The following is a 219,222-nucleotide window of genomic DNA, read 5'->3' as shown; positions in this document are numbered from 1 at the left end:
GGCGGTGACCGGGTCGAACCCGGCGACGCGGCGGAAATAACTGACGCAGCAGAGCCCGCAGGCGACCATGAACAGCACGAGCCCGGCGAGCGTCGGCAGCCAGTTCGGCATCTGCGAGACCACCTCCGGCTTGAACGAGGCGCCGAGCATCACCCCGATCACCGCCGTCATCGGCGGGCGGATCACCGCTGGCGCGGCGACCGGCAGGTTGACCAGCGCGGTGACGGTGCAGAACACCATCGAGCCCAGCATCCAGGGCAGGGGCAGCTTGGCCTGCACGAAAAGCCAGCCGCCGAGCCCGCCGAGCGCGAGCGCCAGCGCGAAACGGCGATAGGGGAAGCGGTTGGGGGCGAACGCCTTGAGGCCGTCCAGGAAATCGTCGAACACGGCCTTCATCGGCCGATGCCGCCGTGCCGGATCGGCCGGTCGGTTTCCAGGGCCGCCCGGAGGCGGGAAGAGGGGCGGTCTCGAAGCGTCAAGCGGCAGGTCCCTTTGAGGTTCCTCCTAGAGCCTGTTCGCCGCCTTGCACAGTCCGCGCCGGGTATGTCGCCCCTGCGCGTCGCGCGGCCGGAACAACGCGGCCATGTCGCATTGTCATTGGCCGAATTGCCGCGTTTCCTCAATGATTTGCGGCAAGGGATGAAATGCCGCGCCGGCCATCGGCCGCCGACCACTGGTTGAGGGTGATGAGCGAGGAACGGCAGTCCGGCCGGCAGGGTCGGCCGGGGTTCGAGGGCGATGCCCCCTGGCACGAGCCGGCGGCTTCCGCACCTCCCGGGCCCGGGTCTTCCGCCTCCGTTCCGATCGTCGAGGCCGAGCCATCGGGTGGCGTGAAGGCAGGCCGGTTCGGCTGGCTGGAAACCCGCAGGCAGCGCCTGCGCTACTGGTGGCGCGGCGCGAGCCCGAATCTGCGCGGTTCGGTCTTCATGCTCGCCGCCTTGCTTGTCTATGCGGTGATGGTCGCCGGCATCAAGCATGTCGGACAGGCCATCCCGCTCGCGCAGATCCTGCTGATCCGGCAGGTGATCATGACGGCGATCCTGCTGCTCTTCGCCGCCGGCAGCCTGCGGCGGGCGCTCCATACCGACCGGCTCGGCCTGCAGGTCTTCCGCAGCGTGGTCACGCTCCTGTCCATGCTGTGCGGCTTCACGGCGGTCGTCAAAATCCCGCTTGCCCAGGCGACCGCCATCGGTTTCAGCCAGGTGCTGTTCGTCACCATCGCGGCGGTCCTCGTTCTCAAGGAGGTCGTCGATATCAGGCGCTGGACGGCGACGGCGATCGGGTTCGTCGGCGTGCTGATCATGCTGCGGCCGAGCTCGGAGGGCCTGGATATCTATGCCATGCTCGCTGTCGCCGGTGCGATCTGCGGCGCCGCCATCACGGTCAGCGTCCGCAAGCTCGCCGCGAGCGAGCGCACCGATACGATCCTGCTCTATCAGGGCATCGTGCTGATCGTGCTGCTGGCGGTACCGACCTGGGCGTGGTGGCAGATGCCGACGCCCAATCAATGGTTCTGGCTGATCACGCTCAGCGTCTTCGGCACCGCCGGGCAATGGCTGATCACCCGCGCCTATCAGGTCGGCGAGGCGGCGGCGCTGGCGCCGCTCGATTTCAGCCGCCTGCTGCTGGCGAGCTTCACCGGCTTCGTCTTCTTTGCCGAGATTCCGGCGCTCACCACCTGGCTCGGCGCCGCTATCGTCATCGGCGCGACGCTCTATACGATCCGCAAGAACGCCCGCACGACGGCACCGCCGCCAGCCGCGGCCTGAGCGTCGGGATTGCGCCGCTCCCGCCCCAGGGGCTATGAATCGGCGCACGCCTCTCCGCGTGCGGCCGCCGGGCCTCGGCCCCGCGACAGCGAGATCCAGAGGCCCGATCATGCGCATCGAAAACGATCCGAAGCTCGATTTCCGCGACGTGCTGATCCGCCCGAAGCGCTCGACGCTGGGCAGCCGCGCCGAGGTCGATGTCGAGCGCTCGTTCCGCTTCGCCCATACCGGCAAGGAGTGGAAGGGTTTTCCGCTGATCGCCGCCAACATGGACGTCGTCGGCACCATGGCGATGGCCCGTGCGCTCCTGAAGCACGGCGCCATGGTCGCCCTGCACAAGCATTACAGCGCCGAGGAGCTGATCGCCTTCTTCCGCGAGCCGGGCTCGGCCAATGCCTTCTATTCGTTGGGCACGACCGATTCCGATCATGACAAGCTCAAGGCCGTCCATGCCCGCTCGCCGATCACCAAGATCTGCCTGGACGTCGCCAACGGCTACACCGAAAAATTCGTCGACACGGTCAAGGCGACGCGCGCAGACTTCCCGGATGCGGCGATCATGGCCGGCAATGTCGTCACCGGCGACATGACCGAGGCGCTGATCCTCGCCGGGGCCGATATCGTCAAGGTCGGCATCGGGCCGGGCTCGGTCTGCACCACCCGCAAGATGACCGGCGTCGGCTATCCCCAGCTCTCCGCCATCATCGAATGCGCGGACGCGGCCCATGGCCTGAAGGGCTTTGTCTGCGGCGATGGCGGGCTGACCGTGCCCGGCGACGTCGCCAAGGCCTATGGCGGCGGCTCCGATTTCGTGATGATGGGCGGCATGCTCGCCGGCCATGACGAATGCGAGGGCGAAATCCGCTACGAGGAGCGCGACGGCGAGACGGTGCCGGTCGCGATGACCTTCTACGGCATGTCCTCGGACACGGCGATGAACAAGTATTCCGGTGGCGTCGCCAAGTACCGGGCCTCCGAGGGCAAGACCGTCGAGGTGCCCTATCGCGGCCCGGTCGAGGGCACGATGCAGGAACTGATGGGCGGCGTGCGCTCGGCGATGACCTATATCGGCGCGGTGCGCCTGAAGGAGATGTCGAAGCGCACGACCTTCATCATGGTCGGCAGCCAGCTCAACACGATCTTCGGCAACTGACGCGGATTGGCATTTCCGCCGCTACCGCTTTCCTTGCTCCTGTTGCATAGTCGCTTTGCAACACAGAAGGCTGCTGACGGCCTCGGGGAGACGGATATGACGATCAGAATCTTGGGAGCGGCGTTTTTGCTGGCCGCGGGAACTTCGATGGCGCAGGCGCAGCAGCTCGCGCCGAGCCCGACGCTGGACGCCGTCAAGGCGCGCGGCAATCTCGAATGCGGCGTGCATCTCGGCCTGCCCGGCTTCTCCTTCGCCAATGACAAGGGCGAGTGGAGCGGGCTCGATGTCGATTACTGCAAGGCGCTGGCTGCTGCGGTGCTCGGCGATGCCAACAAGGTGAAATACACCCCGACCTCGGTGCAGCAGCGCTGGCCGATCCTGCAATCGGGCCAGGTCGATGTGCTCGCGCGCAACTCGACCATCACCTTCTCGCGCAACGCGACGCTCGGCCTCAACTTCCAGGGCATCAATTTCTACGAGGGCCAGACCTTCATCGTCCGCAAGTCGGCCAATGCCAAGACGGCGGCGGATCTCGACGGCGCCTCGGTCTGCGTCGCTGCCGGCTCGACCGAGGAGAAGAACGCCGCCGACTGGTTCCGCGAGCGCAACCTCAAGACCACCATCACCAATTTCCAGAAGAACGACGACGCCATCGCCGCCTATGACGCGGGCCGCTGCGACGCCTATACCGCCGGCGTCGGCGCGCTCGCCGGCCAGCGCGCCAAGCTCAAGAACCCCGAGGAGCACATCATCCTGACCCAGCCGATCTCGAACGATCCGCAGGGGCCGGTGACGCGCTGGGGCGACGAGCGCTGGCAGCTCATCGTGCGCTGGGTGCTGAACGGCACCATCGCGGCGGAGGCGCTCGGCGTCACCTCCAAGAACGTCGACGAGATGAAGGCGAACTCCAAGAATTCGGAAGTCCGCCGCCTGCTCGGCGCCGAGGGCGGCTTCGGCGCGATGATGGGGCTCTCGAACGACTGGATGTACAACGTCATCAAGCAGGTCGGTAACTACGGCGAGAGCTACGAGCGCACCGTCGGCATGGGCTCGAACCTGAAGATGGAGCGCGGCCAGAACCAGCTCTGGACCAAGGGCGGCCTGCTCTTCACCCCGCCCTTCCAGTGAGAACAGTGAAGGCTCGTCATGGCCGGGCTTGACCCGGCCATCTCGGAATTCAGCCCAAGCGTCACGAGATTCCCGGGTCAAGCCCGGGAATGACGTCCGCGAACCTCGATCGAGGTGGTCGTGAGCAGCTTCCTATCCTTCATCAACGACAAGCGCGTCCGGGACTGGTTCTACCAGATCGCCCTGATCCTGCTGCTCGTCGGCCTCGCCGTGTTCTTCGTGCGCAACGCCTCGGAGAACATGGTCAAGGCCGGCATCGCCTCGGGCTTCGACTTCCTCTGGCGCACCTCGGGCATCGAGGTGCCCTTCGTCCTGACCAACTATACGCAGGCCGACAACATCCTCGCCCTGTTCTGGGTTGGCGTCGCCAACACCATGCTGGTGACCGTGATCGCCATCGTGCTGGCGACGCTGCTCGGCTTCGCGCTCGGCATTGCCAGGCTGTCCTCGCACTGGCTGCTCTCGACCATCGCCGGCGCCTATGTCGAGTTCGTCCGCAATATCCCGCTGCTGTTCTTCGTGCTGTTCTGGTATTTCGGTGTCATCGCCGCCCTGCCGCAGCCGCGCCAGAGCATTGGCCTGTTCGGCGTCGCCTTCCTCAACAACCGCGGCATCACCATTCCGCTGCCGGATGCGCCCGACAATTTCCGCTGGGCGGCGCTGGCGGTCCTGGTCTCCTGGCTCTGCTACTGGCTGGCCAGCGCCTGGGCGCGCCGCCGCAAGGAGCGCACCGGGCAGGACGCGCCGCTTCTCGCCATCGGCATCGGGCTGATCGTGGTGGTGCCAGCGCTCGCGATCGCCTGGGCCAGCCTCGCCACGCGCTGGGACATTCCGGTGCTGCGCGGCTTCAACTATCGCGGCGGCTTCGTCGTGATCCCTGAATTCGTCGCGCTGCTCGCCGCGCTCGTCACCTATACCGCCGGCTTCATCGCCGAGATCGTGCGCGGCGGCATCGAATCCGTGGCGAAGGGCCAGAGCGAGGCGGCCTCGGCGCTGGGCCTGCGTCCCGGCCGCATCCTCAGCCTCGTCGTCATCCCGCAGGCGCTGCGGGTGATGACCCCGCCCCTGACCAACCAGTATCTCAACGTGCTCAAGAACTCGTCCTTCGGCGCGGCGATCGCCTATCCCGACGTGGTCAGCCTGTTCATGGGCTCGGCGCTCAACAATACCGGTCAGGCGATCGAGATCATCGCCATGACGCTCGCGGTCTATCTCGTCATCGGGCTCGCGGTGTCGGCGCTGATGAACTGGTACAACGCCCGCATCGCCCTGGTGACGCGATGACCCGCACCTCCTCCCTCTCCCTCTGGCGCGAGCGCCTGTTCGGCACGCCCTTCACTGGCTTCACCAGCGTGGTGCTGGTTGTGCTGATCGCCTGGATCGCGATACCGCTGATCCGCTGGGCGGTGATCGATGCGACCTGGGTCGGCTCGACGCGGGCCGATTGCGCGCCCGGCGGTGCCTGCTGGGTCTTCATCCGCGCCCGCTTCGGCCAGTTCATGTACGGGCTCTATCCGGTCGACCAGCGCTGGCGTGTCGACATCGCCGGGATCGCCTTCGTGCTGGGGATTGCGGCGGTGGTCCTGGCACCGCAGCGTCTCAGGCTGAAGCTCGGCCTCGCGATGCTCGTCGTCCTGCCGCCGCTCGGCATCTGGCTGCTCTCCGGCGGTTTCGGCTTGCGTGATATCGAGACGCGCGAATGGGGCGGTCTGATGCTGACCCTGTTCATCTCGATCTATGCGAGCCTGATCGCGATCCCGCTCGGCATCCTGTTCGCGCTCGGCCGACAATCGGAGCTCAGGATCATCCGGCTGATCAGCGTCATCTTCATCGAGTTCTGGCGCGGCGTGCCGATCATCGCGGTGATCTTCCTAGCGTCGCTGCTGCTGCCGCTGATCCTGCCCGGCGGCATCGGCATCGACCGGCTGGCGCGCGCCGTGATCGGGCTGGGCTTCGTCATCGCCGCCTATATGGCGGAAGCGGTGCGCGGCGGTCTGCAGGCCCTGCCCAGGGGCCAGCGCGAGGCGGCGACCGCGCTCGGCCTCAACTACTGGAAGGCGACGGGCCTGATCGTGCTGCCGCAGGCTCTACGCATCTCGCTGCCGGCGATGACCAACGAGTTCATCGCGCTGATCAAGAACACGACGCTGGTGCTGGTCGTCTCGATCCTCGACCTGCTCGGCATCGCCCAGGCCTCGCTTGCCGATCCCAACTGGGTCGGCATGAACATGGAGGCTTATGTCTTCTCGGGGGCGATCTACTGGCTGATCTGCTTCGCGCTCTCGCGCTGGAGCCGCTCGCTGGAGAAGAAACGGAGGTTGTGAGGAGTCTGGGCATGGGCCGTCTCGGGCGGAGCGAAGCGCAGGCCCGAGAATCTCTTCCCGGAAATGATACTGGAGCCTCTCTCGTCTCGAGATGCTCGGGACAAGCCCGAGCATGACGTACCCTTCCATCAGGCAATAAAAAAACCGGCCTCTCGGCCGGTTTTCTTTGTTCGACGCTCCGAATCCAGATCAGGCCCGGGCCTTGCTCCGGTCGCGCCGGCGGTCGGCGGCAGGCTGGTAGGCGATGCGGGCGTGGTGGCTGCAATAGGGCAGGCCGGTCTGCGAACGCGCGCCGCAGAAACGGAACTCCGGGGTCGTCGGGTCGCCCATCGGCCAGCGGCACATGTATTCGCGCAGGTCCATGATGGTGACGCGCTCCGAGAACGGGATCACCACGTCCTCGGAGGGCAGCGGCGACGCCTCGACCGCGCTCTCCACCTCGGCGGCGAAGTCGGGCGCGAGCGCATGGGCGCCGCGCGTCGGCGTGGAGGCGGCTCCGGCCATCGGATGGCTCGGCGAGCGCGCCGGGGCCTTGCGGGGTGCGTTGCTGCGCGGCGCGGCCGGCTGTGCCGCGCTCTTGGCCCGGCCCGAAAGGCCCAGGCGGTGGACCTTGCCGATCACCGCGTTGCGCGTGACGCTGCCCAGCTCGGCGGCGATCTGGCTGGCGCTCAGCCCATCGCTCCAGAGCTTCTTGAGCAGCTCGACGCGCTCTTCCGTCCATGCTCCGGCTTCGTTCATCCGCATCACCTGTCTTGTCCGGCCGATCCCTTGCGGGTTCGGCCTTTAAGGGCGCTTCGTGACGGAATCCGGGACCGGCGGCTCTGTCACGGGGACAAGGCCGTTGCTGCCGCAACAGACGGTACAGGAGGCGCCGCACGAAATGTCGTATCTGACGAAGCCGACCATACAAGCTGCGGTGACTCGCGAACAAGAGTCGGCGAATCGGAATTCGGCTTTTCCCCAGGCGATTCGCGAATGCGCGGTCAAGCGAATCCTTTCGGCAACACTGTCCCCGCCGCATTGAATTGACAGCCGCGGCCTCCTTAAGCATATTTATCCACAAGGTGACGCCGCCCCGCTCGGGCGGCGCTTATGTTTGGCGGATCAAGGTTCCGACGATGCGGATGACGGCGCGACGAGAGATCGGGAGCTGGGCGCGACGATAACGTCGCCGCCGGGTCGTATCATGGCTGCATACTGCAGCATCCACCCCGGATCGTCGTTTTCCGTCCAGCGCCAATCCGTTTCTCACCCCGTCCCCTTCGCGAGGATCTTCGTCCCATGGCTCCCGCCCCTGTTTCCGCCAGCCAGTCCGTGCTTGTCCCGACCTATGCTCGCGCCCCCGTCGCCTTCGAGCGCGGCGAGGGTCCCTGGGCGATCACGGCCGATGGCACCCGCTATCTCGATTTCGGCGCGGGCATCGCGGTCAACGCGCTTGGCCACGCCCATCCGCATCTCGTCAAGACGCTGACCGAGCAGGCCGGCAAGATCTGGCACACCTCGAACCTCTATGGCGCGCCGGATGGCGAGCGCCTGGCCCGCCGCCTTTGCGAGGCGACCTTCGCCGAACGCGTCTTCTTCACCAATTCGGGCGCCGAAGCGAACGAGTGCGCCATCAAGATGGCGCGGAAATACCATGCCGCGAAGGGCCATCCCGAGCGCTACCGCATCATCACCTTCGAGGGCGCTTTCCATGGCCGGACGCTGGCGACCATCGCCGCCGGCGGCCAGCAGAAATATATCGACGGCTTCGGCCCCAAGGTCGACGGGTTCGACCAGGTGCCCTTCGATGACGAGAAGGCGCTGCGCGCCGCGATCACGCCCGAGACGGCCGCGCTGATGATCGAGCCGATCCAGGGCGAGGGCGGCCTGCGCTCGGTTCCGGCCCGCTTCCTCAAGCTGCTGCGCGATCTCTGCGACGAGCAGGGCCTGATGCTGATCTTCGACGAGATCCAGACCGGCGTCGGCCGCACCGGCAAGTTCTTCGCGCATGAGAAATACGGCGTCGCGCCGGACATCATGTCGATCGCCAAGGGCATCGGCGGCGGCTTTCCGATGGGCGCCTGTCTCGCGACCGAGGAAGCGGCATCCGGCATGACGCTCGGCACGCATGGCACCACCTTCGGCGGCAATCCGCTCGCCATGGCGGTCGGCAATGCCGTGCTCGACGTGGTGCTGGCGCCCGGTTTCATCGAGAATGTCGGCCAGATTTCGCTCCGGCTGAAGCAGTCGCTGGCCGAGCTCAAGGACAAGCATCCGGATGTGATCCAGGAGATCCGTGGCGAGGGCCTGATGCTCGGCCTGAAGCTGCACACGCTCAACACCGACTTCGTCAACGAAGCCCGCGCCCATGGCCTGCTCGTCGTCGGCGCCGGCGACAATGTCGTGCGCCTGCTGCCGCCGCTGATCATCACCGAGGCCGATGTCGCGGAAGCCGTCTCGCGTCTCGACAAGACGGCGGGCGCGATCGAAGCCGCGCTGAAGCGCCCGGCCGCCGAATAAGTTCACCCCCAGATCCCCACCAGCGAAGCGAAGGAAGCGCCCGTGACGCGCCATTTCCTCGATCTCTCCGATTTCTCCGGCAACGAGCTGCGCGCCATCCTGCGCACGGGCGAGGAGATCAAGGCGCGACGCCGTACGCCCGCAGCCGCCGGCGACCGCCTGCTCGAGGGCAAGGTCATCGCGACCATCTTCGAGCAGCCGTCCTTACGGACCCGCGTCTCCTTCGATGTCGGCATCCGCGAGCTCGGGGGCTCGCCGATGATGGTCGCCGGCCATGAGATCGAACTCGGCGAGCGCGAGACCATCGCGGACACCGCCCGCGTGCTCTCGCGCTATGTCGATGCGATCATGATCCGCATCCTGGATCACGATTCGCTGGTCGAGATGGCGAAATACGCCACGGTCCCGGTGATCAACGGCCTGACCAAGCGCCAGCATCCCTGCCAGGTCATGGCCGACGTCATGACCTTCGAGCAGCGCAAGGGCGCGATCGAGGGCAAGCGCATCGCCTGGACCGGCGACACCAACAACGTGCTGACCTCCTGGGTCCACGCGGCCGGCCGGCTCGATTTCGAACTGTCCGTCGCGACGCCGGAGGAGCTCAGCCCCCCGCCGGCCCTGATCGCCTGGGCCAAAAAACAGGGCGCCCGCATCAAGCTGACCAATCGCCCCGAGGAAGCGGTCGAGGGCGCCGATTGCGTCATCACCGATTGCTGGGTCTCGATGGGCGATGACAACGAAGGCACCCGCCACAACCTGCTGCGACCCTATCAGGTCGACGACAGGCTGATGGAGCGCGCCGAGAAGGACGCGATCTTCATGCATTGCCTTCCCGCCTCGCGCGGCGAGGAGGTCACGGACGCGATCATGGACGGCCCGCAATCGGCCGTCTTCGACGAGGCCGAGAACCGCCTGCACGCGCAGAAGGGCATCCTCGCCTGGTGCTTCGGCGGAGCGGCGGCCTGATGGCCGTCGACGACAGCATGAGCGCTGCCGGGCTCGACGACCGGGTCATCCCCTTCGCCGTGCCCGATCTCGACGTGCGCGGCCGCGTCGTGCGGCTGGGCCCGGCGATCGATGCGATCCTCGATCGCCATGGCTATCCGGAGCCGGTCTCGCGCGTGCTCGGCGAAGCCGCGGCGCTGACCGTCCTGCTCGGCACGGCGCTCAAGTTCGAGGGCCGCTTCCAGCTCCAGACCAAGAGCGACGGCGCCATCCCGATGATGGTCGTCGACTTCAATGCGCCCGACAATTTCCGGGCCGTCGCCCATATCGACGAGGCCAAGCTCGTCGAGGCGATCGCGCTCGGCAAGGTCTCGAGCGGTGAACTTCTCGGCGAGGGTCATCTCGCCATGACCGTCGACCAGGGCTCGGCCACGACCCGCTATCAGGGCATCGTCGCGCTGAAGGGCCAAAGCCTGGAAGAGGCCGCACACCAGTATTTCCGCCAGTCCGAGCAGATCCCGACGCATGTCCGGCTCGGCGTCGGCACCGTCACCACGGGCGGGCGGCCGCAATGGCGCGCCGGCGGCATCCTCGTCCAGTTCATGCCGCACTCGGCGGATCGCCTGCGCGCTGCGGACATGCACCCGGGCGATGCACCCGAGGGACACGACATCCTCGCCAAGGGCGATCCGGACGGCATCGCCGACGATGCCTGGATGGAGGCGCGCTCGCTGGTCGAGACGGTCGAGGATCACGAACTGCTCGACCCGACGCTGGAGAGCGAGCGCCTGCTCTATCGCCTCTTCCACGAGCGCGGCGCCCGCGTCTTCGAGCCGGTCGTCGTGCGCGAGGACTGCCGCTGCTCGCGCGAGCGCGTGCTCGCGATGCTGCGCGGCTTCGCCCCCGAGGATCGCAAGGCGATGATCGCCGATGACGGCAAGCTCGGCGTCACCTGCGAATTCTGCTCGCGGCGCTATTCGTTCGATCCGGCCGAGGTCGAGGACGGGCTGTCGGCGGGCGAGTAAGCCGCCCGTCATTCTCGGGCGTCGCGAAGCGACGACCCGAGAATCTCATGCCGAAAAAGTGCGGGAGGCTTCTTGTCTAGCGATGCTCGGGTCAAGCCCGAGCATGACGCGCCTCAGCTGGCCTGGCACTCCGCCATCAGCTTGCGCATGAAGGCCTCGCCGGCCGCCAGTTGCTCCAGCGTGATGTACTCGTCCGGCTGATGCGCCTGGTCGATCGAGCCGGGGCCGCAGACCACGGTCGGGAGCCCCGCCTGCTGGAAATGCCCGGCCTCGGTGGCATAGGCGACCGCGATCGTGTGGTTGCGGCCCGAAAGCCGCATGGCGAGCCGCTCGGCCTCGGAGCCCGGATCAGGCGCCAGCCCCGGCACGTCCGAGGTCATCTGCGTCTCGATCGCGGAACTTGGCGCGGTCGAGCGCATCCGCGCCAGCACCTTGTCGGCGGTCTTTGCGAAGCGGGCCGGGCCGGCCTCGGGATCGGAGCTCGGCACCGTCCGGATCTCCCAGAGGATCTCGCTGCGATCGGCGAGGATGTTGCGAGCGATGCCGCCGTGGAACGTGCCGATATGGATGGTGTCATAAGGCGGGTCGAAGCGGCCGCTCGTGTCTGGCCGCTGCCTGGCGTCCTCCGCCATCTGGTCGAGCTCGGCGGCGAGCAGGGCGCCGGCATGGACGGCGCTGGCGCCGAGCTGCGGCTTGGAGGAATGCGCTGCGAACCCCTTCACCACGGTCTGGAAGGTCCGCACGCCCTTATGCGCGTCGCAGATGTCGAGCATGGTCGGCTCGCCGACGATGACGGCGCGCGGCCGCGGCAGGCTCTTGCCCATGGCATTGATGCCGTCGACCACGCCGAGGCAGGTCACCTCCTCGTCATAGGACAGGAAGAGATGGATCGGCGTCTTGAGGTTCGCCGCCAAAAAGTCCGGCACCAGCGCCAGCCCCAGCGCGACGAAGGCCTTCATGTCGACGGCGCCGCGGCCATAGGCCTTGCCATCCTCGACATGCAGCGTGAACGGGTCGCGGCTCCAGGCCTGGCCGGCCACCGGCACCACGTCGGTATGGCCGGAGAGGACGACGCCGCCGCGATCCTGCGGGCCCACGGTCGCGAACAGCGCCGTCTTGTCGCCGGTCTCATTGGGGAAGCGCACGCTGGAGACGCCCCAGCCGGCGAGGTAATCCTCGACGAAATCGATCAGCGGCAGGTTGGACTTGTCGCTCACCGTGTCGAAGGCGACGAGGCGGGCGAGCATTTCGAGCGGCGTGTAGCGCTGCCCGGCTTGAGCGGAGGCGGTCAATGCAGAACCTTCTTCACATAAGGGGAATCGAGCGGGAAGAGCGGCACCTCGACATCGAAGATCGTGCCGTTCTCATCCTGCATGGCGTAGAAACCGTGCATCGAACCGTCAGGCGTCGTCAGCGGGCAACCCGAGGTGTAGTTGAAACTCTCGCCCGGCCGCAGCACCGGCTGCTTGCCGACCACGCCCTCGCCGCGGACTTCATGGACCTCGCCGCGTCCGTCGGTGATGAACCAGTGCCGGGTCATCAACTGCACGGTCAGCGTCGAGAGGTTCACGATCTCGATCGCATAGGCCCAGAAATACCGGCCCTGCGCATGCGAGGATTCTCCATCCATGAAGCTTGGCGCCGCGCTCACACGCACGCCATGCGTCTGTGCCTGATACATGGAAAGGCTCCGCCTCGGCCGGTCGCGGCTCTATCGTGTTGATGTGTTACCGGCCGGCCGGCGCCAGCGTCAATGCGGGCGAGCCGCGATTCTGGCGTGGACAACCCGCTGGCCTATGCATGGCCCGCCCCCGTCATGCTTGGCCTTCAGGGCCTGCTTCGCTAGCTATGACCGATTGTCCCCTGCGGAACGCGCATGCTGACCTTCAAGCCCGGCATCCAGCCCGACAGCTCCATCCGCGCCTTCATCGAGGCGGGTGCGATCACCCTCGCCCGGCCACCGGCCGAGGGGCAGATCCAGCCCGCGAGCCTCGACCTGCGGCTGGGCGAGCGGGCCTATCGCGTCCGCGCCTCGTTCCTGCCGGGCCCGCAGCGCACGGTGCGCAGCCGGATCGAGGATCTCTCGCTGCACGAGATCGACCTGACGCAAGGCGCGGTCCTGGAGACCGATTGCGTCTATATCGCCGAACTGATGGAAGGCCTGCGCCTGCCGAAGGGTCTGCGCGCCGCTGCCAATCCGAAGAGTTCGACCGGCCGGCTCGACGTCTTCACCCGTGTCATCACCGACCGCGCCCGCGAGTTCGATCTGGTCGAGGACGGCTATGAAGGGCCGCTCTTCATCGAGATCTCGCCGCGCACCTTCCCGGTGCTGGTCCGCTCCGGCTCGCGTCTCTCGCAGATCCGTTTCCGCGCCGGCGAGACCCGCCTCGACGACCGGGCGCTGGGCGAGATCCACGCCCGCGAGACGCTGGTCAGCGCCGCCGAGCCGTCTTTCCAGGGCGGTGTCGCCGTCAGCGTCGATCTCTCGGGCTTCGATGGCTTGCTCGGCTATCGCGGCAAGCATCACACGGCGCTGATCGATGTCGACCGCGTCGGGGCTTATCGGTCCGCCGATTTCTGGGAGCCGATCCACGATGACGGCTCGGGCAGCATGATCCTCGACCCCGGCCAGTTCTACATCCTCGCCTCGAAGGAGGCGGTGCATGTCCCGCCCGACTATGCCGCGGAGATGACGCCCTTCGACGCGCTCGTCGGCGAGTTCCGGGTGCATTATGCCGGCTTCTTCGACCCCGGCTTCGGCCACCGCGCCGCCGGCGGCCAGGGTGCGCGGGCGGTGCTCGAAGTCCGCTCCCGCGACGTGCCCTTCATCATCGAGGACGGCCAGATCGTCGGCCGTTTGGTCTATGAGAGCATGGCGGCCCGGCCGGAGGCGCTCTACGGCGCCGATCTGAAGTCGAACTACCAGGGCCAGGCCCTGAAGCTCTCCAAGCATTTCAAGGGCTGAGGCGCCGCCTGATGCGCTCCGCGCAATTGGAGCTGCGTGCGGCGATTCCCGGATGACACTGGGGCTCGGACCCGCTATGAACGCGGGCCTGCCGTGCGCTGCTTCGCCAGCGTGAAGGGCATGCGGGCGTAGTTCAGTGGTAGAACGTCAGCTTCCCAAGCTGAATGTCGTCGGTTCGATCCCGATCGCCCGCTCCAAAATCCCGATGGGCCAGGCCCCTTCTCGAAAATTTTCAGATGACCGCAGTTCCGGGCTGCGAGGTTTTGCCGTTCAACAGGCGGCGAAAGTGGTCGGCCTGCTGATAGAAGCGTTCTGCGGCGACCTTGTCGCCCGCCGCTTCAAACCCTCGGGCGAGGGCCGCGGCGCGGTCATGGCGTGCCTGCAGGTCGGAACCTGTCGGCTTCTCCGTTCGATTGCGCCGGCGGGGTGCCGGCAGCCGGGGATGTTCGAGGTGCATGGCTTTCTCCTCAGCCCATGATCCGGGCGACGATCCTGCGCAACTCCTCGCGGGACAGGCCGCAGGGTTCGGGTTTCCAGTTCGGGGCGGATTTCGGCAGCGAAGGTCCCGAGACCGATGGGCCAGGGGGCTGTGTCTTGTTGTGGTCGTGTCGGATTTTGCTTTTCATGTCGTTCCAGTGGCGCGCGGCGGAGCCGCGCTGCCTGTAAAGCTGCCGGGCGGAATGCCGGCGGCAGCGTGCCGCGAAGCGGCGTTCGATTGTCGAAGAGGTGGAAAGTCGGGCAACGCGCCTGTTGCGGCGGGCCAGTCGAATCACGCGATCGATCGGGCATTGTTAGCGCCTCATTGTGGCCTTTTGACGTTGCAGCCTTGACGCTCTGCCGTGACCTGGCGGCACGCAGGCCGGCGCTGCGCCGCGGTTCTCCGTCCGCGATTCCGATCCGCTGCAATCTCGCTCCCATCGCGGGATCGAATCGTCGTTTCGCGGGTTGGTCTGCCAGATCATCGAACCGAATATCGTATTTGGTCCGATGCTTTGAGCCGCCGGTTCGGCGCAAGGAGCAGGATATGATGACGATCAGGCAGACAACTACCACCCTCGCCGCCGTTCTGATGCTGGCTTCGCCGGCCATGGCGCAGCAGCGCTCGCTCGGGCCGGCGACGGGAACCGTGCGTCTCGAACAGGTTCAGGCGGGCTTCATCGCCTCCGGCGAAGCCGGCGGCGGGACGCTGCGTTTCCAGGGTCGCTCCTACCCGATCACGGTGGGCGGGCTCGGCATCGGCTCGATCGGCGCTTCGCGCTCGGTCGCCTCGGGCACGGTCTACGGGTTGCACCGCAGGTCCGACTTCGCGGGGGCCTATGTCCAGCTCAAGGAGGGCTGGGCCGTCGGCGCCGCCGGCCGTGGAACCACCTGGCTGCGCAACGATAAGGGCGTGACGCTCAAGCTCGCGACGCGTCGTCAGGGGCTGCAGCTCCAACTTGGCGCCGACGGCGTTCTGATCGGCTTCAGGCAGTAGGACTGGAGCCGCTTCACACGGATAGGGCGGCGCGCCCTCTAGGCTTTTGCGCCGCCTCGACTATGGTGCGGGCACTTTGGAAAGCGTGCTTCGCCCTCTGTTGATCTGTGCTGCCGCCGCCGTTCTGGCGGCGGTCTTGTGCGTGGCGCTGCGCCCGCTTCTGCTGCGCTATGCGCTGGCGCGGCCGAATGCCAGGTCCAGCCACAAGATCCCGACCCCTCAGGGCGGCGGCATCGCCGTTCTCGCCGGCGCCTTCCTCGCACTGGGAGCGGCACTCTGGCTGGCGCCGGTCGAGGGTGAAGCAACCCGCTCGGTCTTAGTGCTGGCTGTTGCCGTGACCGGCCTCGGCATCGTCGGCGCCTGGGACGATATCCGCCCGCTGCCGGCGAGCGTCAGGCTTGTTCTGCAGGCGGTCTGCGTCGGTTTCGTGCTGCTTCGCGCCGCGCCGGAGCTGCGCCTGTTTCCCGAATTCCTGTCGCTGCCGGTCGAGCGCGCCCTTGCGCTCCTGGCGGGTGTCTGGTTCGTCAACCTCGTCAATTTCATGGACGGGCTCGACTGGATCACGGCGGCCGGCATGGTGCCGCTGGCGGCGGCGCTCGCGCTTGCCGGCATGGCCGGCACGATCGATCCAGTGACCGGCTGGCTCGCCGCCGCGCTCTGCGGCGGGCTGCTTGGCTTCGCGCCGTTCAACCGGCCGGTGGCGCGGCTGTTCCTCGGCGATGTCGGCTCGCTGCCGATCGGCCTGCTCACCGCCTATCTACTCTATCGGCTGGCCGGCACCGGCGCTTTCGCCGCCGCGTTGATCCTGCCGCTCTACCACATCACTGACGCCACGATCACGCTGCTGCGGCGCCTCGCTCGCGGCGAGAAGGTCTGGGAGGCGCATCGCTCGCATTTCTACCAGCAGGCGACGACGAACGGCTTCAGCGTGCTGGGCGTGGTCGGCCGGGTCGGCCTGCTCAACCTCGCGCTTGCCGCCATCGCGGGCGTTTCGTTGATCTGGCCTGCCCTCCCGGTCCAGTTCGCCTGCCTGGCCGTCGCCGCTGTGCTCACCGGCCTGCTGCTGCGTCGCTTCGCGACAGGCCCGCGGCATGGCTGACGAGCGAGTCCTCGTCACCGGCGCGAGCGGTTTCGTCGGGCCGCATGTCGTCGCGGCGCTGATTCGGGCCGGGTATCGCCCGCGTCTGGCCCAGCGCAGCCAGAAACCGGTTCCTGCGGGCGCGGAAGCGATCGTGACCGGCGATCTGATGTCTCCGGTCGACTGGCGCACGGCCCTGGAGGGCATCGACCATGTCGTGCACATGGCCGGCCTCGCCCATGCCGGGCCGGGGCTCGACGAGGCGCTCTACCGCCGCCTCAATACCGAGGCGACGCTGGAGCTCGCCCGCGCCGCCCAGGCCGCCGGGGTGCAGCGCTTCGTCTACCTCTCCTCGATCAAGGCGCTGACCGATGCCGTCGACGGCCCGCCCCTGCGGGAGGACAGGCAGCCCGCACCCGGCGACGCCTACGGCCGCTCCAAGCTCGCGGCGGAACGGGGCCTTGCCGCGCTCGATCTCGATTGGGTCGCCCTGCGTCCGGTCCTGATCTATGGGCCGGGCGTGAAGGCCAATATGGCGGCGCTGCTCAAGCTGGCTCGCTTGCCAGTGCCGCTGCCCTTCGGTGGCTTGAAGGCGCCGCGCTCTCTGCTCGCCGTCGAGAACCTGGCCAGCGCCATCCTGTTCGCGCTGACGCCGGCCTGCCCGGCACGGCAGAACTATGCGCTGTCCGACCCGGACCCGATCAGCGTCTCCGACATGCTGGCCGCGATGCGCGCCGGGCTCGGGCGCGGCCGGGGTCTCCTGCCCATGCCCGAAGCCTGGTTGCGCCGGCTGGCGCGTCTTGCCGGCCGCGAGGACACCTTCCTCAAGCTGGCGGGCAGCCTTGTCGCCCGGCCCGAGCGCCTGCTCAGTGCCGGCTGGCGGCCGCAGGTTGAGACGAAGGCGGCGCTGGCGCGTCTGGCCGCTTCGAGTCGCGCCGGCTGAAATCCGGGATCGCCTCGTCGAGCACCGCATGGGCCGCGGCCTGGTCATTGGCTTTCACGGCCGCCTGGAGCTGTGCCAGCCAGGCCTCGATCCTGGCGCGGCCGGCGAAGATCGGCTTGGCCGCCATCACGCCGTCGAGCCCGGTTTCCGCCATCGGCTCGTCGCGGGCGAACAGGATCTCGTTCAGCCGCTCGCCGGGCCTGACGCCGGAGACGATGATCTCGATATCCTCGCCCGGCTCGAAGCCGGCGAGGCGGATCATCCGCTCGGCCAGATCCATGATCCGCATCGGCTGGCCCATCTTGAGCACGTAGACGGCGGCACGCTCCGCTTGCGTCTCTCCGGAGCGGGCATGGGAGGCGGCGGTCAGCACGAGATCGCAGGCCTCGCGGATCGTCATGAAATACCGGATCATCTCCGGGCTGGTGACGGTGACCGGTCCGCCCCGGGCGATCTGCGCCTTGAATTTCGGCACCACCGAGCCGGCCGAGCCCAGCACGTTGCCGAAGCGCACCGCGACCAGTCTGATTCCGGAATCCGCGGCGAGTTCGGCATCACGCGACTGCGCGTAGATCTCGGCGAAGCGCTTGGTCGCGCCGAGCATCGAGACGGGCTCGATCGCCTTGTCGGTCGAGATCAGCACGAAGGTCCGGGCGCCGGCGGCGACGGTCGCGTCGGTGACGTTCACCGAGCCGAAGATATTGGTCTTGATGCCCTCGCTCCAGTCGGCCTCCAGATAGGGCACGTGCTTGAGCGCGGCGGCATGGATGACGATATCGGGCCGGAAACCGGCGAAGAGCGGCATGATCCGCTCGCGGTCGCGGACATCGGCCAGCACGCCGGAGATGGCGGTGTCGGGCGCCTGCACCGAAAGCTGTTCGGTGATCTGGAACAGCGCGGGTTCCGAGCTTTCGACGACGAGCAGTTCGGCCGCGCCGAAGGCAGCGCAGCGCAGGCAGATCTCGGAACCGATCGAGCCGCCGCCGCCGGTCACGATGACGCGCTTGCCCTTCAGGAACGAGCCCAGCCTTTCACGGTCGATCGCGACGGTGGAGCGGACCAGCAGGTCCTCGATCTCCAGCGGAGCGACCTCCGTATCGCGCACGCCCTCGCCGAGGCTGTCGATGCGCGAGATCGGCAGGGCGAGCTTGCGGGTTCGCGCCAGCCATTTTTCAGGATGTGCCTCAGGCAACAGGGCGGAAGGGGTCGCGACGATCCGGCGGTAGGCTTCGCCGTGCTCGATCGCTTCGCCCGCGACCCGCTCGATATCGCCGAGCAGCCCGAGCACCGGCACGCCGCGGATCGACTGGCCGAGATCGTCGGGGCGGGGCGACAGGATGCCGGCCGGCCGGAGGCGCCGCATCGTGCCGGCTTCCATCGCGCGGATCACCATTTCGATCTCGACGCCGCGCCCGAGCAGCAGCGCCGGCAGGCTCGCCTCGCGCACGGCTGAGGTCCGCGACCGCGCATATTTGAAATAGCGATAGGCGAGGCGCGGGCCGCCGAGCAGCGCGACCTGCACCAGCCAGTACAGCGCGATCGAGATCTTGCCGAAATAGAAGGCGCCGTAGAAATTCGGCGCTACCAGCACATAATCGACCACCAGCAGCGTCACGGTCAGGACGGAAACCGCCTTGACGATGTTCGAGAGGTCCGGCAGCGAGGCGAAGCGCCATTTCGAGCGGTAGAGCGAGAACAGCCAGTAGACCAGCCCGGCATAGGCCGCGAAGAAGGGCAGGAAGCGCGGCAGGTAGCGCAGGTGCTCGATGAGCTGCGCCCCTTCGAAGCGGACGACGAAGACGAGCCAGATCGCCAGCGCCGTGACCGCGAGGTCATGCAGGATGACGGCGAGCTTCTTGAGATTCTGTTTGGGCAGGATGGCCATGTCCGGGCGGTATCCCGCTCCCTCGGCGGCTTGTCAACGCGTTGGGGCATCGGCCCGAAAAGTGGGGCGCGGTTTTCGGGAAAGCCGATGCGAAATCAAAAACTAGACGATCCCTCAGCGGCCTTGGGGTCTCGCTTCCAGCGCGCTGAGCACGAAGGCGATCATCTCATCCGCGTTCGGGCCGGGAATGCACTCGCATTGCGTGATCAGCAATGGGTGCATGAAGCGGATCATCGCCGTGCGGATGCAGCCCGTGGCATGGGCCGGCTCCATCGGCCGGAACTCGCCGCGGGCGATGCCGTCGGCGACGACACGGCGCAGCACCACGTCGAAGCGCTCGATATGGGCGATGATCGCATCCCAGCTCTCCTCCATCGCGGCGCAGACCATTTCCTGCATCCGGGCATGGCCGGCGAAGCGGGCCGCGTTCAGGCGATAGGAGGTCGCCAGGATGTCGCGCAGGCGCTCTGCGGCGGAGCGATCCTCGGCGGCGATCGTCGCGATGGCCTCTTCCTGTTCGCGCTTGTAGCGCTCGAGCACGGCCTCGTTGATCGACTTCTTGGAGTCGAAGAAGCGATAGACGTTGGCGGGGCTCATCCGCAGGGATTTGGCGATGTCCGCCACGGTCGTCTTCTGGTACCCGATATCGCGGAAGAAGCGCTCGGCGGTGTCGACGATGATCTGCCTGGTATCGCGTTCGGGGTTACTCACAGCGTCGCCGGCTGGGTTGTTTCAAACGAAGGCGGTGAAGAATTGATCGTTATGACGAATTTCATCATTCGTCAACATAATGGCGAATAAAGACTTTTGCCTTGATGTGCATCAATCCTCCCGCGAAGCTGTGCCGGGAGAACAGGCGAAGGCAGCCGAAGTTCCCGAATTCGCTTACCCAGCGGAAATACGCGTCCGGGCGAGCTTGAGCAGGGTTTCCGTGTCGAAATGGCGATCCAGATGCGTTGCGAGCGCATCGAGCGTCGCTTCGACCTCATCTTCATAGAGCAGCGCCGACGCACCTCGCTCCTTGTCGACGGCTGCCAGCCAGGCGCTGCGCACCGCGTCCGAAGCAAAGATGCCATGCAGGTAGCTGCCGACGACCCGCCCGTCCGCGCTCGCGGCACCCTCCGCGCGGCCCTCGATCCGGAAGGGCGCGCGGGCCGTGTCGATGCCCTCGGTCCGGCCGAGATGGATCTCGTAGGCCCGGCCGTCGGTCGCGCCCGCGGCATCGACGAAATCGACTTCGCGGACGGTCTTGTCGGCGTCGAGCGTGGTTTCGACGTCGAGTAGCCCGAGGCCGGGCGCTTCTCCGGGCGGCCCTTCCAGCCCGAGCGGATCGCGCACGACGCGCCCGAGCATCTGGTAACCGCCGCAGAGTCCGAGCACGCGTCCGCCGCGGCGGCGATGCGCGAGGATATCGATGTCCCAGCCTTCCCGGCGCAGCGCCGCGAGATCGCGCAGCGTGGTCTTGGAGCCCGGCAGGATGATGAGATCGGCATCTCCCGGCAAAGGCTGGCCAGGCCCGATCATGGCGAGGTCGACATCCGCCTCCAGCTTGAGCGGGTCGAGATCGTCGAAATTGGCGATGCCCGGCAAGACCGGCACGGCGATCCTGATCCGGGCTCCCGCTTTCCGGCCCGAGCGGATGTCGAGCCCGTCCTCGGCCGGCAGCCGGGCGGCATCGGCGAACCAGGGCACGATGCCGAGGCTGGGCCAGCCCGTGGCCCGCTCGATCGTCGCGACGCCGGGCGTGAACAGTTCGACGGCGCCCCGGAAGCGGTTGATCGCAAAAGCGCGGATCATCGCCCTGTCTTCGGCATCGAGAACCGCATGGGTCCCGATCAGGCTCGCGATGACGCCGCCGCGGTCGATATCGCCGATCAGCACGGCCGGGACGTCGGCAGCGCGGGCGAAGCCGAGATTGGCGATATCGCGGGCGCGCAGGTTCGTCTCGGCCGGCGATCCCGCGCCTTCGACGATGACGAGATCGGCCCCGTCGCTCAAGCGCGCAAAACTGTCGAGCACCTGCGGCATGAAATCCCCGCGCCGCCCGAAATCGCGCGAGGAGAGGCGGCCGGCGACGCGGCCTTGCAGGATGATCTGGCTGCCCCGCTCGCCTTCCGGCTTGAGCAGAACCGGGTTCATGTCGGGATGCGGCGCGATCCGGGCAGCGCGCGCCTGCAAGGCCTGCGCCCGGCCGATCTCGCCGGCGCCGGTCGCTGCGGCATTGTTCGACATGTTCTGCGGCTTGAACGGTCGCACCTTCAGCCCGCGATTGGCGAAGAGCCGGCACAAGCCGGCGACGATCAGCGACTTCCCGACATTGGAGCCGGTGCCGAGGATCATGATCGCGGGAGCGGGGGAGAGGGCCATGCGTCTGCTTAGCGCGGTTTGCACACGTGCGGAAAGCAGCGGCGGCGAGCGCCGCGGGAGGCGCTTGCATCCTCCTGACAAGGTTCGCCGGTCTTCTGCGGCATCCTGCTGCGCCAAAGGGGCGAAGTCGCAACAGGCGTCCGCCGAAGACCGGCTGAAACCCAATAGACACTGATCACTGACGAATGTCAACATTCATCATTCGCTATTTTTCGCCGGACCTTTGAAGCCGGCTGCCGACTGGATGCACGGCCCTTTACGGCGTGCTACAGCCAAGGCTCCTGCCCTTGCCGAGCCGATCCGACCGCGATGAATCCGATCCTCTCCGCCCTCCCCACCACCGTTTTCGAGGTGATGTCGCAGCTCGCCCGCGAGACCGGCGCGGTCAATCTCGGACAGGGCTTCCCGGACGATCCGGGCCCGCTCGATGTCCGCCAGAAGGCGGCTGAAGCAGTCGTCGACGGCTGGAACCAGTATCCGCCGATGATGGGCCTGCCCGAACTGCGCGAAGCGGCGGCAAAGCATTACAAGCATTGGCAGGGGCTCGATCTCGATCCGAACAGCGAGATCATGGTGACCTCGGGCGCGACCGAGGCGATCGCCGGCGCATTGATGGCTCTGATCACGCCGGGCGACGAGGTCGTGCTGTTCGAGCCGATGTACGACGCCTATCTGCCGCTGGTGCGGCGCGCCGGCGGCATCCCCAAATTCGTGACGCTGACCCCGCCGCGTTTCGGCCTGACCGAGGAAGCACTGGCCAGGGCCTTCTCGCCGAAGACCAGGGTCGTGCTGTTCAACAATCCGCTGAACCCGACGGCGACGATCTTCGGCAAGGCCGATCTCGACCTGCTCGCCGATTTCTGCGTCCGCCATGACGCGATCGCGATCTGCGACGAGGTCTGGGAGCATGTCGTCTTCGACGGATACCGCCATGCCTCGGTGCTCGGACGGGCGGACATGCGAGAGCGCACCGTCAAGATCTCGTCTGCCGGCAAGATCTTCTCGCTGACCGGCTGGAAGGTCGGGCTCGTCATGGCGGCGCCGGCGATCATGCGCGTGCTGTCCAAGGCGCATCAGTTTCTCACCTTCACGACGCCGCCGAACCTGCAGGCCGCGGTGGCCTTCGGTCTCGGCAAGGATGACGGCTATTACGAGGGCATGCGCGCCGATTTCCAGCGCTCGCGCGACCGCTTCGCGGCGGGCCTGCGCGATCTCGGCTTCGCGGTGCTGCCGAGCGCCGGCACCTATTTCCTCAATGTCGACATCGCCCCGCTCGGCGAAAGCGACGACGTCGATTTCTGCCGCCGTCTGGTGACCGAGAATGGCGTCGCCGCGATTCCGGTCAGCGCCTTCTATGCGGAGGGGGCGGTGAAGAACGTCGTCCGCTTCTGCTTCGCCAAGCGCGACGCGACGCTCGATGCCGCGCTGGAGCGGCTGGCGGCGCGCCGCCCGCGCTGAGGCAGAAGATCGGCTGAATCAGCCGGCGATCAGTTTGGTCGCGAGCGCGCCGGCGGCCCCGAGCCGCTTCTGCAGATCGGCGGCGACCACGGTGCCGTTCGCGGCCTGTCGAGCGGCTTCGGTTGCCGCCATCAACTGGGCGAGCGCCTGCTGGGCCAGGGGCTTGTCCTTGTTGCGGCGCGCGAGCTGGAGCATGGCTTCGGCCTGGCTGGCCCGTGTCTGCGCCCAGAGCAGCGGCGCGCGCTCCTGGCGATATTCCTCCAGCGCGGCGGCGAAGGCGGCGATCGCCTCCTCGATCACGACGGGCTCGCTGTAGCGCTCGCCCATCGAGGCCAGCACGCCGCCCATCTGGTTCTGGAGCTCGGCCCAGCGCATGGGATCGCGGCTGCGATCGATCGCCTGGGAGACGCGGTTGAGCCCGTTGAAGGCGCGTTCGAGCAGGGCGAGGTCGCTGCGGCGTCCGCCGAGCGTGGCGCGCGCACGCGAAATCATGTGCTCCGCTTCGAGCCAGCGGGCCTCGTCGTCGCTGCGCTTCCAGACCGCGAGCGCCGTGGCGTAGGTCGCGACCGCCTCCTCCAGCAGGTTGTCGTCCTTCTGTGAAATGCCGAGATTCACGGCGAGCCGGCCGAAACGCAGCTTCAGGGCGCGCCAGAGCGCCGGCGCCTCGTCATGGCGCAGATCCTCCAGCCCGGCCCGGCAATGGACGAGAGCCTCGTTGAGCAGCTTGCTGTCGCCACTGAGTCCGGCGAGCCTGTCGAGCGCGGTGGCCAGCGCTTCCTGAGCTCCGGCGAAGGCGACGGTATCGCTCAGGCTGTCCAGCCCTTCGAGCAATCGGCGCAGGGCGGCTATGGCGGCGTCATAGCCCTCGCGTCCGCCGAAATCCTCGCTAATCCGGGCCATGGCCTTCGCCTGGTCCAGTGCGGCGTCGCGGCTGCGGTCGATAGCGGCGAGGCCGATCAGGGCGGAGGCCTCGCCATAGCGGGCGGCGGCTTCGCGATAGGCCTCGGCCGTCGTGCGCAGGAAGCTGAGCGCGGCCCGGTCGGCGCGGTTCTCGCCGATCAGCAGCCGGCGTTCGAGCGGCAGAGTCGACAGGTCGGTGGAGCCGCCGATGGCATGCAGTTCGGCTTCGGCGAGGCTCTTGTCGGCTTCGGCGAAGCGGCCCGCGGCGATGGTGCCTGCCGCCTCGCTCCGCAGCCGCCTGATCTCCGCGTCGCCCAGCGGCGTCGCGAGGCGCTTCGCCAACGCAGCAAAGTCGGCTGCCTTGCGGTCGAGCAGGTTTTCGCTCGGCGGGCTGGAGCCGGGACGGCGCAGCCAATCCGCGATCATCGCTGCCAGAGCCATTGGCGCGATGCCGCTGCGCCCGGCGACGCGGGCGAGAAGCGGAGCGATCTGGTCGGTCTGGCTGATGGTTGCCTCCCCGCTCCGGTCCGGTGAAAGGGAACGCCGCGCGCCCGGATGGGCGCGCGGCGTTCCGGGATGGCTTACTTGGCGGCGATGACCGCGATCTCGACCGTGAACTGCGGCGCGGCGAGCTTGGCCTCGACGGTGGCGCGGCCCGGCGTGGAGCCGGCGACGACCCACTTGTCCCAGACGGCGTTCATCTCGGCGAAGGTCGAGATGTCGGAGAGCCAGATGTTGACCATCAGCAGCTTCGTCTTGTCGGTGCCGGCCTCGGCCAGGAGGCCGTCGATGATGCCGAGGATTTCCTGGGTCTGCTCGCCGACGCTCTTGCCCGCTGCCTTGTCGCAGACCTGGCCGGCCAGATAGACGGTGTTGCCATGCACGACGGCCTTGGACATACGCGGGCCGACGCCGATACGCTGAATGCTCATAGTCAAATCTCCTTGAACGGACGTCTTCGCTGGTAGCCCGGCCCGGCTGGTTTCGCAAATGCCGGCTGTGCGCCTCCGGGATGGCGGAGCCACATGCCGGAGGCGTCTTCGAGGTGGCGCCCGGTTCAGGCGAGACTGGCCCAACCCGCCCAGAGTGCCGCGTAGCGCCCGGCCTTGCCGATCAGGACGAGGACGGTGAAACGCCAGAACGGATAGTTCAGGGTGCCCGCCGCGAAGGTCAGGGGGTCGCCGACCAGCGGCAGCCAGGCGAATAACAGGGACGGCCAGCCGAAGCGGGCGAACAGGTCCTGCGCCTGGACGAAGCGCTTCGGATCGGGCCGCAGGCGCGCCGGCAACCTGTCGACGCCATGGCGCGCGATCAATCGGCCGAGCCACCAGTTCAGGATCGAACCGGCGGTGTTCGCGAGACTCGCGGTCAGGAACAACGCGAGCGGATCGACGCTTTTCGCCGCGAGCAGCCCGACGAAGACCGCTTCCGATTGCGCCGGCAGCAGGGTCGCGGCGACGAAGGCCGCGCCCGCCATGGCGGCGAGCGCGCCGAAGGCTTCCATCAAAGCCGTCGCAGCGCGACCTGCTGGATGCGATGGCTCGCGCCCTTGGTCAGGATCAGGCTGGCGCGCTGGCGGGTCGGCAGGATGTTGTCCTGGAGGTTCGGCAGGTTGATCCCGGTCCAGAGCTTCTCGGCGATGGCGAGCGCCTCCTCCTCGCCGATCTCCGCATATTTGCGGAAGAACGAGCGCGGGTCGCGGAAGGCCGTCTGGCGCAGCGTCATGAAGCGGTTGACATACCAGCGATGCAGGTCGTTCTCGTCGGCATCGAGATAGACCGAGAAGTCGAAATAATCGGAGACGAAGGGGATCACCGTGCCGTCCTTCGGCATCCGGCTCGGCTGCAGCACGTTCAGCCCTTCGAGGATCAGGATGTCCGGTCGCTCGACCGTCACCGTCTCCCCTGGCACGACGTCGTAGACGAGGTGCGAATAGACGGGTGCGCTCACCCGCGGCTTGCCGGCCTTGACGTCCGAGAGGAAGCGCAGGATCGCCGCGCCGTCATAGCTCTCCGGGAAGCCCTTGCGCTGCATCAGTCCGCGCCGCTCGAGCTCGGCATTGGGCAGGAGGAAACCGTCGGTAGTGACGAGTTCGACCTTCGGCGTGTTCGGCCAGCGCGAGAGCAGCGCCTTGAGCACGCGCGCCGTGGTCGACTTGCCGACCGCGACCGAGCCGGCGACGCCGATGACATAGGGTACCTTCGGCTCGGACTCGGCCATCAGGAAGCGCTGCGTCGCCTTGAACAGCCCTTGCGTCGCTGCGACATAGAGCGAGAGCAGCCGCGACAGCGGCAGGTAGATCGCGACGATCTCGTCGAGCGAGATCGGATCGTTGATCGATTGCAGCTTGGTCAGGTCGTCGACCGAAAGCGTCAGCGGCTGGTCGGCGCGCAGATGCGCCCACTCGTCGCGCGAGAACAGCCGATAGGGCGAGACCAGGTCGCGCTCCGGTGTCGGGATGAGGCGCTGGTCCATGACGCGGCCCGCAATCCAGGCTTCGAGGTTCAAGGGAGGGTCATCCTGCCAGGTCCGTCCTCACGCAACTTAAACCGGCTGATTACCGGGGTCTGGCCGCCTTTTCCGCCAGTCCGGAGCGGGCCGTGCGAGTTTCAAGCTGGCTCAAGACGTCCCGCAATGCAACATCGCGCGACTTGAGCACGACCAAAAGATGATAGAGCACGTCGGCGCTTTCGGCGATCAGCTCGACGCGGTTGCCCTTCACGGCGGCGATGACGGCCTCGACCGCCTCTTCGCCGAATTTCTTGGCCGCGCGCTCGGGCCCGGCGGCGAGCAGCTTCGCCGTCCAGGATTCCTCGGGCGAGGCGCTCGCGCGCTCGGCGATGCGGGCTTCGAGATCGGAGAGGGTGAAGCCAGCCATCTCAATCCTGCCTCATCCTGAGGCCGGCTTCCGCCATATGCGCCTTGGCCTGGCCGATCGTGTAGGTGCCGAAATGGAAGATCGAGGCGGCGAGCACGGCCGAGGCATGGCCTTGCGCGACGCCGGCGACGAGATCGTCGAGATCGCCGACGCCGCCTGACGCGATCACCGGGACCGGGACCGCATCCGCGATCGCCCGCGTCAGGCCGAGATCGTAGCCGACCTTGGTGCCGTCGCGGTCCATCGAGGTGACCAGCAACTCTCCGGCACCGAGCGAGACGACCTCGCGGGCGAAGGCGACGGCCTCGATGCCGGTGGCGTTGCGCCCGCCATGGGTGAAGATCTCCCAGCGGCCGGGCGTGACCTGCTTGGCGTCGATCGCGACCGTGATGCACTGCGCGCCGAATTTCTCGGCCGCTTCCCTGACGAACTGGCGGTTGGTCACGGCTGCCGTGTTGATCGAGACCTTGTCGGCGCCGGCGAGGAGCAGTGCCCGGATATCCTCGACCTTGCGCACGCCGCCGCCGACGGTGAGCGGCATGAAGCAGGCTTCGGCCGTGCGGGTGACCACGTCGAACAGGATGCCGCGATCCTCGTGGCTCGCGGTGATGTCGAGGAAGCAGAGCTCGTCGGCGCCGGCCGCGTCATAGGCTTTGGCAGCCTCGACGGGATCGCCGGCATCGACGAGGTCGAGGAACTTGACGCCCTTGACGACGCGGCCGTCCTTGACGTCGAGGCAGGGGATGATGCGGGTCTTCAGGGTCATCGGCGGCAACGCTGTCCTGCGGGCGCAGGGTGGATTGATCGCAAACCGCAACCCTGCTCTGCTGGCGGCGACTGATAGCAGTCCAAAGAGGGGAGTTCCATGGCTATTGCATCGATGATCCGCCGAGCCGGAATTGCCGCCGGCCTGGCTTTCGCAGCCATTACGGGCGCGCAGGCGCAGACGGCGCCGAGCCTGCTCGACACCGTCCAGAGCCGCGGCGCTCTGCAGGTCTGCACCACCGGCGACTACAAGCCCTTCACCCTGGCGAAGGACGGCTCCTTCGAGGGCATCGACATCGAGCTGGCGAAATCGCTCGCCAAGGCGCTCGGCGTCGAGGCCAAGTTCGTCCAGACGAAATGGGCCGATCTCCTCACCGATATGGGCTCGGGCAAATGCGACGTCGCGATGGGCGGCATCTCGGTGACGCTCGACCGGCAGAAGAAGGTGTTCTTCTCCTCGCCCTATCTCGTCAACGGCAAGGCGCCGATCGTGCGCTGTGCGGACAAGGCGAAATTCCAGACGGTCGCCGATATCGACAAGCCGGAGACCCGCGTCATCGTCAATCCCGGCGGCACCAACGAGCGTTTCGTGCGCGCCAATTTCAAGCATGCCAAGATCGAGGTCTTCCCGGACAACGTCACGATCTTCAACGAGATCCTCGCGGGCAAGGCCGACCTGATGATCGCCGAGTCGATCGAGGTGAAGGTGCAGGAGAAGGCCAAGCCCGGCCTCTGCGCCGTCAATCCCGACGAGCCTCTGCAATATGGCGAGATGGGCTACATGCTTCCGCGTGGCGACGCGACCTTCAAGGGCTTCGTCGACCAGTGGCTGCACCTCGCCAAGGCCACCGGCGAATTCGCGAAGATCTACGACCAGTTCGTGCGCTGAGCGCAAGAGCGATTGCCGCTGCCGTCATTCTCGGGCGCCGCAGAGCGGCGACCCGGGAATCTCTTGCAGGATGAGACACCCTTCCGTCCTGAGATGCTCGGGTCAAGCCCGAGCATGACGGGGTGCTTACGCCGCCAGCCGCTTCAGCGCCGCCGCCGGATCGATGCGCCCGTCATAGAGCGCCCGGCCCGTGATCGCACCTTCGAGGATCGCGGCATCATCGGCGCAGAGGCGCTCGATATCGGCCATCGAAGCCAGTCCGCCGGAGGCGATCACTGGAATCGAGACGGCCTGCGCGAGCGCGATCGTACCCTCCCAGTTGATGCCCTGCAGCATGCCGTCACGGGCGATGTCGGTGTAGACGATCGCGGCGACGCCGGCATCCTCGAAGCGCTTGCCGAGATCGGCCGCCGCCAGCGAGGAGGTCTCGGCCCAGCCTTCCACGGCCACGAAGCCGTCGCGCGCATCGATTCCAACCGCGACCTGCCCTGGAAATGCCTTCGCCGCCTCGCGCACGAAGCCGGGATCGCGCACCGCCGCCGTACCGATGATGACGCGGCGGATGCCCTTATCGAGCCAGCCCGCGACCGTCTTCATGTCGCGGATGCCGCCGCCGAGCTGCACCGGAAACGCCACGCGCTTGAGGATCGCCTCGACCGCGGCCGCGTTCATCGGCTTGCCGGCGAAGGCGCCGTCGAGATCGACGACATGCAGCCACTGGAAGCCCTGGGACTCGAACTCGGCCGCCTGCGCGGCCGGGTCGTCGTTGAAGACCGTGGCTTGCGCCATGTCGCCCTGCTTCAGCCGGACGCAGCGGCCTTCCTTCAGGTCGATCGCGGGGAAGAGGATCATGGTGCCCAGCTCAGGAAATTCGTGATGAGCTTCAGCCCCAGCTTCTGGCTCTTCTCGGGGTGGAATTGCGTGCCGGCGACATTGCCATGCGCGACCATCGCGGTCACCGGCCCGCCATGCTCGGTCAGAGCCAGCACGTCCTGCGGGCGTTCAGCCGCCAGTGCATAGGAATGCACGAAATAGGCGTGCAGCCCCTGCGGGCCGGTCTCGATGCCGTCCAGCAGCGGATGCTCGTCCTGCTTGTGCAGGGTGTTCCAGCCCATATGCGGGATCTTGAGGGCGTCGTCCGTCGGCTTGATCAGCGTGACGTCGCCCGGAATCCAGCCGAGGCCCTCCGTCACCGTGTATTCCAGCCCGCGCGAGGCGAGGAGCTGCATGCCGACGCAGATGCCGAGAAAGGGCCGGCCCTTGCCCCGCACCACCTCCTCCAGCGTCTCGACCATGCCGGGCACGGCATCGAGCCCGCGCCGGCAATCGGCGAAGGCGCCGACGCCCGGCAGCACGATCCGGTCGGCCGCGCGCACGATGTCGGTGTCGCTGGTGACATGGATGGTCGAGGGAATCCCGGCTTCCGCCGCAGCCCGCTCGAAGGCCTTCGCGGCCGAGTGCAGGTTGCCCGAGCCGTAATCGATGATCGCGACGCTCTGGCTCATCGGCCCCGGGCCTCCGGGAACAGGCCGATGATCGGCAGCGGCCCGCTTGGCCGCGCTATAGCGGCGGGAGTAGCGGCCTCGACGCGCGGCAGCGTGGTTTCGCCGGCGAGCGCCCGCTCGAAATAGCGGCGCTCGGCCTCGGCCAGGTTGCGGGCCTCGACGACATCGGTGAGCCGCCAGCCCTGGCGGGTCAGCTTGCGAAGGACGAGGTTATGGCCCTCGATGCCGAGGAACAGCGCGATCGACCAGTAGATCAGCGAGAGCGCGCTGGCATGCAGGCCGAAGCGGCTGTTCAGCCAGATCAACAGGCCCCAGACCAGCACGAACAGCAGCGTCGCCAGCCAGAGCCGCTTGCCCAGCAGCCAGAGGCCGGTGAACAGGAAGGCGCCCCAGGCGAAACGCTCGGGGACGAGCCGTGCCCGTTCGATCTCCTCGCGCCGGTCGCTTCCGTCGGGCGGCGGCGTCATGACGGTGTAGAATGCCATCGAGACCTCCTACAGCGCGCCCTTGGTCGAGGGCACGCGGTCGCCCTCGCGCGGATCGACATCGAGCGCCTGCCGCAGCGCCCGCGCCAGCCCCTTGAAGCAGCTCTCGGCGATATGGTGGGCGTTGTCGCCGTAGAGCGTCTCGACATGGAGCGTGATGCCGGCATTGATCGCGAAGGCCTGGAAGAACTCGCGCACTAGCTCGGTGTCGAAGGTGCCGATCTTCTGCGCCTTGAATTCCGTACGGAAGACCAGGAACGGCCGGCCGGAGACGTCGACGGCGACGCGCGTCAGTGTCTCGTCCATCGGCAGATGCACGTCGGCATAGCGGCGGATGCCTTTCTTGGTGCCGAGCGCCTGTCTCAGCGCCTCGCCCATGGCGATGCCGGCATCCTCGACCGAATGGTGGTCGTCGATATGGGTGTCGCCCTTCACCTTGACCGTGAGGTCGATCAGCGAATGGCGGGCGAAGAGGTCGAGCATATGGTCGAAGAAGCCGACGCCGGTGGCGATCTCGGCCTTGCCGGTGCCGTCGATCAGGAGCGAGACCGCGATATCGGTCTCGTTGGTGCGGCGCTTCACTTCGCCCGAACGCATGCTGGCCTCTCAAGCCTTGGCGGGAAAGGCCCCGCTTTAGCAGGGGCGGGCGGGGATGGCCACTGGTGAAGGCCCGAACCAGCCCCGCGGCCGGCTCAAACCTTCGCCAGCGCCTGTTCCAGGTCAGCGATCAGGTCGTCATGGTGCTCCAGCCCGATCGAGAGGCGGATCAGCCCGTCGCTGACGCCCATCGCGGCGCGCACCTCCGGCGTGAAGCGCTGATGCGTCGTCGTCGCCGGGTGGACGATCAGGCTCTTGGCGTCGCCGAGATTGTTCGAGATGCGGATCAGCTTGCAGGCGTCGAGCAGGCGATAGGCGCCGGCCTTGCCGCCGGGAACCTCGAAGGCGATCATGGTCGAGGGGCCGCTCATCTGGCGCTTGATGATCTCGGCCTGCGGATGGCTCTTGTGGCCGGGGAAGATCACCTTGGTCGGCTTGCTCTGCGCCGCCAGCCAGTCGGCGACCTTGGTCGCGTTCTCAGCCTGCTTGCCGACGCGCAAAGGCAGCGTCTCCAGCGCCTTCAGCATCACCCAGGCATTGAAGGGCGAGAGCACCGGGCCGGTCTGGCGCAGGAAATTCTGGATATCGGCCTCGATCAATTCCTTCGAGCCGAGGATCAGCCCGCCGAGGCAGCGGCCCTGGCCGTCGATATGCTTGGTCGCGGAATAGACGACGATGTCGGCGCCGAGCTCGAGCGGGCGCTGGAAGAGCGGCGTGGCGAAGACATTGTCGACGACGAGCCTGGCGCCGGCCTGTTTCGCCACCTCTGCGATGGCTGCGATGTCGAGCACTTCGAGCGTTGGGTTGGCCGGTGATTCCAGGAAGAACAGCTTGGTATTGGGCCGCACAGCCTTGCGCCAGGCCTCGATATCGGAGCCCTCGACCAGCGTGGTCTCGACGCCGTAGCGCGGCAGGTGATCCTCGATGATGTAGCGACAGGAGCCGAACAGCGCGCTTGCCGCGACCACGTGGTCGCCGGCCCGCACCGGCGCCATCATCGCCGCTGTCACGGCTGCCATGCCGGTCGCGGTGGCGCGGCAGGCCTCGGCGCCCTCGAAGGAGGCCATGCGCTCCTCCAGCATCGCCGTCGTCGGGTTGCCGAGCCGGCCGTACTGAAAACCGGGATCGGTGTTCAGGAAGCGGCCCTCGGCCTGCGCGGCGTTGTCGTAGACATGGCCCTGCGTCAGGAACAGCGCTTCCGACGTCTCGCCGAACTGCGATCGCAGGATGCCGTCATGGACGAGGCGGGTCTCGGGGTGCAGCTTGGCTGCGGCTTTGTCCGGTGCCGGCATGGAACTCTCGATCCGTTCTTTATAACGGACAGGAGCAGTATCAGCTCGCAGAGGGTTCGTAAAGAAGAACGAAATTTCCTTTGGAAGGAACCTGAGCCGGAGGAAATGCCTCTCGCTCAGCCGTGCCCGTCGCCGAGGCGTCCGAGCGGCCTGAGGAAGCCGGTGAGATCGGCCGTGACATGGTGGACATGCCCGGCATCGATGGCGGCCTGCTCCCAGGCTTCCCGGAACGGATCGGGCGTCTTGGGGATGATCAGCACGGTCTTCATGCCCAATGCGCTCGGCACGATCAGGTTCTTCTCGATATCCTCGAACATCGCCGCGCGGCCGGGATCGACGGAGTGCTTGGCGAGAAAATTCTCATAGGTCGCGCGCTCGGGCTTCGGCAGGAATCCGGCATGGACGATGTCGAAGATATCCTCGAACTGGTCGAGGATGCCGAGCTTTCCGGCGACATTCTTTGCGTGGCCGACGGAACCGTTGGTCAGGATCAGCTTGCGGCCCGGCAGCGCCGCGAGCGCCGCCCCGAGGGCCGGGTCCGGCTCGAGCAGCGTCAGGTCGATATCATGGGCGAAATCGAGGAATCGGTCGGGGTCGATCTGATGCTCTTCCATCAGCCCCTTCAGGGTCGTGCCGTAGCGATGGTAATAATACTGCCGCAGCGCGTGCGAGGACAGGCCGTCGAGCCCGAAAAGGTCCTGCAGGAACAGCGTGATGCGCTCGTTGACCTGCGGCCAGACGCGGCTCTCATGCGAGTACAGCGTATTGTCGAGATCGAAGATCCAGTGATCGACATGGGCGAAGCCTTCCGCCGTCAGGGGCGGGGTCGCGGCAGGGGTATCGGCAAGAATTGTCATTGGACTCCGTGATGTGGCGAGCCGGAGTCTGCCTCGCAAGTCCTTGGTGGGGTCTTAATCGCGGGCGCGCTTGCTCCCGTCATGGTCGGGCTTGACCCGGCCATCTCGGAAACCAGCATGCTCTGGTCATGAGGTTCTCGGGTCGAAGCTGAAGCTTCGCCCGAGAATGACGTCTCTCAACGCCGGATGATGGTGCCGGCGCCGGTATCGGTGAAGAGCTCGATCAGCGCCGCATGCGGCACCTTGCCGTCGAGGATGACGACCGCTTCCACGCCCTTCTCCAGCGCGTAGATGCAGGTCTCGATCTTCGGGATCATGCCGCCCGAGATCGTGCCGTCGGCGATCAGGTGGCGGCATTCCTCGACCGTGAGCTCGGGGATGAGCTGCTTGTCCTTGTTCAGGACGCCCGGCACGTCGGTGAGCAGCAGCAGGCGCTTGGCGTTGAGCGCGCCCGCGATGGCGCCGGCGAAGGTGTCGGCATTGACGTTGTAGGTCTGGCCGTCGGCGGCGGCGCAGACCGGCGCCAGCACCGGGATCAATTCGGCCTTCAGCACCGCGTCGAGCACGGTGGTGTTGACCTTCTCGGGCTCGCCGACGAAGCCGAGGTCGAGGATTTCCTCGATCTTGGAATCGGGATCGACGACGGTGCGGGTCACCTTGCGGGCGGTGACCATGTTGCCATCCTTGCCGCAGAGCCCGATGGCGCGCCCGCCCTCGCGGGTGATGTAGCCGACGATCTCCTTGTTGACCGAGCCGGCCAGCACCATCTCGACGACCTCGACGGTCGCCTCGTCGGTGACGCGCAGGCCCTGCTTGAACTCGGACTGAATGCCTAGCTTCTTCAGCATCGCCGCGATCTGCGGGCCGCCGCCATGGCAGACGACCGGCTTCAGGCCGGACTGCTCGAGCAGCACGATGTCCTCGGCGAAATCCTCGGCGGTCGCGGCATCGCCCATGGCGTTGCCGCCATACTTGATGACGATGATCTCCTGGTCGTAGCGCTGCATATGCGGCAGGGCTTGGACCAGCAATTCGGCGGATTGCGACGGCGTCAGATGGGGATGGTCGGTCATTCGGGCAGGCTCCGCGCGGCCGCAAGGACAGATGCGGGGCGCTTCTAGCTCAAGATCGACCGAGGCGGAAGAACGCTGACGCCGTTCAGCTGCGCTTCGCCGTCACGGCAGCGACCGCAAGCCCGAGCCAGCCAGCGAGCATGAACCAGCCGCCTGTCGGCGCCGCGCGCGGAAACAGCGCTTCGCCGCCAAAACCGCGCCGGGCGAGATCGGTCGCGAACAGGGCGGCGCCGACCATGATCGCCGAGAGTGCGATCCGCGCCAGCAGGTCATGGAGATGCCCGCCCTTGCGCGCCGCGGTGGCGCCGATGACGACGGAGGCATGGAACAGCAGCATCTGGCCGGCGGTCTGGACATGACCGGGATCGACGGCGACATGGGCCGCTGCCGCCAGCAAGGCGACGCCGGCGAAGCCCATCAGCGCGGCGAGAGCCAGATGAAGGCGGGTCGCGGTCATGGCGCTCAGGCGCGCTCCGCCAGAACCCGGCCGATCGCGGCGCGGAATTCCGGCATGCCGGCGCCCGTCTCGCTGGAGGTCAGCAGCACCTCGGGGAAGGCGGCCGGGCGGCGCTTGATCTCGTCGAACGTGGCTTCGGTCATGAATGTCTGGTCGGCCGGCTTCAGGGCGTCGCCCTTGGTCAGCACGACCTGGTAGGACACGGCGGCCTTGTCGAGCGTCTCCAGCACGGCGCCGTCGACATCCTTGATGCCGTGGCGGGCGTCGATCAGCACATAGACGCGCATCAGGTTGGCGCGGCCGCGCAGATAGTCGTGGATCAGCCGGGTCCAGGCCGCGACCTTCTCCTTGCCGACGGCGGCATAGCCGTAGCCGGGCATGTCGACGATGGTCGGCGCATGGAGCGAATAAACCGGAACCGGCTTTTCGCGCGAGCGCTTGCTGCCTTGAGATCCCGCCCCGACGGGCTCCTCGTGCTCGACCTGCCGGAAGAAGTTGAGTTGCTGCGTCCGGCCGGGCGTATGCGAGGTCCGCGCCAGCGCGTTGCGCCGCGTCAGCGCGTTGATCAGGCTCGACTTGCCGACATTGGAGCGCCCGGCGAAGGCGATCTCCTGGCCGACCATCGGCGGCAGATCGTCGATCTTGGTCGAGGCCCAGACGAAATCCCACGGCCCTTCGAAGAGCTTGCGGGCGGCCTCGATCTCCTCGGCGTCATAGGGCTTGGTCGTCGATGTGGTCATGTTTCCCTGCCTACACGGCCCGGCGCAGCGCGTCGATATCGGCGCCCTGGATCGCGTCGATATGGCGCGCGATCTTGTCGGCGTCCCAGTCCCACCAGCGGATCGCCAGCAGCTCGGTCACGATCTCGGGCGGAAAGCGCATCTTCACGACGCGGCCGGGATTGCCGGCGACGACCGCATAGGGTGGCACGTCCTTGGTCACCTGCGCCCGCGTGCCGATGATCGCGCCGTCGCCGATCGTCACGCCCGGCATGATCACCGCCTCGCGCCCGATCCAGACATCGTTGCCGATCACCATGTCGCCGCGGTTGTTCGGGCCGGGCCGCTTCAGGCTCTCGGGATCGCCGAGGCCGAACATCTGGAAGGGAAAGGTCGAGAAGCCGCCGATCGGATGGTTGGCACCATTCATGATGAACTGTGCCGCCTGCGCGATCGCGACGAATTTCCCGATGACCAGGCGGTCGCCGATGAAGTCGAAATGGTAGCGCACGCAGCGGGCGACGAAATGCTCCGGCCCGCGCGAGTCATCATAGTAGCTGTAGTCGCCGACCGCGATCAGCGGATGGTCGACCACCGCCTTCAGGAAGGCCGTGCCCTTCCAGCCGGGGATCGGATGGCGCGTGCTCGGATCGGGCAATGGCATCGGGGCGATGGCCTTCAAAAGCGAAGGGCGGGAAACCCCGCCCTTCGATCTCTCACTTCTTGTTGGTATTGGCGGGGCTGGGCGCGCCGCCGGCAGTCGCCGGCTTCTTCTTGCCGAACATGCCCTTGAGGTTGTCGAACAGCTCGATCTTCACCCCGTTCTTTCGCATGATGAAGCCCTGCTGGGTCACCGAGAGCAGGTTGTTCCAGCTCCAGTAGATCACCAGGCCGGCCGGGAACGAGCCGAGCAGGAAGGTGAAGAACACCGGCATCCAGGTGAACATCATCTTCTGCACCGGGTCCGGCGGCTCCGGGTTCATCTTCATCTGGATGAACATCGTGATGCCCATGATGATCGGCCACAGGCCGAGATGCAGCATGGCCGGCGGGGTGAAGGGCAAGAGCCCGAACAGGTTGAACAGGTTCGTCGGGTCCGGCGCGGCGAGATCGTGGATCCAGCCGAAGAACGGCGCGTGCCGCATCTCGATGGTGATGAACAGGATCTTGTAGAGCGCGAAGAACACCGGAATCTGCAGCAGCACCGGCCAGCAGCCGGCGACCGGGTTGATCTTCTGCGTCTTGTACAGCTCCATCAGAGCCTGCTGCTGCTTCATCTTGTCGTCGGCATAGCGCTCGCGGATCGCCGTCATTTCCGGCTGGAGCGCCTTCATCTTCGCCATCGAGGCGTAGGATTTGTTGGCGAGCGGGAAGAACAGGCCCTTGAGCAGCACCGTGACGATCAGGATCGCGACGCCGAAATTGCCGACATGCTTGTAGATCCAGTCGAGCACGAAGAAGAGCGGCTTGGTGAAGAAATAGAACCAGCCCCAGTCGATCAGCAGGTCGAAGCGCTTGATCTGTTGGCTTTCCTCATAGCCGTTGATCGCCGCGACCTCCTTGGCGCCGGCGAACAGCCGGGCGTTGGAGGAGGCGGTGGCACCCGGCGCGACCGCGACGCTCTCGCCGAGGAAATCGGCCTGGTAGGTATGGCCGGTACTGGTCTGGACCGAGGAATAACGGCCTTCGTATTTGCGCTGCTGGTCGGGGACGACCGCGGCGGCCCAGTATTTGTCGGTGATCCCGACGAAGCCGCCGACCGCATCCTTCCAGGTCTTGCCTGTCGTGCCCGGCGAGAGCAGCGGTTCCTTGTCGAGCTTGTCGTAGGTGTATTCCTGCAGGCCCTGCTCGCCGAGATAGCCGACCAGGCCCTCATGCAGGACGTAGTAGCCGAGCGTATGCGGCTTGCCGTGGCGGACGATCTGGCCGTACGGGAACAGGGTCACGGCGGCGCTGCCCTTGTTCTCGACCTCGTCGCGGATCGTGAACATGGCGTTGTCGTCGACGCTGATGATGCGCTTGAAGGTCAGGCCCTGGCCATTGTCCCAGCTCAGCGTCACCGGCTTGGCCGCGTTCAGCACCTGGTTGTCGGCGGTCCAGACCGTCGTGGCGTTCGGAAGCGCCACCGTCGTCCCGGGGGGCGCGACCCAGCCGAAATCGGAATAGTAGGCGTCCGGGCCGCCGAGCGGCGAGAGCAGCACGATGTTCGCGCTCTTCGGGTCGACGGTCTCGTGATAGGCCTTGAGCGAGACGTCGTCGATGCGTGCGCCGGTCAGCGAGAGCGAGCCGGCGATCTTGGGCGTATCGATCTTGACGCGCGGGCCTGCCGCCAGCGCCTGCTCGCGGGTGCCGATCTGCTGCGGGGCAGCGGTGCCGGGCGCGGCCGAGCCAGCGGGCTGGCCGGGCGTGGAAGGAGCCGGAGTGGAGCCGGCCGCTGGCGCCTGCTGGCTCTGGGCCTGCTGGGTCTGCTGCGCGATCTGCTTCTGCTTTTCCATCTGCGGCACGCCGTAGAAGAACTGCCAGCCGAGCAGCACGACCACGGACATGACGATCGCGAGAAGCAGATTGCGGTTGTCTTCTTTCATCATGGTCGGAAACAGATCTCGCTTGGTCCGGCAGGAGCGCGGCGGGGTCAGGCTTGCGAAGGCGCCCCGCGCTTGGGAAGCGGGCGGCGCCTGTCGGCAAAGGTTGCTTCACGCGGCTTGTGAGGCTTTGCCCGATCGATGGCAATCGAAAGATCGGCGACGAGCGTCTTAAATTGCGCGGTCAGCACGTCGGAGCGTGCGACGACCACGATGTCGCAGGGGCGTTCGGACTGGCTGGCGAGGGCCTGTTTGGCCGCTTCGCGCAGGCGCCGGCGGATGCGGTTGCGCTTTACGGCATTGCCGGTCTTGCGCGAGGCGGTCAGGCCGAGCCTCAAGGCCACGGGTCCGCCGTCCTTGCGGGGCTCATCGGGCGCGGCGTCGCGCACCTGGGCCATGAAGGCGGACGAACGAAAGCGGCGGCCGTGTTCGGCCGCCGCCAGAAATTCTTTGCGTTGTGTCAGGCGGGCGAGGCGCATGGCGATTGGCCCGTCTTCCCGAACCGGCGCGCTGTCGTCACGCGCCAGGGCTCGTCAGGCCGACAGGCGCTTGCGGCCGTGAGCGCGGCGAGCGGCGATGACCTTGCGGCCACCCTTGGTCGCCATGCGAGCGCGATAGCCGTGGCGGCGCTTGCGAACCAGCTTGCTGGGTTGATAGGTTCTTTTCACGGTCCGTCTCCGGGGCCTTTATGAGCACGACGGCCGCGGCTTTCCCAGGGAAAGCATGGCCAACCGAGCCTGTCATGCGATAAGGGTCGGCGCCGCCTTTCGGCTGCGCAGGTGGCGGGCTTATGACGGATGGACGACACCAAGTCAACGCCAAACTGGCAAGCTTGGCGCCGACTGCGACGAAGCTTCGCGCCGCTGCGATGCCGGCTTGCGATTCTCGAAGACATCCCCGATATAGCGGGCGGGAGGTTGGCGAGGGACGTCTCACTCGCCAACCGGGTCAGGTCCGGAAGGAAGCAGCCCTAACGAGACCGAACGGGTCTTCGTCCAGCCTCCCACCTTATGCGCGTATGAAAGCGCCGGACCGAAGCACGGGACCGGCGCTGCGCCATTGACCCTCGCCTCCCGATTGGCGAAACCAGTTTCCATGACCGATCAGATCGACGCCGCCTCTGCTGACGAACCGGGATTCGCCGGGTTCGATCCGGCGCCTGCGCCGCAAGCCGCCGCACCCTATCGCGTGCTCGCGCGAAAATACCGCCCGGCGCATTTCGGTGACCTGATCGGCCAGGAAGCGATGGTGCGCACGCTGACCAACGCCTTCGCGGCCGGCCGCATCCCGCAGGCCTGGATGCTGACCGGCGTGCGCGGCGTCGGCAAGACCACGACCGCCCGCATCCTGGCGCGCGCGCTCAACTTCCAGACGCCCGACGGGCAGGGCGCCCCGACCACCGATCTCCGCGATTTCGGCATCCACTGCCGCGAGATCATCGAGGGGCGCCATATCGACGTGATGGAGATCGACGCCGCCTCCAACAACAGCGTCGACAACATCCGCCAGATCAACGACGCCGTGCGCTATGCGCCGGTTTCGGCGCGCTACAAGGTCTATATCGTCGACGAGGTGCATATGCTCTCGACCGGCGCCTTCAACGCCTTCCTGAAGACGCTGGAGGAGCCGCCGCCGCATGCGAAGTTCATCTTCGCGACGACGGAGATCCGCAAGGTGCCGATCACGGTGCTCTCGCGCTGCCAGCGCTTCGACCTGCGCCGTGTCGAAGCCGATATGCTGGTCGATCATCTCGCGAATATCTGCCGGGCCGAGAGCGTCGATGCCGAGCAGGAGGCGCTCGCGGCGATCGCCCGCGCCGCCGAGGGCTCGGTGCGCGACTCGCTCTCGATCCTCGACCAGGCCATCGCGCATGCGGCCGGCCGGATCACGCTCGATGATATCCGTTCCATGCTCGGCCTCGCCGACAGGGCCCGCGTCATCGATCTCTTCGAGGCCGTGATGAAGGGCGATATCGCCGCGGCGCTCGGCGAATTACGGGCGCAATACGATGCCGGTGCCGATCCGGTCGTGGTGCTGAACGACCTCGCCGAATTCACCCATCTCGTCACCCGCCTGAAGCTCGTGCCCGAGGCGGTGAAGGATAACAGCCTCGCCCAGGCCGAGCGCGTGCGTGGCGGCGATTTCGCCCAGCGCCTCTCGGTCCGCATCCTCGCCCGGACCTGGCAGATGCTGCTCAAGGGCTTGGCCGAGGTGAAGCAGGCCGACCGGCCGGTGATGGCGGCCGAGATGGTGCTCGTCCGCCTCGCGCACGCCGCCGACCTGCCGACGCCGGACGAGGCGCTCAAGATGCTGCGCGACGGCATGGGCTCCGTCCCCGCCGGCAACGGTAATGGCGGCGGCGGCATGTCCCGCCCGCCCTCCGGCGGCGGCAATACCGCGCTCGCCGCCCGTCCGATCCTCGCCAGCGCCAATCCCGCGCCTGCGCCGGTCGCGCGTGCTGTCGCCGCACCGATGGCGATCGTCGCCACGCTGGAGGATGTCGTTGCGCTCGCCTCGCAGCATCGCGACATCACCCTCAAGATCGCGCTGGAGCGCGATATCCGGCCCGTGCGCTTCGAGCCCGGCCGCATCGAATTCTCGCTGGCCGAGGGCGCCTCGCGCACCCTCGCGCAGGACCTGTCGCGCCGCCTCAAGGAATGGACCGGTCAGACCTGGATGGTCGCCGTCGTCAATGGCGAGGGCGGGGCCACCATGCGCGAGCAGGCCGCAGCCGCGAAGGACCAGCGCGAGAACGACGCGGCGGCCCATCCGTCGGTCAAGGCGGTGCTGGAGCGCTTCCCCGGCGCGCGCATCGTCGATGTCCGCGATCCCCGCGCCATCGCCGCCGCCGAAATGGCGGCCGCGACGCCGTCCGAGGACGAATACCTGCCCGATGCCGAGCCGCTGTTCGACGATTCCGAACCGGATTTCGACGGCATCGATTTCTGACGCTTTCGAGGAGGATTTCCGATGCGCGACATGATGGGCCTGATGAAGCAGGCACAGCAGATGCAGCAGAAGATGGCCGACATGCAGGCCGAGCTCGACTTGATCGAGGTCGAGGGCGCTGCCGGCGGCGGCATGGTCACGGTCACGATGACGGCCAAGGGCGCGCTCAAGGGCGTGAAGATCGATCCGAGCCTGATGGTGCCGGACGAGCGCGAGATCCTCGAGGATCTGATCGTCGCCGCGGCCAACGACGCCCGCACCCGCGGCGAACGCGTCATGCAGGAGCGGATGGCCGAGGTCACCAAGGGCCTGCCGATCCCGCCCGGCATGAAGCTGTTTTGAGCATGGCGCGAGCCATCCGGAATGACGGGGTAGCGTGATGTCCCGCGCCATTGCCGGTCCCGAGATCGAAAGGCTGATCCAGCTCCTGGCCAAGCTTCCGGGGCTCGGGCCGCGCTCGGCAAGGCGCGCTGCGCTGCATCTCGTCAAGAAGCGCGAGCAGTTGCTCGGCCCGCTCTCCGAGGCGATGGCGGTGGCGCGCGAACGCATCGTCGTCTGCGCCCGCTGCGGCAATGTCGATACCAGCGACCCCTGCGGCCTCTGCACCGATCCGCGCCGCGACGATGGGCTGATCGTCGTCGTCGCCGATATCTCCGATCTCTGGGCGCTGGAGCGCTCGGGCGCGGTGTCCGGCCGCTATCACGTGCTCGGCGGCGTGCTCTCGGCGCTCGACGGCGTCCGGCCCGAGCATCTCTCGCTCGACGCGCTGGTGGAGCGCGCCTCCGATCCGGCGGTGAAGGAGCTCATCCTCGCGCTCAGCGCCACGGTCGACGGCCAGACCACGGCGCATTTCATCACCGATCTCCTGGCGCATCTGCCGGTCAAGGTGACCAGGCTCGCCCATGGCGTGCCCGTCGGCGGCGAGCTCGACTATCTCGACGACGGCACGCTCGCCGCCGCCATCCGCCAGCGCACGGGGTTCTGAGAGCCCCCGTCATTCTCGGGTGAAGCGAAGCGCAGACCCGAGAATCTCAGGCCGAAAGAGACGCGGGAGCTTTCTTGTCACGAGATGCTCGGGTGAAGCCCGAGCATGACGGCCAAGCTGAAGCGCCCTCAGAACTTGTAGGCGACGCTGGCGCGGGCGCTGTGGCTCGACAGTTCCTGCGATCCGCTCAGGCCCGGGAAGGCGCCGGAGCTGGCGAAGCGGTTCCGGCCGAAATCGGTGTAGCGGTATTCGGCGCCGAGGATCAGATGGTCGGTGAAGGCGAAATTGACGCCGGCGCCGACATTCCAGCCGGTGCGGGCGCTGGTCAGCCGCTCGCCGAAGCCTGCGCCGGGCGCGAAGATGCGCCGCTCGTATTCCGTGAAAGAGACACCGCCGGTGCCGTAGACCATCCAGCGGTCGAACGCGAGACCGAGACGGGCGCGGGCCGAGCCCTGCCAGTCCTGGCTGACGCGGGCGGAGAGGCCGATTCCGTCGAACCGGCTGCGGCTGTTCAGCGCTTCGACATCGCCCTCGACGCCGAGCACGATGCCGCCGAGCTGGTAGTTGAAGCCGGCATGGGCGCCGCCGAAGGCAGAATCCGCGCCGACGCGGAAGCTGACGGGTGCGAAGGCCCCTCCGGGCGCACTCATCCGCACGCGGCTGTCGCCCCAGGCATAGCCACCCTGGAGGCCCGCATAGAACCCGGTCCAGGAATAGAGCGCCGGCAGGTCCGGGGCCGGCGGCAGCGCGACCTTGCTCAGGTCGGCTGCTCCGGCCGCGCCCGACAGCAGGATCGCGAGGGCCGTCAGGCCGGTTCTGAAGAGCTTCGTCATCGGGCTTTCCGCTGGATGGAACAGCGTCGGCCGCTCGCGGCCGCGCCCCGTCATAACGAAGCATTAAGGTTAACAATCGGCTAAGCCGCCCCTTGACCGGCCTGTTGCCGGAACGATTGCGGACGCGGCCGGTTGCCCTCAAGCTGCGATGGCAACACTGGCGGAGCGTGAATCCCGACATGGCTTTCCTCAAACGGATCACGGGCGCGGCCGGGATCGGGGTCGCGCTCGGCTATCTGTCGGGCGTGGTGGCCGACAAGCTCGGGCGTCGTCGGGAGGAAGCGGTGCGCGGCCGGCTGGCGAAGACGCCGCTGCAGATGACCTGGCTCGGCTGGAAGGACGTGCTCCTGCGCTTCATCGGCAATGTCGCCGAGAACCGCCTCTCGTCGCTTGCGGGCGCGGTCGCCTTCTTCACCCTGCTCTCGCTCGTGCCGGCCTTGTCGCTGCTGGTCACGATCTACCGCTATTTCACCGACCCCGCGACCATCGCCGAGCAGCTCGACGCGGTCACGACGATGTTCCCGCAGGCCGCGCGCGAACTGATCCACGAGCAGGCGACGCGGCTCTCGACCCAGTCCGGCTTCGGTCTGTCGCTGACCTTCTATGTCAGCCTGGGCGTCGCGACCTGGTCGGCCAATGCCGCGGTGAAGGCGCTCTTCGATGCGTTGAACATCATCTATCGCGAGGCCGAGAAGCGCAGCTTCCTCAAGCTCAACGCGATCTCGCTGTTCACCACGGTCAGCGGCGTCGTCCTGCTCACGGCCGCCCTGATCGCCATCGCCAGCCTGCCGCTGGTGACCGCGCTCTTCCCCTTCCACTCCGAGCTCGAACGGCTGATCCGGCTCGTCCGCTGGCCGTCCTTCTTCGTCATGGCGACGCTCTCGATCGCGGTTCTCTACTGGATCGGCCCGAGCCGCGAGCGCATGCGCTTCATCTGGGTCATGCCCGGCGCCATCGCCGCGGCCTTGTTCTGGGGCGCAGCCTCCTACCTGTTCTCCTGGTATGTCTCGACGCTCGGCAACTACACGGCGGCCTATGGCTCGCTTGCGACCGTCGTGGTGTTCATGACCTGGCTCTGGCTTTCGGCGACGATCGTGCTGGCGGGGGCCGAGCTCAATGCCGAGCTCGAACACCAGACGGAGCATGACACCACCACGGGTCGGCCGAAGCCGCTCGGCCAGCGCGGCGCCACGATGGCCGACCGGGTCGGCCCGGCAAGGGCGGAGTGATGCTCGATCCCCAGACCACGCGCCAGGATGATCTGCGCACCGGCACGGGGCCCTGGCGCCCGCTTCTGCAACGCCCCGTGGGACGAGAGCTTGAAGCGGATACGCGCTGCGATGTCGCGATCACCGGCAGCGGCATTACGGGCGCGCTGGCCGCCGAGCACCTCACGGCGATGGGCCGCGATGTCGTCTTGATCGACCGCGAGCGCGAAGGTTTTGGCAGCACGGCAGCCTCGACCGCGATGCTGCAATGGGAGATCGATCTCAAACTGTCCGAACTTGCGGCGCTCTACGGCTTTACCGCCGCCGCCGAGGTCTATCGCTTGAGCTTCCAGGCCGTCGAGGGCTTGCGCAATCTGGTCGGCGAACTCGCGCTGCCCTGTGGCTTCGCGCCCCGCCAGACCGTCTACCTCGCGGCGGGCGAGAGCGGCCCGCGCGAGTTGCTGGATGAGATGACGGCACGCGAGCGCGCCGGCCTTCCGGGCAGCTTCCTCGAGCACGCCGCTTTGCGCGCGGCCTTCGGCTTCGACCGGGCGGCGGCCATCGTCTCGCCGGGCTCGGCCGAGGCCGATCCGCTCAGCCTCTGCCACGGACTCCTCGCGACAGCCGTGCGGCGCGGGGCGAGGCTCATCCGCGACGAGGCGGTGGGCTTCGACGGCGCCGGTCGTTCGGCGGCGGTCTCCCTCGCCAGTGGGCGGGTCGTCGAGGCCGACCGGATCGTGCTCGCCACCGGCTATGTCATGCCCGATATCGTCAGCGACGACCTGCACCGTGTCGCGTCGAGCTGGGCGATCGCGACGCTGCCGCAAGCGCCGCAGGCGCTCTGGCCCGGCCCGGCGCTCGTCTGGGAGGCATCGGAGGATTACTGCTACTGCCGCACGACCACCGACGGCCGCATCGTCTTCGGCGGCGAGGATGAGGATTTCGACGATCCCGACCGGCGGGAAGCCCTCGGCCCGGAAAAGGCGAAGGCGCTGCAGGCGCGGCTGCACGCTCTCGTTCCGCAGGCCAGCCTCGATCTCGACCAGGCCTGGTCGGGAGCCTTCGGCCAGACCGAGGATGGTTTGCCCTTGATCGGGCGGGTGCCCGGCCATCCGCGCCTGCTCGCAGCCTATGGCTATGGCGGGAACGGCATCACCTTCAGTTTCTTGGCCTCGCGCCTGATCGGCGCGCTGGTCGAGGGGCGCGAGGAAGGCTGGTTCCGCCATTTCGCCATCGATCGGCCGCGCCCCGGCTGAGCGCGCATCATTGCAGCCTTGCAATCACGGCCTTGCCGGCCGGGTGGGCGACAAGGCGCGGGAGAAGCGCCATTTTAAGGATGCGGCCGGCATGGCCGCCGCGAAAGGATTTTCCCATGGTCGCAACGATCGAGCGGACGGCCTCCGCCACCACCCTCGAAGCGCACAAGGCGCCGGTCTTCATCGGTGCGGTGACGCTGCGGGTGCACGATCTCCCGGCTCTCACAGCCTATTACCGCGATGCGATCGGCCTCGGCCTGATCCGCCAGGATGCGACGAGCGCTGAACTCGGCACGGGCGGGCGCGTGCTCGTCCGTCTGGAAGCGGGCGCGGCCCGGCCGACCTCGGCCGCCGGCCTGTTCCATCTCGCCATCCTGCTGCCATCGCGGCGCGATCTCGCCAACTGGCTGAAGCATGCCGCGGTCACGCGCATCCCGCTCGAAGGCGCCTCCGACCATCTCGTCAGCGAGGCGCTCTATCTCTCCGATCCCGAGGGCAACGGCATCGAGATCTATCGCGACCGCAAGCGCGCGGAATGGCCGCGCAAGCCCGATGGCGGTATCGCCATGGCGACAGAGCGGCTCGATCTCGACAAGCTGCTGAGCGAGGCCGACGAGGCGGCCTATGCCGGCATGCCGGCGGGTACCGGGATGGGCCATATCCATCTGCGCGTCGGCGACACGGCTGCGGCGGAAGCCTTCTATCGCGACCTGCTCGGCTTCGACCTGATGGTGCATTATCCCGGTGCGAGCTTCCTCGCCAGCGGCGGCTATCACCATCATATCGCCGGCAATATCTGGGGCAGCCGCGGTGCCGGTCCGCGCCAGCCGGGCGAGGCAGGGCTCGATCGCTTCGAACTGATCGCGCGCGATGAGACCGATTTCGCGGCGATGCGGCAGCGTATCCTGGCGGCCGGGGGCAGCGAGGCCGACGGCGTGCCGACGGTCACCGACCCCTGGAACAACCGGCTGGTTCTGGTGCGCTGAAGAGCGCCTAGCGCGTCAGCAGATGCGAGCGGCGCGTTCCGCTCGTATCCGGCTTGAAGCCGTTCGCCTCCCAGAAGGCGTTCGCGCGCGGATCGGCGGCGCGCAGCGAAAGCCGCGGCGCGAGGTCCAGTCCCTGCTGAATCAGAGCCCCGGCCAGCACGCGCCCGATGCCGGCGCCGCGATGCAGCGGCCGGACATAGACATGCCGGACGCGCAGCAGATCGGGCGCGGGATCGTAAGGGTCGGGCGTCAGCGCGCCGATGCCGGCGAGTTCGCTTTCGTGGAAGGCGGCGAAGGTGACGAAACGCTCGTCTCCGTCATCATAATGGCCGGCGAGCCATTCCTCGTGCAGTCCCTCGACGAAGCGGTAGCTTTCCGCGCTTGCTTCCTGACGCAGGGCCTCGAAATCGTCCGGCAGGCTCTCCGCCAGCCGGACGATCTGGATGGTTGTTGCAGTCACAGACCCTCGAACAGGGCGCTGGAGATGTAGCGCTCGGCGAAGGAGGGGATGATCACCACGATGGTCTTGCCGGCATTCTCCGGCTTGGCGCCGATTTCGAGCGCTGCAGCGACGGCTGCGCCGGACGAGATGCCGGCCGGGATGCCCTCGCTCTTGGCGAGCGCGCGGGCCGTCTCGAAGGCGGTCTGGTTGCCGACGGTGACGACCTCGTCGATGATCCCCCGGTCGAGGATGCCCGGCACGAAGCCGGCGCCGAGGCCCTGGATCTTGTGCGGGCCGGCCTGGCCGCCCGACAGGACGGGCGAATCCTCCGGCTCGACCGCGACCATTCTGAGGCCGGGCTTGCGCGGCTTCAGCACCTGGCCGACGCCGGTGATGGTGCCGCCGGTGCCGACGCCGGAGACGATGATGTCGACGCCGCCATCGGTGTCGTTCCAGATCTCCTCGGCGGTGGTCTTGCGGTGGATTTCGGGGTTGTGCGGGTTCTCGAACTGCTGCGGGATGATCGCGCCCGGGATCTCGTTCCTGAGCTCCTCGGCCTTGGCGATGGCGCCGCGCATGCCGCCGGGACCGGGCGTCAGCACGAGCTCGGCGCCGAGCAGGAGCAGCATCTTGCGCCGCTCCAGCGACATCGTCTCCGGCATCACCAGGATCAGGCGGTAGCCGCGCGCGGCGGCGACGAAGGCGAGCGCGATGCCGGTATTGCCGGAGGTCGGCTCGATCAGCGTGCCGCCGGGCTTGAGCGCGCCGGAGGCCTCCAGCGCATCGATCATGTTGACGCCGATGCGGTCCTTCACGCTCGAGATCGGGTTGAAGAACTCGAGCTTGGCCAGGATCGTCGCCTTGACGCCACGCTCGGCCGGCAAGCGGTTGAGCCTGACCAGCGGCGTATCGCCGATCGTGTCGGTGATCGAGTCGTAGATGCGTCCGCGTCCGGGCGCCTTCGTCGATTTCTGTGCTTCGGCCATGACATGACTCCTCTGGACGAGAGAACGTTCGATCCGACGCTAGATCAATTCACAAAATCTGTCGATTAAAGAAATAAATAACATGATTAAATTGTAAAATCAGATCTCTTGCCGGGCTCGCCGAAGACGGCCTTCGCCTGCGCACGCTGGCACAGTTCTTCGACCGTGACCGTGTCCAGTGCGGCCAGGAAGGCGGCCGAGGCCTGCTCCACCTCCGGCCCGATGACCTCGTCGACCAATCGCGATTGCGGTTCCGGCCCGAGCCCTTCCTCGATGGCTTCCTGCATCGCGGCCCGGGCGATGTCGCCGGCCGTGATCTTGCGCCGCTCGCGGGCGAGCTCGTAGCCGCCGCGCGGGCCGCGCACGCCCTTGAGGATGCCGACGCGCACCAGCGTCTGCAGCAGGGTTTCGAGATGGCGCGGCGGCAGCGCATGCCGGGCCGCGAGCAGCTTGGCCGCGACCGGCTGCGGCCTTGCATGCAAGGCGATATCGACCACGGCGGCGATGGCGAGCAGGCTGCGGCGCGAGAGCAGGATCACGGGCGGCCTCCCGCGTTCGCGCCGCCGCTGACGCCGGTCGAGCCGTAGCCGCCGGCGCCGCGCGCGGTCTCATCGAGCATCTCGACTTCCGAAAGCCGGGCATGGCTGACCGGAGCGATGACGAGCTGGGCGATCCGATCGCCGCGCGTGACCGTGAAAGGCTCGCTGCCATGGTTGATCAGCACGACCGAGACCTCGCCGCGATAGTCGCTGTCGACTGTTCCGGGCGCGTTCAGGACAGTGACGCCGTGGCGCAGAGCCAGCCCCGAGCGCGGCCGCACCTGCCCTTCGAAACCCGCGGGCAGTTGCATCGCGAGCCCGGTCGCAACGAGCGTCCGCATGCCGGGCGCGAGCGTGACGGGCTCGCCAATGGCGGCGCGCAGATCGAGCCCCGCCGCGCCTGCCGTCTCATAGGCGGGCAAGGGCAGGTCAGCGCCATGCGGTAGCCGTTGCAGCAGGACAGTGACCATCGTCACTCCGCCTGCCGGGCCGGCGCGAGCCCGGCGATATGGTCGATCAGCCGCGTAGCGACCTCCCCCTTCGGCAGGGTCGGCCAGGTCTCGACGCCGCTCGTCGTGACGAGATGCACGGTATTGGCGTCGCCGCCCATCACGCCGGTGCCGCCGACATCATTGGCGACGATCAGGTCGCAGCCCTTCTTGACGAGCTTGGCGCGGGCATAGTCGATCACGTTCTGCGTCTCGGCGGCAAAACCGACGACCAGCGGCGGGCGCCCGCTCTTGCGATGCGCGACGGTGGCGAGGATGTCGGGGTTCTCGACCAGCGACAGCGGCGGCAGCGCCTTGCCGTCCTTCTTCAGCTTGTCGGAGGCGGCATCCGCCACGCGCCAGTCGGCGACGGCGGCGGCAAAGATCGCGATATCGGCCGGCAGCGCCGTCTCGACGGCGTTGAGCATCTCGCGGGCCGATTCGACATGGATGGTCTCGACCCCGGCCGGATCGGGCAGGCTGACCGGCCCGCTGACCAGCGTGACCCGCGCGCCGGCTGCGGCTGCCGCGGCAGCGATGGCATGGCCCTGCTTCCCGGAGGAGCGGTTGGCGATGTAGCGCACGGGGTCGATCGGCTCATGCGTCGGCCCCGAGGTGATCAGCACATGCCGCCCGGCGAGTGCGCCGGTCGCATGCTCGCCGCCCGGCAGCCGGCCGAGGAAGCCGATGGCGCGCTGCGCATTGGGCTTCTCGCCGGCGAGCGCTAGCTCGATCGCAGCGAGGATTTCCGGCGGCTCGGCCATGCGGCCCGGCCCGCTCTCGCCGCGCTCGGCCATCGCCCCGACATTCGGGCCGACGACCAGAATGCCGTCCTTTTCGAGCTGCGCCATGTTCCGCCGCGTCGCCGGGTGCTGCCACATGCGCGGGTTCATCGCCGGCGCGATCAGCACGCGCTTGTCGGTGGCGAGCAGCGCCGTCGAGGCGAGGTCGTCGGCGAGCCCGTTCGCCATCTTGGCGATCAGGTCGGCGGTGGCGGGCGCGACCACGACGAGGTCGGTCGAGCGCGAGAGCTGGATATGGCCGATATCGGCCTCATCCGTCAGCGAGAACATGTCGGTGAAGCAGCGCTCGCCCGCCAGCGACGAGACGGTGAGCGGCGTCACGAACTGCTCGCCGGCCTTGGTCACGATGCAGCGCGAGGCGATGCCGCGATCCTTCAATCGGCGGATGACCTCCAGCATCTTGTAGGCGGCGATGCCGCCGCCGATGATCAGGAGAACGGAGCGGGAAGCGGACAAAACGGCTCCTCGGGCAGCGCGAATGGCGAACTGTCCGTTACGTAGCACCAGCCGCGCCGCGCTGTCATGCGCCGCGCGTTGTCCGGTCTTCCTCAGGTGCGGGGCAGATCGGGCACCTTGTAGGCTGTCGTCGCCTTGATCCGCTCCATCGCGAAGCGCGAGGTCACGTTCTTGAGCGGGATCGTCTCGATCAGCTTCTTGTAGAAGCCGTCATAGGCGGCCATGTCGGCGACGACGACGCGCAGCATGTAATCGACATCGCCCGCCATCCGGTAGAACTCCATCACCTCCGGCATCGCCGCGACCATCTGGGCGAACTTGTCCAGCCACGGGCCGGAATGGTCCGCCGTCTCGATTTGGACGAAGACGGTGAGCCCGAGCCCGATCTTCTCGGGTGCCACCAGGGCGACGCGCTTCAGGATCACGCCGGCCTGTTCGAGCTTCTGGATGCGCTTCCAGCATGGGGTCTGCGAGAGCCCGACGCGGTCGGCAAGCTCCGCGATCGAGATATTCGCGTCCGCCTGGAGCACGGTGAGGATCTTGCGGTCTATGGCGTCCATTCTCTCAAGCTCGCTATCTGGAGAAATTCAGTTCGCAGATTTCGCAAGAAAGAGATGAAATATCTTTTTCCAGCTGATCTATTGCATCCAGATAGAAAATCCTTTTCTCAATCTGTCAATGGGGGCTCGTTCGGGCCTGTTTTCGAGAAGGATTTGAACGATGGATCGCCGCCAGTTCCTCATCGCCGGGTCGAGCCTCGCGGCGGCCATGCCCTTCGCCGGCCCGGCCCGTGCCCAGAGCGTCGCCGCGCGTGTCGGCTACATCCCCGTCGTCGGTACGGCGCCGTTCTTCGTCGCCAATGGCGAGGGCTGGCTCAAGCAGGGCGGCATCGACGTCGCGGTCACCGTCTTCGAATCCGGCCCGAACATGATCCAGGCGCTCGCGTCGGGCACGATCGATGTCTACGTCGCCGGCGTTGCGCCGCTCGCCGTCGCCCGCTCGCGCGGCATCGACATCCGCGTCGTCGCCTCGACCGCGATCGGTGAGAACGTGGTCGTCAGCGCGCCCTCCCTGACCAAGTTCTTCACGGCCGGCACCAGTGCCGCCGCGGCCTTCAAGGCCTTCCGCGCCGCCACCGGCAAGGCGGCGCGCCTCGCCACCCAGCCGGCGGGCTCGGTGCCGAACACGACGCTGCAATACTGGCTCTGGGAGGTCGCGAAGGTCGACAAGGCCGATGTCGAGATCGTGCCGATGGGCATCGACGCGACCCAGCAGGCGATCCTGGCCGGCGCGGTCGATGGCGGCTCCGTCCGCGAGCCGGCGCTGACGATCCTCCAGACCCGCAACCCGCAGATCAAGCTGATTGCCGGCGGCGAGGAGGTCTTCCCGGGCCAGCCCGGCACGGTCGTCGCCGTCTCCGGCGCCTTCGCCACCAAGAATCCGCAGGCCGTGCAGAACCTCGTCTCCGGCCTCGTCAAGGCGGCCGCGCTGATCAAGGCCGATCCGACGAAGGCTGCGCCCCATGTCGGCGCGGCGCTCGGCAAGGGCATCGTCGATCCCGAGCTGATCCAGAAGGCGCTGGTTTCGCCGGCGAGCCGCTTCGAGATCGACCCGCGCAAGATCATCGAGCCCGCCCGCGCCATGCAGGCCTACCAGGTCAAGCTCGGCTCGCTGGAGAAGGAACTCCCCTTCGACGGATTGTTCGAGACCCAGTACTACGAGCGTGCGGTCAAGGCGGGCGGCTGAGATCGTGACTGCGCTACGGGCCCCGGCCCTCGCCCTTCTGGGCCTCGTCGCCTTCCTCCTGCTCTGGGAGGCGATGCCCTTCTTCGGATGGGTGAATCCGGCCTTCCTGCCGGGGCCGAGCGCCCTGCCGAAGGCCTTCATGCGGGAGCTCTCCTCCGGCGCCTGGCTCTCGGCCATACTGGGTTCGCTCTGGCACTACTTTGTTGGACTCTTCGTCGGCGCCGGTCTCGGCATCGCATTCGGCGTGGCTGTCGGCATGTCCCGGATCGCCGAGGAGGCGACGGCCTGGGTCGTCCGGGTCCTACGCCCGATTCCCGGCCTCGCCTGGGTGCCCTTCGCCATCATCTGGTTCGGCGTCACGCCGGGCGCGGCGGTCTTCATCATCGCCATCGGCGTGTTCTGGATCGTCTTCTTCGCGGCGCAGGGCGCGATCCGCGGCGTCGACCGCGATCTCATCGAGGTCGCCGATGCCTTCGGCTTCCGGTCTCCCTGGCAGCGCCTGTTCAAGATCCTGCTGCCGGCGGCCTTGCCGGGCATCCTCGTCGGCATCAGGACGGCGCTCGGCCAGGCCTGGATGGCGGTGGTCGCGGCCGAGATCTTCGGCGTCGCGGGTGTCGGCCAGCGCATGATGCAGGCGTCGAGCCTGCTCGCGACCGATATCGTCGTGGTCTACATGCTGACGATGGCGGCGCTCTACGGCCTGCTCGACACCGGCTTCGTCGCCTTCCAGAAATGGGTGCTGCGTTGGAAAGCGTGATCGAAATCAAAGGCCTGTCGCTGACCTTCAGGCGCGACGGCGAGGACACCGAAGTCCTGCGCAAGCTCGACCTTTCGGTCGGGCGCGGCGAGTTTTTGGCCATCGTCGGCCCCTCCGGCGTCGGCAAGTCGACCTTGCTGCGCGTCATCGCCGGCCTCGCCAAGCCGAGCGGCGGCGAGGTCGTCATCAACGCGAAGGACAAGGCGCGCCGGCCGGTCGCTCTGGTCTTCCAGGATTCGCGGCTGCTGCCCTGGCGCAAGGTCGTCTCCAATGTCGGCTTCGGGCTCGAAGGCCGAGCGCCCCGTGCCGAGCGTCTCGCCAAGGCGGCGGCGATGCTCGACCTCGTCGGTCTCGCGCCACTCGCTCAGCGCTGGCCGCATCAGCTCTCGGGCGGCCAGCGCCAGCGCGTCTCACTCGCCCGCGCGCTCGCCGTCGAGCCCGAGATTCTGCTGATGGACGAGCCCTTCTCGGCGCTGGACGCCCTGACGCGCGAAAACCTGCAGGACGAGCTGATCCGTGTCTGGCAGCGTACCAGCAAGACCGTGCTCTTCGTCACCCATGATATCGACGAGGCCGCCTATCTCGCCGATCGCGTCGTCGTTCTGTCAGGTGCCCCCGGCCAGATCATCGCCGAACACCGCATCGACGCGAGCCGTCCGCGCAAACGGGGTGCCGCGGCGGAAGCCGGGATCGTGCGCGCGGTCCGCCAGGGCCTCGGCGCCGACATCGTCACGGACGGCGCCGCGATCTGAACGGCCTCGCCTCCCCGTCACCGGGGCGGCGACACCATGGCACGCTGCCTCCCGAAGGCGGATCGCCCAGAATGCCCGCGACCCCGCCTCACTGCCTTGTCATTGGCAGGTGAGGGCGGAATGAGGCATGGGGTCGGGATGTTCAGGGATGGCGACGGCATCATGCGGCGATATCTAGGCAAGCGTTTCCTGCGCGGAGCAGCGCTGGCGCTGGGACTGCTGGTTCCCGGCCTGGCGGTTGCCGCCGAATCCGCTGCCGTCACCTCGCCGCGCGTCACCGCGACCCTTCTTTCGAGCCGCGATGCGGTTGCGCCGGGCGAGCGCTTCAAGCTCGCGCTCGTCCAGAAGCTCGCGCCGCACTGGCATACCTATTGGCTGAACCCCGGCGATTCCGGCGAGCCGACCCAGATCAAATGGGACCTGCCGACCGGCGCCTCCGCCGGCGAGATCCAGTGGCCGGCACCCAAGGCGATCCGGGTCGAGCCTCTCGTCAATTTCGGCTTCGAAGGCACGGTCCTGCTGCCGCTCGAGATCACCGTGCCGGCGGATGCCAGGCCCGGCGAGAATTTTGCCCTGAAGGCTGAGGCGACCTGGCTCGTCTGCGAAAAGATCTGCATTCCCGAGGAAGGCTCCTTCTCGCTGGAGCTCCCGATCGCCGCCGCAAGCGCGGTCGATCAGGCCGCCGAAGGGCGGATCGATGCCGCCGTCGCGGCGCTGCCGAAACCGGCCTCCTTCCGCGGCAAGCTGCGTGATGACGCCGGCAAGCTCGCCCTCGACCTGCCCGGATTGCCGGCCGGCACCGCCGATCTGCGTTTCTTCCCGGTTTCAGACACGCTGATCGAGCATGCCGCCGATCAGCTCCTCGTTGCTGGCGACAAGCCCACCCTGACGCTGACCCGTTCCACCGCCTTCAAGCTCGCGAAGCCGGAAATATCCGGCGTCCTCACCTTTACCGAGGAGGGGACGCCGCGGGCTGTGACGCTGCTCGCCGATGCCGATCCGGCTCTGATGGCGGCAGGTGTGGCAGCGGCGCCTGAAGCGCGCCCGGCCGTGGTGCGGATTCCGATGCCGGCCGAGGGCGCCGACCTGACGCTCTGGGCGGCGCTGGCTTTCGCTTTTGCCGGCGGCCTGATCCTCAACCTGATGCCCTGCGTCCTGCCGGTGCTCTTCATCAAGGCGCTCGGCTTCGCGCAGCTCGCGCATCGCAGCCGTTCGGAGGTCCGGGAGCAGGGCCTGCTCTTCATGGGCGGCGTGCTCATCACCTTCATGGTGCTGGCCGGTGCGGTGATCGCGCTGGGCAGCCTCGGCAGCAGCGTCGGCTGGGGTTTCCAGCTCCAGTCGCCGCCGCTCGTCATCGCGCTGGCGGTGGTGATGGTCCTGATCGGCCTCAACCTGCTCGGCGCCTTCGAGATCGGCACCTCCGTCACCGGCCTCGGCGACGGCCTCGTCAGCCGGGGCGGGCGCCTCGGTGCCTTCATGACCGGTGTGCTCGCGGTCGTGGTCGCGACGCCCTGCACGGCGCCCTTCATGGGGGCGGCTATGGGCTACGCGGTCACGCAGCCGCCGGCCGTCGCCCTCTCCGTCTTCCTCGCACTGGCGGTCGGCTTCGCCCTGCCGGTGGTCGCGCTCTCCTTCGCTCCGGGCCTGCTGCGCCTGCTGCCGAAGCCCGGCCGCTGGATGCTGGTGCTGAAACAGGCCTTCGCCTTCCCGATGTTCGCGACCGCGATCTGGCTGATCTGGGTCGCCTCGGTGCAGAGCGGCCCGCAGGGCGTGCTCGCGGCGCTCGTCGCGGTGCTGGCGGCGGGTTTCGCCGTCTGGCTTATCGGCGTGACGCGCGGATCGTTCGCGCGACGCGCCTTCGGCTCGGTTCTGGCGGCGCTGGTCATGCTCGGCGCCGGCTGGTTCACTGTGCAGAATGCCGTTCCCGGTGCGGCAACCGAGGCGCGGGCCGGCGATGTCGAGGCCTGGTCGCCGGAGCGTGTCGCGGCCCTGCAGGCACAGGGCAAGCCGGTTTTCGTCAACTTCACGGCGGCCTGGTGCATCACCTGCATCGCCAATGAGCGCGTCGCGCTCTCCCGGCAGGAGGTAAAGGACGCCTTCGCCAAGCTCGGCGTCGTCTATCTCAAGGCCGACTGGACCAATCGCGACAGCCGCATCGCCAAGGCGCTGGCCGAGCAGGGCCGCGCCGGCGTGCCGCTCTATCTGTTCTACCCCGCCCGCAAGGAGGCGCAGGCCGAGATCCTGCCGCAGCTCCTGACCGTGGACGGGCTGATCGCCGCGGCCGAGCGTGCGGCCGGGCGCACCACGAAGATGGCAGCGCTGCCATAGGTTTTCGACATCAACCCAGGGAGACAGACATGCAAAGCCTGACCAGACAGACTTTCATCGCCGGCCTCACCCTTGCGGGCCTCGCCTTCCCGGCCGCCGGTTTCGCCCAGGGCGCGGCCAAGGTCGGCGCGCCCGCCCCCGCCTTCCAGGCGGTCGATGTCGAGGGCAAGACGCGCAACCTTTCGGAATTCGCGGGCAAGACGGTGATCCTCGAATGGACCAACCACGACTGCCCCTATGTCCGGAAGCACTACAACAGCGCGACCATGCAGAATCTGCAGAAGGACATGGCCAGGGAGGGCGTGGTCTGGCTCTCGGTGATCTCCTCGCCGCAGGGCGAGCAGGGTCATGTCGATGCCGCCAAGGCGAAGGAACTCACGGTCCAGCGCAACGCCGCGCCGGCCGGGATCCTGCTCGACCCGAACAGCAAGGTCGCGCGGGCCTATGGCGCCCAGACCACCCCGCATATGTACATCATCGATCCCAAGGGCACGCTCGCCTATATGGGCGCGATCGACGACAAGCCGACCTCGGCGGCATCGAGCCTCCAAGGCGCCAAGAGCTATGTCCGCCAGGCCGTCGCCGAGCTCAAGGCCGGCAAGCCGGTCTCGGAAGCCAGCACCAAGGCCTATGGCTGCGTCGTGAAATACGCGCCGCTGAGCTGAGGCCCGTCACCCATCGTGATGAGGAAGCGGCCGGGCCTTGCCCGGCCGTTTTCGTTGGGCGTCTTATTGCGAGCGCGGGCCGAGATCGCGCGGCGCGGCGTTGATCGTGACGATCTGGCCGTTGCGCAGTTCCAGCACGGCGAGCCCGCGTTCGACCTGCCCGTCCGGGCGGAAGCGGAAGACGCCGTCCGCCCCGGCGAAGCCGGAACCGTTGGTCAGCACGGCTTCCGAGAAGCGCTGCGAGCCTTGCGTGCGCGCCAGTGCCGCCGCCAGCGAGACCGCGTCATAGGCCAGCGTCGCGGTGCGGGTCGGCGCGCCGTTGAAGCGCTGCTGATAGCGCCCGGCGAAGGCGTTGAAGCCGGCGGTGTCGGGCGAGGCGAACCAGCCGCCCTGGATCGCCGGCACGCGCGCGATGCCCGCATCGTTCCAGACGCCGGTGCCGAGCGGCTTGACCTTGGCGGGGTTGTAGCCGGCCTCCTGCAGGAGCTGGCCGAGCGTCGGCATGGCGTCGGCGGCGGCCGGCACGAACAGTGCATCGGCCTGGGCGAGCGAGGGCATCAGGCGCTGGATCGCGGCCTTCATCGCAGCCGGGTCCGAGCTGAAGCGCTCGATCGCGGCGACGCGTGCGCCGCGATTGGCGACGGCCTGCTGGAAGGCGGCCTCGACCACCTTGCCATAGGCGGTGTCCGGCACCAGCGCCGCGAAGGACTTGCGGCCCTGCTGGGCGGCATAGCTGATCACGCGGTTGACGTCGTTCTCGGGCGGGAAGGAGAGTAGGTAGACGCCGCGCGAGGCGACGTTGGAATCGCTGGAGAAGGCGATCACCGGCTTGTTGGCGCCGCGTGCCACCTGTCCCGCAGCCTGGACCGAGGGCGCGAAGAGCGGGCCGACGATCAGCTCGGCCCCTTCCGACAGGGCTTCCTGCGCGGCGGCGCGGGCGCCGTCCGGCGTGCCGCGATCGTCCTTGACCAGCAGGGTCAGGTCGGCATTCGGGAATTCGGCCAGCGCCATCTCGGCGGCGTTCTTGAGCGAATTGCCGACGACCGCGCCCTGGCCCTCGGCGGTCAGCGGCAGGATCAGGCCGACCTTGACCTTGCCGGTGCCGATGGTCTGCCCGGTCGGCGCGGCGCCGCCGGCTGCGGGCGTGCCCGAATCGAAGCCCGGCAGGCCCGAGGTGCCGCCGCCGCAGGCGGCGAGCGCAAGCGGCAGCAGGACCGCAAAGGCCCGTGTCTTGAACCGCAGGATCGGTGCGAGGTGCCGATGATACAACACGGGCGATCTCCAGTCGTGACCGGGCCGGCGAAACGCGGCCCGGCGATGGGTCCTGTGGAACCGATATGCCCCCGGACCTCTCGTGCCAGTCCGGAAGCCTATTTTCAAGTTGTTAACTATGGGTTGCACCGGTGCGGGCGTTCCCCGCCATGGCGCCGCTGCGGCGGCTGTGGCAGCGTGATCGGATGTCGAACACTGCCGCCCCCCCCCGCGCTCCCAGCTATACCGCTTTCGGCCTGAGGGCCGAGGCCGAGCCGCTGGCGCCGGGCCTCCACATCGTCGCAACGCCGATCGGCAACCTCCGCGACATCTCGTTCAGGGCGCTGGCGACGCTCGCCGCCGCCGATGCGATCCTGGCCGAGGACACCCGGACGTCGAAGACGCTGCTGGCGCATTACGGGATATCGACGCCGCTCCTGCCCTACCACGAGCACAATGCCGCGCAGATGCGTCCGAAGGTGCTGGCGAAGCTGCGCGAGGGCGGCAAGCTCGCCCTGATCTCGGATGCCGGCACGCCGCTGGTCTCGGACCCCGGCTACAAGCTCGTCGCCGAACTGGTGGCCGAGGGCCTGCCCGTCACCGGCATTCCCGGCCCCTCCGCCGTGCTGGCGGCGCTGGTGCTGGCCGGCCTGCCGACCGACCGCTTCTTCTTCGAGGGTTTTTTGCCACCGAAATCGGGTGGGCGTCGCACGCGATTGACCGAACTCGCCGCCATTCCCGGCACGCTGGTCTTCTTCGAATCGCCCCGCCGCCTCGCCGAGATGCTGGCTGACGCCGCCGCCGTGCTCGGCGCGAGGCCCGGCGCCGTCGCGCGTGAGCTCACCAAGTTCTACGAGACGGTCCGGCGCGGCACGCTTCCCGAACTCGCCGCCCATTACGATGGCGAAGAGGAGGCGCGCGGCGAGATCGTCGTGATCATCGGTCCGCCCGGCGCCGCCGATCTCGTTCCAACCGACGAGGCGATCGACGAGCGTTTGCGCGCGGCACTGGCGAAGGTCTCGCTGAAGGAAGCCGTGGCGCAGGTCGCCGCCGAGACCGGTCAGCCCCGCCGCAAGGTCTATGCCCGCGCGCTCGAACTGACCCGCGACGATCCGTGACCAGGGCCGGCACCGATCCGGGCGGGCGCAGCCATAAGGCAAAGCGCTCCGGCCTGACCGGACGCCGCGCCGAATGGCTCGCCATCCTCTGGCTGACGGCGAAGGGCTATCGCCTGCTGGAGCGCCGTTTCGGCGGCAAGGGCGGCGAGATCGACCTCGTCATGAAGCGCGGCCGCACCATCGCCTTCGTCGAGGTCAAGGCGCGTAGGCACCTCGATGACGCCATGATCGCGATCACCCCGGAAAAGCAGCGCCTCGTCGAGCGGCGCATAAGGCATTGGCTTTCGCGCAATGCCTGGGCCGCCAACCATCATCTGCGCGCCGACGCGGTGTTCCTGGCGCCCTGGCGCCGGCCGCGCCATGTGCCGGCCGCCTTCGCGCTTGTCCTCTGACGCAAGGCCACCCACTTGCAGGAACCCGGTCCGCGGTCCGATAAGAACCGCCTGCCTGCAACAGGAAGCCTGTCATGAGCCTCAACGTCGCCATCCAGATGGACCCGATCGAGCGCATCCGGATCGCCGGGGATACCGGCTTCGCGCTGATGCTGGAAGCGCAGGCGCGCGGCCATACGCTCTATACCTACACCCCCGACAAGCTCTCGATGCGCGACGGCAAGGTCACCGCGCCGATGCGCCCGGTGAAGGTGCGCGACGTCGAAGGCGATTATTTCACCGCCGGCACGGAGGAAAAGGTCGATCTCTCCGGGCTCGACGTCGTGCTGCTCCGGCAGGACCCGCCCTTCGACATGGCCTATGTCACGACCACCCATATGCTGGAGCGCATCCACCCCAAGACGCTGGTGGTCAACGACCCGACTTCCGTGCGCAACGCGCCCGAAAAGATCCTCGTCACCCATTTCCCGGAATTGATGCCGCCGACCCTGATCACCCGCGACAGGGCGGAGATCGAGGCCTTCCGCGACGAGCATGGCGAGATCGTCATGAAGCCGCTCTACGGCCATGGCGGCGCGACCGTGTTCAAGACCAGCAAGACCGACCCGAATTTCGGCTCGCTCTTCGACCTGTTCAGCAACCTCTTCCGCGAGCCCTGGGTGGTGCAGGGCTTCATCAAGGAGGTCACCGAGGGTGACAAGCGCATCATCCTGATCGACGGCAAGGCGGCGGGCGCGGTCAACCGCGTCCCGGCGGTCGGCGACCTGCGCGCCAACATGGTGCGCGGCGGCGCGGCCCGCCCGACCGACCTGTCGAAGCAGGAGCTGGCGATCTGCGAGGCGATCGGCCCGACCTTGCGCGAGCGCGGCCTGCTGCTGGTCGGCATCGACGTGATCCACGGCAAGCTCACCGAGATCAACGTCACCGCGCCGACCGGCGTGCGCGCGATCAAGAAGCTCGGCGGTCCGGACCTGGCGGCGCAGCTCTTCGACGTGATCGAGACGAAGCGCGGCCGCTAGCCCGCGCTGACATAACCCTTCCAGCAGCGTCCGAGCGCGATCTCCCGCCGGCCCGTCAGGACCGGCGCGTAGATCTTGCGCAGGGCCTCGTTCGCGACGGTGACCGGGCAGAGCGGATAGAGCACGAGATCCGCCTCGCGGGCGAGCGTGATCTCGGCATCGTCCGGCTTCGGCACGGCCCGGAACGGGTCGGCGCCGATGGCGATGCCGCGCGGCGCGCTGCGGCCCATCACGGCGGGGAACGGGTTGACGAAGTTGAGGCTCATGATCGTCTCGAAGCGGCGCCCGCTCGCCTGCTCATGCGCCAGGATCGCCGCGACCCCCTCGTCGACTGCCATCAGCCAGGACGCCTGGAAATCGAGCTCCGAATAGAGCTGCGGTGACGGCAGCATCTCCCGTGCGGTGAATTCCCGGAAGGTCGCGGGATGAGCCGCGTAGATGTCGAGCATCGCGCTCGCGCGGTTCATGACGTCGGCATGTTGCGAGACCTGGCCGAGCCGGCCGAGATGCTGGTTCGGCAGGGCGGCATAGCCCGCCTGCGCCATCAGCGCCCGTGCCCCGCGCTGGAGCACGGTTTCGGCCGGCGGGATGGCGGTGGCGGCGACGAGGCCGCAGACAACGAGCGCGCCGCGCCGGCCGCTGCCGAGCCAGCGCGACAGGATCATCAGCAGCACCGGCCAGATGAAGATGAAAGCCTGCCCGCCGGTATTCTGGGTCTCGAAGAACAGCCCCGCGGCGAGGACGACCGCGAGCCAGGCGACGTCGCGGTCGAGCAGGCGGACGAAGCCGGCGGCGGAAGGCTGGCGGCGCAGCGCGAGCGCAGCATCAGTGATGTCGCGCCGGTCCAGCCAGAACAGGGCGAGCCCGAGCGCCGTTCCCGCGCCGACGATGTCGAGATGCAGCGAGGCCGCCTGGACGAAGCGGGGCAGGATGCCGCCGGCATTGATCGCGATCAGCGCGAGGATGCTGCCGAGATAGGCGCTGACGAGGCCGGTTGCGAGTTCGAAGCCGATCAACGCCAGCCCTGCGGCGGCTGCGATCAGGAGGCTGTCGCGCAGGCTGATCCGCCCGGCGGCGAACGCGAAGGCCGTGATCAGGCCACCGGCGAGGAAGCCGGTGATCTTGATCATGAACAGCGCGGTGAGCGTCCAGCCGATGATGGCACCGAGCGCCGGGCCGCGCAGGAAGATGAGGCCGCAGACCAGCACGTAGAGCACGATGCTGACATGCCGGTTGTAGATGCCGAAGCCGTCGGTGCCGGGGAAGAAGGAGTAGTGCTCGACATTGATCGGCAGGATCTGGAAGACGAGATAGGGCAGGAGCAGCGCCATCGCCCTGGCGCGTGATTGCCGGCCGACCGTGTGAAGGATGACCGCCATCGCCGGAGCCGTCACTGCGAACAGGCACCATTGCGCCGTGAGCAGCGGATGCGCCCGCGGAAACAGCGCATCGAACCCGGCGAAGAGCCAGTAGCCGAGCGGCCCGACCGGTGCGATGAAATCGATCAGCGGCACCTGGCCGTCGCCGATCCGGTTGGCGGCGTCGAGGTAGAGGACGAGGTCCCAGTACATCGGTCCGAGCGGCAGCGTCAGGGGCTGCGTCAGCAGCAGGGCGCAGATCAGGACGGCAGCGCCAAGCAGGACGAGCGGCAGACTCGGAAGCCACCGCGCCTCGGTCGTAACTCCCGCCTCGATCGTGCCGTCGGCCTGCATTATGCCCTTCCCCGTGCTTTCGACGGGGATTGGCTAGCAGATACGGGTTAAGATCGGCCTTCGGCCAGGATTTGCCCGTTCAGCGGATTGGCCTCGTCCCAGCCATAGCGCAGCGTCTCGAAGCGCATCGTCAGGGAATCGACCAGCAGGAGCTTTCCGACGAGCGGCTCGCCGAAGCCGGTGATGGCGCGCACGACCTCCAGCGCCATCAGCGAGCCGATCACGCCCGGCAGGGCGCCGAGCACGCCGGCCTCCGCGCAGGTCGGGATCGCGCCGGGCGGCGGCGCGTCCGGAAAGAGGCAGCGCCAGGTCGGGTTCGGTTTGCCGTCCGGCCCGGCCTCATGGGCGCGGATCGTGGTCAGCGAACCGTCGAAGCGCCCGAGCGCGCCCATCACCACCGGCTTGCGCTCGTGGAAGCAGGCATCGGACACGGCATAGCGCGTCGCGAAATTGTCGGAGCCTTCGGCGACGACGTCGTAGAAGGCGATCAGCGCGCGGGCATTATGCGGATCGAGCCGCGTGACATGCTCCTCGACCACGACATTCGGGTTGAGGTTGCGCACGAAGCGCGCCGCGACCACCGCCTTGTGCGCTCCGATATCCTCGTTCGTGAAGATGGTCTGGCGCTGCAGGTTCGAGAGCGAGACGATGTCGTCGTCGACGATGCCGATCTTCCCCACCCCCGCGGCCGCCAGGTACTGGAGCAGCGGCGCGCCGAGCCCGCCGGCCCCGACCACCAGCACGCGCGCGTTCTTCAGCCGCTGCTGGCCCGGCCCGCCGATCTCCGGCAGGACGATATGGCGCGCATAGCGCTCGATCTCGTCGTCGTTCAGCATCATGGGCGACAGCCTAAGGCCGGTGGCGGCTCCAGGGCAATCGCCCTGCGGCGCGGCCGCGCGGTCGTGATGAACATGACCTTTCGCCAGCTTGGCCGCGTCGCGCAGCCATGTCATCGTGCCGCGATCGAGGGCCGGACAACGGCGCCCGGCTGCAACAGGGGATCGCTTCCATGCGTTTGGGTTCTTTCGCGGCGGCGTTTGCCGGCGTCGTGCTTTCGACTGTCGCGGCACTGGCGCAGCCCCAGCCGATCAAGCCGGCAGTCGTCTACGACAAGGGCGGCAAGTTCGACAAATCCTTCAACGAGGGCGTCTTCATCGGCGCCGAGAAGTTCAAGAAGGAGACGAATGTCGAGTTCCGCGATTTCGAGCCGACCAACGACGCCCAGATCGAGCAGGCGCTGCGCCGCTTCGCCCGCGACGGCCATTCGCCGATCATCGCGGTCGGCTTCTCGCAGGCGACCGCCCTGCAGAAGGTCGCGGCCGAGTTCCCGAACCTGAAATTCACGATCATCGACATGGTCGTCGACCTCCCGAACGTGCAGTCGATCGTCTTCAAGGAGCATGAAGGCTCCTATCTCGTCGGACTGCTCGCGGCGATGGCCTCGAAATCCGGCAAGGTCGGCTTCGTCGGCGGCATGGATATCCCGCTGATCCGCAAATTCGCCTGCGGCTATGTCCAGGGCGTCAAGGCCGGCAAGGCCGATGCCGAGATCTTCCAGAACATGACCGGCTCGACCCCGGCGGCCTGGAACGACCCGGTCAAGGGTGGCGAGCTCGCCAAGTCGCAGATCGATCGCGGCGCCGACGTGGTCTATCACGCTGCCGGCGGCACCGGCATCGGCGTGCTCCGCGCGGTGGCGGATGCCGGCAAGCTCGGCATCGGCGTCGATTCCAACCAGAATGCCTTGCATCCCGGCAAGGTGCTGACCTCGATGCTGAAGCGCGTCGACATCGCCGCCTACAATTCCTTCAAGGCAGCTCAGGACGGCTCCTGGAAGCCGGGCATCTCCGTGCTCGGCCTCAAGGAAGGCGGCATCGACTGGGCGCTGGACGACAACAACCGGAGCCTGATCACGCCCGAGATGAAGGCCGCCGCCGACAGGGCCAAGGCCGACATCATCGCCGGCACCGTCAAGGTCCACGACTACATGTCCGACCAGAAATGCACGATGTGAGGCGCGGGCGACTCACTTGAGTTCCGCGCCCGCCATCGCGCTTGTCGGCATCTCCAAGCACTTCGGCCCGGTCGCGGCCAACAGGGACGTGTCCCTCTCGGTTGCGGCCGGCTCGATCCACGGCATCGTCGGCGAGAACGGTGCCGGCAAGTCGACGCTGATGTCGATCCTCTACGGCTTCTACGAGGCCGATGCCGGCGAGATCAGGATCGCGGGCGCGCCGCGCCGCATCCGCTCCCCGGCCGATGCGATCGCTGCCGGGATCGGCATGGTCCATCAGCACTTCATGCTGGTGGAGACGCTGAGCGTCGTCGAGAACGTCGTGCTCGGCGCCGAAGGCGGAGCTTTCCTGAAAGGCGGCATCGGCAAGGCGCGGACCGCGCTTGCCCGGCTCTCGCGGGACTACGGTCTCGCGATTGATCCCGATGCCATCGTCGGAGAACTCTCCGTCGGCCTGCAGCAGCGCGTCGAGATCCTCAAGGCGCTCTATCGCGGCGCCGAGATCCTGATCCTCGACGAGCCGACCGCGGTGCTGACCCCGGCCGAGGCCGACCAGCTCTTCGCCCTGCTTCGCGCCTTGAAGGCGCAGGGCAAGACGGTGATCCTGATCACCCACAAGCTGCGCGAGATCATGGAGGTGACCGACCGGGTCTCGGTGATGCGCCGTGGCGAGATGGTCGCCCATGTCGCGACCGCCGAAACCTCGCCGCCGGCCCTGGCCGAGGCGATGGTCGGAAGGCGCGTGCTGTTGCGCGTCGAGAAGGGGCCGCACCAGCGCGGCGCACCGGTGCTCGAAGCGGTCGGCCTTTCCTGCCGCGACGGGCGCGGCACCGAGACCCTGAAGGACGTCAATCTCACGCTCCATGAAGGCGAGATCGTCGGCATCGCCGGTGTCGCGGGCAATGGCCAGAGCGAATTGCTGGAGGTGCTGGCGGGCCTGATCCAGCCAAGCCGCGGCGTGATCCGGCTGGGCGGCCAGATTCTCGCGGCGGCGGATCGCCATCCGGCGCGGCTGCGCGAACGCGGCCTGATGCATATTCCCGAGGATCGCCAGCGCAGCGGCCTCGTCACTGCCTTCTCCGCCGCCGAGAATGCCATTCTCGGCTACCAGCACGACCCAGCCTTCGGCTCCGGCCCCTTGCTCTCGCCCGCCCGTATCGAGGCCCATGCCCGCGAGGCCTTCGCGGCCTATGACGTGCGCCCGCCCGACCCCGCGCTGAAGACCGCGAAATTCTCCGGCGGCAACCAGCAGAAGATCGTGCTCGCTCGCGAGATCGAGCGCGGCCCAAAGGTCCTGCTCGTCGGCCAGCCGACGCGCGGCGTCGATATCGGCGCGATCGAGTTCATCCATCGCCGGCTGGTGGCGCTGCGCGATCAGGGCGTCGCGATCCTGCTCGTCTCGGTCGAGCTCGAGGAGGTGATGGCGCTCTCCGACCGGATCATCGCCCTATGCGGCGGCCGGATCACCGGCGAGCGGGCAGCGGAGACCGCGGATGAGCGCGATCTCGGCCTGCTGATGGCTGGCGTCGAGGAGGCCGCATAATGGACCAGAGATTGACATTGGTGACACTTGGCGTCGGCGATCTCAGCCGATCACGGCGTTTCTATGCCACGTTGGGCTGGCACGAGATCGAACCGCGCCAGGAGAGCATCGCCTTCTTCCAGTTGAACGGCATCGGCCTGTCGCTGTTTCCGCGCACCGAATTGGCGAAAGATGCCGAGATCGCGGATAGCGCAGCCGGCTTTTCCGGTATCACCCTCGCGCATAACCTGCGCAGCGAGGCGGAGGTCGATGCGCTGTTCGCGGAGATGGTCGCGGCGGGTGCGGCGGCAGTGAAATCACCCCGAAAGGTCTTCTGGGGCGGCTATTCCGGCTATGTCGCCGATCCCGACGGCCATCTCTGGGAACTCGCGCATAATCCCTTCTTCCCGCTCGACGCCGTCGGCAACGTGACGCTCGCCGGATGAGCGCCGTCCCCGTCGACCTCCCGCGCTGGGCCGATGTCGCGCTGGTGCCGCTGGTCTCGGTCGCCGCGGCACTCCTCGTCGCCGGGCTCGTGGTCGTCGGCATCGGCGAGAACCCGCTGGAGGCGACGGCGCTGCTGCTGCGCGGCGCGCTCGGCAGTACGGAGAGCATCGGCTTCACGCTCTATTACGCGACGAATTTCATCTTCACCGGGCTCGCGGTCGCCGTCGCCTTCCATGCCGGCCTGTTCAATATCGGCGGCGAGGGGCAGGCGACGGTGGCCGGCATCGCCATGGCGATCGCCTGCCTCGCGGTCCCCGCCTTGCCAGGATTCCTTGCGGCGCCCTTCGCAATCCTCGCGGCGGCGGCGGGCGGCGCGGCTTACGCCTTCATTCCCGGCTGGCTCCAGGCGAAGCGCGGCAGCCATGTCGTGATCACCACGATCATGCTGAACTTCGTCGCGGCGACGCTGATCGTCTATCTCCTGCGCGAGGTGATCGGCAGGCCTGGCTCGATGCAGCCGGAAACACCGGATTTCCCGGTGCAGGCCGTGCTGATGCCGATGCACCAATTGCTGGCGCCCTTTGGTTTCACTTTGCCCGCGACGCCGCTGAACAGCGCCTTCTTCCCGGCCCTGATGGCGCTCTTCGCCGTCTGGCTGCTGATCTGGCGGACGCGATTGGGCTATGCGATCCGTACCGTCGGCGCCAATCCGCGTGCCGCCGCCTATGCCGGCATCTCGCCTGCTGCGGTGACCATGATCGCCATGGCGATCTCGGGCGCGCTCGCCGGTGGGCTCGCGGTCAACGAGGCGCTCGGCGTCCAGCACCGGCTCGTGCTCGACTTCACCGCCGGCTACGGCTTCGTCGGCATCGCGGTCGCGCTGATGGGCCGTGGCCACCCGGCCGGCGTCGGACTCGCTGCCCTGCTCTTCGGCGTGCTCTACCAGGGTGGTGCCGAGCTCTCCTTTGACAAGCCGGCCATCACTCGCGACATGGTCGTGGTCATCGGCGGCGTGCTCGTGCTCTTCGCCGGCGCATTGGACGGGCTGTTCCGCCGGGCCATTGCGACCGTGCTGCGCATTGGCCGGGGAGCGGCCTGATGGACCTGCTCCAGCTCCTCGCTGTCATCCTCGATTCGATGATCCGTTTGTCGATTCCGCTGATCTGCGCGGCGATGGCGGGCTTGTGGTCGGAGCGGGCCGGCGTCGTCGATATCGGCCTGGAGGGCAAGATGCTGGTCGCCGCCTTCGCCTCGGCGGTCGCGGCCTTCGCCACCGGCTCGGCCTGGATCGGGCTTGGCGCCGGCATTCTGGCATCGCTGGCGCTGGCGCTGGTCCATGGCTTCGCCGCGATCACCTGGCGCGGCAACCAGATCGTCTCTGGCGTCGCCATCAACATGCTGGCGGCGGGGCTGACGGTCGTGCTCGGCAATGCCTGGTACGGGCAAGGCGGGCGCACCCCCTCGCTCGAAGGTGCGGCCCGCTTCGGCGACCTCACCTTGCCCTTCGCCCGCTGGGCGCGCGAGCACGTCCCCGGGTTCGGCCTGATCTATGATGAGGTCGTCTCCGGCCATGCCGCCCCGGCCTATCTCGCCTTCCTTTGCGTGGTCGTCACGGCCTTCGTCCTGAAGCGCACGCGCTTCGGCCTGCGCATCCGCGCCGTCGGCGAGAATCCGGCGGCGGTCGATACCGCCGGCCTTTCGGTCGCGGGCCTGCGCTATGGCGCCGTTGCGATCTGCGGCCTGCTCTGCGGCATCGGCGGCACCTATCTCGCCGTGGCGCAATCTGCCGGGTTTCTGCCGCATATGACGGCGGGGCGTGGTTTCATCGCGCTCGCAGCCGTGATCTTCGCCAATTGGCGGCCTTGGCCTGCGCTCGGCGCCTGCCTGCTCTTCGGCCTGCTGGACGCGGTTGCGATCAGGCTTCAGGGCGTGACATTGCCCGGTATCGGCCTCGTGCCGGTGGAAGCGATCCAGGCCTTGCCGTATCTGATGACCATCATCCTGCTCGCCGGCTTCATCGGCAGGGCGACACCGCCGAAAGCCTCTGGCCTGCCCTATGTCAAGGAACGCTGATTTGCCGGCCGATATCGATTTCGAGGCCCTGTTCGCCGCTGCCGCCGCCATCCAGCCGCGCGCCTACGCGCCCTATTCGCGCTTCAAGGTCGGGGCTGCATTGCTGGCCGATGACGGCGCCGTCCATGCCGGCTGCAATGTCGAGAACGCCGCCTATCCCGTCGGCTCCTGTGCCGAGGCCGGGGCGATCGCGGCGATGGTCGCGGCCGGCGGGAAGGCGATCCGGGCGGTGCTCGTCTTCGGCGAGGGTGCCGAGCTGGTCACGCCCTGCGGCGCCTGCCGCCAGCGCATCCGTGAATTCGCCGCGCCGGAGACGCCGGTTGCGATCGCCGGCCCCGAAGGCATCCGGGCGCGCTTCACGCTGGAGGAACTGTTGCCAGCCTCCTTCGGACCGGCCAATTTGCCGCGGTGATTTGGGCCGCGTCGCGGGGCCAGAGGAGAGCGTACGATGGCGGCCGATCCGGCCTTCGACGAGGTGGCATCCATCCTGGCGGACCGGGGTATCGATGCGATCGACTGCGCGATCGTGCTCGGCACCGGCCTTGGCGCCGTCGCCGAGGATATCGAGAACGCGATCCGCATTCCCTATGCCGATCTGCCCGGCTTCCCGCGCGGCGAGGTCTCCGGCCATGCCCGCCAGCTCTGCTATGGCACGCTGCATGGCCGCAAGGTCCTGATTTACCAGGGGCGCGCCCATTATTACGAGGGCGGCGATTCCACGGTGATGCGCGTGCCTCTCGGCGTACTCACCGCCTTCGGCTCGCCGCCGCTGGTCCTGACCAACGCGGCGGGCTCGCTCTCGGCGGAGATGCGTCCGGGCAGCCTTGCTCTCATCACCGACCATATCAACCTGAACGGCCCCAATCCGCTGATCGGCGACAGGGGCGACGGCCGCTTCGTGCCCATGGTCGATGCCTATGACCCGCATCTGCGCGGCCGCTTCAAGCGCGCGGCCGAAAAGGCGGCGCTGTCGCTCGGCGAAGGCGTCTACATGTGGTTCACCGGGCCGAGCTTCGAGACGCCGGCCGAGATCCGCATGGCGAAGGTGCTGGGCGCCGATCTCGTGGGCATGTCGACTGTGCCGGAGGTCATCCTGGCGCGGCGCTGCGGCTTGCGCGTCGCCGGCCTGTCCATCGTCACCAATATGGGTGCAGGCCTTCATGGCGGCACACCGCATCATGCCGAGACGCGCGATGTCGCCGCCATGGCTTCGCGCTCGCTGCGGCGCCTGATGGGCGCCTTTCTGTCGGAGTTGTAAGCCATGTCCGATGCCGATCTCGCCCGGCGGGCGCTCACCCTGCTCGATCTCACCGATCTTGCCGACGATGCCACGGACGAAGGCACCCGCGACCTCTGCCGACGCGCCGTGTCGGGCCCGGTGCCGGTCGCTGCGATCTGCCTGTGGCCGCGCTTCGTCGCGACGGCACGCGCTGAACTGGGAGACGGCCCCGTCCGCATCGCGACCGTGGTGAATTTTCCCGATGGCGACACGCCGATCGCCCCGGCCATGCGCGAGACGGAAGAGGCGCTCGCCGCCGGTGCCGACGAGATCGACCTCGTCCTGCCCTGGCGGGCGGTTCTCGCTGGCCATGTCACCTCGGCGGCCGCAATGGTCCGCAACGTCAAGGGACTTTGCGACGAGCGGCGGCTGAAGGTGATCCTTGAGACCGGCGAATATCCCAATCTCGACAAGGTCAGGACCACCTCCGAGCTCGCCATCGCGGCCGGCGCCGATTTCGTCAAGACCTCGACCGGCAAGACTGCGAACGCGGCCAGCATCCCCGCCGCGCGCGTGGTGCTGAACGTCATTGCGGAGGCAGGCCGCCCCGTCGGGCTGAAGCCGTCCGGCGGCATCAGGACGCTGGTCGATGCCACGCGCTATCTCGATCTCGCCGACGCGATCATGGGTGAGGATTGGGCGACGCCCATGACCTTCCGCTTCGGCGCCAGCGGCCTCTATGGCGCGCTCGTCGAGGCCATCGATGGCGCCGCGCCCGATGCCGCGCCGCGTGGGGGCTATTGATGCGCCTGACCCAGGAGATCATCGCTGCCAAGCGCGACGGTGCGGAACTGTCCGATGCCGATATTCGCCAGCTCATCGCCGGATTGCCCGATGGCTCTGTCAGCGAAGGGCAGGCAGCCGCCTTCGCCATGGCGGTCTATTTCAACGGCATGAACGAGCGCGAGCGCGTGGCGCTGACGCTGGCCATGCGCGATTCCGGCACTGTGCTGCGCTGGGACGACCTGCCCGGCCCCGCTCTCGACAAGCACTCGACCGGCGGCGTCGGCGATACGGTGAGCCTGCCATTGGCGGCGGCGGTCGCGGCCTGCGGCGGTCATGTCCCGATGATCTCCGGCCGCGGCCTCGGCCATACCGGTGGCACGCTCGACAAGCTCGACGCGGTGCCGGGTTACGTCACGCAGCCCGGCATCACCCTGTTTCGCAAGGTGGTGCGGGAAGCCGGCTGCGCCATCATCGGCCAGACCGCCGATCTCGCGCCGGCCGACAAGCGCCTCTATGCCATCCGCGACGTCACCGCGACGGTCGAGACCATTCCCTTGCTGGTCTCCTCGATCCTGTCGAAGAAGCTCGCCGCCGGCCTGCACGGCCTCGCCATGGACGTGAAGTTCGGCTCCGGCGCCTTCCTGCCCGACTACGGTAAGGCGCAGGCGCTGGCACAGGCGCTGGTCGGCGTCGCCAACGGCGCCGGCCTGCCGACCAACGCGCTCCTGACCGATATGAGCGAGCCGCTCGCCTCGGCCGCGGGCAATGCGCTCGAGGTCGCCTATGCGCTCGACCATTTGACGGGGCGGCGCCGCGAGCCGCGCTTCCACGAGGTCACGGTCGCGCTCGCCGCCGAGATGCTGTTGCTCGGCAAGCTCGCCCCGGATCTCGACACCGCCCGTGCGAAGATCGAGCAGGCCTTCGCCTCGGGCGCCGCGGCGGAGCGCTTCGCCCGCATGATCGTGGCGCTGGGCGGCCCGGTCGATTTGCTGGAGGCGCCGCAGAAGCATCTCGCCGCCGCGCCGGTCGTGAAGCCGGTCTATCCCGAAACGGCCGGGACCGTCGCTTCCGTCGATACGCGCGCGGTCGGGCTTGCCGTCGTCGCGCTCGGCGGCGGCCGGGTGCGGCCGCAGGACCCGATCGACCATGCCGTCGGCATCGTCGCGCTGGCAGGCATCGGCGACGGCGTCGGGCCCGACCGGCCGCTCGGCATCGTCCATGCCCGCAACGACGCCGGCTACGCTGCGGCAAGCGAGCGCTTGCGCAAGGCCTACCGGATCGGAGAGGGTGCGGCGCGCGGCCCGCTGGTCGCGGAACGGATTACGGAGAGGGTGTCGGGATGAGTTTGCTTCTGGCCATGACCGGCTGGCATATCGAGGACTGGCGGGCGCGCTTCCAGGCGCTGCTGCCGGATATGCCTGTCGTCGTCCTCGGCGAGCCCTTCGACCGTCGCGCCGTGCATTACGTCGCGAGCTGGAAGCACCCGCCCGGCAGCCTGACCGGCCTGCCCAATCTCGCCGCGATCTTCTCGCTCGGCGCCGGCGTCGATTTCCTCTTCGCCGACGACAAGCTCCCGGCGGCGCCGATCGCACGCATCGTCGATCCCGATCTGACGACCCGGATGAGCGAATATATCGTCCTGCATTGCCTGATCTACCTGCGCCAGCAGCGCCGCTACGACCGCCAGCAGCGCGAGGCGCTCTGGGACGACGACCGCAACCAGCCGGCCGCCCGCGCGGTCCGCGTCGGCGTCATGGGGCTGGGCGAACTCGGTCAGGATGCGGCGCGCAAGCTCGCCATCATCGGCTTCGACGTCGCCGGCTGGAGCCGTTCGCCCAAGACCATCGAGGGTCTCCAGACCTTCTCCGGCGAGGACGGCATGAAGGCGTTCCTCGGCCGTACCGACATCCTCGTCAGCCTGCTGCCGCTGACGCCGGATACGCGCGGCATCATCAATGCCGAGCTGCTTTCGGGCCTCGCGCAGGACGGGCGCCTCGGCGGGCCGTTCCTGATCAATGCCGGGCGCGGCGGCTTGCAGGTCGCGGACGACATCCTCGCCGCGCTTGACGCCGGCACGTTGAAGGGCGCGACGCTCGATGTCTTCGAGACCGAGCCGCTGCCTGTGGACTCAGCCCTCTGGAGCCATCCGGGCGTGACGGTGACGCCGCATAATTCGGCGATGTCGGAACCCGAAGCGATCGCCACGGCGGTTGCCCAGCAGATCGGCCGGCTGGAGGCGGGCGAGCCCTTGCTCAACCTGGTTGACCCGGCGCGAGGCTACTGAGCCTCAGGCGATCCGCTTGTCCGCGGAATCGCAGAGGTCGTTCTGGATGCAGCGCAGGCATTCGGGGCGCAGCGCCTTGCAGGTATAGCGCCCGTGCAGGATGAGCCAGTGATGGGCGTGTCGGCCGAATTCGGGCGGTACCGCCTTCTCAAGCCCGAGTTCGACCTGCACCACGTTCTTGCCGGGCGCGATGCGCAGGCGGTTGGCGATGCGGAAGACATGGGTGTCGACCGCATGGGTGACCTCGCCGAAGGCGATGTTGAGGACGACATTGGCGGTCTTGCGGCCGACGCCGGGCAGGCTCTCCAATGCCTCGCGCGTCGCCGGCACCTCGCCGCCGAATTCGGCGATCAGCCGCTCGCAGAGCGCGATCACGTTCTTCGCCTTGGTGCGGTAGAGCCCGATCGTCCTGATGTAGTCGCGCACGGTTTCCTCGCCGAGCGCGAGCATCTTCTCAGGGCTGTCGGCAATGGCGAAGAGCGGGCGCGTCGCCTTGTTCACACCGGCATCGGTCGCCTGCGCCGACAACACGACCGCAACCAGCAGCGTGAAGGCGTTCACCGATTCCAGCTCGCCCTTGGGCTCGGGATTGGCGGCCTGGAAGCGGGTGAAGATCTCGCGGATCTCCGCCGGCTTGCGCGCGCGCGGCAACGTGATGCGCTTTGCCGGCGCAGCCGTGCGAGGGGGCCTGTTCCGCTGATCCATGACGGCGTTATAATCGTCGCATGACCTCCGGCAATAGCCCTGGCAGTGATAGCTTTGGCAGCGAGATCGCGGACGCGTCGCAGCGGCCGGTCTTCGATGCCACGATTACGCCGCATCGATCGCTCGGCCAGAACGGCTTCCGCATCGTGATGACGCTGGTCTGCCTCGCCAGCGTGATTTCCTCGCTTCCCTTCGTCCTGCTCGGTGCCTGGCCCGTCGCGGGCTTCTTCGGGCTCGACATCGTCGCGCTCTTCGTCGCCTTCCACGTCAATTTCCGGCATGCGCGCGCCTTCGAGCGCATCGTGGTGACGCCGCTGGAGGTTTTTCTGCGCAAGGTCTCGCATCACGGGCGCGAGGCGGTCTGGCGCTTCAATCCGGCCTGGACCCGGCTCGAACGCCAGACGGACGAGGATTACGGCCTGCTCGCCCTGACGCTGGTCTCGCGCGGGCAGAGCGTCGCGATCGCCTCCGCGCTCTCGCCGCAGGAGCGTTCCGGCTTCGCCGATGCGCTGGGCTCGGCCCTGTCGAGCGCCCGCCGCGGGCCGGATTACGGCACGCCTTGAGCCGCTGCGGCGAGCCAGATCGTATGGCCGCCGCAGCTTGGGTCCTCGACGATATGGTCGATGACGGCGAAACCGCTCTCCGCCAGCAGGGTCCGGTATTCCCCGGGATCGAGGCTGCCATGATAGAGCGCCTCGCCTTCGAAGCTGCCGATCGCCTCGCCATGCGCCGGGCCGCTGGTGAACAGCAGGGCTGCGCCCGGCGCGGCATGGCTCGCAAAGACCTTGAACATGCCGCGCTGGTCCTCCGGCGTCAGGTGGAAGAACGAATCCCAGGCGATCAGCCCGTCGAAGCGGCGGCCAAGGGCGAGGCGGCGCATGTCGGCGACCTGCCAGTCGCCCTCGGGAAAGCGCGTCCGGCACAGCGCGATCATCGCCGGGGCGGAATCGACGCCGGTGACGGCATGGCCGTGTTCGATGAAATGGCGGGCGATCGGCTGCCCGGTGCCGCAGCCGATATCGAGGATCGTGGCGCCGGGCGCGAGCAGGTCCCGGAAACGCGCGAGCCACGGGCCTTCCATAAGCGTCTTGCCGCGCAGGCCGTCATAGGTGGCGGCGTGGCGCTGGTAGAGATCGATGATGGCATCGGCGGGAGAGGTCATGACCCTATGAGCCCTCATCCTGAGGAGGCCCGCAAGGGCCGTCTCGAAGGATGCTCCAGGAAGCTCCGGAACCATCTGGAACATCCTTCGAGACGCCGCTAACGCGGCTCCTCAGGATGAGGGCTGAGGATGGGGACGATGCGGGGGGCAACCCCGCCCTTGCCAGCTTTCGGGTGGGAACGGCATGGTGGGCACCCTAGATTCGCATCATGACGAACGATGCGAGGTTCCAATGAACGCTCATGCTCCCATGAAAACGGCGATGACCCCGACGCGCTTCTCCAATGCGGTGCTGGCGCGCGCCACCGATGCGATGCCAAGCGAGGCCGATTTCCCGGCGGTCGCCCCCGGTTCGGACTACGACACCGTCCGGCGCATCCTCTCCTTCATCACCCATAACTGGCGCGAGCAGCCGACGATCGAGGCGATCGCCGAAGCCGCCGGCGCGACCCCGACCGATGTCCATCACCTCTTCCGGCGCTGGTGCGGCCTGACGCCGAAGGCTTTCCTGCAGGCGATCACGCTCGACCATGCCAAGGGGCTGCTGTCGTCCTCGGCCAGCATTCTCGACACGGCGCTTGAGGTCGGCCTCTCCGGTCCCGGCCGCCTGCACGATCTCTTCGTGACGCATGAGGCGATGTCGCCCGGCGAATGGAAGACCGGCGGCGAAGGTCTCAAGCTCTCCTATGGCTTCCACGCATCGCCTTTCGGCGAGGCGCTGGTGGTGATCACGGAGCGGGGCCTGGCCGGCCTCGGTTGGGTCTCGAACAGCGCCGATGGCGGCAAGGTCGTCGGCGGGCGGGCCGAAGCGCTGGCCGACATGATGCGGCGCTGGCCCCATGCCGATTATCACTACGACCCGGTGCTGACGGCGCCTTATGCCGGCCGCATCTTCGAGCCCAAGGCCTGGTCGGCGGAGACGCCTTTGCGTGTCGTCCTGATCGGCACCGATTTCGAGGTGCGGGTCTGGGAGACGCTGTTGCGGATCCCCGTCGGCTGCGCCACGACCTATGGCGAGGTCGCCAACCATATCGGCAAGCCCAGCGCGGCGCGGGCCGTCGGCATGGCGGTCGGCAAGAACCCGATCTCCTTCGTGGTGCCCTGCCACCGCGTCATCGGCAAGTCCGGCGCGCTGACCGGCTACCATTGGGGCCTGACGCGCAAGCGCGCCATCCTCGGCTGGGAAGCCGGCCAGACGGCGGCCGGCTGATCCCGGTCACTTCCGCAAATACATGTCCCAGCAGGGCGCGAGCGCGATCCGCTCGCGCCCTTCGAGCGCTGCGGCGAAATGGCTGCGGATCATCTCGCGCGGCGTCGTCACCGGGCATTTCGGCATCAGCATCGCGTCGGTCTGCCTGAGCGCCTCGATGGTGCCCGGCTGCAGGTCCGGCGTGCTGCGGCCGGGATCGACTCCGACCGGCACGACGCGCGGCGGCATGCGCTGCAGCAGATAGTTCAGCGGATCGACGAAATCGAAGGTGAAGAAGCCGTTGAGCTCGCGCTTGTTGGCGGCTTCCCAGGCCTTGATCGCGGTCACCGCCTGCTGGATCTCGAGCATCCAGGTCGCCTGGTAGTCGATCTCCGAATAGAGGATATAGGACGGCAGGATGTCGCGCCGGATCAGGTCGCGATAGCCTTCGGGCTGCGTGGCGTAGTGGTCGAGCATCGCGGCGGCGCGTGCGGCGATGTCCGGCTTCACGCTGATCCGGCCGAGCGGCCCGAGATCGGGCACGTCGAGTGCGACATAGGTCGCCCCGCCCATCACCGCGCGCATCCCGCGCTCCATGCAGATGACGGCGCTCGGCAGCGAGACCGCGAGCGTCAGTACGAGGACCACCGGCCGCATGCGGTCGTTGCGCCGCTCCCACCAGTCGAGGATAAGCGGCAGGAGGATTGGCCACAGGCCGATGAATTCGAGCGAGCCGGTATTTTGCGTCTCGAACAGGGCAAGCGCGAACAGGCCTGCTGCGAACCAGCCGATCGGCGCATCCGCGAGCGCCCGCCAGCCGGCCAGCGTCGCCGGCAAACCGTCGCGCCAGGAGGCGTAGGCGAGAACGGCGAGCAGGACCAGCGACGGGCCGATCACGTTGAACTTGACCGAGGCCACGGTCAGGAAGCGCGGCAGCAGCGTACCGGTGTTGAGGCCGAGAAGGGTCAGGATATCGATGATGTAGGCGGAGCTGAGCCCGGTCGCGAGTTCCAGCACGCCCAGTGCGAGGATGACGAGCCCGGCGGCGATGATCGCATCGCGGAAGCGCATCCGGCCGCTCAGCGCGGCGTAGCCGACGAGGAGCGTGCCGGAGACGGCGCCCGTGACCTTCGTCAGGAAGAGCGTCAGCATCAGCACGGCCACGAGCGCGATCTGCAAGCTGCGCCATGGCACGAACAATAGGGCTGCGATCAGCAGGTAGAGCTGCAAGGCGACATGGCGGTTGTAGAAGCCGTATCCGTCGAAGCCGGGCGATGGGTAGAGCCCGTGCAGGTTGATCGGCAGCGCCGCGAACAGCAGGAAGGGCAGCACCAGCGCCAAAGCCTGCGGGCGGGAGCGCCGGGCGACCTCGCCGGCAAGCAGCGCCAGCACCGGCAGCATGACCGGCAGCAGTGCCCAGTTGATCAGCAGCATCGGCTGCGCATCGGGGAAAACGGCGTCGAGCCCGGCGGCAAAATAGAAGCCGAGCGGACCGATCGGCGCGAAGAAATCGATGGTCGGGACCTGACCGAGGCCGATGCGCTGGATCGCGTCGAGATAGACCACCGTATCCCAGGCATTGGGCCCGAGCGGCAGGCGCAGCGGCAGGATCAGCGCCGCGACGGCCAATGCGGCGAAAGCCACGATCCAGGCGAGGGGCGAGCCGGCCAAGCGCATCGCTGCTCCCTTGCCGATGAAATCCTTGCCGTCGATTTGGGAGTTTTCTGTCCCGATTTCGCTCATCGCCACGCCGAACCCTCCTGGTCCAGCCCGCTCTGTGGCAGAAAAAACTTACCAGCTGCCTGACGGAAAGGCAGGTTCTCGCCGAATTTCGGTAAGAACCCGCGGTTTCGCTGCTGCCTTGCTGTCAGTTCGCCCGTTCCGGTGCCGGGTCAGAGCAGCCCGCGCCCAGCCAGGTAACGCATCAGATGCGAGGCGCCATAGGTCCAGGCTGCGCATTCATCGGTGCGCTTCATCCGGTTGACTAGGCTGCCGAGCTCGGGTGCGGCGATGGTGACGATGTCCCCGTATTTATGGGTGAAGCCGCCGCCGGGCGCATCGCGATCCTTGATCGGCGCGAACATGGTGCCGAGATAGAGCGCCGCCCCGTCCGGATATTGATGATGCGGGCCGATCATCTGGGCCGCGAGATCGGCGGGGTCGCGGCTGATCTTCCCGATCGAGGAGGAGCCCTCCAGCCGGAAGCCGTCCTGCCCCTCGACCGTCAGCGTCACCGTCGTTCGGCGGACATGATCGAGCGTGAAACCGGCATCGAACAAGCGGATGAAGGGGCCGACCGCCGCGGCGGCGTTGTTGTCCTTGGCCTTGCCGAGCAGCAGGGCCGAGCGGCCCTCGACATCGCGCAGGTTGACGTCGTTGCCGAGCGTGGCGCCGACGATCCGCCCATCCGAGGCGACGATCAGCACGATCTCCGGCTCGGGGTTGTTCCAGCTCGAGGCCGGATGCAGGCCGGCATCCGCGCCGGTGCCGACCGTCGACATCGGCGGCGCCTTGGTGAAGATCTCGGCATCCGGCCCGATGCCGACTTCGAGATACTGGCTCCAGGCGCCCTGCTTGATCAGCACCTCCTTGAGATGCATCGCCTCGGGTGAGCCGGGCTTCAGCTTGGAAAGATCGTCGCCGATGAGTTTGCCGATCTCCTCGCGGATCGTCGCTGCGGCGGCCGGGTTGCCGCGCGCCTTCTCCTCGATCACGCGCTCCAGCATCGAGACCGCGAAGGTGACGCCGGCCGCCTTCACCGCCTGCAGGTCGAGCGGCGAGAGCAGCCAGGGCCGCGTCGGGTCGCGGCCGTCCACAGGCGTGTTGGCGAGGATGTCGGTGAGCGAACCGATCGCCTCGCCTTGCGCCGCGCGCAACGCAGCCGCCGGATCGGCGGTCTCGCAGAGGTCGCGGCTGGTCGCGAAGCTCTGGGTGACGTCGATCACCTGCCCGCCGCGCAGCGTCACCACGGCGGGTCCGCCGAGATCGGGACGCCAGACGCGGCCCGCGAGCGCGGCGGCCTCGGCATCCGCGGGCAGGGTCGTGGTCACGGCAAGGTCGAGGCTGGGCATGGTGGCATCCACAGGCGGATTCGGATCGGGGAGCGCAGATCAGCCGGTTCTGCCGGAATGTGCAAGCGAGAGGCCGTCACGGTCGATGCCGGACCTCCGACCCAGACCATAGGCTGATTGCGCTGGTCGTCATCGATTTGTCATTGAAATGTCGCCTGCGCTTCATGCTAGCTTGCGCACCAACGACAAGAACCGCGGCGGCGCCCGCCCGCGGAAGGGAGACATTCCATGAGCATCAAATCGCGCATCCTGATGTCGGTCGCGGCCTTTGCGCTGGCCGGCGCCTCGCCTGCCCTCGCGCAGACCGAGATCCAGTGGTGGCACGCGCTGACCGGCGCCAATAACGACGTCGTCGTCAAGCTCTCCGAGGATTTCAACGCCTCGCAGAAGGACTACAAGGTCGTTCCGGTCTACAAGGGCTCCTATCCCGACACGCTGAACGCCGGCATCGCCGCCTTCCGCGCCGGCCAGGCGCCGCACATCCTGCAGGTCTTCGAGGTCGGCACCGGCACGATGATGTCGGCCAAGGGCGCGATCAAGCCGGTCCACGAGATGATGAAGGAAGCCGGCGAGAAATTCGATCCGGCGGCCTATCTGCCGGCGATCAGCGGTTATTACTCGACGGCCAAGGGCGAGATGCTCTCGATGCCGTTCAACTCCTCGTCGATGGTGATGTGGTACAACAAGGACGCCTTCAAGAAGGCGGGCCTCGACCCCGAGAAGCCGCCGAAGACCTGGCCCGAGACCTTCGAGGCCGCCAAGAAACTGAAGGCCGCCGGCTATGACAAATGCGGCGTCTCGAACGCCTGGGCGCCCTGGGCCAATATCGAGCAGTTCGGGGCCTGGCACAACATCGCGCTCTCGACCAAGGTCAACGGCATGGCCGGCGCCGACGCCGTGCTGAACTTCAACAAGAGCCCGGCCTTCCTGAAGCACTGGACCAACCTGGTCGAGCTGCAGAAGGACAAGACCTATGACTATTCCGGCCGCACCAATAATGGCGAAGGCCGCTTCACCTCGGGCGAATGCCCGATCTTCCTGACCTCCTCTGGCTTCTTCGGAAACGTCAAGGCGAACGCCAAGTTCGACTGGGCCAACGCCGCGATGCCGTACTATGCCGACGTGCAGGGCGCTCCGCAGAACTCGATCATCGGTGGCGCTTCGCTCTGGGTTATGGGCGGCAAGAAGGCGAACGAATACAAGGGCGTCGCCAAATTCTTCACCTTCCTCTCGAATGTCGACCGCCAGGTGAAGCTGCATACCGAGTCGGGCTATCTGCCGATCACCAAGGCAGCCTATGAGAAGGTCAAGGCGTCCGGCTTCTACAAGGACAAGCCCTATCTCGAGACCCCGATCCTCGAGCTGACCAACAAGGCCCCGACCGACAACTCGAAGGGCCTGCGCTACGGCAGCCTCGTCCAGATCCGCGACATCTGGTCGGAGGAGCTGGAGGCGGCGCTGAACGGCCAGAAGTCGCCGCAGGCGGCGCTGGATGCGGCGGTCGATCGCGGCAACCAGATGCTGCGCCAGTTCGAGCGTACTGCAGCCCGCTGAGCATTTCGCTCTTGCATAGCTGAGGCCATCCCGGGCAATTGCGCCCGGGATGGCCGTCTCGTTCCAAGGAAGCCGATGCAGAAGAACGCATATTTCAAGGGGCTGACGATCCCCTTCCTGCTGCTTCTGCCGCAGCTCGCGATCACCATCGTGTTCTTCTACTGGCCGGCGAGCCAGGCGGTCTGGCAGAGCTTCCTGCTCGAGGATGCCTTCGGCATCTCGACGCAGTTCGTCTGGTTCGAGAACTACCAGGCGCTCTTTGCCGATCCCGGCTATCTCAAGGCCTTCGTCAACACCGCCATCTTTTCCACTTTCGTCTGCGTTCTCTCGCTCTCGATCGCGCTGCTCTTCGCCGTGATGGCGGACCGGCAGATCCGCGGTGCCGAGATCTACAAGACCCTGCTGATCTGGCCCTATGCAGTGGCGCCCGCCATCGCGGGCGTGCTCTGGCTGTTCATGTTCGATCCCTCGCTCGGCATGCTCGCGCGGGGCCTGCAATCGCTGGGCATCCCGTGGAATCCGCGTCTCAACGGCAACCACGCCATGTTGCTGGTCATCCTCGCCGCGACCTGGAAGCAGATCAGCTACAATTTCCTGTTCTTCCTCGCCGGCCTGCAATCGATCCCCAAGAGCGTGATCGAGGCGGCGGTGATCGACGGCGCCCGGCCGATGCGCCGGTTCTGGACCATCGTCTTCCCGCTGCTCTCGCCGACGACCTTCTTCCTGCTCGTCGTCAACATCGTCTACGTCTTCTTCGACACCTTCGGCATCATCGACACGGTGACCGGGGGCGGCCCCTCGGGCGCGACCGAGACGCTGGTCTACAAGGTCTTCTCCGACGGCAAGGGCGGCTCCAATCTCGGCGGTTCGGCGGCGCAATCGGTGCTGCTGCTGATCATGGTGATCGGACTGACCGCGGTGCAGTTCCGCTTCATCGAGCGCAAGGTGAGCTACTGATGGCCTCCGTACTCTGGCAGGACCTGACCGCCGAGGAACTGCGGGTCAAGGCGGCGGCGGACGCGATCGTCGTCCTTCCCGTCGCCTCGATCGAGCAGCACGGCCCGCATCTGCCCGTCGGTGTCGACACCATCCTGTGCGGCGGCGTCTGCAAGGCGGCGGCCGAGCGGGCCGATGATGTCGACGTCGTCGTGGCGCCGACGCTCTGGTGCGGCATGGCCGAGCACCACATGGCCTTCGGCGGCACCTTTACCTTCGACATCCCGACTTACCGTGCGGTGCTGCTGTCTTTCCTGAAGAGCATCGAGCGCCACGGCTTCCACCGCGTGCTGATCGTCAACGGCCATGGCGGCAACATTGCTGCGCTCACCGCCTTCCTGCCCGATTTCGCCCGCGAGACGCGGCTGCATGTCGAGGCGACCACCTATTTCATGCTGGCCGAACAGGCGCTCGGCCCTCTCCTGGAGGACCAGAAGGGCGTTCAGCATGCCTGCGAGGTCGAGACCTCGATGATGATGGTGCTGGCGCCGGGCTCGGTCCGCGAGCCGCGCCTGTCCGAAGCCTTCGGCGCGCTGGACCGTGCGCCCCGCCGGCAGGTCGTTTCGCGCCACCGCTCCTTCCGGGAGATGACCGAGACCGGCGTGGTCGGCGATGCCCGCCGCGCCACGCCGCAGAAGGGCCAGGCCTGTCTCGATGCCTGCGCCGATGCGCTGGCCGATCTGCTGCGTGCGATGGAGAGGGCCGCCTGATGGTCGAGGACCGCCGCCTGGGCGACCTGATCGCCTATGTCATCCTGACGATCGGCGTGCTGATCGTCGCCTTCCCGGTCTGGCTGACCTTCGTCGCCTCGACCTGGGACGCCGCGACCGTGATCAACGGCCAGATGCCGCTCTATCCCGGCCCGTACTTCTTCGAGAACTACAACCGCATCCTGTTCGTGGGCACGTCGAGCACGACGCGCGAGCCGGTCATCCACATGATGCTGAATTCCTTCATCATGGCGATGGCGATCGCGCTCGGAAAGATCTTCATCTCCGTGCTTTCGGCCTATGCGGTGGTCTATTACCGCTTCCCGTTCCGCATGGCGGCGTTCTGGATCATCTTCATCACGCTGATGCTCCCGGTCGAGGTCCGCATCTTCCCGACCTTCAAGATCGTCTCCGATCTCAACATGCTCGACACCTATCAGGGCCTCGCCATCCCGCTGATCGCCTCGGCGACCGGCACGCTGCTCTTTCGCCAGTTCTTCATGACGATCCCGGACGAATTGCTTGAGGCCTCGAAGATCGATGGCGCCGGCCCGTTCAGGTTCTTCAAGGACACGCTGCTCCCGCTCTCGATGACGACGATCGCGGCGCTCTTCGTCATCCAGTTCATCTATGGCTGGAACCAGTATCTCTGGCCGCTCCTGGTGACGACGAAGGACTCGATGCAGACCATCGTCATCGCCATCAAGAAGATGATCGTCACCGCCGACGCCCTGACGGAATGGCAGCTCGCCATGGCCACCGCCATGCTGGCCATGCTGCCGCCCGTCCTCGTCGTCATCGCCATGCAGAGGCTCTTCGTAAAGGGCCTGGTCGAAACCGAGAAGTAACCCGCGAATGGCTCAGGTCACCCTCACCAACGTCAAGAAGGTCTATGCCGGCGGCGTCGAGGCCGTGAAGGGCGTCTCGTTCGACATCCCCGACGGCGGCTTCTGCGTGCTCGTCGGCCCCTCCGGCTGCGGCAAGTCCACGCTGCTGCGCATGGTCGCCGGACTGGAGACGATCTCGTCGGGCGAGGTGTCGATCGGCAGCCGCGTCGTCAATGAGATCGAGCCGGCCGACCGCGACATCGCCATGGTGTTCCAGAACTATGCGCTCTACCCGCATATGAACATCTACGACAACATGGCCTATGGCCTGCGCAATCGCGGCACGCCGAAGGACGAGATCGACAAGCGGGTGCGGGAAGCCGCCCGCATCCTGGCGATCGAGCCCTTCCTGGAGCGCCGGCCGCGCCAGCTCTCCGGCGGCCAGCGCCAGCGCGTCGCGATGGGCCGCGCCATCGTGCGCAAGCCGCAGGTCTTCCTCTTCGACGAGCCGCTCTCCAACCTCGACGCCAAGCTGCGCGTGCAGATGCGCGTCGAGATCAAGAAGCTGCAGCGCGCGCTGGGCGTCACCGCGATCTACGTCACGCACGACCAGGTCGAGGCGATGACGCTCTCCGACAAGCTCGTGGTGATGAATGCCGGCCAGGTCGAGCAGATCGGCCTGCCGGCCGAGGTCTACCGCAAGCCGGCGAGCAAGTTCGTCGCGACCTTCATCGGCTCGCCGCCGATGAACATCCTGCCCGGCATGGTCGACGGCCCCGGCATCGTCGCGCTCGGCGACGCGATCATCGAGGTGCGCGATCTGCGCGAGGATCTCGCGGCGCAGGCCCCGGTCGAGGTGGGCTTACGCCCCGAGGATGTCGAGATCGCCTCCGAAGGCCAGGCCGGTTCGCTGCCCTTCGACGTCGAGTTCATCGAGGAGCTCGGTGCGACCCAGCTCTTCCACGGCAAGCTCGCCGGCCAGCCGTTCGTGATGCAGGCGGCGACGGGCGAGGTCGCGGCGCAGGAAGGCCGGCTCTGGATCACCGTCGATCCCGACAAGATCCACATCTTCGATCCGAAGACGGGCGTGCGGCTGGGGAAGGGCTGAGCCTGCAAGGGTGCCGTCATGCTCGGGCTTGACCCGAGCATCTTGGAAACCGGCTACTTCTCGTCATGAGATTCTCGGGTCTGCGCTTCGCTCTGCCCGAGAATGACGGCAAGCTTCAAGCCGCCAGATCGGCCACCAGCGCATCGAGCAGCAGCGCGCCATCAGGCGTTGCCGCGAGCCGCCCGCCTGCGCGTTCCATCAGCAGTTTCTGCTCGATCAGGCTGCCGACGCGCCTGGCGTTGAGCGCGCGCCCCGACAGCGCCTTGAACACCTGCGGATCGATGCCCTCGACGAGGCGCAAGCCCATCAGCAGATATTCGTCGCCCTGGGCTTCCTCGCTGAGCCGGTCGTTCTCGACCAGCGCATGGCCCTCTGCTTCGACGCGTTCCAGCCAGACTTCCGGCCGCTTCTCCGTGGAATGCGCCATGCGGCCCTTAGCCGTCACCAACCGGCCATGGGCGCCGGGGCCGATGCCGGCATATTCGCCATAGTGCCAGTAGACCAGATTGTGCCGGCATTCGGCGCCGGTTCGCGCGTGGTTCGAGATCTCGTAGACCGGCAGGCCGTGCCTGGCGGTGATCTCCTGCGTCGTCTCGTAGAGCGCCGCACCCGCATCGTGATCGGGGATGGCGAGCTTGCCGGCGCGGAACAGCCGCTCGAAGGCGGTGCCGGGCTCGATGGTGAGCTGGTAGAGCGAGAGATGCTCGGCCGCATGGCTGATCGCCAGCTCCAGCTCGGCGCGCCACAAGGCCGGCGTCTGCAAGGGTGAGCGGGCATAGATCAGGTCGAAGGAATAGCGCTCGAAATATTGCCGCGCGATCGCGACGGCTGCCAGCGCCTCCTCGGCCGAATGCATCCGGCCCAACGCCTTGAGATCGGTATCGTTCAGGGCCTGCACACCGAGCGAGACGCGGTTGACGCCCGCAGCCCGGAAATCGCGGAAGCGCCCGGCCTCGACGCTGGTCGGGTTGGCCTCCAGCGAGACCTCGCAATTGGGATCGACGGCCCAGTGCTCGCCGATCGCGTCGAGAATCGCGCCGACCGTGCGGCCTTCCATCAGCGAGGGCGTGCCGCCGCCGAAGAAGATCGAGGAGACCGTGCGGCCGGGCACCAGCGCCGCCCGGTGCGCGATCTCGCGCCGGAAGGCGGCGATATAGCGTTGCTGGTCCGGCGGCTGCAGCCGCACATGCGAGTTAAAGTCGCAATAGGGGCATTTGGCCAGGCAGAACGGCCAATGCACATAAACGGCGAAGCCCGCATCCGCGGTCGGATGCGAGGTGGAAGGCCGCTCAGTGAGGGCGGCCGGGGCGCTCACGCCGGCTTCCTCAGACAAGCGGCAGCGAGGACATGGAAGGCTCGCGCGCGATGCGACAGCCCGGGCGAGCCATCGGCCGGAATGCCGTGCTTCTCCTGCGCCGTCATCTCGCCGAAGGTCTTGTCATGCCCGTCGGGCAGGAAGATGGGATCGTAGCCGAAGCCGCCCAGGCCGCGCGCCTGCTCGGTCACCGTGCCGAAGACGCGGCCTTCGAACAGCTCCTGATGTCCGTCCGGCCAGGTGATGACCAGCGCCGAGACGAAATGCGCTTTGCGCGTCTCGGGCGTGGTGGCGCCGCGCTTCGCCAGTTCCATCTGCACCCGCCCGATCGCCGGGGCGAAATCCTTGCCCGGCCCGGCCCAGTTGGCCGAGAACAGGCCGGGCGCGCCGTCGAGCGCGTCGATGCAGATGCCGGAATCGTCGGAGAGCGCCGGCAAACCGCTGGCGTTCGCCGCGGCGACGGCCTTGATCGCCGCATTCTCCGAGAACATGTAGCCATCCTCGACCGGCTCGGGCAGGCCGAGCTCCCCGGCCGAGACGAGCTCGATGCCATAGGGCGCCAGCAACTCGCGCATTTCGCGCAACTTGCCCTGGTTATGGGTCGCGATCACGACCTTGCCGGTGAGGAGGCGATGCGGGCTCATGCTCAGGCCACCGCCGCCTTCTGCAGCGTGACGAGCTTGGCGACACCGCCCTTGGCGAGCTTGAGCAGCGCGAGCAGCTCTTCTTCCGAGAAGGGCGCGCCTTCGGCCGTGCCCTGAACCTCGACAATGCCCCCGGAGCCCGTGATGACGAAATTCGCGTCGGTCTGCGCGCCGGAATCCTCGACATAGTCGAGATCGATCACCGGGTTGCCGGCGACGATGCCGCAGGAGATCGCGGCGACATGGTCCTTGAGCGGGTTGGTGCCCTTGAGCAGGCCGCGCCCTTCCATCCATTTCAGCGCGTCATGCAGCGCGACCCAGGCGCCGGTGATCGAAGCCGTGCGCGTGCCGCCATCGGCCTGCAGCACGTCGCAATCGACGACGATCTGGCGCTCGCCGATCGCGGTCAGGTCGACAACGGCGCGCAAGGAACGGCCGATCAGGCGCTGGATTTCCTGCGTACGGCCCGAAGGCTTGCCGGAGGTGACCTCGCGGCGCGTCCGCTCATGCGTGGCGCGCGGCAGCATCGAATATTCGGCGGTGACCCAGCCCTTGCCGGTGCCGCGCAGCCACGGCGGCCCCTTTTCCTCGACGGTCGCGGCGCAGAGCACCTTGGTCTCGCCGAACGTCACCATGCAGGACCCCTCGGCATAGCGCACCACGCCGCGTTCGAGCGTGACCTTGCGCATCTCGTCGGCGGCGCGTTTGGAGGGTCGCATGAAACTGTCCTGTCTTGCGGGGAAGTGGCGGCTTGTAGGCGCTTGCGCCGCGCACGGCAAGGCGCGGGCGGGGCTTGCCCCTTGATCCGCGCCTCCGTCGTGACGACAATAGGACGAGACCGACATTTCGCCTGAAAAAGGTTCATGAGCGCCCATACGCCCCGCCCCGAGACGATCAGCGGCCTGGTCGAGACCGACCAGCGCTCGCGCGAGATCTTTCGCCAGATCGTCGACGGCTATCTGACGACGGGCGAGCCCGTCGGCTCGCGCAACATCGCCCGCCTGCTGCCGATGGCGCTCTCGCCAGCGACGGTGCGCAATGTCATGACCGATCTGGAGCTGGCTGGGTTGATCTATGCGCCGCACACCTCGGCCGGTCGCCTGCCAACCGAGCGGGGCCTGCGCTTCTTCGTCGACGCGATGATGGAGGTCGGCAATCTCACCGCCGACGAACGCTCGCGCATCGAGGCCCAGATCAGGGTCGCCGCCAGCAACCGCAATCTCGACCAGACCCTGACGGAGGCCTCTGCGCTGCTCTCCGGCCTGTCGCGCGGCGCCGGCGTCGTCGTCACCACCAAGGCCGATGTCCGGCTGAAGCATATCGAGTTCGTGCGGCTCGATCCGCTGCGCGCCCTCGTCGTGCTCGTCTCGGAGGACGGCACGGTCGAGAACCGCCTGCTGGCGCTCCCGCCCGGGCTGCCGGCCTCGGCGCTGAGCGAGGCCGCGAATTTCCTGAACGCCCGCATCCTCGGCAAGACGCTCGCCGAACTGCGCGGCGAGATCGGCGGGCAGCACGCCTTGATGGAGCGCGAGCTCGACGTGCTGACGGCCAGGCTCGTCGAAAGCGGCATCGCGACCCAGGCCGGCCCCGGCAGCGACCGCCATCTCATTGTGCGCGGCCAGGCCAACCTGCTCGACGATCTCCGGGCGCAGGAGGATCTCGAGCGCATCCGCATGCTGTTCGGCGATCTGGAGACGCAGACCGATGTCATCGATCTCCTGACCCGCGCCGAGCAGGGGGACGGCGTGCGCATCTTCATCGGCTCGGAGAACAAGCTGTTCTCGATGTCGGGTTCGTCGATGGTCGCCGCGCCCTTCCGCGACGCCGAGCAGCGCATCGTCGGCGTGGTCGGCATTATCGGGCCGACGCGCCTGAACTACGCCCGCATCGTTCCGATGGTCGATTATACCGCCAAGGTCGTCGGGCGGCTGCTCGACGGCAGCCGCTAAGCCAGCCTCAAGTCCCTGAGTTGGCTTTGCGGGCGGAAGCGGTTATCGAGCGGGCAAAGCAACAGTTTCCGCAATTCAGGTGCGAGACCCATGTCCGAGCAGCTTCCCGACCGTCTCTCCGTCAACCCGGACAGCCCCTTCTATAACGAAGAGGTGCTGGCGCGCGATATCGGCATCCGCTTCAAGGGCGTCGAGAAGACCAATGTCGAGGAATATTGCGTCTCCGAGGGCTGGGTGAAGGTCTCTGCCGGCAATGCCAAGGACCGCTTCGGCCGGCCGATGACGATCACGCTCAAGGGCCCTGTCGAGCCCTACATCCGCGGCAGCGCCGAAGGCTGAGCCTCAGGCGAGGCTCTTGTAGAAAAACGTCGAGCCGCAATCGGCGCCATCCGGCATCAGCGCATAGCGCGGGATGGTGCCGGCCTCGATCCAGCCGAGTCGATTGTAGAGCCGGCGCGCGGCGCCGTGCTCGTCGGTGTCGAGCACCAGCAGGTCGCGACCCTTCTCCCGCGCGATCGCCTCGGCGCGCTGCATCAGCGCCTCGCCGATGCCCTGCCGCCGCGCGCGCGAATGCACCAGCACCTTGGCGATCTCGGCCCGGTGCGGCTGGTTCGATTTGCCGATCAGGTGAAGCTGTGCCGTGCCGACGATGCCGTCCTCGTTTCGGGCAATCAGCAGGATGACTTGTCCGCCCGCGACGCCCGCCGCGACATCGCGCCAGAAGCGTTCGTAGTCGGCGGCGGTGTTCCAGCTCATGAAGCCGACCGAAGCACCGTTGGCGACGCTGTCGTGCAGGATCTTGGCCAGCGCCGGGGTGGCGGCCAGGGCCGCCTCTCCATCGAGTGTCTCGATGGCAACGGTGAAAGCGCACGCGTTCATGCGATATGTCCCGGAAAGGCGCCGCTTCCCGCGACGAGGATGACGGCGTAGCGGACGGGCGCGGTGCCCGGATTGCGGTAGATGATCGCGCCGCGCAGGTGCATCTGCAGGCAGTCGCCCTCGGCCAGTTCGTGGCGGATGCCTTCAACGGTGAGGTCGAGTTGTCCGCGCAGCACCCAGATCTGCTGGTCGAGCGCCGCCGCACCGGTCGCGTTGTCGAGCCGCACTTCCGCTCCGCCGGGCAATTCGACCTCGACGATCTCGAAGCCCGACCCTGTCCCGCGTGGCGAGACGTTGCGGCGCAGATAGCCGCTCGCTGGATCGCGCCAGACCGGTTGCGCGTCGCGGCGCGCCAGCGGCCCGCTTCCTGCATCCTCTTCCAGCAGCGCCGAGAGCGAGAGGCCGAGTCCCGAGCCGAGCCGGACCAGCAGTGCCGCCGTCGGACTCGATTCGCCGCGCTCGACGCGGGAGATCATGGCGCGGCTGACGCCGCTGCGCTCGGCCAGCGCATCGAGCGTCAGGCCATGGCGCTGGCGGGCCGCCTTGAGGCGCTGCCCGAGCAGCCGGTCGATCTCGGTGTTGTGGTCGATCTCCATCAACTGAGAATAATTCTTAGATATTGGAATTGCAAGTGCGGCCATAGAAGGAGCCTTTTGCGGCCAGCCGCTTGGCGCCACGCAGCATCACTGCTATGGCGCGCGCATGAGCACCCGTTCCATCGACAATATCCGCAACTTCTCGATCGTGGCCCATATCGACCACGGCAAGTCGACGCTGGCCGACCGTCTGATCCAGCAGACCGGCACCGTCGCGGCCCGCGACATGAGCGACCAGATCCTCGACTCGATGGATATCGAGAAGGAGCGCGGCATCACCATCAAGGCGCAGACGGTGCGGCTGGATTACCGGGCCAAGGACGGCAAGGACTATGTCCTGAACCTGATGGACACCCCCGGCCATGTCGACTTCGCCTATGAGGTCTCGCGCTCGCTCGCGGCCTGCGAGGGGTCGCTGCTGGTGGTCGACGCCTCGCAGGGCGTCGAGGCACAGACGCTTGCCAACGTCTACCAGGCGCTCGACGCCAACCACGAGATCGTCACCGTCCTCAACAAGATCGACCTGCCGGCCGCCGAACCGGAGCGCATCAAGCAGCAGATCGAGGACGTGATCGGGCTCGATGCGTCCGAGGCCGTGCCGATCTCGGCCAAGACCGGCCTCAATATCGAGGGCGTGCTGGAGGCGATCGTCGAGAAGCTGCCGGCGCCGAAGGGCGATCCCGATGCGCCGCTCAAGTGCCTTCTGGTCGACTCATGGTACGACGCCTATCTCGGCGTCGTCGTGCTCGTGCGCGTCATCGATGGCGTGCTCAAGAAGGGCATGACGATCCGGATGATGCGGGCCAACGCCTCCTATGGCGTCGATCGCGTCGGCGTGTTCAAGCCCAAGATGACCGAGGTCAAGCAGCTCGGCCCCGGCGAGGTCGGCTTCTTCACCGCCTCGATCAAGGAAGTCGCGGATACCGCCGTCGGCGACACCATCACCGACGAGAAGAAGCCGATCGCCGAACCGCTGCCGGGCTTCAAGCCGGTGCAGCCGGTGGTGTTCTGCGGCATCTTCCCGGTCGACGCCGCCGATTTCGAGGTGCTGCGCGCCGCGATGAGCCGGCTGCGGCTGAACGACGCCTCGTTCTCCTACGAGATGGAGACTTCGGCCGCGCTCGGCTTCGGCTTCCGCTGCGGCTTCCTCGGGCTGCTGCATCTGGAGATCATCCAGGAGCGGCTGGAGCGCGAGTTCAATCTCAACCTGATCTCGACCGCGCCGTCGGTGGTCTACCACCTCAAGCTGCGCGACGGCTCGACGCTCGAACTGCACAACCCGGCCGACATGCCGGACGTGATGAAGATCGAATTCATCGAGGAGCCCTGGATCAAGGCGACGATCTTCACGCCCGACGAGTATCTCGGTTCCGTGCTGAAACTCTGCCAGGACCGCCGCGGCATCCAGACCGACCTGTCCTATGTCGGCTCGCGCGCCAAGGTCGTCTACGACCTGCCGCTCAACGAGGTCGTGTTCGATTTCTACGACCGGCTCAAGTCGATTTCGAAGGGCTACGCCTCCTTCGACTATGCGATCACCGATTATCGCGAGGGAGACCTCGTGCGCATGTCGATCCTGGTCAATGCCGAGCCGGTCGACGCGCTCTCGATGCTGGTCCATCGCTCGCGCGCCGATGCCCGTGGCCGTGCCATGTGCGAGAAGCTCAAGGACCTGATCCCGCCGCACATGTTCCAGATCCCGGTCCAGGCGGCGATCGGCGGCAAGATCATTGCCCGCGAGACCATCCGCGCCCTGCGCAAGGACGTGACCGCCAAGTGCTATGGCGGCGACGCCACCCGAAAGCGCAAGCTTCTGGAGAAGCAGAAGGAAGGCAAGAAGAAGATGCGGCAGTTCGGCAAGGTCGAAATCCCGCAGGAAGCCTTCATCGCCGCCCTCAAGATGGACGATTGAGCGGCGCGCCAGCGCCGCTTCATACTGTTGCTTAAAGCGCCTCGGCGCCGAGCTTCGCCTGCCAATGGGCGAGGCGCTCCTTCAGCACGCGATCCAGCACATAGGCGATGTCCTCGTCTTCCAGCCTTTCGAGCGCCTCGAAGCGGAAGGCGTGGGCGCCATGCGCATTCCAGGCGGTCTGCAGGCTGCGCTGGCGGTGGCTGCCATGACGCAGCGTGAAGCGCAGCCGGTTCTCGATGGTTGAAAGATCGGGCGCGCGGCCGACCCAGGTCAGCCCGGCCGCCTCGCAATGGAAGGCGAAGATGCCCGCCACCGTCTTCCGTCCCTTGTAGGCGGCCGTGGCCGCCTTCCTGTTCGCGATCTGCATCGGTGCAACCCATCCTGTTCGATGGGCGCTCAATAATGCCCGGGTTTTAATAAGGCAAGATTTTTATCCGGGTATTTATAAGTTGCGGCCTTAACGCAGAAAGTTCGGCACCTTCTCGCCTTGCGGGCCGTACAGCTTCCGCCCGAGATCACAGGCCGCCTGCTGATCGAGCGCGGCGATCTCGCGGGCGTAGTCCGCGCCCTTGGCGACGATGATGTCGCTATAGGGCGCACGGTTCATGGCGATGCCGTGCTGGCGCGTCACCATCCCGATGATCAGGTTGTTCGGCTTCAGCGCCGGGCACTTGTTGTTGAGCGCCACGGCGCGGCCGATATGGGTCATGACGTTCTGCTGCTGCTGGGATTGAGCTGCGGCCGGGCCGAGACCGCCTGCAAGCGTCGCGATCAGCGATATCAGGACGAGGAAGCGCATGGATCATCTCCTTCGCTTCATCATCGATCGCGTCCGGATTGCCGCGCATCCGCCGTTCTGATGAGGCGGTCAGTGAACAATCCAGCCACTGGGGCGTTGTTTCCCTGAATCCACACTCGCATGAGGAGGTCCTGATGGACTGGAACCGCGTCGAAGGAAACTGGAAGCAGCTCAAGGGCAAGGTCAAGGAGCAGTGGGGCAAGCTGACCGATGACGATCTCGACGTCATTGCCGGCAAGCGCGACCAGCTCGAAGGCAAGATCCAGGAGCGCTACGGCCTCGCCAAGGACAAGGCCCGCAGCGATGTCGACGACTGGTACGGCCGTCAGACCTGGCAGTAACGGGGCGGCCGTCGATCGGCCGTCATGAATTGGCAGAAGCCCGGCGCGATGCGTCGGGCTTTTTGCATGGCGGGCGCCTTGATCGCGGCCGACAACCGGCCGACAGTTACGGCTGTTCGAAGCGGGATGCCTGATGTTCGAGGATCTTTCGGGGAAGACGGCCCTAGTGACAGGTGCGTCCGGTGGGCTGGGGCTGCATTTCGCCAGGCTGCTCGCGCATCATGGTGTGGAGGTCACGCTGGCGGCCCGCAGACAATCCGCCCTGGATGAGGCGGGCGCGGAGATCGCCAGGGCGGGCGGCAGCGCGAAAGGCCTTGTGCTTGACGTGGCTGACGCAGCCTCGGTCGCGGGGGCGCTCGCGGGCCGGCATTTCGACATCCTGATCAACAATGCCGGCGTCAGCGGTGCCGGGCCGGCCGCTGATCTCTCCGAAGCGGCGTGGGACGCGGTGCTCGACACCAATCTGAAGGGCGTCTTCCTCGTCGCTCAGGCGGTGGCGCGCGGCATGAGCGAGAGCGGCACCGGTGGCACAATCGTCAATATCGCCTCGATCCTCGGCCATCGCGTCGCTGGCGGCGTCAGCGCCTATGCGGCCTCGAAGGCAGGCGTGATCCAGTTGACCAAGGCGCTCGCGCTCGAATGGGCGCGCGATCGTATTCGCGTCAACGCGCTCTGCCCCGGCTATATCGAGACCGACATCAACCGCGATTTCTTCGCGACCGAAGCCGGGCTGCAGCTGATCAAGCGCATCCCGCAGCGCAGACTTGGACAGCCGGAGGAACTCGACGGCGCCCTGCTGCTGCTTGCGTCGAGCGCCGGCAGCTACATCACCGGCTCCACCATCGAGGTCGATGGCGGCCACCTCGTTTCGTCCTTGTGAGCACCGCCATGGATTTCGAGATTTCCCCCCGCATCGAGGATTATCGCGCGCGCATCGCCGCCTTCGTCGAGCGCGAGATCCTGCCGCTCGAAGCGGATCAAACCTCCTACGACGCCCATGGCAACATCGCGTTGCCTTTGCTCGACACGATGCGGGCCAAGGCCCGTGCCGCGGGCCTCTGGTGCCTGCAGCTCAAGCCGGAGACCGGCGGTGCCGGCCTCGGCAAGATGGGCATGGCGGTCGCTTACGAGGAGATGAACCGCTCGATCTTCGGTCCGGTCGTGTTCAATTCGGCCGCGCCCGACGACGGCAACATGATGGTGCTGGAGGCGCTCGGCACGCCCGAGCAGAAAGAGCGCTGGCTGAAGCCGATCGTCGAGGGCAGGGTCCGCTCTGCCTTCGCCATGACCGAGCCGCATCCGGGCGGCGGCTCCGATCCCTCGATGATCCTGACGAAGGCCGAGCGGTGCGGCGACAAGTATGTGGTCAGCGGCCGCAAATGGTTCATCACCGGCGCGGAGGAAGCGAAGCACTTCATCCTCATCGCCCGCACCTCGGACGATCCGCGCAACGGCCTCACCGCCTTCCTCTTCCATGCCGACCAGCCGGGCTGGCGCATCCTGCGCCGCATCGAGATCATGGGCCCGGAGGAGCATGGCGGCCATTGCGAGATCGAATTCGACGGGCTCGAAATTCCGGTCGAGAACGTGCTGGCCGGCGAGGGCAAGGGCATGAAGGTGACGCAGGTCCGCCTCGGCCCGGCACGCCTGACCCATTGCATGCGCTGGCTCGGCCTCTCCAAGCGCTGCATCGAGATCGCGCAGGCCTATGCTGCCGAGCGCCATGGCTTCGGCCAGCGCCTCGCCGATCGCGAGAGCATCCAGCTCAAGCTCGGCGACCTCGCGATGCGCATCGAGATCGGCCGCCTCTTGGTGATGAAGGCGGCCTGGGAGCTCGATCGCGGCGGCTTCGCCCGCAAGGAGGTCTCGATGGCCAAGGTCCAGGTCGCCAATGTCCTGCACGATGCCGCCGATGTCGCGATCCAGGTCAATGGCGCGCGCGGCTACTCGAAGGACACTGTCCTCGAATGGATCTACCGCTATGCCCGGCAGGCACGATTGGTCGATGGCGCCGACGAGGTCCACAAGATGGTGTTGAACCGCTTCCTTACGCAGGAGGGCCGGGATTTCTGGCATTGGCCCGTGGCCGGACAGCCGCAGGGCTGAGGCGATGGCAGCGCCGGCGCTTTCCACTGTCGATTTTGATCCGGCCGCCCTGGAGAATCTCCTGCGGGAGCGCTTCGGGGCTGGCGAGCTTGCCCTCGAACGCATCGGCGGCGGCCAGTCCAACCCGACCTATTTCGTCGGTTGGGGGGGCCGCCGCCTCGTGCTGCGCAAGCAGCCGGCCGGGCCGATCTTGCGCGGTGCCCATGCGATCGACCGCGAGTTTCGCGTGCTCGAAGCGTTGTCGAAGACGAATGTGCCGGTGCCGCGCGCCGTGCTGTTCCATGCCGATCCCGAGCCGCTCGGCACGCCCTTCTACCTGATGGAGCGATTGGAAGGCCGGGTTTTCCATGATTGCGCGCTGCCGGGGCTGGAGCCGGCCGAGCGGCGCGGTCTCTATCTCGGCATGGCCGAGGCGCTGGCGAAGCTGCATGCGGTGCGCCCCGACGCGGTAGGCCTCGGTGATTTCGGTCGGCCGGGCAATTATTTCGAGCGCCAGATCGCGCGGTGGACCAAGCAGCTCCGGGAATCGCCGGGCGATCCGATCCCGGAATTGGAGGCGGTCGCCGACTGGCTGCCGGCGCATCTGCCCGATGATGACGGCCAGGTCTCGATCGCCCATGGCGATTTCAGGCTCGGCAACCTGCTCTTCCATCCGGACAAGCCCGAAGTGATCGGCATCCTCGACTGGGAACTGTCGACGCTTGGTCACCCGCTCGCCGATCTCGGTTACTGCGCCATGCCCTGGCACACCGCGCCCGACGAATACGGCGGCATTCTCGGCCTCGACCGGGCCGCGCTCGGCATTCCCACGGAGGCCGAGTTCCTCGCGCATTACTATGCTCATGCCGTGCCGACGGCGCCGCTGCTGCGCTTCCATCTCGTCTTCGCGCTGTTCCGCTTCGCGGTGATCTTCGTCGGCATCGCCGACCGGGTCCGCGCCGGCACGGCTTCGGCCGCCAACGCGGCCGAGGTCGCGCCGCTCGCCCGGCGTTTCGCCGTGCGGGCGCGCGAGGCGATGGAGGGCCGGAACGCCTCGGTTGAGTAAGACGATGATAGGATTCGCAAGAGAGTCGTCTTCAAGGCTCGATGTCACTCTCAATGAATTCTAGAATAGATCTAATTTAGATCGATTCAAAACAAGCAGAATTACTTTGCCGTCCCAAGACGGGCTGTGTTAGCGCGAGGGCATCTTTCCCGGCAGGATGCTCTTCCGATGCCCGCTCCCCTTTGGCTTGCCCGTCTGTCTTCCGCCGTCCTGTTCGGCGCGTCCGTGTTGTTTGCGGGTGCCGCCGCTGCCGAAACGATCGAAGTCACCGATCTCGCCGGTCGCGTCGTCAACGTCACCCGCGATCCCCAGAAGATCGTGCTGAGCGAGGGCCGCCAGCTTTATACGCTCGCGATGCTCGACCGCGAGGACCCGTTCAAGCGCGTCGTCGGCTGGGGCAACGACCTGATCGAGAACGATCCGGGCGCCTGGCAGAAATATCTCGCCAAGTTCCCGAAGGCCAAGGACATCGCCAACATGGGCAACCCCTATGCCGCCGATGTCAGCATGGAGAAGATCGCCTCGCTCGGCACCGAGGTCTACATTCTCGACCTCTCAAACTACTTCAAGGCGCAGGAGACGGGGCTGCTCGCCAAGCTCGAGAAGGCCGGCATCACCACCGTCTTCGTCGATTTCCGCCAGGACCCGACCCAGAACGTCCTGCCGAGCGTGCAGCTGCTGGGCCGCATCCTCGGCCGCGAGAAGGAGGCGAACGCCTTCGCTGATTACTATCTGCGCCAGACCCGCAGCATCTACGCCCGCGTCGGTTCGATCCCCGACAAGCAGAAGCCGATGGTCTTCGTCGAGCGCGCCGCCGGCCTGCTGCCGTGTTGCGCCACCTTCGGCCCCTTCAATTTCGGTCGCTATATCGAGGAGGCCGGCGGCCGCAACTGGGGCAGCCAGTTCTTCTCCGCCTTCCAGGCGCAGGCCGCGCAGGAAAAGGTGCTCGCCGATAATCCGGACGTCTATTTCCTCACCGGCGCCAACTGGTACGGCAGCAATCCCGGCAGCAGCGCGGTCGCTCTCGGCTATGACGCGACGCCGGAGCAGGTGCAGAAGCAGCTGGTGGCGCTGATGAACCGCCCGGGCTTCCAGCAGCTCAAGGCGGTGCAGGGCAAGAAGGTGATGGCCTTCTACCATCAGTTCTACGACATGCCCTATTACTTCATCGCCGAGCTCGCTATGGCGAAGGAGTTCTATCCGGACCGGTTCAAGGACGTCGATCCGGAGGCGGTCTTCAAGGAATTCCACGAAAAATTCCTGCCGATCTCCTATTCCGGCGTGTTCTGGGCCAGGCTCCAGTGACGGCGGCCTGAGCGACGATGGCCGCGACCCTGCCCATGACGGCAACCGCCACCGGGGACTATCGCCGGCGCAATGCGCGCCGGCTGAAGCTCGTCCTCATCGGCGTCGTCGCGCTCGCCGTCGCGCTGGCGCTCGACGTCTCGATCGGGCCGGGCAATCTCCCGCTCGGCGATGTCCTGCGCACGCTGGTGGATCCGCAATCGGCGGCGCCGCGGCTCTCCGTCATCGTCTGGGATTTGCGCCTGCCGATCGCGCTGATGGCGATGGCGGTCGGCGCCATGCTGGGGCTCAGTGGCGCGGGCATGCAGACCATCCTTGCCAACCCGTTGGCCGATCCCTTCACGCTCGGCGTCTCCGCCGCTGCGACGGTCGGCGCCTCCGTCGCGATCGTCTTCGGCTGGAGCGTCATCCCCGGCGCCGGTCCTTATATCGTGACCGCCAATGCCTTCATCTTCGCGCTGTCGGCCTCGCTCGTGCTGTTCTTCATGACCAAGCTGCGCGGCGTCAGCCCCGAGACGATGATCCTCGTCGGCATCGCCCTGCTCTTCACCTGCAACGCCATCACCGCTTTGCTGCAATACCGCTCCAACGAGGTGCAGCTCACCCAGATCGTGTTCTGGACGCTGGGCAGCCTCGCCCGCGCGAGCTGGGAGAAGGTCGGCGTCGCCGCTCTCCTGATCGCGCTCGCCTTGCCGTTCTTCCTGATGCGCGGCTGGGCGCTGACAGCCTTGCGCCTCGGCGACGAGCGGGCCGAGAGCCTCGGCGTCCGTGTCGATCGCCTGCGGCTGGAAATCCTGATCGCGACCTCGCTGCTGGCGGCGGTCTCGGTCTCCTTCGTCGGCGGCATCGGCTTCATCGGCCTCGTCGGCCCGCATATCGCGCGGCTGCTCGTCGGCGAGGACCAGCGCTTCTTCCTGCCGACGGCGACGATCGCCAGCGCCGTGCTGCTCTCGCTCGCCTCGACCGTCTCGAAGGTGATCACGCCGGGCGTGATCTATCCGATCGGCATCATCACCGCGCTGATCGGCGTGCCCTTCTTCATCAGCCTGGTGATGTCGATCCGCGGCAGGGGAGTCTGAGCCATGGCTTTGCAGATTCGCGACCTCGATTTCCGCTATGGTGCGACACCGATCCTGCAGGGGCTGGGCACGCAGGCCTTGCCGCGCGGCGAGCTCGCTGCGCTGGTCGGCCCCAACGGCTCCGGCAAGTCGACCCTGTTCCGTTGTGCCGCCGGCCTGCTGCGGGCCGAGCGCGGCACGGTCGCGCTCGACGGCCATGACCTCTCGCAGCTCTCGCAGCGTGAGCGGGCGCGCAAGGTCTTCTATCTCGCGCAGGATACCGGCGCGCGCGTCGCGCTCTCGGTCTTCGACATCATCCTGCTGGCCCGCAAAAGCCTGCATCGCGGCTATGCGCTTGCGGCCTCGCCCGAGGATACCCGCGCCGTCGAGGCGGTGATCGAGGAGCTCGGCTTGGCCCCCTTCGCCTCGCGCGATATCGCCACGCTCTCGGGCGGCCAGCGCCAGCTTGCCGCGATCGGCCAGGCGCTGGTGCGCGAGCCCGACGTGCTCCTGCTCGACGAACCCACCAGTGCCCTCGACGTCCGCCGCCAGCTCGACGTCATGGCGACGATCCGCGAGGCGACGCGCCGGCGCGACATCGTCACGGTTGTCGCGATCCACGATCTCTCGCTCGCGGCGCGCTTCGCCGACCGGGTGCTGGTGATGAATGCCGGGCGCATCGCGCAGGCCGGCGCGCCCGCCGAGGTGCTTGCGCATGAGGCGGTCTCGGAGACATATGCCGTCGGCGTGCATCTGGAGCATTCGGCCCGGGGCACGCTTCTGGTCGAGCCCTATATCCAGGTTCACTGAAGCATTTTCGAGCGAAGTGGGTACCGGTTCGCGTGAAGAAAATGCGAGAAAGCCTCTAAAGCCATGTCCGCTCCCTCAACGCACGACAATTTCACCCTGAAGGAAGAGATCCGCGCCTACTGGTCGGCGCGGGCCGAGAGCTTCGATCTCTCCTTCGGTCACGCGATCAAGTCGGATCGCGAACTGAAGGCCTTCCAGCGCCTGATCGGCGATTCCTTCGGTCGCGAGCCGCTCGACGTGCTCGACCTCGCCTGCGGCACCGGCGAGATCACCCGCGCCTTGCTCTCGCTGAAGCACCGCGTCACCGCGCTCGATTTCTCCGAGGCGATGCTGGAGCGCGCCCGCGCCAAGCACGGCAAGGCCGCGCGCTTCCGCCTCGGCGACGCCGAGCGCCTGCTCGATGAAGACGCGAGCTATGATGCGGCGATCACCCGCCACCTCGTCTGGACCCTGACGGATCCGGAAGCGGCGCTCAGTGAGTGGTTCCGCGTCCTGCGCCCCGGCGGGCGCCTGCTGATCATCGACGGCGACTGGGTCAACCGCACGCGCTGGCAGGCGCTGGTCAATCGCTTCGGCAGCTGGCTGCGCGCGAAGCGCGGCGCGGCCGTCCACCAGATCGACGCCGATACCCATGCCTCGATCACCAGCCGCTTCTACTTCAAGGACGGCTTGAGCCGGCAGCAGCTCGAAGCGATGCTGACGGCAGCCGGCTTCACCGACATCGTCTCGGCCGATTACCATCAGGTCGTGCGCGAGCAGCAGCGCGCTGCGCCCCTGCATGACGCGATCAGGCTGGCCTCGTCGACCCGCTTCGCCCTTCTGGCGCGCAAGCCTGCCGACGCCGCCGTTTCGCGCTAGAAGAAGCGGAGCGCGCCGCTTCTTCAGGCAGTGCGCCGCGACAGGAGCAAGCGATGAACGCCAAGCCGGATTGGGACGCCGCGCAATATCTGCGCTTCGAGGACGAGCGGACCCGCCCGCCCGCCGATCTTCTTGCCCGCGTGCCGCTGAGCGAGCCCAGGCGCTGCATCGATCTCGGCTGCGGCCCCGGCAACAGCACGGAATTGGTCGCCGCACGCTTCCCCGGCGCCATCAATGAGGGCCTCGATTCCTCGCCGGACATGCTGGAGAAGGCGCGCAAGCGCCTGCCGAACCTCTCCTTCGTCCTCGGAGACGTGAACAGCTGGTCGGATGCGGCGGGCTATGACCTGATCTTCGCCAATGCCGTGCTGCAATGGCTGCCCGATCACGCGGCTCTGTTCCCGCGTCTGGCGCGCTCGCTGACATCAGGCGGCTGCCTCGCCGTGCAGATGCCGAACAATCTCCACGAGCCCTCCCATGTCGCGATGCGCGAGGTCGCGGCCGATGGCCCTTGGGCGGAGAAGCTCGCCAATGCCAAGGCCGAGCGCGCCACGATCGGCTCCTTCGGCGACTATCGGCGCTGGCTCGGTGAAGCGGGCTGCCGCGTCGATATCTGGCAGACGACCTATGTCCATGCGCTCGCCAATCGCGAAGCCATCGCCGAATGGTTCAAAAGCACGGGCCTGAAGCCCTATCTCGACCGCCTGTCGGCCGAGGAGCAGCAGGGGTTCATCGCGCGTTATCTCGAGCGCATCGCGCCGCATTACCCCGTCGAGAGCGACGGCAAGGTGCTGCTGCGCTTCCCGCGCCTGTTTATCGTCGCGGTGCGGGAGGGCTGATCAGCCCTTCGCGGCTTCAGCCTTCTTCGCAGCGACATGCTCCTCGTCGGAAGCCCCGGCGCGCCAGTAGCTGACGACGAGGTTCTGGTCGCGCTCCGGCCTGAGCTTGCCGCGAGAGGCCGCCCGGATCGCCTTGAACGTCGCATGCTCGGCGGCAGCCCAGAGATAGGCCGAGGGCCCGTCGGCCGGCCAGTCGATGGTCGCGAAAGCATCCTGCAGCAGCGGCAGGCTGCCCGGCGCGGCGTCCCCGCGATGCAGCCAGGTCAGCGCCATGCCGGCCGGATGGCGCAGGGGCTGTTCCTCGCCGGCATCGGCGACTTCGATGAAGACCTGCCCCTTGGCCTGCGCCGGCAGGTTCTCCAGCATGCGTGCGACGGCGGGCAAACCGGTCTCGTCGGCGAGGAAGACATAGCGTTCGGCCGGTTTGAGGCCGCGCCCGCCCGGTCCCGCCATGCCGATCCGGTCGCCGGGCTTGGCGCGGAAGGCGAAGGCCGAGCCCGGCCCGGCATCCTCATGCAGCACGAAATCGAGGGCGAGCGTGCCGGCAGCGACGTCGATCTCGCGGATCATGTACTTGCGCACCAGCGGCTTGGTTTCGGCTGGCGAGGGCAGCAGCAGGCCGTCATCGCCGACCATCGGCCAGCTCGGCTCGTTCACGCCGACCGGCGGGATGAACAGGCGCACATGCAGCGCGTCGATCTGGTCGTAGCGGGCGAGATTTTCGCCCGTGAACCGAATCCGGGCCATATGCGGCGTGATCCGTTCGACGCCGGTGACGGTCAGGATGCGGAATTCTGGCGGCAGGGCGGGGCCGGTGCCGTCGCCGGTCCAGCGCATCTCCGGCGTGGTGTCCTTCGGGGCGAATTCGATGACATGGCTGGCGATGGCGCGTTTCATCCCGAGCAGCGTGGAGAGGTCCGGCGCCTCGACATGGACATCGAGCGCGGCTGTCGTGAGTTCGATCCGCGCGTGGCTGCCGTCCAGCGCGATGAGCGTCGTGTCGCCCTGTTCCGTGATGACGGCCTCATGCTCGACGAGATGCTCGCAGAGCGGCTTCAGGACGCCCGCCGGGTTGGCGAGCGCGATCCGGGTCGAGGTGGCCAGCATGGTCGTCTCCGTCAGGGCTTGGGCGCCGCCGCGATCCAGAGCGTCCCGTCGAGCGGGATCGCCGAGAAGCGGGCGCCCTCGGCAAGCGTCGCGGCCGGGTCGATATCGGCGAAGCGCTCCGGATGGAGCCATTTCGCGAGGACCTCGATCGCGACGACATGCAGCGGGGTGTCGTTGAACAGGTGCCAGAAGCCGAAGGCGCGGCGCTTCTCGATGGCGCTGAGCATCTTGAGCGAGGGCGTGCCCAGCAGCTTGGCGAAGCTCTCGGCCGCATCGGTCTCGCTGACGCCGAGGCCGAGCACGAGCCCGCCGAGCTTGGCCAGATGCGTGCCACCGGTCGCGATATAGACGTCCGGATCGGCGCCGATGAGCTGTTCCAGCCCGATCTGCCCGGTCGCGCCCGGCAGCATCGCGGCGGCGATGTTGCGCCCGCCCGCGGCCTGGATGAATTCGTTGAACGTGCCTTGTCCGGCCGTCATGCAGCAATCGTAGCCGCCGGCATGGGCATGGATGAAGACGGACGGGCGCTTCGCGTCCGCGACCCGGCTGGCGATCCGCTTCATCCGCTCTTCATAGAAGGCGATCAGCTTTTCCGCCTGCTCTTGCTGCCCGGTGAGGATGCCGAGCGCCCTGAGGCTCGGCACGGTGTCGCGCAGCGGCTCCAGGAAGAAATCGACGACTGCCACGGGAATGCCGGCGGCTTCCAGCTTCTCGACGAGATCGCCGGGGCCGCGGCGCGTTCCGGCGAGCGATTTGCTGACCACGACGAGATCCGGCCCGAGCGCGATCGCCTTTTCCAGCGAAAACCCGGCAGCCGTCCCGCCGTCGCCGACGAGGGGAAGCGCATTGATCGCCGGGAAGCGCGCCCGGTAGCGGGCAAGACCGTCCGGGTTCTGCCGTTCGAGATCGCTGCCCCAGCCGGCGAGGATGCTGACGGGATCGGGATGGATCAGGCCGAGCGCGTTGAGCTGGCGGCCCTGCGCCAGCACGATGCGCTTCGCCGGCGCGGCGAGCCTGACGGTGCGGCCGAGGACATCGGTGGCGACGACCGGCGCGGCGGCCATGGCGGGCAGCACCGGCAGGCTCAAGCCGCCCAGGATCAGCGAGCGTCTGTCGAGCATCATGCTGCCGCCGCCTTGTCCTGGGCCGTGCCGGCGAGCGCGAAGGCCACAGTGCGCGAGAGCATCGATGGGATCACCGAGACATGGTTCTCGCCGGGGAATTCGGTGAAGCTGCAATCGACGCAGCCGGACGCGCTCAGGCGTTCCGCCATCTCGGCGGCATTGTCGCGCATCCGTGCGCGTGCGAGCCGCTCGGCCCGCTGCAGGGTAACGGCGAGGGCGGGCGCCTGCTCATGGCTGCCGATCGTGATCAGAAGCCGCCCGGCAGGGCCGGAGTCGCCACGGCGGAAGGCTTCCTCGCTCGCGAGGATGGCGCGGTCCTGCCACCAGATCGAGGGACTGCCGGCGACATGGGCCTCGAACAGGCCGGGCTGGGTGAACAGTGCATGCAGCACGAACAGCCCGCCATAGGAATGGCCGGCCAGTGCCCGCCGGGCCGGGTCGAGCGGCGCGATCCGTGCGACGGCAGGCAGGATTTCGTCGATGATCACGTCGAGAAAGCGGTCGGCGCCGCCGGGGACGGGCAGGAGGTCGCGCTGGCGCCGCTCCGCATCGAAGGGCCGTTCATCGGGATAGCCGATGCCGATGACGACGGCCGGGCCGACGCCGGTCGCTTCCGGGCGCTGCGCCTGCAGGCGGGCGGCCGTGGCGGCCACCGGGAACAGTGCATGGCCGTCGACCAGCACGAGGCTTGGAAAACCGCGTGCCGGTGCAGGGCCTTCCGGCACGGAGATCAGCAGCCGGTAGCGCGACCCGTCCCGGGCCGCGAAGTCGCACTGCCAGGCCTGCGGCAGCGTGACGGGAGCGAGGCCGATATCGGGAGGGCTGTCCGGCTGCATCGGCGACCTCACCAGCGGTAGGACAGTGTCGCGAGGACCGTGCGGCGCAGGCCGAAGGAGCACTGCGTCGTGCCGTAGCAGCCGGAGATATACTCCTTGTCGAACAGGTTCTGGGCGTTGACCTGCACCTTCCAGCCTTTGAGCGCCGGGCTGGCCGCGGCGAGGTCGTAGCTGATGGCGGCATCGACCAGCGTGTAGGCCGATGTGGAGAAGGTGTTGGCGGGGTCGCCGGCGCCGCTGCCGACATAGCGGACGCCCGCGCCGAGACCGAGGCCCGAGAGCAGGCCCGTCCGGAAGGTGTAATGCCCCCAGAGCGCTGCGGTATGGCGCGGCACGACGGTCGGGCGCTTGTGCAAGTCGACGCCGCTGCTCTTGGTCACCTCGGCATCGGTATAGGTATAGGCCGCGACGAGATCGAGATTGTCGAACACGGTCGCACGGGCCTCGACCTCGATGCCCCGCGCGCGGACCTCGCCGGTCTGGATCTGGAAGGTCGGATGGGCGAGGTCGGTCGTCGGAACGTTGGTCTGAGTCAATTGGTAGACCGAGGCCTGCAGGAAAGCGTTCATGCCCGGCGGCTCGTATTTGAAGCCGGCCTCGAACTGCTCTCCCTCGGTCGGCTTGAACGGCGTCCCAGTGAAGGTCGTGCCCGCCTGCGGATCGAACGAGGTCGAATAGCTGGCATAGGGCGCGAAGCCGTTGTCGAAATTGTACATCAGCGCGACGCGGCCGGTGCGCGCGGTATCGTCCTGCTTGGTCAGCACGCCCGTGTTCATCGCCCGGGTGCGGGCCTCGGCCCGGTCGAAGCGTCCGCCGACGACCAGCGAGAGCCGGTCGAGCTTGATCTGGTCCTGCAGGTAGATGCCGTACTGGGCCGTGGTCTGCTTTGTGCCGGCCAGTGCGGGCAGGGCGAAGGGCAGGCGGCCGTAGACCGGGTTGGTGAAGTCGAGCGTCTGCACCGTGCCGCCGGCGCCGGTAAAGGCGGTGCCGTCGGTCCAGTATCCGTCGACGCCGAACAGCACCTTGTGGGTCAGCGGGCCCGTGCGGAAATCGGCCTGGAGCTGGTTGTCGATGCCGGCGGTGCGCGCCTTCTCGTTCGACATCGTGACGCGGCGGGTCAGCGTCTTCTGGTCGGCCGCGATGCCGCCGACAGCCACCGTCCGGAAGCGCGATTCGAGATCGGAGAGCCGGACGTTCTGGTGGAAGGTGAAGATGTCGTTGAAGCGATGCTCGAAGGCCCAGCCGAGATTGGCCTGGTTGCGGCTGTAGCCCTCGAAACGCGGCTCGCCGGGGAAGAACTCGCTGCGAATGCGGCCGGCGCGGCTCGGCAGGACGGTGCCGACCGCGGGGATGAAGCCGTAGAAGCCGGTCTCAGGGTCGCGCTGGAACGACGCCATCAGCGTGAAGGTCGTCGCGCCGTTCGGCCGATAGGTGACGGAGGGCGCGATGAAGATGCGCTGGTCCTGCGTGTAGTCGACCTGGGTATCGGCCGTCCGGCCGAGGCCGACCACGCGATAGAGCCAGGTCTTCTGCGGATCGATCGGTCCGCCGACATCGAAGGCCATCTCGGCCCGCTGCCTTTCGCCGATGCGGAGCTGGATCTCGCCGTGCTTTTCGTCGCGCGGGCGCTTGCTGACCATGTTGACCAGGCCGCCGGGCTTGACCTGCCCGAACACCACCGAGGACGGGCCACGCAGCACCTCGACCCGCTCCAGACCCCAGGGCTCGAAGGAGGGCACGAGGAAGTTGACGCCGCGCAGGTAGCGCAGGCCGTCGAGATTGTTGACGAAGCCGGCGCCGGTTCCGGCGCCACCGAAGCCGCGGATGAAGACGCTGTCATAGCGGCCGCCCGAGGACAGGCGCGTCTCGCCGAGCACGCCGGCGCTGTAGCGCAGGGCCTGGCTGACCGTGGTCGCGCCCTGGTCGTCCATCTGGTCGCGGGTGACGACCGTGATCGATTGCGGCGTCTCCATGATCGGCGTGTCGGTCTTCGTCGCGGTGTCGCTGCGGCGGGCGACATAGCCGTTGACCGGGCCGCTGGCGCGCTCGCCCTGGACCTCGATGGTGTCGAGGCCGATCGCCGTGCCGGCCTGGGTCGCCCCGGCGCCCTGCGCCAGCGCCGTGCCCGCCCCGCCGACGAGGAGAGCGGCCAGCGCCACACCGGCCCGCCCCATCGCGCGATTGCTGCTGTTGATCCCGGTCATGCCTGTATTCCTGCCCCTGGCGCTTCTGGCGCCGCGTCTCCGGGGTTCTTTCAGGAAGGCTGCCAGGGCGGCAACGCGCTTGGCTTTCGATCGCGGCAGTATTTCTTTCGGTCGCGTTTCGAACGCGTCCAAGCAAGAGCGGGACGGCGGATTCATCGCTGGAATCAGCGCAGCGCGCTGGGCGCGATGCCGAAACGCTTGCGGAACAGCCCGGAGAAATGGGCCGGGCTGTAGCCGACCTGGAAGGCGGCGACGGCGATGCTGGTCTCTCCGCTCGCGATCATCGCATAGGCCTGCTGCAGGCGCTGCTCCTGCAGGTACTCGAAGACGCTGGCGCCGAATTCCGCCCGGAAGGCCGAGGTCAGCTTGGTCGGGTTGAGGCCGCTTTCGCGCGCCAGCTCCGCCAGGCCGGGCGGCTCGCGCAGGGCTTCGAGCAGGCGGTCGCGGGCGGCATGGACCTGCTCGCGCAGGCGCGGGTTGAGCCGGGCCGGGCGGGTGGGGCGCTCGCCGAGCATCCGATCCAGCACAAGCGCGCCGAGCTCCAGCGCCTTGCCGGCAAGATAGAGGGGGCGGAGCGCCTCCCCGACCTGGCATTCCGCCATCTGCAGCGCCAGCGACCGGATCGGAGCATCGGCCGGACGCACCCAGAAACCCGCCCCGTCGGAGCAGGCAAGGCGCGCGGCCTTTGCGACGTCGGGGCCGAATTCACGCGCGACGAAGTCGAAGTCGAACTGTATCAGCGCGCAGCGCAGGGTGCCGTCTGCAAGGCCGGTGCGCTGCTGCATGTGCTCGCCGCCATTGGCGGCGATGAGGATGGCCGGTCCGTCGAGGACGACGGCCGGGCGATCGTCGAGTTCGAGCGCCTGACGCCCTTCGAGCATGACGGCGACCTTCAGCCCCGGCCGCATCGGGCCCACGATCCGCTCGCCCTCCTGGATCAGGAAGGTGCCGGCCGAGAGCGAGAGATTGCGCGAGAACAGCTCCAGGCTCGTGGCCGATCTCTGTGCGGAGCTGGAACCGATATGCATCTCGACCTCTGGAAAGAGGCGAGCCTTATCCGAATCGGGGAGTAAAATCAAATAATATCAATAGTTTAAATGGATTCTAAGGTTGCTGCGGCGAGGCGGTGCAGGCTGATCGCGCCGCAGATTCCTGTCGTCTCAAAGATAGGGCGGTGTGCAGGCGCTGACCACGATGCAGCGTTCCGTCCCGATATTGCGGTAGCGATGCGGAATGCGGCTGTCGAAGAGATAGGCATCGCCCGGCTTGAGCACCCTGATCTGGTCGCCGACCGTGACCTCCAGTTCGCCCGACAGCACCACCCCCCCTTCATGGGAATCGTGCTTGAGCATGGCGATGCCGGTATCGGCGCCGGGATCGTAGGATTCGTGCAGGATCTGCAGGTTATGCGCCTGCGCATCCCCGACCTGGCGGAACGACATCTGTCCCCGGCTCTCGCCGCCATTGACCTGGTGCAGGCGCGAGGTCAGGTCGAGCAGGTCCGGCGCCTCGAAGAAGACCTTGTCGCGCGGCGCTCGCGCCTCGTCAAAAAAATTGACCATGGTCATCGGGATGCCGTCGAGGATCTTGCGCAGCGACGCGACCGACGGGCTGTTGCGATTCTGCTCGATCAGCGAGATCAGGCTATGGGTCACGCCAGAGCGCGCCGCGAGCTCGCGTTGGGAAAGTCCGGCCGCCAGCCTGATTTCCTTCAGCCTTCCGCCGACATCAAAGCTCATGGTCGCTCCGTTTCCCCATTCTGCGCGCCTTGTCTTTCCTGCGCGTCATGCAGGGCCCGCCTGTGCGCGGCCCTTGCCATGTTCAATATTCTGAGCAATGCTGCCGGAAAGCCATAAGAAAATAGTGTCATGGGGAACAGGCGGAGTGGCATAGTTTTAGCGTCAAAAGCACACCGTCCAGACTAAATCCCCCATTCGATACGATAGGGCCGCATGGGCGCGCATTGTCGCGTTCATGGCACGGGAGATGCTTGCCGAAGACTATCGCCTCGCCAATGCCTCGCGGCGAGAATTCAACAGGGAAAGCAGGGTAATCCGGGCGATGACGCAAGCCGAGACCGTTTTGTTGAATGGCCGCATCTTCTGCGGCTTGGCGGAAGGCTTCGCGGAAGCCCTGGCGATCGGCGGAGGCAAGGTGCTGGCTGCGGGTTCGGCCGCCGAGATCGCCGCACTCCAGGGACCGGATACCCAGGTCGTCGATCTCGCCGGCCGCGTCGCCATTCCCGGCCTCAACGACGCGCATATGCATCTGCTGCCGCTCGGTCTCGCCATGAGCGAGGTCAATCTGCGCCCCGAGGAAGGCGTCAACAGCATCGACGAGGTCCTGCGTCGCATCGCCGTGGCGGTCAAGGGCAAGAAGCCCGGCGAATGGGTCACCGGTCGTGGCTACGACCATAACGAACTCACTGAGGCCCGCCACCCGACGGCGGAGGAACTCGACCGCGTTTCGCCCGACAATCCCGTCTATATCAAGCGCACCTGCGGCCATGTCGGCGTCGTCAACAGCCGGGCCATGGCGGCGGCCGGCATCGGCCACAACACGCCGAGCCCCGATGGCGGCCTGATCGAGCGTCGCGACAACAAGCTCACCGGCCTGCTGGCAGAGAGCGCCATGCGCCTGATCGTCCAGGCGATGCCGCGCCCGAGCGCCGCCGAGCTCAAGGCCGCGATCGAGAAGGCCGGGCACTACATGCTGGCGCAGGGCTTCACCAGCGTGATGGATGCCGGCGTCGGCATGGGCGCCGGTATGGCCGAGATCGAGGCCTATGAGGAGGTCGCGCGCGCCGGCACGCTGCCGGTCCGCACCTGGGTCTGCATCTACGGCAACGCCGACGGCATCGGTGACGAGGCCCATGCGGCGGGCTACCGCTTCGGCCGCGAAACCGGCCTTTTGCGCTATGGCGCGATGAAGGTCTTCGGTGACGGTAGTGCCGGCGGCCTGACTGCCGCGATGAGCGAGCCCTACCTCGTCGGCGACCCCGATAATCGCGGCATCTTCATCTATTCCGACGCGGCGATGCACGGCTATCTCCGGCACTACCATGAGCTCGGCTACCAGCTCGCCATCCACGCGATCGGCGATGCCGCCATCGAGCAGGTGCTCTCCGGCATGGAGAAGGCCGACAGCCCCGAGCACCCGATCAAGGGGCGCCGCCACCGCATCGAGCATTGCGGCTTCCTCACCGACGGTCAGCTCGCCCGCATGGCCGCTGCCGGCATCGACCCGGTGCCGCAGCCGGCCTTCATCTACGAATTCGGCGATCTCTACGTGATCAATCTTGGCGAGGAGCGTGCCGGCGCTTCCTATCCGATGCGCAAATGGCTCGATGGCGGCCTGCATGCGGCGGCGAGCTCGGATGCGCCGGTCTGCGCCACCGATCCGTTCAAGAACCTCTTCACCATGGTCACCCGCCAGACCAAGCGCCATACCGAGATCGGCGGTGCCGAGAAGCTGAGCATGGAGGAGGCGGTGCACGCCTATACGCTGCTCGGCGCCTATACCCAGTTCGCCGAGGACAGGGTCGGCCGGCTCGTTCCGGGCCAGCTCGCCGACATCGCCGTGCTCTCGCACGACATCTTCGCGATCCCTGTCGGTGAGGTCGAGAACGACGTGCGTTGCGACCTGACCCTGCTTGGCGGCGCGGTGGTCTTCGACCGCCACGGCCAGCTCGCAGCCGCCGCGCAATAGGGAGGCGCCCTTCATGCTGCGGCATACGCTGCAAAGGCTGCTTCTCGTCCTGCCGGTGCTGTTCGGCGTGCTGCTGATCGGCTTCCTGCTGATGCAAGTGGTGCCGACGGACCCGGCCCAGGTCCGGGCCGGCCCGATGGCGACGCAGGATGTGGTCGAGGCCATTCGCCAGGAGCTTGGGCTCAACCAGCCGCTCTGGAAGCAGTTCGCCATCTATATCGGGCGCCTGGCCCAGGGCGATCTCGGCGTCTCCATCATCAACAATGTCCCGGTCACGCAGGAACTCGGCAACACCATCGGCCCGACGCTCGAATTGATGCTGGCCTCGCTGGTCTGGGCGATCCCGCTCGGCATGTTCCTCGGCACGGTCGGCGCCTATTATCGGGGCTCGCTGATCGACCGCGCGATCATGGCGGTCTCGGTCGCCGGTGTCTCACTGCCGGTCTTCTTCCTCGGCCTCGGGCTGATCTGGCTCTTCGGCTTCTATTATCCGATCCTGCCCTTCACCGGCCGCACCGGCCCGCTCTGGACCTGGGAGGGCATCCAGGGGATCATTCTGCCCGCGATCACGCTCGGCGGCGTCTTCGTCGGCCCGGTCGCCCGCATGACCCGCACCTCGGTGCTCGACGAACTCGGCGCCGACCATGTACGCACCGCCCGTGCCAAGGGCCTCGGTGAGATCACGGTCGTGCTGCGCCACACTCTGCGCAATGCGCTGGTCCCGGTCGTCACGCTGATCGGCCTGCAGATCGGCTTCCTGCTCGGCGGCGCCGTCGTCACCGAAACCGTGTTTTCCTGGCCGGGCATCGGCCGGCTCGCGGTCGGCGCCATCCTGTCCAGCGACCTGCCGATGGCGCAGGGCACGATCATCATGCTCTCGCTCGGCTTCATCCTGGTCAATCTCGCGGTGGACGTCCTCTATGCCGTGCTCGACCCGCGCGTGAGGGGCACCTGATGGGCTCTCCCATGAAGCTCGAACGCGATGCGCTCCAGCCCGGCGCCAAGACGGTCGAAGCTGCCGTCAGCGTTGCCGCCGCCGCGCCCGTCCGCCGGAAGACCGTGTTCCGGATGCTGCTCTCCGATGCAGGCTCCTGCGTCGCGCTGGCGCTCGTCGTCCTCGCCATCCTCTGCGCGGCCTTCGCGCCCTGGCTCGCGCCGACCGACCCCTTCGGCAACGACCTCGCCAACACGCTGAAGCCGCCGGGCGAGATGGGCCTGCTCGGCACCGACGGGCAGGGCCGCAACATGATCACGCGCCTGCTCTTCGGACTGCGCACGAGCTTGCTGATGGGCCTCGCCTCCGTCGTCTTCGGCTGCACGATCGGCGGCATCATCGGCTTCTCCGCCGCCTATTATCCGAAGGCTTCGGGCGTGCTGATGCGGTTCATGGATATCCTGCTGTCCTTCCCCGCGATCCTGTTCGGCCTGGCCATCGCCGCGATCTTCGGGCCGGGCCTGCCGGCGGTGATCATCGCGCTCACGATCGCGACTGTGCCGCTGATGGCGCGCGTGGTCCGCGGGTCGGCGCTGGTCGTGCTGCAGCAGGGCTATATCGAGGCGGCGCGCTCGCTCGGTCTCAGCGATCTGCGCATCATCCTGGGCTATGTCCTGCCGAACTGCCTCTCGGCGATGTTCGTCTTCATCACCCTGCGCTTCGGCCAGGTCATCCTGCTCGGTGCGGCGCTGTCCTTCCTGGGCCTGGGCGCCCAGCCGCCGACGGCGGAGCTTGGAGCCATGGCGGCGGACGGGCGGAACTTCCTGTTCTTCGCGCCGCATGTCTCGGTTCTGCCGAGCCTGGTGATCTTCGCGGTGGTGCTCGCCTTCAACGTGCTCGGCGATTCCCTGCGGGACGCCCTCGATCCGAAGCTGCGCAAATAGCAGCGGATATCAACCAAGAAGCGACAAAGGGGATTTGCTCGATGCTGAAACTGTCAACTCTGCTTCTCGCGGGTGCGGCCGCCGCGGCCTTCGCGGCTGTGCCGGCTGTCGCCCAGCAGAAGGCGCCGCTCACGATCCTGCGCGTCATCGACGCCGACAACTACGATCCGATCCGGACCACCGCGACGGCGGCGGCCGAGGTCATGTACATGCTCGCCGACACGCTGGTGACGGTCGATTTCGACATGAAGACGATCAAGCCCGGCCTCGCCGAGAGCTGGACGATCTCGCCGGATGGCCTGACCTACACCTTCAAGATCCGCAAGGACGTGAAGTTCTGCGACGGTAGGCCGATGACGATCGACGACGTCGTCTATTCACTGAAGCGCTGGATCGACCCGGCCAACAAGTCGCCGGTCTCCTTCCGCGCCGGCCCGGTCAAGGACATCCGTGCCGACGGCGATTCCACGCTGATCTACGAACTGAAAGAGCCCTATAGCGACCTGATGTTCCAGCTCGCGCTCTCCTTCGCCTCGGTGGTCGACAAGGCGACCGTCGAGAAGCTCGGTCCGAATTTCGGCGTGCAGGGCTTCAACGGCACCGGCCCCTATTGCTGGTCGAAATGGACCCCGCGCCAGGAGCTCGTGCTCAAGAAGAACCCGCATTATTCCTGGGGCCCGCCGATCTACAAGGATCCGAAGCCGCAGGTTGACGACATCGTCTGGAAGGTCATTCCCGAGACCAACACGCTGATGGCCGCGATCCAGGCCAAGCAGGCCGACGTGACTTATTACATGCCCTATATCGCGCTCGACACGATGCAGCGTATCCCCGGCATGACGGTGCAGCGGCAGGACAACTACATCTACGACGTCTTCATGGGCTTCAAGGTCGACAAGCCGGTGGTAAAGGACAAGGCGATCCGCGAGGCCGCCAATATGGCGGTCGACAAGGAAGCGATCGCCAAGGCGATCTATTTCGGCAAAGGCAGGAGCCTCCCCTCCCTGCTCAATCCCGCCGTGGTCGACTACGATAAAGATTCGGCCAAGATAATGCCGAAGCACGATCCGAAAGCGGCCGCCAAGCTGCTGGAAGACGCCGGCTGGAAGATGGGCGCCGACGGCATCCGGGAGAAGGATGGCGAGAAGGCGAGCTTCACCGTCTACGGCATCCGCAACAGCGACAACCCGCGCATCTCCGAGGCGATGCAGGCCGATCTGCGAAAAGTCGGCATCGACATGAAGATCCAGCTCTGGGACGCCACCGTCGCCTGGGGCAAGCTGGCGACACAGGAATTCGACGCCTTCCTGATGTCCTATCCTTATGTGACCGCGACGGAGGCGATGAGCCTCTATTTCCGCAGCCAGCAGGCCCCGACCCCGAACCGGATGAACTGGAAGAATCCCAAGACGGACGAACTGCTCAAGGCTGCGTCGATGGCCACCGACGCCGACAAGCGCAAGCAGGCACTGGCCGAGGTCCAGACCCAGCTCACCGAGGCGAATGTCTGGGTGCCGCTGTCTTCGCAGCCGCTCTGGGTCGTCGCGACCGACCGGGTTGAGGGCGTACGTGCCCACGGCCTGTATGGAGCCGGCCTCTACAAGGGGCTCGATCTCAAGCTGAAGCGCTGAGTTTCTTGGGCGCCGCGCGGTGTGAGCCGCGCGGCGCTTTTTCTATGCCTGTGGGAGGAAGGGAAACATCATGACGATCACGGTCATCAAGAATGCCGACATCGTTGTCGCCTGGGATGCCGAGGCCGGCCAGCACGTCTATCTGCATGGTGCCGATGTCGCCTTCGAGGACGGCACGCTGCTTTATGTCGGGCCGCGCTACGAGGGCCAGGCTGACGAGACCGTCGACGGCAGCGGCCGCATGGTCATGCCCGGCCTCGTCAACATCCATTCGCATCCCTCGAGCGAGGCGCTGAACAAGGGCTTCCTCGACGAGCTCGGCTCGCCCGCGCTCTATAATTCCTCGCTCTACGAGTTCATGCCGATCCTGCGGCCCGATGCCGAGGCGGTGCCGGACTGCGTGCAGGTCGCCTATTCGGAACTGCTGCTCTCCGGCGTGACCACGCTCGCCGATCTCTCGGTCGCCCATCCCGGCTGGCTCGATCTCGCCGCCAATAGCGGTCTGCGCGTCTGCGTCTCGCCGATGTTCCGCTCGGCCCGCTGGTACACGAAGAACGGCCATGTCGTCGAATACGAGTGGGACGAGAAGGCTGGCGCCGTGGCCATGGCGACCGCATTCGACGTCATCGAGCAGGCGCAGAAGCATCCGTCAGGCCGTCTCTTCGGCATGGTCTGCCCCGCGCAGATCGACACCTGCAGCGAAGGCCTCATCAAGGACAGCTTTGCCGAAGCCAAGCGCCGTGGCCTGCCCTGGCAGATCCATGCGGCCCAGTCGACGGTCGAGTTCCACGAGATCACCCGCCGTCATGGCGTGACGCCGATCCAGTGGCTGGAGAAGCTCGGCGTGCTCGGCGCGACCAGCATCGTCGGTCACGGCATCTTCCTCGACGACTACCCGCGCGTCGCCTGGCACAGCCGCCGCGATCTTGCGCTGCTGGCCGAGACCGACACGATCGTCGCCCATTGTCCGACGGTCTTCATGCGCCGGGGCATCGCGCTCGACGATTTCGGGCGCTATCGCCGCGCCGGCGTCCGGATCGGCATGGGCACCGACACCTATCCGCACAACATGCTCGAGGAGATGCGCCATGTCGGCTACGTCGCCCGGATGATGGCGGAGAACCCGCGCACGCTCACCACCACCGACATCTTCGAGGCCGCGACCACGGCCGGCGCCGCTGCGCTCGGCCGCGACGATATCGGGCGGCTGGAAGCAGGCTGCAAGGCCGACCTCGTCATGGTCGACCTCAAGCACCCGATGATGCAGCCGCGCCGCGACCCCGTCCGCAGCATGGTCTATGCCGCCGCCGAACGGGCCGTCGACCGCGTCTATGTCGACGGCAGGCTCGTGGTCCGTGACGGCACCGTCCTGACCATGGACTATCCGGCGGCCGCGCTGCGCCTCCACGAAGGCCAGAAGCGGACGGAAGCCGCAGCGCCCGGCAATGACTGGATCAAGCGCCCGGTTACTGATTATTCGCCGCTGACCTTCCCGGTGAAGTGAGTCTGGGGCACCGGCCAATTCCGTGATGTGCCCAACCCGGGGCGCATCGCTGCATCGTGAGACCCTGCGTCACGGCGCCCGCTTCCGGGCGGCGTGATCTGGCGATAGGTTGGCCTCATGTCGCAGGCAGACGAGACAACGCAGAAGGAGGCCGGCTCTTCGAGCCGTCTCGGCCTCATGCTGATCGGCGGAGGCTTCTTCGCCCTGTTCCTCACCGGCCTGCTGCTCTGGTGGCGCGAGGGAGACCGGCTCTTCACCGACGGCCTGATCGCCGCCATCGTCGCTTGCTTCTAGCGGCTGCGGCCGCCTGCCCGGGAAGTCTTTCGTGAACCGCCGACTCGTTCTCCCCCTCGTCGTCTTCCTCGTCGGCGCGCTCGCGCTGGCTGCGGCCGCGATCCTGACCTTCTCGCCGGGCCGCCAGGGCAGTGGCAGCGGCACGGCCAGCGTCGGCGGCCCGTTCACGCTGACGACGCAGGAGGGCAAGCCGCTCTCCGACACCGACCTGAAGGGCTCGCCCTTCCTGGTCTTCTTCGGTTTCACCCATTGCCCCGACATCTGCCCGACCAAGCTTTTCGAGATATCGGAAGCACTGCGGGCGGCCGGTGACGGCGCCAAGGCGAAGGGGCTCAAGGCCCTGTTCATCACGGTCGATCCCGAGCGCGACACGCCGGACGCGATGAAGAGCTATCTCGGCTCCTTCGATCCCCGCATCGTCGGGCTGAGCGGCGATCGTCCCGCCATCGATGCCGTGATCAAGGCCTATCGCGCCTATGCCAAGAAGGTGCCGCTCAAGGATGGCGACTACACGATGGACCATACCGCCCTGGTCTATCTGATGGGCAAGGACGGCAGTTTCGTCGGTGCCTTCAATATCGAGCAGCCTCCGGCGCAGGCGGCGGCGGAATGGCTGCGTCACTCCTGATTGGCTTCGATGGGCGCCGGTCGGTGCGCCAGCCCGTGCTCCGTCTTGTTCCAGGCGAAACGTTGGTTGAAATACTCGTAGAGCGCCATCCAGGCCGCCGCCGAGACCAGCGCGTAATAGAGCGGCAGCAGCGGCACGAGCAGCAATAGGCCCGGAGCGCCCCGGCGCAGGGCGCCGACGATCGGCGGCATGAACAGCGCGACGCTGCCCAGAATCCAGATGCCGAGCGCGATGGTCGAAGTCAGGGTGGCGACGGTGCCCACCGGCTCGAACAGGGAGCCGTCCCAATAGGCGATCAGCGCGGCGACGGCGAAGGCGGGATAGCCGAGCGCCGTGGCGACGGTGCCGAAGACCAGCGACAGGAAGGCGAAGGTCGCAGCCATCCCGGCTTCGCGCATCAGGCGCAAAGGGGCGCGGGAATGCGTCACCAGCGTCTGGATATAGCCCTTGATCCAGCGCGAGCGCTGCTTGAGCCAGGCCGGGATGGTGATGGGCGCCTCCTCGCGGGTGTTCGAGGGCAGGTCGCCGATGCGGTAGCCGGCGCGCACCAGCCTGAAGCCGAGATCGGCGTCCTCCGTCACGTTCCAGGCATCCCAGCCGCCGACCGCGCGCAGCGCCTCGGTGCGGAAATGGTTCGAGGTCCCACCCAGCATGATCGGCAACCGGAATTGCAGCAGGCCGGGATTGAGCACATCGAACAACCCCGCATATTCCAGCGCGAACAGGGCGGGAAGCACGCCTTCCTCGGCATGGTCGATCACGAGTCTGGCCTGCAGGCAGCCGAGCTCCTGCGGACCACCGAGGAAGCGCGCCGCCGCCATGCGCAGTTGCTGCGGATCGGGAATGTCCTCGGCGTCGAAGATCGTGAAGAACGTGCCGCGTGCCTCGAGCAGCGCCAGGTTGAGCGCACGCGGCTTGGTGCGCGGAAAGCCCGGCGGAACGACCGTCACGGAAAAATGCGGCGGCAGCGCCATCCGCGCCAGCGTGCTGCGCATCCCGATATCGTCGGCTTCGATCATCAGGCGGATATCGAGCTTGGCCGGGGGATAGTCGAGGGCGCCGAGCGCATCCGTCAATTGCCGGAGCACAGGGAGCTCGCGGTAGAGCGGTACCGCGACGGTGTAGGCGGGCAGGCGGGATTCGTCGATCCGCCAGCGATGGCTGTGCCAGAGATCGGGCGCCGAGCGTTCGATCGCCGCCGCAAGACGCAGCAGGATGAGCCCGAGGAAGAACGGGCCGAGCAGGAGCGCAAGCGCGAAGAAGGTTTGGAGCGGGGCGAAGACGCCGCCGAGTGCGGCAGCGGCGACACCGCCGCCGGCTGCGATCACCTGGCCGCGGCTGGCGCCGGTGCGGGCGCTCTCCCGCGCGAGACCGGCAGGGTCGAGCCCGGCCGTATGCTCCGCCAGGGTCTCGGCATTGCTCTGGCGCAGGGCTCCGGCGAAGCGGCGCGGTGTCGTCACCGCGATATCGCCGCGATGGCGCGGCCCGGCTTCGAGCATCCGCCGCAGCGCCGGGCCCTCGGGCGCGAGGATGAAGCGAAAGCGCCTGTCGTCGACGGTCGGCGCGATGCCTTGCCGCAGGATCGCATCATGCCCGCCGCCGGGTCGCAGGGGCGGCGGCTGCGGCAGGAAGGCGAGGCCCAGCTCGGCCGCGAGCGCGCGATAAAGCTCGGCTTCGCCGATCAGACCGAGCGCGATCGCTTCGCGGGCGGGCTCGCTGCGGTTGCGGCGGGATGTTTCGGCCGCACGCGCGAGAAGCGAGGGCGCCAGGCCATGCCGCGTCAGGAAGGCGAGTTCGATCGGCAGGCCGGCTGAGGCCGACCCGCGCCCGATCGGACGGTCGTCGTTACCGCTGCCCCCCATTGGCCCCGGTCCCGCTCCACGCGACGATGCCCGGCGCGGAGGCGCCGGAAGCAACCCATGGTTGCTGCTATGGAGCAGAGAGTCGAGAGCCGCGTGCCTGGAACTTTAGGTGTCCATGCGAGCGTCAGCGCGCCGCCAGGATCTCCGCGACCTGCGGGATGTCCTTGTCGCCGCGGCCGGAGAGATTGACCACCATCAGATGGTCCTTCGGCTTCTGCGGGGCGAGCTCGGCGACGCGGGCGAGCGCATGCGCGCTTTCCAGCGCCGGGATAATCCCTTCCAACTTTGAGATGAGCTGGAACGCCTCCAGCGCCTCCTCGTCGGTGGCCGAGAGATAGGTCGCCCGGCCGACATCGTGCAGCCAGGAATGCTCCGGGCCGATGCCGGGATAGTCGAGCCCGGCCGAGATCGAATGGGCGTCCTTGATCTGGCCGTCGTCGTCCATCAGCAGGAAGGTGCGGTTGCCGTGCAGCACGCCGGGGCGTCCGCCGGTCAGCGAGGCCGCATGCTGGCCGCTCGGGATGCCGTGGCCGGCGGCCTCGACGCCGTAGATCTCGACGGATGCGTCGTCGAGGAAGGGATGGAACAGCCCCATCGCGTTCGAGCCGCCGCCGATGCAGGCGATCAGCGAATCGGGAAGGCGGCCTTCGGCCTCCTGCATCTGCTCGCGGGTTTCCTTGCCGATGATCGACTGGAAGTCGCGCACCATCGCCGGATAGGGATGCGGGCCGGCGACCGTGCCGATGCAGTAGAAGGTCGTCGCGACATTGGTCACCCAGTCGCGCAGGGCCTCGTTCATCGCATCCTTCAGCGTCTTGGTGCCGGATTCGACCGGGACGACGGTGGCGCCGAGCATCTGCATGCGGAAGACGTTGGGCGCCTGCCGGGCGACGTCGACCGCGCCCATGTAGACGATGCACTCCAGCCCGTAGCGGGCGCAGAGCGTCGCGGTGGCGACGCCGTGCTGGCCGGCGCCGGTCTCGGCGATGATGCGCTTCTTGCCCATGCGCCGTGCCAGCAGGATCTGGCCGAGCACGTTGTTCACCTTGTGGGAGCCGGTATGGTTCAGCTCCTCGCGCTTCAGGTAGACCTTGGCGCCGCCGAAATGGTCTGTCAGCCGCTCGGCGAGATAGAGCGGCGAGGGCCGGCCGACATAATGCTTCAGCCCGGCGGTCATCTCGGCGTGATAGGCCGGGTCGGCCTTGGCCGCGTTATAGGCCTCCTCCAACTCCAGGATCAGCGGCATCAGCGTTTCCGCGACGAAGCGGCCGCCGAACAGGCCGAAGCGGCCGTTCTCGTCGGGGCCGTTGCGATAGCTGTTCGGGGTCGAGGGGGCGTTCATGCCGTCAAACCTTCTTGCAGTGCCGCCGCGGCCTTGCGGGCCGATGCGATGAATTTCGCGATCCGGTCGGGATCCTTGATCCCCGGCGCACTTTCGACGCCCGAGGAGACATCGACGCCCGCCGGCCGGGTTATGCCGATGGCATGAGCGACATTGGCCGGATCGAGCCCGCCCGATAGCATGAAGCGCTGGGAAGGGTCGAGGCCGGCGAGCAGCGCCCAGTCGAAGGGCTTGCCATGCCCGCCGGGGAAGGCCGCGTCCTTCGGCGGCTTGGCGTCGAGCAGGATGAGATCGGCGGCATCGCGATAACCGGCGACGGCCTTCAGGTCTTCCGCCGTGGCGATGCCGAGCGCCTTCATCACCGGCCGGCCGACGGCGCGGCGCAGCGCGGCGGTCTGTTCGAGCGTCTCGCGACCGTGGAACTGGAACCACTCGGGCTTCAGCGCCTCGGCGAGCTCCGCTGCCTGCCCTTCGCTCCAGTCGACGACGAGCGCGACGATTTCCGTCTTGCCGCGGGCGATCGCCGCCAGTTCTTTCGCGCGCTCCAGCGTGACGTAGCGCGGACTTTTCGGATGGAAGTTGAGCCCGATCATGTCGGCGCCGGCCGCGAGCGCAGCCTCCAGCGTCTCGGGCGTCGAGAGACCGCAGATCTTGATCAGGAAGGGCGAACCATTGGACATGGCCCGGCGTTTAGCACGGTCCGTTCGCCGGTGCATGCCGTACTTGCGACATGATGGCGAAGGAAGCCATGCTGGCATGGACGAACAAGGGGGCTGTTGATTGATCCGGCTTGGCATGGGCAGGCGCGGGCTGGCGATGGTGGCGGGGCTGCTCGCCGTCTCCGGCCTCGTCGCGGCGGCGTTCTATTATGTCGGCCAGCCGCGGACCTTGCGCCTCGCCGTCGGGCCGCTCGGCTCCGAGGATGCGCGCATGGCCGCGGCCTTCGTGCAGGGCCTGAACCGCGACAAGGCCTCCGTGCGCCTGCGGCTCGTCCTGACGGAAGGTTCCGAGGACAGCGCCAAGCGGATCGATGCCGGGCAGGCTGATCTCGCCATGCTGCGCGCCGACATCGCCATGCCCTCGACCGCCGATACGGTTCTGATCACCCGCCGGACCTATCCCTTCTTCATCACCAGGGCCGAGACCGCGATCACCCGTATCGCCGATCTGCGCGGCCGCAGGGTCGGCGTCGCCCGCAATCCTGCCGGCAACGTCGCGCTGCTGAAACGGGTGCTGGCGCAATACGAGGTCCGGCCAGACGAGGTCGAGATTCTCGGCCTGACCCAGGAGGAGATCGTGCCGGTGGCGAGAGAGAAGCGCATCGACGTCTTCTTCTCGATCGGCGCCGTCGGCTCCCATACCAATAATGGCGGCCTGCGCCGTTTGCGCGAAGCCTGGGGCAACGATCCCGTCCTGATCCCGGTTCGCGAGGCCGATGCGCTCGCCTTGCATTACCGTGCGATCGAATCCGGCGAGATCGTGCGTGGCGCGCTCGGCGGCGACCCGCCGCGCCCGGCCGAGAGCCTGCCGACCATCGCGATCACCTCGCGCCTCGTCGCAGCGCAGAGCCTGGACGACAATCTCGTCGGTGAGCTGACCAAGGACATCCTCGGCCTGCGCCTGACGCTGGCGGCGGAACTGCCCGCCGTGCAGGCGCTGGAGACGCCCTCGACCGACAAGGACGCGCCGCTGCCGGTCCATTCGGGCGCCGCCGCCTATATCGATGGCGAGCAGGAGACCTTCTTCGATCGCTATGGCGACTGGTTCTATATCGGGGCCATGGCGCTCTCGGCGGTGGGCACGGGCGGCGCCGCGCTGCTCGGGCGCGAGAGCGCCAACCGGCGCCGGCGCGCCATGTCGGGCCTCGACGAATTGCTGGCGCTTCTGGCCGTGATCCGCGCCTGCGAGGACGAGGCCGAACTGACCCGGCTCGGCCGCGAGGCCGACCAGATCCTGACGCGCGTATTGGCCGACTATGCCAAGGGTGACCTCGATACGGCGGCGCTCGCAGCCTATCGCCTCGTCATCGATCAGGTCGGCCGGGCCGTCGCCGAACGGCAGCGGGCGCTGGCGGAAGCTTGAACGCATTTACTTTTCGGCAGCGTCTGCGGTTGCCGAAAAGCCCGCCAGCGTTTATGTGCAGCGCAACGAATTCCAGATTCACGTGAAACAGGCTGCGCCGGCGGGGCATCGCTCCAGACCGGCTCGTGGCCTTGAAAGCAAGGCCCAGACCCGCATGTCCATGCGCAACATCGCCATCATCGCGCACGTCGACCATGGCAAGACCACGCTCGTCGACAAGCTTTTGCAGCAGTCCGGCACTTACCGCGACAACCAGCGCGTCATCGAGCGTGTGATGGATTCCAACGACCTCGAGAAGGAGCGCGGCATCACCATCCTGGCCAAGGCGACCTCGGTCGTCTGGAAGGATACGCGCATCAACATCGTCGACACCCCAGGCCACGCCGATTTCGGCGGCGAGGTCGAGCGCATCCTGAACATGGTCGACTCGGCCATCGTGCTGGTCGATGCGGCCGAGGGCCCGATGCCGCAGACCAAGTTCGTGGTCTCCAAGGCGCTGAAGCTCGGCCTTCGTCCGATCGTGGCGATCAACAAGGTCGACAAGCCCGACGCCCGCACCACCGAGGTCATCAACGAGGTCTTCGACCTCTTCGCCGCGCTCGACGCCACCGACGAGCAGCTCGACTTCCCGATCCTCTACGGCTCGGGCAAGCAGGGCTGGATGGCCCATTCGCCGGAAGGTCCGCAGGATAACGGCCTCGCGCCGATGTACGATCTCATCCTCTCCCATGTGCCGGAGCCCAAGGTCGAGGAAGGCCCGTTCCGCATGATCGGCACGCTGCTGGAGGCCAATCCCTATCTCGGCCGCATCATCACCGGCCGCGTCACCTCGGGCACGGCCAAGCCGAACCAGACGATCAAGGTGCTCTCCGGCGACGGCTCGACCGTCGAGACCGGCCGCATCTCGAAGATCCTGGCCTTCCGCGGCCTCGAGCGTCAGCCGATCGAGGAAGCGGTCGCCGGCGACATCGTCTCGATCGCGGGCCTCGTGAAGGGTTCCGTCGCCGATACCTTCTGCGACCCCTCGGTCGACACCCCGATCAAGGCGCAGCCGATCGATCCGCCGACGGTGTCGATGACCTTCATGGTCAATGATTCCCCGCTCGCCGGCACCGAGGGCGACAAGGTCACCACCCGCGTCATCCGCGACCGCCTGTTCAAGGAGGCCGAGGGTAATGTCGCGCTGAAGATCGAGGAAGCCTCCGACAAGGACAGCTACATCGTCTCCGGCCGTGGCGAATTGCAGCTCGCGATCCTGATCGAGACGATGCGCCGCGAGGGCTTCGAGCTTGGCGTCTCCCGCCCCCGCGTCGTGCTGAAGCGCGGCGAGGACGGCCAGCTGCTGGAGCCGATCGAGGAGGTCGTGATCGACGTCGACGAGGAGCATTCCGGCGTCGTCGTGCAGAAGATGTCAGAGCGCAAGGCCGACATGCTGGAGATGCGTCCGTCCGGCGGCAATCGCCTGCGCCTGGTCTTCCACGCTCCGACCCGCGGCCTGATCGGCTATCAGGGCGAGTTGCTGACCGACACGCGCGGCACCGCGATCATGAACCGGCTGTTCCATGACTACCTGCCCTACAAGGGCGAGATCGGTGGGCGTCGCAACGGCGTGTTGATCGCGATGGAGACCGGCGAAGCCGTGGCCTACGCTCTCTGGAATCTGGAAGACCGCGGCCCGATGATGATCGAGCCGGGCTGGAAGGTCTATCAGGGCATGATCGTCGGCGAGCACACCCGCGAGAACGATCTCGAGGTGAACGTGCTCAAGGGCAAGAAGCTCACCAACATCCGCACGACCTCGAAGGACGAGGCGGTGCGCCTGACCCCGCCGATCCGGATGACGCTGGAGCGTTCGCTCGCCTGGATCGACGACGACGAGCTCGTCGAGGTCACGCCGAAGTCGATCCGCCTGCGCAAGGGCATCCTCGACCCGAACGAGCGCAAGCGCTCGCAGAAGCAGAAGGCCGAAGTGGCCTGAGTTCAGATGCCCGGGCGAGAGCCCGGGCATTTTCGTTTCGGGTCTGCGCTGAGCGCAGCCCGCGGATGACGCACTGGGCGATTGCCCTCGACCGTTCGCTCTGATCCTCTGCCCGCCTCTCGATCATCGCGCGTCCGGCCGGACGCGGTCACGATGATCGATCAAAATGTTGTCGCATCGGATTTTTCCGAAAAGTGGGGCCACTTTTCGGTCCGATGCGAAAGGGGAAGGATCACCACCATGCAATTCCGCAATCTCGGCCGCTCCGGCCTGCGCGTCTCGCTCGTCGGGCTCGGCTGCAACAATTTCGGTGGCCGCATCGATCTCGACGCGACGCGCAAGGTCGTCGATGCCGCGATCGAGCATGGCATCACCCTGTTCGATACCGCCGACATCTATGGCGAGCGCGGCGGCTCCGAGACGGCTTTGGGCGAGGTGCTGGGCGCGCGCCGCAAGCAGATCGTGCTCGCCAGCAAGTTCGGCATGGACATGGATACTGAGGGCGTGATGAAGGGCGGTTCGCGCCGCTACATCATGAACGCGGTCGAGGATTCGCTCCGGCGCCTCAAGACCGACTGGCTCGATCTCTATCAGCTCCACCGGCCGGACCCGCTGACGCCGATCGAGGAGACCCTGCGCGCCATGGACGACCTCGTCCGCCAGGGCAAGGTCCGCTATATCGGCTGCTCGAACGTCGTCGCCTGGCAGGTCGCGGATGCGCAGTGGACGGCGCGCGATCTCGGCATTCCCGGCTTCGCCTCGGCGCAAGACGAGTACAGCCTGCTGAAGCGCGGCGCCGAGGCGGACCTGATCCCGGCCATCGCGCATTACGGCATGGGCCTGCTGCCCTATTTCCCGCTCGCCAACGGCGCTCTCACCGGCAAGTACAAGCGCGGCGCGGCGATGCCGGAAGGCGCGCGCCTGAGCAAGCTGCCGCAGCGCGCCGACGAGATCTTCAGCGCGGATAACTGGCGCCGGATCGAGGGGCTGACCGCCTTCGCCGAGCAGCGCGGCCATACGCTGGTCGAACTGGCCTTCTCCTGGCTGGCGGCGCGACCGGTGGTGTCGAGCGTCATCGCCGGCGCGACCAAGCCGGAGCAGGTCGCCGCCAACGTCAAGGCCGCCGACTGGGCGCTGACGGCAGAGGATCTGGCGGAGATCGATACGATCACGAAGTAGTCGGAAGCGCAGCCATTGCCATCATGGCCGGGCTTGTCCCGGCCATCCACGTCTTCGCGGGTCAAGTGCGCGTGTTCAAGACGCGGATGCTCGCCACAAGGGCGCGCATGACGCCGCGATTCCGGCGGGGCCTCTCATTCCTGACAGCTTTGAGCACCCGCCGCCGCGCAGCCCATGGACCGCTCGCGCCCGCCCGCTTATGGTCCGCGCCATGAGCGAGACAACCACGACCGCCCCCGCCCTGAAGCCCGGCGACCACCTCTTCCTGGTCGACGGCTCGAACTTCATCTTCCGGGCCTATTTCCAGTCGATCAACCAGGACCGGAAATACAATGCCCGCTCGGACGGGCTGCCCTCGGGTGCGGTTCGGCTGTTCGCGACGAAGCTCTTCCAGTTCGTGCGCGAGGGCGTGCTCGGCGTCCGGCCGACCCATCTCGCCATCGTCTTCGACAAGTCGGAGAACTCGTTCCGCAAGGCGATCTATCCGGCCTACAAGGGCAACCGCTCCGATCCGCCGCCCGATCTCATTCCCCAGTTCCCGCTGATGCGCGAGGCGGTGCGCGCCTTCGGCCTGATCCCGGTCGAGCAGGATGTCTACGAGGCCGACGACCTGATCGCGACCTATGCGAAACAGGCCCGCGAGGCCGGCGCCGACGTGCTGATCGTTTCCGCCGACAAGGACCTGATGCAGCTCGTCAAGCCGGGCGTCGCGATGTACGATCCCGCCTCCGGCGACCAGAAGAAGGGCGCCGGCTTCCGGGCCGAGCGCCGCATCGGCGAGCCCGAGGTCGTCGAGTATTTCGGCGTCATGCCCGAGAAGGTCACCGACGTGCAGGCGCTGGCCGGCGACGCCACCGACAACGTGCCGGGCGCGCCGGGCATCGGCATCAAGACGGCGGCCCAGCTCATCGGCGAATACGGCGATCTCGAAACCCTGCTGGCGCGCGCCGGCGAGATCAAGCAGCCGAAGCGCCGGGAGACGCTGACCAATCCCGAGGTGATCGAGAAGGTCCGCATCTCCCACAAGCTCGTCAGCCTCGTCGACGACGTGAAGGTCGAGACGCCGCTGGAGAACCTGACGCTGGAGCAGCCCGATCCGGCGAAGCTTATCGCCTTCCTCAAGGCGATGGAGTTCACCACCATCACCAAGCGCGTCGCCGAGGCCTATGAGGCCGATGTCGGCGCCGTCGATGCCGATCCGGAGCTGGCTCCGGGCGGCGCGCGCGCGGCGGAGCTGAAGGCGCTCTATGTCGGTGCCGATGCCGCCGAGGATGCGGCTCCCGGCTTGGCTCTTGCGACATCTCCTGCGCCTGCTGCCGCTGTTGCAGGCGCCCCTGCTGGCGAAGACGGCTGGCTGAAGCCGGCCGATCTCGCTGGCGCCCGCAAGAACGAGGCGATCGCCGGCAAGATCGATCGCTCGAAATACGAATGCGTGCGCACGCTCGCCGATCTCGAGCGCTGGATCGGCTGGGCTTCCGAGGTCGGCCATGTCGCTCTCGACACCGAGACCAACTCGCTCGACGCCATGCAGGCCGATCTCGTCGGCATCTCGCTCGCGGTCGCGCCCGGCCGGGCCTGCTACATCCCGCTGCAGCATCGCGCCGGCGATGGCGGGCTCTTCGACGAAGGCCTGCTGGCCGACCAGATTCCGCTGACGCAGGCGGTCGCCGCCCTGAAGCCGCTGCTCGCCGATGCCGGCGTGCTCAAGATCGGCCAGAACCTGAAATACGACCTGCTGGTACTGGAGCGCCATGGCCTGAGCGTGTCCCCGGTCGAGGACACCATGCTGATCTCCTACGCGCTCGATGCCGGCAGCAACAGCCACGGCATGGACAAGCTCTCGGAACTGCATCTCGGCCACGAGACGATTCCGTATGCGCAGGTCGCCGGCACCGGCAAGAACCAGATCACCTTCGACAAGGTGCCGCTCGACAAGGCGACCGACTACGCCGCCGAGGATGCCGACGTCACGCTCCGGCTCTGGCTTACGCTGAAGCCACGCCTCGCCGCCGAGAAGAAGACCGCGGTCTACGAGGTGCTGGAACGGCCGATGGTCGAGGTCCTGGCGCGGATGGAGCGGCGCGGCATCGCCATCGACCGGCAGATCCTCTCCCGCCTCTCCGGCGATTTCGCGCAGGGGCTGGCCCGGCTGGAGGACGAGATCTACGAGCTCGCCGGCGAGAAATTCACCATCGGCAGCCCGAAGCAGCTCGGCGACATCCTGTTCGGCAAGATGGGGCTCGAAGGCGCCAAGAAGACCGCGACCGGGCAATGGGCGACGGGTGCCGGCGTGCTCGAAGAGCTCGCCGAGCAGGGCCACGCGCTGCCATCCAAGATTCTGGAATGGCGCCAGCTCGCCAAGCTGAAATCGACCTATACCGATTCACTGCCGGGCTACGTGAATCCGCAGACGAACCGGGTCCACACCTCCTATGCGCTGGCGGCGACGACGACGGGCCGGCTCTCCTCCTCCGAGCCCAACCTCCAGAACATCCCGATCCGCACCGAGGCTGGCCGCAAGATCCGCACCGCCTTCGTGCCCGAGAAGGGCTTCAAGCTGGTCTCGGCCGATTACAGCCAGATCGAATTGCGCCTGCTCGCCCATATCGCCGAGATCCCGCAGCTCCGGCAGGCCTTTGCCGATGGTATCGACATCCATGCAATGACGGCGTCCGAGATGTTCGGGGTGCCGGTCCAGGGCATGCCGAGCGAGGTGCGCCGCCGCGCCAAGGCGATCAATTTCGGCATCATCTATGGCATTTCGGCCTTCGGCCTCGCCAACCAGCTCGGCATCGGCCGCGAGGAGGCCAGCGCCTATATCCGCAAGTATTTCGAGCGCTTCCCCGGTATCCGTGACTACATGGACCAGACCAAGACCCATGTGCGCGCCCATGCTCAGGTCACCACGATCTTCGGCCGCGTCTGCCATTTCCCCGCGGTCGCCTCGAAGAATCCGTCCGAGCGCGCCTTCGTCGAGCGCCAGGCGATAAACGCACCGATCCAGGGCTCGGCCGCCGACATCATCCGCCGGGCGATGACCCGCATGGATGCGGCGCTCGCCGCCAATCGACTGGGCGCCCGCATGCTGCTGCAGGTCCATGACGAGCTCGTCTTCGAAGTGCCGGAGGCCGAGGTCGAGAAGACCCTGCCGATCATCGAGAAGGTCATGGTGGAGGCACCGCACCCGGCCGTGCAGCTCAGGGTGCCGCTCGCGGTCGAAGCCCGCGCCGCCGGCAACTGGGACGAGGCTCACTAGTAGCCTCTGACCAACCGGAACCCGGCCGATCCTTCCCGCGTTGATCCTGCCGACGCGCCAGGGGGGCGCGGTTCGCGCGTTGGATGCATCCCATGCTCAGCTCATCGGCCTGGCGGCCGTTTCCGCGCTACATGGCGGAGCCTGAATCGGTCGAGGACGGGGCAGAGGTCACGGCCCATGAGCATGACCTCATCGTCCGCTACGCCATCGTCGGCATTTTCGTCATCCTGGCGACGACTGCGCTCTCCCTGACCAAGGTCATCGCCATGCCGGTCACGGCAGGCGTCATCTTCGGGCTCGTGCTCGGGCCGCTCGTCGACGTTCTGGCGCGCCACCGGGTGCCGCAGCACGCGGCGGCGGCGCTGGTGGTGCTGCTCTTCATCGGCCTGCTCTTCGGCGCGATCGCGATCCTCGCCGTGCCCGTTGCCGGCTGGAGCGATCAGGCTCCGGCGATGATGGCGGCCCTGCAGGGCAAGCTCGCCGGCGTCTTCGCCTTCATGGACGAGTTCAAGCGCGGCATCGCCTCGATCACCGGCAAGGGCGCCGAACTCAGCGTTTCCCAGGGCAATCCGCTCTTCGACATCGCTCTGACCTCCTCGGCGGCTGCGGGCGGCATGCTGATCTTCGTCGCGACGATCTATTTCTGGCTGGCGACGCGCCGTCATCTCAAGGCGCGGGTGCTCCGGCTCTGCCTCGGCCGCGGCGCGCGCCGCTCGGCCGGCTCCTTCTTCGAGGAGATCGAGTCGCGGGTGGCGCGCTATTTCGCGCTGGTGACGATGATCAATTTCGGCATGGGCGTTCTCACCATGGCGATCGCCTGGGTCGCCGGCCTGCCCTTCCCGGTGTTCTGGGGGGCGCTCGCCTTCCTGCTCAACTATCTCGCCTTCATCGGTCCGATCATCGTCGCGATCATGCTTCTGGCCGGCGCGCTGCTCGATGCGCCCTCGATCCTCGCGGCGCTCTGGCCGGCGGCGGCCTATTATGTCCTGCACCTGATCGAGGGCAACGCGGTCACGCCGGTCTTCGTCGGCAACCGATTGACGATCTCGCCTTTCCTCGTCTTCATCGCCTTCATCTTCTGGCTTTGGCTCTGGGGCCCGGTCGGCGCGGTGCTCTCGACGCCGATCGTGATCGTCGCCATGGTGGCGCAGGAGGAATTCGCGCGTTATCGCCGCGAGAAGGCCAGCGAGGATGCCGAACCGGCCGGCGAAGCCGAGGCTGCCTGAGCGCCGCGCCCGGAACAGAACGGGAGCGGCTGCGTTGCCCGATCATGTGGTGGCCCTTGCGGCTGCCGCGTCTCCTCGCCACCATCCGAATTTCCATCAGCGACAGGACGATACCGCCATGGCCACCACGACATCTGCGAAACGTCAGGCTGCCGCCGCCGCCAAGCGTGCGAAGGCCGAGGTCGAGGCCGGCGCCGAGGATGTCGCGGCGGAAGCGCGCCAGGCCGGAGCCCGCGCCAGGCGCCAGGCGAGCGCATTGGAGGATACCCTGACGCGCAGCGCAGAGGATATCGCCGCCACCGTGAGCGAGCGCCTGCGCGCCGTCGGCGTCGACACCGACAAGATGGTCGACGTCGCCAAGGAGCAGGCCACCGAATTGCAGCAGCTGATCGAGGCGGAAATCCGCGAGCGGCCGCTGCGTGCGCTGGGGCTCGCGGCGGCGGTCGGCCTGTTCGTCGGCTTCCTGTCGGCGCGCTGATCATGTTCGGGGGGATCGGATCCTTCATCACCTCGGAGGTCTCCGGGGTGGTGAGGCGCAATGTCACCGTCTACGGCCTGTTCGGCCTTGCCGCGCTGCTGATGCTCTGCGCCGGCGGCTATGCGTTGAACGCGCTGCATACCGTCCTGGCGCTGCGCTATGGCGCGGTCGCCGCCAGCCTCTGGGTTGCCGGTGGCCTTTTCCTCGCGGCCTTGCTGGCGCTGGGCATGGCGGTGATCGTCAAGAACCGCCGCCGGCCGCCGCGCCCGGCCGCAACCGCGGCTCTGGCCGCTGCTCCGCTGGCCGCCAAGCTCATCGGCTCGCGCCTGAGCTGGCGGATGGCGGCCGCCGGCGGCATCGTCGTTCTCGGTGCGATTCTGGGCCGCCAGATCGTTGCGGGCGGCGCGGATGACGATGGGGAAGCCTGATTCCGCGCCGATCGGCGACATGGACGGGGCATGTCTTTTTACATAGGGATGTCGGCATGCGTCCCGTAACAAGATTTGCATGTCTGCTCAGGTGAGGCCCCGCAGCCGCTTTCCGATACCGGCTTTTCCGGTCTTCGGCGCGCGCCTTCGCTCGGCGACGACCACGATCATCGCGATCGGGGTGGTTGCGGTTGCGGTCGTGCTGGCCGCCTGGATCAACCAGCAGGCGCGGCAGACGGCGGACCGTGTTTCCCACGCGATCGAGATCCGCGAGCGGGCCGAGCGCTTCCTCGGCCGGATGCGCGATGCCGAGACCGGGCAGCGCGGCTTCCTGCTGACCGGGGAGGCCGATTATCTCGACCCCTTCACCGAGGGCAGGGGCGCTGCCGGGCCTGAGCTCGACATCCTCGCGGCGCTCGTCGATGCCGATCCCCTTCAGAAGGAGCGGGTCGCGAAGCTGCGCGCGGACATGGGCGTGAAATTCGCGGAGCTCGACCGGACGATCGCGCTGGAGCGGGCGGGCCGCAGGCCGGAGGCGCTGGCGCTGGTCAGGAGCGAGGGTGGTATCGCAGCGATGGACCGGCTGCGCGAAACCGTGCAGGCGATCCAGCAGAGCGAGAATGTCCGGCTGAGATCGCTCTACAGCCGGGAAGAACGCCGCCGCCTCTGGGGCAGCACCGGCATCGTCGTCGCGCTGGCGGGTCTGGCTTTCGCCGCCTGGCAGCAATTGCGCCGCCGCCAGCGCCGCAGCAATGCGCTGGCGATCAGCAATGCCGAGCTCGAGCAGATCGTGAGCGAGCGCACCCGCCAGCTCGAAAGCGAGCGCCTGCGCATCGAGGCGCTGCTGCGCGACGTCAATCACCGGGTCGGCAATAACCTCGCCATGGTCTCGGCGCTGCTCAACGTGCAGAGCCGGCAGGCGCGCGAGCCTGCGGTCAAGACGGCGCTGGCGCAGGCCCAGTCGCGCATCCAGGCGATCGCGGCCGGCCAGAGGCGCCTGCGGCTGGATATCGAGACCGACGAGATCGATGCGCGGCCCTATATGGAGGATCTGCTCGCCGAGATCGGCAAGACGGCCGAGGGCCGGCCGATCCGGATCGAGCTCGATATGGAATCGATTCGCCTGCCGGGCCGCGATGCCGTGTCCTTCGTCGTGATCGTCAACGAACTCGTCACCAATGCCATCAAGCACGCCTTTCCCGACGGCATGGCGGGACGGATCGTCATCCGCTTCGCTCCGACGGAGAACGAAGGGGAGCCCGCCCTTGCCATGTCGATCGAGGATGACGGCGTCGGCATGCCCGCGGAAACCGCAAGCAAGGGCCTCGGCCAGACCGTGATCGCCAGCCTGCTGCGCAGCATGCGCGCGACCCTGAACACCGAGCCGGCTCATCCCGAACAGGCCGGGCGTACGGGTACGCGGGTGACGATCGTCTTTCCGAAGCGGGAAGCTCTTCCGGCTCAGGCCTGACGCGCGGGCATCAGCCTGGCATGGCCTTGAGGTCGAGTGCGCCGACAGCGCTTTTCACGAAGGCTGCGACCTCGCGCGTCGAGAATGGCTTGCGCAGGAAGCGGACGTTGCGAAGCGCCGCGGGCACCTCCTGCGGCGCCGAACCCGAGACGAAGGCGAAGGGCGTGCCGATTTCCTGCAGGACGCTCGCGACATCGAAGGTCTTGCCGCCGACGACATCGATGTCGAGCAGGGCGCAGGCGAGCTGCTTTGCGGTCATGCGCCGGGCTTCCGCCACGGAGCCGACGACGATCAGCTCGACATCGTCGCCGAGCTGATCGGCCACGGCGCTTTCGATGTCCATCGCGATGAACGGGTCGTCCTCGACGATGAGTACGCGGATATCAGCCATCGACCGGCTCTCTCACTCACTGCAATCTCTGTTACGCGATCTCAACGTAACAGGACTGGCGATGTTCCTGCTCTGGCGCCCTATCATGGCCGAAAGCACGGGATTTGAGTCGATTTTGAGCCGTCAAGGTTAGCAAAAGGTAATCCTGTCTCTTCTTCGCGGCTTCAGCGCCGCCGCCCCGGAGCGACAAGCGTCAAGTCGAGAGCGGTGACACCGACAGCGACATTGATGCCGCGATTGCCCTGAAACGGCAGCGGCAGCAGCGTCGCCTCATTGTCCTTGCCGCCCGAGAGCGCATTGCTGGCCGTGGACGGAGCGGTCGTGCTGCCGCTCTTGTAGGACCCGCTCAGCGCGCCCAGCGGCGCGCGCGCATAGGGTCCGTAGACGCGCCAGACCATGGCCGCGCTCCTGACCGAACCGAGGCCGAGGCTGAAGCTGCGGACGATCCCCGTATAATGCTGCGTCGGTCCGCGACGCGGCCTGAAGCGGCATTCGGTCGGGCGCTGCGACTTGACGATGGCGGCGAAATTGCTGCCCACGGTGCAGGACAGGCGGCCCGTCGGCGGGCCCGCGATCTGCGCCGCCGCGGGCTCATGCATTCCTATGAGGCCGGCGAAGGCGAGGGCGGCTAGGCAGGATCGGGAATGCCCTCGGCTCATCGCGAATGCTCCTGGTGAACTGGCGGGACGAACGCCCCAAGAAACCCACAGTTCCACGTTAGGGAACCGTGACGAGTTTGTAGCGTTGGCGTTTCATCTTGGCATGGGAATGTCGATGTCAGTGAGTCGTCCCCGGGGAGAAACCCCCACAATAATCGATCCGGATTTCCCGGCGGCGCTGCCGCCATTCTGGGAACTCGAGGACCTTCTTGCCACGGGGCTCGATCGCGCGGCGGCACTTGCGGTGATGGCGGCGCGGCGCAGCGGTCCTCGACTTGTCGGCGCCGGCGCTGCGGTCCCTGAAGGGCAGAGCCTGCTGCTGCGTTTCGGGCCGGGCGATCTCTCTCACTGAATTCGGCTACTGGCAGAAGCGGGAGGCGCGCGAGCGGCGCTCCTGAATATCGACATGCAGGTGATTGGCATGGGCCGCGTCCGAGCCCGGCCCCAGCGTGGTCATGAAGGCACCGCAGGCCGCCTGCCGGACGGCGTCGAGAAAGCGGTTCTCGGCCAGGCCCTTCGGCTTCTCGACCACGACCTGCAACCCGTCTTTTGCATTCCCCAGCTTGAAGGCGAAGATATCCAGCGCCTGGCCGGTGGCATGCTCGCTGACCGGCCCGGCCGTCGCCCGGTTTCGTCGCCGGCATTCATGGCCCCCGCCGACCCGCAGGCTCACCAGATCGCGCTCGAAATGCCCGCGCGCCAAGGGCTGGACACTGCGGTCGAGCCAATCGGCCAGCGTCCTGGCCATGGCGCAGCTCAGCAGGGGCGGCGGCTCGAAGGACACGGCTGTAGCTCCGTCCGGCCCCCTGATGGCGAGGGCCTCGACCCGGACGGGGTCGCTGACCCGGCAGGCCGGATCGCCATTCTGTGAGGCGGGGGCGGAGGGCGTGACCCGGTTGCCGGGAATGGCGGCCAGGGCCGAGAGGCACGAACTCTGCCCAGCCGGTGAAGCCGCGCTGTCGGCCTTGGCAGGAGCGGGCACTGCGGAGGGGGCAGGCACTGCGCTCCGCGTTCCGGCTTTTCCAGCTCCGTCGGGCATGGATGGGCGCAATTCAGGCGGTCGCGGCGGCGGTCGCTGCCCGGAGAACGGTGCCGTGACCGGGCCAGCCATGCCCAGGCCCGGCATGAGGCACAGGCCGATGGCAACCAGTGCGGTCGCAAGGCTCCGCCTTGCCCGGCGCGCCTTGTGGAGGGCCGGGGAGGGCGTCGGGCGGAAGCGGGGCGGAGAGCCGGCTAGCTGTCCAGGGCCGAAGCGCTGGCGATCGTGATGCCGGTCAGGCCGGCCAGCGCGAGCGACAGGATTTCCGCGCTCGGCGCTCCCGGTTGCACGATCCCGGTGAACAATGCAGCCCCGATCGATAACGCCGCGATAGCGGCCGAGAAGCAGGTCGTCGCCATGATCCACGCCCTCCCCAACTGCAAACGAAACTGTCATTCCACGCGGAACGCATCATCTCCGCACGGGTTCCCGGTTGGCAAGAAAAAAGGCCCGCAGAGGTAAGCCGCGGGCCTCGATCGTCTTCGAATGGGATCGAAGCGTCAGGCGGCCTTGCGGCCGGCGCGGCGGTCGAAGAACAGGGCCTGGCTGATCGCGGCCTTCACGGCTTCCGGCTGGAACGGCTTGGTGATCAGGAAGGCCGGCTCCGGCCGGTCGCCGGTGAGGAGGCGCTCGGGATAGGCGGTGATGAAGATCACCGGCACGTCGATCGTCGACAGGATCTCGTTGACGGCATCGAGGCCAGAACTGCCATCGGCGAGCTGGATGTCGGCGAGCACGAGGCCGGGCCGCTTCTTGGCGACGAGCGCGATCGCCTCGCGCTGGGTGCGGGCGACGCCGGTGACGGTGTGGCCGAGCTCCTCGACCATCGTCTCGATGTCGAGCGCGATGATCGGCTCGTCCTCGATGATCAGCACCTCGGTCGCGACCTGCTCGGCGATTTCCTGACCGGCGGTCTGAATCAGCGTGGAGGCATCCGCCGCCGTGATGTCCATGATCCTGGCGACGTCGTCGAGCGGGAAGCCTTCCACCGTCCGCAGCAGGAAGGCCTGGCGCGGGCGGGGGGTCAGCGCCTCGAGATTGCGCTCGGCCGGCGCGCGCGACAGCTCGACGACCGGGGCGGCTGCATCGACGCTGGCCGAGGACCATAGCTTGAGGAAGGTCTTGTACAGGCCGATGCGCGGATCGATGTCGCGCGGGAATCCCGAGGGGTCGGCGACCAGGGCTTCCAGCATGGCGACGACATAGGTGTCGCCGCTTGGCTGGCTGCCGCAGAGCGCCCGCGCAAAGCGGCGCAGATATGGAAGATGAGGCGCAATTTCTTTTGCAATCGACATGAACGCGTCCCTTTTAGCGTGCCGGAATAATGGCTTAGGACGCGCGGGAAACAAGGATTTTATTTTTGCCGGGACATGGAACCTTTGATCGGGGTACCTGTTGTTATGGCGTATTGGTGTCGCTATCGCGACGTGGCTTCGGCATCGTCGGCAAGCAATGGCAAGACCAGGGACGGCAGGATTTTGAGATGCGGGACCGGCTGGAAAAGCTGGCCCGATGGTGGCACGAGGGCTGACATGAGCAGGTTGGACGCAGCGATGACTGAACCGGACGATCCCGACGAAGGTTTCGAACTGGTTCTGGATCCGAAGGTGCAGGAATCAATAGGCCGCTCCCTCAAGGCCCATTACGACGACATCGTGAACGCGCCCGTGCCCGACAAGTTTCTCGTGCTGCTCGCGCAGCTTGAGGCGACCGAGCAGCGTGCAGCTGGAGTGTCGCGCGATGAGTCCCAGTGATATTGCGCCCGCGAACCAGACCGAGGCGCTGGCGCGGGAACGCAGGACCGAAGACTTCAAGGACGGGCTGATCCGCGAGATTCCCAATCTGCGCGCTTTCGCCGCCTCGCTCTCTGGCTCCATGCAACTGGCCGACGACCTCGTGCAGGACACGCTGCTGAAGGCCTGGGGCAATTCGGACAAGTTCGAACCCGGTACCAGCCTGCGCGCCTGGCTCTTCACCATCCTGCGCAACACCTATTACTCGTTGTACCGCAAGCGCGGTCGCGAGGTTCAGGACAGCGAAGGGACCTATGCCGAGCGCATGGCGACCCACGGCAACCAGGAGAGCCATCTCGATCTCGCCGACTTCCGCAAGGCGCTGGCGAAGCTCCCGGAAGAGCAGCGCGAAGTGCTGATCATGGTCGGCGCCACCGGGCTGTCCTATGAGGAAGCCGCCGAGATCTGCGGCGTGGCGATCGGCACGATCAAGAGCCGGGTCAATCGCGCTCGCACGAAGCTGGCGGAACTGTTGTCCATCGGCAGTGTCGATGATCTCGGGCCGGGCCGAACCAGTGCGGCTGCGATGCAGAGAGTTGGTTCCGAACCCGTTGGCTCCTGATGCGGTTGCGGCGTTTCAGTACGGTCAGGACCCGCCTGCTGGCTGTGCTGGTCGCGATCGCCGTTCCGATCGCCTGCGCCTCGACCTTCGCCGCCTACGCCACCTATCGGTCGGCGGTCGTTGCGATCGAAGCGGCGCAGGCGCGCGCCGTCGATGATTTTGCGGTGCGCACCCGCGTCTGGTATCGCGGCACGTCGCGTGCGCTGCTCGCCTTTGGCACCATGGCGAGCGAGCTTGGGCTCGATGCGGCCGGATGCCCGGATGCCGGCGCCAAGGCCATGGAGCGCGCCGGGGGCTTCCGCGCCTTTCTGCTGCGCCATGCGGATGGGCGGGTCTGCACCGGCTCGCTCGATGCCGCGCTCACCAGCGAAGCGCTGGAGGGCATGGTCCGGCAGCTGGCCGGCCGGCCTTCGACCGGGATGTGGAACGGCGCCGATCTCGGCCGGATGCGTTACGATCAGGTGACGGTCGGAGCCCAGCGCTATCTTGCCGTCCTGGCATCGGTCCCCCCGTCGGCGAACGGCGGATTGCAGCAGGCACTCGTCCTGACAGCCCCCGAACTGCTCGAGAACGTCTTCGACCTCGGCGAAGATGGCCAGGCGCTGAACGTCGCGCTGATCGGGCGCGATGCTGGCGTCATCGCCAGCCGGGGAGACAGCCGCGACCTGTCCTGGTTGCCGCGCACGGATCGCATGCCGGAGACGTTCGCGCGCTGGGTGGCGCCGAACCGGGCCGGAGAGGACAGCGCCTTTGTCGCGCGCATGGTCGCCGAGCCGGATTTCTATATCATCGCGAGCTTCGACGAGCGGCCGGTCGAGGCAGCCCGGCTGCAATTCATCGTATTGCTGCTCGCTCCGCTCCTGACGCTCGCCCTGCTCTGCCTGGTCTGCATGCGGGCGATCGACAAGCACTGCCTGCGCTGGCTGCGCGGCATCGAGGCCGCTGCCCGGTCGAGAACCTCCAACAACCGTGTGCGGGCTTCGGTCGGGGAAGGCATGCCCAGCGATATCCGCAGCGTCGCGGAGGCTTTCAACGGGATGGTCGAGGAGCAGGAGATTCGTCAGCGCCGCCTCCAGACAGCACTCGACGACAACCGCTTCCTCGTCCGTGAGCTGCATCACAGGGTCAAGAACAGCCTGCAGGTCGTGCAGAGCTATATCGGCCTCAGCAAACGCGATCACCGCGACGAGGCGAGGCTGGCTTTGGCCGATGCCGAATGCCGGGTGCATGTGCTCTCGGCCGCCTATCGCTTCACCCTCGCCGACGGCGAGATGCAGCCGGTCCGCGTCGACCTCTTCCTCGACGATGTCGTCACCATGATTTCCAACCTGATCCGCGGCCGCGACCAATGGGTGGCGAGCCGGATCGAGACCGCAGCGTCGCTGTCTGTCGACCGGATCATCCCGCTCGGCTTTCTCGTGGCGGATGTTGCATCCCGCGCCTTGCGGAGCACCCCTGGTCTCCGGATCGTCGTGGAGGTCGTGGATGTCGGCGCTTCCGCGATCGAAGTCGGACTGGTGGCGGATCGGGACATCCAGCACAGCGCGCCGCCGCGACTCTTCGCGGGACTGCTCACCCAGATAGAGGCGGTTCAAACGCAGGAGCCCCAGGGTCGCAGCCTCGGCCGCTGGCGGATTGCCCACGGATCCTGAAGCCGACGGCCTTATCGAGCGCCGTTGCGGTGGATCGCATGGCTGCCCGATGCTCGACCGTCATTGCGAGCGCAGCGAAACAATCCAGGGAGGCCGGGTGGGACGTTCAGCCCGGCCTCCCTGGATTGCTTCGTCGCTGCGCTCGCAGTGACGGACTTTGCGGAATCAGCGGTGTTCAGCGAACGATATGCGTGACCGGTCCGCCGGCCATCGCCTGCTGCGACGGCGAGGCGATCGCGCGCTTGGCGGCGCTGCGCGAGCGGTCGGCGCGGTCGACGGCGGCAAGCTGCAGGCTGTCGGCATAGCCGCGCTCGCCCCTTGCGAGGGCAATGCTGGTCGAGCTCTGGTCATCAGGCGTTTGAAGCCCGGCGCCCAGGGTCAGACCCGATACGGCCGTGCCCATGAGGCCGAAGAAGACGATGGCGCGCATGGCCGGCGCGAGGCTGGACTTCGGCATGGATGTCTCCAGGGCTGACCGGTCGATTGACCGGCTTTCGAGAGGGAAACGCCGGAAACGCCGCCTCGGTTCCCGCCTGTTGCGAGCAGCCGGCTTTTACGGAACGAGGAGCGCCCTTGCTGCGTTGACTCGAAGCCGGCTCCCTGCCGGCGATCGGGGGATCAATTCGACCATGAACATCGTCAGCCGGCCCGGGCGCCTCGGCACGCCCTGTCTTGCCTGTCCCTTGCGGCTGAAGCCGGCTTTCCGGGACAAGACCGATGATGAGATCCGCTTCATCCAGACGATGAAGGTCGATCACCGGTTCATGCGCGCCGGGGGCGACATCATTCATCCCGGCCAGGAGGATGCCGAACTCTACACCCTCTATTCTGGCTGGGCCTTCCGCTACAAATCCCTGCCGGACGGGCGTCGCCAGATCCTCAACTTCCTCCTGCCGGGGGATCTCGTCGGTCTGCAGGCTTCGCTGCTGTCGGCTGCTGAGCACGGTATCGAGGCCCTGACGGATGTCGAGCTCTGCGTCTTCCCGCGCCGGCGCCTCTGGGATCTCTTCGAGCGGATGCCGACGCTGGCCTATGAGGTGGCCTGGCTCGGTTCGCGCGAGGAATGCATGATCGACGACAATCTCACCTCGGTCGGGCAGCGCAGCGCCGGCGAGCGCCTCGCCGCACTGATCATCTCGCTCTATCACCGTGTCGACGCGCTCGGCCTGGTCGCCGATGACAGCTTCGCCTTTCCGCTCTCGCAGCAGCAGCTCGCCGATGCGCTCGGCCTCTCGCTCGTCCATACCAGCAAGACCTGGTCGCGCCTGCGCCGGGAAGGATTGTTCGCGCTGTCGGGAGGGAGGCTGACCCTGTTGAACCCGCGCCTGACCGCGCGGATGGCTGCGGCTTACGAACAGATCACGGCGCCAAGGCCGCTGATCTGACGGCTTTGCTTGCGACCGATGCGGAAAAGGCTTGGCGAGAGCCAGCTCTTGACCCCATATGCCGCGCAGGTAACGTGATTTGCGTCAGACGCGTCGTCTCTGCGGCGTTCAAGGGGTGTCATGTCTTCGACGATTCGTCATCGCCCAACGCGAGCCGCCTCGCTGGCCGCCCGTCTCGGGCAGTCCCGCGTCGCGACGCGGATCGAGGGCGAGGTGCGCGTTACCGCCGCCGATCTCGTCGATTGCGTGGCCGAGGCGAAGCTCAAGGTCGCCGCCGTTCGCTACAAGGTCGAGGGCGAGGTCCGCAGCACGGCGGAGAAATTCAAGAGCCGCGTCAGTGACGCCAAGGCGAAGCTCGGCGACGAGGCGCGCTTCATCAAGTCCTGGATCGACGATCCCCGCCGGACCGGCTCGGTCACGCCGTCGAGCCCCGCTCTCGCCAGGCGCATGGCGTCCTTCGTCGACCCCGAGCAGCCCGGCCCGGTGATCGAGATCGGCCCCGGCACCGGCCCGGTCACCGAAGCGCTGATCGAGCGCGGCATCGACGAAAGCCGGCTGATTCTGGTCGAATACAGCCCCGAATTCTGTGAGTTGCTGCGCAAGCGCTTCCCGCGGGCGACGGTGGTGCAGGGCGACGCCTATGCTCTGTCGGCAACGCTGTCAGGCCACCTTCCGGAAAAGGCGATCGCGCTGGTTTCCAGCCTGCCGTTGTTCAACCGCCCGCCGGCAACCCGATCGGCGCTGGCGCGCGAGGCTTTCCCGCTTCTGGTCGAGGGCGCGCCCTTCATCCAGTTCACCTATTCGGTGATCTCGCCGATTCCGCGCAAGGGCTCCGGGCTCAAGGCCTTCGTATCCGACTGGGTGCTCCGCAACATTCCACCGGCGCGAGTCTGGGTTTATCGCCAAATTCGCTGATTTTTGGCATGATTGACGCTGCGTCATCGTGCTGTGCCGTGGATTTAGGTCGTTTCCACACGAAATCGTAAGACCTCGCTGTTAGGCAGCGCTCGCGATCAGGTGCCTGCCGGCCTGCTTGCCTGCGAGGAGCCTAACAGCCGATGAGTGGCGCCGTCCTCCGTTACAGTTTGCCCCGCTGGCGCGTGACGCGCTGGCTGGCGGATGCCGGACCGGATGTCCCGCCCGAGATTCGGGTCGCGCTGATCGCCAGCCTTTACGGCACGCTGCCGATCTTCGCCGGCGGCGTCATCAATTCGCTCGCGGTCTCCTTCCTGATCGCCTGGCGTATCCCGACCCTGCCATTCGCCCTCTGGTGCGCCTTCGAGGTGCTCTGCTGCGGCATCCGCCTGGTCGTCCTGATCTACGCCCGCCGCCGGGCCGCGCGCGGTGCTTCGACGCCGACCGATCTCTATCTCCTGCTCGGGGTCGCCTGGGCAGCCGGCATCGGCGCGGGCACCTTCCTCAGCCTGACGAGTGGCGATTGGGTCGTGGCCACGCTGGCCTGCCTTTCCGCCGCCGCGATGGTCGGCGGTATCTGCTTCCGCAATTTCGCCGCACCGCGCATGGCCGGCCTGATGATCGGATTGACGCTGGGGCCTTGCGTGCTCGCCGCCCCGTTCCTGTCCGAGCCGATCATGCTGATCACCTTCATGCAGATCCCCTTCTACCTCTTCAGCATGGCGGTCGCGGCCTACAAGCTGAACGCCATGCTGATCTCGACCATGCGGGCCGAGCGCGAGAACGCCTTTCACGCGCGCCATGACGTGCTCACCGGCCTCTCCAATCGGGCCGGGCTGGCCAAGGCCTTCGCGACACGGTTCGAGAGCGAGGCGGCGCCGCGCGGGCTTGCTCTGGTCTATCTCGACCTCGACGGCTTCAAGGCGGTCAACGACAATCATGGCCATATGGCGGGCGATGCCTTGCTCCAGCTCGTCGCCGAGCGCTTGCGCGGCCTCGTCCGCAGCTCCGATATCGCGGCGCGCATTGGCGGGGACGAATTCGTCGTGCTCTCCGAGCAGACCGAGCGGACGCAGCTTCAGCGCTTCGGCGAACGCATCGTGCGCGAGATTTCGGAACCCTATGAGCTCGACAGCGGCCACCAGCTCGCCATAGGTGCGTCGGTCGGCATTGCGCTCGCGCCGGAGCACGGACGCGACATGAACAGCCTGATGTCGGCGGCCGATGCAGCGCTCTATCAGGCGAAGTCGCGCGGCAAGTCGCTCTGTGTCATCGCCGGGCAGCGCTCCGTTCTGGATGCGCGCGTTTCGAGCGGGCGCCATCCGCGATTGCAGTAAGGCCTATTCGATCTCGCAGGCGTCGCTCGCGGGCATCAGGCGCCAGAGCCCGTCATCGGGTTTCGCCGGGATTTTCACCGCGCCATCGGCGATCTCCTCCGCATCGTAGGGATTCGGGTTGGCGACGATCCCGCCATTGCGGATATCGAGCGCACCCTGCGGCCCGCTCTCCAGGCGCCAGCTTCCGGCATCCCATTCCGGCACGCAGCGCAGGCCCTTGCCCTGCGGCTTGCAGAAGCCGCCGAGCTGGTAGTCAAAGCGGTTCGCGGTCGTGCGCTGCCTCAGGTTGAAATAGAGCGCGACATAGACCGCCGCATGCGGCTCGGCCTGCCAGTTGCCGGGCTTGTGGACCAGGCGGATCTTCACGACCTTCTGCTGCGGATGCGCTCTGAGATGGGCCGCGTCGTAAGAACGCTCCCAACAGGCGTCCTGCTTCGGAGGAAGCTCGCTTTCGAGCGGCCGGGCGGTGGCCGGCAGGGCTGCGATCAGCAGGGCGGAAACGGCGGCGGCGCGGCGCATTCTGAGGGCCTCCGGCTTCGGAGCTTCAGATCACCGCAGTTTCGTTTCGGCCGCAATGGCTTTCCCCGGCGCTTGACCGCAAGCCCGGCCTGAGGCTTGGCTGTCGCGCCGAGACGAAGCAGCCGGAGCGGGAAGCGTGACGGATATCGGGCGGCTTGTCCGCGACATCGCCGATGAGATGCGCGGCGCCGAGGAGCGCGGCGAGGTCGCGACCTATATTCCGCCGCTGGCCCGCATCGATCCCCGCCAGTTCGGGCTCTGCGTCGTGACGGCGGATGGCGAGATCCATGCCGCCGGCGACAGCGAGGAGCTCTTCTCGATCCAGAGCGTCTCGAAGGTCTTCGCCTTGACGCAGGCGCTCGGCAAGGTCGGCGACACGCTCTGGCGCCGGGTCGGGCGCGAGCCTTCGGGCACGCCGTTCAATTCGATCGTCCAGCTCGAGCGCGAGGAGGGCGTGCCGCGCAATCCCTTCATCAATGCCGGCGCGCTCGTCGTCGCCGATATCAACCTCGCGGGCCACGAGCCGCGCGTCGCCATCGGCGAACTGCTGCGCTTCATGCGCTATCTCGCCGATGACGACACGATCATTATCGACGAGGCCGTGGCACGGGCCGAGCAGGCGACCGGCTTCCGCAACATCGCGCTCGCCAATTACATGAAGGCCTTCGGCAACATCACCCATCCGCCGGAGCTGACGCTCGGCGTCTATTTCCACCAATGCGCCATCGCCATGAGCTGTCGCCAGCTCGCCATGGCCGGGCGCTTCCTGATGCATGGTGGCTTCTACGAGCCCGGCGGGCCGCGCGTCGTCTCAGGCCAGCGGGCGCGGCGCATCAACGCGCTGATGCTGACCTGCGGCCATTACGACGCTTCGGGTGATTTCGCCTTCCGCGTCGGCCTGCCCGGCAAGTCCGGCGTCGGCGGTGGTATTTTGGCGATCGCGCCCGGCAAGGCCGCGATCGCGGTCTGGTCGCCCGGCCTCAATGCCAACGGCAATTCCCTGCTCGGCACGCTGGCGCTGGAGCGCCTGACCGAAGCGACGGGCTGGTCGGTCTTTGCGCGGTAGGAAGAAGGCTCGTCATGCTCGGGCCTGACCCGAGCATCTCAGGACGCGGAGGCTCTGGAACCTGTTTCGGCAAGAGATTCTCGGGTCTGCGCTTCGCTTCGCCCGAGAATGACGGCGGGGTGCCAGCTTAACTCCGCAACCCCGGTGCTTCCTGCCCGGTGCGGGCGACATACTCCGTATAGCCCCCGCCATAGGCATGGACGCCATCCGGCGTCAGCTCCAGCAGGCGGTTGGAGAGCGCGGCGAGGAAATGCCGGTCGTGGCTGACGAAGAGCATCGTGCCCTCGTAGTTCGAGAGCGCGGTGATCAGCATTTCCTTGGTGGCGATGTCGAGGTGGTTGGTCGGTTCGTCCAGCACCAGGAAATTCGGGGGGTCGTAGAGCATCATCGCCATGACGAGCCGCGCCTTCTCGCCGCCCGAGAGCACGCGGCAGCGCTTCTCGACATCGTCGCCCGAGAAACCGAAGCAGCCGGCCAGCGACCTGAGCGACCCCTGCCCGGCCTGTGGGAAGCGGTCCTCCAGCGCCTCGAACACGGTGCGCTCGCCGTCGAGCACCTCCATGGCGTGCTGGGCGAAATAGCCGAGCTTCACGCTGGCGCCGATATTGACCGTGCCGGTATCGGCCTCGGTCGTGCCGGTGACGAGCTTCAGCAGAGTCGACTTACCGGCGCCGTTGACGCCGAGCACACACCAGCGCTCCTTGCGCTGGATCTGGAAGTTCAGCCCGTCATAGATGCTGCGGCTGCCATAGGCCTTGCCGACATTCTTGAGACTGACCACGTCGTCGCCCGAGCGCGGCGCCGGCTGGAACTCGAAGGCGACGCTCTGGCGCCGCCGCGGCGGCTCGACGCGCTCGATCTTGTCGAGCTTCTTCACACGGCTCTGCACCTGCGCGGCATGCGAGGCACGCGCCTTGAAGCGCTCGATGAAGGCGATCTCCTTGGCGAGCATCGCCTGCTGGCGTTCGAACTGCGCCTGCATCTGCTTTTCGGCCAGCGCGCGCTGCTGCTGGTAGAACTCGTAATCGCCTGAATAGCTCGTCAGCGCGCCGCCATCGATCTCGATGATCTTGCCGACGATGCGGTTCATGAACTCGCGATCATGCGAGGTCATCAGCACGGCGCCGTCATAGTTCTTCAGGAAGGATTCCAGCCAGATCAGGCTTTCGAGGTCGAGATGGTTCGAAGGCTCGTCGAGCAGCATCGCATCGGGGCGCATCAGCAGGATGCGGGCGAGCGCGACGCGCATCTTCCAGCCGCCGGAGAGGCCGCCGACATCGCCCTCCATCATCTCCTCGCTGAAGCCCAGGCCCGCGAGCACCTCCCGCGCCCGGCCGTCGAGTGCATAGCCGTCGAGCTCCTCGAACCGGCCCTGCACCTCGCCGTAGCGGGTGATGATCTCCTCCATCTCGTCGGCCCGGTCGGGATCGACCATGGCGGCTTCGAGTTCGGCGAGCTCGGCCGCGACCGTGCTGACCGGGCCTGCCCCGTCCATCACCTCGGCGACGGCGCTGCGCCCGGCCATCTCGCCGACATCCTGGCTGAAATAGCCGATGGTGATGCCGCGATCGGTCGAGACCACACCCTCGTCGGGCGCCTCCTCGCCGGTGATCATCCGGAACAGCGTGGTCTTGCCGGCACCGTTCGGCCCGACGAGCCCGACCTTCTCGCCCTTCAGAAGCCCTGCCGAGGCCTCGATGAAGACGATCTGCTTTCCGTTCTGCTTGCTGATGTTCTCGAGGCGGATCATGGAAATGGGGAACCTTGGAGGAATGCTCCCGCGGCACTAAGCCATCGGGGCGTATCGGGAAAGCTTGGAGAGCCTGCTGTCAGGCCGAGATGACGGCGCTGCGGGCATTGGCGGCGCTCAGCAGATCGGCAGGCGCCAGCGCGATCTGCAACCCGCGCTGGCCGCCATTGACATAGACAAGCGCCTCGGACGAGGCCGCCTCGTCCACGATCGTCGGCAATCTGCGCTTCTGGCCGAAGGGGCTGACGCCGCCGACCTTGTAGCCGGTCAGGCGCTCGGCATCGGGCACCGGCATCATCGCCGCAGCCTTCCCGCCGAAGGCGGCCGCGACCTTTTTCATGCTGGCCTCGCGGTCGGAGGCGAGCACGATGCAGACCGGCTTGCCGTCGACCTGCGCGATCAATGTCTTGAGCACGCGCTGGGCCGGCTCGCCCAGCGCGTCTGCCGCCTGCAACCCGACGCGCTCGGCATTCGGATCGTAGGTGTAGCTGTGCAGCTCGAAACGGATTCCGAGCTGCTTCAGCGCCAGCGTGGCAGGGGTCGTCTGTGCCATCGTCCCGTCGTTGTGGGGAAACATAGAACTCTGACTCTCTCTGCAGAGATTTCCTCGAAATATCAACGGCCTTCGCTCTTGCGCATTCGACAGTCTCTGACTCGCCTAAGCCAGATAGGTGACTCGATCTAGGGCTCTTCGCAAAAGCCTGACTCATAGAAAAATCCCCCAAAATTTTGCTCTTCAGGGCTTCTCAGGCACGTCCATTCGGCGTCTGGAACGGCTGATCACCCGCGTCCTGGTTCGCGCAGCGTCGAAGAAACCAGTCCCTACCGAGCTGATTGCTGCAGAACCGTGACCCAAGATCTCTAGTGGATCGTGAAAACCAGACTCACAGAGCCGCAGTGACGTCAAAAGCGGTTTCTCTGCTGCAACCGAGATAACGCGGTGCCTCCGCGGCGCACGGACTCAATCGGCCGGAGCGCGCGCGCTCGCCATTCGCCTTAAATCGCGGTCCGTCCGCTGCTGAGGAGGCCCAAAATGCCCTATGGGCCGCCTGCGCGCGGCCGGACGACCGCCGGAGGGCTCGACCGTCAGACTGCCGGTCACGCGAAAGCGTGCCCCATCGTTTTCAAGTCACCGAAAAAGGCTGCCCCAAAACTGAAATTACGCGCTGAATTGCGACTCGGTAGCTTCGCTGAACGGAAAAAGCAGACCCAGATCAGCGAAAGAGCCTGTCGGTGCTAGGTTTGTAAATCGCGATCGTCGTCTCGATTGGGCTCCGTGACGATGGCTGAGCACGTCGAGGCGGTCGGAAGCCCGATATCTGTCCGTTCAGGCGCCTTCGGTGCACGGGACTGCGAGTAGGCGGTGGGCTGCACGACCCGGCCGGCCAGTCATAGGGGATCTCCTGCGCCGAAGGCGGCCGCCGACATCGGCAACGCGCCTGCGCAAGCTGAATTCCTCTGGAACACAAGGATCGGCCGCAGCCGCCCGCCGGTTGCTTCACGAATAAGATCGTCTTTTGCAGGTCAGTTTACGGAGCAGTTTATCTCCAAGAACCGACGCGTCGCAGGAAGCGGACTCCAGTCTGATCGCTGCGGCAAAATCCAGACTCAACCTAGCTTGGCTTCGATGATGGAAATTGGGCTACGGTCTGCGAAGTTATTCGTTGGGAGCTAGGGGCGAGCCGATATCGCGGCTGATCGAGCCAAACGTAACCGATAGATTTCGAGCACGGCTGACATCGCCGCAGGCCATTGGAGAGCAGGATGTTCACCCACGTCATGATCGGCAGCAACGACCTGGAAAGGGCGCGCGATTTCTACGACGCCACGTTCACCGCCTTGGGAGGCGAGCCGGGTGAGATGGATGCCCGAGGCCGGCTAATCTATGCCCACGAGGGCTGCCGGCTGATGATAACGAAGCCGATCGACGGCAATCCGGCAACCGCGGCGAATGGTGGGACTATCGGTATCGCCGCTGCGAGCCCTCAGCATGTCCTCGCTTGGCATAAGGCGGGCAGCACGCACGGCGGGACGGCGATCGAGAGCCCGCCCAGCGAACGCCCGAACGGCGCCTTCGTCGCCTACCTTCGCGACCCCGACGGCAACAAGCTCACCGCGCGCTCCCAGCCGAAGAAATAGTCAAAGTCGGGCTCGCGGTGGCCTGCTCCCAACAAAACATTGTCTCTTCGCGCAGTTCTTCCGCAGAAATCGGACTCTTCGGCTCAGCAGGTCGAAAAATCCTGACTCGGAAGAGGAAGGCAGGAGCTTTAGAAGTCCAGCGACGCCGGTAGATGGGCGGTGGCGCACCGGCTCGTCGGCTCCTATCGTTGCGGGCGCGAAGGACGCAGGGATAGACACCGACGACATGAAGACGAGCTCTGCTCAGGCCTACCTGTTTGATGACGCGCCCGGATACCGGGAGACACCGCGGCCAGCGCCGAGGAAGCGTCCTGCGGCAACCCCTCAACAAGCCGGCTGGGACGACGAAGAAGCGGCTCAACGATTGGAGCAGAGCGGTCGCTTCAGGATTCTGCGGAAGCTTGCGCCGCGGACCGTCATTCCGCGGGCTGAAAGCGCCTTCCCGAACCTTGCGGTCCTCGTCGATACGGAGACGACGGGGCTGAACCATGCCAAGGACGAAATCATCGAAGTTGGCGCGGTTGCATTCACCTACGATGATGAAGGCGCGATCGGCGACGTCGTGGGCGTATTCAGCGGCCTGCGCCAGCCGTCCGAACCGATCCCCGCGGAAATCACGCGGCTGACAGGCATCACCGACGAGATGGTTGCGGGACTGAAAATCGACCTCTCGGCGCTCGATGCGCTGGTCGAGCCTGCAGATCTGATCATCGCCCACAATGCCGCATTCGATCGGCCGTTTTGCGTTCACACGGAGGACTGCGTGGAGGAAGGCCGACGACTTTTCGAGGATGCTGCCCGCTTTTCAACCCCAGGATTTCTTCACCGGTCGGATGGTCGGCTGGGCGATGCTCGAAGGCCCCTTGGGTGGTTTGAAGCGACGAGCCTCACTGAGGGCAGCCGGTCGGGAGCTGCCCGACGGGGCAATCGCGTTCTCGGAAACGTGGACGTTTGACGATAGCCAGGTCGATGAGCTGTGGTGGCTGATAAAGCCGGTCGGCGGCGGCAAATTCGAAGGCTCGGAGCCATCCTTAGACGGCACGGCAGAGGGGTGCGCGTCCGGCTGCGCTTTCCACTGGGTCTACACTCGCAACGTTCCCGGCAGAGACGGCGAGACCACGAAGCTGAACTTCGACGACTGGTTCTTCCGAATAGACGAGAGCGGGACGATGGTGAAGGGCACAGCCGGCCGACTAGGTCTGCCGTTTCTCACGGCTGTCGTGACCTACCATGAGCCGTAGCGGAGCTGTCCGCATGCCGATCGACAAGACACTTCCCCAAAGACCGTTCAAAAGGTTGGGGTGCGGGTTGTTTTGATGATCGTGTTCCAAGCAGCGCATTTCCGAAGAGGGGTGAATGGCGGACCTTACCGAAAACGACGCCGCGCTCGTAGCGCGCCTCCTCGAAATCATCGCGAGCGAGGGATTGGTGAACCGCGACAAGCTGGACCTCAGCGCAGAGGTCGAGGACATCGGGCTTGAACTGGATGATCTGACCCTCATCGGGAACGCGATCGAACGCGAGTTCGACTGCGACATGCTACCGGACGAGGAGATGCAGGCCTGCACAACGGTTCGGCAACTCGTAGCACTGATTGGCCGTAGGCTGCAGGAGCGAGCCGCGGATCAATCGGAACGGGCACCATGACGAAGTCGCGGCCGTTGAAATCGGCTTTCGCCCATTCGCTGGACCACGCTCTGCGTTACACACGCTGTTGACCCGGCCGCGCTTAGGCGAGCGGTGAGCGCATTCCTCCAGCGCTATTCGGCGTCTGGGTTCCTGCCATGGCGCCTGTCCAGCACTCGCATAAGCGGCGTGACCGTTATTCCGTGCATCACCACCGACATGAAAATCGTCAGTCCGACGATCGACCACAGGCGAGCGCCGCTGTCGACCTCGCCGATTTGGTTGAGGCCGTAGGCGAGATAGTAGACGGAGCCGACACCTCGGATACCGAAGAAGGCGATGGTCGCTTTCTCGGCCTTGCTTGCGTTGTGACCCCAAAGCCCGATCAATCCTGCGACCGGGCGGATCACGAGCAGGATCACGAGCGAGGTCGCGACTTCCAGCCATCCGAGAGGCGCCAGCAGCCCGCTCACCAACGCGCCTCCCAGGAGCAGAAGAAGCGCCATCATGGCTAGGCGCTCAACCTGTTCGGTGAGCTCGTGCATATTGAGTTGGAAGTCGTGATCCCTGTCGGAATGGCGGAATGTCAGGGCTGTCACGAAGACGGCAAGGAAACCGTAACAGTGAAGCAGCTCGGTCAGCCCATATGAAACGAAGGTGGCGGAGATCGCGATCAGCCCGTCGCCCGTCCGAGCGAATTTCGCCTTTGCAGGGGCGTGAAAGGTCAACCACCCGAAGGCTCTCCCCACGACGTAGCCTCCCGCGACCCCTGCGCCGATTTCCCAGAGAACATTGTAGGTTAGCCATTCGATCAGCCACGGTTTTCCGGTCGATGTCGCTAGCGAGAGGGCGATGGCGAGGTGAACGAACGGAAAGGCAAAGCCGTCGTTCAAGCCCGCTTCCGAGGTCAGGCCGAAGCGTACCTCGTCCTCTTCGCCAGACCCCGGCGGCCCGACTTGGACATCGGCAGCCAGCACAGGATCGGTCGGCGCGAGCGCGGAGCCCAGTAGCAACGCCATTGTCCACGACAGGCTTAGCCACCAGCCTGACAAGAGGGTAATCGCGGCGATGCTGAGCGGCATGGTGATCGCGATCAGCCGCCACGTAATCCCCCAGGTCCTGAAGTCGAACACCCGATCCAGCTTCAGGCCCGCGCCCATGAGCGCGATGATGACCACGATCTCCGAGAGGCGCTCTGTCATCCGCGGGTAGCGCATAGGCAGTGGGTCCAGTGAGACCCAAGGAAGAGAAAAGATCGCCGCGCCCAAGCCGAGGCAGGCGATCGGGAGAGAGAAAGGCAGCCGCCGCAGGGCCAATGGCAGCCAAACGACGAGTGCGACGAGCACCCCCACACCCGTCAGGACGAGGATATAGGGGTCGGGAGCGAGGTCAGGCTTGAATTGCATGGTAATCAAACCTGCGGCCCGTCGGATCGATCCCGCGCGATCGAAGCTCGCCGCCTTTCCTTTATCCAGCAGGAGAGCGCCGGGGATACGAGGGTACCGTCGACGCGGCCCGAGCGCCGCGAGCGCGATGCGTCGAGGCACCCGTTCCCGGTTAGGCGGCCAGCTTGGCGGCGGCCATTTCGATTTCTGCCACGAGGCCGGAAGCGCGCCAGTCGAACTCCATGCGGGCCCCGAGCTGCGATTTGGCCGCGCGGTCGACGAGCAGGCTCCCGAAGCCCTGCCGTTCGGGATTGCCCACGATTACAGGCCCGCCTTGCTCCTCCCATCGCAGCAGGACGCGCTCGCCGGCAGCCTGGACGGTCACCCGCACCTTGCCGGCATCGGTAGAAAGAGCTCCGTGCTTGACGGCGTTTGTGGCGAGTTCGTGGAACACGAGGGCGATGGCGGTCGACGAGGACTGGCCCACTTCGACTTTGTCCCCGTGGACCTCGATGCGGCTCTTTCCGCCGCCGTTGTACGGCGCGATCAGACGGCCGATCAGGTCTGAGAGAATGTCGGGTGAATGGTCGCCCACTTTTTTGAGGACGATGCTGTGGGCTCGGCTGAGGGCCGAAATCCTGCCGACAATATCCTGGGCGAAGCTTGCCGCTGTCGGCTCCTCCCGCGCAGCCATCGATATCAGGCTGCCGATCACGGTGAAGATGTTGCCGATGCGATGCTGGAGCTCGCGGGCAATCAATTCGCGCTGCTCCTCCGCCGTGCGGCGCGCAGTGATGTCGATATGGGCTCCAACGAGCTTGATTGGCTTCCCAGCATCGTCGCGCTGGATCTCCGCCTTCGCCAGAATCCATCGCAACTCCCCGTCCGCGGGCCGAACGATCCGGTATTCGGCCTCGTACTCGCAGTCGGAACCGAAAACGCTGCGATGGAAGTGGCTGACGATACGCTCACGGTCTTCCGGGTGAATCCGCGCGACCCACGCCTCGTGCGTTTCGTCGGCCGCCTCGGGCGGCAGGCCGTGAACCGCGAGATATTCCGGCGAGCGCTTATTGCGAAACGCACCCTCTCGGAGGTCGACCTCGAGGCCCCCGATCTGGCCGATACGCTGAACGCGTGCAAGCTCGGCCTCTCGCGAGCGCAACTGTCTGAGTGCCTCGTCTAGCGGCAAATTAGCCCCCGTGCTCAAACTGACATTCACCTCGGTAACCGTCGCTGTTGCCGCTCGCTACCGTTTTCTTGCGACCGGCGACCGATAACCGGCTTGCAGGATCCTACACTCGGTCTTTCGTGGAGACCTTCCAGGCGCCGGCTGTGATTTGGCGCCCGGAGCTTGCCGTAGACGAAAACTCCACTGCGGCGCATCGCCTCGGGAGATGCATCGAGCGCATGCGCAGAACCTCGTTCGCTCGCGGAGAAACCAAAGAAGTGCGGCTGAGTTTTTCGCCGTCTGGACAGGGCTTTCTGCAACATGGCGCAAACGCTGGTCGTGTGCCGGGTGGGCACGCAGTGGGCATTCCGTGATGTGACCGGAGCGTTCTACGGGCATTCCTCTGAACTGCATTCCACCATGGAATTCGCGCAGCACATGGCTGCGCGGGCGGGTAGCCATGTCGTCCTAAGCGCAGAGGCAGACGAGGCGCTTCTCTCCTCTACATGTTCCAAGGCGGTTGACTCCGGAGGGGCCGCCGAGAAAAATCTCGTCCTCGTTTCGCATCGCTATGGGCGCGCCTTGGACAAGCGCGGCGGAGAAAGTGAAACCGACAGTCGACGCCTACACGGTCGCTCTGCCTTGGTATGAGCGCGAGGACTTCGAGCGGCTATGGGCTCTCGCGCATGACAAGGCCGAGATGCCGAAGGATTATGACGACTGGCACGCCGCTGCAACGAGGGTCATCAACGAATGGTTGGCTCGTGGAAGGGTGCTTGAGATCGTTACGGTAAGGCCGGACGAGTTTCTGTCATGGCTCGACGCGCAGGGGCTGCTGAATACGGCCGCCTCACGCTTGAAGTACGTCGAGGAGCGAGCATCGGGAGCTCAAGGTCCTTCCCCCAGCGGCACATCTCAGGGCTAGCGGAATGTGGCGCCGTCGCTGCATTAGCACCGGACTCGACACTGTTGTTCCCCGAACGCGTCGACCTGTGCGTAAGGTCAGCCGGAGACCCTCGCGATACGATTGGGGACGCCACCCCGGCCCCGCTGCCAGCAGAAATGGCACATCGGAACTAGTAGCCTCGCGATCCATTGATCCGCTCAAGGGAGGATCGAATGGCAGACGACAGGACCAACCGCGGCTACCGGGATCGCTCTCGCATCGATGTGAGTGAAGACTGTGAAGTCCGCTACTGGACCGACAGGCTCGGGGTGTCCAAATCGCAGCTTGAGGAAGCAGTCCGAGAGGTCGGCCCCGCGGCGGAAGCCGTGGAAACCGAACTTCGCAGGAAGACCCTGGCGGGCGGTCCGTGAACAAGACTCTCACGATCCGCAGACTGGGTGACGACTGGCTCATTTGCGAGCCTGGCTCGCGCACCCGCATTGTTTCGCCCGGGCGCGGTGTGGTGGAGCGCATCGTGGCCGACTGGAATGCAGAGGAGACGAAGCCTGTGAATATCGATTCGATCGCGGCCTACCAAGCGGCAGCGGCAAAAATCCACCAGCTTGCCGATGCCAGAGAAGGGTCGCCGGAGGCGGCCGAGTTAGCTGCTTTGGTCGCGGCGGTGAAGGATTGGGGAGAGCGCGGGCAGGGCGCTGGGGCAGCGTCAGCTCCCGGAGACTACAAAACGCCCGCGCGGCCGGGCCAGCCAGGCAATGAGCGTGAAGAGAGGCAAGGCCCCAATCCCCTCTCAGCCCATTCCAGCGGTCCCCACCCGCCATACGACGTCAACGATCAGGAGGGCGCGGCAGCGGAAAAGCACGCCGAGGGGGCATCCGAACACCAGGAGTCGGCTGCGCCCGCCAATCGCCCGAGCGGAAACATCAGGTCGACGTAGCACGAGCGAACGGCCATCTCACATGACGACGCATCCAATTCGGACCTTCGAGGAACTCGCGCTGGCCTTGAAGCGCTTCGAGGAGCTGTTCGGAGCCGCCGAAGGGTCTCCCGCGGCTAGCGAGCTGCGGAATGTGTCCGCCCGCCTCAGGAGCTTCGAAGATAGGGTCGCGGCCGGACTGGCAGCTCAAAACACCCGATCGCGGTGCACGCTCGATCGATTGTCAGCCTACTGTCAGAAGCCAGCGAACTCGCCGTAGCCGCAATGCCATCGCCAGCCCCCCGTATCCCCCCGGGCCAAACCATACCTCTGACGAGGCGGGCGTCAGCGGACTAAGCGTAGATAGGCTTGAAAGCGCCGGGATACTGGCGGAGCGTCTCATCTCGCTCTGCCTTGCGAGAAAGGAGCGCGTTGTGGTGGCGGAATCGTGCACCGCCGGCTTGCTCGGCCAGACGCTCTCATGCTGTTTCGGCGCTGCGACTGCGTTCGAGGGCGGTTTCCTGACTTACACCAAGGAAGCCAAGTCGCAGATGCTGGGTGTACCGAGGGATTTGCTTAGGGGCTGCACGGCGGTTCACCGCCGCGTCGCGGTCTCGATGGCCGAGGGTGCGCTCGCACGGAGTCCCGGCACGGTCTCTCTGTCGGTTACCGGGGTTACCGGCGACGCTCCAGACGAGGACGGCAACCCAATCGGTCGCGTGATTGTAGGTTGCGCGACCGCGGGAGGGACGCAGACAATCCACTGCGAGTTCGGACGACTGACTCCGTCCGCGCTCAATCAGTTGGCGGTCGCTGCCGCGCTGGCATTCGCCTTGCGCCAACTCGGAGACGAAAGCGACTCTCCGGCCTTCTAAACTTTCGCGCTGTCGCGGTTGCCCTCGAATTGGTCCGTGCCCTGCAGGGCCGGCAGCCAGTGCTCCCGTCGCGGCACCCACAACTCGTACTGGAGGGTAAGCGTGCTCGGAGCGTCGTCGAGGGAACCGACGCGGATCTCGATCTCGTTGCTGCCATCGCTGGACGCGAAGAGCGTCGACCCGCAACTTGGGCAAAACGTCCGGTGATCGGTCGAGCTTGTCCACTGACTGGTCTGGCCCGCCACTCGAACCGCGTCGCTTGGCCATACCGCGAAGGTCATAAAGCCGACCCCGTCTCGCGCCGGCACGTCTGGCAGTGACAGAGGCCAGTCCTGGTCGGGTTCCCGGCCGCCCGGTAGCGCACCGCGCCGCAATTACAGCCGCCGCTCCTTACCACCGCCATCGGCGCTACTTCTTCACGACCGGGCGGCCCGGGTCTATCGGGCTCCAAGAGGCGGAGGGCTTCCGATCGCCGTCCTCCGTCGTGGGAGGAGTCTGTTTAGTCGGTTTGGGCTGCCCCGCCGCAGGCGTGTCCGAGCCGGGCCGAGGCCTGCTGTCCGTCGCTCGTCGGGGTTGGCCGACTGTGTCGTACTTGGGCTTGGACATTGCGCTTCCTCCACGTGTTCTGCGCGAAGAATTTCGGACGCGTTGTTTAGTTCCGCGAAAAACAGGAGGGCTAGGACGGCTTCGTGCCTCGTGAACTTCTTTCGGCGGCAAGATCGGGGCATCGCATGCCTCCGCCATTTCAAGACCGATCAGCGTCTCGCCCTGGGGATCGGGCGAAACGTCAGACAGCTGCGGCTAGGCAAGAAATTGGACCCGCTCAGATGCCTGAAATCTCGCCAAGGGCGTGAGGAACAGCGGGCATCCCCGAGGTGTTGGATCTCACCGTCACCATCGGGATCGCAGCATGGAAATCCGCGTCGGCTACCGCATTGAGATCACCACGACGCAGCCTCTGTCGTGCATGACGCTGCTCGACCCACACCCCAGCCGCGGGGGCGATGTGGTCGGTGCCCCGACGCCCCGAGTCACGTCGCTTGTCGACGGCACGGACGTGCCGGTCCGCGAATACACCGACGGGTTCGGGAACAGGTGCCGGCGGCTCATGGTGCCCACGGGCGGCACACTCTTCACAAACGACATGATCGTCCGTGATGCCGGCGTCGCCGACCAGTGGGACAAGGACGCGCCAGAGGTCCCACCGGACGACCTCCCGTCCGAGGTCATCGAATACATGCTGTCCAGTCGCTACTGCGAGGTCGACGAGTTGTCGGCCACGGCATGGAGCCTGTTCGGCAACTTCGCTCCTGGCTGGAACCGCGTCCAGCAGATCTGCAATTACGTCAACGCGCAGATTAGGTTCGACTACCAGTTCGCCAGGAACACTCGCACCGCCGCGCAGGCGATGAATGAGCGCGTCGGCGTCTGCCGTGACTTCACACACCTCGCCATCGCGCTATGCAGGGCCATGAATATTCCCGCCCGCTACTGCAACGGATTCCTCGGCGATATCGGCGTTCCCCCCGACCCCGCGCCGATGGACTACAATGCCTGGTTCGAGGCGTATCTCGGCGGCAAGTGGTACGTTTTCGACGCGCGCCACAACATGCCGCGGATCGGTCGCATACTGGTGGCGCGAGGGCGGGACGCTGCCGACATCCCCATGATCCACACCTTCGGGCCTCACGTGCTCCAGCGCTTCGAGATCGTAACCGAGGAGGTCGCCGCCGCCGCGGGGTGATCCGGAACATCCCAACCAAGGTGGCGTTGGATCAAACGACGCCGCATGGGCGGTAAGGTTATAGGAGATGCTCCGATGGGTAGCACGACCGACAAGATCAAGGGCATGGCCAACGAGGCCGCCGGTAACGTCAAGCAGGCCGCCGGCAAGGCGATGGACAAGCCAGGGCTGCATGCCGAAGGCGTGGCGCAGGAGCGCAAGGGCGAAGCCCAGCAGGCGCTCGGCAAGGGCAAGGAAGCCGTGAAGAACATCGTCGACAAAGCCTGAACGGCTCCGTTTTCGTAGGTGGGGCGGTCGCCGAAAGGCGCCCGCCCTTTTTCTTTTGAAGTCTCGGCGAGAGCATCGCCGAGGCTTCGCAGCATCAGGCGGCCTTCGCCACGGCAGCGCTGTTGGCCGGACCGCCGAGCTGCGTTAGCGTCTTGTCGGTCTTCGTCTCCTCGGCGAGCGTGGCGTCCAGCAGCTTCACTGCGTCCTTGTGGCCAAGCTGCTGCGCCCACGCTTTGAGCGTGCCGTAGCGGGCCATCTCGTAGTGCTCGACAGCCTGCGCGGACGCCACCAGGCCGGCGTCGATCGCGGGGCTGTCGCCGTAATCCTCGATGACCGCCTTGCCTTCCTCGATGATCCCGAGGATTGCGTCGCAGGTCTTGCCGCGCGGGGCCTTGCCGATCAGCTCGAAGACCTCCGCGAGGCGCTCGACATGGCCCTCGGTCTCCTCGCGATGGGTTTCGAAGGCCTTCTTGAGTTCTGCGGACTGAGCCGCTTTCGCCATCTTGGGCAGCGTCTTCAGGATCTGCTTCTCGGCGTAATAGACGTCCTTGAGCATGTCGTGGAACAGGTCGTCGAGCGGCTTCGGCGTCGTGGCCATGGTCGTCCTCCAGCATTGGGTGGGTGGTGCAGGCCAAACGGGCGCCAAGCGCCCGAGTTCCTTCCCCATTGAGGGCGTGACGGTGGAACTTTCGTGGGCAACTTGCCGTTTGGTTGTGCATCGCGGCAAACGCCGCCGACTGCCTGATGGAGACCATCATGAAGAAGCTGCTCATCGCAACGTTGATCGCCTCCGCGACGTCCTTCGCCGCCGTGGCCCAGACGTCGACGACATCGCCCATGCCGGCGCCCAAGGCCGATGCCGACAAGAACGCCCCGCTGCCGGGTGCCAACAGCTTCACCGAGGGCCAAGCCAAGAGCCGCCTGGAGTCGAACGGTTATTCCAACGTCGGCGCCCTCAAGAAGGACGACAACGGCGTCTGGAAAGGAACGGCCACTCATTCCGGCGCGCAGGTCAATGTCTCCGTCGACTATCGCGGCAACATCACCCGCAACTGACCCGTGCCGCTCACACCCCGAACTTTGGAGAACGACATGACCCGCACCCTGACCCGATCCTACGATAACCAGGCCACCGCCCGCTCGGTCGTCGAACAACTGGAGGCAGCCGGCGTCTCTAGCAACGCCATCAGCCTCGTGGGTCGAGACGGCGACACCGGTGAGACCAATGCCGCAGAAGGCGCCGGCATCGGCGCGGGCGTCGGCGGCGCCGCTGGCCTGCTGACCGGACTCGGACTTCTCGCGATCCCGGGCGTTGGTCCCGTCGTCGCGGCCGGCTGGCTCGCGTCCACAGCGGCGGGCGCCGTCGCCGGTGCCGCCGCCGGCGGACTGGTCGGCTCCTTCGTGAAGGAAGGCCACGACGAGGATGAGGCCAACTACTACGCCGAGACGGTTCGCCGCGGCGGCTCGGTGGTCTCCGTCCGGACCGAGCCGGAGCACGAGGCCACCGTGCAGGCGATCCTCGACGGCGCTACGCCGATCGACCGCTCGACCCGTGAGGCCGACTACCGTGCCGGCGGCTGGTCGCGCTTCGACGAGAACGCCGATCCGTATGTCCGTGAAACCACTGCGGCCGGCCGCGTGCCGCCAGCGGTCATCTGATCGAACCGCCCGCGTATGATGGACGGCCCCGGTGATGCCGGGGCCGTTCCGTTGGCAGGGCATTGGTGACAATGGAGTTGTTCGCGGCTATTATCGAGGATTCGTTTTGATCCAGCACATGAGGCGCGGAACTCCGCGACGAAGCCGGTCTCTGGATAGCTCGTTCAAAGCCAAGATAAAATCGGGACTGTTTCGGGGTAATGCTCACCGGTGCGCACGTGCGCCTGGAAAGCTACGTGCAGCTGCGCGAGGAGGGCGTCTTCGGTGGCTGCCAAGCGCGGAGGCAAGCTGGGGTAGGTTGGAACCTTTGCTGTTGGCTGCTGTTCGCAGGGTTTAACCACCCAAACTGTGGAGGCAGGCATGCCACGGGGTGATAAATCCAAATACACCGAGAAGCAGGAGCGCAAGGCCGACCACATCGCCGAGGGCTACGAGAAGCGCGGAGTTTCCGAGAAGGAGGCCGAGCGCCGGGCGTGGGCGACCGTCAACAAGGATGATGGCGGTGGGAAGAAGGCGGGCGGATCCGGGCGGGGGAAGGAAACCGGCCATCCCGCCGCGCACAAGGGCGGTAATGCTTCTGCAGAGCGCAGCGCCGCCGATCGATCAGCATCGGCAAAGAAAGCGGCGGCGACGCGAAAGCGCAATGCCGAGCACAGAGCTAACCACTGAAAAGAAGTTGGAACAGCCCTGTGTCTGGGTCGTTCGTTCCAAGACCGGTCAATCGGTCAACTCACCTCAAACCGAGATTCTCCGGCGCTTCGGAGAGCAACCTATGGAGCGAGTGATGGCTCATAACCAAGGCTTCGCTAACAACCCCGACAAGGCCCGCGACGCGGGCAAGAAGGGAGCCGAGCACAGCCACCAGAACGAAGGTGGGCAGCAGTCCGCATCGAACAGCGATCGCCACCAGAGCGGATCGCACGGCACCGAGCGTGGCGGATCGGGCAACTTTGCCAATGATCTCGGGCGCGCGTCGGAATCAGGTCGCAAGGGCCGCCAGCACTAATCAGCGTCGTAGTGCGAATTGGGTGGGCGGGTCCTTTGGGGCTCGCCCTTTTCGCAGCAGGGAGGCCAGCATGCTTCAAGTCCAGACGATAACCAGAACCTATGAGACGTTCGAAGATGCACGAAATGTCGCGGCCCGCCTGGCCGAGGCTGGCATTCAGCCAGAGAGGATCGGCCTTCTCGGACAGTGAACCGGCGGAGACGACAATAAGGCTGCAGCGGCGGGAGTCGGAGGCGCTGCTGGTGCCGCAACGGGGCTCGCGCTTGGCTTGGGCGCCCTGACCATTCCGGGCGTCGGACCGATCATTGCGACCGGCTGGTTCCTCTCCGGCGCGGTGACCGGCGCATTGGCAGGAGGCGTTCTGGGCGCGCTGGTCGATGCCGGTGTACCGGCGAATGACGCCGAACGTCACGCCAGCGAACACGCGCTGGGTCGGTCTGTGGTCTCTGTGCGTGTAGAAGAGCCCGACGTCGCGCTGACAACGCGGATCATGGATGCCGCAATGCCTGTCGAAGCGGGTGAAAATCCTCAAGCCGACCTCGCCAAGGTAGTGTCCTGACGCCCATTCTCGGCCGGAAAGCCTCGGGGGGAACTAGTCCTGGCCGAGACGGTTCGACGATAAAGCGCTGGGGGGCGATTGGCTGGCGGCAGCGCCGCTGCCCGACCCAAGGAATGTCGAATGTCCGTCAAAGATGCGATGATCCACGAAGACGGTCTTCCGGGGCATGAATCCGCCCTGACACCGAAGCCGAACTGGGAGCCGCGTTATCCGGGAAGCGGTCGCCTCAATGGAAAGGTCGCGCTCATTACGGGGGCGGACAGCGGCATCGGCCGCGCGATTGCCGCGCTTTACGCCCGCGAAGGTGCGGACGTCGCGATTGTCTACTTGAGCGAACATGATGATGCCAAAGAGACGGTGCGCATTGTTGAGCAAGAGGGTCGGCGAGCCATCGCGATCGCTGGCGATATCGGCGAGAAAGCGTTCTGCAGCACTGCCGTGTCACGGGCGATCGAGAAATTCGGGAAGATCGATATCCTGGTCAATAACGCAGGCGAGCAGCATCCCGACAAGGATATCACTGACATCACCGAGGAGCAGCTTCGCCGGACGTTCCAGACCAACATCTTCGGCATGTTTTTCATGACGCAAGCCGCGCGACCGCACCTCCAAAGTGGCGCCGTTATCGTCAACTGCACGTCCGTGACGAGCTACCAGGGGTCCAGCGAGCTGCTCGATTACAGCTCGACCAAAGGCGCGATCACCGCGTTCACGCGAGCCCTTTCAGAGAACCTGGTTGGGAAGGGAATACGCGTGAATGCGGTGGCTCCCGGGCCGATCTGGACGCCCCTCAACCCGATGGGCGGAGCAAGCCCCGAGAAGCTGAAGCATTTTGGCAAAAGCACGCCGATGAAGCGGCCGGGACAGCCGAACGAGGTCGCGCCTAGTTTCCTGTTCCTGGCTTGCGAAGATTCCAGCTACATGTCCGGTCAGGTGCTTCACCCGAACGGCGGCACGGTCGTGAACGGGTAGGAGGCCAATGCCGATCGACAGACCGCCCCCACCTAAAGCAAAAAAGGCAGCTATCGGCGTCGTTGCCGTGGTCGCCTTAATCATCGTGGCGATATTCATCGGCTTCAACCTGAACCACGCTCAGACGCAGCGTGAGCTGCAATCCGGCCGGGTTGATTTAAGAGATGCTCCGAAGAGCTCTACGGACCTGCAGGCGCCGTGGCCTCCTCAAAAATGACGAGGCTGCGCTGAATACGATCGTGTCGCGCAACTCTCAATGAAAAATGCCCGTGGTGAAGCTGCAATGCGCTACTAGAGGTACTGACGACACCGGCTGAGGGAGAGTGATGCGCTGCCATTCTCGCAGCTCTTGCGTTCAAGCGAGCGGTGCCCCGTCCGCATCTATGCGGAGAACGCGCCGTTCGACATGAAGGACTACCTCAAGGGCAGGAGCCATCGCTGATCGGATGGATGCGATGGCAGGCCGAGTGCTTGGTGGATCGAGCCGAGCGAGAGGGCTCTGCTCGCTGCGCCGCCCCCTATTCGCATGCACTCGCAGTCTAGCTTGAAGCTTCAGCCTCGGTCCCGTCGAGGGACAGGCTCGCGACATAGATGGGAACACCGGATTCGTCCCGAACCACGACACGGAGGCCAATATGATCAGAGGTCGGCAGCTTCTCGCCGATCATAACCGCCAGGATCGACTTTGCGGCATGCTTCGCTGCTGCGGAATCAGGAAAATCTACCCCCTCGTCATCCGTATCAAGGGCAGAACCGTCATCGGTATCAAAGTAAAACCGTGCCATCTCAGCAGAATGCCGCTCGCCGGCTCAAGTTCCTCGTCGAGCCTGAAATCTGCATCACTCGTCGTAGTGCTTCAAATGTAGATAGTTCGGATCAAAATCAGCGCGCTGGCACAGACCTTCCCAATCCAGAATACGGATCAGATTCGCGCGTACTTCTACCAGCCTTTCCCGCTTAAGCTCTCGCAATTTCTTGTTGGTGTGAACGGTCGATAATCCGAGCACATCGCCCATTTCAGGTTGGTTGAGCGGCAAGCCGCATGTCATCCCATCCGACAGGCCGATGGCCTTCATTCGCGTCACATACTCGCAGAGGAAATGCGCGATCCGTGCTGGAGCGCTCCGCTTTCCGATACTGACTGTCCAGCCTCTTAGTATTGATGCTTCGACCAGAACTTCCAGCCAGAATGCCTTTGAAATCGCATAGGATTGCTGGAGCGTATGCTTGATCGCAACATGAGGGATGAAGCCGACCAGTGCTGGCGATAGCGTCCCGACTGTGTGATCCATCGTGTCGATATGGATCGATTGAAGGTCAGGGATATCGCCTGGCATATGCAGCGATAGAATTTGCCTTCCACCATCTCGAACGACCTTGTAGCGGCACAGCAAGCCTTCGAGAACGATGCAACACTGATTGTTATGGCGGCCTTCGAGAATGATGTCTCGACGCGCTTCGTAGCGCCTTATCGAAATAGGCAGGCTAAGGAGAATTTTGGTGTCATCTGCGGAAAGCCTTGATCGCGTTTCCAATTTCCTGACCAACGCATCGAGTTGCGAAAAAGGCCGCATCAATGCACATCCAATGTCATCGTGTCGGCGTTCGACAGCGGCACAGAAGGACAGAGGTTCAGCAAAGCGATCGAAGGCGCAGTCATTACGCCTTCGTAGTCGGCTCAACCTCGGTAAGAGATGTCATTTGACAGAGTGAACTGGCGAGTTCGTCGAATTTTAGTGCCCGAGGAGCTCACACTGCGCCCTTAGCCCCTAGGCCCCGATGTTAGGAAAACGGCACCGAGCGCAACTTGGACTTCGCGCTAACACTCTCCCGATGGGATAGCGAACAGCATCGAGCCTGCTTCACCCCATGATCCGTACGGTCGCGATGTGGGGATGGTACCGAAGGACGTAGGGTTGCGTTGTGCGACTCTTGGCATTTGAACTGCCCATGGAACTGAATGATGTGTCCCGGCGTCGCGCCATCTGAACGGCAGGGAACGAATGGATAAGCAGCTTTACTTGGAGCGCCTCGTTCTCAAGCTCGAAACCCATATTCCCCTGCCACCTGCCGAACGGCAGAAATTGCTGGAATTGCCGCTCACCCTGAAGCGCTTTGAAGCCGGCCAAGACATCGTCCGCGAGGACGAGCTCACCAAACAGTGCTGCTTGGTCGCCGAAGGGCTGGTTTGCCGCTATAAGATCGTTGGCGACGGCGTGCGGCAGATTCTGTCACTTCATCTCCCCGGCGACATTCCAGATATCCACTCGCTGCTTATCGAGCGCATGGATCATTGCCTGGGTGCGCTGACGCCAGCGGTCGTCGGCCTGATCCCACACGATGCCGTGCGAGCGCTCACGCGGGCGTCATATCGAATATCCGAAGCATTCTGGCGTGAAACGCTGATCGAAGCCTCGATCTACCGTGAATGGATGGTGGGTATCGGGCGCCGCTCGGCACCCAGCCGCATAGCTCATCTGCTCTGCGAGTTCATTACCAAGATGACGGCCATCGGCTTGTCAGACGGAGTGACCTGCAATCTGCCTTTGACGCAGCCGGAAATCGCCGATGCGCTCGGCCTGTCAACAGTCCATATGAACAAGAAGCTCAGGGAAATCCGGGAGGCTAGGCTCATTCGGCTCCGCGCCAATCGACTGACCATTCTGGATTGGAAAGGGCTTTGCGAATTGGCAGACTTTGATCCGGACTATTTGCATCTCCAGCCCGGCGCCGCCAAAATCGAGAGCACTTGAGGAACAGCTTGGCGCTGGCTGCATTAGGCAGATATGCCTAGTTACTTCTTCCATACCTGCGACGGAGAGAAGCTCGAATTTGACGAGGAAGGCACAGATTTGCCTGATGACCAAAGCGCGCGAAATGCTGCCAAGGAATTGCTCGCCGCGTTGAACCGCGAGAACCTGCCCAATGGCGACCACATGTCGCTTTCGGTCACCGTGCAGAACGCCGAAGGAATGGAGATTTACCTAGCCAGTTTGCGCTTGGATGGCCTGCCGTCGCCGAAGCCGGCTAAGAAGGACTGAAGCTTCCTCCCGCGCAGCTTCGCTCGGCCAGCGCTTGTTCATAAAAGTCAGCGGATAGGGCTCCGCGCGCGGTGCATGGAGTTGCACTCGCTGCAATGTCATTTGTTGTTGCTCTGGAAGCTTTGATCGGCGCAAAGAGAGAACCCTAACCGACTGGTTCTCCGCATGCCTATCTCTCAGGCGTTCTTTCAGCGCTCGAACGCCCTGCTTTTGGCCATCGGTATCGCCGTACTGGTCGTCATCGTTGCTACGTCTCTCTGGTTGACGACGGCAAGCGAGCGCTATTTTGGCGAAGTGACTGCAGCCCGCGCTGTGCGAAGCGCAACCGCAGACTTGCTGTCGCTCGTGCAGGACGCCGAGACGGGCCAGCGCGGCTATCTGCTGACACGGGACGAAAGCTATCTTGCACCCTACAGCGCAGCGGCCTCCCGGCTTCCAGACCAACGCGCTCGCCTTGAACGTGCCGCAGCGACGCTGCCCGAGGTCACTCCCATCCTGCAACGGGTCAATAGCGAGCTCGCCCAAAAGATGGCCGAGCTCGCAGCAACCGTCGAAGCAACGCGCAAAGGCGACACCGAAACCGCGCTGAACCTCGTCCGCGGCGGGACGGGTAAACGCTTGATGGACGAATTGCGCACCGATCTGAGCGCTATTCTCGCGATCTCCGAAAAAGAGCTGCGGGAGGCGATCGACGCCCAGGTCACGGCTTCGACGAGGTTGCGCTGGACCACGACCATCGGCGCGATCCTGATCCTCGCCATGGCCGGCGCGGCGAGCTGGACGATCATCAGTTACACGCGCGAACTCATCGCGGCGCGGCGCGAGGTCGAAACACTCAATCTCGGGCTGGAAGAACGTGTGCGCGAGCGCACGGATGCGCTCGTCAAGGCGAACGAGGAGGTCCAGCGTTTCGCCTATATCGTGACGCATGACCTGCGCGCGCCGTTGGTGAACATTATGGGCTTCACGAGCGAGCTTGAGGCGATGTTCAAGCCAATCGACGACTATGTCGGCGCCGGCGCGACTGCCACCCCGGACCAGAAGGCGGCGGCCGAAGAGGCGCTGCGCGTCGATGTCGCGGAGGCGATCGGCTTCATCCGTTCATCAACGCGCAAGATGGACGGGCTCATCAACGCGATCCTCAAGATCTCCCGCGAAGGCGGGCGCGAATTGCGGGCCGAGAGCGTCGATCTGACCGGGCTCATCGAGACCGCTGCAGCGGCGGTCCACCATCAGGCCAGTGCGGAGGAAGGCGGCGGGATCGAGATCGACGCGCAGGTTCCCCGCATCACGAGCGATCGCCTGTCGCTCGACCAGGTCATGGGCAATCTCCTCGACAACGCCATCAAGTACCGGGCGACCCAGCGTCCGATCCGCATCGCGGTACGCACGCGCCGAGAGCACCGCGGTTGGGTGAAGATCGAGATCGAGGACAATGGCCGCGGCATCGCGGCGACGGATCACGAGCGCATCTTCGAATTGTTCCGGCGCTCCGGCTCGCAGAACACGACGGGCGAGGGCATCGGCCTCGCCCATGTCCGCACGATGGTGCGCCATCTCGGCGGCGACATCGCCGTGCGCTCAGAACTTGGAAAGGGCACGACCTTTACCGTGACCCTGCCCCCCGACCTCACGGCCTACAGACGGAGTGCCGAAGCGTGACTAATGGAAAGCCCGTCTCGATCATCATGATCGAGGACGATGAAGGCCATGCCCGCCTCATCGAGAAGAACATCCGCCGTGCCGGGGTTAGCAACGAGATCATCCCCTTCGCCAACGGCACGGATGCGCTGAACTACCTGTTCGGCGCAGACGGTTCCGGAGCGATCAGCGCCGGCCGCCAGCTGCTCATCCTGCTCGATCTCAACCTGCCCGACATGGGCGGCGTCGACATTCTGGAGAAGGTGAAGGCGAACGTGCATACCAAGCGCTCACCGGTTGTCGTGCTCACCACAACCGATGACAGCCGCGAGATCCAGCGCTGCTACGATCTCGGCGCCAATGTCTACATCACCAAGCCCGTGGACTATGACGGCTTCGCCAACGCGATCCGCCAGCTCGGGCTGTTCTTCTCCGTCATCCAGGTTCCGGAAACGCCATGACCGGCTTGGGCGGCCGCCGCTGATGCCGAACCGGCCCATCAACGTCCTTTATATCGACGACGACGCCACGCTTGGGCGCCTCGTGCAGCGCATGCTCGCGCGCCACAACTATGTCGTCGAGCATGTCGAGACCGCCGAGGCCGGCCTCTCGCGCGCCGCAGCGGGCGGGATGGACGTCATTATCCTTGACCACGATCTGGGGACAGCTTCAGGGCTCGATGTTCTCGCGGCGCTTTCCACGGGCGCCGCCTCTCCAGCGGTCATCTACGTGACCGCCTCGTCGGAGCTGTCGATCGCCGTAACCGCGCTGAAAGCCGGCGCGATGGATTATGTCGTCAAGACGGTAGGCGAGGATTTCGAGGTGCTGCTCCGGGCGGCCCTGGAGCATGCCGTCGTCAAGACGCGGCTGACCCGTGCCCGCGAACAGGCCGAGCAGGAAGTGCGAGCGGCGCGCGACCGGGCCTTTACGCTGCTGGCTGAGGTCAATCACCGCGTCGCAAACAGCCTGTCGCTAGTCGGCTCGCTCGTCCGGATGCAGGCCAATTCGGTCGAGGATCCCGGCGCCCGGGCGGCGCTCGCCGAGACGCAGGCGCGCATTACGGCGATCGGCAACCTGCATCGCAGCCTCTACACCTCGGACGATGTCCGTGCCGTCGATCTCGCCGGTTATCTCGGCTCGCTGCTGGACGAATTCGCCCAATCACTCACTGGGTCCGGCCAGATGCCCGTCGTCCGCTTCGAAGCCGTGCCAGTGCTGGCGAAAACCGACAAGGCCATTTCGATTGGGCTCATCGCCACGGAGCTTGTCACCAATGCGCTGAAATACGCCTATCCGAATGGTCAAGGCGAAGTCCGGGTCAGTCTTTTCCGCGAGGACGACACCGTCACGCTTAAGGTCGTCGACGACGGGATCGGCTGGACCGGGGCGGGCGCGATCAAAGGCACCGGCCTTGGCAGCAAGATCGTGCGCGCGATGGCGAAGAGCCTCGCCACCGAACTGCGCTATGCCGATACGGGCGGACGCGGCACGCACGCAGTCATGGAACTGTCCCTTGCCGGCTTGGCGCCTCCGGCGTCCGAAGCGGCCTGAACCGCGTCGGGCGCTGATCAGCTACGCGACGCCTGGAAGCCTGCGGAGCGCCGCCTCCAGCGATGCGAGATTGTAGGGCTTGCGCAACGTCGCCGCTTCGGCGACGCCGAGGATCGCGAGATCGTCATAGCCGGTCGCGAAGAGGAAGGGCACGCCGAGTTCGCGCAGGCGATTGCCGATCGGCTCGGAGGTTTCGGAACCGATGTTGACGTCGAGGACCGCAAGGTCCGGTGCCATCCGACTCAGGAACGATAGGGCTTCGGAGACGTTCGCGCAGACCTCGACCTGGCTCGCGCCCAAGGTCGCCAGCATGTCCTCGCAATCCATCGCAATGATGAACTGGTCCTCGACGAGCAGCACGCGTCTGCCTTCCAATGGCCGGCCAAGCTTGCCCCTGGTCGGCACGGGCGCGTCCTCGGGCGACGCCACATCCTCAGTCCAGCGGACGAATTTGGCGGGGATACAGAGCTTCGCCGTGACGCCCTCGGGCTCGAAGGACAAATTGCTTCGACCGCCGAGATCGTAGGGGATGCTGCGGTCTATCAGAATGCTGCCGAAGCCCTGGCTCGACGGCGGCGTGACCGGCGGGCCACCTCGCTCCTGCCAGACGATCTCGCAATCGCCCCCCGCATTCCCCGACCATTCGACCGTAAGTTCGCCGGTCTTCACCGACAGGGCGCCGTATTTCGCGGCATTGGTGATCAGTTCATGGATCACGAGGGCCACAACCGAGAAGGCGCGGGCATCGAGCGAGACAGACGGGCCGCGAACCGTTATCGCGCCGCCGCTCGTCCGATAGGGCGAGGCCTCCGCGTTGACGAGATCGGGCAGCAACCCGCCACCGCTCGCCCGCATAGCCTGATCATGGGCGATGGCCAGCGCCTCGATACGCCCCTTCAGCGACGTGACATAGGCCTCGATCGTGGCGCCTTCCGCAAGTGGATGGGCAACGATCGACTTGATCAGTGCGAGGATATTCTTGACCCGATGATTGAGTTCCTGATTGAGCATCTTCTGGCGGATTTCCGCCTTGTTGCGCTCGTCGGCCAAGAGCTCGCTCTGGCGCAGAACAACCTCAATCAGCGTCCGGCGGGCCGATTCGGCGAGCTCGCGCTCGACTGGTGTCCAGATCTTGGAATGGCCCGCCACCGTCTCCTTCCAGACGGCAAAGCTCTGCCGTGGCGTCAGCCGGTCGCCATGGGGGCCGGTCGTGTAGGTCTTGTTCGGGTCGCCACCCCATTCGATCGTATGGACTAGTTCCTTGCGGAAGAAGAACAGGTAGTCGCGCGGAAGCTGGGAGAGTGGGATGGCTAGCATTCCGGCGAACTGATCGGCATGGGCTCGTGCCGACGGCAGCGCCTCGGCCAGCGCCGTCGTCGCCCAGATTCGGCCTTCGCAGACCTCGCCGGCGAAGACTGCCAGCTCCTCAGCGAACTCGGCCGGCGGCGCGCTGCCCTCCGCCCGCCACTCGCCATTCACCCAGACGCCGACGCCGTCGCTTTCGACGAGATTGCGGAACTCGGCGAGATGTTGGCCAAGGAAGCTCGAGGCATCCGTCACATGCGCGGCAGACGAAAGCAGACCGTTGAGGAAATCCCGCGCCTTCTCCGCTGCGAGCAGCATCTGCTTTTGCGTCAGAGCGCCGAGTTGTAGCGCGAAGAACTCGCCGAAGATTTCCGCTGCGATCCGGCGGTTCATCGAGAGCGAGCGCGGGCTGTAATGGTGGCAGGCGATCAAGCCCCAGAGTGCGCCATCGACGATGATCGAGACCGACATCGAAGCCGAGACGCCCATGTTGCGCAGATATTCGCAATGGATCGGCGAGACGCTGCGCAGATGGGCATAGGACAGGTCGAGCGGCTCTCCGGACGCGTCGAGCACGGGCGTGATCGGGAAGCGCTCGCCGCTCGAATCCGAGACCACGCGGATCGGGTTGAGCAGATAGAGCTGGCGCGCTTGCTGAGGGATGTCGCTCGCCGGGAAATGCTGCCCCATGAAGCTTTCGAGGTCCGGGCGCTTGGCCTCGCTGACGACCTTGCCTGAGCCGTCGGGCGCGAACTGATAGATCATCACCCGGTCGTATTGAAGCACCGCCCTGAGCAAGCGCGCTGCGTTCTTGATGAGCTGCGCGGGCGTCGTTACGTCTGAGAGCCGGCCGACGAGCGTTCGCGCGAATTCGAGCGGCGAACCTGGCCCGGCCGAGACGCTTTCCTCGAACTCGATGATGGCGTTGCCCTTGAAGGCATGGATCGAGATGTCGAATTCCCGATCCAGAGCCGGAAGGCGGTAGCGGGGCATCAAGCCGGCTCGGGATGGCACCCCGGAACGCGCGAGCGCATTGCGCATCTCATGCACGACCGGCCCGCCGAGAATCTCTTCGAGCCTACGGCCGACGAGTTCGAACTCCCCAAGGCCGAGGAAAGCGCTGGCATTGCTGGAATGGCGTCTGATCGTGACCACCCCGGCATCGCATACGATCATGCAGCCATGGGGCTGGACGCTGCCGGGGATATGGATCGGCTCGCGATCGCAGTTCGTCAGGTCAACGGTTGTCATGCAGGAGAGAGTTCTTCCGAAGTGAAAGCCTGGATGGCATGCAGGAAGACCGCCCTGGCCGCTTGAGCTGCGGTATCCCATGCCTGCCGGTCGAGCCCTTCAAGCGCGACCAGCAGCGTACGCCAGCTGTCGAGGGAGCCAGCTTGCGCCGAGAGGTAGCGCGCTCCGCATTCAGGTCCAAATCCCAGGGCGCCCACTCCTTTCACCAGCACGCGAGCCCCCAGGGCGGAGCCTTCAAGAACATAGGCAGCTCCCAGAAACGCAGCCATGTCATTTGACGGATGGAAAGGTTCGGCCTCGGGAAGCGGGAGCGCCAGATCGGCGAGGTCCGCCTCCAGTGCCGGCAGAAGCCTGCGTGGTCGCCAGGACGAAACCTGTGCGACATCGGTATTTAGCAAAGCTGTCTCGACCGGAGCGCGATGACGGAACGTGCCCTGCAGGAAGCGGGCATACGCGGCGCGGTTCGAAAAAAACCCGACGATGGCGTCCAGCTCGCGATGAAGCGCACTCGTCTCGTCGCGCAGGAAACTTCTGATCTCAATCATTGCGTCGGCATCCAGAATCGTTCCGCATCAGCATTGGTATAACCTGATATCGACAGGAACGGCGCTGTTTTCATTGCGTATTTTCCTGTCGCTCCGGTCCGCCCAGCATCCTTAATCCAACGGATTGGCTTGAAATCGGGCCAAGATCGTCATAAGAACATATAGTGAACAAAAGGAAGAGTGATGGCACAGCTCTCGGTCCTGGAGAAGCTCGAAATCCTCAGCGACGCTGCGAAATACGATGCCTCCTGCGCATCGAGCAGCACCACGAAGCGAGATTCGCGTGACGGAAAAGGTCTGGGCTCCACCACGGGCGCCGGCATCTGCCATTCCTATGCGCCCGACGGCCGCTGCATCTCGCTGCTCAAGATCCTGCTCACGAATTTCTGCAGCTTCGACTGCGTCTTCTGCATCAACCGTTCGTCGAGCAATGTTCGCCGCGCCCGCTTCTCGGTTGAGGAAGTCGTCGCGCTGACCCTGAACTTCTACCGCCGCAATTATATCGAAGGCCTTTTCCTGTCGTCAGGCATCATCCGCTCGGCCGATTATACGATGGCCGAACTTGTGCGCGTCGCCGAAACGCTGCGCCGCCAGCATGGGTTCCGCGGCTATATTCATCTCAAGCTGATCCCCGGCGCGAGCCGCGACCTGATCGAGCGTGCCGGGCTGTTCGCGGACCGGGTGTCGATCAATGTCGAATTGCCGAGCGAGGAGGCGCTCGCGCGGTTCGCCCCGGAGAAGCAGGCTGGCGAGATCAAGAGTGCGATGGGCGGCCTCAAACTGAAGATCGAGGCAGCGCGCGAGGAACGGGAGAAGAGCGCGAAGGCTCCAGCTTTCTCGCCGGCGGGGCAGAGCACGCAGATGATCGTCGGCGCCGATGGCGCGAGCGATTCCGCCATCCTGAAGCGCAGCGCCTGGCTTTATGGCAGCTTCGGCCTGAAGCGCGTCTATTACTCGGCCTTCAGCCCGATACCGGATGCCTCGCACCAGCTGCCCCTCCAGCCGCCGCCGCTGATGCGCGAACACCGGCTTTATCAGGCCGACTGGCTGACACGCTTCTACGGTTTCGAGACCGAGGAAATCCTCGGGCATGGCGAGATGCTTGATCTCGATATCGACCCCAAGCTTGCCTGGGCGCTTCGCGAGCGCGGGTGCTTTCCCGTCGACGTGAACCGGGCCGATCGCGAGACACTGCTGCGGGTGCCGGGTCTGGGCACACGCAGTGTCGATCGCATCCTGGCCTCGCGACGGTTTCGCCGGCTCAGGCTGGAAGATGTCGGTCGACTGACGCGCTCGCTCGCGACGATCCGGCATTTTATTCTGGCGGAGGGCTGGCGACCGGGCAGCGGACTCGACGCGCAGAACCTGAGGGCCCGGTTGAAGCCGCAACCGCGACAATTGACGCTGTTCCCATGATCGCGGCCCGGCTGAACGGGCCTGCCGATTTTGCCGGCTGGCGGCGCGAGGCACGCCGGCTGGCTCTTGCCGGCGTGCAACCTGAGGCCGTCGCCTGGCTGACGAGCGAGGACGACGCCGGATTATTCACGATGGAGAATGACGCCCCGGTCGAGGACGGAAGCATCGCCCTGACCGTGTCTCGCCGTTTCATCGAGCTTGCCGAAATTGTCGTCTGTCACCGCGATGCCGGCCGTTTTGCCCTGCTGCATCGCCTGCTGCTGCGTTTGCAGGATGAGCCGCGCTTGCTCGACAATGCAGCCGATACTGATATCGCACGCGCCGAGGCGATGGCCCGCTCTGTGCGGCGCGACCTGCACAAGATGACGGCCTTCGTCCGGTTCCGGGCCGTGGCGGGCGCGAGTGAGGACGGCCCCTTCATCGCTTGGTTCGAGCCGGAGCATTTCATCCTCGAACGCGCCGCGAGCTTCTTTACAGGGCGCTTCGCCGGGATGATCTGGTCGATCGTGACACCGCAGGGGGCGCTGCACTGGGACGGCTCGGCCCTCCAGTTCGGCCCGGCCGCCAGAAAGGCCGATGCGCCGGACGGCGATGCCATGGAAGCCTACTGGCTCACCTACTACGCCAATATCTTCAACCCGGCCCGCCTGAAGCCGAAGGCGATGAAAAGCGAGATGCCGGTGAAATACTGGCGGAACCTACCCGAGGCCGAATTGATTGTGCCTCTGATCGCAAGCGCCGCCCGGCGAGCAGAGGATATGGTGATGCGCGCGCCGACGCAGCCGCCGGAACGTCATGTCAGGCAGCTTCGGCATCGGCCTGAGGCACCGGCCGACGATCCCGCGATCACGTCCTGGCCGGAGGCGGCCGCTGCGGCGCAAGGATGCAGGCGCTGCGAACTTCATTGCCAAGCCACTCAGACGGTCTTCGGAGAAGGCCCGCTGGATGCACCTATTCTGTTCGTCGGCGAGCAGCCCGGAGACCAGGAAGACCTTGCCGGACGCCCGTTCGTCGGGCCGGCAGGGCAAGTTTTCGATCGGGCGATGAGGGAGGCCGGTCTCGATCGGACGCGTGCGTATGTCACCAACGCGGTGAAGCATTTCAAATTCCAGCTGCGCGGCAAACGCCGCATCCATGAGAAGCCGAATGTCGGGGAGATCAAGGCCTGCCGCTTCTGGCTCGATCTCGAACTGCAATTCGTGAAGCCCCGGCTCGTCGTCGCCCTCGGCGCCAGTGCCGTGCGATCGCTGACGGGGCACACTGGCTCGCTCGCCAGTACGCGTGATCGCGAGCTTGTACTTGACGACGGCACGCCGCTGCTGGCCACCGTCCATCCCTCGTACCTGCTTCGCCTGCCGGATGAGGAGGCGCGCTCTCGCGAATACGCCCGCTTCGTCGCGGATCTCGCTCGCGTGCGGCAACGAATATTCCGACCTTAAGCCTTTTTGATGAGCCGCTTTGCCGTGGCTCGTGCTATTGCCGACGGCTAAAACCGCCGATGCTACCGGCCTCGGCGAGATCGACCGCAATTGCGGGCGCGTCACGGTCGAAAGCCTCGATGTCGGCGATCATGAACCAGGATCGGAAATCTGCTATGATGGTCGGATAATAATCCTGCAACGCCAATGATTTAGAGATACTCTAGCATCGGCTGGAGAGCAGCATGCCTTTTTCCGTTTAGTGATTGATTCCATTGGCGCCCGAGCGGATTCGGCAGCGCTGGAGAGATTGGCCGCAACCACATTTTCCGCAATCCACGTTGCAGTTCCGCCACACGGGGCTGGGGCTCGATGCCGGCGCCGAGCCGCAAAGACGTGCGGCGTAGCCCGAGGAAGTACAGTCCGATGCCCTGGACCGCGATCATGGCGATCGAGGTCACCATCAAGGCGGCACCGGCCTTGCTGATCGCCAGCAGCGTGATTGAGAGATGAGGCCAGAGCTTCACCAGCGAGGCGGTTGCCGCCCGGTTGCGGCGCGCCGGGCGCGGCGCTTCCGGAACGAGGAGCAGGACGGCTGCAAAGCCGAGAGTGCAGACCCCGGTGACGAGGCCGAAGGCGAAGGCCGGCTCAGTGCCGCCCAGTCGCCAGGCGAGCGCCGCGCCGAGGATCGCGCCGATGCCATAGGCGGTTCCCAGCAGGCCCACAGCCACCACGCGTTCGCGAAGTTCCGGACGGGTCGCCTAGCATCCATCCAGCTGCACCCGCAAGAATCAACCTGATCACTGGAAAATCTTTCAAAACGGCGCCCGCCGCGCTTTCCCTGGGAAGCGTGAAGCGCGCCACGAACGCCTTGAGTTGCCTGGTACCGGGTCGCAGGATGAATTCTACGACCCGGTCGTCGGCGTCTCCTTCACCATACCGCCGCGGTGCTCAGGGTCCTGACGGACGATCATCCGCGTAGGTCACTCTGCACGACCATTCTCTGGTGCAAACGGTTCGGGGTTACGCGACGATCCTGCGCTGAGATTCCGTGAAAACGAACCCGCGAAGCATCGTGTGGGCCTTGAAGTTAATTCCTCTCCGAACAGGCTTCTACGAGTCGCTGCATCAAAGGCTAAAAGTTCCCGTGCATCTGCGGCCCGGCAAAATTATCTACTAAATTTATATACTACTATTGACGACCTCATGAATGGCCGCCTCAATCTACCGATGACTAGGCAACTCCGTTTGCATAACGGGTCGCTAGAGGTGAAATTTTCTATGGCGAACCGCATCCGCGAATTGCATCTTGGGGTAAACTTACACGGCGCGGGGGGCCATGCCGCGGCATGGCGGTGGCCCGGCACTAATCCCTCGGCGTTCTATGACATTGAACACTACGTCCGCGGTGCCAAAACCGCCGAGCGCGGGCTGTTCGATGCGGTATTCCTTGCCGATCGGCCGGCTCTTATCGGGGACATCACGCGGCAGCCTCCGACGAATGGTCTGGAGCCAACACTGGTCCTCACGACGGTCGCACGTGAAACGAAGTATGTCGGCCTAATTGGCACCGCCTCCACAACCTACAACGAACCCTTCAACCTCGCTCGGCGCTTCCAGTCCCTGGACGTGATCAGTGGCGGCCGCGCCGCCTGGAACGCCGTTACCACCTCTGACGCAGCGACCGTCGCCAGCTTTGGCGGGCGAGAGCTCGATCGAGACGAGCGTTACCGTCGCGCTGAGGAATTCGTTGAGGTAGTGCGCGCGCTCTGGGAGAGCTGGGGCGACGGTTCCCTGATCGCAGACCAGGACTCGGGCGTTTTTGGCGACACGGCGCGGCTTCGGAAGATTGAGCACGCAGGCGAGGTTTTCGACGTGCGCGGGCCGATGACGCATCCGGGCTCGCGCCAGGGTCGGCCCGTGCTTGTTCAGGCCGGCGGCTCCGACCAAGGCCTGCATCTCGCCGCGCGCAGCGCCGAGGTCGTATTCTCGGCGACCGGAAACCTGGATATCGCGCGCGCCGAAGCTGGTCGTCTGCGAACGTTGTCCCGCCAGTTCGGCCGATCGTACGCTCCGATCGTGTTGCCCGGTTTCGTTACCGTTATCGGAGGGACCGAAGTGGAAGCGTTGGAGCGCAAGAGACAACTCGACGATCTCCTCGATTCGACAGCCGCGCTGAAATCACTGTCGGCGCGGATCGATGTCCCCCTGTCCCAGCTTGAACTCGACAGGCCTATCGACCCTGACAGGCTGCCGGATATCGCGAATGTCAGCGGCTCCGTTGGCCATAACCGCAGCATCTGGGCACTGGCGCGTGCCGGGAAGACAGTGCGCGAGATCATCGCGAGCGTTCAGGGCGGCGGGCATCGCGTGTTCGCGGGCACGCCGGAGCAAATCGCTGGCTCGATCATCGAATGGTTCACGGCGGGAGCTATAGACGGCTTCAACATCATGCCTGACGTGATGGAGGACGGCTTTCCGGCCTTCGTGGACCACATTGTGCCGATCCTGCAGCGGCGCGGCATCTTCCGCACTGCGTATCGGGGCGAAACCTTGCGTGACCATCTCGGCATCCCGCTTTCGCCGCCCGCCAGCCAGACCAACGCAGCCTGAAACCTCAAAAGTCAGAACTGGAACGGATTACGCTATGAACGCGCCCTCGAAGTTTTCATCGTCGATTAGCGGGCCGCGATTTCCCGTCATCCTGGCCGCAGCCGGCCTCGCGCTTACGGCCTTTTCCACCGTGGGACATGCGAGTGATGACAAGAAGTCCGGCGGCATCATTCGTTATGGGCATCTGCAAGAGCCGCCATGCCTTTTCGGCGGCTGGGTGCAGCAGTGGTATTTGCAGCGACAGTACAGCGACAACCTGGTTTCGCGGACCAAGGATGGGCGCATCGTACCCTGGCTCGCCACCTCGTGGACGATCTCGGACGACAAGAAGGTCTACACCTTCGAGATCAAGCCGAACGTCAAATTCACAGACGGCACGCCGTTGGATGCACAAGCGATCGTCGACAACATCAACGGCTGGCTCAGCAACAACCCCGATCTGCGGAACAACACGCCAAACCTTTACTTCGGTGACAGCTTCAAGTCGGCAACAGCGCCGGCACCACTGACGCTCCGTATCGAGCTCAGCAAGCCCTATTACCCGTTGCTCAATGTCCTTTCGCACTCGGTGCACGGCATCCTCTCGCCGACGGCCCTCAAACGCGGGCTCGCCGTCAACTGCGAAAACCCCGTGGGCTCGGGTCCGTTCATCGTCGAGAAGTGGAACCGCGGGCAGGACGTCGTGCTCCGGCGCAATCCCGCCTACAACTCGGCGCCGGCGGACGTAGAGAACCAAGGCCCCGCTTACGTCGATGGGCTCGTCTGGAAATTCTTGAAGGAGCCCACCGTTCGATACGGGTCCCTACTCACAGGTGAATCGGACGTCATCTACGATGTGCCCGCCGTGAACTGGGACGAGGCGAAATCACGGTTCTCCGTCGTACGGCACATCACTGGCGGATCTCCGCTGCGCTTGCAGCTCAATACATCGCGTCCTCCATTTGACGACGTCCGGGTGCGGCAAGCCTTTGCATACTCGGCTGATCGCAAGGCAGCCGTCGAAGCTGCGTTTCTCGGTGCCGTTCCCTTCGAAGGAAATGGATCGCTGAGTCAAAGCTCGCCAGAATACGTCACTGAGCTCGCGAAATCGTTCCCCTACGACGTGGCGAAAGCGAACGCGCTCCTTGACCAGGCTGGTTGGACCCAACGCAATGATCGCGGTATCCGATTGAAGGACGGCAAGCCACTGGTGGCCCGGATCTCCTATTCGGTCTCCCACGTAACGCCCGACGGCGTTCAAGCGCTGCAGATCATTCAGGAGCAGTCCAAGGAAGCCGGCATCGATGTGCGGCTCCAGCCGACAACCCAGGCGGATTGGTATGCCGGAAAGAATCGCGGTCTGGATGAGTATGAGATCCAGCCTGCATATTGGGTGGCATCGACCGCCGAGATCCTGAGGATCTCCTGGAAGCCGGACCAGGGCAACATCCCGAACGGCAACAATCCGTCGCGCTATCAGAGCCCGGAGCTCTGGAAGATCATCGAGGAGGCCGACCAGACTCACGATGATGCCAAACGTACCGCGCTTTACCGGCAGGCGCAGAGACACCTCGTCGAAAGTGCTGCCGTTGTCGGATTCACCGTGCTGCATGTCACGCTTGCCTCGAGTCCCAAATTGAAGGGCGTCAAGCTTGCCGAGGGAGCTGTTGGCGAACCGATCTTCCAAGATGCGTACTTCGTAAAATGACTGAGTTCGTCAGTGCCAAGGCGGGGAGCGCGGCGCTGCGCGCCTTCCGTTCAGCCGGATGGCTTACACGCCGGGTGCTGGCGGGCGTTGCTGTCCTCTGGGCTGCCGGAAGCTTCACCTTCCTGATCCAGAGCCTGCTGCCGGGCGATCGGGCGCAGCTCATCATCAACATGGCGGCCGGGAACGTCATGACCTCCTCTCCGGAGGAGGTCGCGGCCATCAATGCCCGCTACGGCTTCGATCAGCCCCTGATCGTCCAGTACTTCAAGTACATTGCCGGGCTGGCGCGGGGCGATCTCGGCGTCTCTTACCAGCAGCACAAGCCGGTTGCCGACATCATCGCCGCTCAGATCGGCCCGACCATCGTGCTGGCGCTCTCCGCGCTGGCGACCGCATGGATCATCGCCGTCCTCACGACCGTCCTGGCCACTGGCCGGGAGAACGTCTGGTCGCGGCTGGCGAGCGGCTTCCAGGTCGTCCTGGCGACCCTGCCGCCCTATTGGGTCGGTACCATCCTGCTGGTCGTCTTTGCGGTGCAACTGCGGGTTTTCCCCGTCGAGGGGAAGAATACGTTGATCGGGCTCGTCTTGCCGACGATCTCGCTCGCCCTCCCGCTTGCGGGCTTCCTCGGCCAAGTGATTCAGAACGAATTCGGACGCGTGCTAGAGCAGCCGTTTGTGACCTCGTCTCGAACCCGCGGCATGGGTGATCTTGGCGTTCGGCTCCGCCATGTCCTGCGTCATGCAGCTTTGCCCGGTGTGACGCTCTCCGGCTGGGCGATCGGAAAGCTGTTCTCGGGAGCCGTACTGATCGAAGCCGTCTTCGCCCGGCAAGGTTTGGGCGGGGTCCTGGTAACGGCCACGTCGTCGCGAGACATCCCGCTGGTGTCGGGCATCGTCATCGTTTCCGCGGCTCTCTACGTGATCGCGAACCTGATCGTCGACCGCGCCTATCAGATCGTGGACCCAAGGATCAAACTCGTATGAGCACCGTCCTCGCCCCCCGCGCCAACGTGACGGAACCGCGACTTCGCACAGCGCTGGCGTTTACGAGCAGCGTTCCTGTGAGCGTATGGATAGCGAGCCTAGTCATCGCCTTCTTCCTAACCGCAGCAATCGCGCCGAGCCTGCTCCAAACGCATAATCCTTATCGGCTCGATCTGCGCGCCCCCCTTCATCCGCCGTCTTTCGCGCACTGGCTCGGAACGGATCAGGCAGGACGTGATCTTTATTCCCGGATTGTCGAAGGGGCTCGCCAATCCCTGGCGATCGGCCTTGGGGCGACTGCGCTCAGCATGGCAATCGCATTGGCCCTCGGCGTGACTGCGGGCTTGGCCGGCGGACGTATCGACAACGCGATCAGTCGGTTCCTCGATGTGATGTTCTCCTTCCCAACGCTCTTCCTAGCGCTTCTCTTCGTCACGGTTTTCGGAGCGACCGTCGGAACGCAGATCGTCGCCGTCGGTGTCGGAACAGCGCCCGGTTACGCTCGGATGATCCGCGGCCAGGTCCTCGCTGTGAGAGGCTCCGGTTACGTCGAGGCGGCTCGGGCGTTGGGGCACCCCTACCTCAGGATCGTGAGGCGTCACATCCTGCCGAACGCCATGAGCCCCTTGGTCGCCATGATCACCTTGGGCGTCGGGCAATCCATTGTCTGGGCATCTGGGTTGGCCTTCCTTGGCCTCGGTGTTGCGCCGCCGGCGCCCGAATGGGGTGCCCTGCTTGATGCCGGGCGCAACTACATCGTCCGCGCGTGGTGGCTTGAGGTCATGCCCGGGCTAGCCATCGTGCTGTTTGCACTGTCGGTAACATTGGTCGGCCGCCATCTTCAGGAGCGCGCGGAAGGCAAGGTCGACGCAACATGAGCACCAGCCAGAAAGCCCGCGTGGTCGGGCAAAATCCGTTCTTGCTCGATGTCCGAAATCTCAGGGTGGCTTTCGGAGCGGACAACCCGTTAGGCTCAGTTGTGAAGGGCGTTTCGTTCACGCTCGATCGGGGCAAATGCCTGGCGATCGTCGGCGAATCCGGCTCAGGCAAGAGCGTGACCGCGCGGACCTTGGTCGGCCTGACCGGCCGCCGCTCCTTCGTCCATGCTGATCGACTGACATTCGGAGGCGACGACCTCCTGGGCTTGCCAGACCGCGCCTGGCGGCGATTGAGGGGCAAGCAGATCGGCTTCGTGCTCCAGGATGCCCTCGTCTCGCTCGATCAGTTGCGCCCGGTCGGCAAGGAAATCGCCGAGGGTCTGATCCTCCATGGAGAAGCCGGAACCAGAGCGCAGCTTGCCGCGAGGGTCGTCGGCCTCCTGGACCTCGTGCGCGTGCCTGATCCGGCCGTGAAAGCGAGACAGTTGCCCCACGAATTGTCGGGCGGGCAGAGGCAGCGCGCGCTGATAGCCGCGGCTCTCGCACTCGATCCAGCCTTGCTGGTTGCCGACGAGCCCACCACCGCGCTCGACGCCACGGTGCAGGCGCAGGTCCTGGAACTGCTTCAGGAAACGAAGGATCGCGGCAAGGCGCTCATCCTCATCAGCCACGATCTAGCGGTCGTCTCGCGGATGGCCGACGAGGTCATTGTCATGCGCCACGGGGAAGTGGTCGAGCAGGGCACCGCCGAGCAGGTCTTCCGCCAGCCACGGCATGAATACACCCGGCGTCTGCTGGACGCGATCCCATCAGCGCACTCGCGGGGGGCCCGCCTGGCACCATCGTCCGCGCCCCGCTTGAACCTTGCCGCTCAGCCGCAAGGTGGACCGCCATCTAGGCCAGCTCTGGAAGCAGCTCCACTGCTCAAAGCAATAGATCTGACGAAGCGCTTTCGGGGGCCGGACCGTATGGTCCGAACGGTTGTGCGAGGTGTATCCTTCGAGCTGTGGAGAGGTGAAACCCTCGGCATTGTCGGCGAGTCGGGCTCGGGAAAGTCCACTGTCGCTCGGATGGCCCTTGCCCTGGAGACGCCCGACGCAGGCGAAGTCCAGCTCATGGGACAAGCCTGGACCTCCGCGTCCGAAAGAGACCGCCGGCCCCGGCGCCGGGACATTTCCGTGATCTACCAGGATCCATTGAGTTCGTTCGACCCACGCTGGACCGTGGAGCGGATCGTCGAAGACAGTCTCGGCGAAAGCTACGGGGCAGACGAAGGGCCAAATGCCCGGCGCCGCGAACGCGTCGGCGAATTGCTTGATCTCGTCGGGTTGCCGCTTGCCTTTCGGCATCGTCGGCCGCTTGAACTTTCGGGCGGGCAGCGCCAGCGCGTCGCGATCGCCCGCGCGATCGCGCCACGGCCCAAGGTCATCGTTTGCGATGAGCCGGTCTCGGCGCTCGACGTGTCAATCCAGGCGCAAGTCCTCGACCTCCTTGGGGATCTCAAGAACGCTCTGGGGATCAGTTACCTCTTCATCTCCCACGATCTGGGCGTCGTGCATCACCTGAGCGATCGCGTGTTGGTCATGAGCGAGGGCGTCGCCGTGGAAACGGGCGAAGCGGATGACGTCTTCCTCCGTCCCCAAGAGCCCTACACGCAGCGGCTTGTCGCAGCAGTTCCGCGCCTGCGCTTCACCGACGCGGCCTGACCGCCAGCACCAGTTTTATGAGGGTCCGACCTATGGCCGAGTTGATTTTCAATGCCTTCGTCATGAACACCGCCTCACACATCCAACATGGGTTGTGGCGGCATCCAGATGCCCGTCAGCACGACTTCGCGGACGTCAATCTCTGGATCGATCTCGCCCGTATCCTTGAAGCTGGCTTGTTCGACGCGATGTTCTTCGCCGACGTCGTCGGCCTCTATGGGCCGCTCCACGGCGAGTACGAGGTCAATGCGCGTGAGGGGCTGCAAATCCCGAACCATGATCCATCGGTCCTGATCTCTGCCTTGGCCGTCAACACCGAGCATATCGGGTTTGCCGTGACGAGCTCAGTGCTGCAGGCTCATCCGTTCGAGTTCGCGCGCCGCATTTCCACTCTCGACCACATCACCCGCGGCCGGGTCGCTTGGAACATCGTCACCAGCACCCAGGAGAACGCCGCACGCAATTTCGGCTTCGATAGGTTGGTCGAGCACGACGAACGATATGAGTGGGCGGAGGAGTACCTCGAGGTTGTCTACAAGCTCTGGGAAGGCTCGTGGGATGAAGACGCCCTGTTGCGAGACAAAACCAAGGGCGTGTTCTCGGATTACACGCGCATTCACAAGATCAACCACGTGGGGAAGCGCTATCGCGTGGAAGGGCCGCATCTGCCTTCACCATCGCCCCAGCGCACGCCATTCTTATTCCAGGCTGGGTCATCCGGGGCTGGTCGGCGGTTCGCGGCTCGGCATGCCGAGGGCCAGTTTATCGCAGCCCCAACGCCGGCGGCTGCGGCTGAACTGATCAATGACACGCGAAGCCTGGCGGTCGAGGCCGGGCGAAATCCGGATGACATCAAGTTTCTTCAGGGCTTCTCATTCGTGATCGGCAGCACGGAGGAAGAGGCGCGGCGGAAAGAGGCGGAGCTGGACGACTACCTCAGCATCGATGGCTTTCTTGCGCACTCCAACCTGGGCGTCTCACAAGATACCGGCCGGCCCTATCCACCCGAAACTCTACTGAAGGACATCCGGACCAACGGCGGGCAAAGCCACATAGAGTGGTTGAGGAAGTCGTCACCGGACCGCGAGCCCACAGTGGGCGATCTCGCCAAGCTGGCGGCTCGCCGACACCGACGTATCGTGGGCACGCCCGATCAGATCGCCACCCGTCTCGAAGAGTGGCAGCAGGCCGGTATCGACGGCGTGAATGTCATAAACTGGACGATTCCTGGCAGCTACCAGGAATACAACGCGCATTTGCTGCCGACGCTGCAAAGCCGCGGCCTCGCAAAGCGCGAATATGCCGAGGGCACGCTCCGGCAGAAGCTGTCTGGTCGCGACACGCTGAATTCGCGCCAACCCGCAGCCCGGTATCGGGGCGCCTTCACGCCTCGGCTTGCGGCGGAGTGACCGACATGAACCAACAAGTTCGCCGCTTCGAGCCAGCCGATGTCGGTGATGCGGATTTTAAGTCCGTTATGCGCCAGGTAGCAGGGGCCGTCAGCATCATTACAGGCGAGCATCACGGGGTGCGGGCCGGGCTTACCGCCACCTCACTGACCGCCCTCTCGGCTGAGCCCCCCACGGTGATTATTTGCGTGAACCGCTCGGCGTCGGCGTGGCCGACCATCGAGGCCGCGGGCCACTTTGCCGTCAATCTCCTGGCCGCTCAGCAACGTTCGATCGCCGATCGATTTGCGGGGCGCGGCGGCCATCGCGGAGAGGCTCGCTTTGGTGAAGGTAACTGGACGCGACTCGTGACCGGTGCCCCGGTTTTAGAGAATGCGCTCGCGAGTCTCGATTGTGCAATCGAGGAAACGATTGAACGTCATTCTCACGCGGTGGTCGTGGGACGAGTAAAGGCTATTCGGACGTCGGTTCAGTCGAAGGCTCTTCTCTACTGGCGCGGCGTTTATGGGGTGCTGGACGAACTCCTGCAATACGGTGCCGGCATCTAATATCTGTGTCGTGGACTTGGAGGTGCGATTTTATTGTCCGAACGTAAGATCGGCTTACTGCGGCACAGCTCGCGTATCTGGAAGGTGAACTCCCAACTGACGCGAGCGGGTTCGCCGATCGACTGAGCCGCGTGGTCGGAAGAAGCCCTGGCAAGAGCTGAGCATTTGCGAGCAGAAAGGAAGGATATTTGGCCCGTAGCCCTCTTCAGTGAAACGTCGCCCCGAAGCGCTTCCTGAAGGCTCCCGCATCATTGGGATCGGAAAAGCTGACCCGGATGCGCTTCTGCAGCGGCTCCCAGAGGATGCGAGCTTGATGCGAGATATGGCGCTCGATGAGCCATATCCCGATATCGTAAAGGCGCTCATTTAGTGTCGCTGCGTTGAGCGGCAGATCGATATCGTAAACGCCTTTCAATCCAACACGCGTCGTCACGGCGACGGCAGATTGCTGCATGTCGCCCTCCCTTTCTTGTGTGCCGATGGCATCAAGTTACGCCTGCTTTTCCGGCGTTTCCAATCGCAAAAGCCCATCGCCATACGATGTGTTCTTCACGAGATGGCGATTGAGATCAGGTGACCCATCTAGCCACCAAACCGGCCCGCGCTCGCCGAGAGCCGTCTTTGCGGAATCAACGCGAGCGCGTGCGGAATGGAGATCGCCGTGACCGCGCTTGGCTTCTTTGACAGCGTGGCGAGCATACATCAGTTCAGCGACAAGCCGATGACGCGTCTCATCAGACAGAGAAGGATTGCTCGATCGCCAGAGTGTCCTGAGGATTCGGCATGTCCCTGGCGAATGGTCGGCCGCTACTCGCGATGCCAGGCCCCACCAATGTTCCCGATCGCGTGCTCCAGGCGATGATGCGGCTGGCTGAGGAACTCAGTTCCGACAGCATCGTGAGCCTGACCGAAACGGTTCTCTCCGATCTCAAGCGCGTCTTCCGGACCGACGGCGAAACCTTCGTATATGCCGCCAACGGCCATGGCGGTTGGGAGGCGGCCTTCACCAATGTTCTGTCGCGAGGCGACAGAGTTCTCGTGCTCGAAAGCGGCCGCTTCGCCGTCGGCTGGGGTGAGATGGCCCGCTTTATGGGCGTCGATGTCGAGATTCTCCCCGGCAGCGGCGCAGGGCCGTCGATACCCCAGCGGTCGAGGCCCGGCTACGCGATGATAAGCAGCACGCGATCAAGGCCGTGATGGTCGTTCAGATTGATACCGCAGCAGGCATCGTCAACGATATCCCGGCCATTCGCAGGGCCATCGACGCCGCCGGTCACCCGCTCTGTTCACGGTCGATGCCATTGCCTCCCTCGGTTGCATGAAGTTCGAGATGGATGTCTGGCGCATCGACGTTGGCGTGTCAGCCTCGCAGAAGGGTCTCATGTCTTCGCCAGGCCCCGCCTTCGTCGCGGCCAACGAGAAAGCTCTGACCGCCCATAAGCGCGCCGACCTGCGCAACGGCTATTGGGATTAGAGCGGCCGGATGAACGTGCTGGCCTACATGAAGCATTGCGGCACTGCGCCTGAGCATCTCTTCTTCGGACAGCGTGCGGCGCTCGACATGATCCTCGAGGAAGTCCGAGGTCCGCCGGATCGCGCATGAGGCAAGCGCGAAGCTCGCGGCGATCGTGGCCTATTCCGACGACGCCATCGTGAGCAAGTCACTCGACGGTACGATTACGAACTGGAACGCCAGCGCCGAACGCCTGTTCGGGTACACCGCCGGCGAAGCGATCGGGCGCCCGATTACGATGCTGATTCCTGATGAGCGTCTGCATGAAGAGGACATGATCATCGGTGGGTTCGCGAAGGTCGTCGCACGGACCATTTCGAGACCCAACGGCGGCGCAAGGACGGTTCGCTCATTCATGTGGCGCTGACCGTCTCGCCGATCCGCGACGAGGAGGGCATGATCGTTGGCGCATCCAAAATTGCGCGAGATATTAGCGACCGGGTTCAGGCCCAGGAGCAACAAGCCCTCCTGATGCGCGAGATGAACCACCGCATCAAGAATCTCTTCGCTCTGACCGGTGGGCTGATTTCGCTGAGCGCGCGGTCGGCTAATTCTGTGGAAGAACTCACCCAGAAACTCCGCGAGCGGCTCACGGCTTTGGCGCGGGCGTACCCCCTCACCATCTCGGATGAGGCAGAGGGCGAGAGCGCATCGACCGACCTCGTTAGCCTCGTGAGAGCCATCCTGTCGCCGTACGAGGCGGAGCATCAGCGAGCGCTGGAGGTTACCGGCCCCGAGATTGCCATTCGGGGCTCAGCTTTGACCGCCCTTGCGCTAGTCCTCCACGACTTGCAACGAACGCGGCCAAATACGGTGCTTTGTCCTCTCCAGATGGGCGCCTAGCTGTAAACCTGGCTCGCGAAGGCGATACGGTGGCACTCTACTGGATTGAACGCGGTGGCCCAGCGATTGGCGGTGCTCCCACCCAGTCGGGCTTCGGGAGCAAGCTGGAAAAGGCGACACTGGACGGTCTCGAGGCAACGATTGATCGGCAATGGGACGCCGAGGGATTGACGCTCTTTCTAAACATCCCCTTCGATCGGCTGACACGATGGACACCGATCGAAAGTCTCGCTCGCTCACCGAAGTAAAGGGACGGGCGGGCTGTCGGATCGCGAGGTGCGGTCGGCCGAGCACTACGCCAACATTCGAACATTCGGCTCGCGGGCCCATTGCCGCGTGCGTGCCGGGACCAGAAACGCGTCGGCAGCCTTGCCGAGCACGACAACGCCGTCGTCCGGCTCGACTCCGGCCTTGTCGAGCAGCGGCTTGGCCTCGGCACTGTAGCCGATCGCCTTGAGATGTCCGAAGGCGTCCTTGGCGAAGTCGATCGCCGCGCCTTCCTTCATCAATGCGGCGCAGCCAGCTTCGGACAGAATGATGGCGACCGCGTCGAAGAGCACGGACGGTGTGCCCGCGAGTTGGCCGTCGGCCTTGAGCGTCTTCCCGTCCTTGAGCTTCACGCCGCCAATCTTCGGCGCGACGATCTTGACCGCTCCGCCGTTGCCTTCGATCGCGGCCTTGACGGAGGCGATCACGGCACCGTCCACGCCGTCCGAGACCAGGATGCCGACGGTCCTACCTTTCAGGGTCTCCGGGTATTTGCCGACTATGCGGAGCGCCGGTGACGGCTCCATTTCAACCGGCGCTACCGCCGGCTTGGAAGCTGGCGGCAGGGGCATGGCAAGCCCGTCCGCCACGCGTTGCGCCAGGGTCTCGTCGACATTGACCAGGTTCGACATCACGCGGTTGCGGACATGTTCCAGCGTGACCTTCGACAACTCGAAAACGAGCGCACTCGCCAGATGGGCCTGCTCGATCTCGCTCTGCGAGTGGAAGAACAGCCTCGCGTGGCTGTAGTGATCCGCGAAGCTCTCCGCGCGCAGGCGAACCTTGTGCTCCTCGACCGGGATCGCAGCAGTCCGGAAGCCGCCCGCAGGATCCTCGCGCGGACCACCATCCTCGCCGGCTTCGCTGAGGCTGTTTGGCTCATAATTCGCCCGGCCCGTGAAGACTTGCGTCTGCATATGTCCGTCGCGCTGAAGGTTCTGGAAAGGGCAGCCTTTGGCCCGGTTGATTGGGATCTGATGGAAGTTCACGGTCCCCAGGCGCGATAGCTGCGTGTCTTGGTACGAAAACAGCCGGCCTTGCAGGAGCGGGTCCTCCGAGACATCGATGCCCGGCGGCATATTGGTCGGCAGGAAGGCGGCTTGCTCGGTCTCGGCGAAGAAATTCTCCGGGTTGCGGTTCAGCACCATGCGGCCGATCATGCGGATCGGCACCAGTTCCTCGGGGATCACCTTCGTCGCGTCGAGGATGTCGAAGGGAAGCGCGTCGGCTTCGCTCTGGCTGAGCAGTTGCACGCCGAATTCCCATTCGGGGAAATCGCCCTTGGCGATTGCCTCATGCAGATCGCGGCGATGGTAGTCAGGATCGGCGCCAGCGATCTTCACCGCCTCGTCCCAGCAGGTCGACTGTGTGCCGAGCTTGGGACGCCAATGGAACTTGACGAAGGTCGGCTCGTCCTTGTCGTTCAGCAGGCGGAAGGTGTTGACGCCGAAACCCTCGATCATCCGAAGCGAACGTGGGATGGTCCGGTCCGACATCGCCCACATGATCATATGGGTCGATTCCGGCATCAGCCCGATGAAGTCCCAGAAGGTATCATGGGCGCTGGCGGCCTGCGGGTAGCCGCGATCGGCCTCCATCTTCACGGCATGGATCAGGTCGGGAAACTTGATCGCGTCCTGGATGAAGAAGACCGGGATATTGTTGCCGACGAGGTCCCAGTTCCCTTCCTTCGTATAGAACTTTACCGCAAAGCCGCGCACATCGCGGGGCGTATCGACCGAGCCTGCACCGCCGGCGACCGTCGAGAAGCGGGTGAAGACCTCGGTCTTGACTCCGACCTCGGTCAGCACTTTCGCGCGGGTGAACTCTCCGAGCGACTCCGTCAGCTCGAAGAAGCCGTGGGCTGCCGAGCCACGCGCGTGGACAATACGCTCCGGGATTCTCTCGTGATCGAAATGCTGGATTTTCTCACGCAGGACGAAGTCTTCGAGCAGCGTTGGACCGCGCCCGCCTGCCCTCAACGAATTCTGGTTGTCGCTGACGGGAACACCATGATTGGTGGTAATCCTGGTATTGGCTGCCGAAGCTGTCTGGTGCAGCTCGCCGCCATTGCCGATTGTGGCTCGGGGCTTGGAGCTGTCGTCGCGGGAAGAACGAGCCATAGGTCTATCCTTCATTGCTTAGGCGTGAGGCAACGACCCCTCGGGCCGGCAACATCTTTTTGAGCTGAGGGACTAAGGCGCAGCGGGGATTAGCGGCCGAAGCGGAAACGGCTTGAATCGAGCAAGACTGCTCCGTCCAACTTGGAGGAGTTTTCACGAAACAACGCGGTCGATCCAAAGTTCCAACGCCTGCACCGCGTTTCAACCTAACCGTATCCGACACGCGATATTCCCTGATAGCGCCGCTCAACATCAAACCCGGCGGTCGCGAACGACTAGGCGCTGCTGGGGGATTGCCCTCGATTGCTATCGGCATTAAGTTCCTATTTTGTTCCGGGGAACGATACTCGCAGATCGGGCAGTGCAGATCTTCATCTGCGTTACGGCAGAGTTCCGCCATGACTCGGTCAGCGCATGTCAGATCGGGCCATTAACGTTGAAGGTCACGATCATCTTCGGTACCGGGTTCTGCACTCTCCTGCTCGGCCAGCCGCGCCAGATGACCGAAGGTCGCGAGCCGCATCGGCCTAGGGGTTCCTCAATCCAATTGGCGTGGAACTCGTGAGTGCTCGGGCGGTTCAGGGCTTTTGCCGGACCAACGGCGAGTCCGGGATCGAGGTGCGTCATGTCGAGCTACGATCATATTATTCACAAGGGCAACAAGGCATCCTTGTTCACGCGTGTTGCCCAGTCGGTTGCCTCATGGACCGGGAAACCAATCACCTTCTTTGGCGCTGTGACCCTGATTGTGATTTGGGCTGCGTCAGGTCCGATTTTCGGCTTCAACGATACTTGGCAGCTCGTGATCAACACATCCACGACGATCATCACTTTCCTGATGGTCTTCATTATTCAGAACAGTCAAAACCGCGACACCGCCGCAATGCAGATCAAACTCGATGAGCTCATTCTGCGGCTCGAAGGTGCCCGCGAGGAATTGCTCGACCTCGAGGAGCTCGACGAGAAGGACCTCGTCCTCATCCGCAAGGACTTCTGCAAGCGGGCTTCAGCCGCTCGCCGCAACGGTGACGGCGAGCCTACCGGCTAGCGCGATCGTAGGCTGGGAGACGGCGGCGTCGGAGCAGGCGCCCGGAACCCCGTTAGGCATGGATCGTTGCGCGCAGGCGGAGAGAGCCCATGGCGGCGCAAGCCGGATCACGAACAGTTATCTATGCGGCGCTGACAGGAAACCTTCTGATCGCGGCGACCAAATTCATCGCCGCGGCCTGGACGGGCAGCTCGGCGATGCTGTCAGAGGGCGTTCACTCGCTGGTCGACACAGGCAATAGCGCGCTTCTGCTCTATGGCTTGAACCGGGCCGCCCGGCCACCCGATCTCACGCATCCCTTCGGGCATGGCCGTGAACTCTACTTTTGGAGCTTCATTGTCGCGCTGCTGGTTTTCGCGGTTGGGGCCGGCGTGTCCCTTTATGAGGGGGTGTCCCATGTCATCACGCCGCATCCAACGACAAACCTCACCGCGAACTATGTCGTGCTCGGCCTCTCGGCCCTTTTCGAAGGCTATTCCTGGCGGGTGGCGTTGAAGGAGTTCAAGGCTGCTAAGGGCTCGCTGGGGTATTTCGCCGCCGTGCGCCAGAGCAAGGACCCGAGCGTCTTCACGGTGCTGTTCGAAGACACCGCAGCACTCCTCGGTTTGATCGTCGCTTTTACTGGCATCACCGCAGCGGCCTACTTCGAGCGGCCCGAGCTCGATGGAGTGGCCTCGATCCTGATCGGCATCATTCTTGCGGCCACCGCGGTGCTTCTCGCACGGGAAAGCAAGGCCCTGCTTATCGGGGAAGCCGCTCTGCCCCATGTGCAGGACGAGATCAGGGCTGCGGTCGAGGGTGATCCGGATGTCGAGCGTGTCAACGGCATGACAACTGTTCATCTGGGGCCCGACCAGATCGTTGTGGCTCTCAGCCTCGAATTCAAAGACGACCGCTCCACGGGGGATATCGAGGATTGCGTGGAGCGCATTGAAGCCAGGCTGAAGAAACGCCGCTCGGACATCGTCTCGGTCTTTGTGAAACCGCAGACTTCTGCCACTTGGCGGAAAAGGCGTGCCAAGGTCGTCGAGTAAGATTCGAGTTCGTCGGGAGCAGCGCCCCATCTGCCTTATTTTCTCTCAATAACCTGGATAGGCATGCCGCTTCAGCAACCCGGCTAGATGTGCTGCATTGCGCGCGAGCATGCGGTTGGTCTTAGCGGTCGTTTCAGGAACGTCGTCGAGATTGATGAAGTTCACATTGCCCATCGCTTCGCCGACCCAATAGGTCGGCCCGCCGGCCGCGATCGTAAACCCGACATCGAACAAGGCCTGAGCTATTTCAGCGGAAACGTGATGAGCTCCATCCTCGTTCCCCACGACTGCAATGGCAGCGACCTTTCCATAGGCAGGCGTTCGGTTCTGATCGTCCGCTTCGTCGAGGAAGGCATCCATGCGCTCCAGAACGCGCTTGGCGACGCTCGATGGCTGGCCTAGCCAGATCGGGGTGCCAATGAGCAGAATGTCGCAAGCATCGATCTTGCGCCTGAGCGCCGGCCAGTCGTCGCCTTTCCCTTCGTCGGAGGAGACACCCGGCTTGATGTTGAGCGCAGCGACTCGAACGATTTCCTGCTCACAGTTGTCGGCGAACTCACCCAGAGCCAATTCCAGGATGCGCTGGGTCGACGACTGACCTTCGGATTTCAGGGTACAATTGAGAGCCAGGATATTGAGCGTCATCTGGAAATCCAATCGTTTTTAAGGGCTGAAGGCCGCTCTGGCGTACCCACGTGAGGCGGGTCGCAATCAGCGCTCTTTTCGAGACGGCAGAAGCGTCCCCAGCAGCGAACGCGCGGTGTTGGTGACCACGTTGCCGGTTTCGGGATCGCCGCTAATCAGGGCGCCCGCCAATCCACGCGCCTGAGCGAAGGTGATGTGAGGCGGTAATGGCGGAGTGTTGGGATCGGTGACCATGTCGAGAACGAAGGGCCGGTCGGCCGCGAGAGCCTCGTCCCATGCCGGCCCAACCTGCTCGGGGTCGTCGACACGACGCCCGCCCAGACCCATGAGCTTCGCGATATCGGCGTACGGGATGTCTGGGAGGTCCTGGCTGGTCGGCCACTTCGGGTCGCCGGCCTGGATGCGCTCTTCCCAGGTCACATAGGCCAGCTCGCGATTGTTCAGCACCATGACGATCAAGCGGGGATCGGTCCACCGCTTCCAGTACTTCGCGATCGTAACGAGCTCGGACATTCCGTTCATCTGCATCGCGCCGTCTCCCGCCAGCGCGATCGCGGGCCGGTCGGGGTGAGCAAATTTCGCGGCGATGGCGTAGGGAACGGCACAGCCCATCGTGGCAAGGGTTCCGGAAACGGACCCCATCATACCGCGCCGAAACCGAAGATGTCGGGCATACCAGACGGTGGTCGTTCCGCTGTCCGCCGTTACGATGCACTGGTCGGGCAGGCGATCCGACAATTCCGACACAACGCGCTGGGGGTTGATCGGGGAGGCGTCGACCATCGCGCTTTCATGGGCTTCCTGCCATCCTTGGCTGACATTGGCCTCGATCGTCGTTCGCCAATCACCATCTCCCTTTGGCTTCAGCAGTGGCAGGAGAGCTTCCAGCGTTGCCGCGGCGTCGCCGATGAGATTGACCTCCATCGGATACCGGAGGCCCAACATGCCTGCATCGATGTCGATCTGGACGCCACGCGCCTGTCCCGGCTTTGGCAAGAACTCGGTGTATGGAAAGCCCGAACCGACAATCAGCAGCGTGTCGCAGCCGTGCATCATATCCCAGCTGGCCTTTGTGCCGAGCAATCCGATCGACCCGGTGCAAAACGCCACGTCGTCCGGGACAGCGGCTTTGCCGAGCAACGCTTTAGCGATGCCTGCCTTCAGCTTCTCCGCCGTGGCGAGCACGGCATCGGTCGCGCCAAGCGCGCCGGCGCCAACCAGGATCGCGACCTTCTTCCCTGCGTTGAGCACATCAGCCGCGCGCTGCAGAGCCGGCTCGGCGGGAACGACCGGCGAGAGTTCGATCCCGACACCCGAATGGGTCATGCCGTGCTCGCGCGTCGGCTCCTCCATGGTTTCGAGCTGAAGGTCGTTCGGTAGAATGACGCAGGTAACGCGACGTTGCGCCTCGGCGATCCGGAAGGCGCGGTCAATGAGGTGTGGCACCTGGGTGGCGACAGAAGCTGTCTCGACATAGGCGCCGGCAACATCCTTGAACAGCGACTGAAGATCGAGATCCTGCTGATAGTGGGAGCCCATCGCCGAGCGAGCCTGCTGCCCGACCAGCGCCACGACGGGACGGTGATCGAGCCGCGCGTCGTAGAGGCCGTTCAGAAGGTGCACGGCTCCCGGTCCCGACGTCGCGATGCACACCCCGACCTTTCCGGTGAAGCGGCTCTCGCCGGATGCCATCAGGCTCGCCATCTCCTCATGTCGGGCCTGGACGAATTCGATGTCTTTCTCTCGCCGCTGCAGGGCTGCGATCAGTCCGCCAATGCCGTCACCGGGGTAGCCGTACACACGCCTGACACCCCATTCGTGCAGTCGGCTCCAGATGAAATCCGAGACGGTGTTGGCCATTAGGCTCTCCCGAGGATTCGGCAGCGCAAACGTGGGACATAGTTTCCGCCGTCCACGAGCACAGCTCCCCCAGCCTTTGACTCTAAGCAGAACAGCCCGATTCAAGAGAGGTTCCCCTTTTCCAGCGGCCGCAGCGAGACGATGTGCGATATTCGAATTTTGACCCACCGCACCGGGCGCGGCTCGATATGCGGGCGTGTGAGGGCCCAAAGTCGGTAGTCTGGAACAGGTCGAGCTTGAATGGTGTTTGGCAAGGGTTCCCCAGGAGCCCTCAATGTCCGACCGTAGCGAGCTAGCAACCCCGCCTCTGGCCTATCGCCCGGAGTTCGAACAGCCCGAGCCGCAGGAGCGCGCGACGGAGGACGGGCTGGTGTCGACGCTGCGCAGCATCAGCGAAACGACACTCAAGGAAGAGGGTCGTGCGCTGCGCAGCGTCCACGCCAAAAGCCATGCGCTGCTCCAAGCAGAACTGGCGGTGGTCCCGGACCTCCCTCGCGAACTCGCCCAGGGGCTGTTTTCCTTGCCCGGCCGCTACCCTGCCATCATGCGGTTGTCGACGATCCCCGGCGACGTCCTCGATGACGACGTCTCAGTGCCCCGCGGCCTGGCCTTCAAGGTGATCGGAGTCGAGGGCGAAAGACTGCCCGGTTCGGAGAACGACGCCGTCCAGGATTTCGTGCTCGTCAACGGCCCCGTCTTCGCCGCGCCCACCGGCAAGGCTTTCCTGGGCAAGCTGAAACTGCTCGCCGCGACGACAGACAAGCTGCAGCCCCTGAAGAAGGCCCTGAGCTATACCCTCCGCGGCATCGAGAGAGCGGTCGAAGCTGTTGGCGGCGAGAGCGCGACGCTCAAGCAGCTCGGCGGCCACCCTGCGGTCCATCCGCTCGGCGAGACCTATTTCAGCGCCGCGCCAATCCTGTTCGGGGAGTACATGGCCAAGGTCCAGCTTGTCCCGGTCATCTCCGAACTGACAGACTTGAAGGACCAGCCGGTCAAGGTCTTCGGCCATCCGGACGGGCTGCGCGAAGCCTGCAACGAGTTCTTTGCCCGTCAGGGCGCGCGCTGGGAGCTCCGCGTCCAGCTCTGCACGGATTTGGAAGCTATGCCCATCGAGGACGCTAGCGTCGAGTGGCCGGAGGAGAAGAGTCCGTATCGGACGGTCGCCACGATCAGCGCCCCCTCGCAGGTCGCTTGGAACGAGGAGAAATCGCGCGCGATCGATGACGGTCAGTCGTTCAGCCCATGGCACGGGCTGGCAGCGCATCGGCCACTCGGCTCCATCATGCGCCTGCGCAAGGCAGCCTACCGCAGCTCCGCGCGCTTCCGCTCAGAACACAGCGGCTGCCCGATGCGCCAGCCTAGGAACCTCGAGGACGTCGACCTGTCGGCCTGACTGGCCGCGGCGCACGACAATCACAAGTCTTCCAGTTCCAGGGAACTTCGCTTGCAGCTTCCTGTTAGGACCACATCAGTGGTCGGGGGGCCATCATCATCGGAGCGGAGTGCACCGGATGTCTCAACCCCAAACCGGTTCGCCATGTATTCCGATCCAGATCACAATCAATGGCGAGCCGCGCAGCATCGCGGTCCAGCCTTCGACCACGCTGATCGACCTTCTCCGGCACGATCTGACTCTCACCGGCACGAAGAAGGGCTGCGATCACGGCCAGTGCGGCGCCTGCACCGTCCTCGTCGACGGCCGTCGCATCAATTCCTGCCTCCAGCTCGCCGTCATGCAGGACGGCAAGGAGATCACCACGATCGAGGGGCTCGCACACGGCGGCGAGTTGCACCCGTTGCAGCAGGCATTCATCGATCGCGACGCGTTCCAGTGCGGATACTGCACGCCGGGCCAAATCTGCTCCGGCATCGCCCTGATCCAAGAAGGGCATGCTGTCACGCGAGACGAGATCCGCGAGCTGATGAGCGGCAACATCTGTCGATGCGGCGCGTATCCCAACATCGTCGAAGCCATCGAGGACGTGCTGCTGCAGCAATCAGGCGCCGTCCGGGAGGCTGCGGAATGAATCGCTTCTCCTACCATCGCGCCGAGACCCTCGCAGACGCGATCTCGCACCTCCAGGCCAACCCGGCAGCCGCGATCATCGCCGGAGGGACCAATCTCGTCGACCTGATGAAGTACGAGGTCGAGCGCCCGGGTGAACTGGTCGACCTAACCCGCCTAGACGAATTGCGGGGCATCTCGGAGACGCCGGAGGGTGGGCTGCGTATCGGCGCGCTCGTACCTAACAGCGACGTCGCATATGACGAGCGCATCAACGCGCGCTATCCGCTGCTTGTCCATGCAGTGTTGGCCGGCGCCACGCCGCAATTGCGGAATGCGGCGACGACGGGCGGCAACCTCAATCAGCGCACGCGCTGCTACTATTTCAACGACGTCTCCACCCCCTGCAACAAGCGCGTTCCGGGTTCCGGCTGCGGCGCGATCGGCGGGGTCAATCGCATTCACGCCATCCTCGGCGCGAGCGACCACTGCATCGCGACGCACCCCTCCGATATGTGCGTCGCGCTGGCGGCCCTCGACGCCGCTGTCGAGGTGGTTGGGCCTGACGGCAGACGGGAGATCGCCTTCGCAGATTATCACCGCCTCCCGGGAGACGAGCCTCAGCGCGACAATACGCTCCGCCGAGGCGAGATCGTCGCGGCGGTGGTGCTGCCCCGGGAGGCGGCGGCCTTCGCTGAAAATTTCACGTACCTGAAGCTCCGCGATCGTCTCTCCTACGCATTTGCGCTGGTGTCGGCTGCGGCAGCGCTTCAGCTCGATGGTGGTCGGATCGCTGCGGCGCGGCTGGCGCTCGGCGGCGTCGCGCACAAGCCTTGGCGCAGGCCGGAAGCTGAGGACGCGCTGGTTGGGATGGCTGCCGACGAGGCGGCTTTCTCCCGCGCCGCCGGTATCCTGGTTGGAGGCGCGCAGCCCCATGAGCACAACGCCTTCAAGATCGATCTCGCGCGCCGCGCGATCATGCGGGCGCTGTCCCAGGCCGCCGCTGGCACGCCGCAGTCCCTGACAGACAAGCGGATCGAGTGAGGAGACCGTCATGCTGAGAAACGATCCGCATATCGGTTCCCCGCGCAACCGCGTCGATGGGCCTGCCAAGGTCACAGGCGCGGCGACCTACGCAGCCGAGTTCCCAACGATCGATCTGGGCCACGGCTACATCGTCGAGAGCGCCATCGCTCGCGGTCGCATTCGTTCGATCGATGTCAGCGCGGCGGAAGCCTCACCCGGTGTGCTCAAGGTCTTTACGCACGAGAACCGGCCGCAAACGGCCTGGTTCACCTACAAATATCGCGACCAGGTCGCACCTCCCGGCTCACCATTCCGCCCGCTCTACAGTGATGAAATCCAGTACAGCGGCCAGCCCATCGCTTTGGTCGTCGCGACGAGCTTCGACGCAGCACGGGACGCGGCCGCTCTCGTCACGGCTTTCTACGACGAGGGTCCGCACCTCACCGATCTGAGCATCGCTCGGCGCAAAGCCTACGAGCCTCCCAAGAAGCGCATGGGTATTGCGCCTCCACCTGACCCGCGCGGCGACGCCGTCAAGGCATTCAGCGAGGCTGCGGTCCGCGTCAGTGCGGAGTACGCCATCGCCGCCGAGCACCACAATCCGATGGAGCCGCACGCGACGACCGTAATCTGGGAGGGGAAGGGCAAAATCACCGTCCACGACAAGACCCAGGGCGTGCAGAACAGCCAAGCCTATGTCGCCAGCGTCTTTGGGCTCGCGAGCGACGACGTCCGTGTTGTCGCGCCTTACGTCGGTGGAGGCTTCGGTTCGGGTCTGCGCCCGCAGCACCAGCTTTTCCTCGCCGTCATGGCTGCACTGGCTCTCGAACGGTCGGTCCGTGTCGAGCTGACGCGGCAGCAGATGTTCGGCCATGTCCACAGGCCGGAAACCATCAACGCCGTGTCGCTCGGCGCCGATGCCCATGGCAAGCTCGTGTCGATCCAGCACCATGCGATCGCCGCGACCTCGCAGTTCGAGGATCACCAGGAGAACGTCGTCAACTGGTCGGGCATGCTCTACCACGCTGCCAATGTCGACCTGCGCTACGAATTGGCCAAGCTCGATATCTACTCGCCCGGAGACATGCGGGCACCGGGCGCGCCGCTCGGTCTGTTCGCGCTCGAAAGTGCGATGGACGAGCTGGCGATCGCGGCAAAAATCGACCCGATCGAACTGCGCCTGCGCAACTACACCGATCACGACGAGAACGATGGCCGGGCCTTCACCTCGAAGGAGCTCCGGGCCTGTTATCGCGAGGGGGCGGCGCGGTTCGGCTGGGACAAGCGCAACGCGCTGCCGGGCTCCATGCGCGACGGTCGCGAACTGATCGGCTGGGGCATGGCGAGCGGCGTCTGGGAAGCGGGGATGATGAAGACGGCGGCCCGCGCGGTCTTCACCGCCGATGGTCGTCTCGAACTCTCCTGCGCGACCTCCGATATCGGAACCGGAACCTACACGATCCTGAGCCAGATCGGCGCCGAGACTCTCGGCCTCGAGATGGAGCAGGTCACGGTGCGGCTCGCGGATTCCACCCTGCCGGCCTCGCCCGTGCAGGGCGGATCGTGGACGGCGGCGTCGGCGGGCAGTGCCGTGATGGCCGCCTGCCAGGAATTGCAGGAACAGCTCTTCAAACTGGCGCGGAAGATCGACGGCTCGCCGCTGGTCGATGCGAGCAATGACGACATCGCTTTCGCCGATGGCCGGATCCTGCTGCGCACCAATCCCGCCAAGTCGGTCTCGTTGGCCGATGCACTTGCGGCCTCGGGTGAGGAGAAGCTGGAGGCCGAGAAGAGTGCGAGCCCGGGCCTGATCGGGCCGATGCGCTATGCGGCCTACACCCACTCCGCCGTGTTCGCGGAAGTGCGGATCGACGAGGAACTCGGGCAGATCCGCGTAACGCGCATCGTCAACGCAGTGGCGGCAGGTCGAATCCTCAATCCCAAGACGGCGCGCAGCCAAATCATCGGCGGGGTCGTCTGGGGAATCGGCATGGCGCTGCACGAGGAGACGCTGACCGACCACCGCCTCGGCCGCATCGTCAACCACTCGCTCGCCGAGTACCATGTCCCTGCCAATGCCGACATCTATGACATCGACGTGGTCTTTGTGGAGGAGCACGACGACAAGGCGAGCCCGATCGGCGTCAAGGGGCTCGGCGAGATCGGCATCGTCGGCACCGCGGCAGCCATCGCGAACGCGATCCACCACGCGACAGGCAAGCGCCTGCGCAGCCTTCCCATGACCATCGACAAGCTGTTGGCTGCTTGATGGGAAAGGAGACGAGCGTGAAAATCTCGAACCACGACGAGTACGAGGCGGCGGTCACGCGCGCGAGCTCCCTTTCAGACGCGCCCGATGGCTCTCCTTCCGCGGCCGAACATGCCGGACTGGTTGCAGCTATCCGAGCCTGGGACGAGGAGCACAAGGGCGCGAACAGTCATGGCCCCGAGCCGGCGGAGGGGTTGAACCGCCCGGACGATCTCCGGTTATCGGGCCTTCCTGGGAACATTGGCAAGTTGCGCAAGACCTGAGCTGCTTCCGGCAGAATGCCGCGTCGAAGGCAACTGGAGAGCCGCTGCCGCGTTCTTGGTCAGGCAGTAGTTGGCGAGGCACCAATGTCGGAAAGAGCCGTGGCGTTTGTCGAAGCGTGGATCGCGGAGAATTTGGCCACTGAGGCGTTCCTGGAAGATGGGAACGATGCTCGGTTGGAGCAACAGGTCGGAGTGGCGATTGGTGCTGCTGAGGCTCTGGGAATTTCGGAAAGCGAAATCCTGGAGGAATTCCCAGACCTTCCGTCGCGTATGGCTGAGGTGGTCAATGGCGCGGCCGACATCGAACTCCGCCGTCAGATCGACAGTGATGACTGAGGCCACGCCGCGCCGCGGATGTCGCGGCGACCGACTTTCTCAACGACCAGGTCACCCGTATCGGCAGCGGCAACGGCGCGACCCTCGGGCTCGCATTCTTCTTCAGCCTAGCAATGGCGCTGTGGAGCGCCAACGCCGGCGTAAAGGCCTTGTTCGATGCATTGAACGTCGCTTACGGCGAGGACGAAAAAGGGGATTCCTGAGGCTCAATGCGGTTTCTCTTGCCTTCACCGCAGACATCCTAGCGTTCCTTCTGATCTCCTTGGGCGCGATCGCGGCAATTCCGATCATCCTCGACTACGTGTACCTGGGGTCCGCGAGCGAATGGCTCATATCAGTAGGGCGTTGGCCTCTGCTGTTCATCGCACTCGTGGTCGGCCTCGGGATTCTCTACCGTTTCGGACCCAGCCGTGATGACGCGCAGTGGAAGTGGGTGAGCCCGGGCGCCTTGGTTGCTGCGGTTGCCTGGGTCATCGGGTCGATCCTCTTCTCTTGGTACGTGGCCAATTTCGAGGATTACAACAAGGCCTACGGGGCGGTCGGCGCGGTCATAGGATTGATGACCTGGATTTGGCTGTCCGCCACGATCCTATTGGTTGGTGCAGAGCTGAATGCGGAAGCCGCGCGGCAGACAGATCGGGACACCACGGAGGGTTTTCCGATGCCGATTGGAGCGCGCGGCGCCGACGCGGCGGACCGCAAAGCATAGCTGCCCGTGATGTTCAGGATGATGGATCGATCCGATCTGCTACGGCATCCTTCCTTGCCTGTGGCAGGAGCGTCATCATGAGGATGAAGGCGGAGAGAACGAAGCAAGCGCTGTTCGTGGCGATCAGTGGCCACTCGCCCAGGCCGAAACCGTAGACCGTCCAGAGAGCGAAGCCCGTGACGGTGAAACTGTAAGTCACTGGCGAGATCGCCTGCGTATCGCGCGTCCTGACGATCCGCCAAGCCTGGGGGACGAAGCTGATGGTCGAGCACAGTGCGGCGCCTGTTCCGATGACCGCGATCCAGTTCATTGCGGGCGCCTAAGGGAACAGGCGTCGGGCGTGCGCCCGAGCCTTGTGCTGATGCGTCTAAGCATTCGCCTGCTTTTTCGATGTCTGGCGGGCGCCCGTGCGATTTGGGCGGGGCTGCGTTGTCGAGAGGCGAGCAGTGCTTCTGGGGCCGGGCTTCGGCGAGACATCCCTCGCGTGCGAGGCGCGGGCCTCAAGATTCAAGCGATAGAAGCCGTAGCCGGCTGCAGCCGCGAGGATGACTGGTGTGGGCAGCCTGGTCGCCAGAAGAGTCAAGGGGACCGAGAGTCTTTCGGGGATGTCCCCGCGCTCGACGCTCCGCGCAATCCAAGCCCCCGCGAGACTTAAGAATGCGGCGCGGATCACTTCTTTTCCTCGGCGGCACCTGGTGTCATCGGAACTTGCTCGGCGACTGGGTCGCTTGCCGGAAATGTGTCCTTCAGCGCTCTCTCCAGTTTCTGATCGGGCGTCAGCTCTCGCTCCTCCTTGCGTTGCGTCTTCTGCTCCTTGCGCAGGCTCTCGACTGCGGGGCTGTTCTCGTTTGCCATGCATTCCTCCATCGATCCCGAAAGCGTCGCGGAATTAAACGCGGCCAGCATCCCGCCCGTTCCTTCCCGGCGCCGCGGAGCTGCAGACACTCGGCTGAACCGGCCGCCCAAGTCTTTGGAAGCTCCATGAAGACGGATGCCGGCGGGCAACGACGTTTGTTTGGACCGGTAACCGCAAGCTCAGATCGCGACAGGGATAGGGCGCATGGCGGTGGGGGCTTTTATCATGGCCGCGATAATTGGCGCGACATCCGCGCGCTGATGCTCGCTAGACCGAACCGACCCCGGTATGGCCGCGCCAAGGAATTGATCAAGAAGCCATCCGGCGCCAGCCATTTTCTAAGCTCAGCCCCACTGAGCGTCCCAAACGGCAGGCGACTTAGCGCTCCATTGCCGAGAGTCCGTCACGATTGCGACTGGCGAGAAACACCGCGAATGCTCGGGGGATATCGATGTAACCGAGCGCCTATTGGCGGATGTCGAAATACGCAATGGCCTCGGTGAGCTGCTCGAATTCATGGGCGCTATCCGAGTCGGACGATGAGGACAGGAGTGCAGCAGCTCGCACAACCGCAGCCTTTCTCTGAGGATACGATCTAATGATGAAGGCGTCGGCGTTCGGCATGACAACACCTCATCGCTACGCAACAAAACACCCCCAAGCTAGCACCGAACCGCCGCGATGCGAATTCGATGATCCGAATCAATGGCGGAAGCCGTTCGCGCTCAACCCGGCGACCTCTCCGCCAGTTGGTCACTCGTGAGCGGGGTCACAGCCCGGAACGAGCCATCGTCGCCGCGCTCGAATTGCACGTCGTCATGTCGGAGGACGGCAACCTTCGCGCCAACGCCGAGAAACCCGCCGAGCGTCACGATGACCTGCATATCCTCGCCCTTGCCGTGGATCTGGCCGGCAGCCCCTATTTTGCTACCAGCAGGCCCGTACAACGGCGTACCTTCGAGAATGCTCTCGCTCAGGCTGCCTTCGTTTGGTTGCTTATCGTCATCCATTAATTCACCTCACGGATGACGAACGTGCGCCGCTGTGTGGCGTTCCGAGTAGCCCGAAGCGCCATCCACACGACACGCCAATCTGTGCCTGAGAACGCTTCAATCGCTGGGATGATTGCCTGGACGATGGCCGGACCGGCCGAGGACTGACAGAAGCCAGATGCCCACCTTTTTCCAAACGGCAGGCTAGGCCTGCAGTAATGCGCTGACTCGACCCAGATCGCAGATTCGATATCAGACCGCTCTCCTGCTTAGGATTTGCTGACAGATGAGTCTTCATGAGACCATGGCATTCTGCGAACGTAACGACGCCATTTCCAAATCGGGGCCATGATTTTGCCAACCGCCTTTCCTGACGCCTCGATTCCTTATGAGCCCGATGAGCAGGTAGAGCGCATCAAGGCGGAGGTGATACGCAAGCTCTCCTATTCGCTCGGAAAGAATCCTGCCGTCGCGCAGGCACATGACTGGCTGACGGCGGCAATTCTCGCCGCGCGCGACCACGTCATCGACGTCTGGCAGAAATCGACCCGTGACAGCTATGCGACTGGCAGGAAGCGGGTCTACTACCTCTCACTCGAATTCCTCATCGGCCGCTCGCTCGCCGACACGCTGAACAATCTCGGCCTGACCGGAGCGATGGCCCAGGCGTTGCGCGAGCTCGGCGTCGACCTGGCCCAAATCGAGAATCTCGAACCGGACGCCGCACTCGGCAATGGTGGTCTGGGCCGCCTCGCCGCCTGCTACATGGAGGCCATGGCCTCGACCGGAGTTCCGGCGCTCGGCTACGGAATCCGCTACGATCACGGGCTGTTCAAGCAGCGCATCGATGGCGGCCGCCAAATCGAAGTGCCCGAGGACTGGCTGTCATTCCGCAATCCCTGGGAATTCGAACGGCGCGAGAGCGCCTACAAGATCGGCTTCGGCGGGAGCGTGAACGCGACCCAAAAGGCCGGGCAAGTATTTTGGGAGCCGGAGGAAACGATCTTCGCCGTCGCCTACGATACGCCCGTCGTCGGCTGGCAGGGGCGCGACGCCAATACCTTACGGCTGTGGCGTGCGCGGGCCATGCATCCGCTTTCGTTGGATGCTTTCAACCAGGGAGACCTGGTCGGAGCCGTTGCGGAGCGCAATCGCGCGGAAGCGATATCTAAGGTGCTTTATCCCAACGATTCCACGCCGGTCGGGCAGGAGTTGCGCCTGCGCCAGGAGTTCTTCTTCACATCTGCCTCGCTGCAGGACCTGGTGCGGCGTCACCATCGCCAGTTCGGCACGCTCGATAACCTGCCCGAGAAGGTGTCGATCCAGCTCAACGACACCCACCCGTCGCTCGCGGTCGCGGAGCTGATGCGCCAGCTCATCGACGCGCACGAGGTCGAATGGGAGCGCGCCTGGGAGATCACGACGGCGACGATCTCCTACACCAACCACACGCTCCTGCCCGAAGCGCTGGAAACCTGGCCGGTTGCATTGATGGAGCGGCTGCTGCCGCGCCACATGCAGATCATCTTCGGCATCAATGCCCGCTTCCTCGACGGGGTGCGCCGCGATACGCCCGATTCCGATCTCTCCGCCCTCTCCCTGATCGACGAATATCATGGGCGGCGGGTGCGGATGGCCCATCTTGCCTTCGTCGGCTCGCATAAGGTCAACGGCGTCTCGGCCCTGCATTCGAACCTGATGAAGGAAACGGTGTTCGCACCGCTGCACCGGGTCTTTCCGGACCGGATCACCAACGTCACCAACGGCATCACGCCGCGACGCTGGCTGCTCAACGCCAATCCGGGGCTGACGAACCTCCTCAAGGAAACGTGCGGGGAGAAGGTCGCGGACGATATCGGCCTGATCCGCCAGTTCGCGCAGCATGCCGACGATCCGGCCGTTCACGACCGGCTGGCTGCGATCCGCCGTGAGAACAAGCTCCGGCTCGCGAAGATCATCCGCCAGGATTGCGGCGTCACTGTCGATCCCGCCGCTCTCTTCGATGTCCAGATCAAGCGCATCCACGAATACAAGCGCCAGTTGCTCAACATCCTCGAGACGATTGCGCTCTACGACGCCATTCGCTCTGAGCCCTATCGCGACTGGGCGCCGCGGGTGAAGATCTTTGCGGGCAAGGCCGCCTCGAACTACGCCACCGCCAAATCGATCATCAATCTTATCAACGACGTCGCGGCGGTGGTGAACAACGACATCAGCACACGCGACCGGCTCAAGGTCGTCTTCCTGCCGAACTACAATGTCAGCCTTGCTGAAATCATCATCCCGGCCGCGGACCTGTCGGAGCAGATCTCGACGGCGGGCATGGAGGCGTCGGGCACCGGCAACATGAAATTCGCGCTGAACGGCGCCCTCACGATCGGCACGCTCGACGGCGCCAATATCGAGATCGGCGAGCGGGTCGGCGCGGACAATATCGTGATCTTCGGCATGACGGCGGAAGAGGTCGAGGCGGCGCGGCGCAATCCCCGCCCGAGCGCCGATATCATCCATGCCTCGGCTCATCTGGAAGGCGTGCTCGATGCGGTTGCGGGCGGGGCCTATTCGCCGCGCGATCGCGATCGCTATCTCGGCCTTGTCGACGGGCTTCTCGCCAATGACTGGTTCATGGTGCTCAACGATTTCGAGAGCTATCGCCTGCAGCAGCGGCGGGTCGACAGCCTCTGGGTCGACCAGGCGCGGTGGTGGCGCATGTCGGTGAACAATACGGCGCATTGCGCCTGGTTCAGCGCCGACCGCGCCATCCGCGAATATGCGCAGCGCATCTGGAGCCTGCCGGTCTCGGCATCGGGACGAGGCTGACGCCTTGGCCCTGCCCCTCCGGCTCAGGCCTTGCTCGGCGCCGGCGCGAATGGGCTCATCCGTCGTGGAGGGTGGCGTCGGCTTCGCTGTCTTCTCGCGTCATGGCACCCGCGTCCTCGTCTCCATCTTCGACGAGGCCGGCGAGACCGAGCTGGCCCAGTTGCCGCTGCCGTGCCGTGTCGGGGATATCCACCACGGACTGCTGGAAGGAGCGGGCGCCGGGCTGCGCTACGGCCTGCGCGTCGAGGGGCCCTGGCAACCCGAGCGCGGCCACCGGTTCGACCCGGCGAAACTGCTCGTCGACCCCTATGCGACGCTGATCGACCGTCCGTTCCGCTGGGATCCGGAACTGGCCCGCCATGGTGCTGAAACAGCGGCGCTGGTGCCGCGCGGCGTCGTGCAGCCCCTCCTCCCCCGCCGTGAAGAACGGATTGACACGCCACCACCCGCCTTCATCTACGAGCTCGGCGTCCGCTCCTTTAGCATGCGACACCCGGCCGTGGCCCCAGCCCTGCGGGGAACCCTCGCCGCTTTGCGTGAGCCGGCCGTCATCGCCCATCTGCAAAGGCTCGGCGTCAGCCATGTCGAGTTGATGCCGGTTGCCGCCTGGATGGACGAACGCCACCTGCCGCCGCTCGGGCTCGCCAATGCCTGGGGCTACAACCCGGTCAACTTCTTCGCGCTCGATCCGCGGCTTGCGCCCGGTGGGCCCGCTGACCTCGCCGCCTTGTGTGCGGATTATGCGAAGGCCGGCATCGGCGTGATCCTCGACATCGTCCTGAACCATACCGCCGAAAGCGATGAATTCGGCGCCACGATCAGCCTGCGGGGCCTCGACAACGCCGTCTATTACCGCCATGCTGCGGACGATCCCGGCCGTCTCGTCAACGACACCGGCTGCGGCCACACGCTGGCGCTCGACAAGGCTCCGGTCGTGCGCCTGGCGATGGACGCCATGCGGCACTGGCTGCGCCTCGGCGTCGCCGGTTTCCGCTTCGATCTCGGGACGGTGATGGGGCGCACAGAGACCGGCTTCACACCCGACGCGCCGCTTTTCGGCGCCATCCTGCAGGATCCGGAACTCGCGCGCGCCATCCTGATTGCCGAGCCCTGGGATGTCGGTCCCGGCGGCTATCGCCTCGGTGAATTCCCCGCTCCCTTCGCCGAATGGAACGGCCGTTACCGCGACGACGTCCGCCGCTTCTGGCGCGGGGACACTGGTACAGCCGGCGCTCTCGCGACGCGACTAGCCGGCTCCTCCGACCTTTTCGCCGGCAGCCATCGCGGCCCGCGCGCCAGCATCAACTTCATCGCCGCCCATGACGGCTTCACGCTGCGCGATCTCGTCTCCTACGAGCGCAAGCACAACGAGGCGAATGGCGAGGAGAACCGGGACGGCGAGAACGACAATCATAGCTGGAGCAGCCGCGCCGAAGGCCCGTCCCGCGACCCGGGCGTCGAAGCCGCACGCAACCGCGACATCTATTCCCTGCTTGCGACGCTCTTCCTGTCGCGCGGCGTTCCGATGCTGACGGCGGGCGACGAATTCGGGCGGACTCAGCTCGGCAACAATAATGCCTACGCCCAGGACAATCCGATCTCCTGGCTGGATTGGGAACGAGCCGACGACGAGCGCGTGGCCTTCGTCGCGTCGCTTGCAGCGCTGCGTCGCGGCCACCCGCTTCTGGCGGCCGACGGATTCTTGACCGGCAAAGGCGAGCCGCCCGACGCCGTCTGGCTGAAGCCTGATGCGACGGCGATCGCCGATCAGGAATGGCCGGGCCTCGATGCGTTCTGCCTGCTCCTCAACGGCAGCGACGAGAGCCTGCTCATCGCCGTCAACCGAAGCCGCGAAACAGTGCCCTTGACGCTTCCGGCCGGGCGATGGGAGCGGCTGTTCATCTCCGACGATGCTTTGGAGACCGTGCTTTCCGCCCGCAGCGTCGCGCTATGGAAAGCCTGATCACATCAGCACGATCAGGGACCGCGGCGAGAGCGATATCTCCTGGTCGGCCTTCAGCCCCTTCCGGCCTTCGTCGGAATTCGGTCCGGTCTCCGTATCCAGCACGACCGACCACGAGCCCGTCTTCACCCGCGGGGGGACCTTGAAGACGACCTCGCCATCGAAGGCGTTGAACAGGATCAGGGCCTCGTCGCCGCCCGCCTCCACATCCGGCACATGCATCAGCAGGCCGATCGCCAGCACGCCGGGATCGTCCCAATGCTCCTCCAGCTGTTCGCCGCCGGCCGGGTTGACCCAACGCAGCAGGCAGCCATCCCGGAACGATGCGCGCCGGAAGATCGGATGCTCGGTCCGTAAGGCGATCACCCGGCTGACGAAGCCGGCGAGGGCCTCGTCGCGGCGCGTGATCTCGCCCCAGCGCATCCAGGCTGTGTCGTTGTCCTGGGCGTAGACATTGTTGTTGCCGCGGTTGGAATGACCATATTCGTCGCCCGCGAGCAGCATCGGCGTGCCGTGAGAGAGAAGCAACGTCGCCAGGAGATTGCGCTTCTGGCGCTCTCTGACAGCGATGATGCCTTCATCCTCGGTCGGCCCTTCGACGCCATGGTTGAACGAGAGATTGTGACCGTGGCCGTCCTGATTGTCCTCGCCGTTCGCCTCGTTGTGCTTGTCGTTGTAGGAAACGAGATCGGCCAGGGTGAAGCCGTCATGGGCGGTGATGAAGTTCACGCTGGCCCAGGGCCGGCGCCCGCGCTGGTCGTAGACGTCGCCTGATCCGGTGATGCGCGCCGCGAGATCGCGGATGATCCCCTCCTCGCCTTTCCAGTAGGCGCGGATCGTGTCGCGATACTTGTCGTTCCACTCCGCCCAGCCGGGCGGGAAGCCGCCGACCTGATAGCCGCCGGGACCGATATCCCAGGGTTCGCCGACGAGCTTGACCTTGCGCAGCACCGGGTCCTGCCCCATCGCGTCGAAGAAGCCGCCGCGCGGATCGAAGCCGTGCGGCTCCCGCCCGAGGATGGTGCCGAGATCGAAGCGGAAGCCGTCCACCTCCATCACCTCGGTCCAGTACCGCAAGGAATCCATCACCATCTGCAGGACGCGCGGATGCGAGGTGTTGACCGTGTTCCCGGTGCCGGTGTCGTTAATGTAGTAGCGCGGCTCTCCGGGCATCGTCCGGTAATAGGAGAAGTTGTCGATCCCCTTGAACGACAGCGTGGGGCCGAGCTCGTTGCCCTCGGCCGTGTGGTTGTAGACGACGTCCAGCACCACTTCGAGCCCGGCATCGTGGAAGCGGCGGACCATGTCGCGGAACGAGGAGAGGCCGGCCCGACCGAGATAGCGCTGCATCGGCGCGAAAAAGCCGATCGTGTTGTAGCCCCAGTAGTTGGACAGGCCCTTGGCGACGAGATGATGGTCGTCGAGATAGGCATGCACCGGCAGGAGCTCGACCGTGGTGATGCCCAGGCTCTTGATGTAGTCGATCACTGCGGAATCGGCGAGACCGTCGAAGGTACCGCGGCATTTCTCGGGCACCGTCGGATGCAGTTGCGTGAAGCCGCGGACATGGATCTCGTAGAAGACGGTCCGGTCCCAGCCGATCCCGGGGGCGGACGGGCGCTGCGGATCGGCCTGCCAGTCGACCACGACGCATTTAGGCATATAGGGCGCGCTGTCGAGTTCGCTGAAGCTCAGATCGCGGTCCTCCCCGGCGCCGAGCTCGTAGCCGTAATGCGCCTCATTCCAGTCGACGGCCCCGGAAAACTCGCGCGCATAGGGATCGAGCAGGAGTTTGTTCGGATTGAAGCGGTGCCCCTCCTCGGGGGCGAAACGACCATGAACGCGATAGCCGTAGCGCTGCCCCGCCCCCACGCCCGGCAGGTAGCCATGGAAGATCTCGTCGGTGTATTCCGGCAGCGTGATGCGCGCGGTTTCCGTCTGCCCCGCCTCGTCGAAAAGGCAGAGTTCCACGCGTTCGGCATGGGCCGAGAACAGGGAAAAGTTGGTCCCGTCGCCATCGAACACGGCGCCGAGCTCGGAAGCCCGGCCGGGCCTGATCTCAAAACCCGTCATGTCGCACTCCCGCCATGTCACAGTACCTTCGCGTCGAGCGTGCAGAAGGGAGGATCATCGCCGCAGGACGCTCCCCATCTTCGCCGCGATGGCAGCAACGTGGTGGTGCAAAAGCGGTTCCGGATCGCTGGCCCCGTTCTTGCCTAAATATTTCGCCGCGCTGCCGGAACCTGCCTCGCGGCGGCCTGTTGTGCTTCGCGGATGCCGAGGGCGTGACAATGACAGATGTGCTTAAGCTGGCCGAGATCGGAGGCGCGCCTGCGACGTCCGGCCACGCGTTGCATTACGCGCCCGCTGTCAAGGACGACATTGCCGACCGCCCCTCTCCGATCGCAGCCACCACGAAATTACTCTTCGTCACCTCCGAGATGGGCGACTTCATCAAGGCCGGCGGTCTCGGCGAGGTCTCGACCGCTTTGCCCCGGCAATTGCGGAAGTTCTGCGAGGTGCGCGTCCTGCTGCCCGGCTTCCGGCAGGTCCGCAAGGCGAGACCGGCGATGGATGTCGTCCGGCAGATGCCGCGCGTCGCCGGCCTGCCGCCATGGTCGCTCGGCCGCTTCACCACAAGTGACGGCCTGATCGTCTATACCGTCCTCTGCGATGAGCTCTATGACCGTGACGGCTCGCCCTATGGCCCGTTCGGCGGGGGCGATTTCGGCGACAACGACATCCGCTTCGGACGGCTATCCCTCGCCGCCGCGGAGATCGCCGCCGGCGAGGCCGACCCGAACTGGAAGCCCGATGTCGTCCATGTGAACGACTGGCCCTCCGCCCTTGCACCCGGTTACATGCGCTGGAAGGGCCTCGCGACCCCGTCGATCCTGACGATCCACAACCTGGCCTATCAGGGGCTCTACCACCCGCAGCGCATGCGACTTCTGGGCATCCCGGACCTCGCCTTCAACATCAACGGCGCCGAATTTCACGGCAAGATTTCGTTCCTGAAGAGCGGGATCTATTACGGCTCGCATGTCACCACCGTCAGCGAGACCTATGCCAAAGAGATCACCACCGCCGAACACGGCTGCGGCCTCGACGGCCTTCTCAAGACGCGGATGCACGAAGGCCGGCTGACCGGGATCGTCAACGGCATCGACGACAGCTGGAATGCGCTGATCGATGGCGGGCGCACCGGCGACCACATCATCCGGCAATGGAAGCGGCGCAACGCCGCGGAAATCCGCCGGACCTTCGAGCTGCCGGACTCGCGCGGCCCGCTGTTCTCGATCGTCTCCCGTCTGGTCCATCAGAAGGGCATCGATCTTTCGCTGGAGGCGGCCGAAACGATCGTGGCCCAGGGTGGCCAGCTCGTCGTGACCGGACGCGGCGAGCCGCGCATCGAGGAGGCCGTCGAGAAGCTGGCGAAGCGCTATCCCCGCGCCGTCGCCGCGCGGATCGGCTTCGACGATGGCGAGGCGCGGCGCCTGTTCGCGGCCAGCGATTTCCTGCTGATGCCGTCGCGCTTCGAGCCCTGCGGCCTCAGCCAGATGTATGCGCAGCGCTCCGGCGCCCTGCCGATCGCCTACCGGACCGGCGGACTTGTCGATACAATCGAAGACGGGCTGTCCGGATTCCTGTTCTCCAGTCTCACGGGAGCGGGCTTGACCGGGGCGGTCGCCCGCGCGCTGGAAGCCTTCCGCTCGAAGCGAGCCTTCCGGCAGATGCGGGACCACGCCATGGCCAAGCGCTTCGACTGGCGCCGCCCGAGCTTCCGCTATGCGGATGTCTATGCTCGCGCCCTCGTCGCCTGATCATGGCGCTCAGGCGATACGCGGCATGTCCGGCGTGGTCGCCGATGCCGGGCTCAAAACTTAGCCTTCGGCGCGGATTTGCTGGCGCCCGCATTGCCGGTCGCAGCCTTCTTAGCCGGGGCGGTCGCTTTCGGCTGGTCGTTCGCGGCCGCGGATACCTTGCCCTTGGTCGGCTTCGCCGCCTTGGCGGGTTGACCGGTGCTCGCAGCGACCCGCTCTTCGGCCAGTCGCCAGTGTTCGGCATCGCGGCCTTCGGGCTTACCCTCGGCCTCCCAGATCGCATAGGCGGTATCGCGGACGATATGTTCCCGGCTCATCATCTGTCTCCTCGAAAGGCGGCTGAAACGCGGTGGATGAACGGCAGCAGGAGTGGTTGGTTCCGCCGACCGCCCCCTCCTTTCGGCGAGGGTGTGGTTGCGGAACGGAGACCTCTTCTGCTGCGTTGCATCATCGCCGATTCCACCTCCCGGGCGGAACACCTCTCGTCTTTCGGATAAGCCCTTTTATGCGCCAGTCTGCACCGTCTCTGCCTGCCCTGGCTCAACACGATCGGGTGTTGCTGGAGGAAGGGCGCCATCCCGACCCCTTCGCCATCCTGGGTCGCCACACCTTCACCGGTGGCAGCTTCGTGCGGGCCTTCCTGCCCGGCTGCAACTACGCCGAACTCGTCACCGGAGAGGGCGAGGAACGCAGCGCGGTGCCGATGATCACGCAAGGTGACGGCGTCTTCCAGGTATCCGCCCCGACGGAAGGCTCCTACCGGCTGCGCATTTCCTGGCCCGACGGCATCGTCGAGGCGGCCGATCCCTACGCCTTCGGCCTGTCACTGTCGGAGGACGATATCTATCTCTTTGCCGAGGGGCGCCATTTCGACCTCTCGACACGGCTCGGAGCCAATCTGTGGTCTTTCGACGGCGTCGAGGGCGTGCTCTTCGCCGTCTGGGCACCGAATGCCGCGCAGGTCGCGGTCGTTGGCGATTTCAACAGCTGGGATGCCCGCCGCCACCCGATGCGACGCCGGCTCGGGGCCGGCATCTGGGAGCTGTTCATCCCCGGCATCGGCCCGGGCGCCGTCTATAAATATGCGATCACCGCACAGAATGGCGAAAAGCTGCCTTGGAAGGCCGATCCGCTCGGACGCCGGCACGAGGAGCCGCCGCGGACCGGCTCCATCGTCGCCGCTGCGCCGGATTTCAGCTGGAGCGATGCCGCGTGGCTGGAAAGGCGCGAGCATGCGAACCCGATAGCGGAGCCACTCGCCATCTACGAGGTTCATGTCGGCTCCTGGCTCAGGACCGAATGGGGCCGGATGGGCGATTGGGACGAGGCCTGCGACAGGCTGATCCCCTATCTTGAGCATATGGGCTTCAGCCATGTCGAGCTCTTGCCGATCACAGAGCATCCCTTCGGAGGCTCATGGGGCTATCAGCCGCTCGGCCTCTTCGCGCCCACGGCAAGACTGGGCCCGCCCGAGGCCTTCGCCAGATTCGTGGATCGCTGCCATGCGGCCGGTATCGGCGTGATCCTGGACTGGGTGCCTGCCCATTTCCCCTCGGACGAGCACGGGCTCGCGCGCTTCGACGGCACGGCCCTCTACGAGCATGAGGATCCCCGCCAGGGCTTCCACCGCGACTGGAACACGCTGATCTACAATGTCGGCCGTCGCGAGGTTCGCGGCTTCTTGATCGCCTCGGCGCTCTGGTGGCTGGAGACCTTCCATCTCGACGGACTGCGCGTCGATGCGGTCGCGTCCATGCTTTATCGCGACTACAGCCGCGAGCCCGGCGAATGGGTGCCGAACCATCTCGGCGGTCGCGAGAATTTTGAGGCGATCTCCTTCTTCCAGGAGCTCAACACGCTCGTCGGCGCGCGCGGACGCGGCGCCATCACCATCGCCGAGGAATCGACGGCTTGGCCCGGCGTCACAGCGCCGGTCCATCATGGTGGACTCGGCTTCCACTTCAAATGGAACATGGGCTGGATGCACGACACCTTGCGCTATTTCGCACGGGATCCGATCCATCGCGGCCATCACGGCGACGACGTCACCTTCGGGTTGATCTACGCCTTTTCCGAGAATTTCGTGCTGCCGATCTCTCATGACGAAGTGGTTCACGGCAAAGGCTCGCTCATCTCCCGCATGCCCGGCGACGACTGGCAGCGTTTCGCCAACCTTCGGCTGTGCCTCTCCTTGATGTGGACCCATCCGGGCAAGAAGCTCCTCTTCATGGGCTGCGAGTTCGGCCAGGAGGAGGAATGGAATGTCGATGCGCCCTTCCCCTGGCCTTCGGACGATGACGGCCGCCGCCGCGGGGCGATGCAATTGATGCGCGACCTTAATGCGCTCTATCGCGGTCACCCCAGCCTGCATCGTCTCGACCATGGCGCCGAGGGTTTCGGCTGGATGATTGCGGATGACCATGCCAATGCCGTCTTCGCCTTCACGCGCTCGGCAGGCGATGGAAGGCCGCCGCTCGTCGTGGTCGCCAACATGACGCCCGTGCCGCGCCATGACTACCGCGTCGGCGTCGCCGCCACAGGGCGCTGGGTGGAACGTCTCAACAGCGATGCGGAAAGTTATGGGGGCTCGGGCCTCGGTAATGGCGGGCAAGCCGCGACCGAGGCCGTCGCCTCCCATGGGCAGGCGCAGTCCCTGTCGTTGACCCTGCCGCCGCTCGCGCTTCTCGTGCTGGAGCATGCGGGGGCGGACGAATGAGCGACGACCTGCTGCGCCAGCTCGCCACCCGCGCCGGCATCGCCCCCGAATGGACCGACCAGACCGGCACGGTGCGACAGGTCTCGCCCGACAGTCTGCGCGCGATCCTGCGCGCACTCGGCCTGCCCGGCGACACGGTCGAGAGCTTGCGCAATTCCCTCGCCGGGGTGGAAGCGGTTCCGCTCACAGGCCCGTCGCCCCTTCTGACCGCGCGGGTCGGGCAGCCGGTCGAGCTGCCCGTCGCCGCCGGGGGCGGCGACAGCGATATCGAAGCGGTTCTGGAGAACGGAACGCGCCGCATTCTCTGCGCGGAGCGAACGGGAGACCGCCTCTTTCTGCCTTCCTTCGACGAGCCCGGCTACCACACCCTTCGGATCGGTGGCGCGGCCGTCACGCTTGCAGTCGCCCCGGCACGCTGCATCACCTTTTCCGATCTGTCAGGAGGCCGGACTGGCTGGGGCCTTGCCGCGCAGATCTATTCGCTACGCAGCGCCGATGATGGCGGCATCGGCAACTTCGCGGGCGTGGCCGCATTGGGCCGGGCCGCCGCCGGCCTGGCGGCGGACGCTCTGGCGATCAGCCCGGTCCATGCGCTCTACGGAGCGCTGCCCGCCCAGTTCAGCCCCTATTCGCCTTCGACACGGCTCTTCTACAATCCGCTGCACGCCGACCCGGCCGTGGCGTTTTCGAGCGACCTGATCCGCAGCATCGCCGCGCAGGCAGGCCTTGCCGAGGAGATGGAACGGCTATCGCGGCTCGACCAGATCGACTGGCTTGCGTCGACGCCGCTGCGGCAGCGCTTCCTGCGCGCCCTCTTCGATGCCTTGGGCCAGACTGGAGAGAGCCGCAGCCCCTTCAAGCGTCATGCCGCAGAAGCCTCGCCCCTGCTGCGCTCCCATGCGATCTTCGAGGTGCTGCACGCGGCCGAGCTCGCGCGCGACCCGACCTTGCGATCCTGGCGGAACTGGCAGCACGGCTATCGCGATCCGGACAGCCCGCAGGTTGCCGCTTTCGCCGAAGCCCATGCCGGCGACGTCCGCTATCAGCTCTTCCTGCAATGGCTGACGAGCCTGTCCTATGGCGCCGCGCAGCGCGCCTGCCGGGAGGCCGGCATGACGGTCGGCCTCATCGCCGATCTTGCCATCGGCATGGACGGTGCCGGTAGCCATGCCTGGAGCCGGCAGGAAGAAATCCTGCACGGGCTGAGCATCGGTGCGCCGCCGGACTATTATGCTGCCGATGGCCAGAACTGGGCGCTGACGACCTTCTCGCCGCGTGGCCTCGCGGCCAGCGGCTATTCCCCTTTCATCGAGACGCTGCGGGCGAGCCTGCGTCATGTCGGGGGCATCCGCATTGACCATGTCATGGGCATGAACCGTCTCTGGCTCATTCCGGACGGGGCCGGCGCGCTCGACGGGGCCTATGTCAGCTTCCCCTCCGAGACGCTGTTCCGCCTGATCGCGCTGGAATCCTGGCGCCATCGCGCCATCGTCATCGGCGAAGACCTGGGCACCCTTCCCTATGGCTTCCGCGACGACCTGCGCGAGCAAGGTGTGGCGGGCCTGCGCGTCCTGCGTTTCGAGCGGACCCAGCACGGCTATGTCCGCCCCTGGGATTGGGACCGCGATGCGGTGGCGCTGACCAGCACCCATGACTTGGTACCCGTCGCCGGCTGGTGGGCGGGCTCCGACCTCGACGCCCCCGCCGATACGCGCGAGGCCCAGGATGTCAGGGCCTGGGACCGCGGCGTGCTCTGGGGCGCGTTCAAGGATGCCGGCCTCGCTGAAGGCGAACGCCCGGCGCCCGAGGATACGGATCCTGTGGTCGATGCGGCGATCCGCTATGTCGCGGCGACGCCCTGCACGCTCAAGATCGTGCCGATCGAGGATGCGGTTGGCCTGCACGTGCAGCCCAATGTCCCCGGCACGACCTTCGAAAAGCCGAACTGGCGGCACCGGCTTGCCGGCGATGCCGCTCATGCACTCGATGGCGAACATCTCTACGAACGGTTGGCGCCGCTGGGTGCCAGACCGTCGCGCTGATGGCTCAGGCGTGCGCGTGCCTGTCGGCGCCGGATGATCGCCGGGCGATGTCCGGCGTTTCGGTCACGCAGCGATAATGCGCGATGGCGTCGCGCAGAGCGGCGCTTTCGATCTCGTCGGCCGATCCGGGCGTACAGGAGCCCAGAACCTTCAGACGCGATTGCGCTCGCAGCATGTCGACCGGAGAGCGGATCGGGGCAACTTGCATGGCTCACCTCCGGCGGCTGAACGCTCGTCGGAGCGCCAGGTTCCGCTCCATGCAGGCGGTTTTCGGGGCCGTTTTCCGAAACCTTCGCCGCGGCGGATCGGAGGCGAAACCCAAGGGCTCGAAGGCGCGTTGGAAGGAGGGCGGCGGTCCCGGATCGGCCGGCGGAAACGGGGGTATTGTGACGCAGGCACATCCGGTGCGGGCCACCTATCGGCTCCAGTTCCACAAGGGCTTTCCCTTCGCGAGCGGGGCTGCACTTGCCGGCTATCTCGGCCGGCTCGGGGTCAGCCATGTCTATTCCTCGCCGATCCTGGCCGCTCGTGCCGACTCCCTGCACGGCTACGACCTGATCAGCTATGACGCGGTCAACCCGGAGCTTGGCGGGCTCGACGGCTTCCACGCCATGGCCCGGGCGTTCCGGGCCGAGGGATTGGGGATCATACTCGATATCGTGCCAAACCATGTCGCCGTCGGCGGCGACGACAATGCGATGTGGCTCGACCTGCTCAAGAACGGGCGCAGCAGCCGCTACGCCGGTTGGTTCGATATCGATTTCGAGGAGGCGGACCCGTTGCTCGGCGGGCGCATCCACACGCCTTTTCTTGGCGAGCCTTTCGCCGAAGCGCTCGAAGCCGGTAAACTCGCGCTGGTCGAGGACCCGGAGCGTCGCGGCTTCGCTATACGCTATGGCGAGCACCTCTTTCCGATCCGACCGGAAGACGATGCGGAGCTTCGCGGTGCCTTCGAGGAAACGCAGAGCGATTCCGAAGCCCTGCGCGCCTTGATCGAGCGCCAGCATTTCCATCTCGACTACTGGCGCAATGCCGGCGACCGGCTGAACTGGCGCCGCTTCTTCGATATCACCCAGCTTGCCGGCATGCGGATGGAGCGGCCGGACGCCTTCGACGCAGCCCATCGCATCACCTTCTCGCTCTACGAGGAAGGCTGGATCGACGGGCTCAGGATCGATCATGTCGATGGACTGTCCGATCCGGCCGGTTACTGCGCGACCCTACGGGCCCGGCTCGCGGCGCTGGCGCCCCGTCGCCCGGACTGGGCCGCACCGGGCCCAGCCTGGATCGTGGTCGAAAAGATCCTGGCTTCCGGCGAAGTCCTGCCCGCCGATTGGAAAGCCGATGGGACGACGGGCTACGACTTCATGGACCAAGCCAGCGCGGTCCTCCATGCCGAGGATGACGAGAACCGGCTCGGCCTGTTCTGGTCGGAGCTCAGCGGCCGGCCCGCCAGCTTCGCCGACGAGGAGCTTACGGCACGTCGCGAGGTGCTCGAACATGCTTTCGACGGACAGCTGGAGGCGATCACCGGCCGCCTGATGACGCTGGCGCAAGCTGCCGGCCGCGAGGCGGACATCCCGCGGGGCGCCATGAAACGAGCCGTCGCGGCCATCGCCTGCAACATACACTGCTACCGGACCTACCTCACCGGCGCCTCCGCCCCGGAGGATCCCGGCCTCGGCTTCGACGACGCCGTGGCCGCGGCGCGCGCGCAACCTCAGGCGGAGCTGCTCGCGATCGATTTCGTGGTGGCCGTCATGACCGGAGCGGAAGCCGCGCTGGAGCAGAGCGCGCGGCGCGCGGTGATCCGCCGCTTCAACCAGCTCACCTCGCCGCTTGCCGCGCGCAGCGTCGAGGATACCGCGTTCTATCGCTATGGCCGCCTGCTCTCGCGCAACGATGTCGGCTTCGATGCGGCACGGTTTGCGATGTCCGGATCAAATTTCCACCAGGCCATGGCCGAGCGGGCGCGTCTCCAGCCGCAAGCCATGCTCGCCTTGTCGACGCATGATCACAAGCGCGGAGCCGATGTTCGCGCCCGCCTCGCGACGATTAGCCGAGATCCGCAATCCTGGACGGACGAGGTGCAAAGATGGTTCGCGATCAACGACGGGATCAGGCCCGAAGGGCTGGATCGCGGGGACGAATACATGCTCTACCAGATGCTAATCGGCACCTGGCCGCAGGAGGGTGAGACCGCCGATTACGTCGATCGCATCGGCGGCTGGTGGCGCAAGGCCCTGCGCGAGGCGAAGCTACGCACCGGCTGGGCCGCCCCGAACGAGGCCTATGAGCAGCTGTCGGAGGATTTCCTGCGCGCCTTGGTTGATCGGCAGGGCAACCGACACTTCTACGATGCACTGGAGCAATTTCTCGCGCATATCGGACCGGCCAGCGCCCTGAACGGCCTGACGCAGGTCATCCTTCAATGCACCGTTCCCGGCATCCCGGATATCTATCAGGGCTGCGAGTTCTGGGACTTGAGCATGGTCGATCCCGACAACCGCCGCCCGGTCGATTTCGCAGCGCGTCAGGCAGCGCTGCTGCGAGGTGAAGACGAAAATCACCTTCGGGACGGTTGGAAGAGGGGGTTTATAAAGCAGGGCATCCTGCGGCGGCTCCTCACCACGCGGCGCGATCATTCACGGCTTTTCCTGCACGGCCGCTATCGTGCCCTTTCGGCGCAAGGCCCTCGAGCCGGGAATTTGATCGCCTTCTCCCGCGAGACCGAAAAGGAGGTACTTGCGGTGGTCGTACCGATCGGTTGTCCGGCTGGCATCGACGACGGGCTTTCCCTGCGAGCGGAATGGTGGGCCGATACGACGGTGGTGTTGCCTGCCGTATCCGGAGGTTGGCAGCCGCTCGTGGGGGCAACGGCGTCAGGCGGGAACATCACGCTTGCGGATGGGAGCCTCGGCTGTCGGGTCCTCCTCGGCAATCGCTGAGCTTTCGCACCCTATGAGAGGAAAGCGCGGAACGACCTCGCGCCGATGAGCAGGCCGTCCGGCTTCTGTTCCGCCTCGCCCAGAGCGAATATCTCCGCGCCTGCAGGCAGCCTGTCGGCGACTGCTTCATCACCGAAATTCGCCAGAAGCGTCAGCGTCCCATCGCTGAGCTTCCAGCTTGCCCGAACGGCGGACGAGCCGAGAGCGATGGCGTCCCTGCTGCGACACGTATCGATATGAGGAATTATCCGCTCGCGCCGCAATGCGATGAGACAGCGATAGAGCGCGCACCACTCAGCGCCGTCCTCACCTGCGTCCGGCCTGCTTGCATTAAAGGTCTCGGCTGCATTCGGGTCGAACAGTCTCGTCTCGCCGCCGGCATGGGCGTGCGCGAATTCGCGCGCCCGCCCTTCCCTGACCGCCTGGGCCAACTCCTCGTGGTGATCGGTGAAATACAAGAACGGGGTGCGGCTACCGAACTCCTCACCCATGAAGAGCAGTGGAATCTGCGGGTTAAGCAACAGGAGCGCGACGGCGACGCGAACCGCAGCAGGATCGGCCAATGCCAGAAGGCGGTCGCCGAACAGGCGGTTGCCGATCTGGTCGTGGTTTTGCAGGCAGTTGACGAAACGGGTCGGCGCCAGGTCCACACTGCGCCGGCCGCGGGGCTCGCCACTGAAGGACGCGATCTCGCCTTGGAACGCAAAGCCCTCTGCCAGCACTCTCGCGAGATGGCGAACCGGCTCGTCGGCGAAGCTGCCATAATAGTTCGTGGCCTCGCCCGTCAGCAAAACATGGACGGCGTGGTGGAAATCGTCGTTCCATTGCGCGTCGAACCGCGACAGCAGGCGGGAATCGTTGGCGTCGTTCTCGACAACCAACTGGATGTGGCGGTCGGCCGGGACCGCGCTGCGGACCTCCCGCTCGAAATCCAGCAGGAAATCTGTCGAGGAAATCGCGTGAACGGCGTCGAGCCGCAAACCGTCGAACCGGTACTCGACAAGCCATTGTACCGCGCAAGCGATGAAATACGCCCGCACGTCGGGCCGGTCGAAATCGATCGCCGCGCCCCATGGCGTGTGACTTCCGGCGCGGAAGAAATGCGGCGCATAAGCGTGCAGGTAGCACCCATCCGGGCCGAAATGGTTGAATACCACGTCGAGATGGATGGCAAGGCCAAGCTCATGCGCTCGGTCCACCAGCCGCTTCAAGTCGTCAGGCGATCCATAAGCTGCGGCCGGCGCGAAGGGGAGGACGCCGTCATATCCCCATGAGCGCTCGCCGGGAAAATCGGCAATCGGCATGAGCTCGACAGCCGTGATGCCGAGTTCGGCCAGGCGGCGCAGTTCGTGCTCTATTCCCGCGAAGCCCCCAGCAAGGCCGGGATGAATTTCGTAAAGGACGGTCTCGCGCCATGGTCTGCCGCGCCAGTTCGCGCAGCGCCAGGAATAGGTATCGGGGTCGGTCAGGACGCTCCAGCCATGGACCCCGCCGTCCTGACGGCGCGAGGCGGGATCGGGAAAGACCAGTCCTTCGGGAGAGCGATAGCGATACCTCGTACCACACGCTAGGTCGCCCCGATGCTCAAACCAACCGTTTCCGATCGCGACCATTGGAACGGTTCGTCCGTCGTCGTCCATCTCAATCAGGACCTCCGAAAGCGCGGGCGCCCATAATCTGAATATCGAGGCCGAACCCGTTCGCCATGCCCCGAAGCGGAAACGCTTCCAATCCCCGCGCGAGATTTCGCTCATCGGCGTTCGTGATACAGGGCGTTTATCGAAGCTGGCAGTCATGGCTGTTCGCGTCTATCGATCAGTTTGGCTAGGCTTTGACGCTGCGGTTGGCTTGGTAGTGGCGCCGGCGATGAATTAGGCGCTGCTCCGGGAGATCGACATCATCGCGCAGGCTCCGGAGCGAGCGCGTTCGAAGTCATTGCTTTCCGCAGGCCGTAATTTCCTCGTCGGTGAGCTGACGCCCGGCGACCCACATGGACTCGACACGACCAGCCTCAAGGTCCTCTGCGATCCCGCGCAGCGCCGTTGCCAGGTAGGGATATTCCATCCGGTAGGTCGCCATGAGCTCGCCCCCGACCTTCACTTTATGCCGGATCATCACGACGACCTCGCCATCCTCGATGTCGTTCATTCGTCCTCGCAGCGAGTGAGCATCTTGCCGGACGGCAGCATGAAGTAGCCCTCGTCCTCGTAGTGCATAGGCGTGCCATCTTCGAGCGTGTATGACGTCAGCGACAGACCCGGCCACTCGCGCCAGACGACGACCTTGTAGGGGTTGCCTTGCTCGTCACGACAGTGCTCCGTGTGGAGCGCCCGCCGCACCTGCGTCGGCCGCTTGTTCGGTCCATCGGATTTCCAGATTGCGACCAAGAGCGCCTCGCGAATTAACCTCCGCAGATCAACGACAGCCCATGAGTGCTGGTTCCCAGTTCGTCCGGCTCGGGCTACTCGGCGATCGCTTGCAGGGCCTTTTCCATATTGAATGCGGCAGCCTCGCCGGCCGCGGTCACAACGGCGAACGATCTCGCAATCCGCGCATAATTTCCACCTGGCCGACGCTTTCTCTCGCTGATCACGGTTACGCCGACGGCCGCTACCGGAGATGCACCAGCCACTCCACAATAGCGCCGGTAGATATCCAAAGCATCGGATCGCTCGGGATCACTCAGCAGTGAGCCGATCGGGGTGCTTTCTCGCAGTCCACTGAAATAGGCTTTCGCTGCCGTGAGGGGCCTGAGTTCCCGACCGCTCAACAGCCTGATGCATTTCGACATAGCAGCTCGTCTTTATTCCTCGCAGGCAAAGCGGCGCCGTCGGGCTCGCCAAGCTTTCACAGCCGCGAGAGAAACCTATGCGGAGAGCGGATCAGCGACGAGGGGCTGACGGCCCTTCGCGCCCTTTCTGACTGCCGTCGCCACGAAGGCGCGATACTCCGACCAGGTCGCCAGACGGCGGGAGCAGCCGCCGCAAAACACATCGCTGGTGGGCCGTAGGTCCGAGGGCACGGCGATGCTAGGCGAGCCGCAACTATCGCACCGAAATGCGTCCGCACCCATAACGCCTGTCCTGACGAACTGCACCGCCGCTGCAAACTTCGCGGGCGAGCGATGGTTCCGCTGCGCCGGCCGGAACCTCCGCACACGGCGCTCCGTTGCTCCGGGACAGCTCAGGAAGGAAATCCAGCGATGATGTTCGTCGAGCAAATTAAGGAAGGCCAGCGCGTGATCGGATCCGATGGAGGTCACGTCGGAACCGTCGACGCTCTGAGCGGCCAGCTGATCAAACTCAAGAAGAATGACCCCGAGTCGGGCGGCGCTCACCACTACATCGACCTGGGGCTCGTCATCGGCATCGAGGGGGGCACGATCAAGCTGATCGTCCCAGCCGCTGAGGCTAAAGAGCGATGGTCCGAGGCGGCTGACTGATGGACAGACGCCATTTCGTGGCAGGCGCAGGCGCTGCAATTGTCGCTGGCCCGGCTCACGCGAGCATCGCGGTCGATCGCTTCGGTCCGAGGGGGCTCGGGCGCACCGTCATCCTTCTCTATGGCTCGGATGGTTTGACCAATAGTGGTCGATATGAGTTCGCCGCGGATATGATCGCCGCTGCCGGCTACACCGTCTGGCTACCTCGGTATTTCGAGGCCACCGGTGATCGCCGAGCCCGCTATGGTGAAATAAAAACCAAGTTTCCGATCTGGCTCGAAGCGATCGAGGCCATCAAGGTCGAAAGGCATGATCGGTTCGCCGTTGTCGGCTTCTCGCTCGGCGGAGCGTTGGCTTTGGCATTCGCCGCTCGCGACAGCAGGATCAAGGCCGTCGTCGACTTCTTCGGTTTCCTCCCTGCTGGATTAGAGAGGGCATCATTGCCACCGACGCTCATCCTCCATGGGGATGCCGACCGCGTCGTTCCGGTATCGAACGCAGTCGCGATCGAGAAGCTGATCAAGGGCAATGGAGGCCACGTCCAGAGCCACATTTATCCAGGCGAAGGACACGGGCTCTCCGTCGGAAGCTGGCCCGACGCGATATCGAGGACGCAGGCGTTTTTACGGGAATACCTGTGACAGGCTTGTGTGGGAGCGCTGGTGGTGAGGACAGGCGCCGTTGAAGATCGCAACCTACAACGTCAACGGCATCAACGGGCGCCTGCCGGTTCTCCTGCGCTGGCTCAAGCAGGACGGGCCGGACGTGGTCTGTTTGCAGGAGCTGAAATGTTCCGACGCCCGATTTCCAGAGCGGGAACTGCAGCAGGCGGGGTATGAGGCAGTTTGGCAGGGTCAGAAGAGCTGGAACGGTGTCGCCATCCTTGCAAAGCGAGGCAGCCCGCTGGTCCTGACGCGCCGGAGGCTGCCCGGAGACCCCGACGATAGCCACAGCCGGTACATCGAGGCCGCGGCGCACGGGATACTCATCGGCTGCATCTATCTCCCCAACGGAAATCCGGCTCCGGGTCCCAAGTTCGAATACAAGCTTCGCTGGTTCGAGCGGCTGCAAAGCTACGCCGACGAGCTGCTATCGCTCGAGGTGCCGGTAGCGCTTGTTGGTGACTTCAATGTCATGCCCACGAAACTCGATGTCTATGCGCCCGAGCGGTGGAGGGAGGACGCTCTGTTCCGCCCCGAGGTGAGGAAGGCGTACGCCAACCTCCTGGAACAGGGTTGGGTCGACGCCGTCAGGCAGCTCCATCCCGAGGAGCGAATCTACACGTTCTGGAAGTACTGGCGGAACTCGTTCGAACGCGACGCTGGACTGCGGATCGACCACTTCCTGTTGAGCCCCGCGCTGGCCGATAC

219 protein-coding genes, 1 tRNA gene, 1 other RNA gene and 2 pseudogenes (2 of these 223 only partly in view) are annotated in these 219,222 nt (G+C 65.9%); 134 read left to right on the top strand and 89 right to left on the bottom strand.

Features of this window, described 5'->3' with window-relative positions:
• On the bottom strand, positions 1–396 hold the start of the coding sequence (locus AC1RLU_RS21865) for an AbrB family transcriptional regulator (protein ID WP_091857635.1). It extends 714 nt beyond the left edge of the window; the window shows 396 of its 1,110 coding nt (coding positions 1–396); its start codon is at positions 394–396; its stop codon lies beyond the left edge, outside the window.
• A 290-nt stretch (positions 397–686) separates the two neighbouring features.
• Between AC1RLU_RS21865 and AC1RLU_RS21860 the strand changes: the two genes are divergently transcribed.
• The 5 genes from AC1RLU_RS21860 to AC1RLU_RS21840 all read left to right on the top strand — a co-directional run bounded on the left by AC1RLU_RS21860 (position 687) and on the right by AC1RLU_RS21840 (position 6,374).
• Positions 687–1,769: a DMT family transporter gene (locus AC1RLU_RS21860; RefSeq protein ID WP_492798172.1), complete on the top strand. Its 1,083-nt coding sequence runs from the start codon at positions 687–689 to the stop codon at positions 1,767–1,769.
• 109 nt (positions 1,770–1,878) lie between these two features.
• A complete protein-coding gene (locus tag AC1RLU_RS21855; RefSeq protein WP_061971090.1) occupies positions 1,879–2,922 on the top strand; it encodes a GMP reductase in 1,044 nt (347 codons plus the stop codon).
• 96 nt (positions 2,923–3,018) lie between these two features.
• Positions 3,019–4,050 carry an amino acid ABC transporter substrate-binding protein gene (locus tag AC1RLU_RS21850; protein ID WP_061971088.1) on the top strand — a complete coding sequence of 344 codons (1,032 nt, stop codon included), beginning with the start codon at positions 3,019–3,021 and terminating at the stop codon, positions 4,048–4,050.
• 120 nt (positions 4,051–4,170) lie between these two features.
• Positions 4,171–5,334, top strand: coding sequence for an amino acid ABC transporter permease (locus AC1RLU_RS21845; RefSeq protein WP_248309208.1), 1,164 nt, complete (start codon positions 4,171–4,173; stop codon positions 5,332–5,334).
• Positions 5,331–6,374 carry an amino acid ABC transporter permease gene (locus tag AC1RLU_RS21840; RefSeq protein ID WP_492798170.1) on the top strand — a complete coding sequence of 348 codons (1,044 nt, stop codon included), beginning with the start codon at positions 5,331–5,333 and terminating at the stop codon, positions 6,372–6,374. The genes AC1RLU_RS21845 and AC1RLU_RS21840 overlap by 4 nt, the downstream gene beginning before the upstream one ends.
• A gap of 189 nt (positions 6,375–6,563) precedes the next feature.
• Here the strand turns inward: AC1RLU_RS21840 and AC1RLU_RS21835 are convergent, their stop codons facing one another.
• A complete protein-coding gene (locus tag AC1RLU_RS21835) occupies positions 6,564–7,112 on the bottom strand; it encodes a GcrA family cell cycle regulator (protein WP_492798169.1) in 549 nt (182 codons plus the stop codon).
• A gap of 543 nt (positions 7,113–7,655) precedes the next feature.
• Here AC1RLU_RS21835 and AC1RLU_RS21830 point away from each other — a divergent pair.
• The 3 genes from AC1RLU_RS21830 to AC1RLU_RS21820 are packed head-to-tail and all read left to right on the top strand — an operon-like array spanning position 7,656 to position 10,846.
• On the top strand, positions 7,656–8,876 hold the full coding sequence (locus AC1RLU_RS21830) for an aspartate aminotransferase family protein (protein ID WP_492798167.1): 1,221 nt from the start codon (positions 7,656–7,658) through the stop codon (positions 8,874–8,876).
• 42 nt (positions 8,877–8,918) lie between these two features.
• Entirely contained in the window at positions 8,919–9,842 is a 924-nt protein-coding gene (argF, locus tag AC1RLU_RS21825) for an ornithine carbamoyltransferase (protein WP_091857624.1), read from the top strand.
• On the top strand, positions 9,842–10,846 hold the full coding sequence (locus tag AC1RLU_RS21820) for an Hsp33 family molecular chaperone (RefSeq protein ID WP_492798166.1): 1,005 nt from the start codon (positions 9,842–9,844) through the stop codon (positions 10,844–10,846). The genes argF and AC1RLU_RS21820 overlap by 1 nt, the downstream gene beginning before the upstream one ends.
• Before the next feature lie 113 nt (positions 10,847–10,959).
• Here AC1RLU_RS21820 and argE read toward each other — a convergent pair whose 3' ends face one another.
• Both argE and apaG read right to left on the bottom strand, forming a co-directional pair.
• Positions 10,960–12,138, bottom strand: coding sequence for an acetylornithine deacetylase (gene argE, locus AC1RLU_RS21815; protein WP_492798165.1), 1,179 nt, complete (start codon positions 12,136–12,138; stop codon positions 10,960–10,962).
• The gene (apaG, locus tag AC1RLU_RS21810) at positions 12,135–12,527 is read right to left on the bottom strand and encodes a Co2+/Mg2+ efflux protein ApaG (RefSeq protein ID WP_061971076.1); all 393 of its coding nucleotides are present in this window, start codon (positions 12,525–12,527) and stop codon (positions 12,135–12,137) included. Before apaG ends, argE begins: the two co-directional genes overlap by 4 nt.
• 195 nt (positions 12,528–12,722) lie before the next feature.
• On the opposite strand from apaG, the gene AC1RLU_RS21805 reads away from it, so the two are divergent.
• Both AC1RLU_RS21805 and AC1RLU_RS21800 read left to right on the top strand, forming a co-directional pair.
• On the top strand, positions 12,723–13,811 hold the full coding sequence (locus AC1RLU_RS21805; RefSeq protein WP_492798163.1) for a 2'-deoxycytidine 5'-triphosphate deaminase: 1,089 nt from the start codon (positions 12,723–12,725) through the stop codon (positions 13,809–13,811).
• A gap of 122 nt (positions 13,812–13,933) precedes the next feature.
• Positions 13,934–14,008: transfer RNA gene (locus AC1RLU_RS21800), tRNA-Gly, on the top strand.
• 35 nt (positions 14,009–14,043) lie between these two features.
• On the opposite strand, the gene AC1RLU_RS21795 is transcribed toward AC1RLU_RS21800, so the two are convergent.
• Positions 14,044–14,268: a DUF4167 domain-containing protein gene (locus AC1RLU_RS21795; protein WP_492798161.1), complete on the bottom strand. Its 225-nt coding sequence runs from the start codon at positions 14,266–14,268 to the stop codon at positions 14,044–14,046.
• Between the two features lie 567 nt (positions 14,269–14,835).
• On the opposite strand from AC1RLU_RS21795, the gene AC1RLU_RS21790 reads away from it, so the two are divergent.
• From AC1RLU_RS21790 to AC1RLU_RS21780, 3 genes are all read left to right on the top strand, one after another.
• Complete coding sequence (locus tag AC1RLU_RS21790; RefSeq protein WP_142114243.1) at positions 14,836–15,285, top strand: hypothetical protein; 450 nt, start codon at positions 14,836–14,838, stop codon at positions 15,283–15,285.
• An 85-nt stretch (positions 15,286–15,370) separates the two neighbouring features.
• A complete protein-coding gene (locus AC1RLU_RS21785) occupies positions 15,371–16,384 on the top strand; it encodes an MraY family glycosyltransferase (protein ID WP_492798159.1) in 1,014 nt (337 codons plus the stop codon).
• Complete coding sequence (locus tag AC1RLU_RS21780) at positions 16,377–17,306, top strand: NAD-dependent epimerase/dehydratase family protein (RefSeq protein WP_492798157.1); 930 nt, start codon at positions 16,377–16,379, stop codon at positions 17,304–17,306. The genes AC1RLU_RS21785 and AC1RLU_RS21780 overlap by 8 nt, the downstream gene beginning before the upstream one ends.
• Here AC1RLU_RS21780 and AC1RLU_RS21775 read toward each other — a convergent pair.
• From AC1RLU_RS21775 to AC1RLU_RS21765, 3 genes are all read right to left on the bottom strand, one after another.
• Positions 17,230–19,182, bottom strand: coding sequence for an SDR family NAD(P)-dependent oxidoreductase (locus AC1RLU_RS21775; RefSeq protein WP_492798230.1), 1,953 nt, complete (start codon positions 19,180–19,182; stop codon positions 17,230–17,232). The genes AC1RLU_RS21780 and AC1RLU_RS21775 overlap by 77 nt on opposite strands.
• Positions 19,183–19,305: 123 nt before the next feature.
• Positions 19,306–19,902, bottom strand: coding sequence for a TetR/AcrR family transcriptional regulator (locus AC1RLU_RS21770; protein WP_061971028.1), 597 nt, complete (start codon positions 19,900–19,902; stop codon positions 19,306–19,308).
• A 174-nt stretch (positions 19,903–20,076) separates the two neighbouring features.
• Positions 20,077–21,558: a cobyric acid synthase gene (locus AC1RLU_RS21765; RefSeq protein ID WP_492798155.1), complete on the bottom strand. Its 1,482-nt coding sequence runs from the start codon at positions 21,556–21,558 to the stop codon at positions 20,077–20,079.
• Positions 21,559–21,867: 309 nt separating this feature from the next.
• On the opposite strand from AC1RLU_RS21765, the gene AC1RLU_RS21760 reads away from it, so the two are divergent.
• On the top strand, positions 21,868–23,016 hold the full coding sequence (locus AC1RLU_RS21760) for an aminotransferase (protein ID WP_492798153.1): 1,149 nt from the start codon (positions 21,868–21,870) through the stop codon (positions 23,014–23,016).
• A gap of 18 nt (positions 23,017–23,034) precedes the next feature.
• Here the strand turns inward: AC1RLU_RS21760 and AC1RLU_RS21755 are convergent, their stop codons facing one another.
• The 6 genes from AC1RLU_RS21755 to hisF form a co-directional block, all read right to left on the bottom strand.
• Positions 23,035–24,357 (bottom strand): hypothetical protein, encoded by a 1,323-nt coding sequence (locus tag AC1RLU_RS21755; protein ID WP_492798152.1) that lies wholly within the window; start codon positions 24,355–24,357, stop codon positions 23,035–23,037.
• A 140-nt stretch (positions 24,358–24,497) separates the two neighbouring features.
• A complete protein-coding gene (locus tag AC1RLU_RS21750) occupies positions 24,498–24,848 on the bottom strand; it encodes a RidA family protein (protein ID WP_061971022.1) in 351 nt (116 codons plus the stop codon).
• Between the two features lie 125 nt (positions 24,849–24,973).
• Positions 24,974–25,420, bottom strand: coding sequence for a YqaA family protein (locus tag AC1RLU_RS21745; protein ID WP_061971020.1), 447 nt, complete (start codon positions 25,418–25,420; stop codon positions 24,974–24,976).
• Positions 25,420–26,391 (bottom strand): type I pantothenate kinase, encoded by a 972-nt coding sequence (gene coaA, locus AC1RLU_RS21740; RefSeq protein ID WP_061971187.1) that lies wholly within the window; start codon positions 26,389–26,391, stop codon positions 25,420–25,422. Before coaA ends, AC1RLU_RS21745 begins: the two co-directional genes overlap by 1 nt.
• An 82-nt stretch (positions 26,392–26,473) precedes the next feature.
• On the bottom strand, positions 26,474–26,794 hold the full coding sequence (locus tag AC1RLU_RS21735; protein WP_492798150.1) for a phosphoribosyl-ATP diphosphatase: 321 nt from the start codon (positions 26,792–26,794) through the stop codon (positions 26,474–26,476).
• Position 26,795: 1 nt separating this feature from the next.
• Entirely contained in the window at positions 26,796–27,560 is a 765-nt protein-coding gene (gene hisF, locus AC1RLU_RS21730) for an imidazole glycerol phosphate synthase subunit HisF (protein ID WP_492798149.1), read from the bottom strand.
• Between the two features lie 99 nt (positions 27,561–27,659).
• Here hisF and AC1RLU_RS21725 point away from each other — a divergent pair, with 99 nt between their 5' ends.
• Positions 27,660–28,448 carry a transporter substrate-binding domain-containing protein gene (locus tag AC1RLU_RS21725; protein WP_492798147.1) on the top strand — a complete coding sequence of 263 codons (789 nt, stop codon included), beginning with the start codon at positions 27,660–27,662 and terminating at the stop codon, positions 28,446–28,448.
• A gap of 126 nt (positions 28,449–28,574) precedes the next feature.
• Here the strand turns inward: AC1RLU_RS21725 and hisA are convergent, their stop codons facing one another.
• From hisA to rpmH, 13 genes are all read right to left on the bottom strand, one after another.
• Positions 28,575–29,309: a 1-(5-phosphoribosyl)-5-[(5-phosphoribosylamino)methylideneamino]imidazole-4-carboxamide isomerase gene (gene hisA, locus AC1RLU_RS21720; protein WP_185745276.1), complete on the bottom strand. Its 735-nt coding sequence runs from the start codon at positions 29,307–29,309 to the stop codon at positions 28,575–28,577.
• Positions 29,297–29,953 carry an imidazole glycerol phosphate synthase subunit HisH gene (hisH, locus tag AC1RLU_RS21715; protein WP_091857466.1) on the bottom strand — a complete coding sequence of 219 codons (657 nt, stop codon included), beginning with the start codon at positions 29,951–29,953 and terminating at the stop codon, positions 29,297–29,299. The genes hisA and hisH overlap by 13 nt, the downstream gene beginning before the upstream one ends.
• A complete protein-coding gene (locus tag AC1RLU_RS21710) occupies positions 29,950–30,438 on the bottom strand; it encodes a DUF2628 domain-containing protein (RefSeq protein ID WP_492798146.1) in 489 nt (162 codons plus the stop codon). The genes hisH and AC1RLU_RS21710 overlap by 4 nt, the downstream gene beginning before the upstream one ends.
• A gap of 9 nt (positions 30,439–30,447) precedes the next feature.
• Positions 30,448–31,035 (bottom strand): imidazoleglycerol-phosphate dehydratase HisB, encoded by a 588-nt coding sequence (gene hisB / locus AC1RLU_RS21705; RefSeq protein ID WP_492798145.1) that lies wholly within the window; start codon positions 31,033–31,035, stop codon positions 30,448–30,450.
• A 95-nt stretch (positions 31,036–31,130) separates the two neighbouring features.
• The gene (metZ, locus tag AC1RLU_RS21700) at positions 31,131–32,327 is read right to left on the bottom strand and encodes an O-succinylhomoserine sulfhydrylase (protein ID WP_492798143.1); all 1,197 of its coding nucleotides are present in this window, start codon (positions 32,325–32,327) and stop codon (positions 31,131–31,133) included.
• A gap of 116 nt (positions 32,328–32,443) precedes the next feature.
• A complete protein-coding gene (locus AC1RLU_RS21695) occupies positions 32,444–33,184 on the bottom strand; it encodes a pyrimidine 5'-nucleotidase (RefSeq protein WP_091857458.1) in 741 nt (246 codons plus the stop codon).
• A gap of 176 nt (positions 33,185–33,360) precedes the next feature.
• Positions 33,361–34,257 carry an acetylglutamate kinase gene (gene argB / locus AC1RLU_RS21690; RefSeq protein WP_061971004.1) on the bottom strand — a complete coding sequence of 299 codons (897 nt, stop codon included), beginning with the start codon at positions 34,255–34,257 and terminating at the stop codon, positions 33,361–33,363.
• An 85-nt stretch (positions 34,258–34,342) separates the two neighbouring features.
• Positions 34,343–34,714 (bottom strand): DUF423 domain-containing protein, encoded by a 372-nt coding sequence (locus AC1RLU_RS21685; RefSeq protein WP_492798141.1) that lies wholly within the window; start codon positions 34,712–34,714, stop codon positions 34,343–34,345.
• A gap of 5 nt (positions 34,715–34,719) precedes the next feature.
• Entirely contained in the window at positions 34,720–35,454 is a 735-nt protein-coding gene (locus AC1RLU_RS21680; protein ID WP_492798140.1) for a GTP-binding protein, read from the bottom strand.
• A gap of 10 nt (positions 35,455–35,464) precedes the next feature.
• Positions 35,465–36,097, bottom strand: a complete 633-nt coding sequence (locus AC1RLU_RS21675) for a CatB-related O-acetyltransferase (RefSeq protein ID WP_492798139.1) — start codon at positions 36,095–36,097, stop codon at positions 35,465–35,467.
• A 52-nt stretch (positions 36,098–36,149) separates the two neighbouring features.
• Positions 36,150–38,018 (bottom strand): membrane protein insertase YidC, encoded by a 1,869-nt coding sequence (gene yidC / locus AC1RLU_RS21670; protein WP_492798228.1) that lies wholly within the window; start codon positions 38,016–38,018, stop codon positions 36,150–36,152.
• A 47-nt stretch (positions 38,019–38,065) separates the two neighbouring features.
• Entirely contained in the window at positions 38,066–38,494 is a 429-nt protein-coding gene (gene rnpA, locus AC1RLU_RS21665) for a ribonuclease P protein component (RefSeq protein ID WP_091857454.1), read from the bottom strand.
• 54 nt (positions 38,495–38,548) lie between these two features.
• Positions 38,549–38,683, bottom strand: a complete 135-nt coding sequence (gene rpmH, locus AC1RLU_RS21660; protein ID WP_038364779.1) for a 50S ribosomal protein L34 — start codon at positions 38,681–38,683, stop codon at positions 38,549–38,551.
• A gap of 243 nt (positions 38,684–38,926) precedes the next feature.
• On the opposite strand from rpmH, the gene ffs reads away from it, so the two are divergent.
• The 4 genes from ffs to recR all read left to right on the top strand — a co-directional run bounded on the left by ffs (position 38,927) and on the right by recR (position 41,949).
• Positions 38,927–39,023: signal recognition particle sRNA small type (gene ffs / locus AC1RLU_RS21655), an RNA gene on the top strand.
• A gap of 87 nt (positions 39,024–39,110) precedes the next feature.
• On the top strand, positions 39,111–40,964 hold the full coding sequence (locus AC1RLU_RS21650; protein WP_492798137.1) for a DNA polymerase III subunit gamma/tau: 1,854 nt from the start codon (positions 39,111–39,113) through the stop codon (positions 40,962–40,964).
• A 21-nt stretch (positions 40,965–40,985) separates the two neighbouring features.
• Positions 40,986–41,306, top strand: coding sequence for a YbaB/EbfC family nucleoid-associated protein (locus AC1RLU_RS21645; RefSeq protein WP_061970995.1), 321 nt, complete (start codon positions 40,986–40,988; stop codon positions 41,304–41,306).
• Positions 41,307–41,343: 37 nt separating this feature from the next.
• Positions 41,344–41,949: a recombination mediator RecR gene (recR, locus tag AC1RLU_RS21640; protein ID WP_061970993.1), complete on the top strand. Its 606-nt coding sequence runs from the start codon at positions 41,344–41,346 to the stop codon at positions 41,947–41,949.
• A 128-nt stretch (positions 41,950–42,077) separates the two neighbouring features.
• On the opposite strand, the gene AC1RLU_RS21635 is transcribed toward recR, so the two are convergent.
• Positions 42,078–42,782: an outer membrane protein gene (locus AC1RLU_RS21635; protein WP_162766197.1), complete on the bottom strand. Its 705-nt coding sequence runs from the start codon at positions 42,780–42,782 to the stop codon at positions 42,078–42,080.
• 179 nt (positions 42,783–42,961) lie between these two features.
• On the opposite strand from AC1RLU_RS21635, the gene AC1RLU_RS21630 reads away from it, so the two are divergent.
• The 3 genes from AC1RLU_RS21630 to AC1RLU_RS21620 all read left to right on the top strand — a co-directional run bounded on the left by AC1RLU_RS21630 (position 42,962) and on the right by AC1RLU_RS21620 (position 46,232).
• Positions 42,962–44,011, top strand: a complete 1,050-nt coding sequence (locus AC1RLU_RS21630; protein ID WP_492798135.1) for a YihY/virulence factor BrkB family protein — start codon at positions 42,962–42,964, stop codon at positions 44,009–44,011.
• Complete coding sequence (locus tag AC1RLU_RS21625) at positions 44,011–45,246, top strand: NAD(P)/FAD-dependent oxidoreductase (protein ID WP_492798133.1); 1,236 nt, start codon at positions 44,011–44,013, stop codon at positions 45,244–45,246. The genes AC1RLU_RS21630 and AC1RLU_RS21625 overlap by 1 nt, the downstream gene beginning before the upstream one ends.
• Before the next feature lie 116 nt (positions 45,247–45,362).
• Positions 45,363–46,232 carry a VOC family protein gene (locus tag AC1RLU_RS21620; RefSeq protein ID WP_492798131.1) on the top strand — a complete coding sequence of 290 codons (870 nt, stop codon included), beginning with the start codon at positions 45,363–45,365 and terminating at the stop codon, positions 46,230–46,232.
• 7 nt (positions 46,233–46,239) lie between these two features.
• On the opposite strand, the gene AC1RLU_RS21615 is transcribed toward AC1RLU_RS21620, so the two are convergent.
• The 6 genes from AC1RLU_RS21615 to AC1RLU_RS21590 all read right to left on the bottom strand — a co-directional run bounded on the left by AC1RLU_RS21615 (position 46,240) and on the right by AC1RLU_RS21590 (position 50,506).
• Positions 46,240–46,692: a GNAT family N-acetyltransferase gene (locus AC1RLU_RS21615; RefSeq protein ID WP_492798129.1), complete on the bottom strand. Its 453-nt coding sequence runs from the start codon at positions 46,690–46,692 to the stop codon at positions 46,240–46,242.
• The gene (cysK, locus tag AC1RLU_RS21610; protein ID WP_492798128.1) at positions 46,689–47,660 is read right to left on the bottom strand and encodes a cysteine synthase A; all 972 of its coding nucleotides are present in this window, start codon (positions 47,658–47,660) and stop codon (positions 46,689–46,691) included. Before cysK ends, AC1RLU_RS21615 begins: the two co-directional genes overlap by 4 nt.
• 86 nt (positions 47,661–47,746) lie before the next feature.
• Positions 47,747–48,199, bottom strand: a complete 453-nt coding sequence (locus AC1RLU_RS21605; RefSeq protein ID WP_492798126.1) for an RrF2 family transcriptional regulator — start codon at positions 48,197–48,199, stop codon at positions 47,747–47,749.
• The gene (gene dut, locus AC1RLU_RS21600) at positions 48,196–48,669 is read right to left on the bottom strand and encodes a dUTP diphosphatase (RefSeq protein WP_492798124.1); all 474 of its coding nucleotides are present in this window, start codon (positions 48,667–48,669) and stop codon (positions 48,196–48,198) included. Before dut ends, AC1RLU_RS21605 begins: the two co-directional genes overlap by 4 nt.
• Before the next feature lie 2 nt (positions 48,670–48,671).
• Positions 48,672–49,946 carry a phosphopantothenoylcysteine decarboxylase domain-containing protein gene (locus AC1RLU_RS21595; protein ID WP_492798122.1) on the bottom strand — a complete coding sequence of 425 codons (1,275 nt, stop codon included), beginning with the start codon at positions 49,944–49,946 and terminating at the stop codon, positions 48,672–48,674.
• Between the two features lie 92 nt (positions 49,947–50,038).
• The gene (locus AC1RLU_RS21590) at positions 50,039–50,506 is read right to left on the bottom strand and encodes an Lrp/AsnC family transcriptional regulator (protein ID WP_061970980.1); all 468 of its coding nucleotides are present in this window, start codon (positions 50,504–50,506) and stop codon (positions 50,039–50,041) included.
• A gap of 160 nt (positions 50,507–50,666) precedes the next feature.
• Here AC1RLU_RS21590 and AC1RLU_RS21585 point away from each other — a divergent pair, with 160 nt between their 5' ends.
• From AC1RLU_RS21585 to AC1RLU_RS21565, 5 genes are all read left to right on the top strand, one after another.
• On the top strand, positions 50,667–51,692 hold the full coding sequence (locus tag AC1RLU_RS21585; RefSeq protein WP_492798120.1) for an ABC transporter substrate-binding protein: 1,026 nt from the start codon (positions 50,667–50,669) through the stop codon (positions 51,690–51,692).
• Positions 51,693–51,765: 73 nt separating this feature from the next.
• Positions 51,766–52,449 (top strand): ABC transporter permease, encoded by a 684-nt coding sequence (locus tag AC1RLU_RS21580; RefSeq protein ID WP_413813551.1) that lies wholly within the window; start codon positions 51,766–51,768, stop codon positions 52,447–52,449.
• Positions 52,425–53,201 (top strand): ABC transporter ATP-binding protein, encoded by a 777-nt coding sequence (locus AC1RLU_RS21575; RefSeq protein WP_492798118.1) that lies wholly within the window; start codon positions 52,425–52,427, stop codon positions 53,199–53,201. Before AC1RLU_RS21580 ends, AC1RLU_RS21575 begins: the two co-directional genes overlap by 25 nt.
• A gap of 162 nt (positions 53,202–53,363) precedes the next feature.
• A complete protein-coding gene (locus tag AC1RLU_RS21570; protein WP_492798116.1) occupies positions 53,364–55,529 on the top strand; it encodes a protein-disulfide reductase DsbD family protein in 2,166 nt (721 codons plus the stop codon).
• A 29-nt stretch (positions 55,530–55,558) separates the two neighbouring features.
• Positions 55,559–56,194 (top strand): thioredoxin family protein, encoded by a 636-nt coding sequence (locus AC1RLU_RS21565; protein ID WP_492798115.1) that lies wholly within the window; start codon positions 55,559–55,561, stop codon positions 56,192–56,194.
• A 63-nt stretch (positions 56,195–56,257) separates the two neighbouring features.
• Here the strand turns inward: AC1RLU_RS21565 and AC1RLU_RS21560 are convergent, their stop codons facing one another.
• Positions 56,258–57,466: a penicillin-binding protein activator gene (locus AC1RLU_RS21560; protein WP_492798114.1), complete on the bottom strand. Its 1,209-nt coding sequence runs from the start codon at positions 57,464–57,466 to the stop codon at positions 56,258–56,260.
• A 185-nt stretch (positions 57,467–57,651) separates the two neighbouring features.
• Here AC1RLU_RS21560 and rsmI point away from each other — a divergent pair, with 185 nt between their 5' ends.
• From rsmI to gshB, 3 genes are all read left to right on the top strand, one after another.
• A complete protein-coding gene (rsmI, locus tag AC1RLU_RS21555; protein ID WP_492798112.1) occupies positions 57,652–58,563 on the top strand; it encodes a 16S rRNA (cytidine(1402)-2'-O)-methyltransferase in 912 nt (303 codons plus the stop codon).
• Complete coding sequence (locus tag AC1RLU_RS21550; protein WP_492798111.1) at positions 58,560–58,955, top strand: YraN family protein; 396 nt, start codon at positions 58,560–58,562, stop codon at positions 58,953–58,955. Before rsmI ends, AC1RLU_RS21550 begins: the two co-directional genes overlap by 4 nt.
• Positions 58,956–59,029: 74 nt before the next feature.
• Positions 59,030–59,974, top strand: coding sequence for a glutathione synthase (gene gshB / locus AC1RLU_RS21545; protein WP_061970968.1), 945 nt, complete (start codon positions 59,030–59,032; stop codon positions 59,972–59,974).
• Here gshB and AC1RLU_RS21540 read toward each other — a convergent pair.
• Together AC1RLU_RS21540 and AC1RLU_RS21535 are read right to left on the bottom strand one after the other, a co-directional pair.
• The gene (locus AC1RLU_RS21540) at positions 59,971–61,686 is read right to left on the bottom strand and encodes a hypothetical protein (protein ID WP_492798109.1); all 1,716 of its coding nucleotides are present in this window, start codon (positions 61,684–61,686) and stop codon (positions 59,971–59,973) included. The genes gshB and AC1RLU_RS21540 overlap by 4 nt on opposite strands.
• Before the next feature lie 47 nt (positions 61,687–61,733).
• On the bottom strand, positions 61,734–62,525 hold the full coding sequence (locus AC1RLU_RS21535) for a HesA/MoeB/ThiF family protein (protein WP_061971173.1): 792 nt from the start codon (positions 62,523–62,525) through the stop codon (positions 61,734–61,736).
• Between the two features lie 170 nt (positions 62,526–62,695).
• On the opposite strand from AC1RLU_RS21535, the gene AC1RLU_RS21530 reads away from it, so the two are divergent.
• From AC1RLU_RS21530 to AC1RLU_RS21485, 10 genes are read left to right on the top strand one after another with little or no spacing between them, the layout of a single operon-like run.
• Complete coding sequence (locus AC1RLU_RS21530) at positions 62,696–63,700, top strand: BMP family lipoprotein (protein ID WP_492798108.1); 1,005 nt, start codon at positions 62,696–62,698, stop codon at positions 63,698–63,700.
• A 16-nt stretch (positions 63,701–63,716) separates the two neighbouring features.
• Positions 63,717–65,243, top strand: a complete 1,527-nt coding sequence (locus AC1RLU_RS21525; RefSeq protein WP_492798107.1) for an ABC transporter ATP-binding protein — start codon at positions 63,717–63,719, stop codon at positions 65,241–65,243.
• Complete coding sequence (locus tag AC1RLU_RS21520) at positions 65,243–65,668, top strand: VOC family protein (protein WP_492798106.1); 426 nt, start codon at positions 65,243–65,245, stop codon at positions 65,666–65,668. The genes AC1RLU_RS21525 and AC1RLU_RS21520 overlap by 1 nt, the downstream gene beginning before the upstream one ends.
• Complete coding sequence (locus tag AC1RLU_RS21515) at positions 65,665–66,768, top strand: ABC transporter permease (RefSeq protein ID WP_492798105.1); 1,104 nt, start codon at positions 65,665–65,667, stop codon at positions 66,766–66,768. The genes AC1RLU_RS21520 and AC1RLU_RS21515 overlap by 4 nt, the downstream gene beginning before the upstream one ends.
• On the top strand, positions 66,768–67,742 hold the full coding sequence (locus tag AC1RLU_RS21510) for an ABC transporter permease (RefSeq protein ID WP_492798104.1): 975 nt from the start codon (positions 66,768–66,770) through the stop codon (positions 67,740–67,742). The genes AC1RLU_RS21515 and AC1RLU_RS21510 overlap by 1 nt, the downstream gene beginning before the upstream one ends.
• Before the next feature lies 1 nt (position 67,743).
• Positions 67,744–68,154, top strand: coding sequence for a cytidine deaminase (locus AC1RLU_RS21505; RefSeq protein ID WP_492798102.1), 411 nt, complete (start codon positions 67,744–67,746; stop codon positions 68,152–68,154).
• Between the two features lie 36 nt (positions 68,155–68,190).
• Positions 68,191–69,000 (top strand): purine-nucleoside phosphorylase, encoded by an 810-nt coding sequence (locus tag AC1RLU_RS21500; RefSeq protein ID WP_492798100.1) that lies wholly within the window; start codon positions 68,191–68,193, stop codon positions 68,998–69,000.
• A gap of 3 nt (positions 69,001–69,003) precedes the next feature.
• Positions 69,004–69,765: a deoxyribose-phosphate aldolase gene (deoC, locus tag AC1RLU_RS21495; protein ID WP_492798099.1), complete on the top strand. Its 762-nt coding sequence runs from the start codon at positions 69,004–69,006 to the stop codon at positions 69,763–69,765.
• Positions 69,765–71,090, top strand: coding sequence for a thymidine phosphorylase (gene deoA / locus AC1RLU_RS21490; protein WP_492798097.1), 1,326 nt, complete (start codon positions 69,765–69,767; stop codon positions 71,088–71,090). The genes deoC and deoA overlap by 1 nt, the downstream gene beginning before the upstream one ends.
• Positions 71,087–72,031, top strand: a complete 945-nt coding sequence (locus AC1RLU_RS21485) for a 2-hydroxyacid dehydrogenase (protein ID WP_492798095.1) — start codon at positions 71,087–71,089, stop codon at positions 72,029–72,031. Before deoA ends, AC1RLU_RS21485 begins: the two co-directional genes overlap by 4 nt.
• A 3-nt stretch (positions 72,032–72,034) precedes the next feature.
• Here AC1RLU_RS21485 and nth read toward each other — a convergent pair whose 3' ends face one another.
• A complete protein-coding gene (nth, locus tag AC1RLU_RS21480; protein ID WP_492798094.1) occupies positions 72,035–72,736 on the bottom strand; it encodes an endonuclease III in 702 nt (233 codons plus the stop codon).
• 20 nt (positions 72,737–72,756) lie between these two features.
• Between nth and AC1RLU_RS21475 the strand changes: the two genes are divergently transcribed.
• Positions 72,757–73,299, top strand: a complete 543-nt coding sequence (locus AC1RLU_RS21475; protein WP_492798093.1) for a DUF2244 domain-containing protein — start codon at positions 72,757–72,759, stop codon at positions 73,297–73,299.
• On the opposite strand, the gene AC1RLU_RS21470 is transcribed toward AC1RLU_RS21475, so the two are convergent.
• On the bottom strand, positions 73,284–73,898 hold the full coding sequence (locus AC1RLU_RS21470) for a class I SAM-dependent DNA methyltransferase (protein WP_492798091.1): 615 nt from the start codon (positions 73,896–73,898) through the stop codon (positions 73,284–73,286). The genes AC1RLU_RS21475 and AC1RLU_RS21470 overlap by 16 nt on opposite strands.
• 313 nt (positions 73,899–74,211) lie before the next feature.
• Here AC1RLU_RS21470 and AC1RLU_RS21465 point away from each other — a divergent pair, with 313 nt between their 5' ends.
• Positions 74,212–75,108 carry a methylated-DNA--[protein]-cysteine S-methyltransferase gene (locus tag AC1RLU_RS21465; protein WP_248309328.1) on the top strand — a complete coding sequence of 299 codons (897 nt, stop codon included), beginning with the start codon at positions 74,212–74,214 and terminating at the stop codon, positions 75,106–75,108.
• Positions 75,109–75,114: 6 nt separating this feature from the next.
• Here the strand turns inward: AC1RLU_RS21465 and AC1RLU_RS21460 are convergent, their stop codons facing one another.
• Together AC1RLU_RS21460 and AC1RLU_RS21455 are read right to left on the bottom strand one after the other, a co-directional pair.
• Positions 75,115–76,836, bottom strand: coding sequence for a hypothetical protein (locus AC1RLU_RS21460; protein ID WP_492798090.1), 1,722 nt, complete (start codon positions 76,834–76,836; stop codon positions 75,115–75,117).
• Between the two features lie 143 nt (positions 76,837–76,979).
• Entirely contained in the window at positions 76,980–78,158 is a 1,179-nt protein-coding gene (locus AC1RLU_RS21455; RefSeq protein WP_492798089.1) for a fumarylacetoacetate hydrolase family protein, read from the bottom strand.
• A gap of 228 nt (positions 78,159–78,386) precedes the next feature.
• Between AC1RLU_RS21455 and ugpB the strand changes: the two genes are divergently transcribed.
• The 5 genes from ugpB (at position 78,387) to AC1RLU_RS21430 (ending at position 83,353) form a co-directional block, all read left to right on the top strand.
• Positions 78,387–79,712 carry a sn-glycerol-3-phosphate ABC transporter substrate-binding protein UgpB gene (gene ugpB / locus AC1RLU_RS21450; protein ID WP_091857397.1) on the top strand — a complete coding sequence of 442 codons (1,326 nt, stop codon included), beginning with the start codon at positions 78,387–78,389 and terminating at the stop codon, positions 79,710–79,712.
• Positions 79,713–79,787: 75 nt separating this feature from the next.
• A complete protein-coding gene (gene ugpA / locus AC1RLU_RS21445; protein ID WP_061970941.1) occupies positions 79,788–80,669 on the top strand; it encodes a sn-glycerol-3-phosphate ABC transporter permease UgpA in 882 nt (293 codons plus the stop codon).
• Positions 80,669–81,418: a creatininase family protein gene (locus AC1RLU_RS21440; protein ID WP_492798087.1), complete on the top strand. Its 750-nt coding sequence runs from the start codon at positions 80,669–80,671 to the stop codon at positions 81,416–81,418. The genes ugpA and AC1RLU_RS21440 overlap by 1 nt, the downstream gene beginning before the upstream one ends.
• Positions 81,418–82,266: a sn-glycerol-3-phosphate ABC transporter permease UgpE gene (gene ugpE / locus AC1RLU_RS21435; RefSeq protein WP_142114290.1), complete on the top strand. Its 849-nt coding sequence runs from the start codon at positions 81,418–81,420 to the stop codon at positions 82,264–82,266. The genes AC1RLU_RS21440 and ugpE overlap by 1 nt, the downstream gene beginning before the upstream one ends.
• A gap of 7 nt (positions 82,267–82,273) precedes the next feature.
• The gene (locus AC1RLU_RS21430) at positions 82,274–83,353 is read left to right on the top strand and encodes a sn-glycerol-3-phosphate import ATP-binding protein UgpC (protein WP_142114291.1); all 1,080 of its coding nucleotides are present in this window, start codon (positions 82,274–82,276) and stop codon (positions 83,351–83,353) included.
• 115 nt (positions 83,354–83,468) lie between these two features.
• Here AC1RLU_RS21430 and hemW read toward each other — a convergent pair whose 3' ends face one another.
• The 3 genes from hemW to rph are packed head-to-tail and all read right to left on the bottom strand — an operon-like array spanning position 83,469 to position 86,031.
• Positions 83,469–84,668, bottom strand: a complete 1,200-nt coding sequence (gene hemW, locus AC1RLU_RS21425; protein WP_492798084.1) for a radical SAM family heme chaperone HemW — start codon at positions 84,666–84,668, stop codon at positions 83,469–83,471.
• Positions 84,665–85,312, bottom strand: a complete 648-nt coding sequence (rdgB, locus tag AC1RLU_RS21420; RefSeq protein WP_492798082.1) for an RdgB/HAM1 family non-canonical purine NTP pyrophosphatase — start codon at positions 85,310–85,312, stop codon at positions 84,665–84,667. The genes hemW and rdgB overlap by 4 nt, the downstream gene beginning before the upstream one ends.
• A gap of 2 nt (positions 85,313–85,314) precedes the next feature.
• The gene (rph, locus tag AC1RLU_RS21415) at positions 85,315–86,031 is read right to left on the bottom strand and encodes a ribonuclease PH (RefSeq protein WP_061970926.1); all 717 of its coding nucleotides are present in this window, start codon (positions 86,029–86,031) and stop codon (positions 85,315–85,317) included.
• Between the two features lie 144 nt (positions 86,032–86,175).
• Here rph and hrcA point away from each other — a divergent pair, with 144 nt between their 5' ends.
• Both hrcA and AC1RLU_RS21405 read left to right on the top strand, forming a co-directional pair.
• Positions 86,176–87,261 carry a heat-inducible transcriptional repressor HrcA gene (gene hrcA / locus AC1RLU_RS21410; RefSeq protein ID WP_492798080.1) on the top strand — a complete coding sequence of 362 codons (1,086 nt, stop codon included), beginning with the start codon at positions 86,176–86,178 and terminating at the stop codon, positions 87,259–87,261.
• Positions 87,262–87,351: 90 nt separating this feature from the next.
• Complete coding sequence (locus tag AC1RLU_RS21405) at positions 87,352–87,600, top strand: DUF3297 family protein (protein WP_061970923.1); 249 nt, start codon at positions 87,352–87,354, stop codon at positions 87,598–87,600.
• Positions 87,601–87,603: 3 nt separating this feature from the next.
• On the opposite strand, the gene AC1RLU_RS21400 is transcribed toward AC1RLU_RS21405, so the two are convergent.
• The gene (locus tag AC1RLU_RS21400; RefSeq protein WP_492798078.1) at positions 87,604–88,140 is read right to left on the bottom strand and encodes a GNAT family N-acetyltransferase; all 537 of its coding nucleotides are present in this window, start codon (positions 88,138–88,140) and stop codon (positions 87,604–87,606) included.
• Positions 88,137–88,736 carry a helix-turn-helix domain-containing protein gene (locus tag AC1RLU_RS21395; RefSeq protein ID WP_492798227.1) on the bottom strand — a complete coding sequence of 200 codons (600 nt, stop codon included), beginning with the start codon at positions 88,734–88,736 and terminating at the stop codon, positions 88,137–88,139. Before AC1RLU_RS21395 ends, AC1RLU_RS21400 begins: the two co-directional genes overlap by 4 nt.
• A 106-nt stretch (positions 88,737–88,842) precedes the next feature.
• On the opposite strand from AC1RLU_RS21395, the gene lepA reads away from it, so the two are divergent.
• Positions 88,843–90,648 carry a translation elongation factor 4 gene (gene lepA / locus AC1RLU_RS21390; protein WP_091857385.1) on the top strand — a complete coding sequence of 602 codons (1,806 nt, stop codon included), beginning with the start codon at positions 88,843–88,845 and terminating at the stop codon, positions 90,646–90,648.
• 31 nt (positions 90,649–90,679) lie between these two features.
• Here lepA and AC1RLU_RS21385 read toward each other — a convergent pair whose 3' ends face one another.
• Both AC1RLU_RS21385 and AC1RLU_RS21380 read right to left on the bottom strand, forming a co-directional pair.
• Complete coding sequence (locus AC1RLU_RS21385; protein ID WP_492798075.1) at positions 90,680–91,015, bottom strand: GIY-YIG nuclease family protein; 336 nt, start codon at positions 91,013–91,015, stop codon at positions 90,680–90,682.
• 90 nt (positions 91,016–91,105) lie between these two features.
• Entirely contained in the window at positions 91,106–91,447 is a 342-nt protein-coding gene (locus AC1RLU_RS21380) for a hypothetical protein (RefSeq protein WP_492798073.1), read from the bottom strand.
• A 134-nt stretch (positions 91,448–91,581) separates the two neighbouring features.
• On the opposite strand from AC1RLU_RS21380, the gene AC1RLU_RS21375 reads away from it, so the two are divergent.
• From AC1RLU_RS21375 to tam, 9 genes are all read left to right on the top strand, one after another.
• Positions 91,582–91,788 (top strand): CsbD family protein, encoded by a 207-nt coding sequence (locus tag AC1RLU_RS21375; RefSeq protein WP_492798071.1) that lies wholly within the window; start codon positions 91,582–91,584, stop codon positions 91,786–91,788.
• A gap of 133 nt (positions 91,789–91,921) precedes the next feature.
• Positions 91,922–92,668 (top strand): SDR family NAD(P)-dependent oxidoreductase, encoded by a 747-nt coding sequence (locus tag AC1RLU_RS21370; RefSeq protein WP_492798070.1) that lies wholly within the window; start codon positions 91,922–91,924, stop codon positions 92,666–92,668.
• Positions 92,669–92,676: 8 nt separating this feature from the next.
• On the top strand, positions 92,677–93,894 hold the full coding sequence (locus tag AC1RLU_RS21365) for an acyl-CoA dehydrogenase family protein (protein WP_492798069.1): 1,218 nt from the start codon (positions 92,677–92,679) through the stop codon (positions 93,892–93,894).
• Positions 93,895–93,898: 4 nt separating this feature from the next.
• Positions 93,899–94,939 (top strand): phosphotransferase family protein, encoded by a 1,041-nt coding sequence (locus AC1RLU_RS21360; RefSeq protein ID WP_492798068.1) that lies wholly within the window; start codon positions 93,899–93,901, stop codon positions 94,937–94,939.
• A gap of 168 nt (positions 94,940–95,107) precedes the next feature.
• Positions 95,108–96,244, top strand: coding sequence for an ABC transporter substrate-binding protein (locus AC1RLU_RS21355; protein ID WP_492798067.1), 1,137 nt, complete (start codon positions 95,108–95,110; stop codon positions 96,242–96,244).
• Positions 96,245–96,279: 35 nt separating this feature from the next.
• Positions 96,280–97,323, top strand: coding sequence for a FecCD family ABC transporter permease (locus AC1RLU_RS21350; protein WP_492798066.1), 1,044 nt, complete (start codon positions 96,280–96,282; stop codon positions 97,321–97,323).
• A gap of 3 nt (positions 97,324–97,326) precedes the next feature.
• Positions 97,327–98,112 (top strand): ABC transporter ATP-binding protein, encoded by a 786-nt coding sequence (locus tag AC1RLU_RS21345; RefSeq protein ID WP_061970902.1) that lies wholly within the window; start codon positions 97,327–97,329, stop codon positions 98,110–98,112.
• A 63-nt stretch (positions 98,113–98,175) separates the two neighbouring features.
• Complete coding sequence (locus AC1RLU_RS21340; protein WP_492798064.1) at positions 98,176–98,970, top strand: class I SAM-dependent methyltransferase; 795 nt, start codon at positions 98,176–98,178, stop codon at positions 98,968–98,970.
• Between the two features lie 53 nt (positions 98,971–99,023).
• The gene (gene tam, locus AC1RLU_RS21335; RefSeq protein WP_492798062.1) at positions 99,024–99,809 is read left to right on the top strand and encodes a trans-aconitate 2-methyltransferase; all 786 of its coding nucleotides are present in this window, start codon (positions 99,024–99,026) and stop codon (positions 99,807–99,809) included.
• Here tam and AC1RLU_RS21330 read toward each other — a convergent pair whose 3' ends face one another.
• From AC1RLU_RS21330 to AC1RLU_RS21305, 6 genes are all read right to left on the bottom strand, one after another.
• Complete coding sequence (locus AC1RLU_RS21330) at positions 99,810–100,916, bottom strand: DUF2218 domain-containing protein (protein WP_492798060.1); 1,107 nt, start codon at positions 100,914–100,916, stop codon at positions 99,810–99,812.
• Between the two features lie 11 nt (positions 100,917–100,927).
• Positions 100,928–102,040 (bottom strand): ABC transporter substrate-binding protein, encoded by a 1,113-nt coding sequence (locus tag AC1RLU_RS21325; protein ID WP_492798058.1) that lies wholly within the window; start codon positions 102,038–102,040, stop codon positions 100,928–100,930.
• Positions 102,037–102,876 (bottom strand): alpha/beta hydrolase, encoded by an 840-nt coding sequence (locus AC1RLU_RS21320; protein ID WP_492798056.1) that lies wholly within the window; start codon positions 102,874–102,876, stop codon positions 102,037–102,039. Before AC1RLU_RS21320 ends, AC1RLU_RS21325 begins: the two co-directional genes overlap by 4 nt.
• An 8-nt stretch (positions 102,877–102,884) precedes the next feature.
• Complete coding sequence (locus AC1RLU_RS21315) at positions 102,885–105,080, bottom strand: TonB-dependent siderophore receptor (protein ID WP_492798054.1); 2,196 nt, start codon at positions 105,078–105,080, stop codon at positions 102,885–102,887.
• Between the two features lie 164 nt (positions 105,081–105,244).
• A complete protein-coding gene (locus tag AC1RLU_RS21310) occupies positions 105,245–106,108 on the bottom strand; it encodes a helix-turn-helix transcriptional regulator (protein ID WP_142114307.1) in 864 nt (287 codons plus the stop codon).
• 132 nt (positions 106,109–106,240) lie between these two features.
• Positions 106,241–106,819, bottom strand: coding sequence for a cupin domain-containing protein (locus AC1RLU_RS21305; RefSeq protein ID WP_061970888.1), 579 nt, complete (start codon positions 106,817–106,819; stop codon positions 106,241–106,243).
• A gap of 322 nt (positions 106,820–107,141) precedes the next feature.
• Here AC1RLU_RS21305 and AC1RLU_RS21300 point away from each other — a divergent pair, with 322 nt between their 5' ends.
• The 7 genes from AC1RLU_RS21300 (at position 107,142) to AC1RLU_RS21270 (ending at position 114,723) form a co-directional block, all read left to right on the top strand.
• Positions 107,142–108,788 (top strand): amidohydrolase, encoded by a 1,647-nt coding sequence (locus tag AC1RLU_RS21300; RefSeq protein ID WP_492798052.1) that lies wholly within the window; start codon positions 107,142–107,144, stop codon positions 108,786–108,788.
• 13 nt (positions 108,789–108,801) lie between these two features.
• On the top strand, positions 108,802–109,743 hold the full coding sequence (locus AC1RLU_RS21295; RefSeq protein ID WP_142114309.1) for an ABC transporter permease: 942 nt from the start codon (positions 108,802–108,804) through the stop codon (positions 109,741–109,743).
• Between the two features lie 11 nt (positions 109,744–109,754).
• Positions 109,755–110,666, top strand: a complete 912-nt coding sequence (locus AC1RLU_RS21290; protein ID WP_061970886.1) for an ABC transporter permease — start codon at positions 109,755–109,757, stop codon at positions 110,664–110,666.
• A gap of 41 nt (positions 110,667–110,707) precedes the next feature.
• Entirely contained in the window at positions 110,708–112,297 is a 1,590-nt protein-coding gene (locus tag AC1RLU_RS21285) for an ABC transporter substrate-binding protein (protein WP_492798049.1), read from the top strand.
• A 70-nt stretch (positions 112,298–112,367) separates the two neighbouring features.
• On the top strand, positions 112,368–113,801 hold the full coding sequence (locus tag AC1RLU_RS21280) for an amidohydrolase family protein (RefSeq protein ID WP_492798048.1): 1,434 nt from the start codon (positions 112,368–112,370) through the stop codon (positions 113,799–113,801).
• 117 nt (positions 113,802–113,918) lie between these two features.
• The gene (locus AC1RLU_RS21275; RefSeq protein WP_156407196.1) at positions 113,919–114,095 is read left to right on the top strand and encodes a hypothetical protein; all 177 of its coding nucleotides are present in this window, start codon (positions 113,919–113,921) and stop codon (positions 114,093–114,095) included.
• Between the two features lie 31 nt (positions 114,096–114,126).
• Positions 114,127–114,723: an SCO family protein gene (locus tag AC1RLU_RS21270; protein WP_492798047.1), complete on the top strand. Its 597-nt coding sequence runs from the start codon at positions 114,127–114,129 to the stop codon at positions 114,721–114,723.
• On the opposite strand, the gene AC1RLU_RS21265 is transcribed toward AC1RLU_RS21270, so the two are convergent.
• The 3 genes from AC1RLU_RS21265 to AC1RLU_RS21255 form a co-directional block, all read right to left on the bottom strand.
• Positions 114,714–116,585 carry a glycosyltransferase family 2 protein gene (locus AC1RLU_RS21265; RefSeq protein ID WP_492798046.1) on the bottom strand — a complete coding sequence of 624 codons (1,872 nt, stop codon included), beginning with the start codon at positions 116,583–116,585 and terminating at the stop codon, positions 114,714–114,716. The genes AC1RLU_RS21270 and AC1RLU_RS21265 overlap by 10 nt on opposite strands.
• 124 nt (positions 116,586–116,709) lie before the next feature.
• Positions 116,710–117,927, bottom strand: coding sequence for a tryptophan synthase subunit beta (gene trpB, locus AC1RLU_RS21260; protein ID WP_142114314.1), 1,218 nt, complete (start codon positions 117,925–117,927; stop codon positions 116,710–116,712).
• Positions 117,924–118,607: a phosphoribosylanthranilate isomerase gene (locus AC1RLU_RS21255; RefSeq protein ID WP_492798044.1), complete on the bottom strand. Its 684-nt coding sequence runs from the start codon at positions 118,605–118,607 to the stop codon at positions 117,924–117,926. Before AC1RLU_RS21255 ends, trpB begins: the two co-directional genes overlap by 4 nt.
• Positions 118,608–118,707: 100 nt before the next feature.
• Here AC1RLU_RS21255 and AC1RLU_RS21250 point away from each other — a divergent pair, with 100 nt between their 5' ends.
• From AC1RLU_RS21250 to AC1RLU_RS21215, 8 genes are all read left to right on the top strand, one after another.
• Complete coding sequence (locus AC1RLU_RS21250; protein WP_492798042.1) at positions 118,708–120,009, top strand: TAXI family TRAP transporter solute-binding subunit; 1,302 nt, start codon at positions 118,708–118,710, stop codon at positions 120,007–120,009.
• Between the two features lie 154 nt (positions 120,010–120,163).
• Entirely contained in the window at positions 120,164–121,987 is a 1,824-nt protein-coding gene (gene typA, locus AC1RLU_RS21245) for a translational GTPase TypA (protein WP_492798040.1), read from the top strand.
• A 240-nt stretch (positions 121,988–122,227) separates the two neighbouring features.
• Positions 122,228–123,166 carry an aldo/keto reductase gene (locus AC1RLU_RS21240; protein WP_492798039.1) on the top strand — a complete coding sequence of 313 codons (939 nt, stop codon included), beginning with the start codon at positions 122,228–122,230 and terminating at the stop codon, positions 123,164–123,166.
• Positions 123,167–123,377: 211 nt separating this feature from the next.
• Positions 123,378–126,422, top strand: a complete 3,045-nt coding sequence (gene polA, locus AC1RLU_RS21235; RefSeq protein ID WP_492798037.1) for a DNA polymerase I — start codon at positions 123,378–123,380, stop codon at positions 126,420–126,422.
• A 92-nt stretch (positions 126,423–126,514) separates the two neighbouring features.
• A complete protein-coding gene (locus AC1RLU_RS21230; protein WP_492798036.1) occupies positions 126,515–127,648 on the top strand; it encodes an AI-2E family transporter in 1,134 nt (377 codons plus the stop codon).
• A gap of 118 nt (positions 127,649–127,766) precedes the next feature.
• Entirely contained in the window at positions 127,767–128,126 is a 360-nt protein-coding gene (locus AC1RLU_RS21225; RefSeq protein ID WP_492798035.1) for a glycine zipper domain-containing protein, read from the top strand.
• Positions 128,127–128,128: 2 nt separating this feature from the next.
• A complete protein-coding gene (locus AC1RLU_RS21220) occupies positions 128,129–128,554 on the top strand; it encodes a hypothetical protein (protein ID WP_492798034.1) in 426 nt (141 codons plus the stop codon).
• A 79-nt stretch (positions 128,555–128,633) separates the two neighbouring features.
• The gene (locus tag AC1RLU_RS21215; protein WP_492798033.1) at positions 128,634–130,025 is read left to right on the top strand and encodes a sensor histidine kinase; all 1,392 of its coding nucleotides are present in this window, start codon (positions 128,634–128,636) and stop codon (positions 130,023–130,025) included.
• A gap of 10 nt (positions 130,026–130,035) precedes the next feature.
• Here AC1RLU_RS21215 and AC1RLU_RS21210 read toward each other — a convergent pair whose 3' ends face one another.
• Positions 130,036–130,416 carry a response regulator gene (locus tag AC1RLU_RS21210; RefSeq protein ID WP_091857363.1) on the bottom strand — a complete coding sequence of 127 codons (381 nt, stop codon included), beginning with the start codon at positions 130,414–130,416 and terminating at the stop codon, positions 130,036–130,038.
• Positions 130,417–130,580: 164 nt separating this feature from the next.
• Entirely contained in the window at positions 130,581–131,015 is a 435-nt protein-coding gene (locus AC1RLU_RS21205) for a DUF992 domain-containing protein (protein WP_061970862.1), read from the bottom strand.
• 145 nt (positions 131,016–131,160) lie between these two features.
• On the opposite strand from AC1RLU_RS21205, the gene AC1RLU_RS21200 reads away from it, so the two are divergent.
• On the top strand, positions 131,161–131,427 hold the full coding sequence (locus tag AC1RLU_RS21200; RefSeq protein ID WP_492798031.1) for a hypothetical protein: 267 nt from the start codon (positions 131,161–131,163) through the stop codon (positions 131,425–131,427).
• 6 nt (positions 131,428–131,433) lie between these two features.
• Here AC1RLU_RS21200 and AC1RLU_RS21195 read toward each other — a convergent pair whose 3' ends face one another.
• From AC1RLU_RS21195 to AC1RLU_RS21185, 3 genes are all read right to left on the bottom strand, one after another.
• Positions 131,434–132,075: an extensin-like domain-containing protein gene (locus AC1RLU_RS21195; RefSeq protein WP_492798030.1), complete on the bottom strand. Its 642-nt coding sequence runs from the start codon at positions 132,073–132,075 to the stop codon at positions 131,434–131,436.
• Between the two features lie 233 nt (positions 132,076–132,308).
• Positions 132,309–132,473 (bottom strand): hypothetical protein, encoded by a 165-nt coding sequence (locus AC1RLU_RS21190; RefSeq protein WP_162260137.1) that lies wholly within the window; start codon positions 132,471–132,473, stop codon positions 132,309–132,311.
• Positions 132,474–132,614: 141 nt separating this feature from the next.
• Complete coding sequence (locus AC1RLU_RS21185; RefSeq protein WP_492798029.1) at positions 132,615–133,409, bottom strand: response regulator; 795 nt, start codon at positions 133,407–133,409, stop codon at positions 132,615–132,617.
• A gap of 237 nt (positions 133,410–133,646) precedes the next feature.
• Here AC1RLU_RS21185 and AC1RLU_RS21180 point away from each other — a divergent pair, with 237 nt between their 5' ends.
• Genes AC1RLU_RS21180 through AC1RLU_RS21170 form a run of 3 tightly spaced genes read left to right on the top strand, consistent with a single transcriptional unit; the run spans position 133,647 to position 136,121 of the window.
• A complete protein-coding gene (locus AC1RLU_RS21180) occupies positions 133,647–133,868 on the top strand; it encodes a NepR family anti-sigma factor (RefSeq protein ID WP_061970855.1) in 222 nt (73 codons plus the stop codon).
• Positions 133,855–134,469, top strand: coding sequence for a sigma-70 family RNA polymerase sigma factor (locus AC1RLU_RS21175; RefSeq protein ID WP_082617664.1), 615 nt, complete (start codon positions 133,855–133,857; stop codon positions 134,467–134,469). The genes AC1RLU_RS21180 and AC1RLU_RS21175 overlap by 14 nt, the downstream gene beginning before the upstream one ends.
• Positions 134,469–136,121: a histidine kinase dimerization/phosphoacceptor domain -containing protein gene (locus AC1RLU_RS21170; RefSeq protein WP_492798028.1), complete on the top strand. Its 1,653-nt coding sequence runs from the start codon at positions 134,469–134,471 to the stop codon at positions 136,119–136,121. The genes AC1RLU_RS21175 and AC1RLU_RS21170 overlap by 1 nt, the downstream gene beginning before the upstream one ends.
• 175 nt (positions 136,122–136,296) lie before the next feature.
• Here AC1RLU_RS21170 and AC1RLU_RS21165 read toward each other — a convergent pair whose 3' ends face one another.
• The gene (locus AC1RLU_RS21165; protein WP_082617662.1) at positions 136,297–136,578 is read right to left on the bottom strand and encodes a hypothetical protein; all 282 of its coding nucleotides are present in this window, start codon (positions 136,576–136,578) and stop codon (positions 136,297–136,299) included.
• A 172-nt stretch (positions 136,579–136,750) separates the two neighbouring features.
• Between AC1RLU_RS21165 and AC1RLU_RS21160 the strand changes: the two genes are divergently transcribed.
• The 3 genes from AC1RLU_RS21160 (at position 136,751) to AC1RLU_RS21150 (ending at position 139,758) form a co-directional block, all read left to right on the top strand.
• A complete protein-coding gene (locus AC1RLU_RS21160; RefSeq protein ID WP_492798027.1) occupies positions 136,751–137,506 on the top strand; it encodes a Crp/Fnr family transcriptional regulator in 756 nt (251 codons plus the stop codon).
• A 120-nt stretch (positions 137,507–137,626) separates the two neighbouring features.
• On the top strand, positions 137,627–138,421 hold the full coding sequence (locus tag AC1RLU_RS21155) for a class I SAM-dependent methyltransferase (protein WP_492798025.1): 795 nt from the start codon (positions 137,627–137,629) through the stop codon (positions 138,419–138,421).
• 143 nt (positions 138,422–138,564) lie between these two features.
• Positions 138,565–139,758, top strand: coding sequence for a GGDEF domain-containing protein (locus tag AC1RLU_RS21150; RefSeq protein WP_492798024.1), 1,194 nt, complete (start codon positions 138,565–138,567; stop codon positions 139,756–139,758).
• Between the two features lie 3 nt (positions 139,759–139,761).
• Here the strand turns inward: AC1RLU_RS21150 and AC1RLU_RS21145 are convergent, their stop codons facing one another.
• The gene (locus AC1RLU_RS21145; RefSeq protein WP_492798023.1) at positions 139,762–140,277 is read right to left on the bottom strand and encodes a hypothetical protein; all 516 of its coding nucleotides are present in this window, start codon (positions 140,275–140,277) and stop codon (positions 139,762–139,764) included.
• A 136-nt stretch (positions 140,278–140,413) separates the two neighbouring features.
• Between AC1RLU_RS21145 and AC1RLU_RS21140 the strand changes: the two genes are divergently transcribed.
• On the top strand, positions 140,414–141,343 hold the full coding sequence (locus AC1RLU_RS21140) for a glutaminase (protein ID WP_061970846.1): 930 nt from the start codon (positions 140,414–140,416) through the stop codon (positions 141,341–141,343).
• A gap of 127 nt (positions 141,344–141,470) precedes the next feature.
• Here the strand turns inward: AC1RLU_RS21140 and AC1RLU_RS21135 are convergent, their stop codons facing one another.
• Together AC1RLU_RS21135 and ybaK are read right to left on the bottom strand one after the other, a co-directional pair.
• Positions 141,471–143,093, bottom strand: coding sequence for an ABC-F family ATP-binding cassette domain-containing protein (locus AC1RLU_RS21135; RefSeq protein ID WP_061970844.1), 1,623 nt, complete (start codon positions 143,091–143,093; stop codon positions 141,471–141,473).
• Between the two features lie 79 nt (positions 143,094–143,172).
• Positions 143,173–143,646, bottom strand: coding sequence for a Cys-tRNA(Pro) deacylase (gene ybaK / locus AC1RLU_RS21130; protein ID WP_492798022.1), 474 nt, complete (start codon positions 143,644–143,646; stop codon positions 143,173–143,175).
• A gap of 1,211 nt (positions 143,647–144,857) precedes the next feature.
• On the opposite strand from ybaK, the gene AC1RLU_RS21125 reads away from it, so the two are divergent.
• The 4 genes and pseudogenes from AC1RLU_RS21125 (at position 144,858) to AC1RLU_RS21110 (ending at position 146,879) form a co-directional block, all read left to right on the top strand.
• Positions 144,858–145,232: a VOC family protein gene (locus AC1RLU_RS21125; protein ID WP_492798021.1), complete on the top strand. Its 375-nt coding sequence runs from the start codon at positions 144,858–144,860 to the stop codon at positions 145,230–145,232.
• A gap of 226 nt (positions 145,233–145,458) precedes the next feature.
• Positions 145,459–145,977: pseudogene (locus AC1RLU_RS21120) on the top strand (exonuclease domain-containing protein); the annotation flags it as partial.
• Positions 145,952–146,473: a DUF3833 family protein gene (locus tag AC1RLU_RS21115; RefSeq protein WP_492798020.1), complete on the top strand. Its 522-nt coding sequence runs from the start codon at positions 145,952–145,954 to the stop codon at positions 146,471–146,473. The pseudogene AC1RLU_RS21120 and the gene AC1RLU_RS21115, both read left to right, overlap by 26 nt.
• Positions 146,474–146,588: 115 nt before the next feature.
• A complete protein-coding gene (locus AC1RLU_RS21110; RefSeq protein ID WP_492798019.1) occupies positions 146,589–146,879 on the top strand; it encodes a phosphopantetheine-binding protein in 291 nt (96 codons plus the stop codon).
• 113 nt (positions 146,880–146,992) lie between these two features.
• On the opposite strand, the gene AC1RLU_RS21105 is transcribed toward AC1RLU_RS21110, so the two are convergent.
• Together AC1RLU_RS21105 and AC1RLU_RS21100 are read right to left on the bottom strand one after the other, a co-directional pair.
• Positions 146,993–148,264: a cation:proton antiporter gene (locus AC1RLU_RS21105; protein ID WP_492798017.1), complete on the bottom strand. Its 1,272-nt coding sequence runs from the start codon at positions 148,262–148,264 to the stop codon at positions 146,993–146,995.
• A gap of 151 nt (positions 148,265–148,415) precedes the next feature.
• Positions 148,416–149,462 (bottom strand): PAS domain-containing protein, encoded by a 1,047-nt coding sequence (locus AC1RLU_RS21100; protein ID WP_492798016.1) that lies wholly within the window; start codon positions 149,460–149,462, stop codon positions 148,416–148,418.
• Positions 149,463–150,015: 553 nt separating this feature from the next.
• Between AC1RLU_RS21100 and AC1RLU_RS21095 the strand changes: the two genes are divergently transcribed.
• The 4 genes from AC1RLU_RS21095 to AC1RLU_RS21080 all read left to right on the top strand — a co-directional run bounded on the left by AC1RLU_RS21095 (position 150,016) and on the right by AC1RLU_RS21080 (position 152,106).
• On the top strand, positions 150,016–150,336 hold the full coding sequence (locus AC1RLU_RS21095) for a hypothetical protein (RefSeq protein WP_492798014.1): 321 nt from the start codon (positions 150,016–150,018) through the stop codon (positions 150,334–150,336).
• A 194-nt stretch (positions 150,337–150,530) separates the two neighbouring features.
• Positions 150,531–150,728, top strand: coding sequence for a DUF3606 domain-containing protein (locus AC1RLU_RS21090; RefSeq protein WP_492798013.1), 198 nt, complete (start codon positions 150,531–150,533; stop codon positions 150,726–150,728).
• Positions 150,725–151,252, top strand: a complete 528-nt coding sequence (locus AC1RLU_RS21085) for a hypothetical protein (RefSeq protein WP_492798011.1) — start codon at positions 150,725–150,727, stop codon at positions 151,250–151,252. The genes AC1RLU_RS21090 and AC1RLU_RS21085 overlap by 4 nt, the downstream gene beginning before the upstream one ends.
• A 131-nt stretch (positions 151,253–151,383) precedes the next feature.
• Positions 151,384–152,106 (top strand): CinA family protein, encoded by a 723-nt coding sequence (locus AC1RLU_RS21080; RefSeq protein WP_492798009.1) that lies wholly within the window; start codon positions 151,384–151,386, stop codon positions 152,104–152,106.
• Here AC1RLU_RS21080 and AC1RLU_RS21075 read toward each other — a convergent pair.
• Positions 152,103–152,509 (bottom strand): annotated as a pseudogene (locus AC1RLU_RS21075) (GFA family protein). The gene AC1RLU_RS21080 and the pseudogene AC1RLU_RS21075 overlap by 4 nt on opposite strands.
• A 507-nt stretch (positions 152,510–153,016) precedes the next feature.
• On the opposite strand from AC1RLU_RS21075, the gene AC1RLU_RS21070 reads away from it, so the two are divergent.
• Positions 153,017–153,850 (top strand): transglutaminase-like domain-containing protein, encoded by an 834-nt coding sequence (locus AC1RLU_RS21070; RefSeq protein WP_492798008.1) that lies wholly within the window; start codon positions 153,017–153,019, stop codon positions 153,848–153,850.
• Between the two features lie 75 nt (positions 153,851–153,925).
• Complete coding sequence (locus AC1RLU_RS21065) at positions 153,926–154,117, top strand: CsbD family protein (protein ID WP_173044595.1); 192 nt, start codon at positions 153,926–153,928, stop codon at positions 154,115–154,117.
• Positions 154,118–154,211: 94 nt separating this feature from the next.
• Here the strand turns inward: AC1RLU_RS21065 and AC1RLU_RS21060 are convergent, their stop codons facing one another.
• On the bottom strand, positions 154,212–154,715 hold the full coding sequence (locus tag AC1RLU_RS21060) for a YciE/YciF ferroxidase family protein (RefSeq protein ID WP_492798006.1): 504 nt from the start codon (positions 154,713–154,715) through the stop codon (positions 154,212–154,214).
• Positions 154,716–154,873: 158 nt separating this feature from the next.
• Here AC1RLU_RS21060 and AC1RLU_RS21055 point away from each other — a divergent pair, with 158 nt between their 5' ends.
• The 7 genes from AC1RLU_RS21055 to AC1RLU_RS21025 all read left to right on the top strand — a co-directional run bounded on the left by AC1RLU_RS21055 (position 154,874) and on the right by AC1RLU_RS21025 (position 158,530).
• Complete coding sequence (locus AC1RLU_RS21055; RefSeq protein ID WP_492798004.1) at positions 154,874–155,173, top strand: PepSY domain-containing protein; 300 nt, start codon at positions 154,874–154,876, stop codon at positions 155,171–155,173.
• Between the two features lie 36 nt (positions 155,174–155,209).
• Complete coding sequence (locus tag AC1RLU_RS21050) at positions 155,210–155,776, top strand: hypothetical protein (RefSeq protein WP_492798002.1); 567 nt, start codon at positions 155,210–155,212, stop codon at positions 155,774–155,776.
• A 360-nt stretch (positions 155,777–156,136) separates the two neighbouring features.
• Entirely contained in the window at positions 156,137–156,445 is a 309-nt protein-coding gene (locus tag AC1RLU_RS21045) for a plasmid stabilization protein (RefSeq protein WP_492798001.1), read from the top strand.
• A 115-nt stretch (positions 156,446–156,560) separates the two neighbouring features.
• Positions 156,561–156,782, top strand: a complete 222-nt coding sequence (locus tag AC1RLU_RS21040) for a KGG domain-containing protein (protein ID WP_492797999.1) — start codon at positions 156,561–156,563, stop codon at positions 156,780–156,782.
• Positions 156,783–157,050: 268 nt separating this feature from the next.
• Entirely contained in the window at positions 157,051–157,341 is a 291-nt protein-coding gene (locus AC1RLU_RS21035) for a hypothetical protein (RefSeq protein WP_492797998.1), read from the top strand.
• Between the two features lie 120 nt (positions 157,342–157,461).
• Positions 157,462–158,313 carry an SDR family oxidoreductase gene (locus tag AC1RLU_RS21030; protein ID WP_492797997.1) on the top strand — a complete coding sequence of 284 codons (852 nt, stop codon included), beginning with the start codon at positions 157,462–157,464 and terminating at the stop codon, positions 158,311–158,313.
• A 7-nt stretch (positions 158,314–158,320) separates the two neighbouring features.
• Positions 158,321–158,530 (top strand): hypothetical protein, encoded by a 210-nt coding sequence (locus tag AC1RLU_RS21025; RefSeq protein WP_492797996.1) that lies wholly within the window; start codon positions 158,321–158,323, stop codon positions 158,528–158,530.
• Positions 158,531–158,852: 322 nt separating this feature from the next.
• Here the strand turns inward: AC1RLU_RS21025 and AC1RLU_RS21020 are convergent, their stop codons facing one another.
• Both AC1RLU_RS21020 and AC1RLU_RS21015 read right to left on the bottom strand, forming a co-directional pair.
• Positions 158,853–159,098: a DUF6894 family protein gene (locus AC1RLU_RS21020; RefSeq protein WP_492797995.1), complete on the bottom strand. Its 246-nt coding sequence runs from the start codon at positions 159,096–159,098 to the stop codon at positions 158,853–158,855.
• A 54-nt stretch (positions 159,099–159,152) separates the two neighbouring features.
• Complete coding sequence (locus AC1RLU_RS21015; protein WP_492797993.1) at positions 159,153–159,887, bottom strand: Crp/Fnr family transcriptional regulator; 735 nt, start codon at positions 159,885–159,887, stop codon at positions 159,153–159,155.
• A 429-nt stretch (positions 159,888–160,316) separates the two neighbouring features.
• Between AC1RLU_RS21015 and AC1RLU_RS21010 the strand changes: the two genes are divergently transcribed.
• The 5 genes from AC1RLU_RS21010 to AC1RLU_RS20990 all read left to right on the top strand — a co-directional run bounded on the left by AC1RLU_RS21010 (position 160,317) and on the right by AC1RLU_RS20990 (position 164,546).
• The gene (locus AC1RLU_RS21010; protein ID WP_492797992.1) at positions 160,317–161,066 is read left to right on the top strand and encodes a Crp/Fnr family transcriptional regulator; all 750 of its coding nucleotides are present in this window, start codon (positions 160,317–160,319) and stop codon (positions 161,064–161,066) included.
• Positions 161,067–161,099: 33 nt separating this feature from the next.
• Positions 161,100–161,354: a DUF6894 family protein gene (locus AC1RLU_RS21005; RefSeq protein WP_492797990.1), complete on the top strand. Its 255-nt coding sequence runs from the start codon at positions 161,100–161,102 to the stop codon at positions 161,352–161,354.
• Positions 161,355–161,519: 165 nt separating this feature from the next.
• A complete protein-coding gene (locus AC1RLU_RS21000; RefSeq protein WP_492797989.1) occupies positions 161,520–163,016 on the top strand; it encodes a sensor histidine kinase in 1,497 nt (498 codons plus the stop codon).
• Positions 163,017–163,042: 26 nt separating this feature from the next.
• The gene (locus AC1RLU_RS20995) at positions 163,043–163,456 is read left to right on the top strand and encodes a response regulator (protein ID WP_492798226.1); all 414 of its coding nucleotides are present in this window, start codon (positions 163,043–163,045) and stop codon (positions 163,454–163,456) included.
• A gap of 22 nt (positions 163,457–163,478) precedes the next feature.
• Positions 163,479–164,546, top strand: coding sequence for a histidine kinase dimerization/phosphoacceptor domain -containing protein (locus AC1RLU_RS20990; protein WP_492797988.1), 1,068 nt, complete (start codon positions 163,479–163,481; stop codon positions 164,544–164,546).
• Between the two features lie 21 nt (positions 164,547–164,567).
• Here AC1RLU_RS20990 and AC1RLU_RS20985 read toward each other — a convergent pair whose 3' ends face one another.
• On the bottom strand, positions 164,568–167,102 hold the full coding sequence (locus AC1RLU_RS20985) for an HWE histidine kinase domain-containing protein (RefSeq protein ID WP_492797987.1): 2,535 nt from the start codon (positions 167,100–167,102) through the stop codon (positions 164,568–164,570).
• Positions 167,099–167,647 (bottom strand): biliverdin-producing heme oxygenase, encoded by a 549-nt coding sequence (locus AC1RLU_RS20980; RefSeq protein ID WP_492797986.1) that lies wholly within the window; start codon positions 167,645–167,647, stop codon positions 167,099–167,101. Before AC1RLU_RS20980 ends, AC1RLU_RS20985 begins: the two co-directional genes overlap by 4 nt.
• 183 nt (positions 167,648–167,830) lie before the next feature.
• On the opposite strand from AC1RLU_RS20980, the gene AC1RLU_RS20975 reads away from it, so the two are divergent.
• Positions 167,831–169,063 carry a putative DNA modification/repair radical SAM protein gene (locus tag AC1RLU_RS20975; protein WP_492797985.1) on the top strand — a complete coding sequence of 411 codons (1,233 nt, stop codon included), beginning with the start codon at positions 167,831–167,833 and terminating at the stop codon, positions 169,061–169,063.
• On the top strand, positions 169,060–170,502 hold the full coding sequence (locus AC1RLU_RS20970) for a UdgX family uracil-DNA binding protein (RefSeq protein WP_492797984.1): 1,443 nt from the start codon (positions 169,060–169,062) through the stop codon (positions 170,500–170,502). The genes AC1RLU_RS20975 and AC1RLU_RS20970 overlap by 4 nt, the downstream gene beginning before the upstream one ends.
• 191 nt (positions 170,503–170,693) lie before the next feature.
• Here the strand turns inward: AC1RLU_RS20970 and AC1RLU_RS20965 are convergent, their stop codons facing one another.
• A complete protein-coding gene (locus AC1RLU_RS20965; protein ID WP_492797982.1) occupies positions 170,694–171,212 on the bottom strand; it encodes a hypothetical protein in 519 nt (172 codons plus the stop codon).
• A 550-nt stretch (positions 171,213–171,762) separates the two neighbouring features.
• Here AC1RLU_RS20965 and AC1RLU_RS20960 point away from each other — a divergent pair.
• The 7 genes from AC1RLU_RS20960 to AC1RLU_RS20930 are packed head-to-tail and all read left to right on the top strand — an operon-like array spanning position 171,763 to position 180,308.
• The gene (locus AC1RLU_RS20960; RefSeq protein WP_492797981.1) at positions 171,763–173,094 is read left to right on the top strand and encodes an NtaA/DmoA family FMN-dependent monooxygenase; all 1,332 of its coding nucleotides are present in this window, start codon (positions 171,763–171,765) and stop codon (positions 173,092–173,094) included.
• A 34-nt stretch (positions 173,095–173,128) separates the two neighbouring features.
• A complete protein-coding gene (locus AC1RLU_RS20955; protein WP_492797980.1) occupies positions 173,129–174,781 on the top strand; it encodes an ABC transporter substrate-binding protein in 1,653 nt (550 codons plus the stop codon).
• A complete protein-coding gene (locus AC1RLU_RS20950; protein ID WP_492797979.1) occupies positions 174,778–175,767 on the top strand; it encodes an ABC transporter permease in 990 nt (329 codons plus the stop codon). The genes AC1RLU_RS20955 and AC1RLU_RS20950 overlap by 4 nt, the downstream gene beginning before the upstream one ends.
• Positions 175,764–176,645, top strand: a complete 882-nt coding sequence (locus AC1RLU_RS20945; RefSeq protein WP_492797978.1) for an ABC transporter permease — start codon at positions 175,764–175,766, stop codon at positions 176,643–176,645. Before AC1RLU_RS20950 ends, AC1RLU_RS20945 begins: the two co-directional genes overlap by 4 nt.
• Entirely contained in the window at positions 176,642–178,351 is a 1,710-nt protein-coding gene (locus AC1RLU_RS20940) for a dipeptide ABC transporter ATP-binding protein (protein ID WP_492797977.1), read from the top strand. The genes AC1RLU_RS20945 and AC1RLU_RS20940 overlap by 4 nt, the downstream gene beginning before the upstream one ends.
• Before the next feature lie 32 nt (positions 178,352–178,383).
• Positions 178,384–179,760, top strand: coding sequence for an NtaA/DmoA family FMN-dependent monooxygenase (locus AC1RLU_RS20935; protein ID WP_492797976.1), 1,377 nt, complete (start codon positions 178,384–178,386; stop codon positions 179,758–179,760).
• A 5-nt stretch (positions 179,761–179,765) separates the two neighbouring features.
• Positions 179,766–180,308, top strand: a complete 543-nt coding sequence (locus tag AC1RLU_RS20930) for a flavin reductase family protein (protein WP_492797975.1) — start codon at positions 179,766–179,768, stop codon at positions 180,306–180,308.
• Positions 180,309–180,513: 205 nt separating this feature from the next.
• On the opposite strand, the gene AC1RLU_RS20925 is transcribed toward AC1RLU_RS20930, so the two are convergent.
• Entirely contained in the window at positions 180,514–180,762 is a 249-nt protein-coding gene (locus AC1RLU_RS20925; RefSeq protein WP_492797974.1) for a hypothetical protein, read from the bottom strand.
• 329 nt (positions 180,763–181,091) lie between these two features.
• Here AC1RLU_RS20925 and AC1RLU_RS20920 point away from each other — a divergent pair, with 329 nt between their 5' ends.
• The 3 genes from AC1RLU_RS20920 (at position 181,092) to AC1RLU_RS20910 (ending at position 182,664) form a co-directional block, all read left to right on the top strand.
• On the top strand, positions 181,092–181,505 hold the full coding sequence (locus AC1RLU_RS20920) for a hypothetical protein (RefSeq protein ID WP_492797973.1): 414 nt from the start codon (positions 181,092–181,094) through the stop codon (positions 181,503–181,505).
• Positions 181,506–181,900: 395 nt separating this feature from the next.
• Positions 181,901–182,188, top strand: coding sequence for a PAS domain S-box protein (locus AC1RLU_RS20915; protein WP_492798224.1), 288 nt, complete (start codon positions 181,901–181,903; stop codon positions 182,186–182,188).
• Positions 182,173–182,664 carry an HWE histidine kinase domain-containing protein gene (locus AC1RLU_RS20910; protein WP_492798223.1) on the top strand — a complete coding sequence of 164 codons (492 nt, stop codon included), beginning with the start codon at positions 182,173–182,175 and terminating at the stop codon, positions 182,662–182,664. The genes AC1RLU_RS20915 and AC1RLU_RS20910 overlap by 16 nt, the downstream gene beginning before the upstream one ends.
• Before the next feature lie 293 nt (positions 182,665–182,957).
• Here AC1RLU_RS20910 and AC1RLU_RS20905 read toward each other — a convergent pair whose 3' ends face one another.
• A complete protein-coding gene (locus AC1RLU_RS20905; RefSeq protein ID WP_492797972.1) occupies positions 182,958–185,054 on the bottom strand; it encodes a catalase in 2,097 nt (698 codons plus the stop codon).
• 625 nt (positions 185,055–185,679) lie between these two features.
• Between AC1RLU_RS20905 and AC1RLU_RS20900 the strand changes: the two genes are divergently transcribed.
• Positions 185,680–186,102, top strand: a complete 423-nt coding sequence (locus AC1RLU_RS20900) for a low affinity iron permease family protein (RefSeq protein WP_492797971.1) — start codon at positions 185,680–185,682, stop codon at positions 186,100–186,102.
• 89 nt (positions 186,103–186,191) lie between these two features.
• Positions 186,192–187,136 carry a cation diffusion facilitator family transporter gene (locus AC1RLU_RS20895; protein WP_492797969.1) on the top strand — a complete coding sequence of 315 codons (945 nt, stop codon included), beginning with the start codon at positions 186,192–186,194 and terminating at the stop codon, positions 187,134–187,136.
• A gap of 45 nt (positions 187,137–187,181) precedes the next feature.
• Here AC1RLU_RS20895 and AC1RLU_RS20890 read toward each other — a convergent pair whose 3' ends face one another.
• Both AC1RLU_RS20890 and AC1RLU_RS20885 read right to left on the bottom strand, forming a co-directional pair.
• Positions 187,182–187,781: a flavodoxin family protein gene (locus AC1RLU_RS20890; RefSeq protein ID WP_492797968.1), complete on the bottom strand. Its 600-nt coding sequence runs from the start codon at positions 187,779–187,781 to the stop codon at positions 187,182–187,184.
• A 66-nt stretch (positions 187,782–187,847) separates the two neighbouring features.
• Complete coding sequence (locus tag AC1RLU_RS20885; protein ID WP_492797967.1) at positions 187,848–189,641, bottom strand: thiamine pyrophosphate-requiring protein; 1,794 nt, start codon at positions 189,639–189,641, stop codon at positions 187,848–187,850.
• Positions 189,642–189,915: 274 nt separating this feature from the next.
• On the opposite strand from AC1RLU_RS20885, the gene AC1RLU_RS20880 reads away from it, so the two are divergent.
• From AC1RLU_RS20880 to AC1RLU_RS20850, 7 genes are all read left to right on the top strand, one after another.
• Positions 189,916–191,034: a catalase family protein gene (locus tag AC1RLU_RS20880; RefSeq protein ID WP_492797966.1), complete on the top strand. Its 1,119-nt coding sequence runs from the start codon at positions 189,916–189,918 to the stop codon at positions 191,032–191,034.
• Positions 191,035–191,152: 118 nt separating this feature from the next.
• A complete protein-coding gene (locus tag AC1RLU_RS20875) occupies positions 191,153–191,668 on the top strand; it encodes a (2Fe-2S)-binding protein (RefSeq protein ID WP_492798222.1) in 516 nt (171 codons plus the stop codon).
• Positions 191,665–192,690, top strand: a complete 1,026-nt coding sequence (locus tag AC1RLU_RS20870; RefSeq protein ID WP_492798221.1) for an FAD binding domain-containing protein — start codon at positions 191,665–191,667, stop codon at positions 192,688–192,690. The genes AC1RLU_RS20875 and AC1RLU_RS20870 overlap by 4 nt, the downstream gene beginning before the upstream one ends.
• A 10-nt stretch (positions 192,691–192,700) precedes the next feature.
• Positions 192,701–194,941, top strand: a complete 2,241-nt coding sequence (locus AC1RLU_RS20865; protein ID WP_492797964.1) for a xanthine dehydrogenase family protein molybdopterin-binding subunit — start codon at positions 192,701–192,703, stop codon at positions 194,939–194,941.
• Positions 194,942–194,958: 17 nt separating this feature from the next.
• Positions 194,959–195,204 carry a hypothetical protein gene (locus AC1RLU_RS20860; RefSeq protein WP_492797963.1) on the top strand — a complete coding sequence of 82 codons (246 nt, stop codon included), beginning with the start codon at positions 194,959–194,961 and terminating at the stop codon, positions 195,202–195,204.
• Between the two features lie 99 nt (positions 195,205–195,303).
• Positions 195,304–195,540 carry a hypothetical protein gene (locus AC1RLU_RS20855; protein ID WP_492797962.1) on the top strand — a complete coding sequence of 79 codons (237 nt, stop codon included), beginning with the start codon at positions 195,304–195,306 and terminating at the stop codon, positions 195,538–195,540.
• Positions 195,491–196,249 carry a YihY/virulence factor BrkB family protein gene (locus AC1RLU_RS20850; RefSeq protein ID WP_492797961.1) on the top strand — a complete coding sequence of 253 codons (759 nt, stop codon included), beginning with the start codon at positions 195,491–195,493 and terminating at the stop codon, positions 196,247–196,249. Before AC1RLU_RS20855 ends, AC1RLU_RS20850 begins: the two co-directional genes overlap by 50 nt.
• Before the next feature lie 13 nt (positions 196,250–196,262).
• Here the strand turns inward: AC1RLU_RS20850 and AC1RLU_RS20845 are convergent, their stop codons facing one another.
• The 3 genes from AC1RLU_RS20845 to AC1RLU_RS20835 all read right to left on the bottom strand — a co-directional run bounded on the left by AC1RLU_RS20845 (position 196,263) and on the right by AC1RLU_RS20835 (position 198,115).
• A complete protein-coding gene (locus AC1RLU_RS20845) occupies positions 196,263–196,559 on the bottom strand; it encodes a SemiSWEET family sugar transporter (protein ID WP_492797960.1) in 297 nt (98 codons plus the stop codon).
• A gap of 359 nt (positions 196,560–196,918) precedes the next feature.
• A complete protein-coding gene (locus AC1RLU_RS20840) occupies positions 196,919–197,155 on the bottom strand; it encodes a hypothetical protein (protein ID WP_492798233.1) in 237 nt (78 codons plus the stop codon).
• Positions 197,156–197,830: 675 nt separating this feature from the next.
• A complete protein-coding gene (locus tag AC1RLU_RS20835) occupies positions 197,831–198,115 on the bottom strand; it encodes a PRC-barrel domain containing protein (protein WP_492797959.1) in 285 nt (94 codons plus the stop codon).
• Positions 198,116–198,445: 330 nt separating this feature from the next.
• On the opposite strand from AC1RLU_RS20835, the gene AC1RLU_RS20830 reads away from it, so the two are divergent.
• Together AC1RLU_RS20830 and glgX (AC1RLU_RS20825) are read left to right on the top strand one after the other, a co-directional pair.
• On the top strand, positions 198,446–200,917 hold the full coding sequence (locus tag AC1RLU_RS20830; protein WP_492797958.1) for a glycogen/starch/alpha-glucan phosphorylase: 2,472 nt from the start codon (positions 198,446–198,448) through the stop codon (positions 200,915–200,917).
• Positions 200,918–200,966: 49 nt separating this feature from the next.
• Positions 200,967–202,880, top strand: coding sequence for a glycogen debranching protein GlgX (glgX, locus tag AC1RLU_RS20825; protein WP_492797957.1), 1,914 nt, complete (start codon positions 200,967–200,969; stop codon positions 202,878–202,880).
• Here the strand turns inward: glgX (AC1RLU_RS20825) and glgX (AC1RLU_RS20820) are convergent, their stop codons facing one another.
• The gene (glgX, locus tag AC1RLU_RS20820) at positions 202,881–204,953 is read right to left on the bottom strand and encodes a glycogen debranching protein GlgX (RefSeq protein ID WP_492797956.1); all 2,073 of its coding nucleotides are present in this window, start codon (positions 204,951–204,953) and stop codon (positions 202,881–202,883) included.
• 218 nt (positions 204,954–205,171) lie between these two features.
• Between glgX (AC1RLU_RS20820) and glgA the strand changes: the two genes are divergently transcribed.
• A complete protein-coding gene (glgA, locus tag AC1RLU_RS20815; protein WP_492797955.1) occupies positions 205,172–206,704 on the top strand; it encodes a glycogen synthase GlgA in 1,533 nt (510 codons plus the stop codon).
• Positions 206,705–206,757: 53 nt separating this feature from the next.
• On the opposite strand, the gene AC1RLU_RS20810 is transcribed toward glgA, so the two are convergent.
• Positions 206,758–207,021: a DUF2934 domain-containing protein gene (locus AC1RLU_RS20810; protein ID WP_492797954.1), complete on the bottom strand. Its 264-nt coding sequence runs from the start codon at positions 207,019–207,021 to the stop codon at positions 206,758–206,760.
• A gap of 188 nt (positions 207,022–207,209) precedes the next feature.
• Between AC1RLU_RS20810 and glgB the strand changes: the two genes are divergently transcribed.
• Complete coding sequence (gene glgB, locus AC1RLU_RS20805) at positions 207,210–209,420, top strand: 1,4-alpha-glucan branching protein GlgB (protein ID WP_492797953.1); 2,211 nt, start codon at positions 207,210–207,212, stop codon at positions 209,418–209,420.
• Positions 209,417–211,462, top strand: coding sequence for a 4-alpha-glucanotransferase (malQ, locus tag AC1RLU_RS20800; protein WP_492797952.1), 2,046 nt, complete (start codon positions 209,417–209,419; stop codon positions 211,460–211,462). Before glgB ends, malQ begins: the two co-directional genes overlap by 4 nt.
• Before the next feature lie 4 nt (positions 211,463–211,466).
• Here malQ and AC1RLU_RS20795 read toward each other — a convergent pair whose 3' ends face one another.
• Complete coding sequence (locus AC1RLU_RS20795) at positions 211,467–211,670, bottom strand: hypothetical protein (RefSeq protein WP_492797951.1); 204 nt, start codon at positions 211,668–211,670, stop codon at positions 211,467–211,469.
• A gap of 178 nt (positions 211,671–211,848) precedes the next feature.
• Here AC1RLU_RS20795 and treY point away from each other — a divergent pair, with 178 nt between their 5' ends.
• Positions 211,849–214,410 carry a malto-oligosyltrehalose synthase gene (treY, locus tag AC1RLU_RS20790; protein WP_492797950.1) on the top strand — a complete coding sequence of 854 codons (2,562 nt, stop codon included), beginning with the start codon at positions 211,849–211,851 and terminating at the stop codon, positions 214,408–214,410.
• An 11-nt stretch (positions 214,411–214,421) separates the two neighbouring features.
• Here the strand turns inward: treY and treZ are convergent, their stop codons facing one another.
• The 4 genes from treZ to AC1RLU_RS20770 form a co-directional block, all read right to left on the bottom strand.
• Positions 214,422–216,164 carry a malto-oligosyltrehalose trehalohydrolase gene (treZ, locus tag AC1RLU_RS20785; RefSeq protein WP_492797949.1) on the bottom strand — a complete coding sequence of 581 codons (1,743 nt, stop codon included), beginning with the start codon at positions 216,162–216,164 and terminating at the stop codon, positions 214,422–214,424.
• A 178-nt stretch (positions 216,165–216,342) separates the two neighbouring features.
• A complete protein-coding gene (locus tag AC1RLU_RS20780) occupies positions 216,343–216,558 on the bottom strand; it encodes a hypothetical protein (RefSeq protein ID WP_492797948.1) in 216 nt (71 codons plus the stop codon).
• Positions 216,555–216,797, bottom strand: coding sequence for a hypothetical protein (locus tag AC1RLU_RS20775; protein ID WP_492797947.1), 243 nt, complete (start codon positions 216,795–216,797; stop codon positions 216,555–216,557). Before AC1RLU_RS20775 ends, AC1RLU_RS20780 begins: the two co-directional genes overlap by 4 nt.
• A gap of 74 nt (positions 216,798–216,871) precedes the next feature.
• Positions 216,872–217,201 (bottom strand): hypothetical protein, encoded by a 330-nt coding sequence (locus AC1RLU_RS20770; protein WP_492797945.1) that lies wholly within the window; start codon positions 217,199–217,201, stop codon positions 216,872–216,874.
• A gap of 411 nt (positions 217,202–217,612) precedes the next feature.
• Here AC1RLU_RS20770 and AC1RLU_RS20765 point away from each other — a divergent pair, with 411 nt between their 5' ends.
• The 3 genes in view from AC1RLU_RS20765 to xth are tightly spaced (at most 40 nt apart) and all read left to right on the top strand, a layout consistent with a single transcriptional unit that may run on beyond the window.
• The gene (locus AC1RLU_RS20765; RefSeq protein ID WP_492797943.1) at positions 217,613–217,852 is read left to right on the top strand and encodes a DUF2171 domain-containing protein; all 240 of its coding nucleotides are present in this window, start codon (positions 217,613–217,615) and stop codon (positions 217,850–217,852) included.
• Positions 217,852–218,493 (top strand): dienelactone hydrolase family protein, encoded by a 642-nt coding sequence (locus tag AC1RLU_RS20760; RefSeq protein ID WP_492797941.1) that lies wholly within the window; start codon positions 217,852–217,854, stop codon positions 218,491–218,493. The genes AC1RLU_RS20765 and AC1RLU_RS20760 overlap by 1 nt, the downstream gene beginning before the upstream one ends.
• A gap of 40 nt (positions 218,494–218,533) precedes the next feature.
• A protein-coding gene (gene xth, locus AC1RLU_RS20755; RefSeq protein ID WP_492797939.1) for an exodeoxyribonuclease III crosses the window boundary here: on the top strand, positions 218,534–219,222 show its 5' portion. Its footprint extends 82 nt past the window's final position; only the first 689 of its 771 coding nucleotides appear in the window; the start codon lies at positions 218,534–218,536; its stop codon lies beyond the right edge, outside the window.

The organism is Allobosea sp. GW822-FHT05A11 (assembly GCF_058800455.1).
This window is presented reverse-complemented; position numbering and strand designations above follow the sequence as displayed.

What these genes read in the sequence shown, in the direction of transcription:
- AC1RLU_RS21860 (WP_492798172.1), top strand. Translation starts at nt 687, where the DNA reads ATGAGCGAGGAACGGCAGTCCGGCCGGCAGGGTCGGCCGGGGTTCGAG.
- AC1RLU_RS21855 (WP_061971090.1), top strand. Translation starts at nt 1,879, where the DNA reads ATGCGCATCGAAAACGATCCGAAGCTCGATTTCCGCGACGTGCTGATC.
- AC1RLU_RS21850 (WP_061971088.1), top strand. Translation starts at nt 3,019, where the DNA reads ATGACGATCAGAATCTTGGGAGCGGCGTTTTTGCTGGCCGCGGGAACT.
- AC1RLU_RS21840 (WP_492798170.1), top strand. Translation starts at nt 5,331, where the DNA reads ATGACCCGCACCTCCTCCCTCTCCCTCTGGCGCGAGCGCCTGTTCGGC.
- AC1RLU_RS21835 (WP_492798169.1), bottom strand. Translation starts at nt 7,112, where the DNA reads ATGAACGAAGCCGGAGCATGGACGGAAGAGCGCGTCGAGCTGCTCAAG.
- AC1RLU_RS21830 (WP_492798167.1), top strand. Translation starts at nt 7,656, where the DNA reads ATGGCTCCCGCCCCTGTTTCCGCCAGCCAGTCCGTGCTTGTCCCGACC.
- AC1RLU_RS21820 (WP_492798166.1), top strand. Translation starts at nt 9,842, where the DNA reads ATGGCCGTCGACGACAGCATGAGCGCTGCCGGGCTCGACGACCGGGTC.
- apaG (WP_061971076.1), bottom strand. Translation starts at nt 12,527, where the DNA reads ATGTATCAGGCACAGACGCATGGCGTGCGTGTGAGCGCGGCGCCAAGC.
- AC1RLU_RS21805 (WP_492798163.1), top strand. Translation starts at nt 12,723, where the DNA reads ATGCTGACCTTCAAGCCCGGCATCCAGCCCGACAGCTCCATCCGCGCC.
- AC1RLU_RS21795 (WP_492798161.1), bottom strand. Translation starts at nt 14,268, where the DNA reads ATGCACCTCGAACATCCCCGGCTGCCGGCACCCCGCCGGCGCAATCGA.
- AC1RLU_RS21790 (WP_142114243.1), top strand. Translation starts at nt 14,836, where the DNA reads ATGATGACGATCAGGCAGACAACTACCACCCTCGCCGCCGTTCTGATG.
- AC1RLU_RS21780 (WP_492798157.1), top strand. Translation starts at nt 16,377, where the DNA reads ATGGCTGACGAGCGAGTCCTCGTCACCGGCGCGAGCGGTTTCGTCGGG.
- AC1RLU_RS21765 (WP_492798155.1), bottom strand. Translation starts at nt 21,558, where the DNA reads ATGGCCCTCTCCCCCGCTCCCGCGATCATGATCCTCGGCACCGGCTCC.
- AC1RLU_RS21760 (WP_492798153.1), top strand. Translation starts at nt 21,868, where the DNA reads ATGAATCCGATCCTCTCCGCCCTCCCCACCACCGTTTTCGAGGTGATG.
- AC1RLU_RS21755 (WP_492798152.1), bottom strand. Translation starts at nt 24,357, where the DNA reads ATGGCTCTGGCAGCGATGATCGCGGATTGGCTGCGCCGTCCCGGCTCC.
- AC1RLU_RS21750 (WP_061971022.1), bottom strand. Translation starts at nt 24,848, where the DNA reads ATGAGCATTCAGCGTATCGGCGTCGGCCCGCGTATGTCCAAGGCCGTC.
- AC1RLU_RS21745 (WP_061971020.1), bottom strand. Translation starts at nt 25,420, where the DNA reads ATGGAAGCCTTCGGCGCGCTCGCCGCCATGGCGGGCGCGGCCTTCGTC.
- coaA (WP_061971187.1), bottom strand. Translation starts at nt 26,391, where the DNA reads ATGGACCAGCGCCTCATCCCGACACCGGAGCGCGACCTGGTCTCGCCC.
- AC1RLU_RS21735 (WP_492798150.1), bottom strand. Translation starts at nt 26,794, where the DNA reads ATGGCTGGCTTCACCCTCTCCGATCTCGAAGCCCGCATCGCCGAGCGC.
- hisF (WP_492798149.1), bottom strand. Translation starts at nt 27,560, where the DNA reads ATGACCCTGAAGACCCGCATCATCCCCTGCCTCGACGTCAAGGACGGC.
- AC1RLU_RS21725 (WP_492798147.1), top strand. Translation starts at nt 27,660, where the DNA reads ATGGCTATTGCATCGATGATCCGCCGAGCCGGAATTGCCGCCGGCCTG.
- hisH (WP_091857466.1), bottom strand. Translation starts at nt 29,953, where the DNA reads ATGAGCCAGAGCGTCGCGATCATCGATTACGGCTCGGGCAACCTGCAC.
- AC1RLU_RS21710 (WP_492798146.1), bottom strand. Translation starts at nt 30,438, where the DNA reads ATGGCATTCTACACCGTCATGACGCCGCCGCCCGACGGAAGCGACCGG.
- hisB (WP_492798145.1), bottom strand. Translation starts at nt 31,035, where the DNA reads ATGCGTTCGGGCGAAGTGAAGCGCCGCACCAACGAGACCGATATCGCG.
- metZ (WP_492798143.1), bottom strand. Translation starts at nt 32,327, where the DNA reads ATGCCGGCACCGGACAAAGCCGCAGCCAAGCTGCACCCCGAGACCCGC.
- AC1RLU_RS21695 (WP_091857458.1), bottom strand. Translation starts at nt 33,184, where the DNA reads ATGACAATTCTTGCCGATACCCCTGCCGCGACCCCGCCCCTGACGGCG.
- argB (WP_061971004.1), bottom strand. Translation starts at nt 34,257, where the DNA reads ATGACCGACCATCCCCATCTGACGCCGTCGCAATCCGCCGAATTGCTG.
- AC1RLU_RS21685 (WP_492798141.1), bottom strand. Translation starts at nt 34,714, where the DNA reads ATGACCGCGACCCGCCTTCATCTGGCTCTCGCCGCGCTGATGGGCTTC.
- AC1RLU_RS21680 (WP_492798140.1), bottom strand. Translation starts at nt 35,454, where the DNA reads ATGACCACATCGACGACCAAGCCCTATGACGCCGAGGAGATCGAGGCC.
- AC1RLU_RS21675 (WP_492798139.1), bottom strand. Translation starts at nt 36,097, where the DNA reads ATGCCATTGCCCGATCCGAGCACGCGCCATCCGATCCCCGGCTGGAAG.
- yidC (WP_492798228.1), bottom strand. Translation starts at nt 38,018, where the DNA reads ATGAAAGAAGACAACCGCAATCTGCTTCTCGCGATCGTCATGTCCGTG.
- rnpA (WP_091857454.1), bottom strand. Translation starts at nt 38,494, where the DNA reads ATGCGCCTCGCCCGCCTGACACAACGCAAAGAATTTCTGGCGGCGGCC.
- AC1RLU_RS21650 (WP_492798137.1), top strand. Translation starts at nt 39,111, where the DNA reads ATGACCGATCAGATCGACGCCGCCTCTGCTGACGAACCGGGATTCGCC.
- AC1RLU_RS21645 (WP_061970995.1), top strand. Translation starts at nt 40,986, where the DNA reads ATGCGCGACATGATGGGCCTGATGAAGCAGGCACAGCAGATGCAGCAG.
- recR (WP_061970993.1), top strand. Translation starts at nt 41,344, where the DNA reads ATGTCCCGCGCCATTGCCGGTCCCGAGATCGAAAGGCTGATCCAGCTC.
- AC1RLU_RS21635 (WP_162766197.1), bottom strand. Translation starts at nt 42,782, where the DNA reads ATGACGAAGCTCTTCAGAACCGGCCTGACGGCCCTCGCGATCCTGCTG.
- AC1RLU_RS21630 (WP_492798135.1), top strand. Translation starts at nt 42,962, where the DNA reads ATGGCTTTCCTCAAACGGATCACGGGCGCGGCCGGGATCGGGGTCGCG.
- AC1RLU_RS21625 (WP_492798133.1), top strand. Translation starts at nt 44,011, where the DNA reads ATGCTCGATCCCCAGACCACGCGCCAGGATGATCTGCGCACCGGCACG.
- AC1RLU_RS21620 (WP_492798131.1), top strand. Translation starts at nt 45,363, where the DNA reads ATGGTCGCAACGATCGAGCGGACGGCCTCCGCCACCACCCTCGAAGCG.
- cysK (WP_492798128.1), bottom strand. Translation starts at nt 47,660, where the DNA reads ATGGCCGAAGCACAGAAATCGACGAAGGCGCCCGGACGCGGACGCATC.
- dut (WP_492798124.1), bottom strand. Translation starts at nt 48,669, where the DNA reads ATGGTCACTGTCCTGCTGCAACGGCTACCGCATGGCGCTGACCTGCCC.
- AC1RLU_RS21590 (WP_061970980.1), bottom strand. Translation starts at nt 50,506, where the DNA reads ATGGACGCCATAGACCGCAAGATCCTCACCGTGCTCCAGGCGGACGCG.
- AC1RLU_RS21585 (WP_492798120.1), top strand. Translation starts at nt 50,667, where the DNA reads ATGGATCGCCGCCAGTTCCTCATCGCCGGGTCGAGCCTCGCGGCGGCC.
- AC1RLU_RS21580 (WP_413813551.1), top strand. Translation starts at nt 51,766, where the DNA reads ATGCCCTTCTTCGGATGGGTGAATCCGGCCTTCCTGCCGGGGCCGAGC.
- AC1RLU_RS21575 (WP_492798118.1), top strand. Translation starts at nt 52,425, where the DNA reads ATGGGTGCTGCGTTGGAAAGCGTGATCGAAATCAAAGGCCTGTCGCTG.
- AC1RLU_RS21570 (WP_492798116.1), top strand. Translation starts at nt 53,364, where the DNA reads ATGCGGCGATATCTAGGCAAGCGTTTCCTGCGCGGAGCAGCGCTGGCG.
- AC1RLU_RS21565 (WP_492798115.1), top strand. Translation starts at nt 55,559, where the DNA reads ATGCAAAGCCTGACCAGACAGACTTTCATCGCCGGCCTCACCCTTGCG.
- rsmI (WP_492798112.1), top strand. Translation starts at nt 57,652, where the DNA reads ATGTCGAACACTGCCGCCCCCCCCCGCGCTCCCAGCTATACCGCTTTC.
- gshB (WP_061970968.1), top strand. Translation starts at nt 59,030, where the DNA reads ATGAGCCTCAACGTCGCCATCCAGATGGACCCGATCGAGCGCATCCGG.
- AC1RLU_RS21540 (WP_492798109.1), bottom strand. Translation starts at nt 61,686, where the DNA reads ATGCAGGCCGACGGCACGATCGAGGCGGGAGTTACGACCGAGGCGCGG.
- AC1RLU_RS21535 (WP_061971173.1), bottom strand. Translation starts at nt 62,525, where the DNA reads ATGATGCTGAACGACGACGAGATCGAGCGCTATGCGCGCCATATCGTC.
- AC1RLU_RS21530 (WP_492798108.1), top strand. Translation starts at nt 62,696, where the DNA reads ATGCGTTTGGGTTCTTTCGCGGCGGCGTTTGCCGGCGTCGTGCTTTCG.
- AC1RLU_RS21520 (WP_492798106.1), top strand. Translation starts at nt 65,243, where the DNA reads ATGGACCAGAGATTGACATTGGTGACACTTGGCGTCGGCGATCTCAGC.
- AC1RLU_RS21515 (WP_492798105.1), top strand. Translation starts at nt 65,665, where the DNA reads ATGAGCGCCGTCCCCGTCGACCTCCCGCGCTGGGCCGATGTCGCGCTG.
- AC1RLU_RS21510 (WP_492798104.1), top strand. Translation starts at nt 66,768, where the DNA reads ATGGACCTGCTCCAGCTCCTCGCTGTCATCCTCGATTCGATGATCCGT.
- AC1RLU_RS21500 (WP_492798100.1), top strand. Translation starts at nt 68,191, where the DNA reads ATGGCGGCCGATCCGGCCTTCGACGAGGTGGCATCCATCCTGGCGGAC.
- deoC (WP_492798099.1), top strand. Translation starts at nt 69,004, where the DNA reads ATGTCCGATGCCGATCTCGCCCGGCGGGCGCTCACCCTGCTCGATCTC.
- deoA (WP_492798097.1), top strand. Translation starts at nt 69,765, where the DNA reads ATGCGCCTGACCCAGGAGATCATCGCTGCCAAGCGCGACGGTGCGGAA.
- AC1RLU_RS21485 (WP_492798095.1), top strand. Translation starts at nt 71,087, where the DNA reads ATGAGTTTGCTTCTGGCCATGACCGGCTGGCATATCGAGGACTGGCGG.
- nth (WP_492798094.1), bottom strand. Translation starts at nt 72,736, where the DNA reads ATGGATCAGCGGAACAGGCCCCCTCGCACGGCTGCGCCGGCAAAGCGC.
- AC1RLU_RS21475 (WP_492798093.1), top strand. Translation starts at nt 72,757, where the DNA reads ATGACCTCCGGCAATAGCCCTGGCAGTGATAGCTTTGGCAGCGAGATC.
- AC1RLU_RS21470 (WP_492798091.1), bottom strand. Translation starts at nt 73,898, where the DNA reads ATGACCTCTCCCGCCGATGCCATCATCGATCTCTACCAGCGCCACGCC.
- AC1RLU_RS21465 (WP_248309328.1), top strand. Translation starts at nt 74,212, where the DNA reads ATGCCAAGCGAGGCCGATTTCCCGGCGGTCGCCCCCGGTTCGGACTAC.
- AC1RLU_RS21455 (WP_492798089.1), bottom strand. Translation starts at nt 78,158, where the DNA reads ATGCCCAGCCTCGACCTTGCCGTGACCACGACCCTGCCCGCGGATGCC.
- ugpB (WP_091857397.1), top strand. Translation starts at nt 78,387, where the DNA reads ATGAGCATCAAATCGCGCATCCTGATGTCGGTCGCGGCCTTTGCGCTG.
- ugpA (WP_061970941.1), top strand. Translation starts at nt 79,788, where the DNA reads ATGCAGAAGAACGCATATTTCAAGGGGCTGACGATCCCCTTCCTGCTG.
- AC1RLU_RS21440 (WP_492798087.1), top strand. Translation starts at nt 80,669, where the DNA reads ATGGCCTCCGTACTCTGGCAGGACCTGACCGCCGAGGAACTGCGGGTC.
- ugpE (WP_142114290.1), top strand. Translation starts at nt 81,418, where the DNA reads ATGGTCGAGGACCGCCGCCTGGGCGACCTGATCGCCTATGTCATCCTG.
- AC1RLU_RS21430 (WP_142114291.1), top strand. Translation starts at nt 82,274, where the DNA reads ATGGCTCAGGTCACCCTCACCAACGTCAAGAAGGTCTATGCCGGCGGC.
- rdgB (WP_492798082.1), bottom strand. Translation starts at nt 85,312, where the DNA reads ATGAGCCCGCATCGCCTCCTCACCGGCAAGGTCGTGATCGCGACCCAT.
- rph (WP_061970926.1), bottom strand. Translation starts at nt 86,031, where the DNA reads ATGCGACCCTCCAAACGCGCCGCCGACGAGATGCGCAAGGTCACGCTC.
- hrcA (WP_492798080.1), top strand. Translation starts at nt 86,176, where the DNA reads ATGAGCGCCCATACGCCCCGCCCCGAGACGATCAGCGGCCTGGTCGAG.
- AC1RLU_RS21405 (WP_061970923.1), top strand. Translation starts at nt 87,352, where the DNA reads ATGTCCGAGCAGCTTCCCGACCGTCTCTCCGTCAACCCGGACAGCCCC.
- AC1RLU_RS21400 (WP_492798078.1), bottom strand. Translation starts at nt 88,140, where the DNA reads ATGAACGCGTGCGCTTTCACCGTTGCCATCGAGACACTCGATGGAGAG.
- AC1RLU_RS21395 (WP_492798227.1), bottom strand. Translation starts at nt 88,736, where the DNA reads ATGGAGATCGACCACAACACCGAGATCGACCGGCTGCTCGGGCAGCGC.
- lepA (WP_091857385.1), top strand. Translation starts at nt 88,843, where the DNA reads ATGAGCACCCGTTCCATCGACAATATCCGCAACTTCTCGATCGTGGCC.
- AC1RLU_RS21385 (WP_492798075.1), bottom strand. Translation starts at nt 91,015, where the DNA reads ATGCAGATCGCGAACAGGAAGGCGGCCACGGCCGCCTACAAGGGACGG.
- AC1RLU_RS21380 (WP_492798073.1), bottom strand. Translation starts at nt 91,447, where the DNA reads ATGCGCTTCCTCGTCCTGATATCGCTGATCGCGACGCTTGCAGGCGGT.
- AC1RLU_RS21375 (WP_492798071.1), top strand. Translation starts at nt 91,582, where the DNA reads ATGGACTGGAACCGCGTCGAAGGAAACTGGAAGCAGCTCAAGGGCAAG.
- AC1RLU_RS21370 (WP_492798070.1), top strand. Translation starts at nt 91,922, where the DNA reads ATGTTCGAGGATCTTTCGGGGAAGACGGCCCTAGTGACAGGTGCGTCC.
- AC1RLU_RS21365 (WP_492798069.1), top strand. Translation starts at nt 92,677, where the DNA reads ATGGATTTCGAGATTTCCCCCCGCATCGAGGATTATCGCGCGCGCATC.
- AC1RLU_RS21360 (WP_492798068.1), top strand. Translation starts at nt 93,899, where the DNA reads ATGGCAGCGCCGGCGCTTTCCACTGTCGATTTTGATCCGGCCGCCCTG.
- AC1RLU_RS21355 (WP_492798067.1), top strand. Translation starts at nt 95,108, where the DNA reads ATGCCCGCTCCCCTTTGGCTTGCCCGTCTGTCTTCCGCCGTCCTGTTC.
- AC1RLU_RS21350 (WP_492798066.1), top strand. Translation starts at nt 96,280, where the DNA reads ATGACGGCAACCGCCACCGGGGACTATCGCCGGCGCAATGCGCGCCGG.
- AC1RLU_RS21345 (WP_061970902.1), top strand. Translation starts at nt 97,327, where the DNA reads ATGGCTTTGCAGATTCGCGACCTCGATTTCCGCTATGGTGCGACACCG.
- AC1RLU_RS21340 (WP_492798064.1), top strand. Translation starts at nt 98,176, where the DNA reads ATGTCCGCTCCCTCAACGCACGACAATTTCACCCTGAAGGAAGAGATC.
- tam (WP_492798062.1), top strand. Translation starts at nt 99,024, where the DNA reads ATGAACGCCAAGCCGGATTGGGACGCCGCGCAATATCTGCGCTTCGAG.
- AC1RLU_RS21330 (WP_492798060.1), bottom strand. Translation starts at nt 100,916, where the DNA reads ATGCTGGCCACCTCGACCCGGATCGCGCTCGCCAACCCGGCGGGCGTC.
- AC1RLU_RS21325 (WP_492798058.1), bottom strand. Translation starts at nt 102,040, where the DNA reads ATGATGCTCGACAGACGCTCGCTGATCCTGGGCGGCTTGAGCCTGCCG.
- AC1RLU_RS21320 (WP_492798056.1), bottom strand. Translation starts at nt 102,876, where the DNA reads ATGCAGCCGGACAGCCCTCCCGATATCGGCCTCGCTCCCGTCACGCTG.
- AC1RLU_RS21315 (WP_492798054.1), bottom strand. Translation starts at nt 105,080, where the DNA reads ATGACCGGGATCAACAGCAGCAATCGCGCGATGGGGCGGGCCGGTGTG.
- AC1RLU_RS21310 (WP_142114307.1), bottom strand. Translation starts at nt 106,108, where the DNA reads ATGCATATCGGTTCCAGCTCCGCACAGAGATCGGCCACGAGCCTGGAG.
- AC1RLU_RS21305 (WP_061970888.1), bottom strand. Translation starts at nt 106,819, where the DNA reads ATGAGCTTTGATGTCGGCGGAAGGCTGAAGGAAATCAGGCTGGCGGCC.
- AC1RLU_RS21300 (WP_492798052.1), top strand. Translation starts at nt 107,142, where the DNA reads ATGACGCAAGCCGAGACCGTTTTGTTGAATGGCCGCATCTTCTGCGGC.
- AC1RLU_RS21295 (WP_142114309.1), top strand. Translation starts at nt 108,802, where the DNA reads ATGCTGCGGCATACGCTGCAAAGGCTGCTTCTCGTCCTGCCGGTGCTG.
- AC1RLU_RS21290 (WP_061970886.1), top strand. Translation starts at nt 109,755, where the DNA reads ATGAAGCTCGAACGCGATGCGCTCCAGCCCGGCGCCAAGACGGTCGAA.
- AC1RLU_RS21285 (WP_492798049.1), top strand. Translation starts at nt 110,708, where the DNA reads ATGCTGAAACTGTCAACTCTGCTTCTCGCGGGTGCGGCCGCCGCGGCC.
- AC1RLU_RS21280 (WP_492798048.1), top strand. Translation starts at nt 112,368, where the DNA reads ATGACGATCACGGTCATCAAGAATGCCGACATCGTTGTCGCCTGGGAT.
- AC1RLU_RS21275 (WP_156407196.1), top strand. Translation starts at nt 113,919, where the DNA reads ATGTCGCAGGCAGACGAGACAACGCAGAAGGAGGCCGGCTCTTCGAGC.
- AC1RLU_RS21265 (WP_492798046.1), bottom strand. Translation starts at nt 116,585, where the DNA reads ATGGGGGGCAGCGGTAACGACGACCGTCCGATCGGGCGCGGGTCGGCC.
- trpB (WP_142114314.1), bottom strand. Translation starts at nt 117,927, where the DNA reads ATGAACGCCCCCTCGACCCCGAACAGCTATCGCAACGGCCCCGACGAG.
- AC1RLU_RS21255 (WP_492798044.1), bottom strand. Translation starts at nt 118,607, where the DNA reads ATGTCCAATGGTTCGCCCTTCCTGATCAAGATCTGCGGTCTCTCGACG.
- typA (WP_492798040.1), top strand. Translation starts at nt 120,164, where the DNA reads ATGTCCATGCGCAACATCGCCATCATCGCGCACGTCGACCATGGCAAG.
- AC1RLU_RS21240 (WP_492798039.1), top strand. Translation starts at nt 122,228, where the DNA reads ATGCAATTCCGCAATCTCGGCCGCTCCGGCCTGCGCGTCTCGCTCGTC.
- polA (WP_492798037.1), top strand. Translation starts at nt 123,378, where the DNA reads ATGAGCGAGACAACCACGACCGCCCCCGCCCTGAAGCCCGGCGACCAC.
- AC1RLU_RS21230 (WP_492798036.1), top strand. Translation starts at nt 126,515, where the DNA reads ATGCTCAGCTCATCGGCCTGGCGGCCGTTTCCGCGCTACATGGCGGAG.
- AC1RLU_RS21225 (WP_492798035.1), top strand. Translation starts at nt 127,767, where the DNA reads ATGGCCACCACGACATCTGCGAAACGTCAGGCTGCCGCCGCCGCCAAG.
- AC1RLU_RS21220 (WP_492798034.1), top strand. Translation starts at nt 128,129, where the DNA reads ATGTTCGGGGGGATCGGATCCTTCATCACCTCGGAGGTCTCCGGGGTG.
- AC1RLU_RS21215 (WP_492798033.1), top strand. Translation starts at nt 128,634, where the DNA reads ATGTCTGCTCAGGTGAGGCCCCGCAGCCGCTTTCCGATACCGGCTTTT.
- AC1RLU_RS21210 (WP_091857363.1), bottom strand. Translation starts at nt 130,416, where the DNA reads ATGGCTGATATCCGCGTACTCATCGTCGAGGACGACCCGTTCATCGCG.
- AC1RLU_RS21205 (WP_061970862.1), bottom strand. Translation starts at nt 131,015, where the DNA reads ATGCATGAGCCCGCGGCGGCGCAGATCGCGGGCCCGCCGACGGGCCGC.
- AC1RLU_RS21190 (WP_162260137.1), bottom strand. Translation starts at nt 132,473, where the DNA reads ATGGCGACGACCTGCTTCTCGGCCGCTATCGCGGCGTTATCGATCGGG.
- AC1RLU_RS21185 (WP_492798029.1), bottom strand. Translation starts at nt 133,409, where the DNA reads ATGTCGATTGCAAAAGAAATTGCGCCTCATCTTCCATATCTGCGCCGC.
- AC1RLU_RS21180 (WP_061970855.1), top strand. Translation starts at nt 133,647, where the DNA reads ATGAGCAGGTTGGACGCAGCGATGACTGAACCGGACGATCCCGACGAA.
- AC1RLU_RS21175 (WP_082617664.1), top strand. Translation starts at nt 133,855, where the DNA reads ATGAGTCCCAGTGATATTGCGCCCGCGAACCAGACCGAGGCGCTGGCG.
- AC1RLU_RS21170 (WP_492798028.1), top strand. Translation starts at nt 134,469, where the DNA reads ATGCGGTTGCGGCGTTTCAGTACGGTCAGGACCCGCCTGCTGGCTGTG.
- AC1RLU_RS21165 (WP_082617662.1), bottom strand. Translation starts at nt 136,578, where the DNA reads ATGCCGAAGTCCAGCCTCGCGCCGGCCATGCGCGCCATCGTCTTCTTC.
- AC1RLU_RS21160 (WP_492798027.1), top strand. Translation starts at nt 136,751, where the DNA reads ATGAACATCGTCAGCCGGCCCGGGCGCCTCGGCACGCCCTGTCTTGCC.
- AC1RLU_RS21155 (WP_492798025.1), top strand. Translation starts at nt 137,627, where the DNA reads ATGTCTTCGACGATTCGTCATCGCCCAACGCGAGCCGCCTCGCTGGCC.
- AC1RLU_RS21150 (WP_492798024.1), top strand. Translation starts at nt 138,565, where the DNA reads ATGAGTGGCGCCGTCCTCCGTTACAGTTTGCCCCGCTGGCGCGTGACG.
- AC1RLU_RS21145 (WP_492798023.1), bottom strand. Translation starts at nt 140,277, where the DNA reads ATGCGCCGCGCCGCCGCCGTTTCCGCCCTGCTGATCGCAGCCCTGCCG.
- AC1RLU_RS21135 (WP_061970844.1), bottom strand. Translation starts at nt 143,093, where the DNA reads ATGATCCGCCTCGAGAACATCAGCAAGCAGAACGGAAAGCAGATCGTC.
- ybaK (WP_492798022.1), bottom strand. Translation starts at nt 143,646, where the DNA reads ATGGCACAGACGACCCCTGCCACGCTGGCGCTGAAGCAGCTCGGAATC.
- AC1RLU_RS21125 (WP_492798021.1), top strand. Translation starts at nt 144,858, where the DNA reads ATGTTCACCCACGTCATGATCGGCAGCAACGACCTGGAAAGGGCGCGC.
- AC1RLU_RS21115 (WP_492798020.1), top strand. Translation starts at nt 145,952, where the DNA reads ATGCCGCATTCGATCGGCCGTTTTGCGTTCACACGGAGGACTGCGTGG.
- AC1RLU_RS21110 (WP_492798019.1), top strand. Translation starts at nt 146,589, where the DNA reads ATGGCGGACCTTACCGAAAACGACGCCGCGCTCGTAGCGCGCCTCCTC.
- AC1RLU_RS21105 (WP_492798017.1), bottom strand. Translation starts at nt 148,264, where the DNA reads ATGCAATTCAAGCCTGACCTCGCTCCCGACCCCTATATCCTCGTCCTG.
- AC1RLU_RS21090 (WP_492798013.1), top strand. Translation starts at nt 150,531, where the DNA reads ATGGCAGACGACAGGACCAACCGCGGCTACCGGGATCGCTCTCGCATC.
- AC1RLU_RS21080 (WP_492798009.1), top strand. Translation starts at nt 151,384, where the DNA reads ATGTGTCCGCCCGCCTCAGGAGCTTCGAAGATAGGGTCGCGGCCGGAC.
- AC1RLU_RS21070 (WP_492798008.1), top strand. Translation starts at nt 153,017, where the DNA reads ATGGAAATCCGCGTCGGCTACCGCATTGAGATCACCACGACGCAGCCT.
- AC1RLU_RS21065 (WP_173044595.1), top strand. Translation starts at nt 153,926, where the DNA reads ATGGGTAGCACGACCGACAAGATCAAGGGCATGGCCAACGAGGCCGCC.
- AC1RLU_RS21060 (WP_492798006.1), bottom strand. Translation starts at nt 154,715, where the DNA reads ATGGCCACGACGCCGAAGCCGCTCGACGACCTGTTCCACGACATGCTC.
- AC1RLU_RS21055 (WP_492798004.1), top strand. Translation starts at nt 154,874, where the DNA reads ATGAAGAAGCTGCTCATCGCAACGTTGATCGCCTCCGCGACGTCCTTC.
- AC1RLU_RS21050 (WP_492798002.1), top strand. Translation starts at nt 155,210, where the DNA reads ATGACCCGCACCCTGACCCGATCCTACGATAACCAGGCCACCGCCCGC.
- AC1RLU_RS21045 (WP_492798001.1), top strand. Translation starts at nt 156,137, where the DNA reads ATGCCACGGGGTGATAAATCCAAATACACCGAGAAGCAGGAGCGCAAG.
- AC1RLU_RS21040 (WP_492797999.1), top strand. Translation starts at nt 156,561, where the DNA reads ATGGCTCATAACCAAGGCTTCGCTAACAACCCCGACAAGGCCCGCGAC.
- AC1RLU_RS21030 (WP_492797997.1), top strand. Translation starts at nt 157,462, where the DNA reads ATGTCCGTCAAAGATGCGATGATCCACGAAGACGGTCTTCCGGGGCAT.
- AC1RLU_RS21025 (WP_492797996.1), top strand. Translation starts at nt 158,321, where the DNA reads ATGCCGATCGACAGACCGCCCCCACCTAAAGCAAAAAAGGCAGCTATC.
- AC1RLU_RS21020 (WP_492797995.1), bottom strand. Translation starts at nt 159,098, where the DNA reads ATGGCACGGTTTTACTTTGATACCGATGACGGTTCTGCCCTTGATACG.
- AC1RLU_RS21015 (WP_492797993.1), bottom strand. Translation starts at nt 159,887, where the DNA reads ATGCGGCCTTTTTCGCAACTCGATGCGTTGGTCAGGAAATTGGAAACG.
- AC1RLU_RS21010 (WP_492797992.1), top strand. Translation starts at nt 160,317, where the DNA reads ATGGATAAGCAGCTTTACTTGGAGCGCCTCGTTCTCAAGCTCGAAACC.
- AC1RLU_RS21005 (WP_492797990.1), top strand. Translation starts at nt 161,100, where the DNA reads ATGCCTAGTTACTTCTTCCATACCTGCGACGGAGAGAAGCTCGAATTT.
- AC1RLU_RS21000 (WP_492797989.1), top strand. Translation starts at nt 161,520, where the DNA reads ATGCCTATCTCTCAGGCGTTCTTTCAGCGCTCGAACGCCCTGCTTTTG.
- AC1RLU_RS20995 (WP_492798226.1), top strand. Translation starts at nt 163,043, where the DNA reads ATGATCGAGGACGATGAAGGCCATGCCCGCCTCATCGAGAAGAACATC.
- AC1RLU_RS20990 (WP_492797988.1), top strand. Translation starts at nt 163,479, where the DNA reads ATGCCGAACCGGCCCATCAACGTCCTTTATATCGACGACGACGCCACG.
- AC1RLU_RS20985 (WP_492797987.1), bottom strand. Translation starts at nt 167,102, where the DNA reads ATGACAACCGTTGACCTGACGAACTGCGATCGCGAGCCGATCCATATC.
- AC1RLU_RS20980 (WP_492797986.1), bottom strand. Translation starts at nt 167,647, where the DNA reads ATGATTGAGATCAGAAGTTTCCTGCGCGACGAGACGAGTGCGCTTCAT.
- AC1RLU_RS20975 (WP_492797985.1), top strand. Translation starts at nt 167,831, where the DNA reads ATGGCACAGCTCTCGGTCCTGGAGAAGCTCGAAATCCTCAGCGACGCT.
- AC1RLU_RS20970 (WP_492797984.1), top strand. Translation starts at nt 169,060, where the DNA reads ATGATCGCGGCCCGGCTGAACGGGCCTGCCGATTTTGCCGGCTGGCGG.
- AC1RLU_RS20960 (WP_492797981.1), top strand. Translation starts at nt 171,763, where the DNA reads ATGGCGAACCGCATCCGCGAATTGCATCTTGGGGTAAACTTACACGGC.
- AC1RLU_RS20955 (WP_492797980.1), top strand. Translation starts at nt 173,129, where the DNA reads ATGAACGCGCCCTCGAAGTTTTCATCGTCGATTAGCGGGCCGCGATTT.
- AC1RLU_RS20950 (WP_492797979.1), top strand. Translation starts at nt 174,778, where the DNA reads ATGACTGAGTTCGTCAGTGCCAAGGCGGGGAGCGCGGCGCTGCGCGCC.
- AC1RLU_RS20945 (WP_492797978.1), top strand. Translation starts at nt 175,764, where the DNA reads ATGAGCACCGTCCTCGCCCCCCGCGCCAACGTGACGGAACCGCGACTT.
- AC1RLU_RS20940 (WP_492797977.1), top strand. Translation starts at nt 176,642, where the DNA reads ATGAGCACCAGCCAGAAAGCCCGCGTGGTCGGGCAAAATCCGTTCTTG.
- AC1RLU_RS20935 (WP_492797976.1), top strand. Translation starts at nt 178,384, where the DNA reads ATGGCCGAGTTGATTTTCAATGCCTTCGTCATGAACACCGCCTCACAC.
- AC1RLU_RS20930 (WP_492797975.1), top strand. Translation starts at nt 179,766, where the DNA reads ATGAACCAACAAGTTCGCCGCTTCGAGCCAGCCGATGTCGGTGATGCG.
- AC1RLU_RS20925 (WP_492797974.1), bottom strand. Translation starts at nt 180,762, where the DNA reads ATGCAGCAATCTGCCGTCGCCGTGACGACGCGTGTTGGATTGAAAGGC.
- AC1RLU_RS20920 (WP_492797973.1), top strand. Translation starts at nt 181,092, where the DNA reads ATGTCCCTGGCGAATGGTCGGCCGCTACTCGCGATGCCAGGCCCCACC.
- AC1RLU_RS20905 (WP_492797972.1), bottom strand. Translation starts at nt 185,054, where the DNA reads ATGGCTCGTTCTTCCCGCGACGACAGCTCCAAGCCCCGAGCCACAATC.
- AC1RLU_RS20900 (WP_492797971.1), top strand. Translation starts at nt 185,680, where the DNA reads ATGTCGAGCTACGATCATATTATTCACAAGGGCAACAAGGCATCCTTG.
- AC1RLU_RS20895 (WP_492797969.1), top strand. Translation starts at nt 186,192, where the DNA reads ATGGCGGCGCAAGCCGGATCACGAACAGTTATCTATGCGGCGCTGACA.
- AC1RLU_RS20890 (WP_492797968.1), bottom strand. Translation starts at nt 187,781, where the DNA reads ATGACGCTCAATATCCTGGCTCTCAATTGTACCCTGAAATCCGAAGGT.
- AC1RLU_RS20885 (WP_492797967.1), bottom strand. Translation starts at nt 189,641, where the DNA reads ATGGCCAACACCGTCTCGGATTTCATCTGGAGCCGACTGCACGAATGG.
- AC1RLU_RS20880 (WP_492797966.1), top strand. Translation starts at nt 189,916, where the DNA reads ATGTCCGACCGTAGCGAGCTAGCAACCCCGCCTCTGGCCTATCGCCCG.
- AC1RLU_RS20875 (WP_492798222.1), top strand. Translation starts at nt 191,153, where the DNA reads ATGTCTCAACCCCAAACCGGTTCGCCATGTATTCCGATCCAGATCACA.
- AC1RLU_RS20870 (WP_492798221.1), top strand. Translation starts at nt 191,665, where the DNA reads ATGAATCGCTTCTCCTACCATCGCGCCGAGACCCTCGCAGACGCGATC.
- AC1RLU_RS20865 (WP_492797964.1), top strand. Translation starts at nt 192,701, where the DNA reads ATGCTGAGAAACGATCCGCATATCGGTTCCCCGCGCAACCGCGTCGAT.
- AC1RLU_RS20850 (WP_492797961.1), top strand. Translation starts at nt 195,491, where the DNA reads ATGGCGCGGCCGACATCGAACTCCGCCGTCAGATCGACAGTGATGACT.
- AC1RLU_RS20845 (WP_492797960.1), bottom strand. Translation starts at nt 196,559, where the DNA reads ATGAACTGGATCGCGGTCATCGGAACAGGCGCCGCACTGTGCTCGACC.
- AC1RLU_RS20840 (WP_492798233.1), bottom strand. Translation starts at nt 197,155, where the DNA reads ATGCTGGCCGCGTTTAATTCCGCGACGCTTTCGGGATCGATGGAGGAA.
- AC1RLU_RS20835 (WP_492797959.1), bottom strand. Translation starts at nt 198,115, where the DNA reads ATGGATGACGATAAGCAACCAAACGAAGGCAGCCTGAGCGAGAGCATT.
- AC1RLU_RS20830 (WP_492797958.1), top strand. Translation starts at nt 198,446, where the DNA reads ATGATTTTGCCAACCGCCTTTCCTGACGCCTCGATTCCTTATGAGCCC.
- glgX (WP_492797957.1), top strand. Translation starts at nt 200,967, where the DNA reads ATGGGCTCATCCGTCGTGGAGGGTGGCGTCGGCTTCGCTGTCTTCTCG.
- glgX (WP_492797956.1), bottom strand. Translation starts at nt 204,953, where the DNA reads ATGACGGGTTTTGAGATCAGGCCCGGCCGGGCTTCCGAGCTCGGCGCC.
- glgA (WP_492797955.1), top strand. Translation starts at nt 205,172, where the DNA reads ATGACAGATGTGCTTAAGCTGGCCGAGATCGGAGGCGCGCCTGCGACG.
- AC1RLU_RS20810 (WP_492797954.1), bottom strand. Translation starts at nt 207,021, where the DNA reads ATGAGCCGGGAACATATCGTCCGCGATACCGCCTATGCGATCTGGGAG.
- glgB (WP_492797953.1), top strand. Translation starts at nt 207,210, where the DNA reads ATGCGCCAGTCTGCACCGTCTCTGCCTGCCCTGGCTCAACACGATCGG.
- malQ (WP_492797952.1), top strand. Translation starts at nt 209,417, where the DNA reads ATGAGCGACGACCTGCTGCGCCAGCTCGCCACCCGCGCCGGCATCGCC.
- AC1RLU_RS20795 (WP_492797951.1), bottom strand. Translation starts at nt 211,670, where the DNA reads ATGCAAGTTGCCCCGATCCGCTCTCCGGTCGACATGCTGCGAGCGCAA.
- treZ (WP_492797949.1), bottom strand. Translation starts at nt 216,164, where the DNA reads ATGAGCGAAATCTCGCGCGGGGATTGGAAGCGTTTCCGCTTCGGGGCA.
- AC1RLU_RS20780 (WP_492797948.1), bottom strand. Translation starts at nt 216,558, where the DNA reads ATGAACGACATCGAGGATGGCGAGGTCGTCGTGATGATCCGGCATAAA.
- AC1RLU_RS20770 (WP_492797945.1), bottom strand. Translation starts at nt 217,201, where the DNA reads ATGTCGAAATGCATCAGGCTGTTGAGCGGTCGGGAACTCAGGCCCCTC.
- AC1RLU_RS20765 (WP_492797943.1), top strand. Translation starts at nt 217,613, where the DNA reads ATGATGTTCGTCGAGCAAATTAAGGAAGGCCAGCGCGTGATCGGATCC.
- AC1RLU_RS20760 (WP_492797941.1), top strand. Translation starts at nt 217,852, where the DNA reads ATGGACAGACGCCATTTCGTGGCAGGCGCAGGCGCTGCAATTGTCGCT.